The sequence below is a fragment of the uncultured Alistipes sp. genome, assembly GCF_902388705.1.
In the GTDB taxonomy this organism is placed as follows: Bacteria; Bacteroidota; Bacteroidia; order Bacteroidales; family Rikenellaceae; genus Alistipes.
Genome location: NZ_CABMQJ010000001.1, coordinates 1 through 183,187 on the forward strand (window position 1 = coordinate 1; position 183,187 = coordinate 183,187).

The following is a 183,187-nucleotide window of genomic DNA, read 5'->3' on the forward strand; positions in this document are numbered from 1 at the left end:
CCGGACTATGCCGCCGCACAACTGCGCAGCGAGCAGGCCGAAGCCGGTGTGCGTGTCGCGCGTGCGCCGTTCAATCCGCAGGTCAGCGTGGGCGTCGGCGGATCGTGGCAGCCCTATTATCCCAACCGGACGGGTGCCACGACAATCGACGGTTCGGCATTCGTGAAACTCACGCTGCCGATTTTCCATTGGGGCGAGCGTCGTCGCGCCGCAGGTGCCGCACGCGCCGTGCAGATGCAGAGCGAGTGGAACGCGGCGCTGCTGCACGACAACATCGTCAGGGAGGAGATGAACGGCTGGACGGCATTGGTCAACAGCCGTGCGCAGGTCGGCGCTTCGGAGGAGAGCCTCCGTATCGCGGGCGAGAACCTCGACATCAGCACCTATTCCTACGGCGAAGGCCTTGCGACAATCCTCGACGTGCTGCAGGCGCAGTTGAGCTGGATTCAACTCTACACCAACGCCATCCGGGCGCATTACAACTATGCCGTCGCGGTGTCCGATTACCAGCGTATCACGGCGCATTAACCCGGTTGCCAATCACCGTATGTCCGGGTACTGCGAAAAAAGCGGGGATGAAAAATCCCCGCTTTCCCTTTTCCCGTCCCGCGTCAGGCTTTCGCCGGTTCGGTGCTGACCACCGCGATTTCATGCGAAACCGGTGCGATTTGCCGCAGCATGCGCATCATGCCGCAGTATTTCTCGTGTGTCAGCGTCACCGCGCGGCTTACCCTGGCTTGGTCGTCCTCGGTGTCGCATTCGACGTTGTAGATTACGTGGAACGATTTGAATGTGCTTTCGGATTGGCCGTCGTCCGCCGAGAGTTCTCCCGACATGCCGATTTCGAAGCGTTTGGGAGTTATCCGCTCCTTTTGCATAATCATCAGGGCCGTCATGCCCGCGCATTTCGCACCGGCGTAGAGCAGCAGGACTTTCGGGTTCATCTCCTCGCAGCGGAGGCCGCCCTCGGGCGTGAATTTCGAGTCCCCGGTCAGTTGCAGCGTTACTTTTTCAATCATAAGCGACAGAATTTTTGTTGAACGCTGGGTTGGGGGCAAGAATCATACCTTATTTAAGTTCCCCGGCGGTTTGTGCGTGCAGCGGCCGGGGTTTCGTTCCGGCCTCGTGCAGGGGGTGTACGACCGTAAAGCAGGTGCCCTCGTCCGGCTGTGAGGCGACCGATATGCCGCCGCCCAGCGATTCCGCGATTGTGCGGCAGATGGAGAGCCCGAGCCCTACGCCTTTGACAAACAGATCGGCTTTGTAGAACCGTTCGAAAATCCGCTCCAGATGCTCCCGCCCGATGCCTTTTCCCGTGTCTTTGACGAATAGTTCGATTTGGGGACAGGCCTGCGGCAGCCGGTATCCGAACGTGATGCTGCCCGAGTCGGTGAATTTCACGGCATTGTTAATCAGGTTGTTGATGACCTGCTTCAGCCGCGAGGCGTCGGTGTATATTCCGGAGTCGTCCTCGGGCAGTTCGAGGCGGAGCTCGACATTCGGATGCATGTTGAGCTTCTGTGCCTGGTAGATGTCCCCCAGCAGCGAGTGCAGCGAATGTTCTTCGAAATGGAACTCCATGGTATTCGATTCGATTTTCGACAAATCGAGGATGTCCGAAATCAGGCGCAGCAACTGGTCGCCGTTGGTCGTAATCAGCCGGCTGTATTCCTGCTTCTCCTCCTCGCTGAACGGGATTTCCGTGTCGGTCAGCAGGTTGGCGAATCCGATTATGGCATTGAGGGGCGTGCGTATTTCGTGGCTCATGTTCGCCAGAAACGCCGATTTGAGGCGGTCGCTTTCGCGGGCCTTGTCGCGGGCCTTGCGCAGTTCGTCCTCCGACGTTTTATGGTCGTGGATGCTCTGGCGAATCCCCACGATACGGTAGGGTGCGCCGCTGTCCGCCTGCCCGAGGTATACGGACTGTTCCTCGAACCACTCCCATGTGCCGTCGCCGCGCCGGATGCGGTAGACGGACAGGCCGGGATTCATCTGGCCGGAAAGCTGTTGCGTGAATGCTCCGAGCAGCATTTCCCGGTCGTCGGGATGCACAAGGTTGAAAAACTCCCCGGTGCTGATTGTACCGTCGCCGGCCGGGATGCCCAGGTGGGTGTACCAGCGGGCGTCGATAATCATTTTTTGAAGCTCCAAATCGAAAAACCACGGGAAAATCCGGGTCTGCGCCATCGCCCTGTCGAGGATGAGTTTCCGGGTGACCTCCTCTTCGGTATTCCGGAACAGGAAGAGCACCTGCCGCAGGTTCCGTTGCCGGTCGTACTTCCCGATCAAACGGCCTTCGATGTAGAATTTCAGGTTGCTGTCGTGACGTTTTATGTAAGTCCATGCCGGCAGGTCGCCGTGAACCGTGTGCTGCCGGAGGCGTTCGAACAGGCCGGGCAGCAGATTCTGTTTGTCATGACAGACCGAAAGCAGTGTGAAAATGTTCAGCGGATGCGAAAAATCCCCCCCCCTCCGATGTGGAGGTCCTTGCATGCCTGTGCATTAATTTCAGTTATCTCCCCGTCGGGGGACAGCGTGAGGCAGGCGATGGAAATTCTGCTCAAGGTGTCGTACGGGGTATGGATACCTGTTCCGGAGGCATGGGCCGGATTGTTACGGTGCAAACGACGCAATTTCATCTTAACGGGATTTTAAGGATGATGTGGCAAAGATAGTAAATATTTTATTAGAAAAAATACAATGGACGTGCGGTGCGGCGCGGGATGTGTATCCGCTCCCGGCGGGTTATTGCGCACGGCGGCAGATTTCGGCGGCCGGGGTGTGCAGAAACGGCAAATTTTCGTATATTTGCCCTTTGTAAGAATCTATGAGCGTATGCGGAAAAAATTGAGTTTGTTGTTGACTTTCGCGCTGTGTGCTGTGTGCGTCCTACGGGTGCAGGCCGAAACGCCCGAAAGCAAGGCCTTTATCGAACGGGGACGGTCGTTGTTCGACTTCGGACGCTGGAGCGATGCCCGGCATGAGTTTTTGAAAGCCCGGGAGGTGCTCGCCTGCTCCGAACGCGATGCGGCGCTGACCGTCGATTTCTACCTGGCGGCCTGTGCCGTGGAGTTGGGCAGCCGCGACGCCGAAGCGGCGCTGCGGCAGTTCGAAGCACGCTATCCCGGTTCGGTATATACCAACGACGTGCGGTTTTCGCTGGGGTCGTACTATTGCGCCGAAGGCGATATGAGGCGTGCGCGCGAGGCTTTTGAAAAGACCGACTACAAGGCCCTGAACTCCCCGCGCAAGGAGCAGTACAATATCCGCATGGGCTATGTCGAGTTTACCGACGGCAATTACGGCGATGCGTTCGGTTATTTCGACCGCATCGGCCCGCAGAGCGAATACGCCGACCATGCGCTTTACTACAAATCCTATATCGATTATGCCGAAGGCCGCTACGGCCGTGCCAAGCAGGGATTTACGGCCTTGCAGCGCAGCGACGCCTATCGCGACGTGGTGCCGTATTACCTGCTGCAGATTGAGTTCCGCGAGTGCAACTACCGCTATGTCGTGGAGCACGGCGACGAACTGGTGCGGCGCGCCGTGCCGGAACGCCGCAAGGAGCTCGAGCGCGTTATCGCCGAGTCGTGGTTCCGACTGGAGGACTATAACAAGACAATCGACCACCTGAACGCCTTTCTCGCCGCCGACGGCGAGCTGGATCGGGACGGGAGCTACCTGATGGGGTTCTCGCTCTACCGTACGGCGCATTATCCCGAGGCCGCGGAGTACCTGCGCAGGGCCTGCGGCGCCGAGGATGCATTGACGCAGAATGCGTCGTACCACCTGGCCGACTGCTACCTGCGGGCGGGCGACAAGCAGGCCGCCATGCAGGCGTTCGCCATGGCTGCGGACGACAAACTGGATGCGACGATCGCCGAGGATGCGCTGTTCAACTACGGCAAACTGCAATACGAGTTGGGCGGCGGCGCTTTCAACGGCGCGATCAATGTGCTGACGCGCTATGTCGGGCAGTATCCCGACTCGCCGCGTGTGGGCGAGGCGCGTACGCTGTTGATTGCCGCCTACTACAATTCGAACGATTACGACGCGGCTTACCGGGCCATCAAGTCTTTCCCGACGCAGGATGCCGACATCCGCGCCGCATTGCAGAAAATCACCTATTTCCGCGGTCTGGAGGCCTACGAGGCCGGTGACTTGCGGGCAGCGCAGCGTTATTTGGCGGAATCGGCGTCGATAAACGTCAGTCCCAAGTACAGTGCGCTCAACTCGTTCTGGCAGGGGGAGATTGCGTTCGCACAAGGCGACCACACGGTCGCGGCGACCAAATACAATGCCTACCTCAAACGTGCGCCCCGCAGCGAACGCGAGTATGCCATGGCGCTTTACAACCTCGGCTACTGCGCTTTTTCGCGCACGGACATGGCGCAGGCGCGCGGTTTCTTCGAGAAATTCCTCGCCGCGCATCCCGCGCAGGATCGTTACCGTGCCGACGCATACAACCGTCTGGGCGACATCCGCTATTCGGAACGTGAATTCGAGGCCGCGGTAGGGGAGTACGACCGGGCTGTTGCCGCAGGCGGCCCCGAGCGGGAGTATGCGCAGTACAAACGTGCCGTGACGCTCGGTATTCTGGGCCGCACGGAGCAGAAACAGCAGGCACTGCGGCAGATCATTGCGGCCGGACAAGGCGATTATGCGGATGCCGCGTCGTACGAACTGGGCCGTTCCTACATCGCGCAGGAACGCTATGCCGAGGGTGCCGAACAACTGGAGCGTTTCGTTGCGGATTATCCCTCCTCGCCGCGCCGGGCACAGGCATTCGCCGATTTGGGATTGGCCTACCTCAACCTGGGTGACAAGGAGAAATCGCTGAAATATTACGATATGGTGGTCGGTACGGCCCCGCAGTCGTCCGAAGCCAAGGGCGCCATGCAGGGGATTCGCGAAATATACGTTTCGGAGGGCAAGGTCGACGATTATTTCGATTATGCCGCCAAAGTGGGCATGGAGGGCGACCTGACCGCCGTGTCGCGCGATTCGCTGTCGTTCGCCGCCGCCCAGAAACTCTACCTGGCCGGGCAGACCGATGACGCCGCCAAATCGCTGCGCAGCTACATCCGAAGCTATCCCAAAGGATACTACATGAACGATGCCCTCTATTTCTTGAGCGATTGCTACCTCCGCTCGGGCGAACGCAGCGAGGCTATCGAAACCCTGACGGAACTGGCCGGGCAGGGGACGAACCAGTATACCGTCACGGTGCTCGAAAAACTTTCGGAGATGACTTTCGCGGACAAGCGTTACGACGAGGCCGCCGGCGCATACCGCAAACTCTACGATGCTACGGCGACCGTCGCCGGACGTGAGGATGCCATGAAAGGGTACGTGCGGGCAACGCTGGCCGGGGGCGACGCTGCGAAAATAGAGGCGATGGCCGCCGACGTTGCGGCGCATCCCGATGCCGGGGTCGTGGCGCTGCGCGAGTCTAAATTCGCGTGGGCCGAACTGCTTCGCAAACAGGAGCGTCGTGCGGACGCCGTGAAGCTTTACAGGGAGCTCGCTTCCGAAGCCCGTACCAAAGAGGGCTCCGCCTCGGCCTACTACGTAATCGAGGATATTTTCGAAGGCGGCGACATGGACAAGGCCGAGAAAGCGGTATTTGCCTACTCCGAGCGCGAGCCGCAGGCTTACTGGCTCGCCAAAGCCTTTATCCTGCTGGGCGACGTCTATGTCCGCAAGGGGGATAACTTCCAGGCGCGGGCTACTTACCAGAGCGTTGCCGACGGGTATTCCCCGGCCGACGACGGCATCGTGGAACTGGCCAAAGAGAGAATCGCAAAACTGAACTGATGATGAAACGCATATTGTTTGCCGCCGCGCTGTTGGCGGCGCTGCCCTGGAGCGTTAACGCGCAGGTCGAAAAGCAGGTCGAAGTGACCAAAGCCTATGTCCCGAGCGTGGAGAGCGCGTCGAAACTCTCCGTCGTGCCAGACATGACCGATACGGTGAAGATGCGGCCGGAGATCGACTATGCCATTACGCCGCTGTCGTTGCAGACGACCCTCGCCACACGGCCGATACGTCCCGCAACGGTGACTTACTGGGAGTTCAACCGCCCGCTGCCGTTCTACCTAAAGGCCGGCGCGGGTTATCCGCTCAACTCCGTGCTGGACTTCTACGCCTCGAGTCAGAATCCCGGTACGGGTTATGTCGTGGGCTATGTGAACCACGAGGGGCGCTATGCCAAAATCAAGAACGATTTCGGCGTCAAAAACAACTCGACGCGGATGCTCAACCGTATCGGCGCTGCGGCGGGCAAATACCTCGGAAAACACATTCTCGAGGGCGATGTTTCCTATGAAAACAGGCTTTATCACCGTTACGGCATCTATGCGGCGCCCGGTGCGCAAGCCTCCTACATGCCCGGCGCCCGGATCGATTTCGGCGATGCGAATATCGCCCTGCGCTTCGGCGACGATTTCCAGGACTTGAGCCGCGTGAATTTCGAAATTGCGCTGCACGGCGGACTTTTCATGGATTATCCCGAGCTGAACACCGGGGATAACTCCGAGCCGGACAACGGGCCTGCTTACGGCGGAAAATCCCGCCAGACGACATTGGCGGCACATGGAAAAATCGCCCGCGCTTTCGGCCGCCACCGGCTTTCGGCCGAAGTGGGCTATGAGCGTATGGACGGAGGCAAGATGCTCGAAGACCATCGGCAGCAACTGGTGCACGCCGCCCTGCGCTACGGCATCGAGGGCGGGGTAGTTCGTTTGGAGGCCGGGGCGGATTATTACCATGACGATAACAAGGGCGTGGATGCGGAAAACTACATCCTTCCCTTCCTGCGCCTCGATTTCAATCTCGGCACGGACGGCCTGAAGCCTTTCGTCGAACTGGACGGGGCCGTCAACGAGAACAGCTACCGCTCGCTGACGAGGCAGAATCCCTATGTCCGTGCGGCGTTGTGGGGCGACAAGAGTTCGGTCGACTACAACGGCCGTTTCGGTATCTGCGGCAGTATCTGGCGCGGGAAGTTCGATTACCGGGTGTATGCCGGCGGGTCGATTCGCGACAACCACATTTATTGGTATGGGTACGACGTCCGGGATGTGATCTTGCTGGGCGCTCTGAACGGCAGTTACGGGCGCCAGACTGTATTCTCGTTCAACGGCGAGGTGACGTGGCGTCCCGTGAGCGGGTTCCGCACCGAACTGGCCGCACACGGCTATATCTACAATGACGACGATACCAAACTCCACAACGGCGCACCGTCGTTCGAGGGGAAGCTCCATACGCAATACGACGGCCGGAAGATAGCGTTCGGCGCGGGTGTCTGGCTGCAGAGCGTGCGTAAATGGAGTTGGGTGGAGCAGTCGTCGTCCGAGCCGTCCGAGGCAAATTATACGACCTATGAAGTGCCTTTTGCCGTCGATCTGCGTGTCAATCTCGACTGGAAGGTATCGGGGCGCGTGACGCTCTTCGCCGAAGGGCGCAACCTGATTAACCGCCGTCTGTACGAATATCCGTGGCATCCCGAATACGGGGCCAATTTCACGGTGGGCGTAAAGGCGAATTTTTAGTCGGAACGTAGCCGGGCGGCCCGGCGGCGGGACGATGTTGTAATTCGTCCGTGTGAATTTTCAGAGTCGTATGAAACTTTTAAAAAAAATATTAACTTTGTAAGATATATTTAGTGCTGGAAATGCAATTTTTATAAATAATTTTATGGCTACACTGAAGAACCTCCCGAAAATATATCCCTCTTGCGGTAAACGATTGAATGTACAGGCAATGCATTGCAACGGATGCGATACGCACATCGAGGGGGATTACAATCTCCCGGTGATGATGCAGCTTTCGGCTCCCGACCAGCAATTCGTGCTCGACTTCGTGAAAAGCAGCGGTTCTTTGAAAGAGATGGCGCAGAAATTAGGATTGAGTTATCCTACGGTGCGTAATCGACTGGACGATATTATAGCTCAACTCAATAAATTCGAAAGCGATGAACAAGATTCTTAACCCGTTCGAATACCTTTCCACAGGGAAAGCGCTCGGCTGGGGCCTGGCCGGGACTCTTTTTTCCATCTGCTTGCTGACGGCGATTAGTTGGCCTGTCGCCGGCGACGTTTCCAAGATCGTCACGATTCTCTCGCAGAACCTGCTACTGTGGCTGCCCCTTTCGCTGCTGCTGTATGTAATGGCGCTGATTTTCTCGCCGTCGCGTATCCGTGCCGTGGACATTTTTGCCACGAACCTTTTTGCGATGCTTCCCGCGATTGTCGTTCTCGGGGTTTTGAGCATGTGCTCCCATTGGTTGAGCAGTATCGTCTGCGAACCCCGGAGTGCCTGCGAGATACTGAAGCAGGCCGTATATAATCTGATTGTTATCGTCCTGTCGGTTTCGATGGTCTGGTCGATGGTCTGGGGATGCTTCGCCTATCTTGTTTCGGCCAATATGAAAGGCTGGCGCGGAGTCCTGATTTTCGTTGTCTGCTATGTCTTGGTGAGCGTGGTCAACCAGTTGCTGATTGAATATTGCAAATAATACGACCCTGTTGCGGGTCGTATCGTGATGCGGGACTTGTGAGTCCCGTTTTTTGTGCTTGCTGATCACTACGGGACTATCCCCGGCTCTCCATGCTGTCGACGGAGGGGTTGACGGTTACCACATCCTCCTCCAACTGCCGTTCGGTGAGCGTTTCATCTCTTTTTGCGGGGGTGATCGGGCCTCCGTCGGCGAGGATGTCGTCGGGGGTGATTTGGGTGACGGTGATTTCCTGCGGCATGTTGGCGGAACGTTGGCCCGCCTGTTGTTTATCGGTCTGTTTCATGGCTTCGATTTTTATTGTGGCGGTGCAAAGGTTGTACCGTTCGGCGCAAGAAAATGAGCAGCAATGCTTGCGGGTTTTCGACACCTGCCCGGTGCCGGATATGCTCCCGACCAACTTCCGGCGTGTTGCCTTTCCGGAAAAGCGTTGCTGAACAGATACCTGCAAAAGAAACGGTGCCCCGACCTGTTCGGCCGGAGCACCGTTATAGAAAAAGGGTGAGCTACTTACATCGCACCGCTACGACCACATACCCTTGCTCGATTCCTCGCCTGGGGGATTCTGTAGGAGCTGGTCGTATAAGACTCACCCGGGCACAAAAGTAGGAATTTTTTATATCTTTGCAAAAATTTTCGACCTGATGCGTAAAAAAACTTTTCTCTATATCCTTTTCGCATGCCTCGCGTGCCTGCTTGTCGCCGGCTACGTCCTCCGGCAGCAGTTTTATGGAAATGCCGTGCGTGCCGAGCGGGAACTTTTCGTCAGCAGCCGGGCTTGTTACGGGGAACTCACCGACTCGCTGCTTCCGGAGCTGAAGCATCGCTGGGCTTTCGGCGTCTATGCCAAACGCATCAACCTGCCGGAAACGTTCAAGCCCGGCCATTACGAGCTCAAGCCGGGTATGAGCGTTATCGAAGTTGCCCGGATGCTCAAGCTGGGGCTGCAGACGCCTGTGCGGGTGACAATCAACAATGTGCGGATACCCGCGCAACTGGCGCAGAAGCTCGCGCGCCAGATCGACGCCGACTCTACGGCGATTATGCATGCGCTGACCTCCTCCAAGGTGGCGCAAAGCGTCGGTTTCGACAGCCTGACGCTCTTTTCGATGTTCATTCCCAATACGTATGAGTTTTACTGGACGGTCACGCCCGAGGAGCTCGTGCAGCGTATGAAACGCGAGTACGACAATTTCTGGACACCCGAACGCGACGCGCTGCGCAAGCGCAGCGGCTTGAGCCGGCTCGAGGTGATGACCCTCGCGTCGATTGTCTACGAAGAAACCCGCAAGACCGACGAGATGCCCCGTATTGCGGGCGTCTATGTCAACCGCCTGCGGAAAGGTATTCCCCTGCAGGCCGATCCCACGGTTAAGTACGCCATGCAGGACTTCGGCCTGCGGCGTATCCTTTACAGGCACCTGAAATATCCGTCACCCTACAATACCTATGTAAACAAGGGGTTGCCTCCATCGCCGATTTGCATGCCGGGTATCAATGCCATCGATGCCGTGCTCAATTTCGAGCAGCACGACTATATTTTCTTCTGCGCACGGCCCACGTTCGACGGCTATCATAACTTTGCCCGGACGCTGCGCGAGCACAACGCCAATGCCCGGGCGTACAGTGCGGAACTGAACCGGCGCAAGATTAAATAATTTTTCGTACATTTGTACTTATGCTGACCAAGATCTATGCAGAGAACCCCTCCGAGCGGGAATTGCAGAAGGTAGTCGAGGTGCTCCGCAACGACGGGATTATCATCTATCCGACCGACAGCGTCTATGCTTTCGGCTGTTCGCTGCGCTCGCCCAAGGCCATCGAACGCCTGCGCCGGATGAAAGGCAAGGATGCCGGGGCTTTCGCCGTCGTATTCGGGGAACTTGCGCAGGTCGCGGAGTACTGCCGTGTGGACAATGCGGCGTTCCGGGTACTGAAACGGAACCTGCCGGGGCCGTTTACGTTCGTATTGCCCGCTTCGTCGCGTGTGCCCGACAAGGCGCTCGAAAAACGCCGCACGATAGGCATCCGCATTCCCGGCAATGCCATTCCCCGGGCTATTGTCGCGGCGTTGGGGTGTCCGATGGTCACCACGTCGGTCAAGGACGACGACCAGGTGGTGGAGTACACCACCGATCCCGAACTGATTCACGAACGTTACGGCCGCGACGTTTCCCTGGTAATCGACGGCGGGATAGGCGACAATGTACCGACGACGGTCGTAGACCTTACGGGTGAGGAGCCCGAGATCCTCCGCGAGGGCAGGGGAGAGTTGCAATGAGTATTTAAATGCAAAATAACATACTATGGAAAAAACGAATTTCTGGAAAGATGTCGCCAAGTACGGCGCGATTATAGGTGTTCTGCTGGCAGTTTCGTTCATGCTGGAAACCCGGCTGATGCTCTCCGCCAGTTTCGGGTTGTATGCTCTGGAATGGATTGTCGTCGTTGCGTTGCATTATTACCTGCTGCATCGTTTCACACGCCAATATTCCATAAATAATTTCTCGGCCGAAACGGGGTTCTCTTTCGGGCAGGGCTACGGTTACGTCCTCTCGGTTTCTGTGGTTGCGGGCATCATCGTCGGTGTGGTGCAGTACCTCTACCTGCACCTGTTCATCGGTTATGCGAACTATACGGAGCGCATAGCCAACACGTTTACCGAATATATCGCACAAAACGGCGGCGTCCCGGCATCGATGGAATCCATGCTGGCGCAGACGTTCGAACAGCTGCAAAACGCTCCCGAGCCCTCGATGCTGAAGACCGTCTGGGGCGGAACGTTCTCGGGTGTCCTGTTCGGCGCCATTTTCGGCCTCATCATTGCAGGAGTTCTGGCCCGGGCGCCGAAGCCTTTCGACAATACGGCTGCCAACGAGTAAGAATGCCTGTAAGAGCATGAGTAAACTGGATATTTCGGTCGTCGTACCGCTCTACAACGAGGCGGATTCCCTGCCCGAACTGGTCGCATGGATCGACCGTGTGGCGGTGGAGCACACCTATGCCTACGAGGTTATTTTGGTCGACGACGGTTCGTCCGACGGTTCATGGGAAGTCGTCGAGTCCCTCAAAAAACAGTACCCTGCCATCCGGGGCATCAGCTTCGCGCGCAACTACGGCAAATCGGCAGCCCTTTACTGCGGATTCGCTGCGGCGGAGGGGGAGGTGGTCTTTACGATGGATGCCGACCTGCAGGACTCGCCGGACGAAATTCCCGAATTGCGGCGCATGGTGCTGGAGGAGGGGTACGACCTTGTGTCCGGCTGGAAAAAGAAGCGTCACGACCCGATTGGAAAACGCTGGCCGAGCAAATTCTTCAACTGGACGGCCCGTACGGTTTCCGGCATCAGGTTGCATGATTTCAACTGCGGGCTGAAAGCCTATCGCCGCAAGGTCGTCAAGGCAATCGAAGTCTACGGCGAGATGCACCGTTTCATTCCGATTCTTGCCAAACAGGCCGGATTCCGCCGTATCGGCGAGAAACCCGTCGAGCACCACGCCCGCAAATACGGTTGTTCGAAATTCGGCATCGAGCGGACGGTGAAAGGGTATCTGGATTTGATTACGGTGCTCTTTATGACGCATTTCGGACGTTCGCCGATGTATTTCTTCGGCAGCCTCGGTACGCTGATGTTCCTTATCGGCGGCGGTACGACCGTCTGGATCATCGCTGCGAAAATCTGGAAACAGTTCCACGGACTGCCGCTGCGGCCCGTTACCGACCAGCCGCTCTTTTATCTGGCCATCCTTGCAATTATCCTCGGTGTACAGCTGTTTTTGGCGGGATTTTTGGGCGAACTCATTAACCGCGGTTCCTCGGACAGGAACAAATACATGATCGATAAAACTTTATAACCCGATGATACAACGAATCCAAACGCTCTATCTGCTTATTGTCACGGCGCTTATGGCCGTCACGCTTTTTGTCCCGCTGGCATGGTTCGCGGGCGATGCAGGGCAGTTCGGGCTCTATGCTTTTTCCTTGAAAACCTCCGGCGGCGAAGCCGTGCAACCGACCGTTTATATGGGTATACTGCTGGTGCTGGCCTGCGTGCTGCCGCTCATTACGCTGTTCCTGTTCAAACACCGCCTGCTCCAGATACGGCTTTGCGTCGTGGAGATGGTGCTGCTGGTCGGCTCCGCGGCAATGGAGGCGGTCTACTACTTTTTGAGCTGGCGGGTCTTTTCCGACCTCGCGTTCCACACGCAGGGCTTCAAACCGGCCATCGCCTTGCCGCTTGTCTGCCTGCTTTTTGTCTACCTTGCCGCCCGTGCCGTGTTCCGCGACGAACTGATGGTGCGCGCGGCCGATAGAATCCGCTGATTCCCAAACCAATGAAACCCCAAGGGTGTGCGAGCGACGCATACCCCGGGATTTTGGCCCCTTATGTGCAGGTGTATCCGTTGTGGAGAAGCCGGACGAAAATCGACCCGAATCCGATATTAAAAGAATGTTACAAACCTTTGGCGATACGGAAAATAATTTTAACTTTGAGGCAGAATATTACCATTATGTAATAAATTGAAACATTGAACAACCTTTTTTTAACTAATATTAATTCTATGAAGACATTCAATTTTTGGAGGACATTGGTCTGCACGGTGATGGCAGTCGCTGCTTTTACCGCTTGTTCGGACGATGACGATGAGAAGGGATTCTCCGGAGAACCTTCGATTACCGTCAATGGTGCTTCCTCGGCAGCAGTCGCAACCGATTTGGACGGTGGCGATACACAGGCTGTCGAAGTCGTTTCGGCTGGTCCGTGGACGCTTAGTTTCGATACTGCAGGTGCAGATACATGGTGTACGCCCAGCGCAATGTCGAGCAAGGGTGGCACGACGATGCTTAAATTCAACCTCGGCCAGACGACTGCCGAGCGCGAGGCTACCGTAAAGCTGACGGCAACGGGCCAGATTGCAGGTTATCCGATCACCCGCACGGCTACGATTACCGTTAAACAGAACCAGGGCGGCTCTACCGGAACTGAAACCAATGTTGCGCAAGTTCGTGCATTGGTTGTTGCCCAAAACCCGACCAGTGAAGTAGATGCTTCTGCCGAAATAAAAGCGGTCGGTAATATTGTTGGTATTGTTACTTGCGATCCTTCCAACAAGAATTTCAATAATGCCAGCATGATTAACCTTCAGGATAATGACTTGTCGGCTAAAAATTCCGGTATTGCTGTTTTTGTAGGTGGTACGAATGCACAAAAATGTGCAACGGGTATGAAGGTTTCGATCAGCCTTGCAAATGCAAAGGTGCAGAAATTCAATGGTACGCTTCAACTCTCTTTGAGCGGAGCTGATGTCGAAACCGTTGAAACCGGCATTGCGTTGACGGCACCCTCGGTTACTCCCGACGAGTTCCCTGATTATGAATCACAACTCGTATCAATCGCAAAGGTTCAAACAGCGACTGAATATGAGAACAAGACCTATGCGCAAGAATATAATGCGATTTTTGTTACTGAAACAGGTGAAGAATTTACCGTGCGTACAGCTTCATCCGCAAATGCTACTTTCGGAACGACGGTTATTTCTAATTTGAGTGGGCCGATTGTGGGTATTGCACAGGTTTATCAGAAAGATAATTCTGGAGCCAAGACAGTGCAGCTCGCACCTCGCAATGCGAATGATGTGGCAGGCCTTACCGAAACGCGTTTCACGATTCAGGTAGATTACACGAAAGCTACCATTGCACAGATCACTGCAGAAGGCGCTTATGAGGTTGAAAATGCTTCGGTAGTTGCAAAATCAGCAAAGAGCCTTGTCATTGCAGATGCGTCCAACGCTTACATGCCTGTTTACGTTGGTGCCACGACTGATTATGCAATCAATGACAAATTGACGCTCAAAGGTCAGGTGAAGCTCAACGGCGACGGTCCGCTGCAGTTCTCGTCGCCTGAAATCACCAAGAACGGGACACAGGCATACACGGTCGGTGCTGCCGAAGTATTCGATGCAGCCAAAGTTAATGCGTGGATGCAGAGCCCTGTAACCAAATATGTCGAAGTCGAAGGTGTTTTGACGTCGACGGACGGTAAGTATTACAACCTTACGATTGCAGGTATCTCCTCTGATTATAAGGGTGGTTCGATTGACAATCCTACCGACGAACAGAAGACGGCCCTGAATGCACTTATCGGCAAGCCGGTTGTAGTCAAGGGATTTGCAATTTCCACTTACAGCAAGTGGTTCACACTGATGCTGGGTGAGATTTCTGCAAGCGACGAGCCGTTTATTTCGGCGGATGCCTCTGCTTCGTTCGCCGCCGCAGGAGAAACGAAGGAAATTTCTTATTCTGCTAACAACCTCGGTTCGAACAGCGTTTTTGCCAAGATTTCCGGTACGGATGCCGCACAGTTTGAGATCGTGGGCACTCCGGCAAACGGCAAGGTCAGCGTAAAAGCATTGGTAAATACGGCGGAAGCAGCTAAAAATGCCGTTCTGACGCTCTATATTGCGGCATCGGAGGGGGCTACAGCCATTACTTCGGCAACGGTTAATCTGCAGCAGGCTGGTGTTACGAGCGGGGCCGGTTATACTTTAGTCGATAAGGTTAGTGCGCTTGCAGCTGGTGATTACATCATGACCGGATTCCTCGAATCATATTCATCAGGAAGTACGAATCTCAACTGGGCTCCTTATTCGTATCATGCGTGGGTTGGTAAAGTGTCGGGAGCCGAACCTGCAACAAAGAATTCGGATCTGCAAACTGTGAATTACCAATATAGCAATAATCAATTGATCATTGATCCGGATTTGAGCGATCAGGACAAGGCTAAAGGTACGGCAGCAACCATAACATTGGAATCTGTTACCGGTCAAGCCAACACGTTCTATATTAAAGTCGGTGGAAAATATCTGAAGAGTTTTACCGCAGATACGAACCGTCGTCTTGGTCTTGCAGACGAAGCTACCGGAGCTGAATGGGTCTTTACAGACTTCAGTAAAGGTGGAATCGTCGCATCGAATAATGGAGTATATTTGGGAACGGCTGGTGCTACCTATGATTTGCTGCGTTCATATAAAGCTGCTTCATATGAGAGTAGTTTGAGGAACGGACTCTATTTCTTCAAAGCGAACTAATCGCAGTTCCTGATTGTAATTTTGAAACCCACTCTTGGCGGGGCTTGCCCCGTCAAGAGTTTGGTTTCTAAAAGGGCTTTTTGCCAACTGTTTTATATGCGAACAAAATGTTGAAAATTAAGCAGATAATTACGTCTGTATTTGCTATTGCAATACTGCTTGTCCTATTTGCGGGATGCAGCGACAAGAACGACGGGGAAGACGGTAAGGTATCCGCGGCGTGGCTCGTTGCAGAGACTGTGAATTGTGAAACCACAACGAACAAAATCGAAACCCAGGGGAGTGCGAAACTTACCTATGTGGCGGAGATAACCGCCCAGGGGGATGTCGATTGGTGTTCGTTCGATTTGAAAAACCAACAATCGGAAATCACGGGCGAAGTCGGAACGCCGATATATCTCTATCTGAAACAAAATACAACCGAGAATGACCGTACGGCCAAGATTGCCGTGACTTTTTCCGACAACTATACGACGACGCTGACTTTGACGCAGACGGCTTTCTCCGTTACGGCCGACTACGATAAGGCCTGGGGGGAGCAACCCGAGTATCGGGAAAACAGCGATTATACCTACAAAACCTACTATACGACACTGGCGAACGGGTATAATGTACGTAATTATTCAATTTGCTACGACCGCAACAGGCACGTTTCCAATTGGGTAGCCTATCCGAATATCAAAGATTACTGGTCGAGCCACGCCTATCAGGCCCATAACAGCAACGGGCGCACCGATGCGTGGGCTTATGACGACTGGACGACCCAGTATATGTCCTCCTATCCCTATTACGAGCAGATCGGAACTAATGTCCAGCCTCCTGCCATTGCGGAAAGCGACCAGCAGTATATCATCCGCGGATACGGCGCAAGCGGTTACGACCGCGGGCATATGCTTCCCTCGGCTTCGCGTTACAGCACGTGGACGACCAATGCGCAAACATTCTTCGCAACGAACATGATGCCGCAGAACAGCACGCTGAACCAGAAGATATGGGCGACTCTGGAGGGCAAAATCCGCGGTTGGGAGTGCCGGGACACTTTGTTTGTGGTCAAGGGTACCTGTTTCAAGAACACGAAGACCATTAACAACCAGAACGGCCCGATTGCCGTGCCGTCGCATTGTTGGGCTCTCGTATTGCGCACACGCAACGGCAATCTGAAAAAGAAAATTTCGGATTGCACGGCGGATGAATTGAAAGCCATCGGGTTCGTATTTACCAACGATGCCGCCGGTGCCGCGACCTCGATTAAGGATGCCGCACGTTCGGTGCAGGAGATCGAAGAGTTGTCCGAATTTAAATTCTTCCGTAACTTGTCACCCGATGCCGCCGAGGCGGTGAAGAGCCAGAATAATCCTGCGGACTGGAGCTTGTGACGACTTAAAATGAACCTAATATAGAGAATGTTATGAAGAGAATCTTTCTTACAGGATTGTTTGCGGCGCTGATTGTCGCGGCATGCTTTGCGCAGAAGCCCTACAAAGTGGTCTTTTACAACTTCGAAAACCTGTTCGATACGATCAACGACCCGGATGTGCTCGATGAGGAGTTTACACCCGAGGGCCCCAAGAAATGGAACACGGCCAAATACACCAAGAAAATCGGCAACCTCGAACGGGTGTTGTTCGACATTGCCGCCGAAGACAAGGATTTTCCGGTGGTAATCGGTGTTTCGGAAATCGAGAACCGCGGCGTCATGGAGGACGTTATCGCCGGGGAGAAACTTTCGCACGGCAACTACCGCATTGTGCACTACGATTCGCCCGATGCGCGCGGCGTTGACGTCGGATTTTACTACCGCCCCGACGTATTTAAACTCGAGGGGAGCGCAGCCATCCCGTTCCGGATGCCCGAATTGCCCAATTTCCGCACACGCGATTTCGTGACGATGTGGGGCACCATCGAGGGCGAACCGTTCTACTTCCTGGTGAGCCACTGGCCGTCGCGCCTGGGCGGCAAGGAGGCTTCGGCCCCCAAGCGCATGGCTGCGGCACAGCAGATTCGCGCCATCGTCGACTCGGTACAGCAGGCCAATCCGGCTACCAAAGTGGTGATTATGGGTGACCTGAACGACGACGCCACCGATGCGAGCATCGTGGAGGGCCTCCGCGCCCAGGGAAAAGTCAAGGATGTGCGGCAGGGCGACATGTTCAATCCCTTTATCAGCCTGCTCAAATCGGGCTACGGCACGCTGGCTTATCGTGACGAATGGAACCTGTTCGACAATATCATCGTTTCGGGCAACCTGGCGACCGGTTCGACCGGGAAACTGAAAATACAGCCTGTCGGCAACTCGAAATTCTACGGGGGCATTTTCCGCCGCCCCTATATGATTCAGAAAGAGGGACAGTACAAAGGCTATCCGTTGCGTACGTTCGTCGGTAACGACTTCCAGGGCGGTTTCAGCGACCACTTCCCGGTATTTATCTACATTGGCAAATAAACACTTTAAAATAATTGTATGAAACTTAAGGCTTTACTTATTGTAATGCTCGCCACGCTTTCGCTCTCGGCCTATGCGCAGGACGGAGGCATCCGTGGTAAGGTGGTTTCGCGTAATGGGCGCGAGGCATTGAGCAATGTAAAGGTAACCATCGGTTCCACGGGATTGACTGCCGTTACGGATGCGGATGGTAACTTCGTTTTCGAGAACCTTCCGAAGGGCGATTACACGATTTCGTTCGACGCTCCGGAGTTCGAAGACCTCGACCTGAAAGTACGTGTGGACAGGAATGTCAGAAACCTCAATTCGGTCGTAATCACACCGGTGATGACAAGCAGCGGTTTCGACGATTCGATTTTCGCGGAGTTCGATACCGACTCCTCCTCGTCGGACGTGCAGGCGCTTCCCTCGTCGCTTTCATCGTCGAAAGACCTGTTCAACAACATCGCCTCCTACCGCTTCAGCGAGATGCGTTTCAATGTCCGCGGTTACGATTCGCAGTATTCGGACATCTACCTGAACGGCATCCGTTTCAACGACGCCATGACGGGCTACGGCCCCTGGTCGCTGTGGAGCGGGTTGAACGACGCTACGCGTAACCAGGAGAATGCTACGGGCCTGACCGCCACCGACTTCGGCATCGGCGGCATCGGCGGTATGACCAACGTGAACGCCCGCGCCTCGCAGATGCGCAAGGGACTTCGCGTCAGCGTATCGAACGGCAACCAGATGTACCGCTTCCGCGCGATGGTTTCCTACGCTTCGGGACAGCTGGACAACGGTTGGTCGTATGCTTTCTCGGTCGGTACCCGCCAGGGCGGCAACGGCTATGTGGACGGCGTATATTACAACTCCTACGCTTACTTCGCTTCGGCCGAGAAACTTTTCGGCAACAACCACCGCCTGGGCCTGACCCTGATGGCGTCGCCCTCCGAGCGCGGCGCACAGCAGGCTGCCACGGAGGAGGCTTACAATCTTTTCGGCGACCATTACTACAACCCCAACGTGGGTTACTGGGCCGGCAAACTGCGTAACTCGCGTGTGCGCAACACGCACGAGCCGATCGCGATGCTGACCTATACGTGGGATATGTCGGAGCGCACGCGCCTGAATGCCGCCACTTCGCTCCGCTTCGGCAAGAACGGTTATTCCGCGCTTTCGTGGAACCGTGGCGTCGACCCCCGCCCCGATTATTACCGTTACCTGCCGTCCTATTACACGAACCAGATACTTTCGGGCGTCACTTCGGATAAGGGTATCTACTACGCTTTGCAGCGCGCCATTGACGCTGCCAACAACTTTACCGGGCGCATCGATTTCGACAGGCTGTACAACAACAACAAGTTTATCGACACCAATCTGGAGCAGTATGCCGGCGACGGCAGCTACCGCTCGAATTACATACTCGAGGAGCGCCACACCGACCAGCTCGACTATAACTTCGCAGCCAACGTGTCACACAACATCCGCAACAACATGCGTATCGTCGGCGGCCTGAACCTGCGCGTGAACCGTACGTGGTATTACGACGAGGTGAAAGACCTGATGGGCGGCGACTACTGGTACGACATCGACAAATTCGCCGAGCGCGACATGTCGCAGAACGCGATGAACTTCCAGAACGACCTCGACTACTTCATGGCTACGGGCCATGCCCGCGTCGTACGCGAGGGCGAGAAATACAGCTACAACTACCGCGCGCACCTGCTGGAGGGCAACGCATGGGCGCTCTATACGTGGGGTATCGGCGGTTTCTCGATGGGTATCGGCGGTGAAGCCGGTTATTCGTCGATGTACCGCGAGGGACTCTGGCGCAAGGGCCTGTTCCCCAACAACTCGAAAGGCGATTCGAAAAAACTCGATTACTTCGTCTATAACGTAAAGGGCAACTTCGGCTACAAGTTCTCGGGCGCCCACTCGATCGAGGCGAATGTCGCCTACATGGAGAACGCTCCCAAGTTCGCTGCGGCGTTCGTTTCGCCCCGTACGCGCAATACGACCACTCCGGGTCTGACGACGGAAAAGGTGTTCGGTGTCGACCTGACCTATAATCTCAACCTGCCTTACATCAAGGCGCGCCTGTCGGGTTACTATACGACGATTTCCGACCAGTCGAAAGTCATCTCGTTCTACGACGACCTCCAGCGCTCGTTCACCAACTTCGCCATGAGCGGCATCGACAAACGCCACTACGGCGTCGAACTGGGCCTTTCGGTTCCGATATGGAACGGCCTTTCTGCGGTCGGTGCTGTGAGCTGGGGCGATTACACCTATACGTCGAATCCCAATTTCGTGCAGACGGTCGACAACATCAACAAAATCGTGCTGATCGACAAGGTCAACTGGGACGGCTTCCATGTGGAGAGCTCGCCGCAGCTGGCTCTGAACGTGGGCCTCGACTACCGTGGAGAGCGTAACTGGTTCGCTTCGGTGAATTTCAACTATTTCGACAACCTCTATCTCTCGATGAACCCCATGTACCGTACGGCGCAGGCCATCGGCTACTATACGAATATCCTCGCCAACCAGAGTTCGACCACCGAGGAGCAGATAAGCGCCGTCAAGGGTATTCAGGAGATGCGCAAGCAGGAGAAGTTCGACGGCGTGTATACGTTGAGCGCCAGCATCGGCAAGAACTGGTATATCCACCGCCAGTACATGCTGGGCTTCAGCCTCGAGGTGAAGAATATCCTCAACGACCAGGATATCCGCACGGGCGGTTACGAGCAGATGCGCCTGAACAAGGTGCGCGACGCCAAGGGCGATACGAAGTACACCCGTTTCGATTCGAAGTATTTCTACATGCTGGGAACGACTTACTATCTGAATGTCTATTTCCGTTTCTAACGTAACGAGCAGAGAAAACCATGAAAAACTTGAAAATAATTCTGATAGCGCTTATCGGTGTTCTGGCCGCAGGCTGCTACAATGATTTCGACACGCCGAAGCCCCGGAAGATTTATACCGACGAGGATATGACGGCGATGGGACTGAAGCATATCACCATCAAGGAGGTGAAAGACAAGTTCGGTCCGATTTCGGGAACGGGCGAGAATGACGATTGGGCCGATACCAAGACGCTGAAATTCGGTGCGCCTTCGTCGGACGAGGCTGCCAAGTTCCCCGGAACCTCTTTCTGGGAGGATGGCGCCAACTACTATATCAAGGGTAAGGTCATCAGCACCGACGAGGAGGGTAACATCTACAAGTCGCTTTATATCTGGGACGGCACGGCCGCCATCGAGCTGAAACTCCACAGCGAACTGTTCATCACCTACAAACTGAACCTGAAAACGATGGAGAGCATGTGGGTCTATGTCCGCCTGGAGAACCTCTACCTGGGTAATTACCGCATGATGCTTTCGATTGGCGACGCACCCTCGGACGGCGTCAACGTGGCCGGTACGCATAAGTACTACGCCAACTCGAACATCGAGAACCCCGACCGTGTCGCCAAGTGCGTCCTCACGGGCGAACCCTGCAAACTGGAAGCCGGCGACATCAAGGTCGTGAACAGTGATAACTACACCTCGTTGGGCGAAGCCGATTTCGGACGCCTGGTGAAATTCGAAGGGGTGAAAATCCGTTATTCGGGCGTCAAGAACCAGGACGGCGTTACACCGCCTGCGCTGAAAAACGGCTCCAACGAAAATCCCTACCCGAGTTGGATTGTGACCGACTGGGGCACTCCGCAGTTCGGGGCATGGTACTATTGGGCCTACCACGACGTATCCACCAACGTCAGCCTTTACGGCTCGGTGCTGATGGTATTTAACGAGACTGCCGAATACACCTCCGCCAAGGGTGTTTATTCGATTCGTACGAGCGGCTATTCGCGTTTCTCGAACAACCCGATTCCGAAGGACGGTACGGTGGGCAATGTGCTCGGTATTTACGGCATCTATTCGAAGCAGAGCAACTATGCGGGCGACGCGCGCGATTACGCGCAGTACCAGATTTCGGTTTGCCGCTATGCAGACCTCGATTTCCCGAAGGAATCGCTGCTCGACGAGGAGTGGATTAAGGCCAATACGCCTGCATCGTCCTACGATCCGCCCGTGAAGAACAGCACCGGCGATCTCGGCGATTACGACTGATTCAGCGTCGGGATATGAATGCGGCGGGCGGCCTGTACGGGCTGCCCGCTTTTTTATGCCCGCTTTCCGCAGCTAAACCCGGCTGCGGGCCGTTTGTCGTACGGCTTCGGTATTTGCCCGGATACCGGTGGGGCTCCGGCCGGATTGCCGTTCCATGCGGCCGTCCGATGCCGCCGGCTGCTTTTGCCGTTACGGCATCCCGTTTCCGGTCGTTGCAAGACATAAAAAACGGGAACGGCGCCAGCCGTCCCCGCATCTCGGTTGTCACCGGATTTATCGCTTGTTCCATTCGCTCGAGGTCTGGTAATAGCCGATGGCGCGTGCCACCTGCTCCGGCTGTTCCGTTTCCAGCGGTTGCAGGTCGTACGGCTCCTCTTCCGTGGGAACCACGCGGTATTGCTCTACGCGGCGTACGGGCGAGAGAATGGTGAAAATATCGCCCTCGAGGTAGCCCAGGTCTTGGTAGGTGGCGATAAATGCGCGGTTGGTATATTCCTCGTCGAAAATACTGCGCCCGTAGAAATGCGAATCGTAGTTCATGTTCAGCAGCCAGAGCAGGGTAGGCATCAGGTCTATCTGCGAAACGATTCCGCCGACATGCTGCGGCTCGATGAATCCGGGGGCGTAGATCAGCGCCGGAATGTGGTATTTTTCCAGCGGTATCTCGGTGCGTCCGGCGCTCGAGGCACAGTGGTCGGCCGTGATAAGGAAAATCGTGTTGTCGAACCACGGCTGTTTCGATGCTTCGGCGAAGAACTGTCCGAGGGCATAGTCGGTATACATTATGCCGCCGTTGCGCGATTTCGAGTCGTGGGGAATGCTGATTTTTCCGGCCGGGTAGGTGAACGGCCGGTGGTTGCTGACCGTCATGATGTGGGCGAAGAACGGCTTCCCGCTGCGTGCATCCTCGTTGAGCGTGCGGATGACCTTGCGGTAGGCGTCTTCGTCGCATACGCCCCAAATATTGGCGAACGTGATTTCTTCGGGTTCGTACTGACGCTGGTCGACGATTTCGTATCCGTTGCCGGAGAAGAACGTTTCCATGTTGTCGAAATAGCTGTTGCCGCCGTAGAAGTATTTGACGGTATAGCCTTTGTCGCGCAGCAGCGCCCCCGTGGAGTGCATCCCGGCGTTGTTCGGGCGTTTGATGATGCTCTGCCCGGGACACGGCGGCAGCGAGAGCGTCACGGCCTCCAGGCCGCGCACCGTGCGGTTGCCCGTGGCATAGACGCGGTCGAAAGCGAGCCCTTTGTCATAAAGCGAGTCGAGTACGGGCGTCAGCTCCCGGGTATCCCCGAAATGTCCCATAAACGAGGCGCTCATGCTCTCGATTGTTATCAGTACGATGTTGCGGCGTATTTCCGGCTCTTCGCTGCGCACCGCATGCAGGTTGTCGCCCGTGCTCCCGTAAACGCCGTGGACGAAAGCCTCGGCCTGCTCTTCGGGCACGGTGATGTAGAACTGGCTGTAGTTGAGTTCGTTCTTGACGAATGCGTCGTAGAATTTATAAAGGCCGTTCGCCTGCAATTCGTTCACGTAGACGTTTTCGCTGTCCTGAAAGCGGGTGTTGAATTGCAGCAGCCACACCGACAGCAGCATTGCAACGATGTAGCCCGGACCTACGACGGCTTTCCACCGCCAGCCTTTCAGGTCGTCGGCGTGCGCCAAATCGCGGCGGAAAAGGTACCAGGTGATGGCGAATGTTACGAGAATCAGCCCCAGCACCAGCGGGACGATGGGGTAGGACTCCCTGATATTGCCCACGACCTCGTTGGTGTAGACCAGGTAATCGACGGCGATGAAGTTGTAGCGCACGCCGAATTCGTTCCAGAAGAAGTACTCGCAAAGGCCGTTGAATACGATACTGCCGACATAGAGCGTGATAATCAGTGCGAACCATACGGTAGTCCAGTAACTGCGGAAGCCCTTGAGGAAGAGGCGCAGGGCGAAAGTTCCGGCCCAGAAGCCGAGGATGCCCGACGCCACCTGCGGTGCGACGCTGCCGTATTCGTCGAATATCGTGTTGCAGAAAGTCACATAGCAGAATGCCGCCGCGAGGATGCCGAGGATGATGTATCCCCACGGCTTACGGTATTTAGTTTCCGATACGCTCATCGAGAAGAGCCACAGGAATACGAACCCGATGGTTGCGGCGCAGAGATCGTTGACGGCTCCCAGCAGGTAGATTTCGCACCATTCGCCGAAGGAAAAACCGAGGTCGGTGGTTTGCCCGTTGAAGAGCAGGACGATGCGTAACAGAAAGCCGACGGCGATGGTCAGCAGTGAAATTTTCAGGTAGAGGCCGGTGATTAATCGAAGACTTCGGGACATGGGAATTTGTTCTTTTCGGCTGCAAAGTTAGTGTTTTTCAGATGGAATACAAATAAAAAGGCAGCCTCATTGAGGCTGCCTTTCATTTATCGGGCCGGAAGTATTATTTCGCTTCTGCCTTAGCGGGGCGCATGATGACCTTGACGAGGTTGTCGTCGGCGAGAATCTTTTTGGCCATGGCCTGTACGTCGGCGTTGGTCAGCGATTTGAGCACCTGCTCGTAATCGGCCAGGTAGTCGAGTCCCGAGCCGTACTTGCTGTTGAGGTAGTTCATCCAGCTGGCGTTCTGCTCGAGGCTGTTTTTCCAGCTCTTGAGCATGAATTCGCGGGTTTTCTCGATGTCCTCGCCCTTGGGGCCGTTCTCGGCGATCTCCTGAATCTCTTTCATGACGATTTCACGCAGCTCGTCGGCCATCTCCTCGTTGGTGTCGAACTGGATGTCCATCGTGTAGGCCGCATCCGGAATATACTCCGTCGAGCCGCTTACATGAACGCCGTACGTGCCGCCCTTTTCCTCGCGGATCGAAATCAGGTAGCGGGAGTTGAGCGCCTGCGTAAGGAACGTCAGGGCCGCTTTGTTCTGGAGCGTGTAGGGCATTTTTCCGGAGAACATGTAGTGTACGGAAACTTTCGGCTGCTGCATGGACGCCGTGAACTCTTCGGTCACCTCACCCTTGACGGGTGCGCACTTGTCGTCGACGAACGTCATGGCCTTCTTCGAGGTCGGAATCGAGCCGATGTATTTCTCCACGAGCGGTTTGAGCGTTTCGAGGTCGACGTTGCCCACGAACTTGAAGACGAAGCTGTTTGCATCGGGGAACAGTTTCTTGTAGATGGCCGGCAGGGCTTCGAAGCTGAACTTGTCGATAATCTCGGTCGAAACCATCTGGCGGCGCGGGTTGTTGCCGTGCGCTACGTCGATGAACTTCTCTTGCATCAGGTAGTCGGGATTCGACTTCACATTCTCCAACTGTGAGCGCAGCATCTTCATCAGGGTGTTGTAATCGTTCTGGTCGAAACGCGGCTGCGTGAAGTTGAGGTAGAGCAGCTGGAGCATCGTTTCGAGGTCTTTGGGCGAGCATACGCCGTTCATGGCGCTGGCGTAGTTCTCGGCCGACGGCTGTACCGACGCCGATTTGCCCGAAAGCTGTTTCTTGAGGTCCGTAGCCGAGAATTTGCCTACGCCCGACATCGAGTTGAATGCGGGCATCATCTCGCCCATGTAGAACTCTTCGTCCGAGAGAATCGAAAGTCCGCCTTTGGCGATGGCGTTCATGCGCACCTCGTCGGCCTTGTAGGTCGTGGGTTTCACGATGACCTTCACGCCGTTGGCGAGCGTCCACTCCGTCGTGCCGTATTCGGCATTCTCGGTCGTCTTTTTCACGGGCGAACCTTTGAGTTGCGTACCTTCGGGAATCAGCGGCTCCTTGACCGTGTTGTCCTCGTATGCCTCGATTTCGGCGGCAGCGACCTTGTCGCGGATGGCCAGCACCTCCTCGGCGGTGGGATTCACGACGCCCTCCTTGGCCGGAGCCGTGATGACGAACACCTGGTTGTTGGGGTAGATGGTCTGTTGTGCGAATGCGTTCACCGCCTCCACGGGAATCGATTTAATCAGCAGGCTGTCGAGCTCCCATTCGGTTTTTGCGTCGGGCATCGGCGAGTTCTTCTGGTAATTGTCGAGGTAGGTCTGTACGAACTCACCGTTGCGGCGGTCGTTGCGGTTGGCGTACGAACGCTCCACGCGGCGCATCAGGTCTTCCTGTGCACGCTCGAATTCACCCTGCGTAAAGCCGTGGCGGCGAACTCGCTCCATTTCGGTATAGAGGGCTTCGATACCCTGCGGCAGTTTGCCGTCCTGTGTCATGGCGACGAAAATCGTGGCATTGAGCGTCGGGATGATGCCCAGGCCGCCGGTGTCCATGCCTGCGCCGAGGAACGGTGCGTCGGGTTTCATGGCGATTTCCTGCAGACGGGCGTTCTCCATCGTGGTCATGTAGGCCTGTATGATATCGAACATTTCACCGTATATCAGGCTGTTGACCTGCTCCGGAACTGCCGGGCGCTTGATGAAAATCTGTACTTTCGAACCCTGCATTTCGGGGTCGGTGAAGATGCTGACGATAGGCTCCTCGTTGTCGGGGATGGTAATCACCTCTTTCTGTGCCGCATCGGCCGCAGGTGCGGGAATGTCGCTCATCAGCGTTTTGATTTTGTTCTCCACGGCATCCACGTCGATGTCGCCGACAACGATTACCGCCTGGTAGTCGGGACGGTACCACGTGTTGTAGAAATCTTCCAGTTCCTTGTGCTGGAAGCCTTTCAGTCCGTCGAGATAACCGATCAGATTGCGGTGCTCGTACTTCGAGCCCTTGCCGATGGCTTTCATCATCTCCATCATCGAACGCCAGCTTGCGCCGTCGCGGGTGCGGAGCTCCTCCATGATTACACCGCGCTCCGAGTCTATTTCAGCAGGCTCGAGTGCGATGAAGTGCGACCAGTCGTGCAGGATGAGCAGGGCGCTGTCGATAATGCCCTCGCGCGAGGTCGGCACGTCTTTCATCATGTAGGTCGTCTGGTCCCAGCCGGTGCCGGCATTGAGGTTGGCGCCGAATTTCACGCCTACTTTCTCGAGATACTCCGTCAGCATTTTGCCGGGGAGGTTCTTCGTGCCGTTGAAAGCCATGTGCTCGAGGAAGTGAGCCAGGCCCTGCTGCGAGTCGTTCTCCTGGATGGCGCCTACGTCGTGCAGGATGTAGAAATCGGCCTGTCCTTTCGGTTTTTCATTGTGGCGGATGTAGTAGGTCATTCCGTTTTCCAGCTTGCCGGTGCGGAGCTCCTTGTCGACGGCAATCGGGTCCATCGGATTGAGCTGGGCCACAGCGCTTGTCATTGCGAAAGCCGCAACAATCAGCATCGTTAATTTTTTCATAATCGATTTTATTAGGGGTTTATACTATTCTTCCGTCGTTTGGTCGGGGCGGTATTCGATAATGTCGCCCGGCTGGCACTCCAACTCGCGGCAGATCGCCTCGAGCGTCGAGAACCGGATGGCTTTCGCTTTCCCGTTTTTGAGGATTGAGAGGTTTGCGGGCGTGATGTCCACGCGCTCGGCCAACTCGCCGAGCGACATCTTGCGTTTGGCCATCATAACGTCTATATTGATGATTATCGCCATAATGTCTTCCCCCCCCCGTTAATTGTCCGTATCGTTGTCATGTCGTATTTCGTTTTAGATGGTCAGTTTCTGTTCTTCGCTCAATTGCGTGCCGAGCGATAACACTTCGGCCATGAAGAGGAACAAAATTCCGACAATCACATTCCAGTAGCTCAACGGGAATGTTCCCACTACCTCGAAAGAGGTTCCTTCGAGCAGGCGTGCCGCCTCGTTGTTGTTGATGTATTTCATGAATGCTTCGCTCAATTCGGCTGCGAGAATCAGGATGCCGATGGCGCGCGTACGCAGGATATTGCTGTGGCGCAACGGCTGTTCGTCGCGGATTGACTTGCGGAGCGAGTTGATAATCAGGGCAATCAGTACGAGTATGGTCAGGTAGGAGAGTCCCGTTATGACCATCAGCAGGTAGCAGTAGGCATTGTTGCCCATCACTTTGAACGCATTGCCGAGCGTGTAGGCCTCGTCCACGGTCACGCGCAGGTCGAGCTGGCTGATTGTCGGCGTGATGTTCACGGGCAGTCCGTCGATGACGACCGGGTCGGCGGCTTTGCGAATCACCGGGGCCGATACGTAATAGGAGCGTATGCCGCCCTGCGGGATTTCGATTTCGAGCGTGTCCTGCGCGTTTCGCCAGCCGCGCGAGAAATCGGGCACGAAGCTCGCTGCGAAACCCACGACCAATGCCGTAAAATAGATAATGTAAATCAGCAGTAAATGTTTGTGCAGTCTTTTCTTGTTCTGCATACTGTGCCTGTTTTTAAGTTTTGATATTGCAAATTTAGCATTTATTTCCGAAAAACAAATAATATTTATCGTTTTTCGATAAAAATATTTTTCCAAGCCGCTACTTTTCGCTGTTTACGGAGTGGAGTGGAGGCAGGCATCCCGGATGTTTGCAGGCCGGTGGACGTTTATGTGTTGTTTTGGGGCCTAAATGGTTGGAAAATATTGCATGCAAAAAGGGTGAAGTGATAAATAATCTTTACTTTTGCTTTAACAAAATATACGCTTCGAGAATAGATATTTTTCAAAAAAGAAATAATCTTTTAATTAAACTCAAAAAATTAACTGTAATGAAAAATTTGTTTTTGGCTGTTGCCGTAATGGCGATGGCGTGTGTCGGCTGTGCCAAAGAAGAGCCTTCTGAACCCAAATCGCTGCCCGATCTTGTGCCGATCGAGTTTGCTCCGGCGACAATTACCCGCAGTACTCCGATCAACGATTTCGAAAGCGGTAAATCGATCGGTATTTATGGCAAGGAAACACTTTCTGATGCTCCCGGAACCGTCACAGCGGATTGGATGAACAACCTGCCGTTGACAAACTCCGGCAGCGCATGGGCCCTTGCATCGACTCATTATTTCAAAAAAGGATATTCCTATTCCTTTGTCGCCTACTACCCTTATAATGCAAGTGCTACGGTAACCGATTCCAGTGTGGAATATACCGTAAACCCGGATGTCGCGCAGCAGGAAGACTTTTTATACGCACCCGCCGTTACGCGTACGTATGCTGCTGCCGATGAGGCTGTCCCCAATGCTGTAAAATTTCAGTTCTACCATGCACTGGCACAGGTGAAATTTTCCGCTAAAACCAAAGAGGACTATTCGAAGTACCTCGATGTGACGATTACCAAAGTCGAAATCCAGGAGCTCGTATCGGCAGCTACGCTGGCTTTTGCCGACGGTACGTGGACGCCAACCGTAGGCAGTACCGGCAATTTTTCTCAAACGGTGAATAATACGCTGGGGACGGATATGGTTACACTGAAGAACGGTGCTGACGATACGAATGTGCTGATGCTGCTCCCGCAGAACGCAGCGGGCAAGAAAGTCGTATTGACCTATACTACGAAAAACAAGAACGGCGATACGTCGCTCGACCAAACCGATGTAACCATCCAGCTTACGATTCCCGCCGATGCAGGTGCGAATACCTGGACAGGTAATAATATCTACGAATACCAGGTTACTCTGGACATGGGAGCCGTATTGGGCTGGGGAAACGCAGCATTCGACGAGCCGGTGATCAATCCCTGGGGAACGCCCAAACCGCCGATTGATATGGGCAACTAAATAATTGCAGAATTAAAGAGCCGCCTTTCGGAAAGGGCGGCTCTTTCAGTTTTGTCGAATAGGTTTACTCTACATTGTTCTGCATCTGCTTCCAGAACGATGCGTCGATGGCCATGCGGATCGATGCGGCCAGAACGATGAAGATGAACATTACCACGAACGTGATGAAGCCTACGTTGATTGCCGAGCATACGAGGCTGATGATTCCGAGTACGATACCCGCAATGACAATGAAAACCAACATGACGAAGAACATCGTCCACTTGTTGCCGTAAGTGGCGTCGTTCGATGCCTTGATGGCCTGCATCGGATTCTTACCCTTGTCGATCAGGAAGTAGAATGCGAGTGCCCACGACAGGGATAGTACGATCCCCGGGATAATCAGGAATATGAAAGCGATATAGATGGGAATAACCATCAGGCCTGCCGTGATGAGGTATTCGCCCATGTAACGGCGGTATTTGCTGTCGAAGATCGAAAGCGGGTTGACAACATTGCCTTTTGCCAGTTCGACCGGCAGCAGGCTGATGGCGATGGTCGTTCCTATATTAATATAAGGTATCCAGATTGTCACCAGCCACAGGGCTACCGCTACGACAACCGACGGCGCATTTTTGACACCGATTTCAATTGATTCTTTCAGCGTTTCCGCAAAGTCGAGTTTCTTCATTTCCATAACTAACGATTTTTAATGAGGGTTAATGTTCAACCAAATATACGAAAATTTCGTATATTTGTCCTGACGCAACGCTAAAAATCAATTACATGGCAGAAAAATCACTTTATAATTACCGTGTCGAACCCCAGGATGTGGACTTCACGCTGCGGGCCACGATTCCGTCGCTGGGCTCGGCCATTCTCAATACGGCGGGTATCGACGCCCATGGCAAAGGGTTCGGGGTCGACGCCCTGAATGCCGACAATCACTCATGGGTGCTTTCGCGCATGGCGGTCGAATTCGATTGCCAGCCCAAGCAATATACCGACTATACGATTGCGACGTGGATAAACGAATACGGCCGCGTGCTTTCGACGCGAAATTTCACGCTGACCGACGCCGCGGGTGACGAGTTCGGCCGTGCGGTGACGCAGTGGGCCATGATCGACCTCAAGAGCCGTTCGGCCCTCGACCTTTCGTGGGTGGGCGACGCCCATGCCGAGGCCATTGTCGACGCTCCGTCGCCGGCGGACAAACCGCGCAAAATCCGCGAGGTGAATCCGTCGCAGACGGTCGAACACAAGGTCGTCTACAGTGATATCGACTTCAACCGCCACGTCAACACGATGCGCTATATCGAGATGATGATCGACATGCTGCCCGTCGAACTGCTGATGCAGGAGTGTCCGGTGCGTTTCGACATTCACTTCCTGCGCGAGTGCCGTTACGGTCAGACACTTACCGTCGGATACGAACAGCGCGACCGTACGGCGCTTTTCGAGATACGCAGCGACGCCGATACGGCGGCCGTACGCGCCTCTATCGAGTGGAAATAGGCCCGCCGGGAACGCCTTTCAGCCGGTCTGTGGAACGGGTTTTGCAGCTATGGCTGCAAAACCTTTTTTCATTATGGAAAGCGCAGTTAAAACACAGAACAAGTATCAGGTGAGCATCGACCTGCTGAACGATGCCATAGGCAAGGAGATCGCCACTTCGCTTCAGTACATGTATTTCCACACCCATTTCGAAGACGACCGCTACCAGTATCTTTCGAAAATCATGCGCGAAATCTCGATTGCCGAAATGCGCCACATCGAGGAGTTTTCCGACCGTATCATGTTCCTGCAGGGCGACGTCGACATGAACGCTTCGTTCCGCACACGCCAGGTTACCGACGTCAAGGAGATGCTCCGCCTGGCCATGCAGCTCGAGCAGAGTACGATCGACTCCTACAACGAGGCTTCGCGCATCGCCGCCGAGCATAAGGATGCCGTGACGCACAAGATGTTCCAGGATATCCTGACCGAGGAAGAGGAGCATCTCGATACGTTCCGTACCGAGTTGCAGAACCTGATTGACTACGGCGAGGAATATCTTGCCCTGCAATCCGTCGCGGGAAGTAAGCATACGGCCAAAAGTTTCAAACACGGCGACGGCGAATAGCCGTTGTCCGCAGCCGGTTTTCGGGACTTCCTTTTCGGGCGTCCCGATTTTTTTGATATGCGGGTAATGCCTGTCGAACCGGCTGCCGGAGGGGGGGGGAACTGCGGGTGGAATTCGGTGTTGCGGCCGCACACCCGCGGCAGGATGGCGTTATTCACGGCGATTATGGGGGCAGGGGATACGGGATGTCGCATATTTTCCTATATTTGTATCTATGAAAATTACGATTTTAGGACCTGCGCACCCGTACCGGGGCGGACTGGCTTCGATCATGGAGATTATGGCCCGCACGTTCCAGGGGCGGGGCAACGAGGTCGACATCAAGACGTTTACGCTGCAATACCCCTCGCTGCTCTTTCCGGGCAAGAGCCAGACCGTTGCGACGCCTCCTCCCGGCGATTTGCATATCTGCCGCTGTGTCAATACGGTCAATCCGCTCAACTGGATTGCCGTGGGACGCCGTATCCGCCGCGAGCGGCCCGATTTCGTGCTGATGAAGTACTGGACGCCTTTCATGGCGCCTTGTTTCGGTACCATCGCCCGTATCGCCCGCGGCAACGGCCATACGAAAGTCCTTTGCCAAATCGACAATGTCGAGCCCCACGAACACCACCTGACCGACAAGCCGTTCAACCGCTATTTCCTGCATGCGGTCGACGGTTTTGTCTATATGTCGGAGCAGGTACACCGGGAATTGGAGGCCTACAGCAAAGTCCCGGCGCTCTTTTCGCCGCATCCCCTGTTCGAGAACTTCGGGGAACGGGTGGCCCGCACCGAGGCCTGTGTGCGGATGGGGCTTGATCCGGCGGTGAGTTACGTACTTTTCTTCGGGCTGATACGCGATTACAAAGGACTCGACCTGCTGCTCGGCGCATGGGCCGAATTGCACCGCGCCGGACGTACCGAGGGGCGCAAACTGATAGTCGCCGGGGAGTTTTACACCCCGAAAGAGCGTTATCTGCGGCAGATTGCCGACAACGGCCTGCAGGACGAGGTGATTCTCCACGACCGGTTCATTCCCGACGAGCAGGTGAAATATTACTTTTCGGCGGCGGATTTCGTCGTCCAACCCTATAAGACTGCGACCCAGAGCGGTGTGACGCAGATTGCCTACCAGTTCTGTGTGCCGATGGTGGTCACGAACGTCGGCGGCCTTGCCGAAATCGTGCCCGACGGGCGTGTGGGGTATGTCTGCGCCCCGACGGTGCACGGCGTGGCCGAAGCCGTCGAGAAGATGTACGCGGGCGATGCCATCGAGCGTTTCCGCCTAAACAGCATCGAAGAGCGCAAACGCTTCTCGTGGGAAGAGATGTGCACGCGCATCTCCGAACTGTACGAAATGGTGCGCTGAAAGACATTTGGCCGGGTGTGCTTTGGTTTTGTGAAATTACAAAGGGCTGTCGTGCATCGCACGACAGCCCTTTCGCTTCATTTATTCGTTTGTAGTCGGGCTACTTCTTGATATTGGGCAGTTCGAGCCCGTATTTCTTCTTGCGGTCTTCGGCCTTGAGCCATACGCCGAGGAGCATGGCGGCCACGCCGCAGCTTGCGAATATCACCATCGGGAGCGTGTAGTTATACGCCGTGCCGTCGATATGGCCCGGATTGCTGAATTTGAGCGCATAGCCGATGACTGCCGGGAAGAGGCAGAGGCCGATGTTCTGAATCCAGAAAATCAGCGAATAGGCCGAGCCCAGGTAACGGGTTTCCATGATTTTGGGTACCGAGGGCCACAGTGCGGCAGGTACCAGCGAGAATGAGATACCCAGGATGATGATGGCGCCGTAGGCGATGAGCGTGCTCGGGTAAGCCGGCAGGACGAAAGCGAAAATCAAGTGGCAGACCGTCATCAGGATGGCGCCGAAAATCAGCATCGTGGCGCCCTTGCCCTTGTGGTCGAGGTAGCTGCCCAGGAAGGGCGTGATGGCCGCGGCGCCCATCGGGAACCAGCGGAAAATGTCGGCGGCCGTCTGTGCCGAAACCCCGAGGTTGCTCTCCAGCATGTTCGTGGCGAAGCGCTGGAAGGGGAAGATGGCCGAGTAGTAGAGCACGCAGAGAATGGCTACAATCCAGAAAACCTTGCTCGAGAAGATTTTGCCGAGGTCGCTGATGCGGAACTCCTCTTCGGAGCTGTTGTTTCCCTTGGAGTCCAGTCCCAGCTGTTTATCCAGTTTGCGGTCCATGAACGTGAAAATCGTGTACGTGAGCAGGCCGATCAGCAGCAGCAGCGTGCAGAATGCCACCGGGCGCACGACCGTTGCCGGAGCCATGTTCGCGAGCCACGGCGAGATGGAGAAGACTGCGAAAACACCGACACGGGCGATAGCCATTTCAAGGCCCATCGCAAGGGCCATTTCTTTGCCTTCGAACCACTTGGCGATTGTTTTCGACACCGTGATTCCGGCCATTTCCATACCGCATCCGAATATCATGAATCCCAGCGACGCGAGTTTGGCGCTGGCCGGGAACGACACCCACCAGCCGTTGAGCCACGATTCGATGCCCGAACCGATAAAGGCGTCGCTCACTCCGTAGTATTTGATGCTGGCGCCGATGAACATCAGCGACGCCGACAGCATACCCGTGAAGCGGACGCCCATCTTATCGAGGATGATGCCTGCCAGAATCAGGAAGCCGAAGACGTTGAAGAGGAATTCCGAACTTCCGTACATGCCGAATACGTCGGGCGTCCAGCCGCGCTGTGCCTCGATCATACTCTGCAGCGGCGACATCATGTCGACGAACATGTATCCGAAGAACATTGTCAGCGCAATCAGAATCAGCGCCGTCCAGCGGACGAAAGCCGAGTCGTTCAATTTTCGTTGGATAGTTTCTACCATAATTATTGGATTTGAGTTAGCTTACTTCTCTAACGGCGCGTAACGTTTCAGCACCTCGTAAGCTTCGACGATACCCAGTTCGCCGGCTTTCGAAATGTCGAGGCATCCTTTGCGCGTATCTTTCATGAATATTTGGATGATGCCGCGGTTGTAGTATGCCTCGGCGAAATTGGGGTTGAGTTCGATGGCTTTCGAGTAATCCTCGAATGCTTCGGGCAGGCTGCCCGACAGGGCCCGCAGGTTGGCGCGGTTGTAATAGCTGTACGCCAGGTCGGGGAAGAGCTTGATGGCCTTGTTCAAATCGGCGACCGCCTCGTCGTAGCTGTACGTGCGCTTGCTGTTGTTGTTCAGCCGGTTCGCGGGATCCGAATCGATGGTGATGCGCTGGTACGAGTTGTCGATCGACGAGATGAAGTCAATCATCTCGGCACGTGTCGTCGAACGGTTCAGGTAAAGGAACGGATTGCTCGGGTTCTGCTCGATGGCCGACGAGAACGTATTTACGGCATTGGTGTACTGCTTGATGAGCGACTGCGACACGCCGCGTTCGAAAAGTACCGTCCACGAGGCGCGGTCGGTCTTCAGCTCTTCGACATACTGCTTGTCGAGCATCATGAGCGTGTCGGGGGCGATGTTGCTTTCGCGCCACGAGAGCGTGAGGAACTCGTTGTCGATACGTTTCTTGAAATCTTCGATACGCTGCACGTGGTAGCGTGTCACTGTCGGCACGGTGTCGGGGCGCATCAGCGTGAACTTGAACAGCGGCAGCAGGCGCATCTCCTCGTGGCCGCCGTTGTGGCCCGTTATGCGGTCGAAGCTTCCGCCCGAGAATTTGCTGTCGAACGACAGCAGGCGGTCGAAGCGCTGCGTCGTGTCGGCGAAGATGGAGTAGGTGCTGTCGCTCAAACGCGAACGGTATTCCGCAATCTTCTTCTGTGCCGTATCGCGGTCTTTCTTGGCCCCCTGCTGGTCGCGCAGCAACTCGCGCAACCGGCTGCGGTAAATATAGGCGTTGGCGAAGTCGGGGTAAAGGTCGATGGCCGAGGTGTAGTCCTCGACGGCCTTTTCCAGCTCGCCCAGCTGGGAATAGACGCCTGCACGGTTGTAGTAAACCAGCACGTTGTTCGGCGAATAGAGCGCCACCTTGTCGTAGTCGTCCAGCGCACGGTTGTAGTCGCCGATTTGAGTGCGCAGCATGGCGCGGTTGAAATAGGTCAGCGAGTTCATCGAATCGAGCTGAATCACCTTGTCGAAATCCGAAAGGGCCTGCATCGGACGGTTGGTATCCGAGTAGACCAGCGCACGGTTGAAGTACGAAAGCAGGTAGGTCGAGTCACAGGCGATGGCCTTGTTGAAGTCGGCCTCTGCCTCCGGATAACGCTTTTGCTCCATGTAAAGCCCGCCACGGCGGTTGTATCCGTTGGGATTTTCGCGGTTGGTGCGGATGGCCGTGTTGAAATTGTCATAGGCCCGCACCGTATCCTTGAGGTGCAGGTAACTCAAGCCCCGGCAGATGAAAGCGTCAGCGACCTTGTTTTCCTGGCGGATGAATTTGTCGAAATCCTCGATTGCCTCCTTGAACTGCTGGTTCAGCAGGCGCGTCACGCCGCGGCTGTAATAGGGCCCGGGCAGGTCGGGGCGCAGTTCGATTGCCTCGCGGAAATCCTGCAGGGCGTCGTCGTAGTTGCCCAGGCGCGAACGGGTGATGGCCCGGTAGGTGTAAGCCTGCGTGTAAACCGGGTTCAGGCGGATTGCCGTCGAGAAATCGGCCTCGGCACCCAGCAGGTCGTCGAGGTTGTATTTGGCGATGCCGCGCAGGAAATATCCCTCGAAAGCGTCTTCGTCGAAACGCAGCAGGGTGTTGAGCGTGCGGATGGCCTCCTGGTAATCGTTGTTCATCATGCACGACCGTCCCACCCAGAAGAAGTACTCCCGGTTGTACTGTGCATATGATTTCGTACCGCACAGCAGTGCGATGCCCGCGATGATTCCAAGAATATATTTTCGCATTTTCCGACTCACTTGTCCCATTAACGTTCTATACGGGCGGTTTATTATTCCGGGTTATTCCAATTCGTATCCGAAACGGCGCAGCTGGCGTTCGTTGTTGCGCCAGTCGTCGCTGACTTTCACGAAGAGTTGCAGGAAGACTTTTTTCCCGAGGAACTGCTCCATATCCTCGCGCGCGGTCTGTCCGACTTTCTTGAGTTTTTCGCCCTTGTGGCCTATCAGGATGCCTTTCTGCGAGTCGCGGGCCACATAAATCGTCGCTGCGATGCGGTCGATGGCCGGCTCCTCCTTGTAGGATTCGATTTCAATTTCGCAGCAGTAGGGTATCTCCTTGTCGTAAAATTTCAGGATTTTTTCGCGGATGATTTCCGAGGCGAAGAAACGCAGCGTTTTGTCCGTCAGCGTGTCTTTCGGATAGAAGGCCGGCCCTTCGGGCAGCAGGGCGAGGATTGTTTTGAACAACCCCTCGATGTTGAAATTCTCCTTGGCCGACGTGGGAACAATCCGGGCTTCGGGCAGCTCCTGCTGCCATTTGTCGACCAAAGCTTCGAGCGCTTCGGGCGTCGTGAGGTCGATTTTGTTGATGATAACGACGGTCGGGATGCCGCTTTGTTTGATGCGTTCGATAATTTCCGCCGAGCGTTCGCTCCGCTCCACGGTGTCGGTGACGTAGAGGATGACGTCGGCGTCGGTCACGGCGCCCGTCACGAATTTCATCATCGACTCCTGCAACTTGTAGTTGGGTTTGAGGATGCCCGGCGTATCGGAATAGACGATCTGGAAATCTTCGCCGCTGACGATGCCCATGATACGGTGGCGGGTGGTCTGCGCTTTGGAGGTGATGATCGACAGCTTTTCGCCGACCAGTGCGTTCATCAGTGTCGATTTGCCGACGTTGGGATTCCCGATGATATTTACAAAACCCGATTTGTGCATTTTCCTTTCAGGATATGATTCGGACAAAGGTAACGATAAAATAAGACCCCTGCAAACGCCCGGGCGATTAATTTACCTGCTTATTCGGCCGGTTCGGCGGTGTTCGGCGTATTTCGGGATTTTTCTTTTATATTTGCCGTAACACGAATCTTATCGGAAACCGGATGAACAAATCGAAATTACTCTTCTTTATGGCGGGCGCCGTTTTGGCGGCCCTGCTGGTGTGGTGGCTGCTTGCCGGCCTGCGCCCGGCGGCGGAAACTCCGTCCGGGGGTGCGCAAACGCCCCTCGACGTGATTCTTACCCGCACGAGCGTCCGGGCCTACCGGGACTGTCCGGTCGGTGCCGATACGGTCGAACTGCTGCTGCGTGCCGCGATGGCCGCACCTACGGCCGTGAACCGCCAGCCGTGGGCTTTCGTGGTCGTGGACGACCCGGAATTGCTGCGTAAGTTTTCCGAGGCCCTGCCTTATGCGAAGATGGCGGCCGGGGCCCCGGTAGCCGTGGTGGTATGCGGCGACCTCGCGCGTAATCCGGGAGCTTCCGGCGACTGGTGGGTGATGGACGCTGCCGCGGCCTCCGAGAACCTGCTCCTTGCGGCGCATGCCGTAGGATTGGGGGCCGTGTGGACGGGCGTATACCCGCGCAGCGAGCGTGTGAAAGCCGTGCGCGAAATTCTGGGTCTGCCCGGAAACGTTGTCCCGCTGAACCTGATTCCAATCGGCTATCCGGCTGAAACTCCGGCGCCCAAACAGAAATGGAACCCGGCGAACGTCCGGTATAACGGCTGGGCGGAGTAGGTCGCACGGACAATACGGAGCACCCCGGCTCCGCGGAGCCGGGGTGCTTTCTGTCGTTTATCGTCGGCCGTGCGGCGGGTGTGCGCTGTCTTCGCACCGGATGGCAGGTCGGGTGCCGGTGTGTCGCCAGTACGGTTCCGTGAGGCCTTACTGCGCCTTAATCCACTCGTATACCGGGTCGATGCCTTTGGTGAAATCCGCAAAACTCATTTCGATTCTGACGTCGGGGGTGATTGTACCGGCCTCGTCGTCCGTGCGCCGGAAGTATTTGGTCGAATAGGCCACTGTCAGCTTCGATGCGGGGAGCTGGAAACTCCGCACTTCGCCGAAATGGTTGGGTTTGCCGGCGGTCTCTTCGCCGACGATGACCGCGTCGGTCAGCTTCTTGAAATCCATCGTGTTCAGGATGGCCGAGGAAAATGTTTTCCGCCCGATGATTACATAGGTTTTTATGCCGGGGTGCTGTTTCAGCATCCCGGCCAGCCTTTCGATGAAGGCTGTCCCCTGTGCCGAATTCCCTCCGCCGTTGTTCCGCATGTCGAAAATGATTTTCCCGACGGGGTTGTCCTGCAAGATGCCGAACGCCTTTTCGCAGAACTCCGTGAATGAGGGCAGCGACGCGGCCTTCTCCCTGCTGTTGAACTCCGCTTCGCTTTCACGGCCCCAGCAGGAGTTGTAGAGGATGTAGTATATCTTTTCTTCCGGGAAGTAGCGATCCGTGAAAAGCACGTTCCGCGCCGCCAAGGCAAAGGGCAGGGAATCGGGCTGGAAGGCGGCCGGCGCTGCCTGCTGCGGCTCGGACGGTTTCAGCGTACGGGTCATGCTCCCGTCCAGCGTAAGCTCTACCTGCCGGTTCCGTGCAAACCCGAAATATTCCAGGAGTTGCAGTGACGGGAACAATTGGGGAATCATGGATTTTACCATCGCCTCGTTGTCGACCGTGAACAGGGTGCTCAAACTGTCGATTACGGTTCTGACAGGCGCCTCTCCGACCGCCGTGAGCCTGTGTCCCAGCAACTCCTTGTTTTCGGCGGTCGTCCGGATGACGTACAACCCGTCGGAAACCCAGAGCAGGCCGAGCGGCAGTATATCCTGCCGGTTTATCAGTTGGTTGAAATACAGCATGGTGTGCGAATCGCCCAGCCTGGCAATCAGCTGCTGGGTTTTCAGCGCCGTCGCGAAATCGCCGTCGTCCCCGGCCGAGGCTTTGATTGCGTCGATTGCGGACTCGAACCGGGCCCTGTCGTATTTCGCAAAGAGGTTGCAATGTTTCGCAGGCAGTTCCCTGGCCAGGTAATCCAGATCGGCGGCCCAGTCGATGCCGCTCGCACCCTGGGAGAAAGCCGCCGGGACTGATGCGAGCCCCAGAAATAGCAGAAATAGTTTTTTCATGGTGGTTTGCGGGATTGGTTGTGTCTGTAAATGTAGCGATTATTTTTCGATTCCGTGCAGGAACCCGTCCTTAAAACTCCTGCCGGTCTAACCCCCGCCTGAACGGAAAATCCCTGCGGACAATAGTCCGCAGGGATTTTCTTTCAGAGGGATGGAGTTTTGTTACTCGACTTTGAAGCCGGCGACGTCCTCCATGCTGTTGGGGAAGATTTGATATGCTCCTTTGTATACCTCCATGATGCCGTTCAGGTTCGCCTTCCTTATTGCGATGGTTTCATTGGCGTATACGGCATAATTGGTCGAACGCGCCACCATCGGCAGGCCTGCATCGTCCGTGAAATTGACCGACGTGGTTTTCTTGTTCACGACCCATGTCGTCGACTCTTTTGCCGGAGTGAGGTTCTTCACCATCACGTACTGGCCTACGTAATCCCCGGCCTGCGATACGGTGATTTGGGGAACGTTCATCGTTACCTTCTCCTGTGTGGGGAAGATGGTCGCCATCCTGATTTGCGGCAGGTCGTTGTTGACGTCGTATTTGGCGTATTTGAGGCTGACGATTACCTTCGTACCCACGGGCAGGTCTTTCTCCGTGTAATCGCTGCCCTTGAGGATGATACCCGAGTTGGCATCCCCGGTGTTGTCCACCAGCGAGATGAGCTGGTAGAAGTTTCCGCCTTCGTTATTGGCTGCCACATAGCCCTTTACGGCGACCAGTTCGCCCAATGCATCGCCTGGGGCCATCGTGGCGAGTTTGGCGTTGAGTTCCTTGACCGTGATGGCCTTGCTCTCGTCGGGCATGGTCTCCTGATCTGCGAATTCGATTGAGGTCGTCAGGGTGTTGAGGTATTTGATGTCCGTGCCCGAAACGCCGACAGTGTAGCCCGTGACGATGACTTTGCGGTCGACGAAGTTGTCGATGTTGAGAGCGCTGGTGGGGTAGGCGATCGAGCCGACGACGTTCGTACCCTCCACAGCGACATTATAGTGCCACTGATAAATCTGGTCGCGGTACGAAGAGAGGTTGCCTTCGTATTTGACATACTTGATCGTCGGGTTGTTGACATAGGCGTCGAAATCGGCAGCACTGAATGCGGCAGGTGCGGGCTGCATGAATGCTTCGTGTCCGTTCGTCGTGATTTCCGAGGTTTCGCCGAACTGCTTCATACCGCCGTATTCCGAGGTGGCGCCTTCCACGGTGACCTTGTCGCCTACGGTCGCGCCGTGCTTTTTCTTGAACACCAGAATCGTACCCGTAGCATCTTTTACGAGGAAGCCCTTGTCGTGGATGCCGATAACCTGTCCTTCGACCTTGTAGACCTCATCGATGGGCGCGGCCAGCACCTCGGCGATTGTGGAAAGGGTAACCTGATCCTCCTTGCCGAATTCGATTGCCTGTCCGCCGTTGCCCGGGAGCAGCAACACGTCGTCGATGCGGTTCACGCTGCCCATTTTAGCCTCGAACTTGATGTAGAGCGTACCGGTGCCGGCAGGCAGGGTGAAATCGGCCGATGCCAGACGCCAGTCGCCCGCCTCGTCCGCAACACCGCCGAAGTCGTAGTCGAGCGCCTGCGACCAGAGTTCTCCGTCGGCCGAGAGGCGTACCACGAAGTCGGATTTGATGAAGGCGTTGCTGCCGCCCTGCGCGTAGCGCTGTGCGCCGAACGAGAGGCGGAGCTTCTGCGACGGAACTGCGATCTTCTGAATCGTGAAATAGGTGGGAAGCGAGCTGAAGAAGATGTTGTTCTTGCCCGAACCGTCGTAGTGCGAAAGCGAGCCTTTCGACGACTGGTTCGTACGGGCGGACATGCTCTTGAAGTCGTAGGTCACGTCGGCAACGCCCGAGCCTTTGTGGTTTTTCCAGCCGTCGAACTGGTCGAGGAACGGCCATTGTCCGCCGTCGCCGTAGGACTGGGTGGCGAGTTTCTTGTCGAACGTGCTGTAGAAGATGGCTCCGTCGGGAACGATTTCCTCCACGGTGCCGTTGTCCGTGATTTCCACGGGGATGGTATACATATAGGTTTTGTACGAACCGAAGAGCCAGCCGGTGATGGTGATGCTGTGTCCGTCGTATTTCTCCTTGAAATCGGCGCTCATGTAGTCGAGGCTGCCCTGTACCGAGGTGTTGTCGATTTCGACATTGACATAGTCGCCCGCGACGAGTACCGTACCCGTGTAGGTGACGTATTTCACTTCCGGGTTTTTCATGTAGGTTTCGATTTCTGCGGCCGCGAATGCTGCCGGCTGGGGATATGCGGCGCTTTCGCTGCCGGTCTTCACGAGCGAGCAGCCTTTGTCGAATTGCTTCAGGCCGTTGCGCGAGGCGGTTTTGCCCGATACCGTGACGATGTCGCCGGCGGCCAGGCCGTGTGCGCTGCCTTTGAATGCATACATGCGGGCATCGCCCTGCTGGAGGAGTACGCCCTGTTCGTTGGTGCCGACGACTTTCGCGCCTTCCACTTCGAATGCCGTACCTACGGCCGCTGCAAGCACTTCGGCGAGGGTGCTCTTGGTTCCCGATACCGTGAAACGTTCGCCGGTCAGCTGGATGTCGTCGCTGGTGCAGGGCATGAGTTGCAGTGTGCCGTTGTAGATGCCGGCGATTCCGGCCATCGAGCCGCTTTTATCGGTGGGAATTGCCGTTCCGGCGAAAGATGCGGTTTCCAGGGTGCGGATTTTGTAGGATTTGCCGTCCTGCGTTTCCATCGAAACGTTGCCCTTGTTGCTGCTGTTGTTCCACGTACCGCTTTCGTTCGATTCGGGCTGCGTATGCTCGATTTTCACATACTGCGATTCGTATTCGGCGATTTTGTCCGCTGTGATTACGACCGGCTGCAGCGGGTCGGTATGCTCTGTGAAAACCGGTTCGTTGTATGTCGAAACCTGAAGCAGGCCGTTGAATAGTTCCGCGGAGGCGTCGCTCAATGAAATGGCGACTGCATCTCCACGCTCGAAGGTGTTGTTAGACTGACTGATGGAGAGTGCAATTCCGGCGCCGCCCTCCTGCGTGTCATCGGCAACAACCAGGATGAAGGGCTGCTGGTTTCCCCCCCCCTTGTCGGAAACTACGATACCCCGGAGGGTCATTGCCTTAATTTCGTCCGTCAGTTCTTTCTTGGCCGACGGCTGGGTCGCCATGATGAGCCGACGGATTTCGGCGACGTTGGTATCCGGACTTTCGGGCAGGCCGTCCTGGGTCTGCTTTACGGTACATTTGCCTGTGGCTGTGATGCCCATGTAGCCGCGGGCCGTCACGGTAATGACGCCCGTGCGCGATGTGGCGTTGGCCGGTACGGTGACTTCTACCGTTGCGGAGCCCCTGCCGTTTTTGCGTTCGAGTCCGATCCATGCGTCGGCTTCGATGGCCCAATCAAGCTTGCCGTTGAGTTTGATTTCAAGGCTTTTCGTCTGTGTCTGTCCGCGGTCGAAGAGCAGCGACTGGGTTACTTCCAGCTCGGGAACCAGCTTGTCGTCTTCGGAATCATCGTCCGAACAGGAGGTGAAAGTTACTCCCAGCGTGAGCAAGAACGCCGTGCAGAGTAATCTTTTCCAGAAAGATAATTGCATCATGTGGATAATTTAATTAAATAAATAAAGTGTAAGGTGAAAATTAATGAAGCTAATATAGTATATATTTAATTGATTCCTGTGAAAAATTGAATAAATCTTTATTTCGCGGCGAAAATCGCATCGCACAAAAAAAATCCCTCATCGCAATGAGGGATTCAGTCGAATGCTGTTTTTTCGTATCAGCGCCGTCCGGGCATTTTCGGCATCTTCATGTTGCCTCCGGCCACGGCTTTCATCATCTTGCGGGTGTCATCGAACTGCTTCATCAGGCGGTTCACATCGGCCATCGTCGTGCCGCTGCCCTTGGCGATGCGCTCGCGCCGGCGGGCGTTGATGATTTCGGGATGTTCGCGCTCGGCGGGGGTCATCGACGAGATGATTGCCTCGGTTTGCTTGAATACGTCGTCGGGAATGTCCACGTTTTTGAGCATTTTGCCCATGCCGGGAAGCATCGAAGCCAAATCCTTGAGGTTGCCCATCTTCTTGATTTGCTGGATTTGCCCGATGAAGTCGTTGAAATTGAACTGGTTCTTGACGAGTTTCTTTTTCAGGCGGCGGGCCTCCTCCTCGTCGAACTGCTCCTGCGCACGTTCCACGAGCGATACGACGTCGCCCATGCCGAGGATACGGTCGGCCATACGCTCGGGGTGGAATACCTGCAGGGCATCCATCTTCTCGCCGCTCGAAATGAATTTCAACGGTTTGTCGACTACCGAACGAATCGAGATTGCTGCACCGCCGCGGGTGTCGCCGTCGAGTTTAGTCAGCACCACGCCGTCGAAGTCGAGGCGGTCGTTGAACTCCTTGGCGGTGTTCACGGCGTCCTGACCCGTCATGGCGTCGACCACGAAGAGCGTTTCCGACGGTTTCACGGCTGCTTTGATGGCCGTTATCTCCTGCATCATCGCCTCGTCGACGGCCAGGCGTCCGGCCGTGTCGACGATTACGACGTTGAATGCGTGCTGGCGTGCGTATTTGATGGCGTTTTCGGCGATTTGCACGGGGTTTTTGTTGCCCTCCTCGGTGTATACCTCCACACCGATTTGTCCGCCGAGCACTTTCAGCTGGTCGATGGCTGCGGGACGGTATACGTCGCCTGCCACGAGCAGTACCTGGCGGCCTTTCTTGCTCTTGATGAACGATGCGAGTTTGCCCGAGAACGTGGTCTTACCCGAGCCTTGCAGACCTGCGATAAGGACTACGGCCGGGTTGCCGTCGAGTTTGACCTCCTCCGCCGTGCCGCCCATCAGCAGGGCCAGCTCGTCGCGCACGATTTTGGTCATCATCTGGCCGGGTTTCACGGCCTTCAGCACGTCCTGACCGAGCGCTTTCTGCTTCACCTCGTCGGTGAACGATTTGGCTACCTTATAGTTGACGTCGGCGTCGATCAGCGCGCGGCGAATCTCCTTGAGCGTTTCCGCGATGTTGATTTCGGTGATGCGCCCCTCGCCCTTGAGGATTTTGAATGACCGTTCGAGCTTGTCGGTTAAGTTTTCAAACATAGTCTGCGAAATTTTGCCCACAAAGATAACGAATAATTCACAAAGAGCAAAGGCTGCGGCGATTTTCGGGGCGCTTGCCGGCGGTGCCTGCACTTTTCTGCCCGGATGTTTGGCGGTGCGGCTTATTATGCTACCTTTGTATTCGGAAGCAAAACGGCAGATTATGGGAAAAACGACTTTTGCGGCCATCCTCGCGCTTCTGTATTGCGTCAGCGGGGCAGCCCAGAACATGAACGAATGGCAGCCCCCGAAAGGCCTGCCTTACGGTAACGAAATCGGGCTGCGCTACAGCGCGCACCTTTTCATGGGCGACGGCCGCGCCCCCGAATTCGAGGCGTTCAGTATAGACTACGCCCGTTACAACTATTACAACATCGGTTTCCGCACGGGACTGAACGTATTCCTCGACGACGAGATTTGCGACTATTATTCGATTCCGATGCTCTTTACCTGGCGGACGGGACGCATTCGCGGTCTGGTCTTTCCGGGCGATGGGGAGGCCGGGTCGTGGGTTGCGGCGGCGCTGCTGTCCGTCATACCCAAGCAGTTCGAGGTGCATACGGGATTTACGCCCGGCATGATGTTCGGCCCGTTGAGCCGCGAGCCTTTTTCCGGAAACTTCCTCGCCAAACACCGGTTCAGCTGCACCTACGACCTGGGCGTGCGGCTGATTATTCCCCTCTGGCGCTTCAACCTGTACGGCGACTTTACCTACCACTGTTACCTGACCGATAATTTCAGGCTCGTATACGAGGGCTACAACCCGAGGCGTTCCTACATGGAACTGGGCGTCGGCCTGTCGTTCAACTTCTGAAAAGGGTGCCTGCCGGAGTGTGCCGCCTGCGTTACGAAGAGAAGCGGCACAGGTAGGGCTGCGCGGGAAAACGGGGTTGCCGCAGCGACCCGGCTCGGGCCTTGTCCGCCTGTTTCCCCTTTTCAGAGGAGGGGGGCCCTATGAAACCGTCGGGCGGCCGGGAGCAAACTTGTCGTGCCTACCGCAGCAGTCCGGCTTCGTAATAAATTACGATTTGCTCGATCATCCGGTCTTCGTTCTCCTTGTCGTATTCCGATTTGAGGTTCTGGCCGAAGATGCGTGACACGCCCTGCCAGAATCCTGCGACGAATCCTCCGCGGAACTCCTTGAGCACCTCGTATGCCGTGTATTCCGTTTCCCGGTCAATGAGTTTGAGCAGCACTTTGCCCTGTGTGCGGGTCATGCGCTTCAGTACGGGCGTATATTCGTCCTTGATTTGGTGATAAACCTGTTTGATGTAGGCTTTCTGGGCTTTTTTTGTCGGCAGGCGGCATAGCTCTTCCTCCATGGCGGCCATTTTGGCTTTGGCGATTTGGGCGATGGGGTAGACCTTTTTCACGGCGTCGACCAGCTTCCGGTACCGGCGCAGGTCTACCGGGCGGCTGAACACGTAGACGGGCAGGATGTGCACCAGAGGTATCGAATCGCCCTTTTCGACGCTCCACTCCTGATGCCAGTAGCCGCGGCCGCCCTGCGCCTGCGCCGCCGAAAGGGCGGCGAACAACGTCAGCAGGAGTAGAAACCATCTTTTCATGTCTGCGAAAAATCGTTATCTTTGTCCATGGATAAACTGCAGCCGGCAGGGCGCGATTCAGCCGAATCCGGGTAACCGGGCGGGCGTTCGCTCCTCCCTCCGCTGCAAAAGTAATTATTTGTGGGATAAACGTAACACGTAAAAGGGATATTATGCTGGAAAAAGGATTGTCGTCCCAGAGCAGGACGACGGTAACGAACGACAATACGGCCCTTGCGCTGGGCTCGGGCGACCTGCCCGTTTTCGCAACCCCCTCGATGGTGGCCCTGATGGAAAACGCCGCGATGACGGCCGTGGCCGCGGCCCTGCCCGGCGGTTCGACGACCGTGGGTGCCGAAATGAATGTCACGCATATCAAACCCTCGGGTTTGGGTGCCGAAATTACGGCTACGGCCGTACTGACCGGGGTAGAGGGGCGCAAACTGACATTCAACGTCGGTGCGCGCGACGCCGAGGGGATGATTGGCGAGGGCGTCCACGTCCGCTACGTCGTGGAGCGCGAAAAATTCATGGCGAAAATTCGCTGACCATGGAGCAGGGAATGCCCCGTCCGCAGCACCGCTCGCCATTGCGCCTGTGGTGCGGCCGCGTCTGGTATACCTGCCTGCGTTACGGGCTGTGGTATTTCGGGGGACTGCGCTTTGCACGGAAATCTTCCGCGCCGGCTTGTCCCCATTCGCATTTCCGACACCGCACACCGCTGCTGCGCAAGCTGAAAGACGTCGATATGCAGTACCAGTACAACAAAATCACGAACCTCAAACTGGCGGCTGCACGCCTCGACGGCATTGTCCTGCGTCCGGGCGAAACGTTCAGCTACTGGCGGCTGATCGGCCGGCCGACGCGGCGCAAAGGGTATCTGGACGGAATCGTCCTGTTCTGCGGCACGTTTCGCCCCGGTGTCGGCGGCGGACTGTGCCAGATGTCGAACCTGATTTTCTGGATGACGCTCCATACGCCCCTGACGGTCGTCGAGCGTTACCGCCATTCGTACGACGTCTTTCCCGACTCGGGCCGTACGCAGCCTTTCGGCAGCGGCGCTACTTGCGTCTATCCCTACCGCGACCTGATGATTCGCAACGACACGCAGACGACGTTCCGGCTGCATGTCACCGTGGGCGAGGAGTTCCTCGAGGGTGAGTGGCGGGCCGACAGGCGTCCCGAATACACATACCGTGTTGTCGAGAAAGACCATTGTATGAAAAGCGAATTCTGGGGCGGGTACAGCCGTCATAATACGCTTTACCGCGAGGTGTACGACACCGGGGGCCGGTGTGTCGATGTGCAGTATGTTACGCGCAACGATGCGCTGATGATGTATTCGCCGTTCCTTGCCGAGAACACGCAGCGCAGAAAAGAGAACTCTGGGAACTGAAACGGACATCCGTTGGGCGCTATACGGTAACAAGGGCGGAGGCCATCGTGCCTCCGCCCTTGTTATTCGCGGGTTGATGGGGTATATTCGCGGTCGCAGCGGATCAGAGCCCGATCAGCAGGTGTTCGAGGAAAATAATCAGGATGCCGGCCAGGTAGCCTGCGAACGCCAGCAGGGTAATTTTCTTGAAATACCACCCGAAGTTGATTTTCTCCAGTCCCATCGCCACGACGCCCGCTGCAGAACCGATAATCAGCAAACTGCCGCCCACGCCGGCGCAGTAGGTCAGCAGGTGCCAGAACAGGCCGTCGGCCACGAACGACTGCATATAGGCGGGATCGGCGCTCGCGGCGACTGCCGCTGCGTCCATGATGGGGTACATGCCCATGCAGGCGGCAACCAGCGGTACGTTATCGATTACCGACGACAGTAGGCCGATAACGCCCGCGATGGTGAATACTTCGTGCACCTGTTTGTCGAGCCAGTTCGCCACATCGGTCAGCACGCCGGCGCTCTGTAAAGCCGCCACCGACATCAGGATGCCGAGGAAAAAGAGAATCGTCGGCATGTCGATGTGTTTGAGCACTTTCGATACGCGGCACTTGATCGACTCCTCGATGCCGCGTTTGCGGTCGTAGATGATTTCCGTCAGCACCCACATCACACCCAGCGAAACCATCATGCCCATGTAGGGCGGCAGGTGGGTGATGCTCTTGAATACGGGGACGAACAACAGGCTGATGACACCCGTGACGAGAATGAATTTGCTCAGGCGGGGGCCTACGCCCTGGGGCAGTTCCGCTTCGAGTGCATTCTCGTCCACGGGGGCCGTATCCTCGTTGCGGACATAGCGGACGGCGATGGCCGTCGGAATGATTACCGATACGATGCACGGCACGAAGAGCGTACCCATAAGCGCTGCCGAAGTGACGTTGCCCCGCATCCAGAGCATAATCGTCGTCACGTCGCCGATGGGCGACCAGGCACCGCCGCTGTTGGCCGCAATGACAATCAGGCTGGCGTAAATCCAGCGTTCCTTCTGGTCGGCGATAATCCGCCGCAACAGCATCACCATGATGATTGTGGTGGTCATGTTGTCCAGCGCAGCCGACATGAAGAACGTGATGATAGCCAGCAGCCACATCAGTTTGTGCTTGTTGCGTGTCTTGATGTGGTCGGTGATGACATTGAAGCCGCCGTGCGAGTCAATCAGGTCGACAATTGTCATGGCGCCGATCAGGAATACCAGTATCTCGCACGTGTCGCCCAGGTGGTCGACCATTTCGTGGCTGATGTTGGCGTCGTGGCCCCAGAGGCTGAAAATCGTCCAGATAGCGCCGCACATCAGCAGGGCGATGGCCGATTTGTCGACCTTGACCTTATGCTCCAGTGCGATGAACGCATAGCCCACCACGAAGAGCAGGATCATTGTAAGGATCATATCATATCTTTTTTAATGGTTATTTTACGTCCGGGAGCGGTTTGACTTGCCTCCGGAAATGTTTTCCGAGAAACAAAAGTAATAAAATTCCCTATTGTATCCGACCTGTTCGGAGGCATTTTTCGACCTTGCAGTTGCTAATTGCGAATTTTTGCTTATCTTTGTCCCGCTTTCGAGCAACGGATTGAGCTGTGGTGTAATGGTAACACAGCAGATTTTGGTTCTGTCGTTCCAGGTTCGAGTCCTGGCAGCTCAACTCAAACCGTATTTTGGCAATAAATCACCTGTTTTCCGCTTTGAGTGCGAAACAGGTGTTTTTTTATTCCCTTTGGAAGGGCGGGGATTTGCCGATAATGAAAAATGCCGCCGGTGATTTCACTGCCGAAAGCAATTATATGGCTTTTTGGCCAGTCTGTTTTACAGGCGTGATTTTCAAAAAGGGAACTTGCTACAAGTTCCCTTTTATCCGGTATGCCGTCTGTGTCAGCCGCCGGTTATTATTGCGTATCGCCGTCGCCGGGAGTTTGTTCGGCGGCCTGTGGCGTGCCCGTCCCGTCGTCCGGATTTTCCCGTCCGCAGTGTGTTGCGGCATCGAGCATTCCTGTCAGCAAGTCCATCGTTTCGCGGTTTTCCGCCTCGGCGGAACCGGTTTGCCTGTCGTTTTCTTTGGTGTCCATGGTCGTATTCGGTTTAACGGATTTTCTTATGCGAGATGGCGGCGGCAATCCACAGCAGTACGACGGCGCCGATGACCGATGTCGCCAGACTGCCGAGCGTTCCCGTGGGGTTCGAGCCGAAAAACGAAAAGAGCCAGCCGCCCAGCACACCGCCGACGAGGCCGACGATAAGGTTGATGATGAGTCCCGAGCCGTTGCCCTTGACGATGAGGTTGGCAATCCATCCGGATGCCAGACCGAGCAGGAGATACCATAGGAAATACATAGTTTGCTGTTTTGATCTTACGGCAGTCCCTATGCAAAATTCGTTCCCTGTTGTTGCAGTCAGTATGCCTTTTTCAAAGCCCGGGCCAGCTGGTCGGGACACGAGGTGCCTTTGCCGCGGCAGTCGATTCCCGCGAGCCGTGCGGCGGCGTCCGATGCCTTCATGCCGCGTACGAGCGCCGCAATGCCCTGTGTGTTGCCGTGGCAGCCGCCCGTGAAAGTCACGTTGCGGATGATTCCGTCTTCCAGTTCGATGTCGATTTGCCGGGAGCAGGTGCCGGTCGTGGGGTAGGATATGTGTTGTGTCATGGGTGTGCACTTTTGTTTCCGGCTGCAAATATAGCGATAAACGCCGAATTGTGTACATACCCGGACGGTTTGGGCCGCAGTCCGTGGCGTTAGGGACGTGGCGGCGGGTTTGCAGGAGCGCTCCGGGCCTTATTTACCGGATTGCGGAGCCGTGTATTCCGTTGGGAAACAGGCATAAAAAAACACTGCCGAGAAAGGGGTAATTCGTAAGAGGCGCTTAAAAATTCCCCCCCCCTCGACAATGTTGTTGGGATTGTGTCCGGATTGCTCCGATTACAATAACAAATATAACTATAAATTTTGAACGGGCAAACAAAAAAGCTGCAAATTTTGCAGCTTTTTATTTTTTGCTCCGGGTTTACTGGCGCTGGAGGTCGCTGTTGTCGGCTACTACCATGTTTTTGTCGATGCGCAGCGTGACGTTGCCGTCGACCTCGATCAGCAGGGTCGTATCCTTGATCTCCTTTACCGTGCCGTAGATGCCCCCTGCGGTGATAATCTTGTCACCCTTTTTCAGCCCCTCGCGGAACGTCTGCATCTGCTTGCGGCGCTTGGCCTCGGGCCGCCACATGAAAAGCCATAATACCAGCACCATGAGGCCGATCATAATGATGAAACTGTATTGCTGCATGAAACCCGGCTGGGGTTCTACGGGCGGTACCTGAAGAAAATTGATCATACGTCGTTATGTTTTAAGTGTTTGTTTCAGTTAACGGAACAAATATACGAAATATTGTCGAATGCGCAAATGTTTATTCCACTTCGGCTTCGACGAACAGCCGCAGGGGTTTTCGGGCGCCGGCGAAAGTGATGTCCAGCGTCTTGAGCTGCCATCCCCGCTCGCCCCGGGTGTCGAAGGTCAGCGTCATCTGCTGCGCCTCGCCCGGTTTAATCGGCTGATTTACATATTCGAGCGTCGTGCATCCGCAGCTGCGCTCGTATTTCGTAACGGCGACGGGCCGCACGGCATCGTTTGCCAGCCACAGCCGGAGTACGGCGGTTTCGCCCGAATGCAGGCGACCGAAACGCACGGTGTCCGTGCCTCCCGTGTCGAGAATCGTGTCCGTGAGGGTGATGATACGGCCTTTGTGTTCGGTTTTATGCTGCCGGGCACCGCACGCGGCGAGCGACAGGGCCAGCAACAGGAATACCGCCGCGCGCACCATCGTGTTTCAGATCAGGCCGCGGCCCGCTTTTTTGATACGGCCCTCGGCGGTCAGCGATTCGACGATTTTGTCCAGCACGCCGTTGATAAAGGTGCTGCTGCCGGGCGTCGAGTAATATTTCGAGATTTCGATGTATTCGTCGAGCGTCACCTTGACGGGAATCGACGGAAACGAGGTCAGCTCGGCCATGGCCGTGCCGATAATCAGGTTGTCCATGAAGACGATGCGCTCCACGTCCCAGTTGGCTGTGAATTTCTCGATGTAGTCCTGATAGGCATTGTAGTTGACGAGCGACTTTTCGAAAAGTGTCTTGACGAACTCCGGGTCTTCGTCGCTTTTGAACTTCGAGGAGACTTTCAGCTCCGTATGCGTCGGGCGCAGGTTCGAAAGCGAGCGCAGGATCATCATGACGATGTAGGGCAGGTCGTCGCTCCAGAGTATCGACATCTCCTCCAGTACGGCGTCCAGCGCTTCGCAGCTTTGCAGTTCCTTGAAGAAATCTTCGAGCACCTTGCGGTCGTCGGCGAACGAGCGCTCCTCGCGCTGCATGTAATCCTTGAAATAATCGCTTTCGGCGAGTTGGGTGTAGAGCGTGCGTATCAGCTCCGGATATTTCGCCCAGCCCAGTTTGCGGGCCGCCGCATGGTCGTTCACGGAGTCGCTGTTGGCGATGATGCGGACGACCTGGTTGTCGATGAACTTGGTATTGGGGTTGAGGTCTTCGTATGTCGGCAGTTTTTTCTGTTTGGCCAGTTCCTGACGCTGTTCGGCGTAACGCGCGAGTTCCACGGGAAGGATCAGTATCTGGAAATAGAGGTCGTAGGCCTTGTCGACGGATGCCATCAGCGTTTTTTCCGAAGCAATCATATTGTCGGCGCCCGATTTGAGGTGGGCGAACAGTGCCTTGACGACCTTTATACGGAGTAATCTTCTGCTCAACATATCTTTTAGAACGTTTTTACGGCCGCAAAGATAGGAAAAAAAAAGCACATCCATTTCGCCGGATGAAAAAATTCAGCCGGCGGAACGGAACTTTGCCTGCGGAGTACCTTTAATATTCCTTGTGTGTCGTATAACTTTTTATCAGCGTACTGCGCGGCGAGAAATTCTGTTCGCCGTCGTCCAGTCCGAAGAACTTCGGAACTTCCGCACCCAATTCGCGGTTGAAACTGTCGCGCTGCGCCTTGTCCATCGCCATGTATTCGTTCATTAGTTGGCGATCGTGCTGGATATAGAGGAAAACGCAATCGGTGATGTCCCTGCGGAAATTTTCGAGGATTTCTGTTGTTTTCATGGTCATGTAGGTTTAGTTTCTGTTTGTGAGGGTAGCGGGTGTCTTTGCTGTGTACATGGAATCCCCGGCAGTCATACAAATATAGAAATAATTCCGGATTCAGCCATTTGCCGTGCTGAATAATTCCCTATCTTTGCACCCGTATGGAACAACAGGAAGCAACAGAAATCAAGCCGTACGACGTGATCGTCGTCGGGGCAGGCGCTGCGGGCATGATGGCCGCGGGCACTGCGGCGCGTAACGGCAACCGCGTGCTGCTCATCGAGAAGATGGAGAAGTCGGGACGCAAGGTTCGTATAACGGGCAAAGGCCGCTGTAATGTAACCAATGCCCGGCCGGCCGAGGAGTTCGCCTCGCAGGTGCGTACCAATGCGGAATTTTTCACGCAGGCGTTTGCCGAATTCAATAACCGGGCCGCCATCCGCTTCTTCGAAAAAGCGGGTGTCAAACTCGACATCGAGCGCGGCGAACGGGTATTCCCCAAGAGCGGCAAGGCGTGGGATATTGCCAACGCCCTGCTGGAATATTGTTTCGAAAACGGCGTCAAAATCATTTACAATACGCGCGTTACGGAAATCATGACCCTCGGGAACAAGGTTTTCGGCGTACGGTATATCAATAAGCGCGGTTTCGAACGCAAGGAAGAGTGTGCGCAGGTGGTTATCGCCACGGGCGGTGTTTCCTATCCCGCTACGGGTTCCACGGGCGACGGCTATGCGTTTGCCGCCGACCTGGGGCATTCGGTCGAGCCGGTGCGCCCCTCGCTCACGCCGCTCGTTTCGTCGCACGCACAAATCAAATACATGGACGGCTTGCTGCTGCGCAATGTCAGGGCCGTGCTTTATGTCGACGATGAACCCGTCCGCGAAGAGTTCGGCGAGCTGGGATTCTCCGAACGCGGTATCGAGGGGGCCGTGGCATTGCGCATGAGCCGCGATGCGGTGGATGCGCTGATCGACGAGCGCCGTGTGAAGTTGGTCGTCGACCTGAAACCCGCGCTGACCGAAGAGGTGCTCCGCGAGCGTATCGCACGCGAGATTGCCGAAATGGAGCCGACGGAGTTTTTCGCCGAGTTGTTGCGCAAACTGGTGCCCAAGCCGCTCGTGATGACTTTGGTGCACGAACTCGATGTCAACGGAAAGAATTACATCAGCAGGGTCACCGAAGAGCAAATCGGCCGCCTGATAAAGACGCTCAAGGGATTTACGTTCCCGATTGTGGACTATGCCCCGTTCGAATACGCCGTGGTGACGGCGGGCGGGGTTTGCTGCGCGGAGGTCAATCCCTATACGATGGAGTCGCTGAAAGTCAAGGGGCTCTACTTTGCGGGCGAAGTGCTCGACCTCGATGCCAATACGGGCGGGTATAACCTCCAGATTGCTTTTTCGACGGGACGCCTGGCCGGTATGCTGAAAAAATAGCAGCTATGGGAATAAGCGGACACAAGCTCGGGCTGAAGTTTTACGGGCGGGTTACGGAGTTGCGCAACCGGTTGTCGCGGGCGCGTTATTTCCGCGGGCACGGTGTGCATTCGCCGTTCGTGTATGAGGTCGTACGCAATGTCTTCATGCGCGATACGCTGTTGCCGGGCGACCGGATGCTGTACCGGGCCCTGCTCGGTGCGGGCGTTGCGGAGCGGCGGGCCATGCAGTTGCAAAACCTGTCGATTTATTGCGGTTACAGCTCCTTTGGCCTGAATCGTGCGGATGCGGAGTTCTGCATTGCGACACGCGACCTTTCCCGGATGGAAACACTCGCTTTGGTGCATGATGCGGCGACGGTGGGTCATACCGTGGCGGTTATGGCGCCCTATGACGGTCGCGAGCGCCAGACACTGTGCCGGCAGATTGTGGCGTCGCACCGTTCGACGACAGTGGACAACCGGGGGTATTTGCTGGTATTCAATAATAATTTGCCGAAACAACATTTCCGCATATGAAAATTTACACGAAAACGGGCGATAAGGGGATAACCACCCTTGTCGGCGGCGAACGGGTTTTCAAGACCGACGCACGGGTCGAGGCATACGGTTCGGTGGACGAACTGGCCGCATTCACGGCGCTGCTCGGCGACAATATGCGCGGGGATGCCGCCCTCGCGTCCTATGTGGAGGCCCTGAACCGCATCCTTTCGCGCCTGATGACCGTTGAGGCCCTGCTGGCCCGGGGTGGAACGGGATGCGAGAAGGTAGCTCCGCTGGCTCCCGAAGCCGTGACGTGGCTCGAGGAGCGCATCGATGCGATGCAGGCGGCGCTGAAACCTATCGACAAATTCACGATTCCGGGCGGCAATGCCGTCGTATCGATGTGCCATGTCTGCCGTACGGTCTGCCGGCGCGCCGAGCGTGCGGCACTGCGTGCCGACCAGGAATACGGCACCGACCCGACTGCCCTGATGTGGCTGAACCGTCTTTCCGACTATTTTTACCTGCTCGGCCGGACGCTTACGGAGCATTACGGGGTGGAAGAAACTTTGTGGATTCCGTAACATTCTCGTTCACAATGTGTTGATTCCTGTGTGCCGATGTTTTATAATTTTTTCTTTGTTTTTCTCGTTTTTTTTATACTTTTGCAAATCAGTGACAGCGGATCGGCAGTTGAAGTTTGGGGCTAATCCGTTGACATTTGGGAACTTAAAAACATTGAGATTATGTACTGGACACTTGAATTGGCATCGAAGCTCGAGGATGCTCCCTGGCCCGCAACGAAAGATGAGTTGATTGACTATGCAGTACGTTCGGGTGCGCCTCTCGAAGTACTTGAAAACCTGCAGGAAATAGAAGACGAGGGTGAAATATACGAATCGATCGAGGATATTTGGCCTGACTACCCGTCGAAAGACGATTTCTTCTTCAACGAGGAAGAATACTGATAACTAATTGACAATCAATTAGTTGTAAAACGATAAAAAGAGCCTCGCAAGGCTCTTTTTATCGTTTTATGACGTTTACTACTTTTACTCTGTATGGTAGTCTCAAAAATGCTGAATCCTTGCGCAAGATGCTATAAGCCGGCTTTTTAAGACTAGCCGTCATTCCCGGTACGGCTGTCCTGCCCAAGCTCGTATTGGCACAAATGCCTGCGGCGCATACTCCTCCACAAAAATGATAACCAATCTGCATATCGCGAAAAAATTACTAAATTTGCGAGGACGTTTAGAATCCTATGAATAGATTTGACACATATCCGGCCAGACCATTTGTCAAGTGGGTCGGAGGAAAGACCCAGCTTCTTGAGGACATCAAGAAAGCGTTGCCTCGGGATCTGTCGCAGCGGAAGAATGTGACCTATGTTGAACCGTTTGTCGGCGGCGGAGCCGTCTTGTTTTGGATTCTGCAGGAGTATCCTAACATAACAAAAGCCGTAATCAATGATATCAATGCGAAGCTTATCTGTACCTATCGCGTAATAAAGTCTGATGTCGAGAATCTGATTATAGAATTGAGCCGGCTTCAAGGGGAATATCTTCCGCTTGAAGAGAATGCCAGAAAAGATTATTTCTATACCCGGCGTGAACGCTTCAACGAAGGAGAAATTTCAGATGTTGAAACAGCCGCATTATTCATTTTCTTGAATCGCACCTGTTTCAACGGCCTGTACCGTGTAAATTCCAAGGGTAAGTTTAATGTTCCGCACGGAAAGTATGCGAATCCAAGGATTTGTGACGAAAATACATTGAGAGCCGATTCTGCGCTTCTTCAGAGAGTTGAAATTCTTTGCGGGGATTTTGCACAGACCGGCAGGTATGCTGGCGACAATGTACTGTATTACTTCGATCCGCCGTATCGTCCGCTGACAGAAACTGCGGCATTCACATCATACTCGAAAGACGGTTTTGACGATGCTGAACAGACGCGACTTCGTGATTTCTGTGACCAAATTGCATCCAACCGTTCCTCGTTTGTAGCGAGCAATTCCGACCCTCAGAATGTGGACAATGGCGACGATTTCTTTGACCGTCTTTATAAAATGTTCTATGTCAAACGCGTGTCTGCTGCGAGAATGATAAACTCAAAGGGAGATGGGCGTGGCGCCATTTCCGAAATAATGATTTCAAACGTTGCTGATGCCACTGATATGAGAGATTGCGACATATGACTTGCTGCCTTTAAGCCTTCCATAGCAGGTTATTACCTTGTAGTCAGGCCAAAAGTCATGTCAATGGCTCCATCGGGGCACTTACAGATCCTCCGACCATATACTGGACAATCCTTCATACAGCATAATGCGCCCGCTCCTGTTCCAGTAGGTTACGTCCTGCTCAATGAAAAGCCACTTCAGTGATTTGAAGATTATTTCAACGGAATGCCCCGAGGTAAATGAGAAGGAAGCATATTCTGCATCATCAATTTGCATACAGTTGTACGTCTTATCCAAAAGGCCTCTTAAACGTGTAAACTCCGTGAGATTCTCGGCTTTCTTCCGGGTTAGATCATACGCGATATCATCATGGCTCGGACGGTTGCCGGTTGAAATGATATTCTTGTGCACACCATATCTGAATTGTGTATTCTCGACTCTGACCTCAAAATCAACACCTTTGTTTAAAGCTGTCGGGCGCTTGAGATAAATGCGATTGCCATCCTGCAATGTGTCAACGAAATAGCAATATTCTGTGACGGACGTGGACGTGCCGGGTTGTTCTTTGAGAAACTCGCATATAAGCTGCCTGCGATAAGAGGCCTTATCTGTAGCCACAATATTCAAGGTGATGTTTGTCGCCATATTATTGCTGTAAGAGATCCTGAATTTGCACTTTCAACGCCATGGCAATTTTTTCCATATTGCAGAGCGTAATATTTTTCTCGGCACGCTCAATCATACCGATATACGTACGATGGACGCCAGCGAGTTCCGCAAGTTTTTCTTGCGACAGCTCCTGGGTTTTGCGGTATTTCTGTACGTTATGCCCGAACAGAAGCAGAATAGGTTCTTTACTCATTGATAACTTGCTTGTAATGCCTGTCTTGCTGGTTCCTATACAAAGATATGGATGCTAATCAGAGTTAGCAACATACTACAATTAGCATAATCCGCATCTATTGTTTCTGACAAGTTATGCCTGAATCCCCTAAAACGCTTTTGGCAGGATAGGAACAATCGGCATTGTGAAAGAATCCGCATACGAGTGTCAGGTACGCAGGCAGGCAGCCGTCCGCGCTCCATTGCAGTTCGATGCCGAACAGTTCGGCGGTCGTTTTGCCGATATCGAACCCGCAGGCTTCGAGCGAGGGGCGGACCAGTTCGGGGTGGCGGCAGGGTTTGCCGCCGGGACGGGTGCAGCTGCCGCCGGGGCAATAGAGGCACGTCCCGACGTAGGCGAACGAACGGCCTTTGAACCGGCGCTCCATACCGAGCAGTTTGGCCTCGAGCCGCTGCCGTTCGGGACGAATCAGACGGTCAGCCTGCGAAATCGGAATGCCGGATTCCTCCGGGGTTATTTTTGTCGCGGTAATCAGCGCCGTGGCGTATCCGGAGAGGTATTTTTCCATGTCGAACCCGAACGGGGGACACCCCCAGCTGCGGCCGTAATTCGGGCAGGAGCGGCAGTAGTCCCCGATCCGGTCTGCATCGCGGAAGCGGGCGATATAGTCCGCTGCGGGCAGTTCGGCCGTGAAATCTTCGGCCGTGTATCGGAATGAAAAATCCATAGGACAAAAATAGTCGTTTTACCCGGTTGTGCGGCCGATTTTAGAAAATAATTCAGTTCCATGTGCAGTTTTTCGGGATTATCTGTTATATTTGTAACAGATTCGGTTTCCCCCTCTTTACGCGAGGAGGTGGGATGAAAAGGGAATCGGGTGAAAATCCCGGACAGTCCCGCTGCTGTGAAACTTCGCGAAGTTCCGAATATCTCCGCCACTGACCCGCCCGGGTCGGGAAGGCTTCGGAACAGGAGTCAGTCAGAAGACCTGCCGGATCGATTCGATGTCAAAGGACCCCGTGGATTGGGCGTTTGATTTCGGTTGTGTATTGCTTGGTAATTTTAAATTCGACGCTACGGTCAGGATTCGGTATCCTTGCCGGTACAGGGAAATTTTCCCGGAAGGCGTCGGTAAAACAGGACTCGGTATGGTGCAGGTCGAAAAACGATTTACGGGTTTTCTGTCGCTTTCAGGCGATGGTGCCCTCTGCCGGATACCGGTTTGCGTTTCGGTTGTTGCTGTGGGGAACATACGTTTCCGGCTCAACTTTTGATATTTACTTTCGGTATTAACCCATAAAAAGGCGTGGCAGGAAAGACACGTTACTGCCATAACAGGTCAAGGAGATTAGTTGACAGCCGCGCCTTTTTTCAAAAAAACGACAGCTATGAATATCGTGTTGTATGGAGTTCCGGCGGCTATGGCCGGAAAAATCGCCGGAAAATACGGCTTGAAACTGGTAAATTCACCCGATAAGTTCCGACCGTCGGGTTCCCTGGTACTCGTCCCGCCGATGGGCACTCCGCGGCATCTGCTTGCGTTCTACAACGCCATGCTGCGCCATGAGGACGATGTCGATGCCGTCATTATCTGCGGTATCGAGTCCTGCGAGGCCGCCAGCACGGTGCAGTACTGTACGCCTCCGGGAAAATTCTTTTCGCTGAACGGCGAACTGGAAAACGAAGAACTGCTTTCGGAACTGTGCCTGATTATCGACTCCATCTTCTCGGAGGGCAACCAGCTCAATGTGTGAGGCGGAGTGCCGAGCGGACATTTTTTTGACCGAAGTAGAGCCGGCCTGAACGGGCCGGCTCTACTTTGCTTTCCGGACGGGGCGCCTTGCCCCGTTTCTTATTTGTCCCGGCTTTTCGGGTGCGTTATTTTTCCGCGATATAGAACAGGTCGAAACTGTCGTCCGTCACCGGGCCGATGCTGTAATCGTCCATGCGAATCGAGGTCGTGAGGTCGGTGTTGGCTTTCAGTAATTTGCGGCGGTTTATCCGGTTGAGGATGTCGTACGGAACCTGGAGCAGGCGGCGGGGCAGGCGGTGCTGCAGGTCGAGGAGGTCGAAGCGTGTGATGCGCTCTACGCTGCGGCGGTTCTGCGCATAATAGGCCATGACTTTTTCATTGCCCCGTACCCCGAGTGCCTCGACCGACGAAAATTCGCTTTCCAGCAGGCTGCGCAACTCCCCGGCCGTGTATTCGCGTACGTGCCACGGGTTGCGGGTGAGCGACATCGGGGCGTTGGGCGTCGTCACGATAAACTTCCCGCCCGGCCGCAGTACGCGTTTTACCTCGTGCACCAGTTCGACATCCTGTTTTATGTGTTCGATGACCTGAAACGAAATCACGTAATCGAAACTGTCGGCTGCGAAGGGCAGCGGCGGCACTTCGGCCCGGTGGAATTCTACGTTCGGGAGTCGGAACAACTCCTGCGAGGGGGCGAATTTGTCGACGGTGATGAATCTTCGGGCGTGGGGTGCAGCCACTTCGATGCCGTATCCGGCTCCCGTGCCGATTTCCAGCACGTCGCCGCCGATACGCTCCGCCGCCGCATGGTAGGCCAGCAGCGAACGCTGGAATACAAAATTGTCGGACGCTTCCCTCGAAACCCGTTCCGCCGTAGTTATCCTGGACATCGTTATCGCTTTATCTTTATTCCTTCATCCCCGATTTCGACGGCCCCGCGCTTGAGCAGCATGCCCAGCGAGCGTTTGAAGACTTTCTTGCTCATCTGCGTCAGCCGGTTGACCTGCTCCGGGGCGCTGTCGTCGTTCAGCGGCAGGAAGCCGCCGTTGTCGCGCACGAGTTGCAGCAAAACCTCTGCCGAATCTTTTACCTGTGCATATCCCTCCTGCTGGAGGCTTACGTCGATGCGGTTGTCCTCGGTGATTTTGCGGACATATCCTTTCATGCGGTCGCCGATGGCTATCGGGCGGAACACCTGGTTGCGGTAGAGCATGCCCCAATGGCGGTTGTCGACAATCACGCGGAATCCGATCGGACTTTCCGAGGCTACGAGCAGGTCGACCTCCTGACGGGGCTCGACCGTGACGAGGTCGTTGTTGATGAATCCCTTGAGTTTGGTGGTCGCGACGCAGCGGCCCGTAACATTGTCTTCGTAGAGGTAGACGATATAGCTGCGTCCGGCGATGATGCCGCCCTGCTGGTTGCGGTTCGGCAGGAAAAGGTCTTTGCCCTGCAGGCCCCAGTCGAGGAATGCTCCGTGCACCGTTTTGTCCACGACGCGCAGGTATCCCGCCTCGCCGGCGCGGAGCAGCGGCGTTTCGGTCGTCGCCACGAGCCGGTCTTCCGAATCGTGGTAGACGAAAACCTCCTTTTCGTCGCCGGGTTTGTCCGTCAGGGAGGTGTAGCGGTTGGGCAGCAGAACCTCGTTCTGCTCCTCGTCCGCGAGGTATACGCCGTAGTCCGAAACACGGCTTACGGTAAGTTTCTGGATGCGTCCTGCTTTGAGCATAATGTCGTTTGTCGGAATTGACCGCCTGCAAAAGTACGTTTAATTTCGCGGGATTGCAACTTTCGCGGGCAAGTTCTCGCCGTGCATGCCGGCAGCCGCGCACCCGGAATCCGTACGCCTCCTGCCCGGATTATATACCGGCCCGACAGGCCGCCGGCCAATCTGCCGCGGGATACTCCGGGCGGCGGCGGGCCGCGGCCGTATTTCCGCCGCAGGAGAATGGAGGCGGATTGTTCGCCGTTGCTGTCCCCTTTGTCCTCCGGTTTTTTGGCGTTTGCGGAAAAAACGCTAACTTTCGAAAACTAACCGAATCTCCCGATCATGAAATTACGCGGATTTTTCGCACTCCTGCTTGCAGGACTGCTTGCCGTCGCTGCGGCATACGGACAGCCTGTCGGCGAACTTTACCACAAAGCCGAGTACCGCATCGCCATGCGCGACAGCATAAGGCTCTATACGGCGGTCTATTCCCCCAGGACGGCGTCCGGTAAGGCGCCCGTCATTATTTTCCGCACGCCTTACGGCTGCGGCCCTTACGGCGAGGGGCAGTTTCCGCGGAATTTCGAGAAAGGCTACATGCGCAGTTACGTCGACCGCGGCTATATCATCGTCATGCAGGATGTCCGGGGCCGTTATATGAGCGAGGGGGAGTTCGAGCATGTCCGTCCGGCGGGTTCGGGCGAAACCGACGAAACGACCGACAGCTACGACACGGTCGACTGGCTGGTGAAACACGTCGCGGGCAACAACGGACGCGTGGGATTCGCCGGGTGCTCCTATCCGGGGTTCTATGCCATGATGGGCGGCCTGTGCGGCCATCCGGCCGTGAAAGCCGTTTCGCCGCAGGCCCCCGTCACCGACTGGTTCATGGGCGACGACGTGCATCACAACGGCGTGCTGATGCTCACCGATTCCTATCGCTTCTTAAGCGGTATGAACACGCCGCCCGACCGGGTTCCGGCCGAAAAGATGCCCTCCATGTCGAAGCAGACGCTGCCCGACGAGCGCACGTTTTTCCTGGAGCATACGACGCTCGCGGAGCTTACCGCACTGCTGAAACCCAACGCGTTCTGGGAGCAGATGTCCGCACATCCCGATTACGATGCGTGGTGGCAGGAGCGCGACCTGCGCCGTGCCTGCTACAATGTCCAGCCTGCGGTGCTCGTCGTCGGCGGAACGTTCGACGCCGAGGATTGTTTCGGCGCGTGGAACCTCTACCGGGCCCTTGTGCGGCAAAGCCCCGCAACACCCTGCCATCTGGTCGTAGGCCCGTGGGCGCATGGAGCGTGGCGTAACGGCGGACAAACGCTCGGGGCGTTCGATTTCGGCAGGGATGCATCGTGGGAATACTATATGGAGCATTTCGAGGCGCCGTTCTTCGACCATTACCTGAAAGACGGGAATCCGGACGAAGCGGCTCCGCTGCCTGCCGCTGCGGTGTTCACTTCGGGCGACAACCGCTGGCATACGTTCGACCGCTGGCTGCCGCGCAGTGCGGAAAAACTGACGCTTTACCTCACGGAAAACGGGGGCCTCGATACCCGCCGTCCGACGGCCAAAAACTCGGCGACCGCATATACCTCCGACCCGTCCGACCCCGTGCCTTATGTCGAAACGTCGGCTGTGCGCCGCCCCAAAGAGTATATGGTCGCCGACCAGCGTTTCCTGTCCGGGCGGCCCGACGTGCTGACGTTCGTTAGCGAGCCTCTCGAAGAGGATATGACACTCGTCGGCCCGGTCGATGCGGGATTGGAAGTGATGCTCTCGACCACCGACGCCGATTTGGTCGTCAAGCTGATCGACGTTTTCCCCGATGACGACCCGATGCCCGGGTACCGGATGCTCGTGCGCGGCGATGTGATGCGGGGACGCTACCGCGAGGGTTTCCCGCGACCGAAAGCTTTTACACCGGGTGCGCCTGCCGGAGTGCCGTTCCGCATGACCGACATTGCGCATACGTTCCGTGCCGGCCACCGGATTATGGTTCAGGTGCAAAGCACCTGGTTTCCGCTTGCCGAACGCAATCCCCAGCAGTTCGTCGATGTGTGGAATTGTTCGGCGTCCGATTTCGTGCCCTGCCGGGTGTCGGTGCTGCACCAGCGCGGCAATGCCTCCTCACTTACCGTCTGGCGGCTCGGTGCGCGCTGATGCGCCCTGCGCCCGGCCGCCTGCCGGTGTCGCACACCCGCACGATGCTTTCCGCCGGTGCGGAGTTTTTGCCCCGAATTTGCGGGATGTCTTACAAGGCATCCCGATTTTTTGTTCCGGGATGCATGGACTGTAAGAAAATTTTATATATTTGCTTATAAAAGGTAAGTTTTATGAAAATACGCGTAGCAATCTGCCAGGTCGATATGGAGTGGGAGCACACTGCCCGGAACCTGGAACGTCTGGAACCGATCGTCGCAGCGGCCGATGCAGAGGTCGCTGTGTTGCCCGAAATGTTCGCCACGGGTTTCAAACTGCGTCCGGCACGGGTCGCGGAACCCGCCGACGGACTGGTCGCCACGACCATGCGGCGCTGGGCGGCGCAATACGGCAAAGCCGTCGTCGGCAGCGTCGTCGTCATGGAAGACGGTGCGTATCGCAACCGGATGTTCTTCGTAAAGCCCACGGGCGAGGTGGCGTGGTACGACAAGCGCCACCTGTTCCGTCCCGGCGGCGAAGCGCGCGACTACACCCCCGGCAGCCGCCGCGTGGTGGTGGAGTATATGGGTTTCCGCTTCCTGCTGCTGGTTTGCTACGACCTGCGGTTTCCGGTGTGGAGCCGCAACCGCGGCGATTACGATGCCATCCTGTGCAGCGCGTCGTGGGCCGATGACCGGCGCGAAGTGTGGCGGACGCTGCTGCGTGCCCGGGCCATCGAAAACCAGTGTTATGTGGCGGGTGTGAACCGTGTGGGCACCGATCCCGACGCAAGCTATGCGGGCGACTCGGCGCTGGTCGATTTCACCGGGGCCACGATGGCGGATGCAGGCGACCGGGAGCAGACGCTTGCAGCCGAATTCGACACCGATGCACTGGCCGCCTACAAGGAGGAATTCCCGACATGGATGGATGCCGACGCTTTCGAGTTGAAATGCTGAATACCGCAAAATCTGCAGATTGCTCCCGGCCCGGATTTCAGGAGTTTTGATCCCGCATTTTTCCATGTTCTCCGCGTTTTCGTGCCCTCCGTGTTTTCCGTGCTCTCCGTGTTTTCCGTGCTCTCCGTGTTCTCTGCGTTCTCCTACACCGTTCCCCTTTGTCCTTTCTGGGAGGGGCGATAGCTTTCCGGACTTTTTTCGGGTATTTTCCCGAAGTTCCTCGCGGGCGTATGTCCGTTGGCTTGCGCCGGACTTTTTTGCATTTTCAGGCCGGAGCCTTTGTTGCGCTTTCCCGGCGATATAGCGGGCATCCTCCCTGTATCCGCCACGATTTCCCCGGCTGAAATCTGCCGCCGGTTTTTCTCCCGGTTGCGGGGCGGTATTTCCTGTCCGGTGCGCCGCGCCCCGGCAGAGCCGGAATTTCAGGCGTTCGTTTTGTTTTGCGCCGTATATGTCGTATCTTTGTACGATATTCGCGCCGGAGTGCCTGCACACTAAACAGGGCTTTCGGAACGTTTTGTTACAATGATGAAAGAGGAAACAATCAAAATACTTGGTGCCCGGGTTCACAACCTGAAAAACGTCGATTTGGAAATTCCGCGCCGCAAACTGGTGGTTGTCACGGGCCTCTCCGGCTCGGGCAAGTCGTCGCTCGCGTTCGACACGATTTACGCCGAGGGACAGCGCCGCTATATGGAAACGCTTTCGACCTACGCGCGCCAGTTCGTGGGAACGATGGAGCGTCCCGACGTCGACAAGATTACGGGATTGAGCCCCGTGGTAGCCATCGAACAGAAAACCACCAATAAGAATCCCCGCTCGACGGTGGGCACCGTGACCGAAATCAACGACTTCCTGCGCCTGCTTTTCGCGCGCGCGTCGCGGGCCTATTCGCCGGTCACGGGGGAGGAGATGGTGCACTACACCGACGAGCAGATTGCCGAGCTGATTCTCGGGGGATTCGCCGGTCGCAAGATCGCCCTGATGGCTCCCATCGTGAAAGGCCGCAAGGGCCACTACCGCGAGTTGTTCGAAACGCTGGCGAAAAAAGGGTATATCTATGCCCGTATCGACGGCGAAATCCGCGAGATTTCGTCCGGCATGCGCCTCGACCGTTACAAGATACATACGATCGATTTGATCGTCGACCGGCTCGTCGTGGGCGATGAGTCCCGCGACCGCCTGATGACCTCGCTCAAGGAAGCCATGCGGCAGGGGAAGGGAACCATGGCCCTGTACGATTACGGCACCGAACAGCAGCGCTTCTATTCACGCCATTTGATGTGCCCTTCGACGGGCGTGGCGTTCGAAGACCCTGCGCCGCATACCTTCTCGTTCAACTCGCCCAAAGGAGCCTGTCCGCATTGCAACGGCCTGGGCGAGGAGGCGGTGTTCGACATCGAGAAGATTATTCCCGACATGAAACTCTCGCTGCGCGACGGGGCTGTAGAGCCGCTGGGCAAGTACCGCAACAACATGCTCTTCGCCATCCTCGAGATGCTGGGCCGCCGTTATGACTTTACGCTCGACGATCCCGTCGAATCGCTGCCTGAAACGGGGCTGAACGCGGTGCTTTACGGCGATTCGGAGCCGCTGACAATCAACCTCTCGGAGTTCAGTTCGTCGGGCGGCAACCATCTCGTGTCGTGGGAGGGCGTCGCCGAATACATCGGCCGTACCGAGGACGAGGATTCCAAGCGCGGCCAGAAATGGCGCGAGCAGTTTCTCATCTACCGCAAGTGCTCCGTCTGCGGGGGCACGCGCCTCAAAAAGGAGGCACTCCAATTCCGTATCGGCGGCAAGAGCATCGCCGATGTGTCGGCCATGTCGATTTCCGAATTCTCGGAGTGGGTGGAACACATCGAAGAATACATGACCGACAAGGAGTGGAAAATCGCGCAGGAGGTCGTCAAGGAGATTCGCGAGCGTCTGCACTTCCTGATGGACGTGGGGCTGGGCTACCTGTCGCTGGCGCGATCGTCGCGCTCGCTGTCGGGCGGCGAGAGCCAGCGTATCCGCCTTGCCACGCAGATCGGCTCGAAGCTGGTCAACGTGCTCTATATCCTCGACGAGCCCTCGATAGGCCTGCATCAGCGCGATAACAAACGCCTGATTCGCAGCCTCGAAGAATTGCGCGACGCAGGCAACTCGGTGATTGTCGTCGAGCACGACGAGGATATGATGCGCGCCGCCGATTTCATCGTCGACGTCGGGCCGCGCGCCGGCCGCAAGGGCGGACATATCGTCGCTGCCGGAACGATTGACGACATCCTGCATTCCGACACCGTCACGGCCGACTACCTCACCGGACGCCGCCGCATCGAAATTCCCGAAACCCTGCGCAAAGGTACGGGACAGGCCATCGTAATCCGCGGGGCGCGGGGCAACAACCTCAAGAACGTGACCGCCGAATTCCCGCTCGGCAAATTCATCTGCATAACGGGCGTCAGCGGCTCGGGCAAGTCGACGCTCGTCAACGAAACGCTGCGGCCGATTTTGAGCAAGGCGCTCTACCGTTCCTATGCACAGCCCCTTGAGTACGACAAAATCGAGGGGATAGAGCTGGTCGACAAACTGGTCGTCGTCGACCAGTCGCCCATAGGGCGTACGCCGCGCAGCAATCCGGCGACCTATTCGAATGTCTTCTCCGACATCCGCAAGCTTTTCGAGATGACGCCCGACGCCCAGATACGCGGCTTCAAGGCAGGCCGTTTCTCGTTCAACGTCAAGGGCGGCCGCTGCGAGGAGTGCCGCGGTGCGGGCGTGCAGACCATCGAGATGAATTTCCTGCCCGATGTCTACGTGCGCTGCAAGGCGTGCGGGGGGCACCGCTACAACCGCGAAACGCTCGAGGTGAAATACAAGGGCAAGAATATCGACGACGTGCTGAATATGACGGTCAACATGGCCGTGGAGTTTTTCGAGAATATTCCGAATATCTACCAGAAACTCCGCGCCATCCAGGAGGTGGGGTTGGGGTACCTTACCCTCGGCCAGCCGTGCACTACGCTGTCGGGCGGCGAGAGCCAGCGCATCAAACTCTCGTCCGAACTTTCGAAACGCGATACGGGCCGTACGCTTTACATCCTCGACGAACCTACGACGGGACTCCATTTCGAGGACATCCGCCTGCTGCTGGACGTGCTGAACAAGCTCGTCGACCGCGGCAATACGGTAATCGTCATCGAACACAACCTCGACGTCATTAAGGTCGCCGACCACATCATCGACATCGGGCCCGAGGGCGGAGCCGCCGGCGGGGAGATTGTCGCGACGGGCACGCCGCACGACATAGCCCGCGCCCCGCGCAGCTACACGGGCGAATTCCTGAAAAAACTGGGACTTTAGGCACAACTTTAAGTAGTTAGGCACCGTATTTGCACTTTTCATAGCCGTATAAACATTTTATGTGCTATGAAAAAAACAGTCATTATCGTCGTGAGCCTGCTGCTGTGCGCAGTCTGCGCCACCGTAATCGGACAGAAAAAGATTCTGTCGCCCAAAGAGGAGCGCCGCGAGGTGCGTGAGAAAAGACGTGCGGAACGTATCGCCAACTATGAAAAATTCATGGACTCGGTCATCCTTTCGCGCAACTTCCAGTTCAACCCCCAGACCATGCAGCGCCAGCCGGCCGGCCCCATGCGTCAGATTATGAACCCGGCGTTCAATGTCGGCATCTGGGACGGTACGGTCGACATCTGCCTGCCTTACATCAAGGGTTATGTGCCGCCTTACTACACGACCATCATCAACTACACGGTGCCCAATGTGAGCGGATATACGACCGAACAGACCCACGAGGGCTGGATGGTGACTTTCTCGACCTCGCTTTTCTCCGCGTCGACCTACACCTTTACGTTCGAGATATTCACCCGTACGGGCGGTGCCAACCTGACGATTACCAATCCGTGGTACAATCCGGTGCAGTATTCCGGAACCATCTCGCAGCTTTATTAGTATGAATCCCGGATTGCATAACACGATGAGGCTCCGGGCCCGTGCGTCCGGAAGTCGGGACGTGGGGCCGGCCGCCGCGTCCGCCAATCCGGTCTGTTCCAAAACCCCCGCTTCGGCGGGGGCTTTTGTCCGGTTGCTGCCGTACTTCGCCGCGCTGCTGCTCGCGGCATTACCGGCCGCTGCCCAGTCCCCGCAGTTCTCCGTGGGCACCTCCGCTGTCGACAGCGTGCCGCAGACTACGGTGGTTCCGGTGCAGCAGGCCCCGGTGCAGCTCACCGAGCATACGACCGTCTATGAGGAGCCCTTGCGGGACATGACCCGTCCCGAACGACGCGCTTACCGTGCGAAGCTCTATGCGCAGAAAATCGACTCGCTGGTGCAGTCGCGCGACTATATGTTCTTCCCGAACAGCATGCAGGAGATGCCCGGCGGTATGATTCGTTCGATTTATACCGATTACTTTTTCTTCGGCATGTTCGTCGATCACGTCGAGGTGCACCTGCCTACCGAGCGCGGCGTCACGCAGTATGTCGAGATGCTCAACTTCGATTCGATGTCCATACGCCGCTACCAGGCCGCGCGCCTGCAATGGGGGTGGTGCATTTCGTTCGACATCGCCGATGGGGATGCGCTTTACCATGCCGATTTTGCGGTTTCGACCGCTACGGGCGAAACGGTGCTGACGCTGATGACACCCAGCCTCACGATGCGCTATGTCGGCTGGCTGTGGAACAAACGGGTCAACGACCCGAAATTCCGGCGGATAAACTGACGCGGAACGGGAATTTCCCGGGCCTATGAAAAGCATAGCGGACCGCATCCGAAAGATGCGGTCCGCTATGTCGTTTGCCTGTGTTATTCCGATACGAGGAAAAGCGAGCGTACGGTGGGAAGCGTCAGGTTCAGCCTGGTTCCCGCCGGGGCGGTTTCGGCCTCGAACGGGGCGCTTTGGCCGGTGTGGGGATCGAAACTGCGCAGCTTTACCCGGTCGCGCAGGCGTATTGTGGCTTCGGCCGTTTCGGCGCCGGTGTTGGCGAAGTAATAGATGTGGCGCCTGCCGCATACCCGGTGGATATAGCGCAGCCCCGGGGCGCCGTCGACCATAACATCGGGCGTAAATCCGGCATCCAAAGCTTTCGACAGCGTTCCCGTGTCGGGATCCGGCAGGAAAAGCGCCGGATTTTTCCGTGCGGTGAGCATCTCCTGCACACGGGCCGAAACCTCCGCCGACGGAACGCCGAATTGCGTGGAGCATTCGGGCAGTGCGGTGGTGAAAATCACGCGGCCCCCGGCGCGGCGGAACCGCTCGGCGGTGCGCAGACACTCCGGTGAAATGCACTTCACGCCCGGGAGTATCAGTACCCGGTAATGCTGGCTGTTGACTTTGTTGTCCAAGTGCAGCATTCCCTTGCGCACGGGACAGCGCTCCAGCACTTCGGGATGGAGGTAGGTGAAATCACGCGAAAGGGTGTCGTTGAGCATTGCCGCCACCCGGATATAATCCGTGTCGGGAATCTTCACGCCTCCGGCGTAATATCCCTCCGGGCCGTCGAGGTAATGCCCCGCCTGCAGAGTCTGGATAGGGTAGAGCACAGCGATGTCCGCCACCGTGCGGCCTGCGGGCTGCAACAGGTAATTCAGGCGCGCCAGAAATCGGTTGAAATCGGGCAGTGCCTCGTTGTAGAGCGGGTTGCGGTAGGAGAGCTCGGGCAGGAACGCCACGTCCCTGTCGTTGTACCACACGGCGTGGGGGATAAGCTGGTTGATTCCCTTGGTGTACTGCTCCATGGCGGTTGTATAGAGTTCCCGCACGGGAATGTTGCCCATTGCGCCGAACGTTTCCGACATGACGAGCTGTTTGTCCCAGTTGGCTGCCGACGAGGATACGACCTTGTAGAAGAGTTCCGCCGGGCGGTCGCCGCCGATTTTATCGATGCCGGGCACATCCATGTACTTGCCGCAGAGCATCAAATCGCCTGAAACACTCACCGGGTTGAGCACCTCTTCCTGGTCTTGGTGTCCGGTGGAGCGGATGCCGTGCGCGGCGGCCCATTCGTGGATGGTCTTCATAAATCCTTCGGCATAGAGCTGCGCCCGTAGTCCGAAGAGGTGGTTGCGGGCGGCCGCAGTTTCCGGGCCGATGTCGTACCACAGGGCGGGGTAGAGCGCTTCGGGCGAAAACCCGTAGGCGGCCTCGAAACGTTCGTTGAACCGCTCCGTCCAGATGCGTCCCTGTGCGCGGTAGAGCGTGGGCTCGTCGCAGAACGTTTCCGTGATAACCTTTCCGAACGCCTCCGGAAAACGGTCGTAGTAACGCTGGTGGGTATCTTCGACGAAAAGCCGCACGGCATCCGGATCGAGGTAGTCGACGTTCGGGTCGCCGTCCTTTACGCAGGTGAAGCAGAGTAGTTTCCACGATCCGGCAGGCGGTGTCCAGCGGATGCGGCCATGGGCGATGCGACCGGACAGGGGCCGTATCTCCAGCGTGAGGCTGTCCATCGCCACGAGCGACATGATCCGGCCCTCATGCGGCAGTTCGATGTCGCATGAGGCACCTGCAGTCAGGGGATATTCGTGTTTGTCGAGGCGTTTTATCGTCGCTTCCGGGTGGCGCTGCATGAAACGCGGTGTGCCGTCGCCGTTGATGGCGCCCATGCTGCCGCTCGGAAAACCGTACTCGTCGTAAAGCGACAGCGTAAGCCCTGCATCGCGCGCTTCGCGGACAATCTCCCCGTAGAGCGCGAAATATTCGTCCGAAAGGTACTCTGGGGCGAAGTTCCCGCCGAACGGGAGGACGGCGCAGCCGCCGTAGCCGTCGCGCTGCGTAAAAGCGCGGAACTGCTTCACGGCCGCCGGCCGTTCGATGCGGGTGTTGTTCCAGAACCAGAGCGGTACGGGCCGGTATTCCGCAGGCGGATTGCGGAATCCGTCCGCCGTCTGCGCCGCAGCGCCGGTTGCAATGAGCAGGGCGGCGAGGACCAGCAAATTTTTTCTCATAGTGTGAACCCTGTCATTATGGGAAGAGGAAAATCCGGATTGCCGTCCGGAAATCTTTTTCCCGTTTTGGCTTATTTTTTGTATATCAATGCCACGGCCGAAACGGAAACTCCCTCTTCGCGCCCCTCGAAACCGAGATGCTCTGTGGTCGTAGCTTTGACCGATACCCGGTCATCGCCTACACCCATTGCACCGGCTATCGCGGTCCGCATGGCATCGATATGCGGCCGCAGTTTGGGCTTCTGCATCCGTATCGTGCAGTCGACGTTCCCGATTTCAAATCCTTTTTCGCGCAGCAGCGCCGCGATTCTGCCGAGCAGTAGCTTCGAGTCGATACCTTTGAAATCGTCCGACGTGTCGGGAAAGTGCATCCCGATGTCGCCCAGCGCCGCGGCACCCAGCAGGGCGTCGCAGACGGCATGTATCGCCACGTCGCCGTCGGAGTGCGCGACGAAGCCTTTCGTGTGGGGAATTTCGATTCCGCCCAGTACCAGCGGCAGCCCGTCGGCCAGCGCATGCACGTCGTATCCGTGTCCTATCCTGAAATCAGTCATGGTCGTGTGTAATTTCGTGTAAAGATAGTGGAAGCCGGGTGCAAAAACAAATTTCGACACCTGCGGCTTGGTGGATGTGTAAAAAAACAGTGTGATATACCGTGAATTATGCTGTTTTTGCTATATTTGTGAAAAATCCCCTGTATTATGTGGAGCCGAATCTGTTTTGCCCTTTGTTGTACGTTTCTGTGCCAGCCTGTTGCTGAAACCATTGCGCAAAGCATGGATGTCAAACAGAAGGTCAGGGCTGCTGTCCGGCTGATGGATGACGGCCTTTACGACGAGAGCGAGGAGTTGCTGGCGGCCGTGTTGACTATCGAACCGGACAATTACCTGGCATCGTATGAAATGGCGTATCTGCATTATCTCAGGGAGGATTACAAGGCCGCTGCGAAGATTCTGGAAAAACTGACGGATTCTCCGGATGTCCGGGACAGGGCCTATCAGATGCTGGGCAACGCCTACGACCTTATGGGCAACCGGAAAAAAGCGGAGAAGGCTTATAATCGCGGGCTCGCCAAGTTTCCCCGTTCCGGGCGGCTGTACCTTGAACTGGGCAATGTGGCTTACAACAGCGGTGAATACATGTCTGCATTGCCGTATTATGAACGCGGAATCGATGTCGAACCTTCTTTCGCCTCCAATTATTACAATGCGGCCAATGTCTTTTTCCGTTCGTCGGAGGTGGTGTGGGGAATGTTCTACGGCGAAATTTTCATGAATATGGAGCGTGGCAGCGATCGCACCCGAATGATGAGCCGATATTTGTACGAGGCCTACAGGCGCGGTATCACCGTCGGTCGTGACGCCGAGTCCGGCGACCGGACGCTCGGTATCGACTTCAGCCGGCAAAACGAGATGAGGATGACCTCTGACAGCCTGATAGTTCTGCCTTTCGGTACGGGCATCTATGAAACGGTGCTCGGGTTGTCGTTTCCGATGGATGCCGACTCGGTGAATATGGCTTCGCTCAACCGGATGCGCTGCAATTTTGTGGACAACTATTTCTCCGCGATGGACGAGTTGCGGGGCAAGGTGTCCGGGATACCCGATACGCCCAATGTCCTGCTGGACTATCAACGCCGCGTCGCCCGGGCCGGACACATGGAGGCTTATAATTACTGGATATTGATGGAAGGCAATCCCGATGACTCCGGTGCCTGGATTGATGCCCACGGTGACGAGTGGGATGCATTTTTCGATTGGTTCCGTGAAAATCCCATGGAAATCGACCGGACGCACCGTTTTCACAGGTGCATGTACGGGGAGGTGCCGTTCGATGAGTAACTTTTATATTTTTACGATATGTCTGAAATAGTTACTTTGGAGCCCCGCATCGTGTGGGAGCAGTTCGATGCCATCACGCGGGTGCCGCGTCCCTCGAAAAAAGAGGGTAAAATCATTGCGTTTCTAATCGATTTCGCCCGGAAACACCAGCTCGAGTATAAGAAAGACGCCATCGGCAACGTGGTGATGCGCAAACCCGCCACGCCGGGTATGGAGGGCCGCCCGACGGTTATCCTCCAGTCGCACATGGATATGGTATGCGAGAAGAATTCCGATGTGGAGTTCGATTTCGACAACGATCCGATTCGCACGCGTATCGACGGCGGATGGGTCAAGGCCGAAGGCACGACGCTGGGCGCCGACTGCGGCATCGGCATGGCCGCCGCACTGGCCGTGCTGATTGACCCTGCGGTGGAGCACGGCCCCGTCGAAGCGCTTTTTACGGTCGATGAGGAAACGGGGCTCACGGGGGCTTTCGAACTGGGTGAGGATATGCTCACGGGCAAATACCTCATCAACCTCGACTCGGAGGACGAGGGGGAAATCTTCATCGGCTGCGCGGGCGGCATCGACACCATTGCCACGTTCCGTTATACGATGGAGGCGGCTCCGGCCAACTATACGTTCTTCCGTGTCGATGTTTCGGATTTGCAGGGCGGACACTCGGGCGATGACATCGACAAGGGCCGCGTCAACTCGAACAAAACCGTGGCGCGCCTGCTGTGGGACGGCATGCAGTCGTTCGAGCTGAAGTTGAGCTATTTCAACGGCGGCAACCTGCGCAACGCCATTCCCCGCGAAGCCTACGCCATTTTCGGCATCCCGAATAAATTCAAGGCTGAATTCATCAAGCGTTACAACCTTTTCGCCGCCGACCTGGAGGCCGAATTCCGGTTCCGTGAGCCGAACTTCAAGATTACGCTCAATGAAATGCCGCAGGTCGACCGGGTACTCGACGCAAAGACGCAGTTCGGACTGGTCTACTCGCTCGTGGGTGTTCCCAACGGCGTAATCGCCATGTCGTTCGCCGTTCCGGGACTGGTCGAAACCTCGACCAACCTCGCCTCGGTGAAGTTCGAGGGCGACGACCGTATCGTCGTTACCTCGTCGCAGCGCTCGTCGGTCGAAAGCGCCAAGACCTACGTCATGCAGATGGTCGAGTCGGTGTTTGCGCTGGCCGGTGCCGACGTGGCCCATTCGGACGGCTATCCGGGCTGGTCGCCCAATCCGCAGTCCCAACTGCTCGAAAAAACCGTCGACGCCTATAAACGCCTGTTCGATACCGACCCCAAGGTGCGTGCCATCCATGCCGGCCTGGAGTGCGGCCTGTTCCTCGAGAAATATCCCGAATTGGAAATGGTGTCGTTCGGACCCACACTCCGCGGCGTGCATTCGCCCGACGAACGGCTCGAAATCGCCACGGTTCCCAAGTTCTGGGAGTTGCTGCTCGAAATACTGAAAACCGTCTGACGTACGGCCGGTATGTTCCTGCCGGATAAATGCGACGGCGGCCCTTCCACTGGGCCGCCGTCGTTCGCAATCGGCAGTGCCGCTAATTCTCTTTCGGATAGATATATCCGGTCAAATCGGCGATGGAGTATCCGTACAGGTCGTTCGTGACCCGGACATAACATTTGTTCGTGTCCCGGAATAAGGTGATTACAACCTTTCTGTTCTGGCTGTTAAACCCTCCGTCCATTTTCAGGCAGAACTGCATGTCGCCGTTTCGTTTTTGTTGCTCTTCGGTCAGTTTGGCGGCATGGTCCGTGATGTTCAGGCGGTCGAAAGACGGACGGGTCGCGAGGTCGGGTGCGAACCTGATGACCGCCCTGTCGCCTTGCAGGGAGATGTAGCTGCTTACGGCAGGCTTTACAGGAGCCTTTTTGCCGGGCATGTAGAACTCGCTGACTTCAATAATAAAACATCGCTCTTCCAGCGCCCGTAATGCCATTTCGTGCCGTGCACGCGAGGCGCTCGTTTTGTCGGCCTTACCGGCCTGTTTCTGCGCGACACAACCTGCTAACGCCATAGTCAGCATAATTGCGGCCGATAGTTTCAATGCGGTTTTCATGGCTGGAGTGATTTGGTTGATAACAAGGTGGGAACGCGGGAGCCCGCATGCGTGCTAATCGATTCCTGTCGTCGGGAGCACATGTCCTTTGATTCGGATGGTTTCGACCTCGGAATCTCCGCCTTTGACGCGCACGAAGCATTCGTTCGTATTCTTATACAAAGTGAGTTGCAGCAGGGTATCCTGCCATTTCTTGGCTCCCTTAACCTTTATGTCGAATCGTGCATCCCCGTTTTTCGTGCTTCTCTCCCTTGTCATTTTCGCGGTAGCGGCCTCGATATTCAGGTGGTCGAAAGGACGGTGCGGAGCAAGATCCGGCGAGAGGCGGATGACGACACGGCTGTCTTGCATGGAAATGCTGCTGTCGGTGGCGTAAACAGGCGGTTTCCCGTCCGGAAACTGGAATTCGCCGACTTCGATGGTGAAATGCTGCTCTTCCAGCGCCTGCAATGCCTGCCCATAAAGCGCCTGCGAAGCGATTGCCTGGTCGGTTCGCCCGACCTGTTTCTGTGCTGCACAACCGGTCAGAATCGCTGTCAGCAAGATTATTCCCGGTAATTTCAATGCGGTTTTCATAACTGGGATTGTTTTAGTTGGGTACTTATCCGTATGCGGCAAACACCGTTGCCGCGGTCTTGCCTGTATTTTTATTCCCTGTCAGTCGCTTCGGCTCTCGTGACAATATAATAAAATAAATTCATATTTCATAACAATATATTAATATGTTGATTTGTTTTATTTTATTTGTGCTGACGATAATTTAAATTCACAAAAAAAGGACGAGAAACCAACGGGTTCTCGTCCTTTTTGCAACAATGCTTCCGGGGAGGTGCACCGGTTCCGTGTTTATTCCGGGCTGTGCCTGCTTGCCTGTCGGGTTCCGGCAATCCTTTGCCGCACAGGCCGGGCTTACTGGGCCCCGCCGCCCTGCGAGGCTCCTCCTCCGCCGCCCTGTGCGCCGCTGCTCATATCGTCGTTGCTGATCGAGCGGGCCGTGCGTTTCACACCGACATTCTGTTTGCCGAAGCGGTAACTGATGCGTAAATAGAGGCTGCGGCAGGCATACCGGTATTCGCTCCAGCCGCCGTAGGTCGGGGTGTCGGTCGTGCTTTTGTTCTTCCGGTATTTCTCGAACGGATTGCTGCACGTGATGCTCAAGTCGAGTTTCTTTTTGAGGAACTGCTGTTTGACGCCCATGTAGTAATAATAGTAGCCCTTCGATTTGCTGCCCAGCCAGGAATACCCCGTCGAGTAGTTTTCGCCGAGCATGAACCGCGCCTGCTTCCACAGCGCGAAGTCGAGGTTGAGGTTCTGGCTGAACGTAAAGTTGTCGGTGTGGATGTCCATGGCGTCGAAATCGTTCTGCGAATATCCGCCGTTGTAGCTGAACGAGAGGTTGAGCTTCTCGGAGGGGCGGAACGAGAACGAGCCGTTGAACCCGTAGCTGCGCGAACGCACGTCGTTGCTGTACGTGCTGTTCGTGATGCCTTCGGTGTCGGAGAACGAGTACGACGACATGTTGTTGTTCGACAGGAATGTATTGAGCGAGAAGGTCATGCTCCATTTGGCCGCATAGTGGCTGTATTGCAGGTTGAGCGAGTGGTAGACCGCCGCCTCCAGTTCGGGATTGCCGTAGGAGAGGCGTGTGGGGTCGGTGTCGTCCACGGCGGGCGAAAGCATATAGATGCCCGGGCGCTGGAGCCGCTGCGTGTAGGAGAGCGACAGGTTGTGGCTCACCTTGGGGATGAACGTCACGCTCAAATAGGGTACGACGTTGAACTGGCGGTTGGAGAACGAGTAGGCTTCTTTGCCGGTTTCCTCCACGTCGGCGTCGTTCCACGTCCGCTCCATGCGCGCGCCAGCGCGTCCCGACCATTTGGTATAGGTGAAGCCGTATCCCGCGTAGATGCCCAGCACGTGTTGCCGGTAATCCATGCCGGTGAACCTTTTCTTGTCCTCCGGAAATGCGCCCTCGTCGTCGCTCTCTTTGTTGTCGGTGTCGGATGTACTGTTGCGGTAGATGTGCTTGAGTCCCGCCTCGATTTTGTGGCGTTTCGACAAGGGATTGGCATAGTCGATTTGTACGGTATTGCCTGTCATGCGGCTGTCCTGGTCCTGCAATGCCCTGTAATTCAGTCCGTCGTTGTATACGCGGTCGGCGAATCCCGTGCTGGGGTTGGCCTGCACCTCGTCCGAAACGGTCAGCGTGTGCCCTTCTTGGCCGAACGTATGCTCGTAGTTGAGCGCGACGCTTCCGCCCGTGTAGTTCCACTTCTGGAGGCTGCGGCTGCCGTATTCCAGCAGCGGGTTCCTGTCCGGGTCGAGTATCGAGGTCGTGCCCAGCGACTTGTAGCGGCTGCGCCCGAGCCACAGCCAGCCGTTCAGCGTAATCAGGTTGAGCGTGTCGGGCTGGTAGCTCATGTCCAGCCCGACGTTGCCGTAGCGCGAACTGCCCCTGTTCTCGGTGTAGCTCCGGTTGTAACGGTTGTCGGAATTGTAGTTCTCCTGCCACGACTCGCTTTCCGACGGGGTGCGCCCGCCGTCGTAATAACCGACGTAGCCCATGATGCCCGCCGCAAATTTCCCGGCTTGCACCGAAACGTTGGCGTTGCCGTTGTAGGCGGGGTTGTCCAGTACGGTCACGCTGCCGCCCACGCTGCCGTTGTAGCCGCGGAACTGTTTCTTTTTCTGGGTGATGAGGTTGATGATACCGCCCACGCCTTCGGCCTCGTATTTGGTCGAGGGATTGGTGATGACCTCGATGCGGCTGATTTGCGAGGCCGGCATGCTCTGGATTACGTCTTTGAAATTGTTGCTCATCGTCGCCGAGTTGCGGCCGTTGAGCAGTATTTTGTAGTTGCTCTGCCCGTTGAGCAGGACGTTGCCGTCGCCGTCGAGCGAGAGCTGCGGCACCTTGCGGATGATTTCGTCCAGCGTGCTGGTCGACGCCTGCGGATCGTCCTCGACCGAGTAGGTCGTTTTCTCGGCGTCTGCCATCACCAGCGGCTTCTGCACTTCGATTACCACGTCACCGACATCCACGCCCTGTGTGATGGCGATTTTGCCGAGTGCCTTGCCCGATGCCGGAACTTTCACGTCTTGTTTGTAGGGGGTGTATCCGACCATGGTGATACCGAGCGTGTAGTCGCCCGCTTCGGGGGCTTTGAGGGAAAAGCGGCCATCGGCGTCGGCGGCCGCTGCGGCCACGACGGTGGTCGAGTCGCGCAGGAGCGATACGGTTGCATAACCTACGGCATTGCCGGAAGCCGCGTCGGTGACCGTACCGGTCAGGGTGTTTGTTTGTTGTGCGGCAGCCGGATGCAGACACAGGAGCAAAACTGCCGACAGCAGGAGATAGTGGATTTTTTGCATGTCAGAGCACGTTGAGGTTTCACAAATATGAGGTTTGTTTCGCTATTTTCCAAATTTGCGGAAGAGGATTACCCCCCCCCATGTGTCGTCTGACGTAATGTGTTGCATGATAGGTAATTACCCGCTGTCAAAAAAATGTAAAAAAATTTTGTCGGCACACTGCCATAATAAACGTAATTCGGTGGTTTTTATTGCCGTAGTGATAAAATTGGTTATATTTGTATTCCGAAAAGCCACTTTGCATGTCCCCGAAATACGGTTGCCTGCTGCTCTGCCTGTTCGCCGTATGCGGCGCTGCGGCCCAGCAGCCTGACGACGAATACTATCCCTATGCCCCCGTGCAGGAGGAGCGCATGCCCCTCCTGCTCACCGATTCCACGCTTTTCTACCGTGCCGTGCAGGCCATGCCCGACCTTTATGCCGAATATACCGCTTTCAACCTGCCGTACGTGGCTGTAAAACGCCGCGGGCAGGATTACCGTGCCGAGGCGGCCACGGTCGACGGACTCGGCATCCCGTCGCGCTATTTCCCGGCGTTGCGGCTGCTCGGTGCGCAGGAGGAGTCCTCCGCAGGCGTTGTCCCCGTTGCCGGCATTACGGGCCGGACGGGCGGTATCCGTATGTTCCGGTTTCCGGACGAGTTCGTGCAGGCGGCCCGCCGCGTATCCGTTCATTTTACCGACCGCAACTACCTGGCCGGGACGAAGCTGGCCGTCGCGCGGCCGCTGGGCCGGGGATGGAGCGGAGCCGCCGCCGTCGATGCCCGCACGGGGCGCGACATGCATGTCGAGGGTGTTTTTACACATGCGCTGACCGCAGGTTTCCGGGTCGCAAAACGCTTCGGTGACGGCCACGGCCTGCATCTGCTGCTTATCGTTCCGCCGTCGGTGCGGGGCACGCGCCTCTCCTCGGCCGAAGAGGCATTCCGGCTCACGGGCGACAACCTGTATAATCCCGCCTGGGGATTCCAGGACGGCCGGGTGCGCAATTCGCGCGTGCGGCGCGAGTTCGTACCGCTGGCCGCCGTCTCGTACCGGGTGCGGTTGTCGCCGGCGACTTCGCTCGCTGCGGCTTTCGGGGCCGAATGCGGTATCCGGAAATACAGTGCCCTGGGGTGGTACGACGCCCGTACGCCGATGCCCGACAATTACCGCTACCTGCCCTCCTATACCGGCGACCGTGCAACGGAAGAGGCGTGGCGGGCGAACGAGCCGCATTACACGCAGATACGGTGGGACGAGTTGATTGCGCAGAACCGCATGGCGGGCGGCCATGCAGTCTATGCGCTGGAAGACCGCGCCGAGCGCATCCGCAACCTCGGGTTCGATGCCCTGTTTACCTCGGAGGTCGACGAGCGCCTGACGCTTTATTACGGCTTCTCGTACCGCCATGCCCGGACGCGCAGCTACAAGCAGGTGCGCGACCTGCTGGGGGCGGAATATATCACCGACATCGACCAGTACCTCGTGGACGACGACACGTACGGCAACCTGCTGCAAAACGACCTGCGGCACCCCGGCCGTAGAGTCCGCGAAGGCGACCGCTTCGGCTACGATTACCTGCTGTCGACGCGCGAAGCGGAGGCCCGCCTGCATGCCGAATACCGTGCCGACCGGTTCCGCGCCGACATAGCCCTTTCGCTGTGCGATGCCGCCGTCTTCCGCGACGGCCGTTATGAAAAGGAGCTTTTCCCCGGGACGCAGTCCTACGGACGCTCCCGGCGAATGCGGTTCACGCCCTATGCCGTGAAACTGCTTGCCGGATGGGCTTTCTCGCCCCGCAGTTACCTCGAAGCTTCGGCAGCCGCAGGTGCGCAGGCGCCCGCTGCCGCCGACCTCTTCTACCAGCCGCAGTACAACAACCGCACGGTGGACGCCCCCGTGGCTGCGGGCTTTTATGCCGCCGAACTCAATTACAGCCTTACGGGCGACCGCCTGACGCTGCGTTTGTCGGCCTTCGCTGCGGCGACGCTCGACGGCACCGAAACCCGCCGCTATTTCGACGATATGGCGGGCCTGTTCTGCGATATGGCCGTGACGGGCATCGGACGCATGGCCCTCGGTGCGGAAGCTGCCGCCGACATCCGCCTCGCGTACCGTTGGAGCCTGTCGCTCGCAGCCTCGGCCGGACGCTATAAATACATTCGCAACCCGCGTGTCACGGTGCTTTCCGATGTCGACAATTCGGTCGTCGACACCTGTGCCGAAAGTTATATGGGCGGCTGTGAAACGGGCGGTGCACCCGGCCTGACGGCTTGCGTGGGTGTTGCCTACTTCGGGCCGAAAGGGTGGGGATTCCGGGCCTCTGCAGGGTATGCCGGGAGGCGCTATGTCGAACCGATGCCCCTGCGTCGTACCGCGCGTATCGCGCGGCAGGGCGGCATTACGCCCGAGGCATTCGACGAGTTTACCCGGCAGCAGCGGCTCGGCGACGCCTTTACGCTCGACGCCTCGCTTTTCAAATCCTTTTATTTCGGCCGTTCGCGGCTGACGGCTTCGCTGATGCTGCGCAACCTGACGGGCGGCAGCAATACGGTTTACAGCGGTTACGAATCCCTGCGCGTGCGGCGTATCAGTTCGGGCGACGCCCTCTTTTATACGCCGCATGCCACCCGTTACACCTATACCTATCCCCGTTCGTTCTATCTTACAATCTCTTATAAATTTTGATGCGGGTGTAAAAAATCGCCGGATTTTTTTGGAATTCGATGTGAAATTCGTACTTTAATAGGCGAAAAAACCTTTAAAACTTCAAAAATCCATGATTATCGGTATTCCAAAAGAGATTAAGAACAACGAAAACCGTGTTGCTCTTACCCCCGCGGGCGCCCAGGAGCTGGTCAAACGGGGCCATAAAGTTTATGTGCAGGCTACGGCCGGTGTGAACAGCGGTTTTGCCGATGATGCCTACACGGCGGTAGGGGCGGAGATGCTTCCCACAATCGAGGAGGTCTATGCCCGTGCCGAGATGATTATCAAAGTCAAGGAGCCGATTGCTCCCGAGTATAAACTTATCCGCAAAGACCAGTTGGTCTTCACGTTCTTCCATTTCGCCAGCAGCGAGCCCCTGACGCATGCCATGATCGACAGCGGGGCGGTGTGCTGCGCCTACGAAACCGTCGAGCGGGCCGACCGTTCGCTGCCGCTGCTGATTCCGATGTCGGAGGTTGCGGGCCGCATGTCGACGCAGGAGGGGCGTTACTTCCTCGAGAAGCCCCGCGGCGGCAAAGGCAAGTTGCTGGGCGGCGTGCCGGGCGTGAAGCCGGCCAAGGTCTTCGTCATCGGCGCCGGAGTTGTCGGAACCGCCGCTGCGCGTACGGCAGCCGGAACGGGAGCCGACGTGACGATTTGCGACATTTCGCTGCAACGCCTTACCTACCTTGCCGACGTGATGCCCAAGAACGTCAAAACCCTGATGTCGTCGGAATACAACATCCGCGAGGAGCTCAAACATGCCGACTTGGTGATCGGCTCGGTGCTTATTCCGGGCGCCAAAGCCCCGAAGCTCGTTACGCGCGACATGCTCAAAGAGATGGAACCCGGCTCGGTGATGGTCGACGTGGCCATCGACCAGGGCGGCTGTTTCGAAACGTCGCGTCCCACGACGCACGAAGACCCCGTTTATTATGTCGACGGCATCCTGCATTACTGCGTGGCCAATATCCCCGGCGCCGTGCCTTACTCCTCGACGCTGGCGCTCACCAACGCCACGCTTCCCTATGTCGTCCAGTTGGCCGACAAGGGCTGGCAGCGCGCCTGCAAGGAGAACCGCGAGCTGGAACTGGGGCTCAATATCGTGCAGGGCAAGGTGGTCTACCGGCCCGTTGCCGAGGCCTGGGGGCTTCCCTACGAGCCGCTGGCGCTGTAATATCCCGGTAAATAAAAGGGCGGAGGGTCGTGACTTTCCGCCTTTTTTCATATCTTTGGGCAATGGCCCGCAAACTCCTGCTCATACTTCGTTTCTATTACTCGACCATGTTCTATTTCTGCACGGCCGTGAGTATCGGGTTTGCCTGGGTGGTTAAAAACCACGGGCCGGAAACCATCCCGTGGTGCATGCTCGGCAAGGCGGTGATCTATCCCCTGTACCTCTATGTCTGGATTGTCCAGCGCTACGGCGATGAATTTTTCTACTACCGCAACCTGGGCATCCGGCGCCGCGCGCTGCTGGGCGTCAGCTGCGCTGCGGATTTTATCTGGTGTTACCTGCTGCTGAAACTGACGGCTGTTTTCCTGTATGGGCTACTCTGAACAACATCTCCTCGAGATCGATTCCGTCGAACTGTCGTTCGGCGACCGGCGCATCCTTTCGGGCGTCTACCTCGCCGTCGAAACGGGCGGCGTTACGGCCGTGCTCGGCCGTAACGGCTGCGGTAAAAGCTGTCTGATGAAGATACTTTGCGGTTCGCTGCGTGCTGATTTCCGCTCGATGCGCATCGACGGTGTGTGGCACGCGCACTTCCGGGCCGACGAAGTGCGCTACTTAACGCAGCAGGGGTCTATTCCGGGCTGGATGAGCGTCGACCGCGTGCTGCGCGATTTCGGCCTGCCGTGGGACGACCTGCTGGCGTGGTTCCCGCTTTTCGGCGACCTGCACGACACGAAAATCCACTCCATGTCGGGCGGCGAGCGGCGGTTGCTGGAATGCTACCTGATCCTGCGCAGCCCGGCGCAGTTCGTCATGCTCGACGAGCCGTTCTCGCAGGTTGCGCCGCTGCACGTTGCAACCCTGAAAGAACTTATCCGGCAGGAGAAAGCCTCGAAAGGCATTCTGCTGACGGATCATATGCACCGTCATGTCACCGATATAGCCGACCGCCTCTATGTGATGGCCGATGGCCAGACCTACCTGACGCACGGCCCGGAGGATTTGATCCGCTACGGCTATCTTGCACGCTTATAATTCCGTCCGGAATTGAGCCCGAAAATCACCCCGTGACCCATTTTTTGAATTCGGCCGCCCGGTTTTTGCTCAGGAAAACGGGTTCGGGCGTTTCCACGTCCATGGTAATCAGCAACCGGCTGTTCGACCATACGACGATATTTTGGATATGTTGCTTGGCGATAACGTATTGCTTGTTGACCCGGCAGAACGACAGGGGATTCATGTCGTCGCATATGCTGTCGAGCGTCTTGTTATAGGGGTAACTCTTGCCGTCGGCAAGGTATACCTTCGAGGTTTCCTTCGTCGAGTAGAAGAAGGATATGCGTTCCGTCGGGATGGGCAATAATTGGTTTCGGTAAGCGATCAGGATGTTCTTATGGCTGTTTGTCCGCTGTTGTGCGAACATCTCGTAGAGCCGGTTCAGGTCGGGAACGGCCGGCTGCCGGTTGAGTTTCCGGAATTTTGCCAGTGCATGCTTCATCTCTTCGACGCAGATCGGTTTGAGCAGGTAGTCGATTGCATTGACCTTGAATGCGTGGATGGCATATTCGTCGTAGGCGGTCGTGAAAATGACGGGCGATTCGACGGACGTGTGTTTGAATATTTCGAATGCCGAGCCGTCCGATAAGTGTATATCCATGAATATCAGGTCGGGGGCGGGATTCCGGTCCAGCCACGAAACTGTCTGCATGATGCTTTCCGTCGTCCCTGCAACCTCTATGTCGGGGGCCACTTCCGTCAGGATGCTGCTCATGTCGTCGAGTGCTCCTGCTTCGTCTTCTATGATCAGTACCTTCATTTGGATTGTTTAAAATTCATTTCCACCATCGGCAGGAAGACCTTGAAATCTTCTCCCCCCCCCTCGGCTTTCTCGATGCGGATTTCCTTGCCCAGTAGCAGCCTGTATCTGTTGCGCAGGTTGGTGAGCCCGATGCCGTTCGATTCGGGCGGCGTGAGTCGGGGATAGACCGGGTTGGCGACGGCCAGTTCGTTGCGTTCGTTGAACGAGATCGTAATACGCATGTGGTGTTCGCTGTCGATGACGTTGTGCTTGACGATGTTTTCGAACAGCGGCAGCAGTGAAAGGCTGGGCATGCGCATGTTGAGCGCCTGCTGCGGGACGTCGATCCGGCAGCTGTAGTTTTGGGCGAAACGTACGTCCATCAACTGCCGGTAAGAGGTGATGAAATTGAGTTCCTCGCCCAACGTGGTCAGCGAGGGGCCTTTGAACCGGATGATGTAGCGGAATACGCCCGACAGGTTACCGATGTATTCGAGGCTTTCCTGTTTTTTATTGCTGCGTATCAGCGATGAAAGGTTGCTCAGCGCGTTGAAGAAAAAATGGGGGCTTATCTGGTTTGCGATGGCGTTGTACTGGCTGCTGAGGTTTTCCAGCCGGAGCATCTCGATCTCTTTTTCGTGCTGGCGTTCTTTATTTATCATCAATACGATACTCCCGATTAGCAGGCATATCGTGTAGGTGATAATCAGGTATCCGAATTCGTCGTATCCGAGCGAGAGCCATGCGTGCTCCGACTGGAAATGGATGATGGCCATGGCGGTGAAGGCTACCCCCGCGATGACGGCTGCACCCAGCAGGCAGCGCATCAGGAAAGAGAGACGCCTGTTCAGGAATATCTTCAGCATGACGATGGTTGCCATCCAGAGGAAGCAGAACCACGCGACCGATACCGAGGCGCGTTTCGACCACCATGTAATGGTCACCAGCGTAGCCCAATATTGGCTCAATTGAATCAGGAATGCCGCCATCGGAATGGCCCAACGTGAGCGAACGGCCTGTTTTAAATAGCCCATGTGTGTTGTGTGCGTAGTAAGCGGGTGTGACGTTTCCGGACAAAAATAATAAAAAAATGCAACAATCGGGCATTCCCGATTGGCGCCGGTTTTTTCCCGATTAGACGCCTGATTCGCCTTTTTAGCGTATTATGAGGACTTTGATGTGTGCTTTGTGACGATATTTACGAAAACCGATTCAGTTGTTCCATACCCATTTCTGGCAATCTTTTACGGGGTTTACACGCTTTGAATCAGCAGGTTGATGAGATTTTGCAGCAAATTTTTTAACTTTTTCAGCTTATGAAGAAAAAATTACTCTTTCTGACTTTTTTAGTATCGGGTACTCTCCTTGCAGGCTGCTCGGATGACGAGAAACCCGTGGACCCGGTAGCTTTGGACACCCCTGTCCTGGCAGAGGGTGTTGTGACACAGGTGTCGCTTGGCGTAGTATGGGATGCCGTGGCAAATGCGGCCTCTTACGTATGTACGCTCGATGACGGCGCCGCAACTCCCGTAACCCAGCCCGAGGTGCTGTTCGACGGGCTGGAACCCGGTCGCAGCTATACCGTGAAGGTGAAGGCGGTGGCGGGGCAGAAACAATACCTGGATTCGGAATTCGCCGGCATCACCGTGGCGACCCTGCCTGCCACCCGGCTTGCCGCTCCTGTGCTGACGGCGGGCGACGTGACCGAGAGTTCCGTTGCGATTGTCTGGGAAAAGGTTCCCGATGCGACGTCCTATGTCTATACGGTCGACGGCGGTGCGGAACAGGAAACCTCCGCTCTGACGGCTGTCGTTTCGGGACTGGAACCCGGTATGCCGGTTACGGTGCGGGTGCGGGCCGTTTCCGAGCTGGTTCAGCACCTCGATTCGGAAGTCGCCGAATTGACTGTCGCTGCGGCTATGGAGCAGGAGTCCTTCACGCTTTCGCTCACGGATACCGGGATGAACAGCATTTCCGTATCCGTTTCTCCTAAAAGTCAGACACGCACCTATTACTGCGGTTATGCGCTGAAATCCGATTTCGACAAATACGCTTCGCAGGACGAGTTCATCGTTGCGGTGCGCCGCAAGCTCAACGCCTCGGCTCTGTTTGCAGGGGTGAGCTTCGAGGAATATCTGGCCGCGCAACTCGTACAGGGCGACCATCCTTTCGAATTCACCGGCCTGAAACCCGAAACCGACTACGTCGTTTATGCAGTGGGGTGGTATGCCCCGGGCGACCTGCTCACGACCCGCCTCATGTCGGTACCCGCCACGACCCTTCCCGATGCGTCGGGCGAGGTGGCCGTAGCCATCGAGAACGTCACTGCCAACGGGTTCGACGTCGTCTGCACGCCCGATGTCGCCATCGAGAAGTACTATGTCTATGTCACAAAGACCTCTTCGTTGGGTATGGAAGTATTGATGGCCGGTGGAATGAATGCGTTCAAGGAGCAGGTGATGCCTACCAAGGACGAGTATACCGGGACGCAGACCATCAGTAAGAGCGGACTGGCTGCCGGAACCGCCTATTCGGTCTGTGTGCTGGGCATCAGCAAGAGCGGATCCGATTTCTGGATTGAGAAGACGCAGAAGACCGCAAAGGCCGAATAAAATCACGAATAATTTTATAACGATAAATACAATGAAAAAGATCAGCAGAATTTTGATGTGCGCTTTCCTGTTGCTGGGATTTGCCGCTTGCAGTGATTCCGACGACGACGGGGACAATGGAAACAACAACGGGAATAACAACGGGACGCAGCTCGCCGCCCCTGTCCTGGCCAAGGGAACGGTCGAGGAGGAGGCTTTCGTCGTGACCTGGCAGCCCGTCGAACACGCGGATTTATATATCTATTCGCTCAACGGAGGCGCCCAGTCCAGCACATCGGGCACATCCGCCCGTTTCGAGGAACTGGAGCCCGGAACCGAATATACGGTTGCGGTCAAAGCGCTTTCGAGCGGTTCGGAGTACACGACTTCCGAGGCGGCCGAGATTAAAGTCACCACGCTCGAAGAGGATACTTCCGGAATGATTCAGTCGGCCGAGTTCGACGCCCTCGTCGGTTCATGGGTCGGCAAGCAGACCGTAAAATACGCTACGGGCATCGATGTTGCCGGGGGCGGTTTCTTCTACCAGACCGAGGAGTGGACATTCGATGTCGACATCGTGGCGCAGGTCGGATCGCGGAAATTCCGCAAGGAGAACTACCTCGTCTGTCAGGGACTCGGTGACTTCAAGAAAGAGGGCAGCGCCCGAACCTATGAAGCGCTTATCAAGGAGGGCTTTACCGAAGAGCTGGCCGTTGAAGGATTCGGCCCCAAATGGTTCCTTCAGCTCAAGGAAGACGGTTCGATTGTCGTCGATGCGACCACCAAGTTCAATGTGATGAGCTGGTTTGCTACCGATGAACTCGGCCCGTACTACCTGCTCGGCGGTGCTGACGACAAGACTTTCTCCGATTGCGAATGCGAACTTCCCGTCACGATAAACGGCGACGAACTGCGTGTGGGGTCGACCGTCATCTCCAACAAAACCTGGACGCCCTCCATCTTCCAGTGGAATCCCAAGCAGGGGGCCTATGCCCGTTACTACCTCGGTGAGTCCGACATCGTGCTGACGCGCAAGAAATAAGCCGGTTCCCGGTGATCAGGGCGCCCGTGGAAACCACGGGCGCTTTTTTATCGCCGCAAAGTGCGAGGACGCCCGCTGTCCGGGAATATCGCTTCCCGGGGTGCCTTGCCGGAAGATGCGGCCGGGCAATTTCCAAATAAATTTGGTTCTCCCCCCGGCTTGCACTATCTTTGCACCTTAAACAGTAAGGTATGGCAGGATCTAACTTTGTAGATTACGTAAAGATATTTGCCCGTTCGGGACACGGAGGGGCCGGATCGGCGCATTTCCGCCGTGAGAAATTCGTGGCGTTCGGCGGCCCCGACGGTGGCGACGGCGGCAAGGGCGGCAGTATCGTCCTGCAGGGCGACAGCCAGTACTGGACGCTCATCCACCTCAAATACCAGCGCCACCAGTTTGCCGAGGATGGCCAGAACGGTTCCGGCGCCCGGTCGTCGGGTAAGGATGCCAAAGATATTGTCATTCCCGTGCCGCTGGGCACGGTCGCCCGGCGCATCGTCGAGCTGGAGGACGGTACCACAGCCCTGGAGGATGTAGGCGAGGTTACGGCCGACGGCGAGCAGCTGGTGCTGCTGCAGGGCGGGCGCGGCGGCCTCGGAAACTGGCATTTCAAAAGCGCCACGAACCAGACGCCCCGCTATGCACAGCCGGGTGAGGAGGGCGACGAGGGGGCTTTTATCCTCGAACTGAAAGTGCTGGCAGACGTGGGGCTGGTCGGTTTCCCCAATGCGGGCAAGAGCACGCTGCTGTCGGTGGTTTCCGCCGCCAAACCCAAGATTGCCAACTATGCCTTTACGACGCTCGAGCCCAACCTCGGCATCGTCGAAGTCCGCGACCACAAGTCGTTCGTCATGGCCGATATTCCCGGCATTATCGAGGGGGCGCACGAGGGCCGGGGCCTGGGAACCCGCTTCCTGCGCCATATCGAACGCAATTCGGTGCTGTTGTTCATGATTCCCGCCGACAGCGATGACATCCGGCACGATTACGAGGTGCTGCTGGGCGAACTGACGCAGTATAATCCCGAGTTGCTCGACAAACAGCGCCTGCTGGCCGTCACGAAGTGCGATATGTTGGACGACGAATTGATCGGGCAGATGAAGTCCCATCTTCCGGAGGGAGTGCCGTCGGTGTTTATCTCGTCGGTTTCGGGACTGAACATCATACAGCTCAAGGATATGCTGTGGGAAGCCCTGCACCGGTAGCGAAGTCGATTTCGCGGTTGGTGACGCGGAGCGTGTATTTCCCGTTGAAATAATCGATTACACCATATATGGAGCCTGTACCCTGCGGTACGGGCTCCGTTGCGTATGTGCAGGTGCCTGACGTCCGCACCGGGAGTGTGCGGCCGGTGCCGTCGGCCAGCAGCCGTTCGGTCGTCACGGGACGGCCGGTTTCCGGGTCGGTGTCGCACCAGTTGCCCGTTTCGGCGAAATGCACGCCGTTGAAATATACGTAAGTGTCGATATGCCGGGGGCCGATTTCGCCGAACGTGAGTGCCGCGGGACGCAGGGGATTTTCCCCGTCGCCGCTCACCCGGAGATAACGACCCAGTTCCGCACGGGGAATGCGTCCTGCGCCGTATGCGTCCGCAGGAGTTGTGCCGAGCTGTACTTTCCCTCCGTAGTCGCACAACGTCAGTCCGTTGCAGTAGACGGTCACGGCCGCGCCGACCGGATAATCGACATAGAGTTCCGCGCCGTCGACGGCGATGCAGATTCCGCCGCTTTCATCCTGTATGACGAGTGTCTTGTGGAATTCGCCGTACAAATTGTTGGCCGTGACCACGCCCCCGACGGTAATGTCTGCGGTTACGGGGGTGCATTCGCCCGTACAGAGGGATTTGAGTCGTGCAATCGTACTTGTCGCCTCTTCCCCGCCTTCGTTTCCGAAGCGGGGCTCCGACGACTTGTCGCAGGCCGGCAGTGTCAGTGCCAGCGCTGCGGCCATCGCCGCCGATACGGCCCGTGCCGTCAGCAGGAGCCGTTTAATGCGTGCAGTCGTTTTCATCGCGCAGTTTGAGGATGTAACGGCCGTCACCGGCATCGTCGTATTGCAGAATCCCCGTAAGCGTACAGCGCCCGACGGGCACTTCGTCGCCTGCAAACCGGGCATAGTTGCGTACGTACGTGTGGACTTCGGCCCCGTTGTCGTCCGTAAAACGCTTGTATCCGGCCCACGTGCCGGGCGTGAGGTCTTCCGGAGTGTACCGGAGCGCTTCGAGCCGCACCAGCGTGCCGCATCGCTCGGGTGTCAGTTCGCGAATCGTCAGCAGGGTGGGCACGAGTGGATGCAGCTGCTCTCCGTTGCGTGTGAGCGCAGCGTCCAGAGCCGGTTTCGAGCCGATGTAATCCGTTACGAAACCGCTTCCGGCGGCGGGTGTGCGTCCGGCCTGCAATATGCCGCGGCTTTCGCCCAGCGCCAGCCCCTTAAGCCGCAGTGTGACCCGGCATCCCATCGGGAAATCGTTGTGCAGTTGGTCGATGCCGGCCATGATTTCCATGCCGGCGCCCTCGTCCTCGATGCAGAGCGTGCGGTAAAAGTTTCCGCCGAGGTCACTGGTGTTCACCCGGCCCGAAACCACAATATCCCCGGTCACCGGGAATGTCGTGCCCGCATATTTTGCGCGCAGCTCGCCGATGGTCGTCGTGACGGGTTCCGGCGGTGTATCCCCGCCGGGTTTTCCGAACCGGGAGTCGTAACACCCGGCCAGCAATATCACGGCGCAAAGCAGCGGAAGGCGGCGCATACGGCTATTGTTCGATGCGGGAATCCTTGAGGCCGAGGAAGTAGAGGATACCGTCCAGGCCGATGGTCGAGATGGACTGGCGTGCCGTCGCTTTGACTTTGGGCTTGGCGTGGAACGCAATCCCGAGGCCTGCGAGGTTGAGCATCGGCAGGTCGTTGGCGCCGTCGCCGACGGCTACCGACTGGGCGATGTTGATCTCTTCGAACTGGCACAGCAGGCGCAGCAATTCGGCTTTGCGGCGTCCGTCGACCACCTCGCCGACGTAGCGGCCCGTGAGTTTGCCGTCCTCGATTTCCAGTTCGTTGGCGTAAACGTAGTCGAAACCGTATTTTTGGCGCAGGTAGTTGCCGAAATAGGTGAAGCCGCCCGAGAGGATGGCCGTCTTGTATCCCACGCGCTTGAGGATGGTCATCATGCGCTCCAGCCCCTCGGTGATGGGCAGGTTGCGGGCAATCTCCTCCATGACCGACACGTCGAGTCCTTTCAAAAGGGCCACGCGCTGCGTGAAACTTTCGCGAAAGTCGATTTCGCCCCGCATGGCGCGTGCCGTGATTTCGCGCACTTCGTCGCCGACCCCGGCGCGCTCGGCCAGTTCGTCGATTACTTCGGTTTCGATCAGCGTCGAGTCCATGTCGAAGCAAATCAGCCGGCGGCTGCGGCGGTAGATGTCGTCTTTCTGGAACGATACGTCGAGTCCGATTTCCGAGAGGTTCATGAAGCCCGCCTGCATGGTGCTGCGGTCTTCGTCCGTGAGCGAGCCGCGTACCGAGAGTTCGATGCAGGCCTTGGCCGCGCGGTCGTCCTCGCACAGGGGCATGCGGCCCGTGAGGCGTTTTATGGCGTCGATATTCAGGTCGTGCTGCGCCACGACTTTGGTCACTTCGGCGATGTGGCGCGCCGTGACGGTGCGGCCCAGCAGGGTGATGATGTAGCGGTTCTTGCCTTGGCGGCCCACCCAGTCATCGTATTTCTGTTCCGAAATCGGTGTGAAGCGAATCATCACGCCCAGTTCCGATGCCTTGAACAACAGCTCTTTCATGATGTTTCCCGACTTGTCGGAAGTGGTCTTGAACAGGATGCCGAGTGTCAGCGACTGGTGGATATTGGCCTGTCCGATGTCGAGGATGAAAGCGTCGTAACGCGCGAGTATTTCGGTGAGTGTGGAGGTCATTCCCGGCTTGTCTTCGCCGGAGATGTTGATTTGGATAATCTCAACGTTGTTCTGCATTGTATGTCGTTTTTCCTGTTTCCTTTCCGTAAATTCGTTGACAAAGTTAGTAAACTTCTCTTTTTTTTGGTTAATTTTGCACTCAAACTTTAAATATTGAACTTTATGTGGCCTCTTTTTACCGGTGCCGGTGATACGGCGCCGCTGATGCTGCCCGACAGCGTCCAGAAAGCCAACCTTGCCGAAGCAGTCAACAAAATCGCGAACATGGACTTCGAACAGGTGCTGCAGAATATGCTGTCGGAGTCTATCTGGATTTTGTTGAAGATTGTCCTCGCGCTGGCGATTTACTTCGTCGGCCGCTGGGTGCTGCGCCGTATCGTGAAACTGCTCGATTTGGCGCTGGAGCACCGCCACGTCGATATTTCGCTCCGGTCTTTCATGCGCAATACCGTGCGGGTAGTCTTCACGCTGTTGCTGGTGCTGATCGTCGTGTCGACGCTGGGCGTCAACGTCACGTCGCTCATCGCCGTCTTCTCGGCCGCCACGCTGGCCATCGGTATGGCTTTGAGCGGTACGGCCCAGAACTTCGCGGGCGGCGTGATGATTCTGCTGATGAAACCCTATCGTGTCGGCGATTTCATCTCGGCGCAGGGACAGTCGGGCACGGTACGTGAGATTAAACTCTTCTCCACGGTCATCACCACGGGAGATAACCAAACAATTTACATTCCGAACAACGCGATTGCCACGGCGATTATCGACAATTACTCGACCTCCGAACTGCGCCGCGTGGACTGGTCGGTCGGAATCTCCTACGGCGACGACGTGGATGTGGCCCGCAAGGCGATCCTCGACATTCTCGCCGCCGACAGCCGTGTGCTGAAAGACCCTGCGCCCGTGGTATGGGTCGCGGCGCTTGCCGACAGTTCGGTGAACCTCTCCGCCCGCGCGTGGGTGAACAATGCCGATTACTGGAATGTATTCTTCGAGAACAACGAGAAATTTTACAAACAACTGCCCGAAAAGGGGATTAATTTCCCGTTCCCGCAGATGGATGTACACGTGAAAAATAATTAACCGAGAAAATCAAGATGAAAAAGCTGTTATTACTGATTGCCGCAGCCTGCTGCATGGCGGCCTGCAACAAAGAGTTGGGCCCGGAGTACAGGACCCCCCCCCAACTCGGTGAGGTTACCTATACGCCGACGGACGTGCAGGCAGACAATGTGGTTACCGTACGTGTCCCCATAACGAGCACCTACGGGCTGTACAGCGGATGGATCGTGTACTGGCTGGGCGAGGACCAGGAGAATGCGAAGTCGACCACGCCTTATTTCTATACCAAATCCGATACGTCGGTAATCTTCGAGGGGAAAATACCTGCCCAGGAAGCCGGCTCAAAGGTATCTTTCGTGGTCGCCGCCATGAATCCCTACAGCGTGCTCGCTTCGACGCAGGTGTATAATTATACGGTAGCGGGTGGTTCCGAACCCGAACCGGACGAGAATTAATTTACCAGATATAAGATAAATATGGAATTGAAAGAAATCCTGGCCATTTCGGGCCAGCCCGGACTTTATAAGTATGTCGCGCAGTCTACGAACGGCGTGATTGTCGAATCGCTGCTCGACGGCAGGCGGATGAATGCCTCCGCCTCCTCGAAAGTGAGCTCCCTGACCGAAATATCGATGTTCACCGAGGGCGACGACATTCCGCTGGCCGATGTATTCACGAAGATTTATGCCCACACGGGCGGCAAGGAGGCCATCAGTCCGAAAGAGGCGCCCGAGAAACTGAAAGCGTATTTCGCCGAGGTGCTTCCCGAATACGACCGCGACCGGGTGCACGTGTCCGACATGAAAAAGTGCTTCGCGTGGTATAACACGCTGGTAAATGCCGGCTTTACGGAGTTCAAACTTCCTGCCGAAAACGAGTAATGCGACAGTCCCGCCCCGGCGGGACTTTTTTGTGTTACATCCCGGTTAAATTCACCGGCTTTCCTTGCCGTTGTTACCGGGTTTATGCTATCTTTGTTCGAGGAAAAACAATTTGCGTTATGGATAAGAAGACAAAAGTACTGGCATTGGTCGCCCACGACAATATGAAACGCGATTTGGCCGAATGGGTCGACTGGAACAGCATGAAATTATGCCGCCACCACCTCGTATGTACGGGTACGACCGGCAAGATGGTCGAGAAGACGCTGCGCGACCACAAGGAGGAGCATGAAATCGGGGAGGAACATGGTGAGGTGCTCGACCTGAAGATTACGTTGCTCAAATCGGGCCCGCTGGGCGGTGACCAGCAATTGGGCTCGCTGATTGCCGACGGCAAAATCAACGCCCTGATTTTCTTTTGGGATCCCATGTCGGCGCAGCCGCACGATGTCGATGTCAAGGCCCTGTTGCGCCTCGCGACGCTTTATAACATTCCGACGGCCATCAACCGTTCCTCGGCCGACTTCCTGATATCCTCGCCGCTTTTCGAGGACGACGATTACGAACCCGTCGTAAAGGATTACAAAGCCTACATCGAGCGCGTGCTGAAATAGGGTAGTGCGGGATAGGATTTAAAGGGGCTGTCGAAAACAGCCCCTTTATCGTATCTCGGAACTGCCAATCCGGTATGGCGGAGGTTTCCCGCCCTGTTACTATAAGTCGTGTGAAAGCGGAGCCGGAACGGTGCCGCTCACGTCGAAGTCGCCCCAACGCTGGGCAATCGAGTCGAGTGTCGCGAACAGCTCCTCAATGTCGAGCGACGTGACGAGTTTCAGGCGTGTTTGCTTGAAATCGGGCAGTCCCTTGAAATAGTTCGACATGTGGCGGCGCATCTCGAGGATGCCGACGAATTCACCTTTTATTTCGAGCGATTTGCGCAGGTGCTCCTTGGCAATCTCCACCCGTTCGCAGACCGACGGCTGGGGCATCACCTCGCCCGTTGCGAGGTAGTGCTTCACTTCGCGGAATATCCACGGACGTCCGTAGGTCGCCCGTCCGATCATTACGCCGTCCACGCCGTAGCGGTCGAACATTTCGGCCGCTTTCGGCCCCGAGTCCACGTCGCCGTTGCCGATAATCGGAATATGAATCTGCGGGTTGTTTTTCACCTTGCCGATTAACGTCCAGTCCGCCTCGCCGCGGTACATCTGCGACCGCGTGCGGCCGTGTATGGTCAGTGCCGCGATGCCCATGTCCTGCAACCGCAGGGCGATTTCTTCGATATTCTTCGACTCTTCGTCCCAGCCCAGGCGGGTTTTCACCGTCACGGGCGTCTTCACCGTCGCAACGATTTGCCGTGTCATCTCGACCATCAGCGGCACGTCGCGCATCATGCCCGACCCGGCGCCGCGCCCGGCGATCTTCTTGACCGGACAGCCGAAGTTGATGTCGATGATGTCCGGGCCGGCCGCTTCGGCCATGCGTGCCGCCTCGACCATCGGTTCGATCAGGTGCCCGTAGAGCTGAATGCCCACGGGGCGTTCAGCATCGTCTATTTCGAGCTTTTTGAGCGACTTCGCCGCGTCGCGTATCAACCCGTCCGACGAGATGAATTCCGTGTAGACCACGTCGGCGCCGAAGCGCTTGCACATGTAGCGGAACGACGGGTCGGTCACGTCCTCCATCGGCGCCAGCAGCAGGGGTTTCTCCCCGAGTTCTATATCGGCTATCTTCATGATGCGCTTTCCATGTCGTGTGTTACCAGTATCTTGTCGATGCGTACGCCGTCCATGTCGACGATTTCGAGCTCGAACCCGTTCCATCGTAGCTTTTCGCCCGTGGCGGGGATATGCTTCAGCTGGTCGAGCACCAGGCCGCTGATTGTGTTGTAGGCGTTGCGCGGAAAGGTGTTCTCGGCTCCGAAGAACGCCAGAAAATCGTAGAACGGGCACTGTCCGTCGATAAGGTAGCTGCCGTCCTCGCGCCGTATGATGTCGGGCTCCTCGTAGCTGTCGGGGATTTCACCCACCAGCGCCTCGAAAATGTCTTTCAGGGTGATGATGCCGCGCGTCACTCCGAACTCGTCGCACACGATGCCGTAGCCGAGCTGTTCGCTGCGCAGCTGCTCCAGCGCGCTGTAAACTTCGAATCCCTCGTGGAAGAATTTTGCCGGCGAAAGGCATTTGCGGATGTCGAATTCCGGGTCGTCGATTTGACGGAACAGGTCTTTCAGGTAGACCACGCCGATGAGTTTGTCGAGGCTTCCCTCGCCCACGGGATAACGGTTGTGGGGCTCGCGGGCGACCCGTTCGCGGATTTGCTCCGGAGTCATCGCTGCGTCTATCCAGACCAGTTCGCTGCGGAAGGTCATGATGGATTCGACCGTCCGGTCGCCCAGCGAGAATACGCGGCCCATGATTTTCTGCTCCACCTCCTGCACTTCGCCGTCCTCCGTGCCCTCCTGGATGATGGAGCGTATCTCCTCCTCGGTCACTTTCGAATCCGATTTTTTGAGTCCCAGCAGGCGGGTTACGCCTGCCGTGCTGCGCGACAGGAGCCATACGAACGGCGAGGCCAGCAGCGAGAGCAGGCGCATGGGGCGCGCCACGAACTTGGCGATTTTCTCCGCCGAGTTCATGCCGATACGCTTGGGTACGAGTTCCCCGAAGATGAGGGTCAGGTAGGTGACGACGATGACGATTGTAATCTGCGCCACAATTGTCGCCGTGCGCAGGGATATGCCGAGCGCAGCGAGCTCCCTGCCGAATTTTGTCGCCAATGCATCGCCCGAGTAGATACCCGTGAGGATGCCTATCAGCGTGATGCCGATTTGTATGGTCGAGAGGAATTCGTCCGGATCTTCGATGAGCTTCTGTGCCTGCCGCGCCCCTGCGTCGCCCTGCCGGGCCTGCATCTCGAGGTTGGAGCGGCGCGCCGAAATCATGGCGATTTCCGACATGGCGAAAAAGCCGTTGAGAACTATCAATAACAGAATAATAAGGAACTCCATGTATGTGGGGTTTGTTTGCCTGCAAAGATAGCATATGGCAGGGGGAATGCCAAATTTATTTGCGTGCTGCGGGAACCTGCGGCAACTCTGCGGCGTGCCGCTTCCGCCCGGTTTGAAGAATATGGGCCCTGGAAATTGAATTATTCGCTGAAAAACATTAAATTTGCAGGCAAATTCGACAAAAATTATGAATATTGAAAACTTTATTTCGGATGCAGTCCTCCGTTGTGTGGAGGCACTTTACGGCCCGTTGGACGGCGAACAGTTGCAGATTCAGAAAACCCGCAAGGAGTTCGAGGGCGATTATACGCTCGTGACGTTCCCGCTGCTGCGACGAAGCCGCAAATCGCCCGAGGCCACGGCAGCCGAAATAGGGGAGTATATGACGGCCAATGTCGCGGAAATCAAGTCGTTCAACGTTATCAAAGGGTTTCTGAACCTGGTGCTCGACAGTGCTTTCTGGGCTGCGCGCTTCGCCGAGCTCGCCGCCGACGAAAATTTCGGACAGGCTCCGGCCACGGGCCGTACGGTGATGGTCGAATATTCGTCGCCCAACACCAACAAGCCCCTGCACCTCGGTCATATCCGCAACAACCTGCTGGGTTATTCCGTAGCACAGATACTCGGGGCCAACGGACACAATGTCATCAAGGTCAACCTGGTGAACGACCGCGGTATTCATATCTGCAAATCGATGCTGGCGTGGAAACTCTACGGCAACGGCGAAACGCCCGCATCGTCGGGCATGAAGGGTGACCACCTCGTGGGCAAGTATTACGTCGAATTCGACAAGCACTACAAGGCGCAGATCAAGGAGCTGATGGCGCAGGGACAAAGCGAGGACGAGGCCAAGAAAAACGCTCCGGTGATGCTCGAAGCGCAGGAGATGCTGCGCAGGTGGGAGGCCAAAGACCCCGAGGTCTATTCGCTCTGGGAAACGATGAACGGCTGGGTTTACGAGGGCTTCGACGTGACATACAAGGCGCTGGGCGTCGATTTCGATAAAATATACTACGAGTCGCAGACCTACCTGCTGGGCAAAAGCCTCGTCGAGGAGGGGCTCAAAAAGGGCGTTTTCTACCGCCGTCCGGACAACTCGGTCTGGATTGACCTCACGGCCGACGGGCTGGACGAAAAACTGTTGCTGCGCGGTGACGGCACATCGGTCTACATGACGCAGGATCTCGGCACGGCCTACCGCCGTTTCGAAGAGAATAAGCTCGACGACATGATTTATGTCGTGGGCAACGAGCAGAACTACCATTTCCAGGTGCTCAAGCTGGTGCTCAAAAAGCTGGGCTACGCCGACTGGAGCGACCACATCACACACCTGTCGTACGGCATGGTGGAACTGCCCGAGGGCAAAATGAAGTCGCGCGAGGGTACGGTGGTCGACGCCGACGATTTAATCGCGGGCATGGTAGCCACGGCCCGCGAAATGTCGGACGAACTGGGCAAGCTCGACGGCTGCACAGAGGCGGAGGCCGATGCCGTTTCGACGATGGTCGGACTGGGAGCGCTCAAATACTTCATCCTCAAGGTCGACCCCAAGAAGACGATGCTGTTCGACCCCCGCGAGTCGATCGACTTCAACGGCAATACGGGCCCGTTCATCCAGTATACGCACGCACGTATCTGCTCGATTCTGCGCAAGGCTGCGGAAGCGGGCATCGATTTCTCCGGTGAGGTGCAGGCGGATTACCTGCCCGAGGAGATCGATTTGGTCAAGTCGCTCACGGAGTATCCCGCCGTAGTCAGGGCTGCGGGCGAGAGTTTCGCCCCCTCGATTGTCGGTGCCTACGTATACGAACTGGCAAAGCAGTTCAACGGGTACTACCACGACCACTCGATTCTCAAGGAGGAGAACGCCGAAACCCGTAAAATGCGCCTCCGGCTGGCCGAACAGGTCGCCCGCGTTATCCGCAGCGGCATGAAGCTGCTCGGCATCGACGTGCCGGAGCGGATGTAATGCCGCCGTATCCGTAAATATCTGATATTACAGACCGTAAAGGCCGGACTTCATCGAAGTCCGGCCTTTACAGTTGCCCCTTCCCGGGTGCGGTTTATCGTCTTTCGGGTGTGCCGGGTTTTCCGGAATTGCTCTGCAGCCGTTATTTCCCGCCGATGTTGATGAACGGCATCGCTCCGCCGCCGCTGTAGGTCGGGAGTTTGCCGTCCCACTTGTTTACGGCGTCCTGCTGCACGAGCAGTGCGCTCAACGACTGTGCAACGACCCGGTTGTAGTAGGCTTCGCCGTCGCCCTTGATGCGCAGGGCCTGCGCCTCGCCCTGTGCCTTGGCGATCTCTATCTTCGCGTTCGCTTCGGCCTCCTTGACCTTGTTCTCCGCTTTCAGCGCATTCTGCACGGCTTCGTTCTTGGCATTGATGGCTTCGGCCAGCGACTGCGGCGGCGTAATCTGCGAGGTGAACTCCTCGACGATAAATCCTTCCGCCGAAAGGCTGACTTCGAGCCGCTTGCGCACTTCCGATTCGAATTCCCCGCGGTGCGACATCAGGTAATCCGACGTATATTGGTTGGCGCAGGTGCGGTAAGCCTCGTATATGCAGGTGCGGATGTAGCCGTCCTCGATTTCGCCGAGGGTCTTGCGGTATTTGGTGAATACGTCGGTCGCCTTGTCCGGGTCGAGCCGGTAGGCGATTGTCGGGTCCATCGTGAATTCCGAGGCGTCTTTGGCATTGACACGGAACGGCTCGTAGGTCTTGCGCTGCACATAGACTGGGTATTCGAATATGTTCTGCGTGATGGGATTGAACCAGACCCAGCCCTTGCAGGTGCCGAGTACGCCGCCGTACTGGCTGGCGTCGGACGACCATTTCTTGAAGCGGATGCCGACCGAGCCGCTGTCGATTGTTTTGCAACTCATAAATGCGATTCCCAGCAGTAGCAGGGGAATGATTGCGAACAGCAGGTGACGCGGTTTGACCTGCTGGATTTTGGGATTGTCGAGAAGATCCATGTCCGGATAATTTTAATGGTAAATACGGTTTCACAAATATAGGAAAAAATCCGTATTTGCTTCCGTATACCGGTATTTACTGCGGTCGGCATCCCGCAATGGCGTTGCAGGCCGATGCGGTCGCTGTGCGGAAGCGGTCGGTATATATTTGTGCCGTCTTGTGTATTGCCGTAGCCGTTGCTGCCCGCGAATAGCCGTTGCAGGCCCCAAAGTATATGAAATTGCCGGATACGACTGTCCGGATTGCCGGGTGAAACGGCTGGTTCTCTGGTACGAATCTTGCGATGTTGGTGGCGAGAATTAACCAACACAATTTTTGCGTGAAAACAATCTTTACAACATTCGCTCTATCTCTTGCGTTGTGTGCCGCTGCCGGAGCGACGGCCCAGGTCAGGAGCGCGGCACCGGTGCCTGCGGCCGATACCGTGATGCTTTCGGAGACTACCGACGGCGATTACCTTGTCCGCAGGTTCATCGTGAAGCGCCAGGACGATACGGATTATAGGATTCGCTATCAAATCAACCTGGCAAAGCTCTCCTCGAAACTCGACGGCAATACACGGGAACTCGACGGGCTGAACAACTTCGTCGCCAACCTGATGCAGGATACGCTGATGAATGTCAAATCGGTCGAAATCACAGGTTATTCGTCGCCCGACGGTCCGGTGAAATTCAACCGGACGCTGGCTGAAAACCGGGCTGCGGACTTCAGGAATTATGTGGACAAGAAGTATGGTTTCTCGAAGAAATACGATGTGACGGTGAATTCCGTGGCCGAAGACTGGGAGATGTGCCGCGCACTGGTCGCGCAGTCGGCCGTTCCGGACAAGCAGGCCGTGCTGAACATTCTCGACGGCAGTCAGTCGCCCGATGCCAAAGAGCAGGCGCTGAAAAAGATGCCGTCGGCCTGGGAATATATGGTAAAGAATATCCTGCCGCCGCTGCGCCGGGTCGAGCTGACAATCAACTACGGCGCGGGCAATATCGTCGAGCAGCGTACGATGATTCCCAAACCCAAAGTGGTGCCGCAGCCCGAACAGGCCTGCGAGCCCTGCAGGTGCGAAGTGGTCGATGAAACGATCACGGGCATCATCGTCGAGATGCCCGGGTCGGATGTCGATTTCCGGAAAGATATGCGGGATGCCGGCAGCTACTCGAAAAAGGAGCTCCGCGAAGCGGGACGGATTGCAAGGGAGCAGGAGCGTGCCGCCCGCAAGATAGCCAAAAAGGAGGCCAAGGCCGCCATGAAAGCCGAAAACGCCGCTAAAAAGAGTTACAGGGAGCTTGAAAAAATGTAACCGGCGCCACATATACAGGAAAGGGATTCCCGGCGAGGGAATCCTTTTCTTTTTTTGAGTTCATCGTGCCCCGGGCTTGAATATATTTGATAATCCGAAACGTTTTATTACCTTTGTCGGAGCATATTTTAAAAATACACGATAATATGGCAAATTTAAGGAACCTGAAGAAAGAGATCGATTACCGTCTTGAAGAGGTGGTTTTCGACTGCGATATGGCTATTTGTTTCCAGCCGTCGAAAGAAAACGAGATTTTCGAAGTGATGCAGGAGGCCGTCGCCGTTCGCAACGACCTTTTCGCCAAGGCCAACAATCCCGCCGAGCCGCATAATCCCTCGCTCGTGCGCAAGCACTATGCGGCTTTGCGTGCCGAGATGATCGGGGCATACGACAAACTTTTCGAGAAGTTGAGCAAAATCAACGAAACGAAATAGGGCAGCCCTGTCCGGCTTGAAGACGGTTTCCGTTTCCAAAACACCGTCTCGCAAATAAAAAAACCACTCTTCGGAGCGGTTTTTTTTGTTGCCTTTCTGTCACTTTCTTTTGGATATTCCGAAAAGTTTGTATATTTGTTGAGCTGCAAAAGGAAATAAGTATATTTCATTTTAAAATCCTTTTGTTTGCTTTGTCAGTAAAAAACCAAACTACGCATGAACCAAACTGTTTTTGACAAGATCGGCCTGCCCAAACACCTCGCATGGGCTTATCTGGGTATCCTTATTTTTATGATGGGCGACGGCATCGAGCAAGGGTGGTTGAGTCCCTATCTTGTCGGGCGTGGACTCTCTCTGGAGCAGTCTGCCGGGCTTTTCACCATGTACGGTGTTACTATTGCCATATCCGCCTGGTTTTCGGGCGTTCTGGCCGAGGCCTATGGGGTGAAACGCACCATGTTCGCCGGACTTGTCATGTACCTGCTGGGAACCTGCGGTTTCGTCGGGCTGTCGCTGCCCGGGCTGGATTATCCGATGATGCTCGTCACGTACGCCCTGCGCGGGTTCGGTTATCCGCTGTTTGCCTATTCGTTCCTCGTATGGATTGCCTACGCCGCGCCGAAAGAGGGGTTGGGGAAAGCCGTCGGATGGTTCTGGTTCGTATTTACGGGCGGCCTGAACGTTCTTGGCGCCTACTATTCCAGCTGGGCCATCGAGCGGATTGGCAATATCAATACGCTGTGGACATCCGTGTTCTGGGCTTTGCTGGGGGCGTTCTTCGCGCTGGTGATGAATAGGTCGCAGAACCGCCCCTCGGTTGCCGGAGGCACCCGGGAAAAGATGAAGGAACTGCTGAAAGGCATCACCATAATGAAAGAGGAGCCCAAGGTGCTGCTGGGCGGTATCGTCCGTGTGATTAATACGACGGCCCAGTTCGCTTTTCCCGTTTTCCTGCCCATGTACATGGCGGAGTACGGTTTTACGACGACGGAATGGCTCCAGATTTGGGGTACCATCTTTACGGCCAACATTGTTTTCAACCTTATATTCGGATTTGTCGGCGATAAAGTGGGGTGGCGCAATACCATCATCTGGTTCGGCGGCGTGGGCTGCGGCATTACGACGCTCCTGTTCTACTATTCGCCGCAGTTTTCGGCGGGTAACTTTTGGGTGGTCATGGCCGCCGGCATACTCTGGGGCGCTTTGCTCGCAGGCTATGTCCCCCTGTCGGCGCTGATGCCGTCGCTCGTCAAAAAGGATAAGGGGGCTGCCGTTTCGGTGCTGAACCTCGGCGCCGGGCTTCCGGTTTTCGTCGGGCCCGCCATCGTCGGCCTGTTCTATCAGCTGGTCGGGGGCGAGGGTGTCGTGTGGATACTCGCGGGACTCTATTTCTTCGGGGCTTTCCTGACCAGGTTCATCACCCTTCCGGGAAACGCCAAAACCGCGTAAGCGGCGGCTTGCCGGCCGTTTATTCGTGGTCGCGGCAGCAATCTCCCGGATGGTGCTCCAGCACGGTGTGGGGGATATGCCCGTGCGATACGATTTGGATAGGACAGTCGTAATTGCGCAGCTGTTCCTCGGTTATTACGTTCGAATGGTGGCGGTGAACGCGGCGGTTGACGCAGACAATCTCCTTTACGACGCTGGTGATTGTGCCGATATCGTGCGAAACCATCACGATTGCCATGCGGCGGTTCAATTCATGCAGCGTACGGTATAGTTCGTTCTCGAACTTGTTGTCCACGAAGTTCGCAGGTTCGTCCAGTATCAGCAGTTTCGGATCGGAAATCACAGCCCTGCACAGCAGTGCCCGCTGCATCTGGCCGCCCGACACTTCGCCGATCGGTTTATGTGCCGTATCTTCTATGCCCGATGCCGCGAGCAGCCCGAGGACTTTTACCCGGTCGGCTTTCGTGTAACGGGATACGAAGCCCTTGCGGCCCTGCAAACCCGACAATACCACCTCGAGTACCGAGATGGGAAATGCCCGGTCGAAATCCGAAATCTGGGGCATGTAGCCGATCAGCCGCTCTTTGCCGCAGAACAGTTCCGGGGCCAGTTTTACCTCGCCCGTGTGCGGTACCGTGCCGAGTATGGCCTTTACGAGCGTCGTTTTTCCGCCTCCGTTGGGGCCGATAATCCCCAGGAAATCGTCCGGTGCGATGTCCAGGTTAACCCCGGCCAGCGCTTCGTAACCGTCGTAGGATACGCCGACGTTGCGTAATGTCACCAGGTTCATTTGCTTGTAATTATACCGGTTATGCCGTCGATATTGGCGATTACGTCTTCGCGCAGCGGGTCTATCTCCACGTATTCGGCGTCGATGTCGCGTGCGATGACCTCCACGGTCGATGCCGGAAACTGGTTCTGGTAGAGAATGCGCCGCACGCCGTCCTCACGGGCCTGCCGGATGATTTGCGTCAGCTGCCTGGCCGAGGGTTCCTTGCCGTCGGCCTCGATGGCCACTTGGCGCAGACCGTAATCCCGGGCATAGTAGGTGAGGGCCGGGTGGTAAATGATGAAGTATTCCACGCCGCTTTCTGCTATTTGCTCCTTCGTCCGCTTGTCGAGAGCTTGTAATTCCTGCTGCAGGTGCCGGTAGTTGGTTTCGTACTTCACCGAGTCGGGGTATGCGCTGCGAATGGCTTCGTATGCGTTTTCCGCCATTTTCTGCAGGGCTTTGGGCGATGTCCAGACATGGGGGTCGACGCCGTGGGCATGCGTATGGCCGTGGCTGCAATGCGAACAGGAGCCGGCAATCAGTTCGATGCCGTGGCTTAAGTCCACGACTTTTTCCTGCTCTTCGACTTTGGACAGCAGCGTGGTTTCGAAGTCGATAAGTCCGACGTTAAAAATCATGCGGGCTTTGTTCAGGCCGACGAATTGCCGGGGCGTCGGCTCGAAGGTTTCGGGGCTTGCACCCGGCGGTACGAGCACCTCGATGTCGAAATCATCGCCGACGATACCCTGTACAAGGCTTCGAAGCGGCAGTATCGAAACGTACAACGTCTTCTCCTCCGTTTGCCGGCGGGGTGTACAGGCGCAGGTCAGCGCAACTGCGAGCAGGACGATACAGATTTTACGCATTTTGTATTCTGTTGTAAATTAATGTTTTATAAGTGATGCAGTAGGGTAGTCCCCTTTTCTTCTTATAAGCAACAGTCAGGCCGATGGCAAGTGCTATTGTGCACAATCGCAGCGCATTGGCCCAGACATCGCCGACGGAGCCGGTCGTACTTACGCGAAACAGGATCCACGGCAGGTTCATCAGCGTGTGGAGCCAGATGACGCTCCACAGGTTGTAATTCCATTCGACATAGAGCCAGCTGAAGAAGAAGCTTCCCAGGGCGGTAATGCCGAACGCGGAGAGTGCGGACAGCAGGTCGTGGCCCTGATAGAGGTGGAGCGAGCCGAATGCCAGCGCCGTCAGCAGGGCCGCAGGCAGGAAACCCCACGCGGCGTAGCGGAACAACTGTCCGAAAACAAATCCCCTGTATATCAGCTCTTCGAAAAATCCGGCGACGAATATCCACGTAACTGCCGCGTCTATCGAAATTTCCCGGTCGAACGTTCCGATAACGGCGTAGCCGGTGAGCATCGGCAGTACCGTAAGTAGGGCAAAAAGCAGACCTATGCCGAATCCGTGTGCGAGTCCCATCGAGGCTGCGATGTCGCGGCGTTTGTGCAGCAGGAACAGCGTTCCGAGCGGAATAAGCCCCGCCAGTAGATAGTTTGTTGTGTAATGTGTTGATTTATATATAATTAATGCATTGCCGAATGCCTGCGTGGGAAGATTGAAATACCATAATACGAAAAACAGCCCGAATGCGGCCAGGATAATCAGCGTGCGTATTATATAACGGTCATTTTCAACCATTTGTTCGGATTTAATGCTACAAAATTAGCAAAAAATCAGATAAGTTTGATGTCGCCGTCACTTGCGATAGCTTTTGTTTTTTATAATGTACTGAATAGTAGTGTCTTATAATCGTAATATTTATAATCACAATTATAATTTAACATAATGGTAATATTATTTCATAACTTGTAATTGGTATTGGTTCACTCCAAACCGTCAAAAACCGCTTAAACTTATGATTTCAAACCCTATAACCACATCCCGAGCAAAAACCCTGCCTTGTTCGGGCACACCTCCGAAAGCTGAACGAATATTTCAGCCGCATGCAAGGATGTTCATTTCCCTCATTGGCTGGCCCGGAAAATTTCCCGGATAAATTGAACCGGATTTCCCTTGCGGGTCAAAGCAATTTTTTTTGAAAATTTCTATCTTTGCATGGGCTGTGTATCCGATGTTGTGCAACCGGCATGATTTGCCGAATATACAGTGCGGTAGTAAAACGACAGAATAAAATCGAACGATATGAAGAGGATAACGAATCCCTGGCGCGGCATGGAGGGTTACCATTGCTACGGCTGCGATCCGAACAGTCCGCAGGGGCTGCGCATGGAGTTTTACGAAGACGGTGACGAAATCGTGAGCCTCTGGCGTCCCCGTCCCGAATATCAGGGCTGGGTAAATACGCTGCACGGAGGTATTCAGGCGACCTTGGCCGATGAAATCAGCAGTTGGGTCATATTCCGCAAGTTCCAGACGAGCGGTGTAACCTCGAAAATGGAAGTCCGCTATCATAGGCCGATTCATACGACAGACGACCATATTGTCCTCCGCGCTGCCGTGTTGCGGCAGCGGCGCAATATCGTCGATATCGGAGTTCGTATCTATGATTTGAATGGCGAATTATGTACCGAGGCCGTGTGTGTCTATTTTATGTTTCCACAGGAAAAAGCGCACTCCGACTTCCATTTCTGCGAATGCGGCGTCGAAGCGGAGGAGGCGAATCCTTTCGGGAAGTAGGTGCTCTAAAGGTGATATGGCAAGGCAGGTTCGAACGACCTGCTTTATACGTTTTTATATAAAATAGGTATTTCCGCTTTTTTGACGATACCGGTCTTGGGGCTGATATGCCTCGGGGAGGGAGAATCGCACCGGTTCATATCGTTCGCCGGAATCCTGCGAAATGGTCGTATTTGTTGTCTGCTGTCCGAATGCCTGCGTTCTATGCGGAATCCCGGTGGAGAATTGCCCGATGGCAGGCTGCGCTGCGTCGGATTCCTGAGTTGTCGTTGAATTTATCCCGTTGAGAATCGAATATTTCGGACTGGCCCCCGCGCGGAATTTTTTAGCGCATTGTCGGCGTGAAACTTTCGAATGTCTGGTCGTCGTAAAGCACGATGATTCGTTTGACATTTGCCTTGTCCGTCAACAGAGCGGATGAGATTTGCGAAGCCGCGTCCTTGGGTGGGTGTGCCGGTTCCCTGTCGTTCGATTTTTCTCCGTCCTGGAGTTTGCCGGAGACGACTGTGCCGAAAAGGTCGGCACCGGATGCTGCTGTTTGCGATGCCGGGGATACGGCGGATGGCTGTCCGGATTGCATTGCCGACCCGTCACGGTACATCTTATCTGAATCGAGTAGCAACCAATCCGGATTGATTCGGGGGAACCTCTTGAGAATCTTTTGGAGCATATCGAAGCCCGGTTTGTTTCGTCCGGCAAGAATATGGGAGATTCCGGCGGGATTGATTTCGAGCAGTTCTGCGAGCTGGCTCGGCTTCAATCCCTCGTTTTTCATCAAATCGAGCAATTTTTCCCTCATTTGTGTAATTTTTTACAAATATAAATATTTTTCTTTTGTAAAACAAGAAAAATCTACATTTGTAAAATGTTAATAGTTGTTGAAAAAGTTTACATCTGTAATTTAGTTAATATTGTTAAAACTTACCAGATAAGCTTTGTTGAATCTAAAGTTTATATGGATATATGTATATAACTGATTATTAATCTATAATTACATTTAATGCGGGCTGTGGCAGTCCTTATGGCGAGTTGTCACTACCCCACGACCTATGTGCTGAAATTATTTTGTAGGTAATCGCTGTAAATAGCTGGATTATAGTACTTCGTTTTGTATTTGTTTAATCGTTTAACCGGCTGCGGACTGTATGTGAAACGCATTTTATCCGCACTCGCTCCCTGTTTTACAAATGGATTAATTAACAGCTCTACCAACGATTGTTAATTTACATATGTAATTACAAATGGAAATACAAGGGCAGATGGATGTTTACAATTGTAAATCCACCACCCTATTAAGTAAAAATTTCAGACTTTTTCTAATATTTCGAACTGTTGACAGACTAATTTATTAACAGCCCGATATTTCCTATGTATTATGTTAAATAAAAAAGAACGGATAGTGTTAATAACCCACTATCCGTTTGTAATTCAAACGATTGTATTTTTGTAAACAGCCTTCTATTCAGAGAGTTTCGTTGCGATTTCCCGGAACTCATCCGGCGTTAATTTAAGCTTTTCGCGGCGGAAATCCACGTCATTTTCGCTTTGAATGGGGATTAAATGGATATGTGCATGGGGAACTTCGAGGCCTAAAACGACCACAGCTACCCTTGCGCATGCTATTTCCTGTTTGATTTTAGCTGCTACACGTTTCGCAAAGAGCATCATGCCCGCCAGTGTCTGGTCGTCGAGATCGAAAATGTAGTCGATTTCTTTCTTGGGGACAACCAATGTGTGCCCTTTTGTCAGCGGATTGATGTCGAGGAATGCATAGTAGTTCTCGTCTTCGGCGATTTTATAGGACGGAATTTCGCCGGCAATGATGCGTGAGAAAATGGATGCCATATTTTATCGTTTTTAATTTAGTGTAAATTATTCGTAGGATGCGGGCCTGTGCTGGTCGTTGACTTTCGGCCTGCTGCAATGCGCCTGCCCTCCATGACCTGTTTGACAGCGGCGGCGCAGTTGATAATAATCGTTATCAGGAAGAGGCTGTCCGTGAACGAAAACTTCCTGTCGGGTGCCGTGAAGAGGCATATAAGCCATGCGATAGCGAGCAGGCACCAGCATCCCAGTGCGAGATAGCCTCGTTTGGCCTGTTTCTGCGCCTCCTGCCGGTGGTATTCCGCCAGCCATTGTTCTTCTTCGGGTGTCATATGTCTGTCGTCTAAAGGTTGATTTCCCGGAAGCGGGGCTTTTATACCGGGATCAGATGTCGCCCCACGGTTTTTTGCCCGCCAAAACACGTTTGTTGTTGACAATGCCCAGAACCACGATTATAAATCCGCACACCAAGGTGATTATCGATGCCCAGCCGGGTATTTCCCTGTTCAGGCATATGAGTACGACCAAACCCAGCGTCAGGACGCTCCAGCATCCGAGTAGGATATACTGCAGTTTTAAGTTCCGTTTTATTTTTTCCGGATTGCAGGCGCTTGCCCGCCAACGCACTTCTTCGGGTGTCATCGGTCGTTCCATCGGAATTCGGGACGTTATTCGTCGAATTTGGGCTTGAGTATCTCCGAGTATATAACGGCCTTGCGCAGGTCGAAATCCTCCGTAATTTCCGCTGCTGCGTCCTCTGTGGCCTCGGCATGGGCCCGGGCAGCCCGTCCCGCAGCGGACGAGCCTTGCGCGGTCATTGTGGTGCTGTTGGGGGCAAGGCGTTCGGACTGCATGAAATCGGTCGCTTTGCCCGTTGTTTCTCCGAAACCCTCCGAGGGGACGGTCGGTGCCGGTACAGGACGTAATTCGGCTCTTTTCGCGCTCCTGGCGGCTTCTTCGGCTGCCGGACGCTGCATATCGGCCGATGTCTGGGCATCCCACGAGGGCCATGCCTCGTTCCCGGCGTGTTTACCGGATTGTCCGGCGTGCTTTTTCGCCTGTTTGCGGGCCTGCGATACTCCGTTGAATACCATGGCCGCAACGATTGCGATGATCCATATTACGGTCGAGAAGTCTTCCATATCAGCTTAAGGTTCGTTTAACGCTTTCAATGCCTTTTATCTTGCGCAGCTTGTCCATGACGTCATGCAGGCCCTCGGCATCCTTCACGTAGAGGCTTATGCTGCCTTCGAAGATGCCGTCGTGGCTGTGGATGCTGACCTCGCGGATGTTGATGCTGAAATCGCCGCTTACGACTTTCGCCAGGTCGAGCAGGATGCCCATGCGGTCGATGCCGCGCAGGTCGACTGTCACCAGGTACGACATGGCCTTGTGCTGCGACCATTTGATCTCTTCCTTGACGATGTTTTTGCCGAATTGCGCCGCGAGCCTGTCCAGCTCGTCGCAGCTGGCCTTGTGTACGATGATATTGCCCGTCGCAGGGTCGCGGTAGCCTACCACCTTGTCGCCGGGAATCGGCTTGCAGCATTCGGCGATTTCGAACTGCGGTTCCGGCGGAACCTCCCCGGTCGGGGCGATTTCACCCGGAAGGGCCGTGTCGTCGCCCTCTTCCTCCTCCTTTTTGGGGATGAAGAGCGTCCAGAACTTGAGTATCTTGCTTTTGGAATTGACTTTCAACGCCTTGTCCAAATCGTCGAGCTTGATGATGCCGGCGCCGATTTTGCTGTACAGTTCCTCCTTGTTGTTGCTTTCGTAGATGGGGACGATTTTGCGCAGTACGCGGCCGCTCAATTTGATATTCAGCGACTTCATCTTCTCGTCGAGCATCTGCATACCCCGCTCGATATTGTTTTGCCGCTCGCGCTTGAGGAAACTCTTAATCGACTGCTTGGCTTTGGCCGTGGTCACGACCTCGAGCCATTCGGGCTTGGGGCGCGCATTGTCGGCCGTGATGATTTCAATCTGGTCGCCGCTGTTGATGCGCGTAGTGATCGGCTCGAGTTTGTGGTTTATTTTGGCGCTGATGGCGCTGTTGCCTATTTTCGAGTGGATGTCGTATGCGAAGTCTAACGCCGTGGCGCCGAACGGCATTTTGCGGGCTTCTCCCTTTGGTGTAAATACAACTATTTCAGATGTATATAGCGACAACTTGAAGTTGTCCAGGAAGTCGACCGCATTTTCCGTCGGGCTGTTCAGCGCCGCGCGTATCTGTTTCAGCCACTTGTCGAATTCATCCTCGTCCTGCGAGATGGTAGCGTGCTTGTATTTCCAGTGCGCCGCGAAACCCCGCTCGGCGATGTCCTCCATGCGCTGGGTACGGATTTGCACCTCGACCCACACGCCGTCGGGCCCCATCACGGTCGAATGCAGGGCCTCGTAGCCGTTGGCCTTGGGCATCGAAATCCAGTCGCGCAGGCGGTCGGGCTTGGGGGTGTATATGTCCGTAATCGTGGAATATACCTGCCAGCACTGCGTTTTTTCGGATGGAAACGGCAGGGGTTTGAATACGATGCGGATAGCGAACAGGTCGTAAATCTCCTCGAAAGGAATCTGTTTGCGCTGCATCTTGCTCCATATCGAGTAGACGCTTTTGACGCGGCCCGAGATTTCGTAATTGATGTTGTCGCGGTTGAGCGAGGCGATGATCGGGGCGTTGAACTTGTTGATGAACTCCCGGCGCGAAGCCTCTGTTTCGTTGAGTTTCTGGGTGATTTCGGCGTATTGCTGCGGGAAGCGGTACTTCATGCAGAGGTCTTCCAGCTCGCTTTTAATCGAGTAGAGGCCCAGCCTGTATGCCAGCGGGGCGAACAGGTAGATTGTTTCGCCCGTGATTTTAATCTGTTTGTTCATCGGCATCGCTCCCAGCGTGCGCATGTTGTGCAGGCGGTCGGCGATTTTGATGAGGATGACCCGCACGTCGTCCGAAAGGGTCAGCAGTACTTTGCGGAAGTATTCGGCCTGCTCCGAGGTTTCGGCATTGAAAACACCCGACATCTTCGTAAGGCCGTCGACCATCGAGGCGATTTTCGGCCCGAAGATGCGTTCCATGTCCTCCACGGTGTACTCCGTGTCCTCCACGACGTCGTGCAGCAGCGCCGCCACGACCGATTTCACACCCAGTCCGATTTCCTCGATGACAATCTTGGCTACTGCAATAGGATGCAGGAGGTACGGCTCGCCGGAGCGGCGCCTTACCCCCTGATGGGCCTCTTTGGCCAGGAAAAAAGCACGTTTGATGAAATTCCAGTCCTCGTCGTTCTTGCATATCTTGGTGCACGAGAGGAGCAGGTCGTCCCACTTTTCCTTGATTATGATTTCATCCTCGGCAGTATAATCCATACCTTATGCTTTAGGGTTCTTCATGGCCTCGCGTACCTTGGCCTCGATTTCGCTGCGGAGCTCCCCGTCGTTTTTCAGCAGTTCCTTGACCGCGTCGCGCCCCTGTCCTATCTTCCTGTCGCCGTACGAGAACCAGGAACCGGCTTTCTTGAGTACGCCGTAGTCGACGCCCAGATCAACAATCTCGCCGATTTTCGAGATGCCTTCGCCGAACATGATGTCGAATTCCGCGCGTTTGAACGGCGGTGCCACCTTGTTTTTCACCACCTTGACCTTGGTGCGGGTGCCTAACTGGTCTTCGCCGTCCTTGATGACCGACATGCGGCGGATGTCGATACGCACACTGGCGTAGAACTTCAGCGCATTACCGCCCGTCGTGGTTTCGGGGTTGCCGTATACGATGCCGATTTTGTCGCGCAACTGGTTGATGAAGATGCAGACCGTCTTGGTTTTCGAGATGCTCGAGGTGAGTTTGCGCAGCGCCTGCGACATCAGCCGGGCCTGCAGACCCATTTTCGAGTCGCCCATCTCGCCTTCGATTTCGGCCTTGGGCGTCAGCGCCGCTACCGAGTCGATAACGATGATGTCGATGGCGCTCGAACGAATCAGCGAGTCGGCGATTTCCAGCGCCTGCTCGCCGTTGTCGGGCTGCGAAATCAGCAGGTTGTCGACGTCTACGCCTAACTTCTGTGCGTAGAAACTGTCGAAAGCATGCTCGGCGTCGATAAACGCCGCGATGCCGCCCGCTTTCTGGGCTTCGGCGATGGCGTGGATGGCGAGGGTCGTTTTACCCGATGATTCGGGACCGTAAATTTCCACGACGCGGCCTTTGGGATAGCCGCCTACGCCGAGGGCCATGTCGAGGGTGATCGACCCTGTCGGGATAACCGGCACGTCGTTCACCTCCTGCGAGTTCATGCGCATGATCGAACCTTTGCCGAAGTCCTTTTCTATTTTTTCCATTACTGCGTTAAGCACTTTGAGCTTATCCGCGTTTACCTGTACTTTTTCTGCCATTGTTTTGGTTGTTATTTTCTTTTATTTTACGCTTATCTGCCTTGCCGCCGCATCCTGTCGAGGGCTTTCATCTGGTCGGTGCGTTTGTCCGCCCGTGCGTCGCGCGGAACGGGGAAGCGTATCGTCCGGGCGTCCAGCGCACGATCCTGAAAAGGACTCCAGTTGTCGACCGAAGTGTTGCCGATGCTCATCCGCCAAGAGCCGACCTCTTTGTTCAGGTCGCGCTTCTGCGTGTGCCGGTGTGCTTTTATCACCGACTCCTGCGTCATGGCGCGGTGCTGCATCTCCTCTCTTATCTTGCGGCGGGCCCGCTGTATCGGGTCGACCTCCTCGCGCAGCCATTGGAGGCTGAACTCTTCGGGCGGGAGCATCCGCAGTTCGCGGGCCGCGGCATGCGCCTTGGCCGCGAAATCAGCCGGGAATTCCTGCTGCGGTGCCGCCGGCCGTTCTGCTGCTACTCCCGCAGGGAGTTCCTGTGCGGGGTGCTTCGGAGAGCCCTGCGCCGGTTCCGCCGGGAGCTGCCTTGCATGCGACTGCAAGGTGCCGAACAGGCAGCCTGCTGCCAGTAATATGCTCCCGAACCGTTTCATTCGCCTATTTGTATGCGTCCAGAATCTGCTGGTAATGGTTTGCGGTGTTTACCTTCGTAAACAATTTCTCGATACGCCCCTCGGCGTCGATAACGAACGTCGTGCGCAGTACGCCCATGTATTTGCGGCCGTACATCGATTTCTCGGCCCAGACCCCGTAGGCTTCGCAGACGCTGTGGTCGGTGTCGGACAGCAGCGTGAAATTCAGGTCGTGCTTCGCACAGAAGTTTTTGTGCGACTTTTCGCTGTCGGGGCTCACGCCGATAATGCGGAATCCCATCCGCGCTAACTCTGCCTTGCCGTCGCGCAGGCTTTTGGCCTCGAGCGTGCAGCCCGACGTGTTGTCCTTGGGATAAAAATAGAGTATCGTGCGCTGTCCTTTCAGGTCGGCAAGCGACAGGGGCTCACCGTCTTGTGTCGTGGACTTGAAATCGGGGGCCATATCCCCTACCTGCAACTGTGTCATCGGTTTGCGAAAAATTGTTTTTTGTTTCCTTAAAAATAGTACGTGCCGTGCGCCGCGCCGATTTTTCGGCGTAATGCCCGGGCAGGGCGTATTTTGTGTAAAGATATAAATTTTCCGTGGATTTCTGCGCCTCCCGCGCCCACTTTTTTGCGGCTCAATCCCACATGTAGGTCACCTCTATCTGTTCGTTGAACTCCTCCTTCGAGGTGTTGAGTTTTTTCAGGCATGCCGGACACCGGATCGCCGTTTCTGTTTCGACGTATTCGCCGCATCCCACGCACATCGGCAGCATGCCGTAGCCGGGCTGCATGTAGTGCTCGAACTGCGCTCCGCAGTGCTTGCACCTGATTTTGTAAGCTGTTCCCATAATTGTTTTCTTTTTAGGTTCACGATACAAAGGAACGGCTCTGTTGTGACAACTTGTGACACACAAAGAAAAAACGTATGTTTTTTCGGAAAACATACGTTTTTTTCGGGAAAGCCGGGCGGCCTAATGATGGTGTTCGGCCTCCATGGCCTCCTGCTGGGTCTTGTGCACGGTGCCGTGGGGATGCTCTGCGGGGGCGTAAATCGAGTAGATTTTCAGCGGCGTGTTCCCCTTGTTGACGATGTTGTGCCATTTCCCGGCGGGAACGAAAATCGCGAAATCGTCCGAGGCTTCCCGCACGAAGTCGAGGTTGTCCTCGCTGTCGCCCATCATCACCTGTGCCGTACCCTGTTCGATGCGCAGGAACTGGTCGATGTCATGGTGCTGTTCCAGCCCGACGTCACAGCCGACGGGAATCGCCATTACCGTGACCTGCAGGTTATTGCCCGTCCAGAGCGTAGTCCTGAAATTCTCGTTCGACAGCGTATAGTCTTCGATGTTCAGCACGGTCGGCCCGGCTCCGTAATCTTTGAATACGACCTCTCCGGTCGTTTTTGCGCCGGGCGTTTCCGGTGCCGGGGCCTGCCGGCAGCAGGAGCCGGTCGCAAGTGCCGTGCACAGCACTCCCAGCATTATTGCGGTGTTTGTTTTCATGGTGTCGGTGTTTTGTTTTACACAAATATAATGAAAAAACCGTGCTAAAAAATGTTCGCGTCGATATATTCGCGGATATATTTCGCCAGTCCCGGCGAATCGACGATGCGGATGTCGTCCAGCAGTCCCACGACGAAGCGTCCCACTCCGGCGTATCCTGCGACCTCCGTGTCGAGCAGCCAGCGTCCCCGGCCCGACGGCCGGACGTCGCGCTCGGCCAGCGGATACTCCTCGCACAGCAGGTTGTAGGCCAGTAATCCCAGTTCCAATTGTACCCGGTGGCGTGTTTGTCCGTGCATGCGGAAAACGTCGATGAATCCCTCGCAGTGCTCCTTCCCGTGCTCCCATGCGGCTTCGGTAAGTTCCACCGCTCCGATGCGCGAAGTCTTGAATAACTTGCAGGCGCCGGCTTCCGGGTCGTAACACCACACCTGCACATAGTTGGTGGTAAAGGCGAACGGCTCTACCCTGCGGTCGCGGACTTCGCCGCCGTGTGCCGACTGGTAGCTGTGCAGGACGACCTGCCGCTGCTCGCCGATGGCCTCGATCAGCGTGCGGATGTTCGGGGCGTTCTTGCCCCTGACCACCGTGTCGGCCAGCGTTTTGTTGTCGTAGACCGAGTAGAGTTTGCGCTTGAGGTTCTGCTTCAGCATGTTCGTGTCGTCGATGTTCTCGATGGCGCTTTTCAGGATTACGGCCTCTTCTTCGGTGAAATGTACCAGCTGCGAGATGTCGCGGAAATGCGGCGATTCCTTGTCGAGGCGGATGCAGTCGCCCGATTTTTTGATGACGAAGCCCGCCTCGCGGAACGTGTCGATATAGCGGTATACCGTGCGGCGCGACATGTCGAGCCGTTCGGCCAGCTGGTCGATGTTGTACGTGGTATTCGCCGTCAGCAGCTTCATCAGCCGCAGCAGGCGTTCGAGTTTGGGTTGGTCCATACTGTTATTGTCCGTATTTTTCGAGGTATCGGCAAAGCGTTTTGTATAGTTCGTTGCGTTGGCAGCTGATTAAATCCGGCGAGATGTTTATCGCGGATCCCGTCAGGCTGCGGTTCCATTTGGTCAGTCGCATGCGAAACCGGTTGCGTTCCTGCCTGGCCTCTTCCGGGATTTCATACGTGACGACTGCGATAAAAGACTGGCTCTGGAGTCGGATTTCATTGAAAACCCGGATCTCGCTCCATTTCAGGTCGTATTGTTTCCCGTTTGGCTGGCGTATTGTGATTTTTTCCGGTGTGAGTATCAGGGCTTCGCTGTTGCGTGACAATTGTCGGAGAATGCCGAGTCCGTAGATGAAACAGGCTCCGAAGAAAAGGCTCCCCAGACACCCGATTATCCAGATAAGCGGATTTTGCGGCCGCAGGCGGATGAGCAGCACTCCGCATGCGACGAATGCCGGAGCGCACAGCAGCAGCAATGCTGCCATCCGCAGAACCTTGAAACGATAGATTCTTTTCATGGAGACAAAGATATAAAAAAAGCCGTGACAAAACCTGTCACGGCTCCCTGTTTGGGTATTACGGTATGCAAAGGCGCGCAGCTTTTCGGAAGATTTCCGTCTTCCGCGAAGCTTACTGCGCCAGTACTTTCTTTTCTATTTCTTCGACCTGGCGGCGGAATGCCTTGTCGGTTTCAATCAGGTTCGATACGGCCTTGCACGAGTGGAGTACGGTCGCGTGGTTGCGCCCTCCGATTGCCGAACCGATGGTCGTGAGCGGCGCCTTGGTGTGCTGCTTCGAGAGGTACATCGCGATTTGGCGGGCCTGCGCGATTTCCCGTGTGCGCTCGGTGGAGTTGAAGCGGGCGAAATCGAGGTTCAGGTATTCGCATACGACCTTGATGATATGGTCGATCGTGATTTCCTTCTGGTAGAGCTGGACATACACTTTGAGTATCTCCTTTGCCAGCGATGTGGTGATTTTGCGGCCGAGGAACGAAGCGTTCGCCACCAGCGACGAGAGCGCACCCTCGATTTCGCGCACGTTGGCCGAGATATTGTCGGCCAGGTAGGCCACGACGTCGTCCGAAATCTGCGCCCCGAGTTTCTGCGCCTTGACGCGGATAATCTTGAGTTTCGTATCGTAGTCCGGCGTATTGAGCTGTGCCGAAAGTCCCCACTTGAAGCGGGTCAGCAGCCGCTGCTCGATGTCTTTCAGCTCCACGGGCGGCTTGTCCGAAGTGAGAATCAGTTGTTTGCCCGCCAGCTGCAGGTGGTTGAAGATATTGAAGAACGCGTTCTGCGTACCCGTCTTCCCGGTCAGCTCCTGAATGTCGTCGATGATCAGTACGTCGATCATCTGGTAGAAGTGGATGAAATCGGGGATTTCACCGTTCTTGTAGGCGGTCTGGAACTGTGCCTGGAACTTGTTCATCGACACGTACAGCACCTGCAGTTCGGGGTGGCGCTGGCGCACCTCGTGGCCGATGGCCTGCACGATATGGGTTTTGCCCAGTCCCGAATCCCCGTATATATATAAGGGGTTGAACGGATTGTTGCCCGGATTCACCGCGACGGACATGCCCGCCGAGCGTGCCAGCCGGTTGCACTCGCCCTCGATGAAAGTCGCGAACGTGAGGCCCGGATTGAGCTGCGGGTCGATAATTATCTTTTTGAGTCCCGGAATAACGAAAGGATTCTTTATATTTGCCGTGTTGGTCTGCGTGTTGAAACGCGAGATGGCCGTGGTGTCGGCGTCGGCGGTAACGGGTACGACCGGAGTGACCGAGCGGGGCACGGCATAGTGCAGCCGGGTCTGTTGCCCGTAGAGTTGCGAGATGATCGGGCGCAGGAACGGAATGTAGTTCTTCTCGATCTGGTGTACGTAACTTTCGTTGGGGACACGCAGGCGCAGGTTGGTGCCGTCGAATTCGAGCGGTACGATAGGCTGGAACCACTTCGCGAACTCCTCTTCGGAAGTCTGTGCCTTGATGCGGTCAAGGCAGTTCTGCCACATATCGCTATATGTCTGCGTGTTGTTTAACATGATAAGGGTTGCACTGTTTTTGATGTGACAAAGTTGTGAATAATTTTGCAAAAAGATTTCCGAAAATATGTTGCAATTTCACTTTTTTTATATATAGAAAAACAACGGTTTCCGGATGGTCGATTTTAACTCCCTGATATTGAATAATCGAAATATATTTTATATATTTGCATATAAATTTTTTGAATCATCTTATAACTAAATTATAAATAAAACTAATAAGACTTATGGCTAACGAATTGGAGCAAATGGTGCTGAAAAAAGCACAGACATGGCTTGACGGCCACTACGATGAAGCCACTAAAAAACAGGTTAAGTACCTGATGGATAACGATATGAAAGAGCTTGTCGAAAGCTTTTACAAAGACCTCGAATTCGGCACGGGCGGCCTGCGCGGCATCATGGGTGTGGGTTCCAACCGCATGAATGTCTATACCGTAGGCGCTGCGACACAGGGGCTTGCGAACTACCTCAAGAAGAACTTCGCGGGCGAGCAGATCCGGGTTGCGATCGGGCACGACAGCCGCAATAATTCGCGTATGTTCGCCGAGCGTGTCGCCGACATTTTCGCCTCGAACGGATTTACCGTTTTCCTGTTCGACGCCCTGCGTCCGACGCCCGAATTGAGCTTCGCCATCCGCGAGTTGAAATGCCATTCGGGCGTGGTGGTTACCGCCTCGCACAACCCCAAGGAGTACAACGGTTACAAGGCCTATTGGACGGACGGTTCGCAGGTCACTGCGCCGCACGACAAGAACATCATCGCCGAGGTGGAGAAGATTACCGACGTGAACATGATTCTAACGGGCAGGAATCCGGAGAACATTCAGGTGCTCGACGAGAAATTCGACGAAATCTATTTAAATAAGGTACACGAACTGTCGCTCTCGCCCGAAAGCGTGAAGAAGTACCACGACATGAAGATTGTCTACTCCCCGATGCACGGTGCGGGCGTCCGCCTGGTTCCTGCGTCGCTGAAGAAGTTTGGTTTCACGAACGTAATCATGGTTCCCGAGCAGTCCGTCATCGACGGCAACTTCCCCACCGTCGAGTCGCCCAATCCCGAGGAGCGCAAAACCATGTCGATGGCTATCGACCTCGCAGCGAAGCAGGGCGCCGACCTCGTGCTGGCCACCGACCCCGATTCCGACCGGATCGGCGTGGCGCTTCGCAACAAGAAAGGCGAATACGTGCTGCTGAACGGCAACCAGACCCTCGTGCTGCTGTTGAGCTACCAGCTGACCCGCTGGGCCGAGCGCGGCGAGCTGGACGGCAACCAGTATGTCGTGAAGACCATCGTTACCTCGCAGATGGCCAACGCCGTGGCCGATTATTTCAAGGTGAAGTGCTACGACTGCCTCACGGGTTTCAAGTACATCGCCAAGATTATCCGCGAGAACGAAGGCAAGGCCAAGTATATCGGCGGCGGCGAGGAGTCGTTCGGCTACCTTGCGGGCGACTACGTGCGCGACAAGGATGCCGTGTCGGCCTGCTCGCTGGCAGCCGAGGCAGCCGCATGGGCCATGGATACGATGGGCCTGACGCTCTACGAGTGGCTGCAGGAACTCTATGTGAAGTACGGTTTCTACCGCGAGGGCCTCGTTTCGGTCGTCCGCAAGGGCAAGGAGGGCGCCGAGCTGATTCAGAAGATGATGGTCGACTTCCGCGAAAACCCGCCCAAAACGATTCTCGGTTCGCCCGTAGTGAAAATCAACGACTTCCTTTCGCTCGAGCAGACCGATGTGAAGAGCGGCGCCAAGACCCCAATCGTGCAGGATCAGAGCAATGTGCTCCAGTGGTTTACCGAGGACGGAACGCTCGTTTCTGTTCGCCCGTCGGGTACGGAGCCGAAAATCAAGTTCTATTTCGGCGTGAAGGCTCCCCTGCAATCGGTCGCGGACTTCGAGCGGGTGTTGGGCGAACTCGACGCCAAAATCGAGGGTATCAAGAAAGACCTCAAACTGGAGTAGTCGCTACCCTGCCGTGTTTCTGAAAAACGTCCCGGACTCATACGAGTTCGGGACGTTGTCGTTCCGCAGGTTTCAAGGCGTCTATCCCTGCGCTTCACTTCCGCATACTGCTCTTGCCCTGCCTCCATGCGCTGCTGTCATACTCCTGCTGCCGGTTTTTCCGTTCCGGCAGCGGCTGTGCCCGGGGAGTCGCGTCGACGATCGTTTCGGGAATTGTTGTTGCCGGCGTGTTATTACCCACAGAAATTTGCACATCTAAATTTTTAGTTCTATTTTTACTAAAATTTTAGTAACAGACGTATGAAAAATGTCTTTATCCGGACAGCGGCCCTTGCGGGCGCTTGCATGGCGATAGCCGGGGTGTCGGCCCAGGAACCGCAGAAACCCGAGGCGCAACTTCGTTTCGATCAGGCGCAGCGCGAGGAGGTGGCCGATCAGGCACCCTACTCCGACCTTGCAGCTGCGGCTGCCGGACGGCCGTTTGCCTATAAGCTCAACAAAAAACGCACTACGGAGGCCGTAGCCTACGATGCCGTAACCTTGTGGAACGTGCGCAAGGTACGGGTTAAGAACCGCCGCATGCGGCTTTCGGATACGACACGGCGTGAAAAGGTACGGTTGCTGAAATTTTTCACCGAACGCAGCCGTAAAAAGGGGGTGCGTCCTCACCTGCTCGGCAATGTTGCGGGCTACAACTGGTTCGGGGGCGAGCAGTACGACCCGAAGAGCCGCAAAATGCGCTATGTCCCGAAATATATTGGGTCGTACACCCTGCGCGACGAATACGAAGCGGCGCGCAAGGCGCTCGGGAACGAACTGATGTTCAAGGTGCCCGACGAACTGTGGCGCGAGTTGTCCGACAAGGCCGTCTATGAGCTCGACGGCGTGCGTGTTCCGGGCAGTATTTTTCAGTTTATCGACGGATTGGTGCTGCGCACGCTCGAGATACATACCGACGATGAAACGATGGCCCGCTACGGCACGGACCAGGGAGTCGTTATCGGGGATATTTATCCCGATCGCCGGCCGCTCGTGATTTTCGACGGTGAATTCTCCACCCTCGAATCGTGGCTGAAGATGTGCCATACCAACGCATTTTCGATGGCAGCGGCAGTTCCTATGCGCTATTTCTACATGCTGCCCGTCGAAGCGGTGCAAAAGTACGGCAGGCCGGGAAAATACGGCGCGATATGTATCGAACTTGCCGAGTAGCGATTCCGGCCGCGTACGATTGCCTGTCCTTCCGGAATGACTCCTTACCGAATAGGTGCTACCCTGCTCTCAAGCCGTTGAGAGCGGGTTTTTTACTTTTCCGGAAAAATAATTAAAAAAATAGTTGTATAACTAATATTTTAGTTTTACCTTCGTGTCAGGATAATCAACTAAATATATAGTTATGGCAGAAACAGCGAAGAGCCGACCGCAGGAACTGACCCGTGCAGAACTGGAAATCATGCAGGTTTTATGGGCCAAAGGAGCCGTCGTCGTACACGATATTCTCGACGAGATGGACGAACCCAAACCGGCCTACAACACCGTTTCGACAATTGTCCGCATTCTCGAAAAGAAAGGTTTCGTGTCGCACAAGGCCTATGGCAAGACCCACGAATATTACCCCCTTATCTCGAAAGACGACTATGCGCGCCGTTATATGGATACCGTGCTGAACAACTTCTTCGGCGGTTCCGTGAGCCGGCTGGTGTCGTTCTTCTCCGAAAACAAGGCGATTTCGCTGGAGGAAACCGATGCTATCCTGGACATGCTCAAAAAACGCAAGTGATGAAATCCCCGGCCCTTTACCTGCTTGAAGTGCTTTTTTGCAGCGGTTTGCTGCTGGCTTTTTACCGCCTGCTGCTCGTCCGCAAGGTTTCCTATGCGGCCTGCCGCCGTTATCTGGTGTTCGCTGTGTGGCTCTCCGTCGTGATTCCGGCACTCAACATTCCCCTCTACCCTGCCCGCACGGTGGTTTATCCGCTGCCGCTGATTGCAGCCGTGCCTGCGGCGGAGTTGCCGGAGCCTGACGGCATCGGTGTCGGGACGATGGCGGAAATAAGGGTGCCGGACGAATTTACGGCTCCGGCTGTCGATTGGGGACATGTCGCCCGCGTCGCACTCCTTGTATTGTATGTGCTGACTGCGGCCGTGTCGCTGGGAATCCTCGCTGTGCGCATCGCCGGTATCCGGCGCCTGCGCCGCCGTTCCCGGATTACCGAGTGCGGGGAATATGCGGTTGCGGAGAATCAGCAGGTCGAAACACCCTTTTCATTCTTTCGTACGGTCTTTCTCGGCGAGGGCTACGAGGGGCGCAGGCGCGGAATCGTGCTTTGCCACGAGGCGAGCCACATTCGCCATCGCCACACCTGCGAGCGTATAGCCGTCGAATCGGTGCGCTGTATCTTCTGGTTCAATCCATTCGTGTGGATAGCTGCACGCTGGCTCTCCGAGGTGCAGGAGTGGGAAGCCGACCGCGACGTGCTCGACGCGGGATACGACCTTACCGAATACAGAACGATTATTTTCCGTCAACTCTTCGGTTATAATCCGGATATAGCCTGCGGGTTGAATCATTCACTCACTAAAAACCGATTTGCCATGATGACACAATTCCGAATGCGCCGATTCGCGTTCCTGCGCCTCGGTGCAGCCGTCCCGATAGTGGCGGGAATGATACTCCTTTGCAGTTTTACGACCCGGACGCCCGATGCCGAAGCCCCTGACGGAACATCCGTCCATATCGGCGAAAACGGCGCCATCACCCTGAACGGGCGTTCCGTTACCCGCGACGAGCTGTCCGGCTATGTGGCTGCGCAGCGCGAAATCCTTTCCGGCGCCGGCCGGGAGGCTATGCAGCAGCTGCCTGCGGACGAAGTTTCCGGTAATCCGGCGACCGCCGTAAACAAAACGGTGACATTCGGCTCTTCGGGCCTGCTGGAGGTGCTCTGTGCCGACAGGGTCTATCCGTCCGATGTACAAACGATGATATTCGCCGGCAACGTGCGTGTCCGTTTCAGGGACGATTCGCCCGACCCGACGATGAAAGACGGCTTGACGGAAATAACCTGCGACAGCCTGATTGTGAACAGCGCCGACCGGAGTTTCGAATGCTTCGATGCCTTGTTGCGGAATACTGTGAGGCTCTCGGTGGGTGACTGGTACCGCATTTCCGCCAATAGTTACGGGAACTGGAACCGGGAGATGAAAAATGTGGTGGAAACTTCGCTGAATACTGTCCTTATACAGGTTTCTTCCGACGGGAACATACTGCTGAACGGCGAGCCTGCAACGACCGCCGGATTGAAAGAACGGCTTATCGCGTGGCGCAGTGAGCGTCCCTCTGCCGATGTCGGAGCATGGATTATGGCCCGGAAAAATACGAGTATGGGCGTTGTGACCGACGTGAAACAGGCTTTGCGTGCCGCCGGCATACTGCGTGTGCTGTATGACGGAACCGACGACCGTGCGGTCGTGCGCATGCTGCCGCCGGATACGACGGTACAGCCGGTCGACGGAAGGATAAATGTCACCGATGTGACATCCTCCGGCAACGATTTCAGAATCAAGGAGCGCAATCTGTTTCTGGTGCTGGTCAACGGCTCGGGCAAGGTGATGGCCGGGACTGCCGGCCGGCAGGAGGTGATTGATGCCGGGGAACTTACGGCGCGTGTCAAGGCGTTCGTGCTCAACCCGTCCAACGATTCCGGGTTTTCCGAGAGGTCGGATGCCGAATTCGACCTTCCCGGCGGCGGTAAGATGAGTTATCCGGTGAGCCAGGGCGTCGTATCGCTGCAAATGGCCCGCGATGCCTCCTACGGTCGCTATCGCGAAGTGCAGAGCCGCATTGCGCAGGCGTTCGACGATGTCCGCGCCGGGTTGGCGCTGCGGCAGTTCGGAAAAGCCTTTGATGAACTGTCCGACGCACAGCGGCAGGTGGTGATGCGGGCCGTGCCGCTGAAAGTTTCCGAGGCCGAACCGCACACGCTGGCCGAACCCCGCACGCTTCCCCGGCGATAACCGGCATATCCGGTTCTCTCCGGTGCTTTCTCGATGCAAACATCCCGCACAGCGGCTTCCGGCCCTGTGCGGGATGTTTTTTCGTATCAGACTTTCCGTATTCGTATCGGGTTTTTAAACCCGGCGCAACATTCTTTGCCTTTCCCCGGCCATTTCTTACGGGGCGTGTCTCGTATCCGGCCTTGTGCGTCCGGCTTGCATCTATCAGAGTTTCGGATTGTTTTTATGCCGTTCCCTGTCGCGGGAGGTTTTCTTGGCGAAGTTCGCTTCCATGGCAGCCGTGAGGTCTACGCCCGTTTGGTTGGCAAGGCACGTCAATACCCACAGCACGTCGGCCATTTCGTCCGCGAGGTTGCATTTCTCTCCCTCTTTGAACGACTGGTCGCCGTATTTGCGCGCCATGATGCGCGCCAGCTCCCCCACCTCTTCCGTGAGTACGGCCATATTCGTCAGTTCGCTGAAGTAACGCACGCCGTACTCCTTGATCCATGCGTCGACACGTTCCTGTAATTCTTTGATTTCCATCTTATTTTATGCGTATCAGGTTCAGGCCGTCGCGCAACGGGACGATTACGTTTTCGACCCGCGGGTCTTCGACGACCATGCGGTTGAATTCCACGAGCGCCTGTGTGTGGCGGTCGTTGTGTGCGACGGGCTGCACGACTTTCCCCGACCAGAGGATATTGTCTGCAATCAGCACCGATCCGCTGTGCACCAGCGGTTTGCCGCCGTCGTCGCCCATCAGCATCCGGTAGTAGTCCGGATACTCGCGCTTGTCGCCGTCGATGAATACGAGGTCGAACTCTATGCCCAGCGCCGGAGCGATGGCGAGCGCCGAACCGATGTGCAGCCGGATTTTGGAGCCGTGGGCGCTGCGGTCGAAGAACGACTGCGCCAGCTCTTCCAGCTCGTCTTCCACTTCGACGGTATGCAGTTCGGCCTCCCCGTCCAGCCCTGCTGCCATGCAGAGCGCCGAATAACCCGTAAACGTACCTATTTCGAGGACGCGCCGCGGCCGGAGCATCCGCACGAGCATTTCCAAAAGGCGTCCTTGGATATGCCCCGAAAGCATGCGGGGCTGCACGACACGCAGGTTGGTTTCGCGGTCGAGCTCGTGCAGCAATGCCTCTTCGGGCGAGGTGTGGGCGCGGATGTATTGTTCGAGGGCCTCCATTACGCCTTGCAGAAACCGTGTTTGTTGAACTTGTACGACGCATCGACCGCCTCGGGCGTGTCGGCGCCGAGGGCAAGCAGGCATTCGCGGGTGAATTCGAGGCAGCCGGTGCCGTTGGCCGTCACGATGTTGCCGTCGCGCACGGCCTGCCGCTCTTCGTAGAGCGCCTGGCCCGTGTAGCGCTCCCCGCCCCACTTTTTCAGCATTTCGACAGTGTTGCCCGTGTGCCGTACGCCGTTCAGGAACCCGTGTGCGGCCAGGAACGACGCAGCGTTGCAGATGGCCCCGACGAGCACTCCGCGCGCGAGTGCCTCCTCGACGAGCGGCACAATCCGCAGCGCCTCGTCCGACTGCCACCGCATGCCGCCGACAAGAATCACTCCCGCACAGTTGCCGGGAAGCGCCGATGCGTCGCAGTCGGGCGTTACCTGCATCCCGCCCAGCGAGCGGACGGCTTTTCCGTCGGGTGTCATGTATTTCGTGCCGCAGAATGGCGTGTGTCCCGGCATTACGCCCGTACGCAGCGCCGGGGCGAGGAATGCCGCCTCCCAGTCTGCAAAATCGTCGAGCAGGACGATTACAATCTCTTTTTCCATATCCTTTATTTATAGATAAGCCTCGACATGCCGGAAAAAACCTCTTCGGCCACCTCCGTCAACTGCGATGCGGTCAGCGTGCGCACCTTGGCATAAACCTGTTCCATCGTGTCCACGTCGTCGTGGGTCAGGAAACTCTTGCCCGCGCCGAGCATGTACCCTTCGTTGCTCTCGCTCGAGATGGCCAGCTGGGCGATGAACTGTTTTTTTGCCATCGAGAGCTGGCGTGCCGTGAGCGGCGCGGTGCGAAGCTTGCGCAACTCGCCTTCAATCAGTTCGATGCACTGCGCCGTATTGCCGTTCTCGGAACTGAAATAGATGGCCACGATGCCCGTGTCGCTGTACGGCGTGTAGCTTGCCTCGATGTTGTACGACAGTCCGTTTTTCTCGCGTACCACGACGTTCAGCAGCGAATTGGCGCACGGTCCGCCGAGGATATTCACCAAAAGGGCCAGCGGCAGGCGCTTTTCCTCGCCGATGCCGTAGGCGCGGTTGCCGATGATGCAATGCGTTTGGTGGGTGTGTTTTACTACGGTTTTCTCGAAAGCCGTGCAGGGAGCGGGCGCCGCGCGGTCGAAGCTGCGTGTTGCCGTGATCTGTTCCGCGAAGTAACGCGCGGCGACCGCTTCGGCGGTCTTGGCCGTGAAGTTGCCGATGGATGAAAAGACCATCTGGTCGGTGGTATGCGTGCGGCCCGTGAAGGCGCGGATGGCGTCGCCGTTATAGCGTGCCAGCGCGTTTTTGCGGCCCAGGATGTTGTGCCCCAGCTCCGACCCCGCGAAGAGCATGTCTTCGAACGTGTCGTAAATCAGGTCGGCGGGCGAATCCTTGTAGGTGTTGATTTCGTCGACGATTACCTCCTTCTCCCGCTCCAGTTCCCGATCGGGGAACGTCGAGCGGAATGCGATGTCGGCAATCAGTTCGGCCGCCTTGGGGAAGTCCCCGCGCAGCGTCGTGGCGTGGATGGTCGTATCCTCCTTGGTGGTAAAGGCGTTCAGCTCGCCGCCGAGGTTTTCCAGCCGGCAGTTGACCTGCCAGGCGCGGCGGCGCTGCGTGCCCTTGAAAAATGCGTGTTCGGTGAAATGCGCCAGCCCGTATTGCTCCGGGTGTTCGTCGCGGCTTCCGGCATTGACGACCAGCGCGCAGTGCGCCACGTTGCTTTTCACCTGCCGGTGGATGCCCCGTATGCCGTTGGGGAGTCTGTATGTGAAGAATTCCATTGTGTTGTCGCTTGTCCGGGGATTTCCGCCCTTTCCGGGGCGGGGTTACGTTATAATTTCGTACGCAGGCGGAGGTATTGGCCCGTGTGGCTCGCCGGGCATTGCTCCAGGTTGCGGGGCGTGCCCTCGAATACGACGTTGCCGCCGCCCGTGCCCGCCTCGGGCCCCAGGTCGACGACCCAGTCGGCGCATTTGATGACGTCCATGTTGTGCTCCACGACGACGATTGTGTGTCCCCGTTCGATCAGGGCGTTGAATGCCGCCAGCAACTTGTTGATGTCGTGGAAATGGAGTCCTGTCGTGGGTTCGTCGAAGATGAACATTACGCCGCCCTGCGCGCTGTCCTTGGTGAGGAACGACGCCAGTTTCACGCGCTGGCTCTCGCCGCCCGAAAGGGTCGACGACGACTGTCCGAGCTTGATGTAGCCCAGCCCCACGTCCTGCAGCGGTTTGAGCCGTTCGACGATGCGCTTGCAGGTCGAGTCCTTCCTGTCTTCACCGAAGAACGCGATTGCGTCGTCGACGGTCATCTCCAGCACGTCGTAGATTGACTTGCCGCGGTATTTCACCTCGAGGATTTCGTCGCGGAAACGCCTGCCCCCGCACGCTTCGCAGACCAGTTCGACATCGGCCATGAACTGCATCGAAACCTTGATCACACCCTCGCCCTGGCACTCCTCGCAGCGTCCTCCTGCGATGTTGAACGAGAACGACGAAGCCCCGAGTCCCGTATGTTGGGCGTAAGGTTGGTCGGCGAACAGTTTGCGGATTTCGTCGTAAGCCTTGATGTAGGTCACCGGGTTCGAGCGCGACGATTTGCCGATGGGATTCTGGTCGATCATCTCCACCGATTTGAGCAGCTGCACGTTCCCCGTGATGCCGTCGAAATCGCCCGGCTTGACGCCCGTGTCGAAAAGCATGCGCCGCAGCGCCGGGTAGAGGATGCCCTTTGCAAGCGACGATTTGCCGCTTCCGCTGACGCCCGTGATGCAGGTCATCACCCCCAGCGGAATCCGTACGTCGATGTTCCGGAGGTTATTTTCGCGGGCTCCTTCGATTGTGATCGAGTTGCTCCAGCCGCGTTCGGTCGCGGGAGGCGTTATCGAGCGGCGACCGGTCAGGTAGTCGGCCGTCAGGCTCTTCCTGCTTTCGAGCAGCTGGGGCAGCGTGCCGCTGAAAACCACTTCGCCGCCGTTGTAGCCCGCCTTGGGGCCGATGTCGACGATGTAGTCGGCGGCGCGGATTACCTCCTCCTCGTGCTCGACGACGATGACCGTATTGCCCAGGTCGCGCAGTTGCTTGAGTACCTTGATGAGCCGGTTGGTGTCGCGCGGATGCAGGCCGATCGAGGGCTCGTCGAGGATGTAGAGCGAGCCCGTGAGGTTGCTGCCCAGCGAGGTCGAAAGGTTGATGCGCTGGCTTTCGCCGCCCGAGAGGGTCGACGAAAGGCGGTCGAGCGTCAGGTAACCCAACCCTACGTCGGCCAGGTATTGCAGGCGGTTGCGTATCTCGACCAGGATGCGCGCCGCGGTCTTCGCGTCGTGCTCGTCGAGTTCCAGTCCGTTGAAGAACGGAATCAGTTCGTCGACCGGCATTATCACCAAATCGGCAATGGTTTTCCCGCCGACACGTACGTACAGCGCCTCTTTGCGCAGGCGGCTGCCGCCGCATTCGGGGCAGGCGGTCTTGCCCGTATAGCGGGCCTTCATCACGCGGAACTGGATTTTGCGCCGCTCCGAGTCGATGTAGGCGAAGAAGTCGTCCAGTCCGTGGAAATATTCGTTGCCGCGCCACAGCAGCCGTTTCTGCTCCTGCGTCAGCTCATGGAACGGGGTGTGTATCGGGAAATCGAACTTGTAGGCATTCTCCACGAGGCGCTCTTTCCATTTGCGCATCGTTTCGCCGCGCCAGCAGGCTATGGCGTCCTCGTAGATGGTTTTGCTCTTGTCGGGGATTACCAGGTCTTCGTCGATGCCGATTACCTTGCCGTAGCCCTCGCAGCGGGGACATGCCCCCAGCGGGTTGTTGAAACTGAACAGGTGCTCCGTCGGCGGTTCGAACTCGATGCCGTCGGCTTCGAAGCGCGACGAAAATTCAGCCGTGCCCCTGTCGCTTATGACCGTGCAGATGCCCTCGCCGTAGGAGAATGCGCGGGCAATCGAATCGCGCAGGCGAGTCTGTGTGTCGTCGTCCGCCGCGATACGCGCACGATCCACGACCACGAGGATTTCTCCGGCGTCGGTCTTGTCGTCGATGCCGGGCAGGATGTCCTCGATAAGGCGGGTTTCGCCGCCCGTCCGGACGCGCATCAGGCCGTCGGAGAGCAGCAGCGTGAGTTTCTCGATGATGCCCTGCCCCGGGCTCAGTACGAGCGGTGCGGCGATGACGACGCGGCTGCCCTCGCCCAGCCCTTGGATGTAGGCCGCCACGTCGTCCACGCTGTAACAGCGCACCTCCTGTCCCGATACGGGCGAATAGGTGTGGCCGGTGCGGGCGAACAGCAGTTTCAGGTAGTCGTATATCTCGGTCGTGGTGCCTACCGTCGAACGGGGATTGCGCGTGTTGACTTTCTGCTCGATGGCGATGGCCGGCGCAATGCCCGAGATGATGTCCACGTCGGGTTTGTTGATTTTCCCGAGGAACTGGCGGGCATATGCCGAGAGGCTCTCGACATAGCGGCGCTGTCCTTCGGCGAAGATCGTGTCGAAAGCCAGCGTAGACTTTCCCGAGCCCGAGAGGCCCGTGACGACGACCAGTTTGTCGTGCGGAATTTCCACCTCGATGTTCTTGAGGTTGTGAACCCGCGCACCTTTGATATATATCGAATTTTCGTGTGCCATTATTCGTTTTCGGGGAGCGAGCCCCCGGCTTTTTTCAGTTTTTCAATCAGTCCCGCGGCGCGGCTCTCGCGGATGGTGAGCACCATCGTGCAGAGGTTGTCGAACTCCTGCGATACGATTTTGGGCTGCTCGTCTTTGATAACGCGCATGATGTCGTTCATGACGATGTAGGGAAAATCCACCCGGACGGTACGGTCGACGGTACGCCGTACAACCTCGGCCGCAGCGATTGCTTCGGCCGCCGACTCCTTGTAGGCCGCAATCAGCCCCGGGACGCCGAGCTTCGTGCCGCCGAAGTAGCGGACGACGACGATGAGGCAGTCCGTCAAATCGTTCGACAGGAGCTGCCCGAGGATCGGCCTGCCCGCCGTGCCCGAAGGCTCCCCGTCGTCGTTGGCGCGGAAACTTGCGCCTGCGGGCCCCAGCCGCCATGCATAGCAGTGGTGTGTGGCGTCGTAGTACTTTTTGCGCAGGCCGTCGAGTATTTCGCGTATCTGCCCTTCGCACTGCACGGGATAGGCAAAGGAGAGGAATTTGCTGCTCCGCTCCCTCGATGCCGCCTCGGCCGCCGCCGCGATTGTCAGATAGCTGTCCTCGGCCTCCACCCTACCGTACCTTTTTGAAAAGACGATCCCAGCGAATATTCGACGGGAACGACTTGTTCGCATCGAGGGACAGCCATACGAACGAAGCCTTGCCCACGATGTGGTCTTCGGGTACGAAGCCCCAGAACCGCGAGTCGGCCGAGTTGTGGCGGTTGTCGCCCATCATCCAGTAGTAGTCCATGGCGAACGTATAGCTGTCGGCCTCGGTGCCGTCGATGTAGATTTTGCCGTCGCGCTCCGCCAGATCGTGTCCCTCGTAAGCTTCGATGATGCGGCGGTAGAGCGGCAGGTTTTCCGTGGTCAGGGCCACCGTGGCGCCCTTTTGCGGAATCCAGATCGGCCCGTAGTTGTCCTGGCTCCAGCGCGGCTCCGCCCACTGCGGGAATACGTCCGTGTTGGGGGTGAAGATATAGCGGCGCAACGAGATCACGTTGTCCAGCGCCTTGACCTTTTCGGCCGCCTCGTCGGTGAGGAACATGTAGTATACCGAGCCGTTGCCGGTGTATTCCGTGATGCCGAGGTTGTCGATGGCGTATTGCGAGAGCGGCGACGATACCTGCACGATGTACTGGTATTGCTTGCCCGGGATGGGTTCCTGCGGCGATCCGTTCACCCACACCTGTCCGTCGCGCACCTCGAGCGAATCGCCCGGGACGGCGACGCAGCGCTTGATGTAGTTCTCACGCTTGTCCACGGGGCGGCTGACGATGGTGTATTTCTCGGCGAGGCGCTTGCGCCCCTCCTCCCTGCCGAACGACTCCTCGTAGCCGCGCAGCACGTCGTAGTAGGTCACGGCCTGGTTTTCGAGCAGTACGGTATCCCCGGCCGGGAAGTTGAATACGACCACGTCGTTGCGTTTGATTTTGCGCAGCCCCTTGAGCCGGTGGTACGGCCATTTGACCGCTTCGGAGAACGATTTTTTCGTCTGCGAGAACGGCATCGTGTGGTGCACGAACGGGAACGACAGCGGCGTGTTGGGCATCTGCGGCCCGTAGGTCACCTTGCTCACGTAGAGGTAGTCGCCTATGAGCAGCGACTTTTCCATCGACGAGGTCGGGATGACGTACATCTGGAACACGAAAATGTGCACCAGCGACGCCACGACCGTGGCGAAAATGATGGCGTTGACCCACTCGTAGACGGTTTTGTAGGTCTTGCTCCGCTGGCAGAGGCGCACGTTGTGGCACCAGACGTAGCGGTAGAAGAATTTCGAGATGTAGAGGTCGAAAATCACGACGAGGCCCAACAGCAGCCAGAGGTTGCCCGTCCATACGACGAACCACAGCGTGTAGAGCAGCGAGGCGAGCGCGAAGCCGACCCATTTGTTTCGGAAGAATGCTTTGATCTTACCCATATTCGTATCTTATTTCAGCAGGTCGTCCATCGAGTAGACGCCCTGTTTGCCGCAAAGGAATTCGGCAGCTATTACAGCTCCCATTGCTAACGTACGGCGGTTCTTAATCGTATGTTTGAGCTCGAGAATATCGTCCGCCGATTCGTAGGTCACGGTGTGGATACCCGGTACCATGCCCTCGCGTACGGAGCCGATTACGACCTGTTCCGCCGCCGCGTTGGCAGGTTCCCCGATTCGGTTGGTCGCATGTTCGATGCCCGGGGCGTAGTTCACCCAGGCCGTTTTGTCGTGCAGGCCGTCGATGACGCCCTCGGCCAGCGTGATGGCCGTACCGCTCGGCGCGTCTTTTTTCTGGGTGTGGTGCACCTCTTCGATGCGTACGCCGTAGCCGCCCACGCGGTCGATCATCTCCGCCAGCTGGCGGTTGAGGCGGAACATCAGGTTGACGCCCAGGCAATAGTTCGAGGCGTAGAACAGCGCTCCGCCCTTTTCGCGGCACAGCTCCTGCAACTCCTGCAGGCGGTCCGTCCAGCCCGTCGTGCCGCTCACCACGGGAGTGGCGTTCTCGATGCAGGTGCGGATATTGCCGTAGGCCGTCGTGGGCATGGTGAATTCCAGTGCCACGTCTACGCCGGCGAGATTCGCGGCGTTCAGGTCGGCCGTATTGTCGTTGTCGATTACGAGTGCAACGCTGTGGCCGCGTTCGAGGAGTATCTTCTCGATTTCGCGGCCCATCTTGCCGTAACCTATGATAGCTGCTTTCATGATTTTTCCGGATTTTATAGTCGTGCAAATTCGTACAAAGATAATACAACGCGCGCGCACTGCCAAATTTATTTGATTCCGGCCGGACAGTCCGTTTATTTTCTGTAAGAAAATAGGATTTCCGGGTTCGGTGCTTCCTCCTGATATTCCGCCTGTCCTGCCGCTATCCAATCCTGCTTCGCCGGTTCTCTATACGGTGCTTGCGGCCAGCCCTGCTCCGTGCTGTTCCGTCCGTCTGTCCTGATGCACCTCTCACCGGCCTGCCCGCGGATTCGGTTTCGCACCGGATGCCGGAAAAAGATGTGATTTCGGCACGAAAATGCGAAATACTTCTTTATTTGGAAAATAATCGTTAACTTTCTGGTGCTTTCGTGTTATGAACCGGAATACAAACAAGCCATAAACTTTAATATTGTAAGCGATATGAAAAAAGAACCACAGAAAACACGCACCGAATGCGACCTGATAGGCTGCATCGAAGTGCCGGACGATGTGCTGTACGGCGTACAGACCATGCGCGGACTGGAGAATTTCCCCATCAGCAAGTTCCGCCTGTGCGAGTACCCGCTATTTATCGAGGGGCTCGCAACCGTGAAACTGGGCGCTGCCATCGCCAACCACGACATGGGGCTGCTCTCCGACGAGTTGTTCGATGCGATTTCGCAGGCCTGCCGCGAAATCATGGCCGGGAAATTCCACGAATTCTTTCCCGTGGACATGATTCAGGGCGGCGCAGGGACTACGACCAACATGAACGCCAACGAGGTCATTGCCAACCGGGCGCTGGAAATCATGGGGCACCGTCGCGGCGAATACCAGTACTGCTCGCCCAACGATCACGTCAACTGCTCGCAGTCGACCAACGACGCCTATCCGTCGGCCATCCACCTCGGGCTTTACGCTACGCACCTCGAACTGCGAAAACATCTCGAAGAACTGATTGCGGCTTTCGCGCGTAAGGGCGACGAGTTTGCCGGCGTACTCAAGATGGGGCGTACGCAGCTGCAGGACGCCGTGCCGATGACCCTCGGGCAGACGTTCCACGGTTTTGCGAGCGTCCTGCGGGGCGAAGTCGACAATCTCGACCATGCGGCGCAGGAGTTCCTGTCGATTAATATGGGCGCTACGGCCATCGGTACGGGCATCTGCGCCGAACCGGGATATGCCGAGCGCTGTACGACAGCCATCAGGGAGATTACCGGCTGGGACGTGAAGCTGGCCGAAGACCTCGTGGGCGCCACATCCGACACGGTATGCATGGTCGGGTACTCTTCCGCCATGAAGCGCATCGCGTCGAAGATGAACAAGATATGCAACGACTTGCGGCTGCTGTCTTCGGGCCCCCGCTGCGGCTTGGGCGAATTCAACCTTCCGGCGCGCCAGCCCGGTTCGTCGATTATGCCCGGCAAGGTCAATCCCGTGATTCCCGAGGTGATGAACCAGATTGCATTCAAGGTCATCGGCAACGAGCTTTGCGTGACGATGGCCGACGAGGCGGCGCAGATGGAGCTGAACGCCATGGAACCGGTGATGGCGCAATGCTGTTTCGAGTCGGCGGAACTGCTCATTAACGGGTTCGATACGCTGCGCATACGTTGTGTCGAGGGTATCACGGCCAACGGGGAGAAGTGCCTGCAATACGTTCACAACAGCATCGGCGTGGTGACGGCGCTCAACCCGATTATCGGTTACAAGAATTCTACGAAAATAGCCAAGGAGGCGCTGGAAACCGGCCGAGGCGTTTACGAACTGGTGCTCGAGCATGGAATATTGAGCCGGGAGGAACTCGACGAGGTGCTCAAGCCCGAGAATATGATTCGTCCCGTGAAACTCGACATAAAACCGCGCCATTAATTCGATTTTTTTGTATTTTTGCGCAAACCTCTTTTGTCGCGATGCGTTATTTCCTGGAACTTCGATACAACGGAGCTGCCTACTGCGGTTGGCAGCGGCAGCCCGACATGCCGTCGGTGCAGCAGACGCTCGAGCAGGCGCTCTCTACCCTGCTGCGCGAGCAGATCGAAGTGACGGGGGCGGGACGCACCGATACGGGCGTGAACGCTTCTTACTACGTGGCGCATTTCGATTGCCGTGAGCCTGTGTCCGATACGGCGCAGCTGATCTACAAGCTGAATTTCCTGCTTCCGGGCGACATCGCCGCGGGGAGCCTGACGCCTGTGGACGACGGTTCCCACGCCCGTTTCGGCGCCCGGGAGCGTGAATACCGCTATTTCGTCGAACCGCGCAAGAATCCCTTTACGCGGGGTACGACGTGGCAGTATTACGTGCCGCTGGATGTCGGGCGGATGAACGAAGCGGCCGCAGCGTTGCGGGAGTACGACGATTTCACGTCGTTCGCCAAGCTCAATTCGAATAACAAGACCAATATCTGCCGCGTGATGCATGCCGCATGGTCGGTCGACGCACACGGCGTGTTATGCTTTACGATTCGCGCCGACCGCTTCCTGCGCAATATGGTGCGCGCCGTGGTCGGCACGCTGGTCGACGTGGGGCGCGGGCGTTACACCCCGCAGCAGTTCCGGGAGATTGTCGAAAGCCGCGATTTATCGCGGTCGAGCGGCGGCGCTCCGGCGCAGGGGCTCTTTTTGAGCGACGTGGTGTATCCGGCGGAGGTTTTCGAACGAAAAATGTTTTACTAACTTTAAAAATATTTAAGGCTATGATTGGAACTATTATTTGGCTGATCGGTGTCGCTTGTGCGATTTGGTGTGTGATGGACATCTTCAAGAAGAACATCTCGACTGCCGGCAAGATTATCGCTTCGCTCGTGGTATTGCTGACCAGTTGGCTGGGCCTTGCCGTTTATTATTTCTACGCCAAGGATCACCTGCAGGAGTGGTTTAAGTGAGAATTGAAAAGAATTGAAACGAGGAAGGTTCCGTTGCGGGCCTTCCTTTTTTATTTTGATATTGGGAATTAAATGTCTATATTTGATAGCCAATTCCAACTTGTATGAAAAAATCCCTGTGGACGCTGCTGGCTGTCGGATGGATAGCCGCTGCTTCCGCGACACCTCCGGCACATCTCGTAGATTCGCTGAAATCCGCTTACGAAGCGGAGCCGGATGCCCGCAAACGTGTCGATATCCTGCTGAATCTGAAAGATCTGAACGACTCGTCGAAAGACGAACTGTATTACAGCCGCAAACTGTTCGGCGAAGCGGTCGCCGCCGGCGACGGATTTGCCGTCGGGGCGTCGTTGGGGTCGCTGGCCGCGCATTACATCTCGTCGCCCGGTGCCGGGGATTCGCTCGCCCGGGTGCTCTCGCAGGCCGAGCCGCTGATGCGGGGCAGCGGCATGGAGGGGCTGGCGGCCTATTACCGCATGGTGGAGTTTGCGCGCCGGATTCAGGTCGCGGGGACGGAGAAATCCGTGGAGTTGTGCCGTGAATACATCGACTCGGTGCGCACGTTGCCGCCGGGCGACGTGTATGAGGAGGCATCGCGGCTCTTTCTCAAGGGCATAGCCGCATACAGGCTGGCATCGGCCGAGGGCAACCTGCAGATGGAACGCGGGCTGCCTTTCTGGAACGACGAGCTTGCGCTTCTGGAGCGGATGCGTCCCACAGCGCGCCGGAACTTCCATGCCAACCTGATTACCTGCTTGATTGCGGCTTACAGCAGTGTGAAAGATCAGGGCGGATTGGTGCATGCGGCCGACGCCTACCTCGCGATGCTCGACGAGTATTACCGCGATCCGGAGATCGTGCGCCGCAGGCCCTATATTTCCAAAGAGATGTCCTACCTGGTCTGTTACTATACGATGTGCACGTCGCCGCTGCTCGACCGGCGCAACTCGCAGGCATATTACGAGCGTTACCGCCGTTTCGTGGATTCCGCGGCGGCGGATGCCGGCAATATCCTGACAAACAGGCAGGGATTCTATACGATCAGCGCCGAATATTACAAGCGCCGGGGCGATTACGCCAATGCGCTGGCCTATACCGATTCGCTGATTATGCAGTTGCATCCCGGCGGCGTTTCGTCGCAGCTGGTGACGATTTGCAGCAACCGGGCCAAGATTCTCGAGCGCATGGGGCGCTACAAGGAGGCATGCGGGGTTTATAACGACGTAATCGGCCTGCGCGACTCGCTCTCGTCACACAGGTACGCCGAAAAGGTCGGCGAGCTGGAAGTGCAGTACGGACTGGACAAGGCGGAGCGCGACAAGGCGCTGCTGCTGGCCGAGAAACGGCAGAATTCGCTCTATTTCGCCCTGATTATCCTGATACTGGCCATCGTCGCCGTCATCTATCTGTGGCGCAACCTGCTGCATATCAAACACCTGCAGCGCAATTTGGCTGTCGAGTCGCGGCGCGCGCAGGAGAGCGAGCGGCTCAAACGGGACTTCATGGGGTCGATGAGCCACGAAATACGCACGCCGCTGAATGCAATAAGCGGCTTTGCCGAACTGATTGCCGGGGAGGATATTTCGGAGGAGGAACGCCGGGAGTTCGCACAGATTATCCGGGACAATACCCAGCTGTTCACCTCGCTGATTAACGATATGCTCGAAGTGTCGCAGTTGGATAACACGAGTGCCGAATTGCCCCGGAAACTGCTCGACATCAGCCAGATTATCCGTACCGAAATGGAGCATCTGCCCGTGAAGGAGGGCGTCGAATACCGGTTGGAGCTTGCGGAGCCGGAAATCGTCTTTCCGCTGCACCGGAGTTACGTGTCGCTGCTTGTCCGCGAGCTGCTGAAGAATGCCGTCAAGTTCACCGATCGGGGTTCCGTGACGGTCGAATGCGGCCTGACCGGGCCGGATACGCTGACCCTGTCGGTCACCGATACGGGCTGCGGTGTTGAACCCGAATTGGCGGAAAAGGTTTTCGAGCGCTTCTACAAGGGCGATCCTTTTGCGCAGGGGCTGGGACTGGGATTGAGCCTTTGCCGGCTGATTGTGGAGAAATCGGGCGGTACGCTTCGGCTCGATACGACTTATACCGGGGGAGCCCGGTTCGTGGTGTCGCTCCGGGATGCGTGACCTGCGGTTCCCGGAACGGCCTTTGGTGCACGGCGTCTGTGAAACCTGTGGCCGGCTGGCTATACGTCCTGTGTGAAAGTAACGTCATAATAAAACGCCTCTCGGTTCACGAGAGGCGTTTTTATTTGGCAGGCGGGTTCAGAGGTGGATTGCCTGCCCGAGAGCCGCTTCCGCCGCCTCCATGATACCCTCGTTCATGGTCGGGTGCGAATGAATCGTGCGGGCGATATGGTGCGCCGTTGCGCCCAGCATCCGTGCCAGCGTCGGCTCCGCAATCATTTCGGTGACGTTCATGCCGACCATGTGGGCGCCCAGCAGCGTGTCGTCCTCGGCGAAGAGGAGTTTTACGAAGCCGTCGCGGTCGCCGGCGGCCGTCGCCTTGCCCGAAGCCGTGAACGGGAAGCGCCCGACCTTGTAGGCGATACCCCGCTCCTGCGCCTGCTGTTCGGTCATGCCGACCGAAGCGACCTCGGGCGAGGTAAAGACGCACGACGGGATGGTCGAATAGTCCACCGGAGCGGGATTCAGCCCGCAGATGGCCTCCACGCAGCAGATGCCTTCGGCCGAGGCCACGTGCGCCAGCGCCGGGCCGCCGACAATGTCGCCGATGGCGTAGATGCCCGGTACGTTGGTGCGGTAGAACTGGTCGACCAGCACTTTGTCGCGTTCGACGGCGATGCCCAGCTCCCCGAGGCCGATCCCCTCGATGTTGGATTTGATGCCCACGGCCGACAGCACGATGTCCGCCGTCAGGGTTTCGGGGCCTTTTTTGCCCTCTACCTCCACTTCGCAGCGTCCTTCGGCGTTGACCTTTACCGATTTGACGGTCGTCGAGGTCATTACCGCCGCACGCAGTTTGCGGAACGCGCGCTCCATGGTTTTCGACACCTCCTCGTCCTCGAGCGGCATCATGCGGGGCATGTATTCCACGACGGTGACTTTTACGCCCAGTGCGGCATAGAACCATGCGAACTCGCTGCCGATGGCGCCCGAGCCCACGACAACCATCGATTCGGGCAGTTCGGTGAGCGTCAGGGCCTGCCGCGACGAGAGGATATGCCGGCCGTCGACGGGCATGAAAGGCATTTCGCGCGGACGCGCTCCCGTGGCGAGGATGATGTGGTCGGCTTCGTATTCCGTGCCATCCACATCGAGTTTTCCGGGGGCTGTAAGCCGTCCGAACCCGGGAATAAGGTCGATGTTGTTCTTCTTGAGCAGGAACTGTACCCCCTTGCTCATGGTTTCGGCGACGCCGCGCGAACGCGCCACGATTTTTTCCAGGTCGGGCGTTACCTCGCCCGCGAGGTCGAGTCCGTAGTGTGCGGCCGATTTGCAGTAGGTGTAGACCTGTGCGCTTTTCAGCAGCGCCTTGGTCGGGATGCAGCCCCAGTTGAGGCATACGCCGCCCGCCTCGGCACGTTCCACAAGTGCCGTTTTCTTACCCAGCTGCGATGCCCGGATGGCGGCAACATAGCCGCCCGGGCCGCTTCCCACGACGATAATATCGTATTTCATAATCCGATCGAATGTTGTTTGTCTGCTGTTGTCCGGCCCCTCGGCGCAGCTTGCTACCTTGCCGGTTTTCTCCCGCTCCGGCCAGTCCGCAGCGGAAATCCGGGGCCCGTAAATTATTTTACCACTTTCAGTATTTCGCCGTTATCCTTGGCTACGGCGCGTTTCCATTTTTCGTTGTAGCCCGGGAACTGGATTTTGCCGGGAATTTTTTTGCCGTTGCCGTTGTCCACGAAGTGCGTCGAGCCGCGGAGGATGGGTCTATTACCGTCGATGGTGTCCAGGTGGAAGATGATTTTTTCACCGTCGAGGAATTCCAGTACGCCGGCATGTTCGCTCTTGACGTTCCCGTCCATGTATTTCACCAACAGGTATTTGTCGAGCCGCGACCAGCGGTCGAACAGCTGTTTGGCCGTGGCGACGCTGAATTTGCCGAGCCGCTTTTGGCGCGCTTTCGGCGAAAGCTCCATGACCTCGTTGTCGATTGCGCGCACCTTCTCAAGCATGTCGTTCTCCCACTTGTCCGTCACCTTGCGAATGTCGGCCGAAATCATGTCGTAGCGCATGTAGGCGAAATTCGTAACGCGGTTGAAAAGCCAGAATGCCGAGGTCGGCGAATAGTCGAGCATCGAGCCGTTGCCCTCGCGCAAGCAGGCGGGAACCTCCTGCGTGCAGCAGTAAATCGGCGTCAGGCACGAGGTCGCCGCGTCGTCCACGCCGAACCAGAGGATGCCCATGTCGTCCTTCACGTCGGGACGGGCCTGTGCCACGAACCAGAATCCGGTTTGCTGCGTGGCCGTCGCGCGTTCGTTGCAGTACTCCACGCCGTCGACCTCGAAATACATTGGACGCCAGCGGTAGGGACATGCGCTGCCCCCGGCGCCGATGTCGGTGGTCATGTCCATCGGGGTACCTTCGTAGTGGTCGCGCATGCAGTCGAAGACCACTTTGGGCGACACTTTAGCGCGGGGTTTTACCCACAGGGGCATGCGGTTGTCGGGGTTATGTCCCATCGCATAGTCCACATATTTGTCCATGTCGTCGGCCACGGTGCGGAAGAATGCCCATACACGGGCTTCGCAGCCGCGCAGGGCGCCGAAATCCGCAGGGGCGTAAGCCTCGCAGAAACTGAAATCCTCGTCCGGGCCTTCGTAGTAGCCCATTTCGCGGGCGAACGAAACCACGTCGGGCGAGTAAAGGCAATTTTCGGGGTCGTTCTTCGGGAAGGTCGTGATGCGCGCCTGGTTGGCGTGTGCCGAAATGTAGCCGTCGGGAATGCGGCGCGCCACCCAGACGATACCCTTGCGGGCGTTGCCTCCCTTGCCGTCGTCCTTGTACCCTTTGCCGATCAGCTCCATAATCCACGCTTCGTCGGGGTCGACGATCGAGAACGACTCGCCGCTCGACGCATAACCGTGGGTGTTGGCCAGTTCCGCGATTGTGGCGATGGCCTCGCGTGCGGTCCTGGCGCGCTGGAGCGTAATGTAAATCAGCGAGCCGTAGTCGATCCGGCCTGTCGAGTCCTCCAGTTCCGGGCGGCCCCCGTAGGTCGTTTCGCCGATGATGAGCGAATGCTCGTTCATGTTGCCGATGGTCGACCATGTTTTGTTTACTTGGGGGATGTCCGTGAGGTAACGGCCGGTGTCCCATTCGTAGACGGGCAGCATGGTCCCGGCCTTGAATTTACCCCCGGGGGTATGGTACAGCGCACCGTAGAGGGCGTGCGAGTCGGCGGCGTAGGAAACCATTGCGGAGCCGTCGGTCGATGCTCCTTTCGTTACGATGAAATTGGTGCAGGCCGCTGCCGCTCCGTAGGCGAAGAGGGCTGCCGCTGCAAGACAATACTGGAGTTTTTTCATAGATTTTTCGGGTTTTGCAAACAAATGTACGAAACAAATCCCAAACGGCAAAGAGCGCACCTGCATATATGTCTGTTTTTATTTGGATATGCCCGGCGGTTTTGTTATCTTTACAGCGATTGCAAACGGATCGCATTCCGGCGGATATCTCTCCCCCGCTTCGAGGTATATGATTGATAGTTCGTGTTTTTATATGAAGAAAACTTTATTTTTGCTCCTGCTCGTCCTGCTCGGGGTTTCCTTTTGTGCGTGTAATTCGGACGACGGGGAGCAGACGCCTTTCGTTACCGATGTGGAAATGCCCTCCGAGGCGGAGGTTTTCGCACCCGGCGACGAGGTGGTTGTCAAGGCGCGCGGTTTCGAGGCCGACGACGATATCATGCTCTGCATTACGTGGCCGCTTTCGCTCAAAGAGGTGGCTGAGGGCTCTGCCGACGGCGTATGGGCCGTTGTGACGGGCCGCACGGAGTCGAGCATCACGTTCCTCGCGCCCGGCGGTTATCCGGCGGGAACGACCGAGGTGAAGTTGTTCCGCCGCGGCAGAGCCATGCCGCTGGGAAAAATAGCCGTATCGGACGGCCTGCCTCCCGAGGAGTATTCGCTCTACGGCATTACGAACTACGATTCGGACGAAACGTCTGTCGATCGTATCGACATGGCCACGGGCGATGTGACCCGTATCACGACGCTCGGTGTCGGGCAGGGTGTCCGGTGTGCGGTGAACGATCCCGGTACGAACCGGATTTACTGTGTGACTTCTGATGAAAATTACGGTTCGGCGGCATTTTACGACCTTACGATGCGTTATTACCGGAACTCGGGATTCGGGGGTGTCGTGACGGCGGGAGTGACGACCGGTCAGGACGTCGCGTTCTTCCGGTATGTGGACGAGCGTTTCCTGATGATGAACCTGGGGGCGGTGACCCGCACCAGTCCCGTGCCGTCCGTTTACTGGCAGCTGCCTGACGGGATGAAGCCCGAAATGTTTTCCGAATATCCCTTTGTGATGGTTACCGGCGGGTATTTCCTGCTTTCGGCGCATAATGCCGACGGGGATTATGTTCCCGTGGTATTCGACGCTCGTTCCGCGAACCGGGTTGCAATGGCGGGCGACGCCGTTCGGGCGGATGCCATGATGCCGTTCCGTATCCTCGTATCCAAGGAGGGGCAGGCGGAACCCGTTTATAGTATGGTCGGCGGCTATGCCGTAGCGAAGGACGGGGTGACCGAACTGCGCCTGTTCGATCCGGCAACGGGGACTTTCGGGGAGACGCTGGCCGAAATTCCGGCTGCCGTTTCATCCCTTGCCGTGCATGTTGCGGACGTTGACCGGCAGACGGTTTACATGCTTTGCGGAGCGGAGGGTGCCGAAAAGCATCTCCGAACCTGGGAGGTGAAATCCGGGGCGCAGCATACGCTTCCCGGTACGGTTTATTGTTCCGAAATCGTGCTGGCGCGGTAGCTGTCCGGGATTTCGGCCGGATAAAAACGGTATGCAGGCCCGGATTTTTTCCGGGCTTGTTTCGTCTTGTACGAATTTTGCGTATTTTTACAGACCAAAATCAAGCTAATTATGTCGATAGCATATCAATTGTCGTTCGTGCGCAGCACGCTGCCCGAGGATGTCACGCTGGTCGCGGTGTCGAAAACACACCCCGTGGAGGCGATACGCGAAGCCTATGACGCCGGACACCGCATCTTCGGCGAGAGCCGGCCGCAGGAGCTGCGTGAAAAATACGAAGTGCTGCCCAAGGACATCGAGTGGCACATGATCGGCCATTTACAGACCAACAAGGTTAAGTATATCGCCCCGTTCGTCACGCTGATTCATTCGGTCGACAGCGCACGGCTGGCCGAAACGATCCAGCGCGAAGCCGCCAAATGCGGCCGCACGATAGAAATCCTGCTCGAGGTACGTGTCGCCGAGGAGGAAACCAAATCGGGCTGGGAAATGGACGAGTTGATGCATTACCTCGGTTCGGCCCCTTTTGCGCTGATGCCGAATGTTTGCGTGCGGGGCCTGATGGGAATTGCCACCAATACCGATGACGGGGAGGCTGTGCGCCGTGATTTCCAGGTGCTGAAGCGCAATTTCGATACGTTGCAGCCTAATTTCGGCCCGCGGTTCAATATCCTGTCGATGGGTATGTCGCACGACTACCCCATTGCTGTCGAGTGCGGCTCGACAATGGTGCGCGTCGGATCGCTGATTTTCGGCGAGAGGGATTATACGAAGTGAACCGGGACGGAAGCTTGCGTTCCGGCTGCATGCGGTGATATGTCGCCGGCCGGGAAATTTTAGCGGGGAGCCGGCCGGAAATACGGCCGGAATGTGGACGATAATGGAAAAACAACCGGACAACTTAAAATGTGATGGAGATATGAAGGTAGGATTTATCGGATTCGGAAATATGGCACAGGCCCTTGCCGACGGGCTCGTGGCAACGGGGGCCTTGGAGCCCGCGCAGATCGGCGCCTGCGCCCGCGATTGGGCGAAATTGCAGCGCAATACGGAATCGCGGGGATTTCGGGCCTTCGACGATGCCGCAGGCGTGGCGGGATTTGCGGATATGGTCGTCGTAGCGGTGAAACCCTACCAGGTCGAGTCGGTGCTGGCGCCCGTAAAGGAGTTGCTGGCCGGCAAAATCGTGGTTTCCGTGGCTGCGGGACTGACGTTCGATAAATACGAAGAGATTCTTGCGCCGGGCACGCACCATTTGAGCACGGTGCCCAATACACCCGTTGCCGTCGGCGAGGGAATCGTCGTTTGCGAACGCCGCCATTCGCTCTCCGATGCCGAGTGGCAGGCGGTGCGGGAGTTGTTCTCGCACGTGGGGCTGGTCATGTCGGTGGATACTCCCCTGCTCGGCCTTGCGGGAACGATTTGCGGCTGCGGCCCGGCGTTCGTGGCGATGTTCATCGAGGCGATGGCCGACGTTGCCGTCAAACACGGCATTGCGCGTGCCGACGCTTATCGCATGGTCAGCCAAATGGTTGTAGGCACCGGCAAGTTGCAGCTTGCGACGGGACAGCATCCCGGTGTGATGAAAGATGCTGTCTGCTCGCCGGGCGGTACGACGATTGTGGGTGTCGCCGAACTGGAACGCCAGCGTTTCCGCGGCGCGGTGATCGACGCCGTCGATGCGATACAGAACAAAAAATAAGTTCGGATAATTTACGGCGAGGCCGGCCCCTGACAACAAGGGCCGGCCTCTTCCTTATTTGCCGTTGAGCAGCGGCCTTACCGAATCGCACAGAATCATGTTCGGGGCCAGTTGTATCTGCGTTTGGCTGCGTTTGCCCTCCTGTATACTTTCCAACAACAGTTTGACGGCCATCTTTCCGATATCCTCGAGGGGCTGGCTGATTCGTGTGATCGCCGGCACGAGAAAATCCAGGTAGGGATTGTTGTCGAACGAAACGAGCGAGATATCCTCGGGAATATGCAGCCCCGATTCGCGTATGGCTTTTACCGCCCCGAGCAGAATCGTATTGCTCAAGGCGAAAATGGCGGTCGGCGGGTCGGGACGGTTGAGCGCCAGTTTTGTTTCGATATAGCCGTTCTGGATTGAAAAGTCGTTTCCCGTCACGGCTGCCTGCCCTTCGATTCCCTCCTGTGCGAGCGCATCGAGGTATCCCCGCACGCGCTGCCTGTTCGGCATCGAGTACGGCACGCCCTGTATGCAGACGATGTTCCTGTGTCCGTTTTTCAGCAGCATGCGCGTGGCGTCCATACCGCCGCAGTAATTGTCTGTGCTGACGTACGGCAGCGATGTTTGCTCGAAATAGCGGTCGATGAGCACCACCGGAACCGAACGGTTTACCTGCTCGAGGTATTCGGGGGTCTGTCCGCATGGCACCACCACGATTCCGTCCACACGCCGCGAAAGCATTGTCCGGATACCCTCCCGTTCGTTCGCTTCATTCTCCATCGTATCGACGACCATCACCGTGTAGCCGCGGCTTTTGGCCTCCTGGATTACGACGCTCGAGATGTCGGCGAAATAAGGGTTCGCCACCGAGGGAATCAGCAGTCCCAGGGTGTTCGTATGCTTCATGCGCAATCCTTTCGCCAACAGGCTCGGGGTATAATCGCAGCGCCGGGCCTCTTCGAGAATCAGTTCGACGGTTTTACTGCTGATCCGGTATTTTTCGGCCTGGCCGTTGAGGACGCGCGATACGGTCGAGATGGCGAATCCGGTGCGTTTGGATATGGTTACAAGTGTTTCTTTCATGTAGGGGCGTTTCTTTTTGTTTCTCTTTGTCCGTTTTCCGGTGCATCCTGTTTGCTGCCAAAAAAACGTTTTGTGCTTCGGTAGTGTTTCGGGCATGCCGTTTGCTGTGTGCGGATTGCTGCCGAATGGGGCTGCAAACGGCTGGAAGCATGTCGGATGCGGTTTTCTGCCAATACAAATATATCGATTTATTTTAATGTAACAAATTATTGAGCATTATACCATAAAAAATAGTATAGAAAAGTTTGGATTTTTCTTTTATTATCTTTATACTTGCACAAACGATTGCGCAAACTTTGTTTTTATAATATTTTAAAAATATCCTTGAATACAGTAACATGGAAAAAATCGTGATTATAGGCAGCGCCAATACCGATCTGATTGTGCAGACCGGACGTATTCCCAAACCCGGTGAAACCGTGCTGGGCGGGGAATTCCGGATGGTTTCCGGCGGGAAGGGGGCGAATCAGGCTGTGGCTGTCGCACGCCTGGGAGGTGATGCGCATTTCGTCGCCAGGGTCGGGGGCGATCTTTTCGGCGATGAACTGATGGAGCGCTATGCCGCCGAAAAAATGGACACCTCTTATATATTGCGCGATTCGGAAACTACGACAGGCGTTGCGCTAATCAGCGTCGACGCCAAAGCAGAAAACTGCATCGTCGTAGCCCCCGGGGCAAACGGCCGCCTGTCGAAGGCGGATATAGACCGCGCCCTGCCCGTAATCGGGCAGGCGGGATACCTGCTCATACAGCTCGAAATACCGTTGGACGTGGTGGAATACGCAATCGAAACGGCTGCCGGACTCGGGGTGAAAGTGATTCTCAATCCGGCCCCTGCAGCCCTGATCGACGAATCCTGTTTCAAATATCTCTATGCGATTACGCCCAACGAAACCGAGTGTGCCCTGCTGACGGGCATTGAGGTGGAGTCCGAGGCCGATGCCATTGCAGCGGCTGATATATTGCTGGCGAAAGGCGTTAAAAACGTGGTGATTACGTGCGGATCGCGCGGCGCTGTCGTGCGCAGCGAAGGGTTCTTCGAGCGGATTCCGGCCTGCCGGGTCGAAGCCGTGGATACGACGGCTGCCGGCGATGTGTTCAACGGTGCGCTGGCTGTAGCGCTGGCCGAGGGAGCCCCGCTTCCCGATGCTGCGCGGTTCGCGACTTGCGCAGCGGCGGTTTCCGTGACGCGCGTGGGGGCGCAAAGCTCTGTTCCGACGCGCGGCGAGGTTGACGAACTGGTGTGCGCAAAGCTTTGTGCTAATTGACGGATACCCTGATTTTCCCGAATGAAACCTTTAAACTGATCGAATATGTTTGTAGTCAACAATTACGCGACGGCGGTGATATTCTGTTTTATCACGATGCTGTGCTGGGGCTCGTGGGGCAACACCCAGAAACTCGCGGGCAAGACCTGGCGTTATGAACTCTTCTATTGGGACTATGTCGTCGGCATGCTGCTTTTTTCTCTGATACTCTGCTTTACGCTGGGCAGCTGGGGCGACGCCGGGCGTCCTTTCGCCGAAGACCTCGCGCAGGCTTCGCCGCGGGGTATCGGCAGCGTACTGCTGGGCGGCGTGATTTTCAATGCCTCCAACATTCTGCTCTCGGCCTCCGTGTCGCTGGCCGGACTGGCTGTCGCATTCCCGCTGGGCGTGGGGCTGGCGCTGGTGCTGGGCGTCATCGTCAATTACATAGGGGCGCCCAAAGGCGATCCGGTCGTCCTGTTCCTGGGCGTTGCGCTCATCGTCGTGGCCATCGTCTGCAACGGCATCGCTTCGGGGCGCATTCAGAAAGAGCACGGTTCCTCGGCCCACAACCGCAAAGGCATCTGGCTGGCGGTGGTCGCTGGCGTGCTGATGTCGTTTTTCTACCGTTTCGTCGCCGCCGCGATGGATCTCGACAACTTCGAGTCCCCTACTCCCGGCATGCTGACACCCTACTCCGCTATCTTTATCTTTTCGGTCGGCGTGCTGTTGAGCAATTTCGTATTCAATACGCTGGTCATGAAGCGGCCTTTCGTAGGCACTCCCGTCGGATACGGCGAATATTTCAAAGGCTCGGTGCGGACGCACCTCGTCGGCATGCTCGGCGGTGCGGTCTGGTGCCTCGGCACGGCGTTCAGCTACATCGCCGCCGGCAAGGCGGGCGCCGCCATCTCCTATGCCCTGGGACAGGGGGCGCCGATGGTCGCCGCAATCTGGGGCGTCTTCGTCTGGAAGGAGTTCCGGGGCGCCAGCCGCTCGGTCAACCGGCTGCTGGCCCTCATGTTCGTGCTCTTCATCCTCGGCCTCGCCTGCATTATTCTCTCCGGAGGAAACTAATTAACCCAAACATATGAAGAAACTACTGATCCTGACGGCAATAGCCGTCTGCTGTGGAGGGTATGCCCGTGCACAGCAAATTCCCGCATCCGGGAAGCCGCGCGTGATTTTCGAAACGGACATGGGGAACGACGTCGATGATCCGATGGCTCTGGACATGCTTTACAAGGCTATGGAACGCGGCGAGATAGACCTCATCGGCATCGTCAGCAATAAAGACCACGTAGCCTCTCCCCGCTACATCGACATCCTGAATACATGGTACGGCCATCCCGGCATTCCTATCGGCAAGGTCAGCGGCGGCGTGACCGTGCAGGAGGCGAACAACTATGCACAGGCCGTGTGCGAGTCCGGCGCATTCCCCCGCACCCATAAGGACAAGGCTTACGAGGATGCGGTTCCGCTTTACCGCCGCCTGCTGGCCGAAAGTCCCGACAGTTCGGTGGTCGTCGTTTCCGTCGGTTTCTCGACGAACTTCGGGCGTCTGCTGGAGAGCAAGGCCGACCGTTATTCGCCGCTGGACGGCATCGAACTCGTGAAGCGCAAGGTGGCTTACTGTTCGGTGATGGCCGGCAGTTTCGGCCGCAAGGCCCGTGCGGAATTCAACGTCGTACACGATATTACCAATGCCAAGCGGCTTTTCGCCCTCTGCCCGGTGCCTGTCGTCCTGACACCTTTCGAGCTGGGCAAGGCAGTTATCTATCCCTGCTCGAGCATCGAGAATGATTACATGTGGGCCGAACTCCACCCGGTGGTCGAGGCTTACAAGGCGTACCGTAAAATGCCCTACGACCGTCCGACATGGGATATGCTATCGGTGCTTTATGCATTGCAGCCCGGGATGTTCACCGTTTCCGAACCCGGCATCATCTGTGTCGACGGCAAGGGATACACTTATTTTACGCCCACTCCGCGGGGACAGCATACCGTGCTTTCTGCAACGCCGGAGCAGGCGGCGCGCATCCGGGATTATTTCCTCGAAACGCTTCCCGCAAAACCCGCAAAATACAATTAACCGAGTGTCAACCCAAACTAACCCGATGATGAAACAAATTTACTTCAGCAAGGAGCGACCGTCCTGCAGGGGCCGTATGCGCATGCTGGTGCTGGCGCTGCTCGCCGCAGTGGCCTGCCTGCCCGTCTGGGCGCAGCAGCGGACGGTCGAGGGTGCCGTGACGGGCGAGGAGGCCGACGGTACGGCCGTGCCGCTGGTCGGCGTGGCGATTGTCGTAAAGGACGCCCCGGCCTACCATGCGGTAACCGATGTCAACGGCAAATTCAAAATCCGTATCCGTGGCAGCGAGGACGTATTGGTCTTCCAGTACCTGGGCTACCGGCCGCAGGAGATTGCCGTTGGCAGCAAAACCCGTGTCGATGTGGAGATGCTGCAGGACCAGATGGCGGTCGAAACCGTCGTCGTAACCGCCCTCGGTATCACCCGCAAGGAGAAAAGCCTCGGCTATGCCGTGTCGAAAGTGACGGACGAAGACCTGAACAATACGGTGACGGGCAACTGGTTGAGCGGCCTGGCCGGTAAGGTCGCGGGCCTGAACTTCGACCAGTCGTCGGCAGGCCCCGGCGGTTCGATTCGTGTCACGCTCCGCGGCGAGGGATCGCTCTCCTATGACAACAACACGGCGCTGTTCGTAGTCGACGGCGTGCCCATCGGCAGCGACATGACGTCGAACACCGACAACGGTTCCTACGGAAATACGGTCGCTACGATCGACTACGGCAACGGCGCCGCCGACATCAACCCGGACGACGTCGAATCGGTGTCGGTGCTCAAGGGCCCTGCCGCGACCGCCCTTTACGGTTCCCGTGCGGCCAACGGCGCCATTATCATCACCACGAAGTCGGGCCGCAAGACCCGCGGACTGAACGTTACCTACTCCATGGGTGTGACGTTCGAGAAAGCCGGGTTTTTCCCCGATTTCCAGAATCAGTACGGTTCGGGTGTCTATGAGTCTGCGCAGATTAACGGCGTGACTACCCCGCCCGAATACTCCTACTGGAACGTTCCGGCCGACAAGAGCGATACGGGCGAGAAGATTACCCGCTTCCATGCCCGTTCGTCGTTCGGCGAGAAGTACGATGCCGCGAAGATGCGTTACCTCTACGCTTCGCGCAACTGGGAAACCGACGAGTACAAACGCCTGCCGTGGGTGGCGCAGGACTGGTACAAGGGATTCTTCCAGACCGGTGTGACCTACACGAACAGTATCTCGCTCTCGGGCAGCACCGGCGACGGCAATTCGATTCGTTTCTCCGTAAAAGACATGCGCAACGAGTGGATTGTACCCAATACGGGCTACAACAGCCAGAACTTCAACCTCTCGGTGTCGCAGAAAATCAACCGCATCATGCGCCTGAACGGCAAGGTCACCTACTACCGCAAGAACAGCGACAACCTGCCCTCGGCGGGTTACAGCACCTCGTCGCCGCTTTACGCCCTGATTTGGAACCCCTCATCGAGCAGTGTCGACGATCTCTATACAGAGTGGAAGACGGGGCGTATCCGCGAGATGAATGCCGCCGGTACTACGGGTTCCGGCTACCTGATTAACCCGGGCAGCGACAACCCCTACATGATGGTCAACGAGCAGCTCAACACGCAGTCGCGCAACCGCGTTTACGGCAGCATGTCGCTCGACATCGATCTGTACAAGGAAAAGCTGAAGCTGACCCTGCGCTCGGGCATGGACCTGAACAACGACTTCCGCACCCAGCGCAAGCCGCAGTATTCGCTCGGGCATACGAACGGCTGGTACCGTGAGCAGACCGTCCATAACTTCGAGATGAACAACGATTTCCTGTTGAGCTATAAAGACCGTTTCGGGGATTTCGATATTTCGGCGTCGTTTGGCGGCAACAACATGTACCGCGAGGCGCGCAACGTGACCGAAACGGCCGAGAACCTCGCCGAGCCCAATGTTTTCCGGCTGGTGAACGTCGCGGGCGTACTGTCGGTGTCCAATTTCCGGTCGAAAAAGAGTGTCAACAGTTTTTACGGGTTCCTCAATTTGAGCTGGCGCGACATGCTTTTCCTCGATGTCACGGGGCGTAACGACTGGTCGTCCACCCTGGCGCCGGGCAACAACTCCTATTTCTACCCCTCGGTCAGCGTCAGCGTCCTGCTCGACGAAATTTTCAAGCTCCGCGACAAGGCGCCGTGGATTGACCTGCTGAAAGTCCGCGGGTCGTGGGCCAACGTCGGCAACGACACGCAGCCCTACCAGCTGCTGCCGGTCTACAATAACAGCGATTTCCAGGGAGGATTCCGCCTTTCCAACACCATTCAGAACTACAACATCAAACCCGAGAACATCGAGAGCTGGGAGGTGGGTGTCGAAGCGCGCTTCTTCCGCAACCGGATCGGACTCGACGTCGCCTATTACGACTCCGCCACGACGAACCAAATCATCTCCGTGCCCTCCGACTGGGCGACGGGAGCCCCGGCCCGCCTGATCAATGCCGGCAAGGTGACCAACAAAGGCGTCGAGGTCGGGCTCAACCTGCGGCCCGTACAGACCAGGGACTGGCGCTGGGATATCAGTTTCAACTGGTCGAAGAACTGGAACAGGCTGGTCGAACTGGCTCCCGGTGTGGAGGTCTGGCAGCTCAACTCGAAGCTGACGGTCGGCTCTACGGTCTTTACCTATGCCTATCCGGGCAGGGAGTTGGGACGCCTGTACGGTATCGGTTTCAAACGCGCCCCCGAGGGAGCGTTCTATGTGAACGAGGACGGGATGGCAATCGACTGCTCGGGGCAGAAAATCATCGACCCGAAGACGGGTAACCCCGAGCTGACCGAAGAACTGCTCGACCTGGGCAGCATCTACCCCAAATACAAGGCGGGCATGACGCACAAATTGAGCTGGCGCAACCTGTCGATGACGGCCACCTTCGCAGCGCAGGTCGGCGGCAACGCCTACTCGGTTACGAGTGCCGTGCTTTCGACGCTGGGCAAACTCAACAATACCGTACCGGGGCGTTACGACGGGCTGATTGCCGAAGGTGTCAACCTCAATGCCGACGGTTCCTATACGCAGAACCGTACCGTGACCACCAACGTGACGGAGTATTACAACCTCTACGAACAGGTGCGCACCAACATCGAGCAGCATACCTATTCGACCTCGTACCTCAAACTCAAGGAGATGCGTATCGATTACAACCTGCCTGCGAAGGTGTGCCGCAAGCTGAAGTTCATCCAGGGCGTCGGCATCGGTTTCTACGCCACGAACCTCTTCTGCCTCACCGACTGGCCGCAGTACGACCCCGAAGTCGCTTCGTGGTCGGGCGCCTCGCTGACCAAAGGCGTCGAAACGGGCGGTTATCCGATGACCCGCACCTATGGTTTCAACCTGAAATTAACTTTCTAACAATCCGCTGCCATGAAAATAACCAAATATATCGTATGCGGCCTGCTGGGCCTGCTTGCCGGCGGAGCCTGCACGACTAATTTCGACGAGTACAACGCCAATCCCAACCAGATGGACAAAGGAACCATCGGCCCCGAGGGATTGCTGGAGAACCTCGTGTTCAAGGGGGCGGAGTGTTTGCTCCACCGCACGTGGCTGCTGCACGGGGAGCTGGTGCAGTATACCGTGTCCACGTCGAGCCTGAACGCCTACCACCGTTATATCATTCCCAACGGAATTCCGGCCGACCACTGGGCGACCCAGTTCCAGTGGGCCGCTACCGCGCAGGAGATGTACGAGTTGGCGGTGAAGCGCGAGGATCCCAACTGCCAGGCCATCGCCCTGACGATGAAGGCACTCTACCTGTCCAACTGCACCGACGGTTGGGGCGACATTCCTTTCAGCGAAGCTTTCAAGGGGTACGAGGGCGTGTCGAAGCCCAAATTCGATACGCAGGAGGAGGTATACCGCGGGCTGTACGACCTGCTCGAGGAGGCCAACGGCCTCTACGACGCGACCAGGAAACTCTCGATGCCTGCCAAAGACCTGCTTTACAACGGCGACATAAGCAAGTGGAGGAAGTTCACCAATTCGCTCTACCTGCGGCTGCTGATGCGCTGTGTCAACCGCGACGCCGAGCTGGGCGTAGCCGAGCGTATCCGCCGCATTGCGGAGAATCCCGCGACCTACCCCGTTTTCGCATCCAACGCCGACAATGCGACACTGTTTTACACGGGCGAGCCGCCTTTCCGCAACTATTTCGGCACGATGACCGACACCAACTTTACTTCGACGGGCCGTGCCGCAGCCGACAACATCATCCAGATGATGGCCCGCAGCGGCGACCCCCGCCTGGCGATCTATTTCGTCCGCAGCGGCGACTCGTGGGAGGGGCTTCCCAGCGGCGAGCCGGTCGACGAAACGACCAACCTGTCGGGTGTGGCCAAGCTCAACAAACCGCTGTTGGGCGACTACTCCTCGCCGTTCTCGCTGATGAAATACGACGAAGTGCTGTTCATCCTCTCCGAGGCCGCACAGCGCGGTATCGTCGCGGGTGGAACGACGCAGGCCGAAGCCTGGTACAAGGCGGCGGTCAAGGCTTCGATTAGCTATTGGTCGGGTATCGACCCTTCGGGCAACGTGGTCGGCGACGATGTCGTGGAGGCATTCCTGAACGGTGTGGCATACGACGGTACGCTGGCGCGGATTATCGGCCAGAAGTACATCGCCCTGTTCTGGGTGGGTTTCGAGGCGTGGAACGATTACCGCCGCACCGGATTCCCGCAGCTCGCAATCGGCAACGCCACCAGCAACGGCCATACGCTGCCCACGCGTTTCGAATATCCGGTGAATACGGCGAAAACGAATCCGGAGCGCTATGCCGAGGCTGTGGCCCGCATGGTCGAAACCTACGGTGGCGGCGATACGATGACGACGCCCGTATGGTGGAGCAAACAGGCCTCCGGCAAATAACAACTTAAAGCAGAATTTCTATGAAACAGTTAAAATATATCGCGGTTTTGGTGTTGGCAGCCGTCGTCTTTTCAGCGTGTGACGACGATACCCGGGAGGAGCGCAGGCTGGAGCTCTCCCCGGCGCTGCCGGCGCTGGATTTCACGGCGGAGAAAGGTGTGCAGACGTTCATCCTCTATTCCGGGTTTCCGTCATGGCATATCTCGTTGAGTTACGAGGACGATTCGCAGTGGATCGACGTGTGGCCCACCGAGGGCGATTTCGACGGCCGGTTCTCAATCACCGTCGCCGCCAATCCCACGGGATATGTGCGTAGCAGCGTATTGTCCGTATATGCCGGCAAACAGATTGTCTACCAGCTGCCGATCAGGCAGACGGGCCGCGGGTTCTCGTTGGCGTTAAATGTTCCGGATAACCGGAAAACGGTCGCTGCCGCCGCACAGGAGCTGGAAATCGTGGTCACGGCGACCGGTACGTGGCACGCCGAAGTCACGAAAGGCGGCGACTGGCTCACGCCGGGCGAAAGCTCGCCGATACGCCAGCACCTCCTGATTTCCGAGAACGGCACCGGGGCACAGCGCGAGGGTATCGTGCATTTCGCAATTCCCGGGACGGATGCGGAGCTCGACCTCTACATTACACAAACTGCGAACTAAAACCATGCAAACCATGAAACAGCTGACAAAATACATCGTGTTGCTCCTCGCCGGCCTCGTATCGGGATCGGCGGGATGCAGCGACGCCAAGCCCGCTGCCGTCGGGAAACCCGGCAAGATGGTGACCGACGTTTATATCGCGCCGTCGATGCCCGTTTATGCGGGAGAGAAACTCCGCCTGCTCGGCGCGGGCTTCGCCGAGGGCGACGAACTGCTGCTACGGGGCACCGGTACGGAATTCTCTGCCCCCGTCGAAGCGATTACCGAAAGCTACGCCTGTTTTACCGTACCCGGGGGTATAACCCTGGACGGCTATTCGCTTGTCCTGCGCCGCGGCGCAGACGAGCAGTTGCTGGCCTACACCAAACTGCGCCCGGCACCCGACTGGACGCTCGTTCCCGACCGGGAAGGGGCGACGGTCAAGGGCGTCGTGTACTGCGGCCTGAAACCCCTTGCCGGAGTGCGTGTGTCGGACGGCGTCGTTACGGTGACCACCGACGAAGACGGTTACTACTGGCTGCCGTCGGAGAAGTACCACGGCTATGTCTTCATCACCCTGCCCTCGGGCTATGAACCGTATACCGAGGATACGACCGCCCCGGCTTTCTGGGCGTCGCTCACCGGGCCGCAGGCAGCCTGCGAGCAGCATAACTTCGAGCTGGTCGAGGCCGACAACGAGCGCCATACGATGCTCGTGGCGACCGACCTGCATCTGGCCAACCGTCCTTCGGCTACGGGCGATTTGACGCAGTTCGGCGACGGATTCCTGACCGAAACCAAGGCGTTCATCGCGGCGCAGCAGCGACAGCAACCCGTTTACACGCTGATGCTGGGCGACATGACCTGGGACGAGTTCTGGTATTCCAACCTGTACGGCCTTTCGAATTACAAGACGACCATGGCGGGTTATCCCTCGCTGCTGTTCCACGTCATGGGCAATCACGACAACGACCCTTACCGGGTGGGCGATTTCGCGGGCGAAGCGATGTACAAAAGCGTATTCGGGCCGACTTATTATTCGATGAACATCGGCCGAGTGCACTACATCGTGCTCGATAATACGGTCTACATCAACGATAACGGTGCGGAGGGCACCATCGGCAGCCGCAACTACAAGCGCTACGTCTCCGAAATGCAGCTCGAATGGCTGCGCGACGACCTCGCGGCAGTCGGGGACAAGTCCATGCCGGTCGTGGTCGGGTTCCATTGCCAGAGTATGAACAACTACAATGCGACGTTCGCCAACAAGCCGACGTTCAATCCGAGCAGCGGCACCGGTGACCTGATTGCCTGCTTCGACGGTTTCAGCCGCGTGATTTTCTTGAGCGGCCACACCCACTACAATGCACACATCCCCTATTCCCCGACGCTCGAAGAGCACAACGTCGCTGCCGTGTGCGAAACGTGGTGGTGGGCCGGGAAGCTCTCGGGCGTGAATGTCTGCAAGGACGGGGCGCCGGCCGGTTATGCCGTTTACGAGGCGGACGGAACCGATTTGAAGTGGTACTACAAGGGTGTCGGGCATGACCGCGACAAACAGTTTCTCTCTTACGACATGAATAGCGTCAAGGCTTTCTACAAACCCGAAGTCGTGGAGTTGCTCTCGCAATGGCCCAGCCGCGCCAAGGACGGCCAGGGGGACGACTATTTCGATGTGGAGCCCAATACGGTCTTCATCAATGTGTGGAACTACGACCCCGAATGGACGATTTCGGTGACGGAGAACGGACGTCCGCTCGAAGTTACGCGCGTATGGCACCGCGACCCGCTCCATACCATCTGTTTCGACTATCCGCGCCTGAAAGCCGGGCTGGCCGTGGTCGCCGACTGGGAGTCGCTCCGCCATTCGCATATGTTCAGCGTCCGGGCCTCGGAGCCCGGTACGACACTCCGAATCGAAGTTACCGACCGTTTCGGCCGAACTTCTTCCGAGGTGATGCGCCGTCCGAAAGACTTCACGACGGACATGAAGTAAAACCGATAAATGCTTGATGATTATGAAGAAAATTATATTCGGAATTGCTGCTGTGCTCTTCGCGGTACTCGGTGCGGGCTGTTCGGACGATTCGACCGAGGCGGTCTGCTTTCCCGGGGACGTCACGTTCAACGTGCTCAAGAACGGCCGTGACGCAAACGGTGCAGTCCTGCAATTCGAAGTGAATTCGAATGTTTTCTGGCAGTTTTTGCCCGATGCCGGGGCCGACTGGGTTTCGGCCTCCCCGGCCGCTGCCGACGGCAAAGCCGTCGTTACATTCACGGTAGCCCCCAACCACAGCGCCATGCAGCGTACGGCCGAACTGACGCTGCGCCGCCTGAACGGTGCTTCCTCTACCCTGCGTATCGTACAGGAAGCCGGCGACCGGATGCTCTGTTTCGCGAGCGAAACGTTCGGCGCTCCGGCTGCGGAAACCGCCGTCGGCGAGTACGCCGGCTGGCAGACTTCCGGTATCGGCGTTTCGGAAACGCTCTTTTCCGGCGAAGGATGCCATGTCGGAACTGAAATCCCTTCGGCAGGCTATGACGGAGCGACAGGCTCCGGAAACGTCGCGTTCACGACGGCCGGGAGTTCGTTCGTCATGGGCCCCGTCGACATTGCCGATGCCCTCGATTTCCGTTTTTCATTCGGGGCCTTCACTTCGGCGGATGCGTTCGATTCCGATGCCCTGAAGTGTTATGCCAGCAAGAACGGTACCCATTGGGCCCCGGTGACATATGAACGGGGCTCCGCGACAGGCTGGGCGTCCGCCGAAACGCGGTTTTACGTTTCGGACGACATCAAAAGGATATGGTTCAAATTCGAAACCTCCGAAGCCGGGAAATTCCGGCTCGACGACCTGCTGTTAATCGAGGGGGAGCCGGGCGAGGCGAAACTGCTCGAACTCGGCGGCGAACTGGCTGTACCGTCGAACATTACCGGGTCGGCGACCGAAACCACCCTTACGTTCAACTGGGACCCCGTGCGCAATGCCGCCGGTTACGAATACGAATGTTTCCTGAAAGACCGGATCGTTTCGACGGGTACGACGGGGCTCAATTCGGTGACTGTTTCCGGCTTGGAGGTCGGCGTGGCTTACCGTTTCCGGGTGCGTGCATTGCCTGCCGCGGAGTCGATTTATATCGAGTCGCCCTATTGCGAGCCGTTCGACATGCAGACCATCGGTTACCTGCCCATGCCGCAGGTATGGCTGTTCCGCGCCACGCACGGCATGCTCGTGTTCGAATGGACGCGCAGCACGCAGGGCCTCGGGCGTCGTTATAACCTCGAACTGCTCGATGCCGCAGGCAACGTGCTGCGCAAATACGAGCGCGTAAATTATGCCAGCAATGCGACTTACGACCGTTCGTATATCTACAACCGTCAGGTGTTCGGAAACCTGTCGCCCGACACGGAGTATACGCTGCGTGTGCAGTATGTGTCCGACGACGCGAACTACCATGATTCGGAGTGGAACAGCTGTAAAGTCCGTACGCTGGCGACTCCTATCCTGCCGTCCAATTGTCTGCTGTACAAGGATTTCGAAACGGCATGGTTCGGCGGAAGCGCCATCGACGTGGCCTGGGGCGTGCATCCCAAGGACAACCAGATGAATCTCGACTACGGCAACGAAGAGGCGTTCAACCTGGTGATTGTATATCCGATTCGTTGTATGGAGGACAGTTTCAATGCCGGGAAGCTGCCCGACCAGTATCGTCGCAAGTACTGGAGCGGCTGGGATTGGAGCGACATTTCGAAACCTGTGGCCGAGAAAGCCAATTCGGGCCTGTTCATGATTTGCGGCGCCCTGAAGTTCGGCAGCGGCTCGGCTTACGGGCGGATGACCACTTCGCCGCTCGGGGAGTACGGATTGAGCCTCAAGTCGGACGTGACGGTGTCGTTCAAGGCTGCACCCTATTACGAGCCGAACCTCACCACCGGAAGCCTCGAGAATGCATATATCGCCTGTGGTGCGACGTTCGAGATTTCTATCTGGTCGGGAAGCGGCACGTTCGAGAACGGGGCTACCAAGCTCACGCTTACCAACCTGCGTCCCGATGAAACCGGTGCCGACGCCAGGACCTGCTATTCGTGGACCGAGCATTCGGTGAAAGTTTACGGCGCCGACGCCACGACGCGGATATCCATTTCGACCATCGCCCAGAAAGGTTATTACCGCATGTGGCTCGACGATCTGATGATCGTCCGCGGCGAAGGCGCCGCGCCCGGCGATACGACGGGCGGCGACAGCGGGGATTACGGCGACGGCGGCGACGGTTTCTCCCGTCCGGGTTCGGGCGATTCGGGCGGCGACACGCCGGGATACGGTGACGGTGGCGACGGCTTCGGCGGTGCGGGCACGGGCGGAGATACGCCCGGGTACGGCGACGGAGGCGACGGATACGGAAACAAATAATTTAAAACTATAAGACCAATGACCATGAAAAAGATTTATTGCCTGCTCATGCTGGCAGCGGCAGCGGCCGGATGTGCCAAAGAAGAGGTTTCGGGTACCGACGGACGGGAGCCCGTGCAGATTACGGGACAACTCGACCAGACGCGTACCCGTACGGAGCTCGGCTCCGACGGTTTGAAGGTGCTGTGGAGCGCCAACGACAAAATCGGGGTTTTCTCCGCCTCGGACAACAACACGCTCTTTACGCTCAAGAGCGGTGCCGGGAGCAACAGCGGAACGTTCGAGGGACTGCTGACTGCGGGTGCGACGCCCACGTATGCTTACTACCCCTATTCCGGAACTGCCGGGGACAATGTCGCGGCTATCGCCATGACGGTCGGCACGGAGCAGGTGCAGACGGGCGCAGCCGCCGAAATCGGCGACAACGATTTCAAGGTGGGCGTTTACAAGACCGGGAAGTTCGAATTCAAAAACAAGCTGGCGCTGCTCTGCTTCAAGGTCAATGACCTCGACGGCAGCGAACTGGCCGGGCTTCCGTTGTCGAAGATTACGTTCGGTGCCGCAGGGCGCGATATTGCCGGTTCGTATACGGCCGATTTGACCGATGCCGCCGCGGCGCTGACTCCCGTCGCACCGGCTGCCGCGGTGATACTGAACCTCGACGCTTCGCCTGTCCTGACCGGCGAAGTGACCGCCTGGTGCATGGTGAATCCCGCTGTGAAAAGCGGCGATGACCTCGTCATCACGCTTTACGCCGGGACGAAGAAAGCCGAGCTGAAAGTCAGGGCTTCCAAAGACTATGAAGCGGGCATGCGCTACATGATGCCCGTCGGGGTCAACGCCCTCGTTGCGGACGGCAGTATGACGATTTCGACGAGCAAGGAAACGCTGCCTACGCCCGTAGTCACGGCATTCCGCAAATCGCATGGTCTTATTATCGCCGAATTCGACTTTGCGGCGGATTACCCCTACGGCCGCAAATACAACATCGAACTGCTCGATGCCTCGAACAAAGTCGTTCGCAGCCACAGCGGCGTGAACTTCAAGTACGGCGGCAGCGGCGGTACGAATTACACCTACCTTTACAACCGTTATGCGTTCGGCGACCTCGATGCGTCGACCGAATACACCGTCCGCGCACAACTCGTGTCGCAGAACGCCACGGCATACGACGATTCGCAATGGGGCGAATTGAAAGTCACCACAGATGCCGCACCGCAGCAGGCGGCGAACGTGCTCCTGTACAAGGATTTCGACGATGTACGCTGGGGCGGCAGTCCTGTCGACATGGCATGGGGCCCCGCGTTGGCGACGGCGACGCAGACCGGAGCGGACTTTTCGGACGAGGATGCCCTCGTGTTTACGCTCGGCCATCCCGTGCGTTGCATGGAGGATGCTTTCGGTGCCAAGATGAACGCGTCGTTCCTCACCTATCATTGGGACGGCTGGGACAAGTCGGGGTGCAGTGGTATATTCCCCGTGTGCGGAGCGCTGAAATTCGGCAGCGGCGGTGCCAAAGGCGTGCTGGTTACGCCGACGCTGGGCAGCCTCGGGTTGACGGATGCGACGGCAACGGTGACGCTTTCGTTCAAGGCACACGCCTACTACGAGCCGAACAAGGCGACGGGCAGCTACGAAACCGACCCGAGTGTCGTTTGCGGTGCCGATTTCAAAGTGCTGGTTCATGCGGGCGCAGGTACGTTCGCCAACGGTGAAGGTGCGATGGTGTTGACCAACAAGACCCCTGCCGAGGTGGGCGCCGATGCGAAGAAGGTGCTGGAATGGACGGAGCACAGCGTAACGGTTACGGGGGCTACGCCCGAAACGCGCCTCGCTGTCTCGACCGAGAATACGACTTCGTTCCGCATGTGGCTCGACGACCTGAAAATCGTCAGGGAGTAGCGTCGGACAAATAAAACGAGGGCCGGAGTTTCAAAACTCCGGCCCTCGTTTTCGTTCAGGCGGCTTCCGGTTCGTTGCCGGGGCCTTACCGTACCCGCAGCGAGCGGCCGATACGCAGCGTCGTGGTCGACTTGATGCCGTTCAGGCGGCAGATGTTCGTCACCGTCGTGCCGTACTTGCGGGCGATGGCGCCCAGCGTGTCGCCCGACTTGATGCGGTGGTACTGCATGGCCGCCTTTTCGGCCGCCTCTTTCTTGTCCTGCTCTTCGTTTGCGATTTCGTCGTCGAAGTCCTGCCCGGCGTTCGAATAGATGCTGAAGAACGATTTTTTCAGCAGGAAGGTTTCGCGGCACAGCATACCGGATTTGAAGTCAATCAGCCGCTCGGGGTCGAACGACTGCCCGTAATAGCGGGTCTCGAAGTGCAGGTGCGGCCCCGTGCTGCGGCCCGAGGAGCCGCCCAATCCGATGATCTGTCCGGCCTCGACCCACTGGCCGGGTTCCACCATGCGCTCCGAAAGGTGTCCGTAGTAGGTTTCCAGGCCGTTGTCGTGGCGGATGATGACCAGGTTGCCGTAGCCGCCCTTGTTATACTGCGAAATGCGCACCCGACCGCAGAACGTGGCGTAAACAGGGTCGCCCATTTTGAGCGGCAGGTCTACGCCCTGGTGCTGGCGGCGACGGCGCGGGCCGTACTTGCCGCGCGGATGCACCGAACCCTGATAGGGACAGTGGTAGCTTGTCGTCGAGTCGATCAGGTCGATGACCACCGACTTGGGCATGCCCGACATGTCGGCGTCCTTGTAGGGGAAAAGCGTCGTCGTATCCCAGTATTTTTCGAAAATCGTGCTGTCCTTGGCCACTTCGCGGTTGCGGATATATTTCCAGGTGTTGTTGCTGTACAGCACTACCTGCACGGCGTCGTTGCCCGAGTCGAGCGTGTCGATGACCGTCAGGCCGTTGGTGTCGAAAATCGACTCGATTTGCTTGGGCTGCAGGCGCAGGCGCAGGGCGGCGATGGAATCGACGGCTGCGGATTCTTCGGGCGACAGGGCGGCGATATGGAGCGAGTCGGCCTGCGGTGCGTCGGGTTGCGGCGCTCCGGCCGAGGCAGTCAGTGCCGCAACGGCGGCCATACATGTGAGGCTGTATTTTTTCATGTGTATCCTATTGTTGTCGAATAAATTCCTCGGCGGTTTCGAGCGCCTTGTAAAACTCTTCGCCGAAACGGCGGACAATCGGTTCGCGGAGCGCCTTGTAAACCGGGAGGCCCAGTTTGCGGCCGCATTCGCGCGCCGGGGCGCAGACCGACCAGCGGTGGTAGTTGAGCCCCACCGTGCCGTTCGAAAACTGCACCACCCGAATCGGATAGAGGTGGCATGAAATCGGTTTGCGGAATGCGGTCTTACCCTCCAGCCATGCCTTCTCGACGGCACAGAGCGTGACGCCGTTCTCCCGGTAGGCGTAGGCGCACTCCGCATCGTCGACCAGCGGCGTGGTGAGGTCGCCGTCGTCGTCCACGACCATAAACCCCTGCCGCTCGACGGATTCGATGCCCTCGGGCGTCATGTAGGGCTTATAGGCCGCGTATTCGCGTTCGAGGATCTCCACCTCTTCGGCTTCGAGCGGCGCACCCGCATTGCCTTCGACACAGCAGATGCCTTTGCATCGGGCGATGTCGCAGGCGAAACACTCGCGCAGCAGGTCGGCGCTTACGATTTTGTCGTCTATCTCGATCATCTGCGGCAGGTGTCGGCGATTATCAGGTCGAACATCTCCCCCAGCGTCATACCCATGGCTTTGGCCTGTTTGGGGACGATGCTGCCCGCGCTCATGCCGGGGATGGAGTTGATTTCTATCATGTAGGGTTTGCCTTCGGGCGTGACGATGAAATCGACGCGTACGACGCCCGAGCAGCGGCACGCCTTATAGGCGGCGCGGGTCATGCGGTGCAGCTCCTCTGCGATTTCGGGGGAGATATCAGCCGGGGTTATTTCATCCGAGTATCCCTCGGTGTATTTGGCCTGGTAATCGAAGAAATCTTTTTTGGAAACGATTTCCGTGATCGGGAACAGGTACTCCCGGCCGCCGGCGACCATCATGCCGCAGCCCATTTCGCGGCCGGCGATACACTCTTCGATCAGCACCTCGTTGCTTTCGGCGAATGCCGCTTCGACGGCGGGCAGCACCTCGTCGCGCGTATGAACTTTCGTTACGCCGAACGAGCTGCCGCTGGCGTTGGGCTTGATGAAGAGCGGCAGGCCGAATTCGGCCACGACCTTGTCCGGGTCGACGGTTTCGCCCTTGCAGAGGAACAGTTCGCGGGCGAGGTTGATGCCCCGCCCCGCCACGGTGCGCTTGGTGGTGATTTTGTCGAAGGTGATGACCGACGAAGTCATCGAGCACGACGAGTACGGGATACCCATCATGTCGAGGTAGCCCTGCAGTTTGCCGTCCTCGCCCGGGGTGCCGTGGATAATAATCAGTGCGTAATCGAAGGCCTTGCGCATGCCGTCCACCGTCAGCGAGAAGTCGTTCTTGTCGAGCTGCCACTGCCGCCCGTCGGGGGCCGTGTAGTGCCAGTCGCGGTGGTGGAGGTCGATGACCGTGATGTCGTATTTGGTGTGGTCGAGCGCTGCTTCGATTTGCGCTGCGCTCTGGAGCGCAATCTCCCGTTCGGGCGAATCGCCGCCCGCCATCAGGGCAATCTTCAAACGTGTCATTGTCAGGGGTTGTATATGTCTTTGTATCTGAATTCGAGTATTTCCTGCACCATGCGGGCATACTGGCGCGCTTCGGCGTGGCTGTCGTCGAGTTGCAGTACGCGGTTGAAATCGTTGAGCGCCGCGCCCCACTCGTTAAGCCGGTAGTGAAGCTTGCCCCGCTCGATATAGAGGGCCGTGTTCTGCGGGTCTTCGGCAATCTGCGCCGTGAGCGCCGCCTTGCGTGCCGCGGGACTCCACAGTCCTTTGCGGCGGATGTAGTCGGCAACGCCCGGGTCGAGCATCCGCGAGGTGTCCTCACCCTGTCCGATGCGCCCGCGAATCTCCGTCGAGGAGATGTCCAGCAGCGGCGCATCTTCCAGTACGGTGATGCGGCCGGGGAATTTGTCCGTCCTTTCGCCGCGGCGCGGGTAGACGTATATCGGGTATTCGAGTATCTTTTCGTACTCTTTCCAGCCGTCGAGCCGCTCGAGCTGGTCGGCGCCCATCAGGATGGAGAACTGCATCTCCGCGCCGTGGTTCTCGGTCAGGTAGCGCAGCGTGTCGATTGTGTAGGAGGGTTTGGGCAGCAGGAATTCGACGACCGAGGGTTTGATACGGTCGGGATAGCGCGATGCCGCACAGGCTGTTTCGGCCATTTCGAAGCGATCTGTTTCGGGTGCCAGCTCCGCCGCCTGCTTGTAGGGGCTCCGGGGCGAAACGACAAGCACCAGCTCGTCGCACAGTCCGCGTTCCACGGCGTACTCCGCCAGGGCCATGTGTCCCTTGTGCACGGGGTTGAACGACCCGAAATAGAGCATGACGCGCTTCATCGCTGGCTGGCTATGAATTCGTTGATGATGCAGGTGGTTTTGCAAATCGCATCGTCGAGCGAGTCGTTGACGACGATGTGGTCGAACTCGGGGGCTTTCGTCAGCTCGAATTCGGCTTTCGCCACGCGGCGGTCGATTACCTCGGGAGCGTCCGTGCCGCGGCATACGAGTCGCCGGCGCAGCTCTTCGATCGAGGGGGGCATGACGAATATCGAGCAGGCGTCGTCGCCGAAGATGCGTTTGAGGTTGGTGCCGCCCACGACGTCCACGTCGAAGACGATGATGTTGCCTTTGGCCCAGATGCGCTCGACCTCCGAGCGCAGCGTGCCGTAGCAGGTGCCCTGGTAGACCTCCTCCCACTCCACGAAGCGGTTCTCGGCGACGGCCTGCATGAACTCCTCGTGTGTCATGAAGTGGTAGTCGCAGCCGTGGCGCTCGCAGCCGCGGGGTGAACGGCTGGTCGCCGACACCGAAAACTCGAACTGCGGAAAACGTTTCAGCAATTCGCGTACGATTGTGGTTTTGCCCGAACCGCTCGGGGCGGAGAATATGATTACCTTGCCCATTATAGTATGTTCAGTACCTGTTCCTTGATTTTTTCCAGTTCGTCTTTCATCTTGACGACGAGTATCTGGATGTTCGATTCGTTGGCTTTCGATCCCATCGTGTTGATTTCGCGCCCCATCTCCTGGGCGATGAAGCCCAGTTTGCGGCCCACGCCCTCCTCTTCGGCCGCCACTTCGCGGAAGTATTTGCAGTGGTTGGCCAGGCGGACTTTCTCTTCGGTGATGTCGAGTTTTTCGAGGTAGAAAATCATCTCCTGCTCCAGCCTGTTGCGGTCGACGTCGACCTGCAGTTTCCCGAGGTTTTCCAGGATACGGGCCTTAATCGTTTCCGTGCGGGCCTGTTCGAACGGCACCACCTCCTCTTTGTACGTTTCGATTTTCTCCACGCGCGAGAGCAGGTCGGCAATCAGGATCGCCCCCTCCTGCACGCGGAAGGCGTCGAGCTGTGCCGCAGCGCTTTCGGTGGCGGCAATCAGCGCCGCGTGTTCCTCGTCGGAGATACTCTCCGTTTCGGTCGATACGACCTCGGGCAGGCGCATCACGACGGGCACGATGGCGTCGTAGTCGGCGTCGATGCCTGCGAATGCGAGCGTGTCGGTCATCTGGTGCAGGTATTCGCGGAACACCTCTTTATTTATGCGGGCCGGGGTCTCCACGGCCTGCGACTCCACCGTGACGAACACGTCGACCTTGCCGCGCTGGATGGTGCGGGCGATGATGTTGCGGATTTCGTATTCCGACTGGCGGTATACGGCAGGCAGGCGCAGCCCCAAATCGAGTTGTTTGGAGTTGAGCGAGCGGATTTCGACCGTGATTTTCTTATTTTGCAGGGAGGCTTCGCCTTTGCCGAAGCCCGTCATCGATTTTACCATTGCGGCGGTTGTTAAGTTTCGGCAAAAGTAATAAAAACAATTCAAAATGCCGAGCGTTCGGGACACCGAGTGAAATTTCTTTGAACAAGTTTTGCACAAGTGTTGCATTCTCAAGAATATTTTATCTATATTTGTGTTAGTAAACTAACAGCTTGTAGTCCCAAACACTAAATTCACAATCTGAATATTATGAAAAAGCACAATTTTAACGCGGGACCCTCGATCCTTGCAGACGAAGTTCTCGAAAATGCAGCCAAAGCTATCATCGACTTCAACGGATCGGGCCTTTCGCTGCTTTCGATTTCGCACCGTACGAAAGATTTCGACGACGTGATGGCCGAGGCCGACGCGCTTTTCCGCGAGATGCTCCACATTCCCGACAACTACAAGATTTTCTATATCGGCGGCGGCGCCAGCACGTTCTTCTACGAAGTGCCCGCCAACTTCCTGGGTAAAAAAGCCGGTTATGTGAATACCGGCGTGTGGTCGAAGAAAGCCATCAAGGAGGCCAAGCGTTACGGCGAGGTCGAACTGCTCGCTTCGTCCGAGGACAAGAATTTCACCTATATTCCCAAGGGATTCGCGATTCCCGCCGATTTGGATTACGTACATATCACCTCGAACAATACGATTTACGGTACCGAGTACCACGAGGACATCACCTCGCCCGTGCCCGTAATCGCCGACATGTCGTCGGACATCCTTTCGCATCCGATCGACGTGACGAAATATGCCATGATTTACGGCGGTGCGCAGAAGAACCTCGCCCCTGCGGGCGTGGCGTTCGCCATCATCCGCGAGGACATGCTCGACAAAATCGTCCGTGATCTGCCGACGATGGTTTCGTTCCGCACCCATGTGGAGAACGGCTCGATGTTCAACACGCCGCCCGTATTCCCGATTTATGTACTCAAGGAGACGCTCAAGTGGCTCAAGTCGATTGGCGGGGTGCCCGAAATCTATCGCCGCAACCAGGAGAAAGCCGCCTTGCTGTACGACGAGATCGATCGCAACCCGCTGTTCCGCGGCACGGTGGCCAAGGAAGACCGTTCGCTGATGAACATCTGCTTCGTGATGGCCGACGGCTACGAGGAGCTGGCTCCCGAGTTCATGGAATTCACCAAGAGCCGCGGTATCGTGGGCATCAAGGGCCACCGGCTGGTGGGCGGTTTCCGTGCATCGTGCTACAACGCCCTGCCCAGGGAGAGCGTCGAGGTGCTCGTAGGCTGCATGCAGGAGTTTGCCGCCAAACACGCAAAATAACGTAGGGCCATGGCGCATTTCTTTACATTTACTCCGAAGAAAAAAGCTGCCGCGGACATCGATTTTATTCATCTAATAGAAAGTACAGGTATGAAAATATTGGTTGCAACCGAGAAACCTTTTGCCAAAAAGGCTGTCGACGGCATTCGGAAAATCGTCGAAGATGCCGGTTATGAACTGGCCCTGCTCGAAAAGTATACCGACAAGTCGGAACTGCTGGCTGCCGTGGCCGACGTCGACGCGCTGATTATCCGCAGCGACAAGGTGACGGCCGAAGTCATCGAAGCGGCGAAGAACCTCAAAATCGTTGTCCGCGCAGGTGCCGGATACGACAATGTCGACCTTGCGGCCGCTACGGCGAGGGGCATCGTGGTGATGAACACCCCGGGACAGAATTCCAACGCCGTGGCCGAACTGGCGCTGGCCATGATGATTTTCATGTCGCGGAACCGTTTTACGCCCGGCACGGGTTCGGAGATACAGGGCAAGACCCTCGGCATCCATGCTTACGGCAACGTGGGCAAACTGGTCGGCCGCAAAGGCAAGGCGATGGGGATGAACGTCATTGCTTACGACCCGTTCATCACGGACGCTACGGTTTTCGAGGCCGACGGCGTGAAGCAGGTGAATTCGGTCGAAGATTTGTATAAGCATGCAGACTTCCTCTCGCTGCACATTCCGGCGACGGAGCAGACCAAAGGCTCGATCGGCTACGACCTGCTGATGTCCATGCCCAAGGGCGCTACGCTCGTCAACACCGCCCGCAAGGAGGTGATCGACGAACAGGGCGTGGTGAAGGCGCTGGCCGAACGCGAAGACCTGAAGTACATTACCGACATCGCTGCCGGGAACCAGGCCGAACTGGACGAGAAATTCGGCAAGCGGGTATTCGCCACGGCGAAGAAGATGGGGGCGGAAACCGCCGAGGCAAATATCAATGCGGGCCTCGCCGCCGCCAGCCAAATCGTCGATTTCTTCAAGAACGGCAACACCCGGTTCCAGGTGAACAAATAGTGTATAACGGCGCATGAAAGGCGGGAGCGAATTGGCTGCGCCCGCCTTTTTTGCCTTAATATGAATTCTAAACAGTATGGTACGAATCAAACCTTTCCGCGGGATACGCCCCCCGAAACAGTATGCGTCCGAAGTGGCGTCGCGTCCTTACGACGTGCTCAATTCCGCCGAGGCCAAGGCCGAGGCAACCGAGCGCTCGCTGCTGCACATCATCAAACCTGAGATCGATTTCGACCCCATTGCCGACGAGCATTCGCAGGAGGTTTATGACAAAGCGGTCGAGAACTTCCGCGCATGGCGCGAAAAGGGCTGGCTCGAGCAGGATCCCGAAGAGTACTACTATATCTATGCGCAGACGATGGACGGCCGCACGCAGTACGGCCTGACGATGTGCTGCAATTACGAGGATTACCTCTCGGGGGCTATCAAGAAGCACGAGCTGACGCGTCCCGACAAGGAGGAGGACCGCATGATTCATGTTCGCAACCAGCAAGCCAACATCGAGCCGGTGTTTTTCGCCTATCCCGACAACGCCGAAATCGACGCCATTGTGGCCGACGTGGTGAAGAACAATGCCCCGGAGTACGATTTCACGGCGGCCGACGGCTTCGGCCATAAACTGTGGGTTATCCGCGATAAAAAGACCAACGACCGTATTACGGAGATTTTCGCGGACATTCCCGCGCTGTATGTGGCCGACGGACACCATCGCACGGCTGCGGCCGCGCGCGTGGGTCAGGAGTGTCAGCGCAAGAATCCCAGTCATACGGGCAACGAGGAGTACAGTTACTTCCTTGCCGTTACATTCCCTGCGGGGCAGCTTCGTATTATCGATTATAACCGCGTTGTCCGCGACCTGAACGGTTTGACGCCCGCAGAGCTGCTCGGCAGGCTGGCGGAAAACTTTACCGTCGAGGACAAGGGTGCGGACGAGTACCGCCCCACGGGACTGCATAATTTCTCAATGTACCTCGACGGCCGCTGGTACAGCCTGACGGCCAAACCGGGCACGTACGACGACAACGACCCGATTGGCGTGCTGGACGTTACGGTGCTGTCGAACCTCGTGCTGGATAAAATTCTGGACATCAAAGACCTGCGCACCTCGAAACGAATCGACTTCGTGGGCGGCATCCGCGGCCTGGGCGAGTTGAAGCGCCGTGTCGACAGCGGCGAGATGAAGGCGGCTTTCGCCCTTTACCCCGTTTCGATGCAGCAGCTCATCAACATCGCCGATACGGGCAACATCATGCCTCCGAAGACGACGTGGTTCGAGCCGAAACTCCGCTCGGGCGTGGTGATTCACTCGTTCGAGGAGTAGCTGTCCGTAAAAACCGTTATGGGGCCGTCCTGAAAAAGGACGGCCCTTTGCTTTGCAGGACGGCGGAAAATCGTTAACTTGCATGACAATCCCTTAAAACCGATTTGCAATGAAATGGTTTGTCAAGTGCTTTCGCCACTATGCGGATTTTCGGGGACGTGCACCGTTGCCCGAGTTTTGGTATTTTGTGCTGTTCCTCTTGCCCGTGCTTTTTCTCGGGTTCGCCGTTGTCCTGGGTGTTCTCAACTGCTGTAACGCCGGCGATGCTGTCAGGCGTTATGCTGTTTTCCTTGTCGGCCTGCCGTTCCTGCTGCCCTACCTGGCCGTTATGGTACGCCGCCTGCACGACAGCGGGCGCAGCGGATGGCGGGCGGGTGTATATTTGCTAATCGGCATCGCAGGCCGTGTTGTCGGTTGTTTCTCCCTCAAACCCGGTGCGGCAGCCTGGCTCGCGGATGCCGATCTGGCAATTGCCATTTTGCAGGGCGTGTATCTTGTTTTCATGATTTATTGGCTGTGCTTGCCCGGGGAGCCCGGCCAAAACAGCTATGGCCCCGTTCCCGAGGCGTGATAAATGCCGGAAATGTTTTGTATGCAGCGTGTTCGGAGTGAATTATTCCGGGGACGCTGCTTCTTATTTGTCGGTTTCATGATAAGATTTGTTGCATTCGTTTAGAATTTTCGGGATTTTTTCATATATTTGTAAGGAACTTAACAATACTACGGCTTATGGCTAAAATAAAAGGAACAATCGTTGTCGATAAGGAGCGTTGCAAAGGATGCGGGGTCTGCGTGGCTTCCTGTCCGTGCGACGTGCTGGAGTTATCGGCAGAGGTGAACAGCAAGGGCTACCCCATTGCCCGGATGGCGAATCCCGATGCCTGCACGGGCTGTGCTTCGTGTGCGGTGATTTGCCCCGACAGCGTCATCACGGTTTATCGTCAAAAATTCGAGTAGCTATGGCAGAGAAAGAGGTAAAACTGATGAAAGGCAACGAGGTGATCGCCCATGCTGCGATACGCTACGGTTGCGACGGATATTTCGGATACCCGATCACTCCCCAGTCGGAAGTGATGGAAACACTGATGGAACTCAAACCGTGGGAAACCACGGGTATGGTCGTATTGCAGGCCGAGTCGGAGATTTCTTCGATTAATATGGTTTACGGCGGCGCTGCGACCGGCAAGCGGGTGATGACCTCGTCGTCGAGCCCCGGCATCAGCCTGATGTCGGAGGGCTTGAGCTACCTGGCGGGCGCCGAGCTCCCCTGTCTGGTCATTAACTGCCAGCGCGGCGGCCCGGGCCTCGGCACGATTCAACCTTCGCAGGGCGATTATTTCCAAGCCTGCAAGGGCGGCGGACATGGCGACTTCCACATGATTGTGCTGGCGCCCAACTCGGTGCAGGAGATGCACGACCACGTAGCCGAAGCGTTCGACCTCGCGTTCAAATACCGCAATCCGGCGATGATTCTCGCCGACGGCGCCATCGGGCAGATGATGGAGAAAGTGGTGCTCGCGCCGCAGCGTCCCCGCAAAACCGACGCGGAGATTGCAGCCGAATGCAAGACCTGGGCGACGTACGGCAAGCCTGCCGACCGCGAACGCAATATCGTGACGTCGCTCGAGCTGCAGTCGGAGAAGATGGAGATTATCAACAAGCGTTTGCAGGAGAAATACAGGGCGCTCGAGGAGAACGAGGTGCGTTACGAGGCGATCGGCTGCGACGACGCAGACTACGTCATCGTAGCGTTCGGGTCGTCGGCGCGCATCTGCTCGGCAACGGTCGAGATGGCGCGTGCCGAAGGACTAAAAGTCGGCCTGCTGCGCCCGATTACCCTCTATCCTTTCCCCAAGAAACCGATTGCCGAACTGGCCGGACGCGGTGTGAAAGGCTTCCTTTCCGCCGAGCTCAATGCCGGACAGATGGTCGAGGACGTGCGGCTGGCCGTGAACGGCGTAGCCCCCGTCGAGCATTTCGGCCGCCAGGGCGGTATGATGTTCGCGCCCGACGAGGTGCTTGCGGCGCTCAAGGAAAAACTGATTAAAAAGTAAAGATGATGGCAGAGGTTGAAATCAAAAACGAGAATCTGGTTTACACGAAACCGAAGCTCATTACCGACAACGTCATGCACTACTGCCCCGGCTGTAGTCACGGCACGGTACACAAACTGATAGCCGAGGTCATCGAGGAGATGGGCCTCGAAGAGAAAACCGTGGGCGTATCGCCCGTCGGCTGCTCCGTATTCGCATACAACTACATCGACATCGACTGGATTGAAGCGGCGCACGGGCGCGCACTGGCTGTGGCTACGGCCGTGAAACGCCTGCATCCCGGCAACCTGGTCTTCACGTACCAGGGCGACGGCGACCTGTCGGCCATCGGTACGGCGGAGTCGATTCATGCGGCCGCGCGCGGCGAGAATGTCGTGGCGGTATACATCAACAACGCCATATACGGCATGACGGGCGGCCAGATGGCCCCGACTACCCTGCTGGGTATGAAGACCGCGACGACCCCTTACGGCCGCGATCCGCGCCTGAACGGCTATCCCTATAAGATTGCCGAGATGATGGCCCACCTGGACGGCGCCACTTTCATCACGCGCCAGAGCGTGCATACGCCCGCCAACGTGCGCAAGTGCAAGCGGGCAATCCGCAAGGCGTTCGAAAATTCGATGGCCGGCAAGGGCTTCTCGCTCGTAGAGGTCGTTTCGACCTGCAACAGCGGCTGGAAACTCTCGCCCGTGGCATCGAACGAATGGCTCGAGCAGAACATGCTGCCCTACTATCCGCTGGGCGATATCAAGGACGTAAAATAAGAGGACACGCTATGAAAGAGACGTTAATTATCGCAGGATTCGGAGGACAGGGTGTCCTCTCGATGGGTAAGATACTGGCTTACTCGGGAGTAATGCAGGATTTCGAGGTGACGTGGATGCCCTCTTACGGCCCCGAAATGCGCGGCGGTACGGCCAATGTGACGGTGATCCTTTCGGATCGGAAAATATCTTCGCCGATTGCGCACGAGTTCGATACGGCGATTATCCTGAACCAGCAGTCGATGGAGAAGTTCGAGCCGATGGTCAAACCCGGCGGCGTGCTGATTTACGATACGAACGGCATCACGCGCCATCCGGTGCGCGAGGACATCGAGGTTTATGCGATCGACGCCACGGCCGAGTGTGCGAAGATGGGACAGGCCAAGCTGTTCAATACGATGATTCTGGGCGGTTACCTCAAGGTGCGTCCCGTCGTCGAAATGGAGAACGTGATGGTCGGCCTCAAAAAGTCGCTCCCCGAGCGTGCCTGGAAAATGCTTCCCGCCAACGAGGAGGCGATTCGCCACGGCGGGGAGATTATCCGGAAGATCCGCTGATTGCACCGGCAGAAATGATATAATGATATATGGAAAAGCCATCCTTGCGGGATGGCTTTTTTGTGTGTGCGGTGATGCGCTGTCATGTGCCTGCTTTGCTCCGTCCGGCCTGGGGCTGCCCTGTTCCGCCTTGCTTTGTCGGTTTCCATGAACAGGACATTGCCCGGTGCCGGGCATCCGAAAATGGGCATTGCCCGGTGCATGCACGGCGCCGACCTGCGTTATTTGCTGCGGGTGCGGATGACGATGACGCCGTTTCCGCCGCGAAGTCCGTACATGTTGCTGCCTTTCAGGACTTCGACCGATTTCACGTCGTAGATGTTGATGGTGTTGAGGTCGCGGAGTTCCGAGCCGTCGCAGACAATCAGTGCGGCGCTGCTCGAATTGATGGAGCTGATTCCGCGTATGACAATCTCTCCGTTTATCAACTGTACGCCGGGGACTAACGCCAGTATGGCCGACTGCAGGTCGGTGAATCCCTTGCGGATCATTTCGCTGCCCGTCAGGCCCGTCGAGCTCGACGTGTATTCGCGCCGTTTGACGTATCCGAATCCGAAATCGACGAGTTGTTCGTCTTCATCGCAGGAAGGGTTGTCGTCGAACCACAGGATTTTCAGGCTGCTGCGACCTGCGACCGGAATTTCATGCGTCGTTCGCCGGTATCTGACCGTAAGCGTATCCGTGGGGGCGATGTCCGTCAGCCCGAACTGCCCTTTCCGGTCGGAAACCGTATATTTTTCGCTGTTCTTGACGTCGATACGGGCTTTAATGCCTTTCCCGGAAGCATCGGTGATAAGACCGTTGAACGGGACTTCTGCGGGCTGTGCCGTGAGGCTGCCCATACCGCAGGCAAGACAGAGAACTGTGAGCAGGAGCTTTTTCATGCGGATGAATTTTTCCTAAATATAACTAAAAAACGGAAATACGAACACATATTCCCGTTTTATTTCTCGCCTGTGCATGGCTTGTGAGCCGGCGCTGTCCCGCGGCCGGTGTTCGTTTCGGGTTGCGCGATAACATCTCCGGTCAAGGGCCGTGACAGGCAAAGCAAGCATTCCGATAGGTGCGGTGACCGAAAACGCCGTTTGTGTATACGGTTCCGTATTTCGCCCGAAAACAGCGGTTTAGGATTAGGATTATCGGTGTGAAAAACGTAATTTGGTAACAGGAACCGAAAGTTTCCATATCGCAGGGCACTGACTTTGCGTGTCCGGATATAAACATTTAAAACCGTATGATTATGGAGAAGAACGAACAGCAACTGCCGCGTCTCGGCGAACCGGTTCCGGCATTCGAAGCGATGACGACGCAGGGGAAAGTCAGCTTTCCGTCCGATTACAAGGGCAAGTGGGTGATACTTTTCAGCCATCCGGCCGATTTTACGCCGATTTGCACCTCCGAGGTACTTACTTTCGGCGCCCGGGCCGCTGAATTCAGGGCGCTCAACTGCGAACTTATCGGCCTCTCGGTCGACAGCCGCAACAGCCATATCGCGTGGCTGCGCACAATCCGCGAGAAAATCGAATACAAGGGCATGAAGGATATAAAGGTCGAATTTCCGATTATCGACGACGTGTCGATGAAGGTGGCGAACCTTTACGGCATGATTCAGCCCGGCGAGAGCCAGACTGCCGCCGTGCGTGCCGTGTTCTTCGTCGATCCCGAAGGGGTGCTGCGGGCGATGATTTACTATCCGCTGGCGCTGGGACGCAATTTCGAAGAGATAAAACGCGTGCTGGTGGGCTTGCAGTCCATCGATGCTTTCGGGGTTGCCATGCCGGCCGACTGGCGTCCGGGCGACGAGGTGATTGTCCCGATGAAAGGCGAGGATATGAACGACCAGCCCGAGGGCGTGAAGTGCTACGACTGGTTTTTCTGCACACGCCCGCTGCCGAAAGCGGAAATCGAGAAGAAGCTCGGCAAGGGCTATGAAATCAAGGGCTGACGTCCGGAGGGAAGAATGCAAAAGGGGCTTTACGAAGCCCCTTTTGCATTAACCTGCCTTTCGTTTTATTGCCGTGCCGGAACTTTTGCGCGGGCGATTTGTTCGAGGTAATACGCTTTCAGGTCGCTCCACCGGTAATACGGCGCCGTGTCCGACGCGAGCGGTATGCGCACCTCCTGTTCGTTGTGGAGCATTCGGACCAGTATGTCGTCCGCGCCCTTTTTGCGGTAGAAAATCAACTGTATGTTGGCCGCCATCGGCGAGATGCGGTAATCCTGCCATGCGTCTGCAATCCTGTCCGAATCGGTTACCTGTGCCGTGCATCCCCCGAAGCGCATCAGGCTGACCAGCGGCATGAGGTTGCCGTCGTGCCCGAACCGAAGGTCGGCCGCAGGCGTGCCCGCTGCGAGTGCGCTGTCGGCGCGGGCGATGATGTCTTCGAGCAGCGCCGTCGCATAATGCTCCGCATATCCCCGGTTGAGCGGTCCGGGGCCCCGGTAGTTGTAGAAACGGTAATTGACGCATTCCCATACCGCAAACAGCTCCTCGGGCGTGAACAGGTCGTAGAACGTGATTCCCGTGCGGGTGTCCTGTTCGTTTACGGCCAGTGCCCAGAGCTGCTCCATCACTTCCCGTTGGTCGATGCCGGCGGCAAATCCTGCATCGGCGAACAGCAGACCCATCAGGCGTCCGGGATGCATCCGGCTCTTTCGGAAATTCTCCTCGGCGTCTTTCCACGCCTTGCTTTTCAACAGGTCGAGGTATTCCGCATCGAGTTCCGGATTGGCCGAGACGCTGAAAAAATTGAGGTAACGGGTCGTCCGGTTGTTGGCCGTGCGGGTTATTACGAGCGACGGGTTCATCTTCCGGAGCTGGTCGCAGAATGCCGCCATGCTCAATACGCAGCGCACGACGACGGTCGACTGTGCGTCGATTCGGGCCCCGCTGCGGAATACCTGCGGACAGGAGGCGAACATCCGCTCCGCGATTTCGCGGTGCTGCTCGGCACCCAGCGGCGTGAGGTCGCCGGCCCTGCCCTGTCCGTCGGCGCAGGCAAGTTGCAGGCGGCGGTACACCTCCTGCCCGAATTCCGACAGGGCTCCCGCCCGGGCGGCGGCGTCGAACGTTTTCAGCGTCTGCGTGTATTCCGACTCCCGCAGCAGCCAGCGCGAACCGTGGCGTCCGTAATGGCTGATGTAGAAAGGCTCGTAACCCGCGGGCGCCGGAGTGCTTGCGGGGCTGTCGTAGGTGTAGACGTAGTAGACCCCTCCGGCCTTGTCGGGCGTGGTGCGGATTTCCTCGCGGGCACTCTGTCCGTATACCGCCGCGGTGATTGTGCAGAGGACGAGTGCGAGGAGCAGTTTTGTGAATCTCATAACTCCGGTGCTTGGGTTTTAGCGCAGGTAGGCGCCGGTTTCTTTCAGTTCGCGGCGCAGTTTCTGCACATCGACCTGTGAGGGACGCACCCCCTCTTCGAGGGCGATGCGTGCGGCGCGTCCGGCGGCTTCGCCGAGGGCCATGCAGGTCGACATGACACGCGTCGAAGCCATGGCTTCGTGCGTGAACGACGAGCAGCGTCCTGCCACGAGCAGGTTTTCGACATGCGCCGGCACGAGCGTACGGTACGGGATGTCGTAGCAGTCGCCGCAGTATTCCAGCGTGCAGTCCCCGCCTTTGGGGTGATGCAGGTCGACGGGATAGCTGGCCACGGCCACGGCGTCGTCGAAACGGCGGCAGGCCAGTATGTCCCCGGCGGTGAGGACGTATTTGCCGACAATGACGCGGCTTTCGCGGATGCCCATGAACGGCGCTACCCGATCCAGCCACGCCTTATCGAAGCCCGGAACGTACTGCTTGAGGTATTTCATGATTTCGTATATCTGCTTGCGGGCCTCGGTTTCCCCGTGCGTGTAGCTTTCGGGCCTGGTCGGGTCGACGCCGTTTACGCGCGACATGTTGACCCAGATCTCGTCCTCCGCCATGCCTGTAATGAGGATGGTACGGGCTACGGGGATGTCGATTCCGGCTTCCCGGGCCTTGCCGATTTGGTTGCGCAGGCCGACGGTGATGAATTTCTCGTTGCGGAACGACTCTGCGGGCATGATGTCCATGTCGTAAATTTCGGGCTGGTTGACGATGGCGTCGCGCAGTCGCTGCGTTTCGACGCCGCGCATCGAAAACATCAGCGTCGGGGGCTGCATGCCGCCCTCCGCGTCGCCCTTGTGGCATTCCACGCCGGCGCGGTACGCCACGTCGGCGTCGCCCGTGCAGTCGATTACGGTTTTGGCGAGGATTGCCTCGCGTCCGGCCTTGCTCTCGATTATGACGCCTTTTACCTCGTCGCCCTCTTTGATGACGTCGGTGCAGAACACGTACATCAGCACCTCGACGCCCGCCTCCTCCATCAGTTGCAGGGCCAGGGTTTTGCTCGCTTCGGGGTCGATGATTGTCAGGCTTACGTGGAGCTTGCAGGGGCGGTGGTCGCTCGCCGCGTTCTTCTCTTTCAGGCGGTCGATGAAACGCTGGGGAAGCCCTTTGATAATCTGGTTGCCCTTCTCCCCGAGGAAGCCCAGAATCGGGAGGCCGATCGTGAGGTTTCCGCCCAGGTATCCGCGGCTTTCGAGCAGCATGACTTTCAGTCCTTTGCCGGCTGCGGCCTGTGCGGCCATAAGTCCCGACGGGCCTGCGCCGACGATAAGTATGTCTGCTGCCGCGCGTACGGGGATGTCGCGGGCCGGTTCGTGGATGGTTTGGATTTTCTGTTCCATGGTTTGTGGTTTTTATTTTGTCGTACCGTTATTTTTCCTGCGGGATTTCGGGCCGCGTCATTTTCCAGAGTATCAGCACGGCAATCCAGTGCAGGACGCCCATGACCAGGAAGAGCGCCGACCCCATCGTGCTCAACAGTTGTCCTACATAATAATTGAAGATGGCTCCGCCCACGGCGCCGAAACCGGCCGTGATGCCCACCACGCTGGCGACGTTGCGCACGGGAAAGGCTTCGGCGATGACCACGCAGATCGTATAGAGCCAGCTCAGGCACATGATGGCAATCAGGCTGAACGAGGCGATGATGGTCGCGACGTTCCAGTACGGCGGCAGTTCGTTGAAGTAGGGCGTAAGAATACATAACGGGGCGGCGATGGCAACCAGCGTCATCATGCGTTTGCGGGCCCGGAGCGGATCCATGCCTTTGCGTACCATTTTGTCCGACCATGCCGAGGTCAATACGCCGCCCACGGCACCGAACAGGAAGGGAATCCATCCGACCCATCCGACCTGTATGAGCGTCAGCCCCGAGTCTTCCTGCAGGTATCCCGGCAGCCAGAACAGGCAGAAATACCATACCGGGTCGCTGACAAAACGGATGAGCAGCACGCCCCACAGCGTGCGGGTCTTCCAGAGTCCGCCCCACGAGAATGCTTTGCCGTGCTGTTGGTTGGCGGCGCTTTCGTTCAGCGTGACGTCGAGTATCTCTTTGGGCGGGTTGGTGTAGACGAAAATCCAGACGACGGCAATCAGGATGCCGATTCCGCCCGCCAGCACGAATACGTCGTTCCACGGAAACAGGGTCGAGAGCCATGCGATGACAATCGGGGCGACGACCGTGCCGATCGAGCCCCCGGCGGTGCAGAGGCTGTTGGCCGTGGCCCGCTGGCGTTTCTCGAACCAGACCGTCACGGCGACGATCTGTCCTGCGAAAATCGTGGGCTCGGCCAGCCCGAGCAGGCCGCGGAAAAAGGCGAATTGTTCCATGTTCGACGAGAGGCCGCCGCCGATGCAGGCCGCCGACCAGGCCAGTATGCCGAAGAACATGACCTTTTTGGGCCCGAACTTGTCGACGAGAATGCCCGATATGGGGTACATGACGGCGTAGCATATCAGGAAAATGTTGACGATGAACGCGTAGCCGTCGTCGTTCATGTCGAATGCGGCCTTGATGGTCGGTTTGAGAATCGACAGCAGTTGCCGGTCGAGGTAGTTGCAGATGATGGCGATGAAAATCGTCACCACAATCACCCATTTCCGTTTCTCCGGATTGGTCAGGAAATTCATTTGTGGTTTCAGGTTCGGTTGGTTGTGTGTTCGGGTTATCGTTGCCGGGTTTGTCCCAGGGCTTTGTAGCGTTCGTAGCGCTGCATAAGCAGCGGATACCGTTCGGCGGCGGGTGCGTAGACCCTCGACGGGAAGTTGCAGAGCGCCCGCTGTGCCTCCTCCACCGAGCCGTAACGCCCCGCGATTATGGAGGCGTAGACGACGGAGCCCATGGCGCATGCCTGCTTGCAGTCGATGACCGAGATTTTACGGCCGGTTACGTCGGCGAGCAACTGCATGACGAAGGGCGATTTCTGCGATATGCCGCCGATGCCCGTGAGTTTTTCGATTACCACGCCGTTTGCGGCGAGGTGGTCGAGGATTGCCTTGGTGGCGAACGCCGTGGCTTCGGCAAAGGCGTAGTAGATTTCCGGTGCCGAGGTCGAAAGCCGCAGCCCGGTGACGGTTCCGGCCAGCTTGGGCGCCGGATAGGGATTGCGGCGGCCGTTGAGCCAGTCGGTCGCCAGCGGCGAGTCCTCACGGAGCACCAGCCGTTCGGCTTCTTGCGTCAGCCTGCCCAAGATGCGCTCGCTGCACTCTGCGACGAGCCGCTGCCGGGTCTGTGCGTCGAGCAGTTCCGAACGGGCAAGCACCTCTTTCAGCGGCCAGCACAGCAGCTCCTTGAACCACGCGTATACATCCCCGAATGCGGAAAGGCCGGCTTCGAAGCCGACCATGCCCGGGACAATCGAGTCGTCGACCTGTCCGAAGATGCCTTCGACGAGGCGGCCGTTCATCTCTTCGGAGGGCATGAGCGCCATGTAGCAGGCCGAGGTGCCGAGGTTGAGCACGACCGTGCCGCAACCGATTCCCGCGCCCACGGCACCCGCATGCGCGTCGATATTGCCTACCCCGACCACCACGTCTGCCGGGAGCCCGAACCGGGTGGCCCATTCCGGGGCAATCCGTCCGGCTGCCCGGTCGCAGGTGTGGTTCGTTTTGCTGATGTTGCGCACGATGGGAAGCAGTATCGGGTCGATCTCTTCGAAGAACTCCTCCGGGGGAAATCCGCCCCACTCTTCGGCCCACATCTGTTTCGAGCCTGCGGCGCAGTGGCTGACGTGCATCGCCGAAGGATCATCCGCGCCGGTGAGTACGGCCGGAATCCAGTCGCACAACTCGACGAGGGCGTATGCGTCGCGCCGGAGTTGTTCGCTGCCGCGCAGCAGGTGCAGTCCTTTGGCCCAGAAACATTCCGACGAATAGTGGTTGCCCGAGTGCCGGGCGTAGTTTATGCCGCTGCGTGCGCACAGGGCCGTAATCTCTTCCGCTTCGCGGTGCGCCGTATGGTCTTTCCACAGGACGAACATCGCATCCGGATTTTCGGCATATTCGGGCCGGAGCGCCAGCGGTGTGCCTTTGCGGTCGACCAGGCACGGTGTGCTGGCCGTCGTGTCGACAGCGATTGCCTTTACCTGCGGGGCGAGTTCCGGACGTGCGGCGAGCACGTCGCCGATTACGCCGCACAGGCCGTCGAGGTAGTCCTGCGGATGCTGGCGAAAGCGCGATTCGGCAGGCGCACAGTACGCCTGTGTATTCCAGCGCGGATAGTTGAATACGGAGTCGGCTGCGATTTCTCCCGTGGAGGCATTCGCCAGCAGGGCGCGCACGGAGTCCGTCCCGTAATCGATTCCTATTACGTATGTTTCTTCCATGATCGGTTAGGTCTGGTTTTTCGGTCGGGTTCGTTCCGGGTTGAGCGGAGCGATAGTGCAAAGATATAAATATTTTATTTTTTTATCCCTATATTATGCTTTTGTCTTTCTTTTTTTTGTATTATTGTGTGTTTTATTGTATGCATTTGTTTTTAATGTGCTATTTTTGTTGCCGCCCGGTCGGTAGTAATCGTTACATATATTTATTTATGAAGAAAATCTTGTTATTGTGCGCCGCTCTCATACTGTGCGGCGCGGCTGCGGCCCGGGAACGCGGCGTGCACCGGGTGGTTTCATGCAATATCCGGGTGCCCCTGCCTCAGGACGAGGAGTCCGGCAACGGCTGGTCGGTGCGCAAAGAGCTGTGCCGCGAGGTGATGAAGCGCCGCAAGGCCGATATATATTGCCTGCAGGAGGTTACGGTGGGACAATACGAGGACATGTGCCGGATGTTTCCGTGCTATTTCGTTTTCGGTTATTCCGGGCCCGAGATGGACGCCATGCCCGACCGGGAGTACCACGGCATTGCCAAGAATCTGGTGATGTTCTCGAAGAAACGTTACGAGATGACTGGAGCGGGCGTTTACTGGCTTTCGGAAACACCGCTTATCGGCGGTTCCGAAGCGTGGGGAACGGCGCGTGCGCGCCATGTCAGCTGGGTGCGGCTCCGCGACCGCCGCACAGGGCGGGAGTTCCGGGTCTTATCGGTGCACCTCGACCATATTTCGCAGGAGGCCCGGATCGCGCAGGTGCGGGTCGTACTGGACGAAACGGGGCAGTATCCCGGGAATATTCCGCAGGTGCTCGTCGGAGACTTCAATTCGAAGCCCTCGAATCCCGTGGCGAAAGCCCTGACGGATGCAGGCTGGACAGATGCCTTTATTCAGGCCAACGGCGGGGATACGCACGAAAACTCATTCCACCAGTTCAAAGGCGAGGCCTATCGGCCGAAAAAGGGAAAGCCCGGACGGATTGACTTCATCTACCTGAAAGGCGACGGGCTCCGTGCCCGTGCCTCCGAACTGGTTAAAGACCGTATCGGCGGCAAATACCCGAGCGACCACTATTTCCTCGAGGCGGATGTGGTGATGAAATAGGTGCGAACGTCGGCGGGCCGGAGCGTTCCAGTCGGTGAATATGCCGGCCGGAAGCCGGTAAGGAACAGCGCTGTTGCGCGGGCTATCTTTCCGGATGCAGTCCCGACATGCGCCCGTAAATAATTAAGCCCCCGGAGCTTTTGCTCCGGGGGCTTAATTATCCGTCGGTTTTGACATTCCCGGTGTCAGTCGATACTGCCGTTATTTCCGGAACCGGTAACTGCCGATATCCCGCAGTCCGAGCAGCAGTTCCCGTACCGGGAGCCGTTTCTTGCCGGCGATTTGAATTTCGCCGAGGGCGATCCAGCCGTCCGCACAGGCGATGCGGAGCGAGGTGCGGCCGTCGCTTTCGATGCTGCCGGGCTCCTCGCCGTGGGCTGCGGGCTCGAATGCCGCGGTATATATCTTTGCCGGGAGCGGCGTTTCGATGCCTGTTTTGTACATCTCCGCCCAGGCTGCCGGATAGGGCGACAGACCGCGTACGAAGTTTACGATGCGCCGTCCGTCCCACGTCCAGTCGATAAGGCAGTCCTCCTTGAATATTTTGGGTGCCGGATGCAGGGCTGCTTGGTCAATGTGCATCTGTTCGACGGGGCGGATATCGCCCGCTGCGATGCTGTCGACGGTTTGGGTCACGAGCGAGGTGCCGGTGTGCATCAGCTTGTCGTACAGCGTACCCACACAGTCCTCCGGCAGTATCGGGACGCGGATTTGCCCGATGATGGCTCCTTTGTCGATTTCGTGGTTGAGCAGGAACGTCGTAACTCCGGTTTCGGTTTCGCCGTTGATGACCGCCCAGTTGATAGGCGCTGCGCCGCGGTACTGCGGCAGCAGCGAGGCGTGGAGGTTGAACGTTCCGAAACGCGGCATGGCCCAGATTACCTCGGGCAGCATCCGGAATGCGATGACGATACCCAGGTCGGGCTCGAGGGCGCGCATCGCCTCGACGAATTCGGGCGCCTTGAGTTTCTCGGGCTGCAGCACCGGAAGCCCCAGCTCGAGGGCGGCCAGCTTGACGTCGCTCTGGTGGAGTTTCTGTCCGCGGCCGGCGGGTTTGTCGGGCGTGGTGACCACGGCCACGACATTGTAGCCTCCGGCGACCAGCGCCCGGAGCGACGGCACGGCGAATTCGGGCGTGCCCATGAATACGATACGCAGTTCTTTCGGGTTCATCGTCATTTATATACCAGTTCTATCAAATTTCCGTCCGGGTCTGCCGCGACGCTCTCGAAATAGCCGTCCCCCGAGGTGCGGGGCTCCCCCGCTATCTGGTGGCCGTCGGCCCGGAGCCGCTCGGTCAGCGCGAGTACCTCTTCCCTGCTGCCGAGCCCGAACGCGAAATGGCACAGCCCCAGCCGGGGCCCGACGGCCTGTTCGCGGATGTCCGTGCGGCGCATCAGTTCCAACTGGCAGCCGTCGCCGAAACGGATGAAATAGGATTCGAATCCTTTGGCAGGATTGACATACCGCTCGTTGCTCACACCGCCGAAGTAGCGGACATAGAAATCCCGCAGTTCTTCGAGGCGTTGTGTCCAGAGTGCGATGTGGGCTAACTGCATGGTTGGCTGATTATTTTATTTGCTGTCGAGTCCCAGTGTGTGGTGCATGCGCTCTTCCTTGGTTTTCAGGTAGCGCAGGTTGTGCTCGTTGGGGGCGATGACCACCGGTACGATTTCGTCGATCCGGAGCCCGTAGCCCTCGAGTCCCGCACGCTTGAGCGGGTTGTTGGTCATCAGCCGCATGTGCTTGATACCCATTTCGCGGATGATGCTCGCACCGACGCCGTAATCGCGTTCGTCGACACCGAAGCCCAGCCGTACGTTGGCGTCGACCGTGTCGAGCCCCTCGTCCTGGAGTTTGTAAGCCTTGATTTTGTTGCAGAGGCCGATGCCGCGCCCCTCCTGCTGAAGGTAGATGATGGCACCCTTGCCCTCTTGCTCGATCATGCGCATCGCTTCGTGCAACTGGTCGCCGCAGTCGCAGCGGCACGAGCCGAAGATGTCGCCCGTGGCGCACGACGAGTGCACGCGTGTCAGAACCGGTTCGTCGTCCGTCCACTCGCCTTTGGTGAGGGCCACGTGCTCCAGCCCGTTGCTCTTCTGGCGGAACGGCGTGATGCGGAAATCGCCCCATGCGGTTGGCAGGTCGACGGTTTCGCCCTTCTCGACGATGGACTCCTCGCGCAACCGGTATTCGATGAGCGAGGCAATCGAAATGATTTTGAGGTCGAATTTCCGGGCGATTTCCACCAGCTGCGGCAGGCGGGCCATCGTGCCGTCGTCGTTCATGATCTCGATCAGTGCGCCTGCGGGCTGCAATCCGGCCAGCCGCGCGAGGTCGATGGCGGCCTCGGTGTGCCCCGGGCGGCGGAGTACGCCTTTCTGGCGGGCGCGCAGCGGGTTG

The 183,187-nt window shown here is 57.0% G+C and carries 165 protein-coding genes, 1 tRNA gene, 1 other RNA gene and 1 riboswitch; of the genes, 83 read left to right on the forward strand and 84 right to left on the reverse strand.

Going from position 1 to position 183,187, the window contains the following annotated elements; translation table 11 throughout:
• Nucleotides 1-528: TolC family protein (locus QZT71_RS00005; protein ID WP_295911023.1), on the forward strand; the 528-nt coding region annotated here is incomplete at its 5' end.
• Between the two features lie 83 nt (nt 529-611).
• Here the strand turns inward: QZT71_RS00005 and QZT71_RS00010 are convergent.
• Both QZT71_RS00010 and QZT71_RS00015 read right to left on the reverse strand, forming a co-directional pair.
• Nucleotides 612-1,019: an OsmC family protein gene (locus QZT71_RS00010; RefSeq protein ID WP_295911024.1), complete on the reverse strand. Its 408-nt coding sequence runs from the start codon at nt 1,017-1,019 to the stop codon at nt 612-614.
• Nucleotides 1,020-1,068: 49 nt separating this feature from the next.
• Nucleotides 1,069-2,493, reverse strand: a complete 1,425-nt coding sequence (locus QZT71_RS00015; protein WP_295911025.1) for a PAS domain-containing sensor histidine kinase — start codon at nt 2,491-2,493, stop codon at nt 1,069-1,071.
• 342 nt (nt 2,494-2,835) lie between these two features.
• Here QZT71_RS00015 and QZT71_RS00020 point away from each other — a divergent pair, with 342 nt between their 5' ends.
• The 4 genes from QZT71_RS00020 to QZT71_RS00035 all read left to right on the forward strand — a co-directional run bounded on the left by QZT71_RS00020 (nt 2,836) and on the right by QZT71_RS00035 (nt 8,521).
• Entirely contained in the window at nt 2,836-5,820 is a 2,985-nt protein-coding gene (locus QZT71_RS00020) for a tetratricopeptide repeat protein (protein WP_295911026.1), read from the forward strand.
• Between the two features lie 2 nt (nt 5,821-5,822).
• A complete protein-coding gene (locus tag QZT71_RS00025; RefSeq protein ID WP_295911027.1) occupies nt 5,823-7,556 on the forward strand; it encodes a TonB-dependent receptor in 1,734 nt (577 codons plus the stop codon).
• A gap of 211 nt (nt 7,557-7,767) precedes the next feature.
• Nucleotides 7,768-7,995 carry a DUF2089 family protein gene (locus QZT71_RS00030; protein WP_295911028.1) on the forward strand — a complete coding sequence of 76 codons (228 nt, stop codon included), beginning with the start codon at nt 7,768-7,770 and terminating at the stop codon, nt 7,993-7,995.
• Nucleotides 7,979-8,521 carry a hypothetical protein gene (locus QZT71_RS00035; RefSeq protein ID WP_295911029.1) on the forward strand — a complete coding sequence of 181 codons (543 nt, stop codon included), beginning with the start codon at nt 7,979-7,981 and terminating at the stop codon, nt 8,519-8,521. Before QZT71_RS00030 ends, QZT71_RS00035 begins: the two co-directional genes overlap by 17 nt.
• Before the next feature lie 76 nt (nt 8,522-8,597).
• Here QZT71_RS00035 and QZT71_RS00040 read toward each other — a convergent pair whose 3' ends face one another.
• Both QZT71_RS00040 and ffs read right to left on the reverse strand, forming a co-directional pair.
• Nucleotides 8,598-8,807: a hypothetical protein gene (locus QZT71_RS00040; RefSeq protein ID WP_295911030.1), complete on the reverse strand. Its 210-nt coding sequence runs from the start codon at nt 8,805-8,807 to the stop codon at nt 8,598-8,600.
• A gap of 210 nt (nt 8,808-9,017) precedes the next feature.
• Nucleotides 9,018-9,116, reverse strand: an RNA gene (gene ffs, locus QZT71_RS00045) — signal recognition particle sRNA small type.
• Nucleotides 9,117-9,165: 49 nt separating this feature from the next.
• Here ffs and mltG point away from each other — a divergent pair.
• The 10 genes from mltG to QZT71_RS00095 all read left to right on the forward strand — a co-directional run bounded on the left by mltG (nt 9,166) and on the right by QZT71_RS00095 (nt 22,150).
• Nucleotides 9,166-10,179 (forward strand): endolytic transglycosylase MltG, encoded by a 1,014-nt coding sequence (gene mltG / locus QZT71_RS00050; RefSeq protein ID WP_295911031.1) that lies wholly within the window; start codon nt 9,166-9,168, stop codon nt 10,177-10,179.
• A 20-nt stretch (nt 10,180-10,199) separates the two neighbouring features.
• The gene (locus QZT71_RS00055) at nt 10,200-10,802 is read left to right on the forward strand and encodes an L-threonylcarbamoyladenylate synthase (RefSeq protein WP_295911032.1); all 603 of its coding nucleotides are present in this window, start codon (nt 10,200-10,202) and stop codon (nt 10,800-10,802) included.
• Nucleotides 10,803-10,827: 25 nt separating this feature from the next.
• Nucleotides 10,828-11,403, forward strand: a complete 576-nt coding sequence (locus tag QZT71_RS00060; protein ID WP_295911033.1) for a DUF4199 domain-containing protein — start codon at nt 10,828-10,830, stop codon at nt 11,401-11,403.
• A gap of 16 nt (nt 11,404-11,419) precedes the next feature.
• Nucleotides 11,420-12,376, forward strand: a complete 957-nt coding sequence (locus tag QZT71_RS00065) for a glycosyltransferase family 2 protein (protein WP_295911034.1) — start codon at nt 11,420-11,422, stop codon at nt 12,374-12,376.
• Between the two features lie 4 nt (nt 12,377-12,380).
• Nucleotides 12,381-12,845 carry a DUF4293 domain-containing protein gene (locus QZT71_RS00070; protein ID WP_295911035.1) on the forward strand — a complete coding sequence of 155 codons (465 nt, stop codon included), beginning with the start codon at nt 12,381-12,383 and terminating at the stop codon, nt 12,843-12,845.
• 239 nt (nt 12,846-13,084) lie between these two features.
• Nucleotides 13,085-15,610 (forward strand): DUF5689 domain-containing protein, encoded by a 2,526-nt coding sequence (locus QZT71_RS00075; protein WP_295911036.1) that lies wholly within the window; start codon nt 13,085-13,087, stop codon nt 15,608-15,610.
• A 299-nt stretch (nt 15,611-15,909) separates the two neighbouring features.
• Nucleotides 15,910-16,986 (forward strand): DNA/RNA non-specific endonuclease, encoded by a 1,077-nt coding sequence (locus QZT71_RS00080; RefSeq protein ID WP_295911037.1) that lies wholly within the window; start codon nt 15,910-15,912, stop codon nt 16,984-16,986.
• Between the two features lie 32 nt (nt 16,987-17,018).
• Nucleotides 17,019-18,053 carry an endonuclease/exonuclease/phosphatase family protein gene (locus tag QZT71_RS00085; protein ID WP_295911038.1) on the forward strand — a complete coding sequence of 345 codons (1,035 nt, stop codon included), beginning with the start codon at nt 17,019-17,021 and terminating at the stop codon, nt 18,051-18,053.
• 18 nt (nt 18,054-18,071) lie between these two features.
• A complete protein-coding gene (locus tag QZT71_RS00090) occupies nt 18,072-20,900 on the forward strand; it encodes a TonB-dependent receptor (RefSeq protein WP_295911039.1) in 2,829 nt (942 codons plus the stop codon).
• A gap of 20 nt (nt 20,901-20,920) precedes the next feature.
• Nucleotides 20,921-22,150 carry a DUF5689 domain-containing protein gene (locus QZT71_RS00095; RefSeq protein ID WP_295911040.1) on the forward strand — a complete coding sequence of 410 codons (1,230 nt, stop codon included), beginning with the start codon at nt 20,921-20,923 and terminating at the stop codon, nt 22,148-22,150.
• A gap of 273 nt (nt 22,151-22,423) precedes the next feature.
• On the opposite strand, the gene QZT71_RS00100 is transcribed toward QZT71_RS00095, so the two are convergent.
• The 4 genes from QZT71_RS00100 to QZT71_RS00115 form a co-directional block, all read right to left on the reverse strand.
• Entirely contained in the window at nt 22,424-24,481 is a 2,058-nt protein-coding gene (locus tag QZT71_RS00100) for an LTA synthase family protein (RefSeq protein WP_295911041.1), read from the reverse strand.
• 103 nt (nt 24,482-24,584) lie between these two features.
• On the reverse strand, nt 24,585-27,398 hold the full coding sequence (locus QZT71_RS00105; RefSeq protein WP_295911215.1) for a pitrilysin family protein: 2,814 nt from the start codon (nt 27,396-27,398) through the stop codon (nt 24,585-24,587).
• A gap of 39 nt (nt 27,399-27,437) precedes the next feature.
• The gene (locus QZT71_RS00110) at nt 27,438-27,659 is read right to left on the reverse strand and encodes a helix-turn-helix transcriptional regulator (protein ID WP_295911042.1); all 222 of its coding nucleotides are present in this window, start codon (nt 27,657-27,659) and stop codon (nt 27,438-27,440) included.
• Nucleotides 27,660-27,713: 54 nt separating this feature from the next.
• Complete coding sequence (locus tag QZT71_RS00115; protein WP_295911043.1) at nt 27,714-28,403, reverse strand: DUF2975 domain-containing protein; 690 nt, start codon at nt 28,401-28,403, stop codon at nt 27,714-27,716.
• A 329-nt stretch (nt 28,404-28,732) separates the two neighbouring features.
• On the opposite strand from QZT71_RS00115, the gene QZT71_RS00120 reads away from it, so the two are divergent.
• Nucleotides 28,733-29,734: a fimbrillin family protein gene (locus QZT71_RS00120; RefSeq protein ID WP_295911044.1), complete on the forward strand. Its 1,002-nt coding sequence runs from the start codon at nt 28,733-28,735 to the stop codon at nt 29,732-29,734.
• 64 nt (nt 29,735-29,798) lie between these two features.
• Here the strand turns inward: QZT71_RS00120 and QZT71_RS00125 are convergent, their stop codons facing one another.
• Nucleotides 29,799-30,410 carry a hypothetical protein gene (locus tag QZT71_RS00125; RefSeq protein ID WP_295911045.1) on the reverse strand — a complete coding sequence of 204 codons (612 nt, stop codon included), beginning with the start codon at nt 30,408-30,410 and terminating at the stop codon, nt 29,799-29,801.
• Nucleotides 30,411-30,499: 89 nt separating this feature from the next.
• Between QZT71_RS00125 and QZT71_RS00130 the strand changes: the two genes are divergently transcribed.
• The 3 genes from QZT71_RS00130 to QZT71_RS00140 all read left to right on the forward strand — a co-directional run bounded on the left by QZT71_RS00130 (nt 30,500) and on the right by QZT71_RS00140 (nt 33,186).
• Entirely contained in the window at nt 30,500-31,228 is a 729-nt protein-coding gene (locus tag QZT71_RS00130; protein WP_295911046.1) for an acyl-ACP thioesterase domain-containing protein, read from the forward strand.
• A gap of 73 nt (nt 31,229-31,301) precedes the next feature.
• Nucleotides 31,302-31,835 carry a ferritin-like domain-containing protein gene (locus tag QZT71_RS00135; protein WP_295911047.1) on the forward strand — a complete coding sequence of 178 codons (534 nt, stop codon included), beginning with the start codon at nt 31,302-31,304 and terminating at the stop codon, nt 31,833-31,835.
• 214 nt (nt 31,836-32,049) lie between these two features.
• Complete coding sequence (locus QZT71_RS00140) at nt 32,050-33,186, forward strand: glycosyltransferase (RefSeq protein ID WP_295911048.1); 1,137 nt, start codon at nt 32,050-32,052, stop codon at nt 33,184-33,186.
• Nucleotides 33,187-33,286: 100 nt separating this feature from the next.
• On the opposite strand, the gene QZT71_RS00145 is transcribed toward QZT71_RS00140, so the two are convergent.
• The 3 genes from QZT71_RS00145 to era are packed head-to-tail and all read right to left on the reverse strand — an operon-like array spanning nt 33,287 to nt 37,621.
• Nucleotides 33,287-34,675, reverse strand: coding sequence for an MFS transporter (locus QZT71_RS00145; protein ID WP_295911049.1), 1,389 nt, complete (start codon nt 34,673-34,675; stop codon nt 33,287-33,289).
• Nucleotides 34,676-34,696: 21 nt separating this feature from the next.
• Entirely contained in the window at nt 34,697-36,685 is a 1,989-nt protein-coding gene (locus QZT71_RS00150) for a tetratricopeptide repeat protein (protein WP_295911050.1), read from the reverse strand.
• A gap of 54 nt (nt 36,686-36,739) precedes the next feature.
• Nucleotides 36,740-37,621, reverse strand: coding sequence for a GTPase Era (gene era / locus QZT71_RS00155; RefSeq protein WP_295911051.1), 882 nt, complete (start codon nt 37,619-37,621; stop codon nt 36,740-36,742).
• A 164-nt stretch (nt 37,622-37,785) separates the two neighbouring features.
• Between era and QZT71_RS00160 the strand changes: the two genes are divergently transcribed.
• On the forward strand, nt 37,786-38,421 hold the full coding sequence (locus QZT71_RS00160) for a nitroreductase family protein (RefSeq protein ID WP_295911052.1): 636 nt from the start codon (nt 37,786-37,788) through the stop codon (nt 38,419-38,421).
• A 147-nt stretch (nt 38,422-38,568) separates the two neighbouring features.
• Here QZT71_RS00160 and QZT71_RS00165 read toward each other — a convergent pair whose 3' ends face one another.
• The 3 genes from QZT71_RS00165 to ffh form a co-directional block, all read right to left on the reverse strand.
• On the reverse strand, nt 38,569-39,813 hold the full coding sequence (locus tag QZT71_RS00165) for a hypothetical protein (RefSeq protein ID WP_295911053.1): 1,245 nt from the start codon (nt 39,811-39,813) through the stop codon (nt 38,569-38,571).
• A gap of 162 nt (nt 39,814-39,975) precedes the next feature.
• Nucleotides 39,976-43,383 (reverse strand): DUF5689 domain-containing protein, encoded by a 3,408-nt coding sequence (locus tag QZT71_RS00170; RefSeq protein ID WP_295911054.1) that lies wholly within the window; start codon nt 43,381-43,383, stop codon nt 39,976-39,978.
• A 179-nt stretch (nt 43,384-43,562) separates the two neighbouring features.
• Complete coding sequence (gene ffh / locus QZT71_RS00175; protein WP_295911055.1) at nt 43,563-44,885, reverse strand: signal recognition particle protein; 1,323 nt, start codon at nt 44,883-44,885, stop codon at nt 43,563-43,565.
• Between the two features lie 163 nt (nt 44,886-45,048).
• On the opposite strand from ffh, the gene QZT71_RS00180 reads away from it, so the two are divergent.
• Entirely contained in the window at nt 45,049-45,699 is a 651-nt protein-coding gene (locus QZT71_RS00180; protein WP_295911056.1) for a hypothetical protein, read from the forward strand.
• Nucleotides 45,700-45,877: 178 nt separating this feature from the next.
• On the opposite strand, the gene QZT71_RS00185 is transcribed toward QZT71_RS00180, so the two are convergent.
• Nucleotides 45,878-46,453, reverse strand: coding sequence for a DUF4294 domain-containing protein (locus QZT71_RS00185; RefSeq protein WP_295911057.1), 576 nt, complete (start codon nt 46,451-46,453; stop codon nt 45,878-45,880).
• 152 nt (nt 46,454-46,605) lie between these two features.
• On the opposite strand from QZT71_RS00185, the gene QZT71_RS00190 reads away from it, so the two are divergent.
• Both QZT71_RS00190 and QZT71_RS00195 read left to right on the forward strand, forming a co-directional pair.
• Nucleotides 46,606-46,980, forward strand: coding sequence for a thioesterase family protein (locus QZT71_RS00190; protein WP_295911058.1), 375 nt, complete (start codon nt 46,606-46,608; stop codon nt 46,978-46,980).
• Nucleotides 46,981-46,982: 2 nt separating this feature from the next.
• Nucleotides 46,983-47,828, forward strand: a complete 846-nt coding sequence (locus QZT71_RS00195; RefSeq protein ID WP_295911059.1) for a VanW family protein — start codon at nt 46,983-46,985, stop codon at nt 47,826-47,828.
• A gap of 103 nt (nt 47,829-47,931) precedes the next feature.
• Here the strand turns inward: QZT71_RS00195 and nhaD are convergent, their stop codons facing one another.
• Nucleotides 47,932-49,269, reverse strand: coding sequence for a sodium:proton antiporter NhaD (nhaD, locus tag QZT71_RS00200; protein WP_295911060.1), 1,338 nt, complete (start codon nt 49,267-49,269; stop codon nt 47,932-47,934).
• 185 nt (nt 49,270-49,454) lie between these two features.
• Between nhaD and QZT71_RS00205 the strand changes: the two genes are divergently transcribed.
• A tRNA-Gln gene (locus QZT71_RS00205) sits at nt 49,455-49,525 on the forward strand.
• A gap of 241 nt (nt 49,526-49,766) precedes the next feature.
• On the opposite strand, the gene QZT71_RS00210 is transcribed toward QZT71_RS00205, so the two are convergent.
• The 7 genes from QZT71_RS00210 to QZT71_RS00240 form a co-directional block, all read right to left on the reverse strand.
• Nucleotides 49,767-49,946: a hypothetical protein gene (locus tag QZT71_RS00210; RefSeq protein ID WP_295911061.1), complete on the reverse strand. Its 180-nt coding sequence runs from the start codon at nt 49,944-49,946 to the stop codon at nt 49,767-49,769.
• Nucleotides 49,947-49,959: 13 nt separating this feature from the next.
• On the reverse strand, nt 49,960-50,211 hold the full coding sequence (locus tag QZT71_RS00215) for a GlsB/YeaQ/YmgE family stress response membrane protein (RefSeq protein ID WP_295911062.1): 252 nt from the start codon (nt 50,209-50,211) through the stop codon (nt 49,960-49,962).
• Nucleotides 50,212-50,270: 59 nt separating this feature from the next.
• Entirely contained in the window at nt 50,271-50,519 is a 249-nt protein-coding gene (locus tag QZT71_RS00220) for a TIGR03905 family TSCPD domain-containing protein (RefSeq protein ID WP_295911063.1), read from the reverse strand.
• 358 nt (nt 50,520-50,877) lie between these two features.
• Nucleotides 50,878-51,198, reverse strand: coding sequence for a preprotein translocase subunit YajC (gene yajC / locus QZT71_RS00225; protein WP_295911064.1), 321 nt, complete (start codon nt 51,196-51,198; stop codon nt 50,878-50,880).
• 73 nt (nt 51,199-51,271) lie between these two features.
• Entirely contained in the window at nt 51,272-51,685 is a 414-nt protein-coding gene (locus tag QZT71_RS00230; RefSeq protein ID WP_295911065.1) for a DUF1573 domain-containing protein, read from the reverse strand.
• A 6-nt stretch (nt 51,686-51,691) separates the two neighbouring features.
• Nucleotides 51,692-52,627 (reverse strand): transcription antitermination protein NusB, encoded by a 936-nt coding sequence (locus QZT71_RS00235; protein WP_295911066.1) that lies wholly within the window; start codon nt 52,625-52,627, stop codon nt 51,692-51,694.
• A 109-nt stretch (nt 52,628-52,736) separates the two neighbouring features.
• Complete coding sequence (locus QZT71_RS00240; RefSeq protein WP_295911067.1) at nt 52,737-52,979, reverse strand: hypothetical protein; 243 nt, start codon at nt 52,977-52,979, stop codon at nt 52,737-52,739.
• Nucleotides 52,980-53,122: 143 nt separating this feature from the next.
• Here QZT71_RS00240 and QZT71_RS00245 point away from each other — a divergent pair, with 143 nt between their 5' ends.
• From QZT71_RS00245 to QZT71_RS00265, 5 genes are all read left to right on the forward strand, one after another.
• Nucleotides 53,123-54,400: an NAD(P)/FAD-dependent oxidoreductase gene (locus tag QZT71_RS00245; RefSeq protein ID WP_295911068.1), complete on the forward strand. Its 1,278-nt coding sequence runs from the start codon at nt 53,123-53,125 to the stop codon at nt 54,398-54,400.
• A gap of 5 nt (nt 54,401-54,405) precedes the next feature.
• Nucleotides 54,406-54,918: a hypothetical protein gene (locus QZT71_RS00250; RefSeq protein WP_295911069.1), complete on the forward strand. Its 513-nt coding sequence runs from the start codon at nt 54,406-54,408 to the stop codon at nt 54,916-54,918.
• Entirely contained in the window at nt 54,915-55,466 is a 552-nt protein-coding gene (locus tag QZT71_RS00255; RefSeq protein ID WP_295911070.1) for a cob(I)yrinic acid a,c-diamide adenosyltransferase, read from the forward strand. The genes QZT71_RS00250 and QZT71_RS00255 overlap by 4 nt, the downstream gene beginning before the upstream one ends.
• A gap of 162 nt (nt 55,467-55,628) precedes the next feature.
• On the forward strand, nt 55,629-55,850 hold the full coding sequence (locus tag QZT71_RS00260) for a DUF2795 domain-containing protein (RefSeq protein WP_009597992.1): 222 nt from the start codon (nt 55,629-55,631) through the stop codon (nt 55,848-55,850).
• Nucleotides 55,851-56,143: 293 nt separating this feature from the next.
• Nucleotides 56,144-57,076, forward strand: coding sequence for a DNA adenine methylase (locus QZT71_RS00265; RefSeq protein WP_295911071.1), 933 nt, complete (start codon nt 56,144-56,146; stop codon nt 57,074-57,076).
• Nucleotides 57,077-57,157: 81 nt separating this feature from the next.
• Here QZT71_RS00265 and QZT71_RS00270 read toward each other — a convergent pair whose 3' ends face one another.
• The 3 genes from QZT71_RS00270 to QZT71_RS00280 form a co-directional block, all read right to left on the reverse strand.
• Nucleotides 57,158-57,703, reverse strand: a complete 546-nt coding sequence (locus QZT71_RS00270) for a hypothetical protein (RefSeq protein WP_295911072.1) — start codon at nt 57,701-57,703, stop codon at nt 57,158-57,160.
• Between the two features lies 1 nt (nt 57,704).
• On the reverse strand, nt 57,705-57,920 hold the full coding sequence (locus QZT71_RS00275) for a helix-turn-helix transcriptional regulator (protein ID WP_295911073.1): 216 nt from the start codon (nt 57,918-57,920) through the stop codon (nt 57,705-57,707).
• Nucleotides 57,921-58,017: 97 nt separating this feature from the next.
• Nucleotides 58,018-58,629 (reverse strand): DUF2284 domain-containing protein, encoded by a 612-nt coding sequence (locus tag QZT71_RS00280; protein WP_295911074.1) that lies wholly within the window; start codon nt 58,627-58,629, stop codon nt 58,018-58,020.
• A gap of 86 nt (nt 58,630-58,715) precedes the next feature.
• A riboswitch (cobalamin riboswitch) is annotated at nt 58,716-58,913 on the forward strand.
• Between the two features lie 377 nt (nt 58,914-59,290).
• Between QZT71_RS00280 and QZT71_RS00285 the strand changes: the two genes are divergently transcribed.
• On the forward strand, nt 59,291-59,656 hold the full coding sequence (locus QZT71_RS00285) for a hypothetical protein (RefSeq protein WP_295911075.1): 366 nt from the start codon (nt 59,291-59,293) through the stop codon (nt 59,654-59,656).
• A gap of 124 nt (nt 59,657-59,780) precedes the next feature.
• Here QZT71_RS00285 and QZT71_RS00290 read toward each other — a convergent pair whose 3' ends face one another.
• A complete protein-coding gene (locus QZT71_RS00290; RefSeq protein ID WP_295911076.1) occupies nt 59,781-60,545 on the reverse strand; it encodes a class I SAM-dependent methyltransferase in 765 nt (254 codons plus the stop codon).
• A 2-nt stretch (nt 60,546-60,547) separates the two neighbouring features.
• A complete protein-coding gene (locus QZT71_RS00295) occupies nt 60,548-61,384 on the reverse strand; it encodes a S1-like domain-containing RNA-binding protein (RefSeq protein ID WP_295911077.1) in 837 nt (278 codons plus the stop codon).
• A 321-nt stretch (nt 61,385-61,705) separates the two neighbouring features.
• On the opposite strand from QZT71_RS00295, the gene QZT71_RS00300 reads away from it, so the two are divergent.
• From QZT71_RS00300 to QZT71_RS00320, 5 genes are all read left to right on the forward strand, one after another.
• Nucleotides 61,706-63,532: a CocE/NonD family hydrolase gene (locus tag QZT71_RS00300; RefSeq protein ID WP_295911078.1), complete on the forward strand. Its 1,827-nt coding sequence runs from the start codon at nt 61,706-61,708 to the stop codon at nt 63,530-63,532.
• A gap of 173 nt (nt 63,533-63,705) precedes the next feature.
• Nucleotides 63,706-64,470 (forward strand): nitrilase-related carbon-nitrogen hydrolase, encoded by a 765-nt coding sequence (locus QZT71_RS00305; protein ID WP_295911079.1) that lies wholly within the window; start codon nt 63,706-63,708, stop codon nt 64,468-64,470.
• A gap of 525 nt (nt 64,471-64,995) precedes the next feature.
• Nucleotides 64,996-67,818, forward strand: coding sequence for an excinuclease ABC subunit UvrA (gene uvrA, locus QZT71_RS00310; RefSeq protein ID WP_295911080.1), 2,823 nt, complete (start codon nt 64,996-64,998; stop codon nt 67,816-67,818).
• Nucleotides 67,819-67,884: 66 nt separating this feature from the next.
• Complete coding sequence (locus tag QZT71_RS00315) at nt 67,885-68,427, forward strand: DUF4251 domain-containing protein (protein ID WP_295911081.1); 543 nt, start codon at nt 67,885-67,887, stop codon at nt 68,425-68,427.
• Between the two features lie 25 nt (nt 68,428-68,452).
• Nucleotides 68,453-69,199, forward strand: a complete 747-nt coding sequence (locus QZT71_RS00320) for a hypothetical protein (RefSeq protein WP_295911082.1) — start codon at nt 68,453-68,455, stop codon at nt 69,197-69,199.
• Between the two features lie 83 nt (nt 69,200-69,282).
• Here the strand turns inward: QZT71_RS00320 and QZT71_RS00325 are convergent, their stop codons facing one another.
• Both QZT71_RS00325 and ispF read right to left on the reverse strand, forming a co-directional pair.
• A complete protein-coding gene (locus QZT71_RS00325; protein ID WP_295911083.1) occupies nt 69,283-71,424 on the reverse strand; it encodes a glycosyl hydrolase in 2,142 nt (713 codons plus the stop codon).
• 71 nt (nt 71,425-71,495) lie between these two features.
• Entirely contained in the window at nt 71,496-71,978 is a 483-nt protein-coding gene (gene ispF, locus QZT71_RS00330) for a 2-C-methyl-D-erythritol 2,4-cyclodiphosphate synthase (protein WP_295911084.1), read from the reverse strand.
• A 222-nt stretch (nt 71,979-72,200) separates the two neighbouring features.
• On the opposite strand from ispF, the gene QZT71_RS00335 reads away from it, so the two are divergent.
• Nucleotides 72,201-73,265, forward strand: a complete 1,065-nt coding sequence (locus QZT71_RS00335) for a lipopolysaccharide assembly protein LapB (protein ID WP_295911085.1) — start codon at nt 72,201-72,203, stop codon at nt 73,263-73,265.
• 18 nt (nt 73,266-73,283) lie between these two features.
• On the forward strand, nt 73,284-74,735 hold the full coding sequence (locus QZT71_RS00340; RefSeq protein ID WP_295911086.1) for an aminoacyl-histidine dipeptidase: 1,452 nt from the start codon (nt 73,284-73,286) through the stop codon (nt 74,733-74,735).
• A gap of 82 nt (nt 74,736-74,817) precedes the next feature.
• Here QZT71_RS00340 and QZT71_RS00345 read toward each other — a convergent pair whose 3' ends face one another.
• The 3 genes from QZT71_RS00345 to QZT71_RS00355 form a co-directional block, all read right to left on the reverse strand.
• Nucleotides 74,818-75,336, reverse strand: a complete 519-nt coding sequence (locus QZT71_RS00345; RefSeq protein WP_295911087.1) for a hypothetical protein — start codon at nt 75,334-75,336, stop codon at nt 74,818-74,820.
• Nucleotides 75,337-75,390: 54 nt separating this feature from the next.
• Entirely contained in the window at nt 75,391-75,912 is a 522-nt protein-coding gene (locus QZT71_RS00350) for a DUF4251 domain-containing protein (protein WP_295911088.1), read from the reverse strand.
• A gap of 333 nt (nt 75,913-76,245) precedes the next feature.
• Nucleotides 76,246-78,708, reverse strand: a complete 2,463-nt coding sequence (locus tag QZT71_RS00355) for an outer membrane beta-barrel protein (RefSeq protein WP_295911089.1) — start codon at nt 78,706-78,708, stop codon at nt 76,246-76,248.
• 242 nt (nt 78,709-78,950) lie between these two features.
• Here QZT71_RS00355 and QZT71_RS00360 point away from each other — a divergent pair, with 242 nt between their 5' ends.
• From QZT71_RS00360 to QZT71_RS00375, 4 genes are all read left to right on the forward strand, one after another.
• Nucleotides 78,951-81,377: a TonB-dependent receptor gene (locus QZT71_RS00360; protein WP_295911090.1), complete on the forward strand. Its 2,427-nt coding sequence runs from the start codon at nt 78,951-78,953 to the stop codon at nt 81,375-81,377.
• 91 nt (nt 81,378-81,468) lie between these two features.
• Nucleotides 81,469-82,575, forward strand: coding sequence for an alanine dehydrogenase (gene ald, locus QZT71_RS00365; RefSeq protein ID WP_295911091.1), 1,107 nt, complete (start codon nt 81,469-81,471; stop codon nt 82,573-82,575).
• Nucleotides 82,576-82,637: 62 nt separating this feature from the next.
• The gene (locus QZT71_RS00370; RefSeq protein WP_295911092.1) at nt 82,638-82,958 is read left to right on the forward strand and encodes a hypothetical protein; all 321 of its coding nucleotides are present in this window, start codon (nt 82,638-82,640) and stop codon (nt 82,956-82,958) included.
• Entirely contained in the window at nt 82,945-83,610 is a 666-nt protein-coding gene (locus QZT71_RS00375) for an ATP-binding cassette domain-containing protein (protein WP_295911093.1), read from the forward strand. Before QZT71_RS00370 ends, QZT71_RS00375 begins: the two co-directional genes overlap by 14 nt.
• A gap of 25 nt (nt 83,611-83,635) precedes the next feature.
• Here QZT71_RS00375 and QZT71_RS00380 read toward each other — a convergent pair whose 3' ends face one another.
• Nucleotides 83,636-84,391, reverse strand: coding sequence for a LytTR family DNA-binding domain-containing protein (locus QZT71_RS00380; protein WP_295911094.1), 756 nt, complete (start codon nt 84,389-84,391; stop codon nt 83,636-83,638).
• On the reverse strand, nt 84,388-85,407 hold the full coding sequence (locus QZT71_RS00385; RefSeq protein WP_295911095.1) for a sensor histidine kinase: 1,020 nt from the start codon (nt 85,405-85,407) through the stop codon (nt 84,388-84,390). Before QZT71_RS00385 ends, QZT71_RS00380 begins: the two co-directional genes overlap by 4 nt.
• A gap of 282 nt (nt 85,408-85,689) precedes the next feature.
• On the opposite strand from QZT71_RS00385, the gene QZT71_RS00390 reads away from it, so the two are divergent.
• The 3 genes from QZT71_RS00390 to obgE all read left to right on the forward strand — a co-directional run bounded on the left by QZT71_RS00390 (nt 85,690) and on the right by obgE (nt 89,211).
• Nucleotides 85,690-86,985, forward strand: a complete 1,296-nt coding sequence (locus QZT71_RS00390) for a fibronectin type III domain-containing protein (RefSeq protein ID WP_295911096.1) — start codon at nt 85,690-85,692, stop codon at nt 86,983-86,985.
• Between the two features lie 31 nt (nt 86,986-87,016).
• The gene (locus QZT71_RS00395) at nt 87,017-88,006 is read left to right on the forward strand and encodes a fibronectin type III domain-containing protein (RefSeq protein ID WP_295911097.1); all 990 of its coding nucleotides are present in this window, start codon (nt 87,017-87,019) and stop codon (nt 88,004-88,006) included.
• A gap of 191 nt (nt 88,007-88,197) precedes the next feature.
• On the forward strand, nt 88,198-89,211 hold the full coding sequence (obgE, locus tag QZT71_RS00400) for a GTPase ObgE (RefSeq protein WP_295911098.1): 1,014 nt from the start codon (nt 88,198-88,200) through the stop codon (nt 89,209-89,211).
• Here the strand turns inward: obgE and QZT71_RS00405 are convergent.
• From QZT71_RS00405 to serB, 3 genes are read right to left on the reverse strand one after another with little or no spacing between them, the layout of a single operon-like run.
• A complete protein-coding gene (locus QZT71_RS00405; protein WP_295911099.1) occupies nt 89,177-90,016 on the reverse strand; it encodes a DUF5689 domain-containing protein in 840 nt (279 codons plus the stop codon). The two genes, obgE and QZT71_RS00405, sit on opposite strands and share 35 nt — an antisense overlap.
• Entirely contained in the window at nt 89,994-90,755 is a 762-nt protein-coding gene (locus QZT71_RS00410) for a DUF5689 domain-containing protein (RefSeq protein ID WP_295911100.1), read from the reverse strand. Before QZT71_RS00410 ends, QZT71_RS00405 begins: the two co-directional genes overlap by 23 nt.
• Before the next feature lie 4 nt (nt 90,756-90,759).
• Nucleotides 90,760-91,983, reverse strand: a complete 1,224-nt coding sequence (gene serB / locus QZT71_RS00415; protein WP_295911101.1) for a phosphoserine phosphatase SerB — start codon at nt 91,981-91,983, stop codon at nt 90,760-90,762.
• Between the two features lie 105 nt (nt 91,984-92,088).
• Between serB and QZT71_RS00420 the strand changes: the two genes are divergently transcribed.
• The 4 genes from QZT71_RS00420 (at nt 92,089) to QZT71_RS00435 (ending at nt 94,477) form a co-directional block, all read left to right on the forward strand.
• The gene (locus tag QZT71_RS00420) at nt 92,089-93,003 is read left to right on the forward strand and encodes a mechanosensitive ion channel domain-containing protein (protein ID WP_295911102.1); all 915 of its coding nucleotides are present in this window, start codon (nt 92,089-92,091) and stop codon (nt 93,001-93,003) included.
• Nucleotides 93,004-93,017: 14 nt separating this feature from the next.
• A complete protein-coding gene (locus QZT71_RS00425; RefSeq protein WP_295911103.1) occupies nt 93,018-93,437 on the forward strand; it encodes a hypothetical protein in 420 nt (139 codons plus the stop codon).
• A 21-nt stretch (nt 93,438-93,458) separates the two neighbouring features.
• Nucleotides 93,459-93,863, forward strand: a complete 405-nt coding sequence (locus QZT71_RS00430) for a DUF5606 domain-containing protein (protein WP_295911104.1) — start codon at nt 93,459-93,461, stop codon at nt 93,861-93,863.
• Between the two features lie 119 nt (nt 93,864-93,982).
• Complete coding sequence (locus tag QZT71_RS00435; RefSeq protein WP_295911105.1) at nt 93,983-94,477, forward strand: methylglyoxal synthase; 495 nt, start codon at nt 93,983-93,985, stop codon at nt 94,475-94,477.
• 99 nt (nt 94,478-94,576) lie between these two features.
• Here QZT71_RS00435 and dusB read toward each other — a convergent pair whose 3' ends face one another.
• Nucleotides 94,577-95,599, reverse strand: a complete 1,023-nt coding sequence (gene dusB / locus QZT71_RS00440) for a tRNA dihydrouridine synthase DusB (RefSeq protein WP_295911106.1) — start codon at nt 95,597-95,599, stop codon at nt 94,577-94,579.
• On the reverse strand, nt 95,596-96,873 hold the full coding sequence (locus QZT71_RS00445) for a hemolysin family protein (RefSeq protein WP_295911108.1): 1,278 nt from the start codon (nt 96,871-96,873) through the stop codon (nt 95,596-95,598). Before QZT71_RS00445 ends, dusB begins: the two co-directional genes overlap by 4 nt.
• A 187-nt stretch (nt 96,874-97,060) precedes the next feature.
• Here QZT71_RS00445 and argS point away from each other — a divergent pair, with 187 nt between their 5' ends.
• Nucleotides 97,061-98,842 carry an arginine--tRNA ligase gene (gene argS, locus QZT71_RS00450; RefSeq protein WP_295911109.1) on the forward strand — a complete coding sequence of 594 codons (1,782 nt, stop codon included), beginning with the start codon at nt 97,061-97,063 and terminating at the stop codon, nt 98,840-98,842.
• A gap of 142 nt (nt 98,843-98,984) precedes the next feature.
• On the opposite strand, the gene QZT71_RS00455 is transcribed toward argS, so the two are convergent.
• Nucleotides 98,985-99,851 carry a prohibitin family protein gene (locus tag QZT71_RS00455; protein ID WP_295911110.1) on the reverse strand — a complete coding sequence of 289 codons (867 nt, stop codon included), beginning with the start codon at nt 99,849-99,851 and terminating at the stop codon, nt 98,985-98,987.
• A 320-nt stretch (nt 99,852-100,171) separates the two neighbouring features.
• Between QZT71_RS00455 and QZT71_RS00460 the strand changes: the two genes are divergently transcribed.
• The 3 genes from QZT71_RS00460 to QZT71_RS00470 all read left to right on the forward strand — a co-directional run bounded on the left by QZT71_RS00460 (nt 100,172) and on the right by QZT71_RS00470 (nt 103,032).
• On the forward strand, nt 100,172-101,149 hold the full coding sequence (locus QZT71_RS00460) for a hypothetical protein (RefSeq protein WP_295911111.1): 978 nt from the start codon (nt 100,172-100,174) through the stop codon (nt 101,147-101,149).
• 146 nt (nt 101,150-101,295) lie between these two features.
• On the forward strand, nt 101,296-101,583 hold the full coding sequence (locus QZT71_RS00465; protein ID WP_295911112.1) for a hypothetical protein: 288 nt from the start codon (nt 101,296-101,298) through the stop codon (nt 101,581-101,583).
• Nucleotides 101,584-101,799: 216 nt separating this feature from the next.
• Nucleotides 101,800-103,032 (forward strand): MFS transporter, encoded by a 1,233-nt coding sequence (locus tag QZT71_RS00470; protein ID WP_295911113.1) that lies wholly within the window; start codon nt 101,800-101,802, stop codon nt 103,030-103,032.
• 19 nt (nt 103,033-103,051) lie between these two features.
• Here QZT71_RS00470 and QZT71_RS00475 read toward each other — a convergent pair whose 3' ends face one another.
• The 3 genes from QZT71_RS00475 to QZT71_RS00485 are packed head-to-tail and all read right to left on the reverse strand — an operon-like array spanning nt 103,052 to nt 105,460.
• Nucleotides 103,052-103,822, reverse strand: a complete 771-nt coding sequence (locus tag QZT71_RS00475) for an ABC transporter ATP-binding protein (protein ID WP_295911115.1) — start codon at nt 103,820-103,822, stop codon at nt 103,052-103,054.
• Nucleotides 103,819-104,670: a zinc ABC transporter substrate-binding protein gene (locus QZT71_RS00480; RefSeq protein ID WP_295911117.1), complete on the reverse strand. Its 852-nt coding sequence runs from the start codon at nt 104,668-104,670 to the stop codon at nt 103,819-103,821. Before QZT71_RS00480 ends, QZT71_RS00475 begins: the two co-directional genes overlap by 4 nt.
• Nucleotides 104,663-105,460: a CPBP family intramembrane glutamic endopeptidase gene (locus QZT71_RS00485; RefSeq protein WP_295911118.1), complete on the reverse strand. Its 798-nt coding sequence runs from the start codon at nt 105,458-105,460 to the stop codon at nt 104,663-104,665. Before QZT71_RS00485 ends, QZT71_RS00480 begins: the two co-directional genes overlap by 8 nt.
• 504 nt (nt 105,461-105,964) lie before the next feature.
• Between QZT71_RS00485 and QZT71_RS00490 the strand changes: the two genes are divergently transcribed.
• A complete protein-coding gene (locus QZT71_RS00490; protein WP_295911119.1) occupies nt 105,965-106,459 on the forward strand; it encodes a PaaI family thioesterase in 495 nt (164 codons plus the stop codon).
• Nucleotides 106,460-106,784: 325 nt separating this feature from the next.
• Here QZT71_RS00490 and QZT71_RS00495 read toward each other — a convergent pair whose 3' ends face one another.
• The 14 genes from QZT71_RS00495 to dnaA form a co-directional block, all read right to left on the reverse strand.
• Nucleotides 106,785-107,234 carry a helix-turn-helix transcriptional regulator gene (locus QZT71_RS00495; RefSeq protein ID WP_363151086.1) on the reverse strand — a complete coding sequence of 150 codons (450 nt, stop codon included), beginning with the start codon at nt 107,232-107,234 and terminating at the stop codon, nt 106,785-106,787.
• 683 nt (nt 107,235-107,917) lie between these two features.
• Nucleotides 107,918-108,304, reverse strand: a complete 387-nt coding sequence (locus QZT71_RS00500; RefSeq protein ID WP_295911122.1) for an HIT family protein — start codon at nt 108,302-108,304, stop codon at nt 107,918-107,920.
• Between the two features lie 17 nt (nt 108,305-108,321).
• Nucleotides 108,322-108,615, reverse strand: coding sequence for a hypothetical protein (locus QZT71_RS00505; protein WP_295911124.1), 294 nt, complete (start codon nt 108,613-108,615; stop codon nt 108,322-108,324).
• Between the two features lie 52 nt (nt 108,616-108,667).
• Nucleotides 108,668-108,937, reverse strand: a complete 270-nt coding sequence (locus tag QZT71_RS00510) for a hypothetical protein (RefSeq protein WP_295911126.1) — start codon at nt 108,935-108,937, stop codon at nt 108,668-108,670.
• Between the two features lie 14 nt (nt 108,938-108,951).
• Nucleotides 108,952-109,425 carry a hypothetical protein gene (locus tag QZT71_RS00515; RefSeq protein WP_295911128.1) on the reverse strand — a complete coding sequence of 158 codons (474 nt, stop codon included), beginning with the start codon at nt 109,423-109,425 and terminating at the stop codon, nt 108,952-108,954.
• A 1-nt stretch (nt 109,426) separates the two neighbouring features.
• The gene (locus QZT71_RS00520; protein ID WP_295911130.1) at nt 109,427-111,643 is read right to left on the reverse strand and encodes a RelA/SpoT family protein; all 2,217 of its coding nucleotides are present in this window, start codon (nt 111,641-111,643) and stop codon (nt 109,427-109,429) included.
• 3 nt (nt 111,644-111,646) lie between these two features.
• Complete coding sequence (gene recA, locus QZT71_RS00525; RefSeq protein WP_295911132.1) at nt 111,647-112,660, reverse strand: recombinase RecA; 1,014 nt, start codon at nt 112,658-112,660, stop codon at nt 111,647-111,649.
• A gap of 32 nt (nt 112,661-112,692) precedes the next feature.
• A complete protein-coding gene (locus QZT71_RS00530) occupies nt 112,693-113,250 on the reverse strand; it encodes a hypothetical protein (RefSeq protein ID WP_295911133.1) in 558 nt (185 codons plus the stop codon).
• A gap of 4 nt (nt 113,251-113,254) precedes the next feature.
• Nucleotides 113,255-113,716: a thioredoxin-dependent thiol peroxidase gene (bcp, locus tag QZT71_RS00535; protein WP_295911136.1), complete on the reverse strand. Its 462-nt coding sequence runs from the start codon at nt 113,714-113,716 to the stop codon at nt 113,255-113,257.
• 154 nt (nt 113,717-113,870) lie between these two features.
• Nucleotides 113,871-114,083 carry a hypothetical protein gene (locus tag QZT71_RS00540; RefSeq protein ID WP_295911137.1) on the reverse strand — a complete coding sequence of 71 codons (213 nt, stop codon included), beginning with the start codon at nt 114,081-114,083 and terminating at the stop codon, nt 113,871-113,873.
• 123 nt (nt 114,084-114,206) lie between these two features.
• Nucleotides 114,207-114,737, reverse strand: coding sequence for a cupin domain-containing protein (locus QZT71_RS00545; RefSeq protein WP_295911139.1), 531 nt, complete (start codon nt 114,735-114,737; stop codon nt 114,207-114,209).
• Nucleotides 114,738-114,781: 44 nt separating this feature from the next.
• A complete protein-coding gene (locus tag QZT71_RS00550; protein WP_295911142.1) occupies nt 114,782-115,678 on the reverse strand; it encodes a YafY family protein in 897 nt (298 codons plus the stop codon).
• A gap of 4 nt (nt 115,679-115,682) precedes the next feature.
• Nucleotides 115,683-116,198: an STM3941 family protein gene (locus QZT71_RS00555; protein WP_295911144.1), complete on the reverse strand. Its 516-nt coding sequence runs from the start codon at nt 116,196-116,198 to the stop codon at nt 115,683-115,685.
• 112 nt (nt 116,199-116,310) lie between these two features.
• Complete coding sequence (dnaA, locus tag QZT71_RS00560) at nt 116,311-117,723, reverse strand: chromosomal replication initiator protein DnaA (RefSeq protein ID WP_295911145.1); 1,413 nt, start codon at nt 117,721-117,723, stop codon at nt 116,311-116,313.
• A gap of 227 nt (nt 117,724-117,950) precedes the next feature.
• Here dnaA and QZT71_RS00565 point away from each other — a divergent pair, with 227 nt between their 5' ends.
• From QZT71_RS00565 to QZT71_RS00580, 4 genes are all read left to right on the forward strand, one after another.
• Nucleotides 117,951-119,693: a phospho-sugar mutase gene (locus QZT71_RS00565; protein ID WP_295911146.1), complete on the forward strand. Its 1,743-nt coding sequence runs from the start codon at nt 117,951-117,953 to the stop codon at nt 119,691-119,693.
• A 300-nt stretch (nt 119,694-119,993) separates the two neighbouring features.
• Nucleotides 119,994-120,905: a hypothetical protein gene (locus tag QZT71_RS00570; RefSeq protein WP_295911148.1), complete on the forward strand. Its 912-nt coding sequence runs from the start codon at nt 119,994-119,996 to the stop codon at nt 120,903-120,905.
• A 184-nt stretch (nt 120,906-121,089) separates the two neighbouring features.
• Nucleotides 121,090-121,473: a BlaI/MecI/CopY family transcriptional regulator gene (locus QZT71_RS00575; protein WP_295911150.1), complete on the forward strand. Its 384-nt coding sequence runs from the start codon at nt 121,090-121,092 to the stop codon at nt 121,471-121,473.
• A complete protein-coding gene (locus QZT71_RS00580; protein ID WP_295911151.1) occupies nt 121,473-123,704 on the forward strand; it encodes a M56 family metallopeptidase in 2,232 nt (743 codons plus the stop codon). Before QZT71_RS00575 ends, QZT71_RS00580 begins: the two co-directional genes overlap by 1 nt.
• Before the next feature lie 204 nt (nt 123,705-123,908).
• Here the strand turns inward: QZT71_RS00580 and QZT71_RS00585 are convergent, their stop codons facing one another.
• The 8 genes from QZT71_RS00585 to dapB are packed head-to-tail and all read right to left on the reverse strand — an operon-like array spanning nt 123,909 to nt 132,258.
• Nucleotides 123,909-124,229, reverse strand: coding sequence for a nucleotide pyrophosphohydrolase (locus tag QZT71_RS00585; RefSeq protein WP_295911152.1), 321 nt, complete (start codon nt 124,227-124,229; stop codon nt 123,909-123,911).
• Between the two features lies 1 nt (nt 124,230).
• Nucleotides 124,231-124,878 carry an O-methyltransferase gene (locus tag QZT71_RS00590; RefSeq protein ID WP_295911153.1) on the reverse strand — a complete coding sequence of 216 codons (648 nt, stop codon included), beginning with the start codon at nt 124,876-124,878 and terminating at the stop codon, nt 124,231-124,233.
• Nucleotides 124,878-125,474, reverse strand: coding sequence for a type 1 glutamine amidotransferase family protein (locus tag QZT71_RS00595; protein WP_295911154.1), 597 nt, complete (start codon nt 125,472-125,474; stop codon nt 124,878-124,880). Before QZT71_RS00595 ends, QZT71_RS00590 begins: the two co-directional genes overlap by 1 nt.
• Nucleotides 125,475-125,479: 5 nt before the next feature.
• Entirely contained in the window at nt 125,480-126,694 is a 1,215-nt protein-coding gene (locus QZT71_RS00600) for a pitrilysin family protein (RefSeq protein ID WP_295911156.1), read from the reverse strand.
• 50 nt (nt 126,695-126,744) lie between these two features.
• Nucleotides 126,745-129,534, reverse strand: coding sequence for an excinuclease ABC subunit UvrA (uvrA, locus tag QZT71_RS00605; protein WP_295911158.1), 2,790 nt, complete (start codon nt 129,532-129,534; stop codon nt 126,745-126,747).
• Entirely contained in the window at nt 129,534-130,139 is a 606-nt protein-coding gene (locus tag QZT71_RS00610; protein WP_295911160.1) for a YigZ family protein, read from the reverse strand. Before QZT71_RS00610 ends, uvrA (QZT71_RS00605) begins: the two co-directional genes overlap by 1 nt.
• A gap of 1 nt (nt 130,140) precedes the next feature.
• Nucleotides 130,141-131,493: a signal peptidase I gene (gene lepB, locus QZT71_RS00615; RefSeq protein ID WP_295911161.1), complete on the reverse strand. Its 1,353-nt coding sequence runs from the start codon at nt 131,491-131,493 to the stop codon at nt 130,141-130,143.
• 9 nt (nt 131,494-131,502) lie between these two features.
• Nucleotides 131,503-132,258, reverse strand: a complete 756-nt coding sequence (gene dapB, locus QZT71_RS00620; protein ID WP_295911162.1) for a 4-hydroxy-tetrahydrodipicolinate reductase — start codon at nt 132,256-132,258, stop codon at nt 131,503-131,505.
• Between the two features lie 423 nt (nt 132,259-132,681).
• On the opposite strand from dapB, the gene QZT71_RS00625 reads away from it, so the two are divergent.
• The 4 genes from QZT71_RS00625 to QZT71_RS00640 all read left to right on the forward strand — a co-directional run bounded on the left by QZT71_RS00625 (nt 132,682) and on the right by QZT71_RS00640 (nt 137,268).
• The gene (locus tag QZT71_RS00625; protein WP_295911163.1) at nt 132,682-134,112 is read left to right on the forward strand and encodes an aspartate ammonia-lyase; all 1,431 of its coding nucleotides are present in this window, start codon (nt 132,682-132,684) and stop codon (nt 134,110-134,112) included.
• 41 nt (nt 134,113-134,153) lie between these two features.
• On the forward strand, nt 134,154-134,918 hold the full coding sequence (truA, locus tag QZT71_RS00630; RefSeq protein WP_295911164.1) for a tRNA pseudouridine(38-40) synthase TruA: 765 nt from the start codon (nt 134,154-134,156) through the stop codon (nt 134,916-134,918).
• A 20-nt stretch (nt 134,919-134,938) separates the two neighbouring features.
• Nucleotides 134,939-135,127 carry a hypothetical protein gene (locus QZT71_RS00635; protein ID WP_295911165.1) on the forward strand — a complete coding sequence of 63 codons (189 nt, stop codon included), beginning with the start codon at nt 134,939-134,941 and terminating at the stop codon, nt 135,125-135,127.
• A gap of 104 nt (nt 135,128-135,231) precedes the next feature.
• Nucleotides 135,232-137,268, forward strand: a complete 2,037-nt coding sequence (locus tag QZT71_RS00640) for a HAMP domain-containing sensor histidine kinase (protein WP_295911166.1) — start codon at nt 135,232-135,234, stop codon at nt 137,266-137,268.
• Between the two features lie 138 nt (nt 137,269-137,406).
• Here the strand turns inward: QZT71_RS00640 and lpdA are convergent, their stop codons facing one another.
• Both lpdA and QZT71_RS00650 read right to left on the reverse strand, forming a co-directional pair.
• The gene (gene lpdA, locus QZT71_RS00645; RefSeq protein WP_295911167.1) at nt 137,407-138,783 is read right to left on the reverse strand and encodes a dihydrolipoyl dehydrogenase; all 1,377 of its coding nucleotides are present in this window, start codon (nt 138,781-138,783) and stop codon (nt 137,407-137,409) included.
• A 113-nt stretch (nt 138,784-138,896) separates the two neighbouring features.
• On the reverse strand, nt 138,897-140,639 hold the full coding sequence (locus tag QZT71_RS00650) for a C69 family dipeptidase (protein WP_295911168.1): 1,743 nt from the start codon (nt 140,637-140,639) through the stop codon (nt 138,897-138,899).
• 193 nt (nt 140,640-140,832) lie between these two features.
• Here QZT71_RS00650 and QZT71_RS00655 point away from each other — a divergent pair, with 193 nt between their 5' ends.
• The 3 genes from QZT71_RS00655 to proC all read left to right on the forward strand — a co-directional run bounded on the left by QZT71_RS00655 (nt 140,833) and on the right by proC (nt 143,803).
• Complete coding sequence (locus tag QZT71_RS00655) at nt 140,833-142,101, forward strand: WD40-like domain containing protein (RefSeq protein WP_295911169.1); 1,269 nt, start codon at nt 140,833-140,835, stop codon at nt 142,099-142,101.
• Nucleotides 142,102-142,212: 111 nt separating this feature from the next.
• Nucleotides 142,213-142,878 carry a YggS family pyridoxal phosphate-dependent enzyme gene (locus QZT71_RS00660; protein WP_295911171.1) on the forward strand — a complete coding sequence of 222 codons (666 nt, stop codon included), beginning with the start codon at nt 142,213-142,215 and terminating at the stop codon, nt 142,876-142,878.
• Nucleotides 142,879-143,020: 142 nt separating this feature from the next.
• Nucleotides 143,021-143,803, forward strand: a complete 783-nt coding sequence (proC, locus tag QZT71_RS00665; RefSeq protein ID WP_295911173.1) for a pyrroline-5-carboxylate reductase — start codon at nt 143,021-143,023, stop codon at nt 143,801-143,803.
• A 54-nt stretch (nt 143,804-143,857) separates the two neighbouring features.
• On the opposite strand, the gene QZT71_RS00670 is transcribed toward proC, so the two are convergent.
• The gene (locus tag QZT71_RS00670; RefSeq protein WP_295911174.1) at nt 143,858-144,874 is read right to left on the reverse strand and encodes a LacI family DNA-binding transcriptional regulator; all 1,017 of its coding nucleotides are present in this window, start codon (nt 144,872-144,874) and stop codon (nt 143,858-143,860) included.
• A gap of 338 nt (nt 144,875-145,212) precedes the next feature.
• Between QZT71_RS00670 and rbsK the strand changes: the two genes are divergently transcribed.
• From rbsK to QZT71_RS00715, 9 genes are read left to right on the forward strand one after another with little or no spacing between them, the layout of a single operon-like run.
• Nucleotides 145,213-146,142 (forward strand): ribokinase, encoded by a 930-nt coding sequence (gene rbsK, locus QZT71_RS00675; protein WP_295911176.1) that lies wholly within the window; start codon nt 145,213-145,215, stop codon nt 146,140-146,142.
• A gap of 45 nt (nt 146,143-146,187) precedes the next feature.
• Nucleotides 146,188-147,198, forward strand: coding sequence for a GRP family sugar transporter (locus tag QZT71_RS00680; protein ID WP_295911178.1), 1,011 nt, complete (start codon nt 146,188-146,190; stop codon nt 147,196-147,198).
• A gap of 13 nt (nt 147,199-147,211) precedes the next feature.
• Nucleotides 147,212-148,213 (forward strand): nucleoside hydrolase, encoded by a 1,002-nt coding sequence (locus QZT71_RS00685; RefSeq protein ID WP_295911180.1) that lies wholly within the window; start codon nt 147,212-147,214, stop codon nt 148,211-148,213.
• A 28-nt stretch (nt 148,214-148,241) separates the two neighbouring features.
• Complete coding sequence (locus QZT71_RS00690; protein ID WP_295911182.1) at nt 148,242-151,583, forward strand: SusC/RagA family TonB-linked outer membrane protein; 3,342 nt, start codon at nt 148,242-148,244, stop codon at nt 151,581-151,583.
• Nucleotides 151,584-151,595: 12 nt separating this feature from the next.
• Entirely contained in the window at nt 151,596-153,095 is a 1,500-nt protein-coding gene (locus QZT71_RS00695; protein WP_295911183.1) for a SusD/RagB family nutrient-binding outer membrane lipoprotein, read from the forward strand.
• A 20-nt stretch (nt 153,096-153,115) separates the two neighbouring features.
• Nucleotides 153,116-153,751, forward strand: coding sequence for a BACON domain-containing carbohydrate-binding protein (locus QZT71_RS00700; protein ID WP_295911184.1), 636 nt, complete (start codon nt 153,116-153,118; stop codon nt 153,749-153,751).
• Between the two features lie 13 nt (nt 153,752-153,764).
• On the forward strand, nt 153,765-155,726 hold the full coding sequence (locus tag QZT71_RS00705) for a calcineurin-like phosphoesterase family protein (protein WP_295911185.1): 1,962 nt from the start codon (nt 153,765-153,767) through the stop codon (nt 155,724-155,726).
• A gap of 22 nt (nt 155,727-155,748) precedes the next feature.
• Nucleotides 155,749-158,142 carry a BACON domain-containing carbohydrate-binding protein gene (locus tag QZT71_RS00710; protein ID WP_295911186.1) on the forward strand — a complete coding sequence of 798 codons (2,394 nt, stop codon included), beginning with the start codon at nt 155,749-155,751 and terminating at the stop codon, nt 158,140-158,142.
• 24 nt (nt 158,143-158,166) lie between these two features.
• On the forward strand, nt 158,167-160,044 hold the full coding sequence (locus QZT71_RS00715; protein ID WP_295911188.1) for a fimbrillin family protein: 1,878 nt from the start codon (nt 158,167-158,169) through the stop codon (nt 160,042-160,044).
• A gap of 85 nt (nt 160,045-160,129) precedes the next feature.
• Here the strand turns inward: QZT71_RS00715 and QZT71_RS00720 are convergent, their stop codons facing one another.
• From QZT71_RS00720 to QZT71_RS00745, 6 genes are read right to left on the reverse strand one after another with little or no spacing between them, the layout of a single operon-like run.
• Nucleotides 160,130-161,203: a M23 family metallopeptidase gene (locus tag QZT71_RS00720; protein ID WP_295911190.1), complete on the reverse strand. Its 1,074-nt coding sequence runs from the start codon at nt 161,201-161,203 to the stop codon at nt 160,130-160,132.
• 7 nt (nt 161,204-161,210) lie between these two features.
• A complete protein-coding gene (locus QZT71_RS00725) occupies nt 161,211-161,783 on the reverse strand; it encodes a DUF3109 family protein (protein WP_295911192.1) in 573 nt (190 codons plus the stop codon).
• The gene (locus QZT71_RS00730; RefSeq protein ID WP_295911193.1) at nt 161,780-162,766 is read right to left on the reverse strand and encodes a D-alanine--D-alanine ligase; all 987 of its coding nucleotides are present in this window, start codon (nt 162,764-162,766) and stop codon (nt 161,780-161,782) included. Before QZT71_RS00730 ends, QZT71_RS00725 begins: the two co-directional genes overlap by 4 nt.
• 2 nt (nt 162,767-162,768) lie before the next feature.
• Nucleotides 162,769-163,578, reverse strand: coding sequence for a nicotinate (nicotinamide) nucleotide adenylyltransferase (nadD, locus tag QZT71_RS00735; protein ID WP_295911194.1), 810 nt, complete (start codon nt 163,576-163,578; stop codon nt 162,769-162,771).
• Nucleotides 163,575-164,144: a guanylate kinase gene (gene gmk / locus QZT71_RS00740; protein ID WP_295911195.1), complete on the reverse strand. Its 570-nt coding sequence runs from the start codon at nt 164,142-164,144 to the stop codon at nt 163,575-163,577. Before gmk ends, nadD begins: the two co-directional genes overlap by 4 nt.
• Entirely contained in the window at nt 164,144-165,004 is an 861-nt protein-coding gene (locus tag QZT71_RS00745; protein WP_295911216.1) for a YicC/YloC family endoribonuclease, read from the reverse strand. The genes gmk and QZT71_RS00745 overlap by 1 nt, the downstream gene beginning before the upstream one ends.
• Before the next feature lie 201 nt (nt 165,005-165,205).
• On the opposite strand from QZT71_RS00745, the gene serC reads away from it, so the two are divergent.
• The 8 genes from serC (at nt 165,206) to QZT71_RS00785 (ending at nt 171,992) form a co-directional block, all read left to right on the forward strand.
• Complete coding sequence (gene serC / locus QZT71_RS00750; protein ID WP_295911196.1) at nt 165,206-166,279, forward strand: 3-phosphoserine/phosphohydroxythreonine transaminase; 1,074 nt, start codon at nt 165,206-165,208, stop codon at nt 166,277-166,279.
• A gap of 90 nt (nt 166,280-166,369) precedes the next feature.
• Complete coding sequence (locus QZT71_RS00755; protein ID WP_295911197.1) at nt 166,370-167,293, forward strand: 3-phosphoglycerate dehydrogenase; 924 nt, start codon at nt 166,370-166,372, stop codon at nt 167,291-167,293.
• A 76-nt stretch (nt 167,294-167,369) separates the two neighbouring features.
• Entirely contained in the window at nt 167,370-168,614 is a 1,245-nt protein-coding gene (locus QZT71_RS00760) for a DUF1015 domain-containing protein (RefSeq protein ID WP_295911198.1), read from the forward strand.
• A gap of 109 nt (nt 168,615-168,723) precedes the next feature.
• Nucleotides 168,724-169,185, forward strand: a complete 462-nt coding sequence (locus QZT71_RS00765; protein WP_295911199.1) for a DUF805 domain-containing protein — start codon at nt 168,724-168,726, stop codon at nt 169,183-169,185.
• A 158-nt stretch (nt 169,186-169,343) separates the two neighbouring features.
• On the forward strand, nt 169,344-169,571 hold the full coding sequence (locus tag QZT71_RS00770; RefSeq protein ID WP_295911200.1) for a 4Fe-4S binding protein: 228 nt from the start codon (nt 169,344-169,346) through the stop codon (nt 169,569-169,571).
• 2 nt (nt 169,572-169,573) lie between these two features.
• A complete protein-coding gene (locus QZT71_RS00775; RefSeq protein WP_295911201.1) occupies nt 169,574-170,668 on the forward strand; it encodes a 3-methyl-2-oxobutanoate dehydrogenase subunit VorB in 1,095 nt (364 codons plus the stop codon).
• A gap of 5 nt (nt 170,669-170,673) precedes the next feature.
• Complete coding sequence (locus tag QZT71_RS00780; RefSeq protein ID WP_295911202.1) at nt 170,674-171,435, forward strand: thiamine pyrophosphate-dependent enzyme; 762 nt, start codon at nt 170,674-170,676, stop codon at nt 171,433-171,435.
• A gap of 11 nt (nt 171,436-171,446) precedes the next feature.
• Nucleotides 171,447-171,992 (forward strand): 2-oxoacid:acceptor oxidoreductase family protein, encoded by a 546-nt coding sequence (locus tag QZT71_RS00785; RefSeq protein ID WP_295911203.1) that lies wholly within the window; start codon nt 171,447-171,449, stop codon nt 171,990-171,992.
• Between the two features lie 221 nt (nt 171,993-172,213).
• Here the strand turns inward: QZT71_RS00785 and QZT71_RS00790 are convergent, their stop codons facing one another.
• Nucleotides 172,214-172,876 carry a TonB-dependent receptor plug domain-containing protein gene (locus QZT71_RS00790; protein ID WP_295911204.1) on the reverse strand — a complete coding sequence of 221 codons (663 nt, stop codon included), beginning with the start codon at nt 172,874-172,876 and terminating at the stop codon, nt 172,214-172,216.
• Between the two features lie 356 nt (nt 172,877-173,232).
• On the opposite strand from QZT71_RS00790, the gene QZT71_RS00795 reads away from it, so the two are divergent.
• Nucleotides 173,233-173,937: a peroxiredoxin gene (locus tag QZT71_RS00795; RefSeq protein WP_295911205.1), complete on the forward strand. Its 705-nt coding sequence runs from the start codon at nt 173,233-173,235 to the stop codon at nt 173,935-173,937.
• Between the two features lie 65 nt (nt 173,938-174,002).
• Here QZT71_RS00795 and QZT71_RS00800 read toward each other — a convergent pair whose 3' ends face one another.
• The 4 genes from QZT71_RS00800 to QZT71_RS00815 are packed head-to-tail and all read right to left on the reverse strand — an operon-like array spanning nt 174,003 to nt 179,687.
• Nucleotides 174,003-175,313 carry a histidine-type phosphatase gene (locus QZT71_RS00800; RefSeq protein WP_295911206.1) on the reverse strand — a complete coding sequence of 437 codons (1,311 nt, stop codon included), beginning with the start codon at nt 175,311-175,313 and terminating at the stop codon, nt 174,003-174,005.
• A gap of 18 nt (nt 175,314-175,331) precedes the next feature.
• On the reverse strand, nt 175,332-176,705 hold the full coding sequence (locus tag QZT71_RS00805; protein ID WP_295911207.1) for an FAD-dependent oxidoreductase: 1,374 nt from the start codon (nt 176,703-176,705) through the stop codon (nt 175,332-175,334).
• Nucleotides 176,706-176,733: 28 nt separating this feature from the next.
• Nucleotides 176,734-177,993, reverse strand: coding sequence for an MFS transporter (locus QZT71_RS00810; RefSeq protein WP_295911208.1), 1,260 nt, complete (start codon nt 177,991-177,993; stop codon nt 176,734-176,736).
• Nucleotides 177,994-178,028: 35 nt separating this feature from the next.
• Nucleotides 178,029-179,687: a ribulokinase gene (locus QZT71_RS00815; RefSeq protein WP_295911209.1), complete on the reverse strand. Its 1,659-nt coding sequence runs from the start codon at nt 179,685-179,687 to the stop codon at nt 178,029-178,031.
• Nucleotides 179,688-179,896: 209 nt separating this feature from the next.
• Between QZT71_RS00815 and QZT71_RS00820 the strand changes: the two genes are divergently transcribed.
• Nucleotides 179,897-180,784, forward strand: a complete 888-nt coding sequence (locus tag QZT71_RS00820; RefSeq protein WP_295911211.1) for an endonuclease/exonuclease/phosphatase family protein — start codon at nt 179,897-179,899, stop codon at nt 180,782-180,784.
• A 201-nt stretch (nt 180,785-180,985) separates the two neighbouring features.
• Here the strand turns inward: QZT71_RS00820 and fmt are convergent, their stop codons facing one another.
• From fmt to ribA, 3 genes are all read right to left on the reverse strand, one after another.
• Nucleotides 180,986-181,957 (reverse strand): methionyl-tRNA formyltransferase, encoded by a 972-nt coding sequence (gene fmt / locus QZT71_RS00825; protein WP_295911212.1) that lies wholly within the window; start codon nt 181,955-181,957, stop codon nt 180,986-180,988.
• A 2-nt stretch (nt 181,958-181,959) separates the two neighbouring features.
• Nucleotides 181,960-182,343 (reverse strand): VOC family protein, encoded by a 384-nt coding sequence (locus QZT71_RS00830; protein ID WP_295911213.1) that lies wholly within the window; start codon nt 182,341-182,343, stop codon nt 181,960-181,962.
• Between the two features lie 15 nt (nt 182,344-182,358).
• Nucleotides 182,359-183,187, reverse strand: an 829-nt coding sequence (gene ribA / locus QZT71_RS00835) for a GTP cyclohydrolase II (RefSeq protein WP_295911214.1), incomplete at its 5' end; no start/stop codon positions are given.

What these genes read in the sequence shown, in the direction of transcription:
- QZT71_RS00010 (WP_295911024.1), bottom strand. Translation starts at nt 1,019, where the DNA reads ATGATTGAAAAAGTAACGCTGCAACTGACCGGGGACTCGAAATTCACG.
- QZT71_RS00015 (WP_295911025.1), bottom strand. Translation starts at nt 2,493, where the DNA reads ATGCAAGGACCTCCACATCGGAGGGGGGGGGATTTTTCGCATCCGCTG.
- QZT71_RS00020 (WP_295911026.1), top strand. Translation starts at nt 2,836, where the DNA reads ATGCGGAAAAAATTGAGTTTGTTGTTGACTTTCGCGCTGTGTGCTGTG.
- QZT71_RS00025 (WP_295911027.1), top strand. Translation starts at nt 5,823, where the DNA reads ATGAAACGCATATTGTTTGCCGCCGCGCTGTTGGCGGCGCTGCCCTGG.
- QZT71_RS00030 (WP_295911028.1), top strand. Translation starts at nt 7,768, where the DNA reads ATGCATTGCAACGGATGCGATACGCACATCGAGGGGGATTACAATCTC.
- QZT71_RS00035 (WP_295911029.1), top strand. Translation starts at nt 7,979, where the DNA reads ATGAACAAGATTCTTAACCCGTTCGAATACCTTTCCACAGGGAAAGCG.
- QZT71_RS00040 (WP_295911030.1), bottom strand. Translation starts at nt 8,807, where the DNA reads ATGAAACAGACCGATAAACAACAGGCGGGCCAACGTTCCGCCAACATG.
- mltG (WP_295911031.1), top strand. Translation starts at nt 9,166, where the DNA reads ATGCGTAAAAAAACTTTTCTCTATATCCTTTTCGCATGCCTCGCGTGC.
- QZT71_RS00055 (WP_295911032.1), top strand. Translation starts at nt 10,200, where the DNA reads ATGCTGACCAAGATCTATGCAGAGAACCCCTCCGAGCGGGAATTGCAG.
- QZT71_RS00060 (WP_295911033.1), top strand. Translation starts at nt 10,828, where the DNA reads ATGGAAAAAACGAATTTCTGGAAAGATGTCGCCAAGTACGGCGCGATT.
- QZT71_RS00065 (WP_295911034.1), top strand. Translation starts at nt 11,420, where the DNA reads ATGAGTAAACTGGATATTTCGGTCGTCGTACCGCTCTACAACGAGGCG.
- QZT71_RS00070 (WP_295911035.1), top strand. Translation starts at nt 12,381, where the DNA reads ATGATACAACGAATCCAAACGCTCTATCTGCTTATTGTCACGGCGCTT.
- QZT71_RS00075 (WP_295911036.1), top strand. Translation starts at nt 13,085, where the DNA reads ATGAAGACATTCAATTTTTGGAGGACATTGGTCTGCACGGTGATGGCA.
- QZT71_RS00085 (WP_295911038.1), top strand. Translation starts at nt 17,019, where the DNA reads ATGAAGAGAATCTTTCTTACAGGATTGTTTGCGGCGCTGATTGTCGCG.
- QZT71_RS00090 (WP_295911039.1), top strand. Translation starts at nt 18,072, where the DNA reads ATGAAACTTAAGGCTTTACTTATTGTAATGCTCGCCACGCTTTCGCTC.
- QZT71_RS00095 (WP_295911040.1), top strand. Translation starts at nt 20,921, where the DNA reads ATGAAAAACTTGAAAATAATTCTGATAGCGCTTATCGGTGTTCTGGCC.
- QZT71_RS00100 (WP_295911041.1), bottom strand. Translation starts at nt 24,481, where the DNA reads ATGTCCCGAAGTCTTCGATTAATCACCGGCCTCTACCTGAAAATTTCA.
- QZT71_RS00105 (WP_295911215.1), bottom strand. Translation starts at nt 27,398, where the DNA reads ATGCTGATTGTTGCGGCTTTCGCAATGACAAGCGCTGTGGCCCAGCTC.
- QZT71_RS00110 (WP_295911042.1), bottom strand. Translation starts at nt 27,659, where the DNA reads ATGGCGATAATCATCAATATAGACGTTATGATGGCCAAACGCAAGATG.
- QZT71_RS00115 (WP_295911043.1), bottom strand. Translation starts at nt 28,403, where the DNA reads ATGCAGAACAAGAAAAGACTGCACAAACATTTACTGCTGATTTACATT.
- QZT71_RS00120 (WP_295911044.1), top strand. Translation starts at nt 28,733, where the DNA reads ATGAAAAATTTGTTTTTGGCTGTTGCCGTAATGGCGATGGCGTGTGTC.
- QZT71_RS00125 (WP_295911045.1), bottom strand. Translation starts at nt 30,410, where the DNA reads ATGGAAATGAAGAAACTCGACTTTGCGGAAACGCTGAAAGAATCAATT.
- QZT71_RS00130 (WP_295911046.1), top strand. Translation starts at nt 30,500, where the DNA reads ATGGCAGAAAAATCACTTTATAATTACCGTGTCGAACCCCAGGATGTG.
- QZT71_RS00135 (WP_295911047.1), top strand. Translation starts at nt 31,302, where the DNA reads ATGGAAAGCGCAGTTAAAACACAGAACAAGTATCAGGTGAGCATCGAC.
- QZT71_RS00140 (WP_295911048.1), top strand. Translation starts at nt 32,050, where the DNA reads ATGAAAATTACGATTTTAGGACCTGCGCACCCGTACCGGGGCGGACTG.
- QZT71_RS00145 (WP_295911049.1), bottom strand. Translation starts at nt 34,675, where the DNA reads ATGGTAGAAACTATCCAACGAAAATTGAACGACTCGGCTTTCGTCCGC.
- QZT71_RS00150 (WP_295911050.1), bottom strand. Translation starts at nt 36,685, where the DNA reads ATGCGAAAATATATTCTTGGAATCATCGCGGGCATCGCACTGCTGTGC.
- era (WP_295911051.1), bottom strand. Translation starts at nt 37,621, where the DNA reads ATGCACAAATCGGGTTTTGTAAATATCATCGGGAATCCCAACGTCGGC.
- QZT71_RS00160 (WP_295911052.1), top strand. Translation starts at nt 37,786, where the DNA reads ATGAACAAATCGAAATTACTCTTCTTTATGGCGGGCGCCGTTTTGGCG.
- QZT71_RS00165 (WP_295911053.1), bottom strand. Translation starts at nt 39,813, where the DNA reads ATGAAAAAACTATTTCTGCTATTTCTGGGGCTCGCATCAGTCCCGGCG.
- QZT71_RS00170 (WP_295911054.1), bottom strand. Translation starts at nt 43,383, where the DNA reads ATGATGCAATTATCTTTCTGGAAAAGATTACTCTGCACGGCGTTCTTG.
- ffh (WP_295911055.1), bottom strand. Translation starts at nt 44,885, where the DNA reads ATGTTTGAAAACTTAACCGACAAGCTCGAACGGTCATTCAAAATCCTC.
- QZT71_RS00180 (WP_295911056.1), top strand. Translation starts at nt 45,049, where the DNA reads ATGGGAAAAACGACTTTTGCGGCCATCCTCGCGCTTCTGTATTGCGTC.
- QZT71_RS00185 (WP_295911057.1), bottom strand. Translation starts at nt 46,453, where the DNA reads ATGAAAAGATGGTTTCTACTCCTGCTGACGTTGTTCGCCGCCCTTTCG.
- QZT71_RS00190 (WP_295911058.1), top strand. Translation starts at nt 46,606, where the DNA reads ATGCTGGAAAAAGGATTGTCGTCCCAGAGCAGGACGACGGTAACGAAC.
- QZT71_RS00195 (WP_295911059.1), top strand. Translation starts at nt 46,983, where the DNA reads ATGGAGCAGGGAATGCCCCGTCCGCAGCACCGCTCGCCATTGCGCCTG.
- nhaD (WP_295911060.1), bottom strand. Translation starts at nt 49,269, where the DNA reads ATGATCCTTACAATGATCCTGCTCTTCGTGGTGGGCTATGCGTTCATC.
- QZT71_RS00210 (WP_295911061.1), bottom strand. Translation starts at nt 49,946, where the DNA reads ATGGACACCAAAGAAAACGACAGGCAAACCGGTTCCGCCGAGGCGGAA.
- QZT71_RS00215 (WP_295911062.1), bottom strand. Translation starts at nt 50,211, where the DNA reads ATGTATTTCCTATGGTATCTCCTGCTCGGTCTGGCATCCGGATGGATT.
- QZT71_RS00220 (WP_295911063.1), bottom strand. Translation starts at nt 50,519, where the DNA reads ATGACACAACACATATCCTACCCCACGACCGGCACCTGCTCCCGGCAA.
- yajC (WP_295911064.1), bottom strand. Translation starts at nt 51,198, where the DNA reads ATGATCAATTTTCTTCAGGTACCGCCCGTAGAACCCCAGCCGGGTTTC.
- QZT71_RS00230 (WP_295911065.1), bottom strand. Translation starts at nt 51,685, where the DNA reads ATGGTGCGCGCGGCGGTATTCCTGTTGCTGGCCCTGTCGCTCGCCGCG.
- QZT71_RS00235 (WP_295911066.1), bottom strand. Translation starts at nt 52,627, where the DNA reads ATGTTGAGCAGAAGATTACTCCGTATAAAGGTCGTCAAGGCACTGTTC.
- QZT71_RS00240 (WP_295911067.1), bottom strand. Translation starts at nt 52,979, where the DNA reads ATGAAAACAACAGAAATCCTCGAAAATTTCCGCAGGGACATCACCGAT.
- QZT71_RS00245 (WP_295911068.1), top strand. Translation starts at nt 53,123, where the DNA reads ATGGAACAACAGGAAGCAACAGAAATCAAGCCGTACGACGTGATCGTC.
- QZT71_RS00250 (WP_295911069.1), top strand. Translation starts at nt 54,406, where the DNA reads ATGGGAATAAGCGGACACAAGCTCGGGCTGAAGTTTTACGGGCGGGTT.
- QZT71_RS00255 (WP_295911070.1), top strand. Translation starts at nt 54,915, where the DNA reads ATGAAAATTTACACGAAAACGGGCGATAAGGGGATAACCACCCTTGTC.
- QZT71_RS00260 (WP_009597992.1), top strand. Translation starts at nt 55,629, where the DNA reads ATGTACTGGACACTTGAATTGGCATCGAAGCTCGAGGATGCTCCCTGG.
- QZT71_RS00265 (WP_295911071.1), top strand. Translation starts at nt 56,144, where the DNA reads ATGAATAGATTTGACACATATCCGGCCAGACCATTTGTCAAGTGGGTC.
- QZT71_RS00270 (WP_295911072.1), bottom strand. Translation starts at nt 57,703, where the DNA reads ATGGCGACAAACATCACCTTGAATATTGTGGCTACAGATAAGGCCTCT.
- QZT71_RS00275 (WP_295911073.1), bottom strand. Translation starts at nt 57,920, where the DNA reads ATGAGTAAAGAACCTATTCTGCTTCTGTTCGGGCATAACGTACAGAAA.
- QZT71_RS00280 (WP_295911074.1), bottom strand. Translation starts at nt 58,629, where the DNA reads ATGGATTTTTCATTCCGATACACGGCCGAAGATTTCACGGCCGAACTG.
- QZT71_RS00285 (WP_295911075.1), top strand. Translation starts at nt 59,291, where the DNA reads ATGAATATCGTGTTGTATGGAGTTCCGGCGGCTATGGCCGGAAAAATC.
- QZT71_RS00290 (WP_295911076.1), bottom strand. Translation starts at nt 60,545, where the DNA reads ATGTCCAGGATAACTACGGCGGAACGGGTTTCGAGGGAAGCGTCCGAC.
- QZT71_RS00295 (WP_295911077.1), bottom strand. Translation starts at nt 61,384, where the DNA reads ATGCTCAAAGCAGGACGCATCCAGAAACTTACCGTAAGCCGTGTTTCG.
- QZT71_RS00300 (WP_295911078.1), top strand. Translation starts at nt 61,706, where the DNA reads ATGAAATTACGCGGATTTTTCGCACTCCTGCTTGCAGGACTGCTTGCC.
- QZT71_RS00305 (WP_295911079.1), top strand. Translation starts at nt 63,706, where the DNA reads ATGAAAATACGCGTAGCAATCTGCCAGGTCGATATGGAGTGGGAGCAC.
- uvrA (WP_295911080.1), top strand. Translation starts at nt 64,996, where the DNA reads ATGATGAAAGAGGAAACAATCAAAATACTTGGTGCCCGGGTTCACAAC.
- QZT71_RS00315 (WP_295911081.1), top strand. Translation starts at nt 67,885, where the DNA reads ATGAAAAAAACAGTCATTATCGTCGTGAGCCTGCTGCTGTGCGCAGTC.
- QZT71_RS00320 (WP_295911082.1), top strand. Translation starts at nt 68,453, where the DNA reads ATGAGGCTCCGGGCCCGTGCGTCCGGAAGTCGGGACGTGGGGCCGGCC.
- QZT71_RS00325 (WP_295911083.1), bottom strand. Translation starts at nt 71,424, where the DNA reads ATGAGAAAAAATTTGCTGGTCCTCGCCGCCCTGCTCATTGCAACCGGC.
- ispF (WP_295911084.1), bottom strand. Translation starts at nt 71,978, where the DNA reads ATGACTGATTTCAGGATAGGACACGGATACGACGTGCATGCGCTGGCC.
- QZT71_RS00335 (WP_295911085.1), top strand. Translation starts at nt 72,201, where the DNA reads ATGGATGTCAAACAGAAGGTCAGGGCTGCTGTCCGGCTGATGGATGAC.
- QZT71_RS00340 (WP_295911086.1), top strand. Translation starts at nt 73,284, where the DNA reads ATGTCTGAAATAGTTACTTTGGAGCCCCGCATCGTGTGGGAGCAGTTC.
- QZT71_RS00345 (WP_295911087.1), bottom strand. Translation starts at nt 75,336, where the DNA reads ATGAAAACCGCATTGAAACTATCGGCCGCAATTATGCTGACTATGGCG.
- QZT71_RS00350 (WP_295911088.1), bottom strand. Translation starts at nt 75,912, where the DNA reads ATGAAAACCGCATTGAAATTACCGGGAATAATCTTGCTGACAGCGATT.
- QZT71_RS00355 (WP_295911089.1), bottom strand. Translation starts at nt 78,708, where the DNA reads ATGCAAAAAATCCACTATCTCCTGCTGTCGGCAGTTTTGCTCCTGTGT.
- QZT71_RS00360 (WP_295911090.1), top strand. Translation starts at nt 78,951, where the DNA reads ATGTCCCCGAAATACGGTTGCCTGCTGCTCTGCCTGTTCGCCGTATGC.
- ald (WP_295911091.1), top strand. Translation starts at nt 81,469, where the DNA reads ATGATTATCGGTATTCCAAAAGAGATTAAGAACAACGAAAACCGTGTT.
- QZT71_RS00370 (WP_295911092.1), top strand. Translation starts at nt 82,638, where the DNA reads ATGGCCCGCAAACTCCTGCTCATACTTCGTTTCTATTACTCGACCATG.
- QZT71_RS00375 (WP_295911093.1), top strand. Translation starts at nt 82,945, where the DNA reads ATGGGCTACTCTGAACAACATCTCCTCGAGATCGATTCCGTCGAACTG.
- QZT71_RS00380 (WP_295911094.1), bottom strand. Translation starts at nt 84,391, where the DNA reads ATGAAGGTACTGATCATAGAAGACGAAGCAGGAGCACTCGACGACATG.
- QZT71_RS00385 (WP_295911095.1), bottom strand. Translation starts at nt 85,407, where the DNA reads ATGGGCTATTTAAAACAGGCCGTTCGCTCACGTTGGGCCATTCCGATG.
- QZT71_RS00390 (WP_295911096.1), top strand. Translation starts at nt 85,690, where the DNA reads ATGAAGAAAAAATTACTCTTTCTGACTTTTTTAGTATCGGGTACTCTC.
- QZT71_RS00395 (WP_295911097.1), top strand. Translation starts at nt 87,017, where the DNA reads ATGAAAAAGATCAGCAGAATTTTGATGTGCGCTTTCCTGTTGCTGGGA.
- obgE (WP_295911098.1), top strand. Translation starts at nt 88,198, where the DNA reads ATGGCAGGATCTAACTTTGTAGATTACGTAAAGATATTTGCCCGTTCG.
- QZT71_RS00405 (WP_295911099.1), bottom strand. Translation starts at nt 90,016, where the DNA reads ATGAAAACGACTGCACGCATTAAACGGCTCCTGCTGACGGCACGGGCC.
- QZT71_RS00410 (WP_295911100.1), bottom strand. Translation starts at nt 90,755, where the DNA reads ATGCGCCGCCTTCCGCTGCTTTGCGCCGTGATATTGCTGGCCGGGTGT.
- serB (WP_295911101.1), bottom strand. Translation starts at nt 91,983, where the DNA reads ATGCAGAACAACGTTGAGATTATCCAAATCAACATCTCCGGCGAAGAC.
- QZT71_RS00420 (WP_295911102.1), top strand. Translation starts at nt 92,089, where the DNA reads ATGTGGCCTCTTTTTACCGGTGCCGGTGATACGGCGCCGCTGATGCTG.
- QZT71_RS00425 (WP_295911103.1), top strand. Translation starts at nt 93,018, where the DNA reads ATGAAAAAGCTGTTATTACTGATTGCCGCAGCCTGCTGCATGGCGGCC.
- QZT71_RS00430 (WP_295911104.1), top strand. Translation starts at nt 93,459, where the DNA reads ATGGAATTGAAAGAAATCCTGGCCATTTCGGGCCAGCCCGGACTTTAT.
- QZT71_RS00435 (WP_295911105.1), top strand. Translation starts at nt 93,983, where the DNA reads ATGGATAAGAAGACAAAAGTACTGGCATTGGTCGCCCACGACAATATG.
- dusB (WP_295911106.1), bottom strand. Translation starts at nt 95,599, where the DNA reads ATGAAGATAGCCGATATAGAACTCGGGGAGAAACCCCTGCTGCTGGCG.
- QZT71_RS00445 (WP_295911108.1), bottom strand. Translation starts at nt 96,873, where the DNA reads ATGGAGTTCCTTATTATTCTGTTATTGATAGTTCTCAACGGCTTTTTC.
- argS (WP_295911109.1), top strand. Translation starts at nt 97,061, where the DNA reads ATGAATATTGAAAACTTTATTTCGGATGCAGTCCTCCGTTGTGTGGAG.
- QZT71_RS00455 (WP_295911110.1), bottom strand. Translation starts at nt 99,851, where the DNA reads ATGGATCTTCTCGACAATCCCAAAATCCAGCAGGTCAAACCGCGTCAC.
- QZT71_RS00465 (WP_295911112.1), top strand. Translation starts at nt 101,296, where the DNA reads ATGGCAAATTTAAGGAACCTGAAGAAAGAGATCGATTACCGTCTTGAA.
- QZT71_RS00470 (WP_295911113.1), top strand. Translation starts at nt 101,800, where the DNA reads ATGAACCAAACTGTTTTTGACAAGATCGGCCTGCCCAAACACCTCGCA.
- QZT71_RS00475 (WP_295911115.1), bottom strand. Translation starts at nt 103,822, where the DNA reads ATGAACCTGGTGACATTACGCAACGTCGGCGTATCCTACGACGGTTAC.
- QZT71_RS00480 (WP_295911117.1), bottom strand. Translation starts at nt 104,670, where the DNA reads ATGCGTAAAATCTGTATCGTCCTGCTCGCAGTTGCGCTGACCTGCGCC.
- QZT71_RS00485 (WP_295911118.1), bottom strand. Translation starts at nt 105,460, where the DNA reads ATGGTTGAAAATGACCGTTATATAATACGCACGCTGATTATCCTGGCC.
- QZT71_RS00490 (WP_295911119.1), top strand. Translation starts at nt 105,965, where the DNA reads ATGAAGAGGATAACGAATCCCTGGCGCGGCATGGAGGGTTACCATTGC.
- QZT71_RS00495 (WP_363151086.1), bottom strand. Translation starts at nt 107,234, where the DNA reads ATGAAAAACGAGGGATTGAAGCCGAGCCAGCTCGCAGAACTGCTCGAA.
- QZT71_RS00500 (WP_295911122.1), bottom strand. Translation starts at nt 108,304, where the DNA reads ATGGCATCCATTTTCTCACGCATCATTGCCGGCGAAATTCCGTCCTAT.
- QZT71_RS00505 (WP_295911124.1), bottom strand. Translation starts at nt 108,615, where the DNA reads ATGACACCCGAAGAAGAACAATGGCTGGCGGAATACCACCGGCAGGAG.
- QZT71_RS00510 (WP_295911126.1), bottom strand. Translation starts at nt 108,937, where the DNA reads ATGGAACGACCGATGACACCCGAAGAAGTGCGTTGGCGGGCAAGCGCC.
- QZT71_RS00515 (WP_295911128.1), bottom strand. Translation starts at nt 109,425, where the DNA reads ATGGAAGACTTCTCGACCGTAATATGGATCATCGCAATCGTTGCGGCC.
- QZT71_RS00520 (WP_295911130.1), bottom strand. Translation starts at nt 111,643, where the DNA reads ATGGATTATACTGCCGAGGATGAAATCATAATCAAGGAAAAGTGGGAC.
- recA (WP_295911132.1), bottom strand. Translation starts at nt 112,660, where the DNA reads ATGGCAGAAAAAGTACAGGTAAACGCGGATAAGCTCAAAGTGCTTAAC.
- QZT71_RS00530 (WP_295911133.1), bottom strand. Translation starts at nt 113,250, where the DNA reads ATGAAACGGTTCGGGAGCATATTACTGGCAGCAGGCTGCCTGTTCGGC.
- bcp (WP_295911136.1), bottom strand. Translation starts at nt 113,716, where the DNA reads ATGACACAGTTGCAGGTAGGGGATATGGCCCCCGATTTCAAGTCCACG.
- QZT71_RS00540 (WP_295911137.1), bottom strand. Translation starts at nt 114,083, where the DNA reads ATGGGAACAGCTTACAAAATCAGGTGCAAGCACTGCGGAGCGCAGTTC.
- QZT71_RS00545 (WP_295911139.1), bottom strand. Translation starts at nt 114,737, where the DNA reads ATGAAAACAAACACCGCAATAATGCTGGGAGTGCTGTGCACGGCACTT.
- QZT71_RS00550 (WP_295911142.1), bottom strand. Translation starts at nt 115,678, where the DNA reads ATGGACCAACCCAAACTCGAACGCCTGCTGCGGCTGATGAAGCTGCTG.
- QZT71_RS00555 (WP_295911144.1), bottom strand. Translation starts at nt 116,198, where the DNA reads ATGAAAAGAATCTATCGTTTCAAGGTTCTGCGGATGGCAGCATTGCTG.
- dnaA (WP_295911145.1), bottom strand. Translation starts at nt 117,723, where the DNA reads ATGTTAAACAACACGCAGACATATAGCGATATGTGGCAGAACTGCCTT.
- QZT71_RS00565 (WP_295911146.1), top strand. Translation starts at nt 117,951, where the DNA reads ATGGCTAACGAATTGGAGCAAATGGTGCTGAAAAAAGCACAGACATGG.
- QZT71_RS00570 (WP_295911148.1), top strand. Translation starts at nt 119,994, where the DNA reads ATGAAAAATGTCTTTATCCGGACAGCGGCCCTTGCGGGCGCTTGCATG.
- QZT71_RS00575 (WP_295911150.1), top strand. Translation starts at nt 121,090, where the DNA reads ATGGCAGAAACAGCGAAGAGCCGACCGCAGGAACTGACCCGTGCAGAA.
- QZT71_RS00580 (WP_295911151.1), top strand. Translation starts at nt 121,473, where the DNA reads ATGAAATCCCCGGCCCTTTACCTGCTTGAAGTGCTTTTTTGCAGCGGT.
- QZT71_RS00585 (WP_295911152.1), bottom strand. Translation starts at nt 124,229, where the DNA reads ATGGAAATCAAAGAATTACAGGAACGTGTCGACGCATGGATCAAGGAG.
- QZT71_RS00590 (WP_295911153.1), bottom strand. Translation starts at nt 124,878, where the DNA reads ATGGAGGCCCTCGAACAATACATCCGCGCCCACACCTCGCCCGAAGAG.
- QZT71_RS00595 (WP_295911154.1), bottom strand. Translation starts at nt 125,474, where the DNA reads ATGGAAAAAGAGATTGTAATCGTCCTGCTCGACGATTTTGCAGACTGG.
- QZT71_RS00600 (WP_295911156.1), bottom strand. Translation starts at nt 126,694, where the DNA reads ATGGAATTCTTCACATACAGACTCCCCAACGGCATACGGGGCATCCAC.
- uvrA (WP_295911158.1), bottom strand. Translation starts at nt 129,534, where the DNA reads ATGGCACACGAAAATTCGATATATATCAAAGGTGCGCGGGTTCACAAC.
- lepB (WP_295911161.1), bottom strand. Translation starts at nt 131,493, where the DNA reads ATGGGTAAGATCAAAGCATTCTTCCGAAACAAATGGGTCGGCTTCGCG.
- dapB (WP_295911162.1), bottom strand. Translation starts at nt 132,258, where the DNA reads ATGAAAGCAGCTATCATAGGTTACGGCAAGATGGGCCGCGAAATCGAG.
- QZT71_RS00625 (WP_295911163.1), top strand. Translation starts at nt 132,682, where the DNA reads ATGAAAAAAGAACCACAGAAAACACGCACCGAATGCGACCTGATAGGC.
- truA (WP_295911164.1), top strand. Translation starts at nt 134,154, where the DNA reads ATGCGTTATTTCCTGGAACTTCGATACAACGGAGCTGCCTACTGCGGT.
- QZT71_RS00635 (WP_295911165.1), top strand. Translation starts at nt 134,939, where the DNA reads ATGATTGGAACTATTATTTGGCTGATCGGTGTCGCTTGTGCGATTTGG.
- QZT71_RS00640 (WP_295911166.1), top strand. Translation starts at nt 135,232, where the DNA reads ATGAAAAAATCCCTGTGGACGCTGCTGGCTGTCGGATGGATAGCCGCT.
- lpdA (WP_295911167.1), bottom strand. Translation starts at nt 138,783, where the DNA reads ATGAAATACGATATTATCGTCGTGGGAAGCGGCCCGGGCGGCTATGTT.
- QZT71_RS00650 (WP_295911168.1), bottom strand. Translation starts at nt 140,639, where the DNA reads ATGAAAAAACTCCAGTATTGTCTTGCAGCGGCAGCCCTCTTCGCCTAC.
- QZT71_RS00655 (WP_295911169.1), top strand. Translation starts at nt 140,833, where the DNA reads ATGAAGAAAACTTTATTTTTGCTCCTGCTCGTCCTGCTCGGGGTTTCC.
- QZT71_RS00660 (WP_295911171.1), top strand. Translation starts at nt 142,213, where the DNA reads ATGTCGATAGCATATCAATTGTCGTTCGTGCGCAGCACGCTGCCCGAG.
- proC (WP_295911173.1), top strand. Translation starts at nt 143,021, where the DNA reads ATGAAGGTAGGATTTATCGGATTCGGAAATATGGCACAGGCCCTTGCC.
- QZT71_RS00670 (WP_295911174.1), bottom strand. Translation starts at nt 144,874, where the DNA reads ATGAAAGAAACACTTGTAACCATATCCAAACGCACCGGATTCGCCATC.
- rbsK (WP_295911176.1), top strand. Translation starts at nt 145,213, where the DNA reads ATGGAAAAAATCGTGATTATAGGCAGCGCCAATACCGATCTGATTGTG.
- QZT71_RS00680 (WP_295911178.1), top strand. Translation starts at nt 146,188, where the DNA reads ATGTTTGTAGTCAACAATTACGCGACGGCGGTGATATTCTGTTTTATC.
- QZT71_RS00685 (WP_295911180.1), top strand. Translation starts at nt 147,212, where the DNA reads ATGAAGAAACTACTGATCCTGACGGCAATAGCCGTCTGCTGTGGAGGG.
- QZT71_RS00690 (WP_295911182.1), top strand. Translation starts at nt 148,242, where the DNA reads ATGAAACAAATTTACTTCAGCAAGGAGCGACCGTCCTGCAGGGGCCGT.
- QZT71_RS00695 (WP_295911183.1), top strand. Translation starts at nt 151,596, where the DNA reads ATGAAAATAACCAAATATATCGTATGCGGCCTGCTGGGCCTGCTTGCC.
- QZT71_RS00700 (WP_295911184.1), top strand. Translation starts at nt 153,116, where the DNA reads ATGAAACAGTTAAAATATATCGCGGTTTTGGTGTTGGCAGCCGTCGTC.
- QZT71_RS00705 (WP_295911185.1), top strand. Translation starts at nt 153,765, where the DNA reads ATGAAACAGCTGACAAAATACATCGTGTTGCTCCTCGCCGGCCTCGTA.
- QZT71_RS00710 (WP_295911186.1), top strand. Translation starts at nt 155,749, where the DNA reads ATGAAGAAAATTATATTCGGAATTGCTGCTGTGCTCTTCGCGGTACTC.
- QZT71_RS00715 (WP_295911188.1), top strand. Translation starts at nt 158,167, where the DNA reads ATGAAAAAGATTTATTGCCTGCTCATGCTGGCAGCGGCAGCGGCCGGA.
- QZT71_RS00720 (WP_295911190.1), bottom strand. Translation starts at nt 161,203, where the DNA reads ATGAAAAAATACAGCCTCACATGTATGGCCGCCGTTGCGGCACTGACT.
- QZT71_RS00725 (WP_295911192.1), bottom strand. Translation starts at nt 161,783, where the DNA reads ATGATCGAGATAGACGACAAAATCGTAAGCGCCGACCTGCTGCGCGAG.
- QZT71_RS00730 (WP_295911193.1), bottom strand. Translation starts at nt 162,766, where the DNA reads ATGACACGTTTGAAGATTGCCCTGATGGCGGGCGGCGATTCGCCCGAA.
- nadD (WP_295911194.1), bottom strand. Translation starts at nt 163,578, where the DNA reads ATGAAGCGCGTCATGCTCTATTTCGGGTCGTTCAACCCCGTGCACAAG.
- gmk (WP_295911195.1), bottom strand. Translation starts at nt 164,144, where the DNA reads ATGGGCAAGGTAATCATATTCTCCGCCCCGAGCGGTTCGGGCAAAACC.
- QZT71_RS00745 (WP_295911216.1), bottom strand. Translation starts at nt 165,004, where the DNA reads ATGACGGGCTTCGGCAAAGGCGAAGCCTCCCTGCAAAATAAGAAAATC.
- serC (WP_295911196.1), top strand. Translation starts at nt 165,206, where the DNA reads ATGAAAAAGCACAATTTTAACGCGGGACCCTCGATCCTTGCAGACGAA.
- QZT71_RS00755 (WP_295911197.1), top strand. Translation starts at nt 166,370, where the DNA reads ATGAAAATATTGGTTGCAACCGAGAAACCTTTTGCCAAAAAGGCTGTC.
- QZT71_RS00760 (WP_295911198.1), top strand. Translation starts at nt 167,370, where the DNA reads ATGGTACGAATCAAACCTTTCCGCGGGATACGCCCCCCGAAACAGTAT.
- QZT71_RS00765 (WP_295911199.1), top strand. Translation starts at nt 168,724, where the DNA reads ATGAAATGGTTTGTCAAGTGCTTTCGCCACTATGCGGATTTTCGGGGA.
- QZT71_RS00770 (WP_295911200.1), top strand. Translation starts at nt 169,344, where the DNA reads ATGGCTAAAATAAAAGGAACAATCGTTGTCGATAAGGAGCGTTGCAAA.
- QZT71_RS00775 (WP_295911201.1), top strand. Translation starts at nt 169,574, where the DNA reads ATGGCAGAGAAAGAGGTAAAACTGATGAAAGGCAACGAGGTGATCGCC.
- QZT71_RS00780 (WP_295911202.1), top strand. Translation starts at nt 170,674, where the DNA reads ATGGCAGAGGTTGAAATCAAAAACGAGAATCTGGTTTACACGAAACCG.
- QZT71_RS00785 (WP_295911203.1), top strand. Translation starts at nt 171,447, where the DNA reads ATGAAAGAGACGTTAATTATCGCAGGATTCGGAGGACAGGGTGTCCTC.
- QZT71_RS00790 (WP_295911204.1), bottom strand. Translation starts at nt 172,876, where the DNA reads ATGAAAAAGCTCCTGCTCACAGTTCTCTGTCTTGCCTGCGGTATGGGC.
- QZT71_RS00795 (WP_295911205.1), top strand. Translation starts at nt 173,233, where the DNA reads ATGGAGAAGAACGAACAGCAACTGCCGCGTCTCGGCGAACCGGTTCCG.
- QZT71_RS00800 (WP_295911206.1), bottom strand. Translation starts at nt 175,313, where the DNA reads ATGAGATTCACAAAACTGCTCCTCGCACTCGTCCTCTGCACAATCACC.
- QZT71_RS00805 (WP_295911207.1), bottom strand. Translation starts at nt 176,705, where the DNA reads ATGGAACAGAAAATCCAAACCATCCACGAACCGGCCCGCGACATCCCC.
- QZT71_RS00810 (WP_295911208.1), bottom strand. Translation starts at nt 177,993, where the DNA reads ATGAATTTCCTGACCAATCCGGAGAAACGGAAATGGGTGATTGTGGTG.
- QZT71_RS00815 (WP_295911209.1), bottom strand. Translation starts at nt 179,687, where the DNA reads ATGGAAGAAACATACGTAATAGGAATCGATTACGGGACGGACTCCGTG.
- QZT71_RS00820 (WP_295911211.1), top strand. Translation starts at nt 179,897, where the DNA reads ATGAAGAAAATCTTGTTATTGTGCGCCGCTCTCATACTGTGCGGCGCG.
- fmt (WP_295911212.1), bottom strand. Translation starts at nt 181,957, where the DNA reads ATGAACCCGAAAGAACTGCGTATCGTATTCATGGGCACGCCCGAATTC.
- QZT71_RS00830 (WP_295911213.1), bottom strand. Translation starts at nt 182,343, where the DNA reads ATGCAGTTAGCCCACATCGCACTCTGGACACAACGCCTCGAAGAACTG.